179 protein-coding genes, 1 tRNA gene, 1 pseudogene, 2 riboswitches and 1 other annotated feature (2 of these 184 running past the window's edge) are annotated in these 230686 nt (G+C 53.4%); of the genes and pseudogenes, 138 read left to right on the forward strand and 43 right to left on the reverse strand.

Features of this window, described 5'->3' with window-relative positions:
* On the reverse strand, positions 1–455 hold the beginning of the coding sequence (locus tag NSS83_RS27990; protein ID WP_036697912.1) for a M42 family metallopeptidase. It extends 619 nt beyond the left edge of the window; the window shows 455 of its 1074 coding nt (coding positions 1–455); it begins with the start codon at positions 453–455; its stop codon lies beyond the left edge, outside the window.
* A gap of 148 nt (positions 456–603) precedes the next feature.
* On the opposite strand from NSS83_RS27990, the gene NSS83_RS27995 reads away from it, so the two are divergent.
* The 16 genes from NSS83_RS27995 to NSS83_RS28070 all read left to right on the forward strand — a co-directional run bounded on the left by NSS83_RS27995 (position 604) and on the right by NSS83_RS28070 (position 13679).
* Positions 604–780, forward strand: a complete 177-nt coding sequence (locus NSS83_RS27995) for a hypothetical protein (RefSeq protein ID WP_341149070.1) — start codon at positions 604–606, stop codon at positions 778–780.
* A 134-nt stretch (positions 781–914) separates the two neighbouring features.
* On the forward strand, positions 915–1412 hold the full coding sequence (gene spoVAC / locus NSS83_RS28000; RefSeq protein ID WP_341187645.1) for a stage V sporulation protein AC: 498 nt from the start codon (positions 915–917) through the stop codon (positions 1410–1412).
* A 2-nt stretch (positions 1413–1414) separates the two neighbouring features.
* On the forward strand, positions 1415–2449 hold the full coding sequence (gene spoVAD / locus NSS83_RS28005; RefSeq protein WP_341346948.1) for a stage V sporulation protein AD: 1035 nt from the start codon (positions 1415–1417) through the stop codon (positions 2447–2449).
* Positions 2446–2796, forward strand: a complete 351-nt coding sequence (gene spoVAE / locus NSS83_RS28010; protein WP_341187647.1) for a stage V sporulation protein AE — start codon at positions 2446–2448, stop codon at positions 2794–2796. The genes spoVAD and spoVAE overlap by 4 nt, the downstream gene beginning before the upstream one ends.
* 221 nt (positions 2797–3017) lie before the next feature.
* Positions 3018–3974, forward strand: a complete 957-nt coding sequence (locus NSS83_RS28015) for a MoxR family ATPase (RefSeq protein ID WP_340755715.1) — start codon at positions 3018–3020, stop codon at positions 3972–3974.
* A 1-nt stretch (position 3975) separates the two neighbouring features.
* Positions 3976–5226 (forward strand): DUF58 domain-containing protein, encoded by a 1251-nt coding sequence (locus tag NSS83_RS28020; RefSeq protein WP_341187648.1) that lies wholly within the window; start codon positions 3976–3978, stop codon positions 5224–5226.
* The gene (locus NSS83_RS28025) at positions 5223–7463 is read left to right on the forward strand and encodes a transglutaminase domain-containing protein (protein ID WP_341187649.1); all 2241 of its coding nucleotides are present in this window, start codon (positions 5223–5225) and stop codon (positions 7461–7463) included. The genes NSS83_RS28020 and NSS83_RS28025 overlap by 4 nt, the downstream gene beginning before the upstream one ends.
* A gap of 95 nt (positions 7464–7558) precedes the next feature.
* The gene (locus NSS83_RS28030; protein WP_036697929.1) at positions 7559–8083 is read left to right on the forward strand and encodes a YqeG family HAD IIIA-type phosphatase; all 525 of its coding nucleotides are present in this window, start codon (positions 7559–7561) and stop codon (positions 8081–8083) included.
* Positions 8083–9213, forward strand: a complete 1131-nt coding sequence (gene yqeH, locus NSS83_RS28035) for a ribosome biogenesis GTPase YqeH (RefSeq protein ID WP_341346949.1) — start codon at positions 8083–8085, stop codon at positions 9211–9213. The genes NSS83_RS28030 and yqeH overlap by 1 nt, the downstream gene beginning before the upstream one ends.
* A gap of 20 nt (positions 9214–9233) precedes the next feature.
* The gene (gene aroE, locus NSS83_RS28040; protein ID WP_341187650.1) at positions 9234–10112 is read left to right on the forward strand and encodes a shikimate dehydrogenase; all 879 of its coding nucleotides are present in this window, start codon (positions 9234–9236) and stop codon (positions 10110–10112) included.
* 51 nt (positions 10113–10163) lie between these two features.
* Positions 10164–10457, forward strand: a complete 294-nt coding sequence (gene yhbY, locus NSS83_RS28045) for a ribosome assembly RNA-binding protein YhbY (RefSeq protein WP_036697934.1) — start codon at positions 10164–10166, stop codon at positions 10455–10457.
* 12 nt (positions 10458–10469) lie between these two features.
* Positions 10470–11060, forward strand: coding sequence for a nicotinate-nucleotide adenylyltransferase (locus tag NSS83_RS28050; RefSeq protein ID WP_341187651.1), 591 nt, complete (start codon positions 10470–10472; stop codon positions 11058–11060).
* A complete protein-coding gene (gene yqeK / locus NSS83_RS28055; RefSeq protein WP_341187652.1) occupies positions 11044–11622 on the forward strand; it encodes a bis(5'-nucleosyl)-tetraphosphatase (symmetrical) YqeK in 579 nt (192 codons plus the stop codon). Before NSS83_RS28050 ends, yqeK begins: the two co-directional genes overlap by 17 nt.
* Positions 11619–11966, forward strand: coding sequence for a ribosome silencing factor (gene rsfS, locus NSS83_RS28060; protein WP_036725699.1), 348 nt, complete (start codon positions 11619–11621; stop codon positions 11964–11966). Before yqeK ends, rsfS begins: the two co-directional genes overlap by 4 nt.
* Positions 11963–12886, forward strand: a complete 924-nt coding sequence (locus tag NSS83_RS28065; protein WP_341019671.1) for a S1-like domain-containing RNA-binding protein — start codon at positions 11963–11965, stop codon at positions 12884–12886. Before rsfS ends, NSS83_RS28065 begins: the two co-directional genes overlap by 4 nt.
* A gap of 22 nt (positions 12887–12908) precedes the next feature.
* On the forward strand, positions 12909–13679 hold the full coding sequence (locus NSS83_RS28070; RefSeq protein ID WP_341188104.1) for a class I SAM-dependent methyltransferase: 771 nt from the start codon (positions 12909–12911) through the stop codon (positions 13677–13679).
* 731 nt (positions 13680–14410) lie between these two features.
* Here the strand turns inward: NSS83_RS28070 and NSS83_RS28075 are convergent.
* The gene (locus tag NSS83_RS28075) at positions 14411–14569 is read right to left on the reverse strand and encodes a hypothetical protein (RefSeq protein ID WP_036697952.1); all 159 of its coding nucleotides are present in this window, start codon (positions 14567–14569) and stop codon (positions 14411–14413) included.
* Between the two features lie 118 nt (positions 14570–14687).
* The gene (locus NSS83_RS28080; protein ID WP_341187653.1) at positions 14688–15647 is read right to left on the reverse strand and encodes a winged helix-turn-helix transcriptional regulator; all 960 of its coding nucleotides are present in this window, start codon (positions 15645–15647) and stop codon (positions 14688–14690) included.
* A 461-nt stretch (positions 15648–16108) separates the two neighbouring features.
* On the opposite strand from NSS83_RS28080, the gene NSS83_RS28085 reads away from it, so the two are divergent.
* The 4 genes from NSS83_RS28085 to NSS83_RS28100 all read left to right on the forward strand — a co-directional run bounded on the left by NSS83_RS28085 (position 16109) and on the right by NSS83_RS28100 (position 20441).
* Complete coding sequence (locus NSS83_RS28085) at positions 16109–17506, forward strand: sugar ABC transporter substrate-binding protein (RefSeq protein WP_341187654.1); 1398 nt, start codon at positions 16109–16111, stop codon at positions 17504–17506.
* Between the two features lie 189 nt (positions 17507–17695).
* A complete protein-coding gene (locus NSS83_RS28090) occupies positions 17696–18586 on the forward strand; it encodes a sugar ABC transporter permease (RefSeq protein WP_076155493.1) in 891 nt (296 codons plus the stop codon).
* A gap of 18 nt (positions 18587–18604) precedes the next feature.
* Entirely contained in the window at positions 18605–19447 is an 843-nt protein-coding gene (locus tag NSS83_RS28095) for a carbohydrate ABC transporter permease (protein ID WP_036697963.1), read from the forward strand.
* Positions 19448–19478: 31 nt separating this feature from the next.
* Positions 19479–20441, forward strand: a complete 963-nt coding sequence (locus NSS83_RS28100) for a family 43 glycosylhydrolase (protein ID WP_341187655.1) — start codon at positions 19479–19481, stop codon at positions 20439–20441.
* A 479-nt stretch (positions 20442–20920) separates the two neighbouring features.
* On the opposite strand, the gene NSS83_RS28105 is transcribed toward NSS83_RS28100, so the two are convergent.
* The 5 genes from NSS83_RS28105 to NSS83_RS28125 all read right to left on the reverse strand — a co-directional run bounded on the left by NSS83_RS28105 (position 20921) and on the right by NSS83_RS28125 (position 27247).
* The gene (locus NSS83_RS28105; protein WP_341187657.1) at positions 20921–22225 is read right to left on the reverse strand and encodes a DUF4179 domain-containing protein; all 1305 of its coding nucleotides are present in this window, start codon (positions 22223–22225) and stop codon (positions 20921–20923) included.
* A complete protein-coding gene (locus NSS83_RS28110; RefSeq protein ID WP_341187658.1) occupies positions 22164–22760 on the reverse strand; it encodes a sigma-70 family RNA polymerase sigma factor in 597 nt (198 codons plus the stop codon). Before NSS83_RS28110 ends, NSS83_RS28105 begins: the two co-directional genes overlap by 62 nt.
* A gap of 157 nt (positions 22761–22917) precedes the next feature.
* The gene (locus NSS83_RS28115) at positions 22918–23772 is read right to left on the reverse strand and encodes an AraC family transcriptional regulator (protein ID WP_341187659.1); all 855 of its coding nucleotides are present in this window, start codon (positions 23770–23772) and stop codon (positions 22918–22920) included.
* A gap of 128 nt (positions 23773–23900) precedes the next feature.
* Positions 23901–26498, reverse strand: a complete 2598-nt coding sequence (locus NSS83_RS28120; protein ID WP_341187660.1) for a beta-L-arabinofuranosidase domain-containing protein — start codon at positions 26496–26498, stop codon at positions 23901–23903.
* A 221-nt stretch (positions 26499–26719) separates the two neighbouring features.
* Positions 26720–27247: a hypothetical protein gene (locus NSS83_RS28125; protein ID WP_341187661.1), complete on the reverse strand. Its 528-nt coding sequence runs from the start codon at positions 27245–27247 to the stop codon at positions 26720–26722.
* Between the two features lie 278 nt (positions 27248–27525).
* Here NSS83_RS28125 and NSS83_RS28130 point away from each other — a divergent pair, with 278 nt between their 5' ends.
* Positions 27526–28926, forward strand: coding sequence for a transcriptional regulator (locus NSS83_RS28130; RefSeq protein ID WP_341346950.1), 1401 nt, complete (start codon positions 27526–27528; stop codon positions 28924–28926).
* On the opposite strand, the gene NSS83_RS28135 is transcribed toward NSS83_RS28130, so the two are convergent.
* Together NSS83_RS28135 and NSS83_RS28140 are read right to left on the reverse strand one after the other, a co-directional pair.
* Positions 28904–29422, reverse strand: a complete 519-nt coding sequence (locus NSS83_RS28135; RefSeq protein ID WP_341187663.1) for a hypothetical protein — start codon at positions 29420–29422, stop codon at positions 28904–28906. The genes NSS83_RS28130 and NSS83_RS28135 overlap by 23 nt on opposite strands.
* Positions 29423–29550: 128 nt before the next feature.
* The gene (locus tag NSS83_RS28140) at positions 29551–30525 is read right to left on the reverse strand and encodes an aldo/keto reductase family protein (RefSeq protein WP_341187664.1); all 975 of its coding nucleotides are present in this window, start codon (positions 30523–30525) and stop codon (positions 29551–29553) included.
* 228 nt (positions 30526–30753) lie between these two features.
* Between NSS83_RS28140 and NSS83_RS28145 the strand changes: the two genes are divergently transcribed.
* From NSS83_RS28145 to NSS83_RS28155, 3 genes are read left to right on the forward strand one after another with little or no spacing between them, the layout of a single operon-like run.
* Complete coding sequence (locus NSS83_RS28145; RefSeq protein WP_341187665.1) at positions 30754–32520, forward strand: sensor histidine kinase; 1767 nt, start codon at positions 30754–30756, stop codon at positions 32518–32520.
* Complete coding sequence (locus tag NSS83_RS28150; protein WP_341187666.1) at positions 32507–34138, forward strand: response regulator; 1632 nt, start codon at positions 32507–32509, stop codon at positions 34136–34138. Before NSS83_RS28145 ends, NSS83_RS28150 begins: the two co-directional genes overlap by 14 nt.
* Positions 34135–34965, forward strand: coding sequence for an AraC family transcriptional regulator (locus NSS83_RS28155; RefSeq protein WP_341346951.1), 831 nt, complete (start codon positions 34135–34137; stop codon positions 34963–34965). Before NSS83_RS28150 ends, NSS83_RS28155 begins: the two co-directional genes overlap by 4 nt.
* Here NSS83_RS28155 and NSS83_RS28160 read toward each other — a convergent pair.
* The gene (locus tag NSS83_RS28160) at positions 34952–36469 is read right to left on the reverse strand and encodes an FAD-dependent oxidoreductase (RefSeq protein ID WP_341346952.1); all 1518 of its coding nucleotides are present in this window, start codon (positions 36467–36469) and stop codon (positions 34952–34954) included. The two genes, NSS83_RS28155 and NSS83_RS28160, sit on opposite strands and share 14 nt — an antisense overlap.
* A 222-nt stretch (positions 36470–36691) precedes the next feature.
* Between NSS83_RS28160 and NSS83_RS28165 the strand changes: the two genes are divergently transcribed.
* The 7 genes from NSS83_RS28165 (at position 36692) to NSS83_RS28195 (ending at position 45200) form a co-directional block, all read left to right on the forward strand.
* Entirely contained in the window at positions 36692–37915 is a 1224-nt protein-coding gene (locus tag NSS83_RS28165; RefSeq protein ID WP_341346953.1) for a hypothetical protein, read from the forward strand.
* Between the two features lie 151 nt (positions 37916–38066).
* Positions 38067–39479, forward strand: coding sequence for an extracellular solute-binding protein (locus tag NSS83_RS28170; RefSeq protein ID WP_341187670.1), 1413 nt, complete (start codon positions 38067–38069; stop codon positions 39477–39479).
* 68 nt (positions 39480–39547) lie between these two features.
* A complete protein-coding gene (locus NSS83_RS28175) occupies positions 39548–40447 on the forward strand; it encodes a sugar ABC transporter permease (RefSeq protein ID WP_341187671.1) in 900 nt (299 codons plus the stop codon).
* A gap of 16 nt (positions 40448–40463) precedes the next feature.
* Positions 40464–41363, forward strand: a complete 900-nt coding sequence (locus tag NSS83_RS28180) for a carbohydrate ABC transporter permease (RefSeq protein WP_341346954.1) — start codon at positions 40464–40466, stop codon at positions 41361–41363.
* Between the two features lie 93 nt (positions 41364–41456).
* Positions 41457–42845, forward strand: coding sequence for an FAD-dependent oxidoreductase (locus NSS83_RS28185; protein WP_341346955.1), 1389 nt, complete (start codon positions 41457–41459; stop codon positions 42843–42845).
* Positions 42779–43960, forward strand: a complete 1182-nt coding sequence (locus NSS83_RS28190) for an SGNH/GDSL hydrolase family protein (protein WP_341346956.1) — start codon at positions 42779–42781, stop codon at positions 43958–43960. The genes NSS83_RS28185 and NSS83_RS28190 overlap by 67 nt, the downstream gene beginning before the upstream one ends.
* Before the next feature lie 232 nt (positions 43961–44192).
* On the forward strand, positions 44193–45200 hold the full coding sequence (locus tag NSS83_RS28195; protein ID WP_341187675.1) for a glycoside hydrolase family 130 protein: 1008 nt from the start codon (positions 44193–44195) through the stop codon (positions 45198–45200).
* Between the two features lie 370 nt (positions 45201–45570).
* On the opposite strand, the gene NSS83_RS28200 is transcribed toward NSS83_RS28195, so the two are convergent.
* Positions 45571–46770 carry an ROK family protein gene (locus NSS83_RS28200; RefSeq protein WP_341187676.1) on the reverse strand — a complete coding sequence of 400 codons (1200 nt, stop codon included), beginning with the start codon at positions 46768–46770 and terminating at the stop codon, positions 45571–45573.
* 226 nt (positions 46771–46996) lie between these two features.
* Between NSS83_RS28200 and NSS83_RS28205 the strand changes: the two genes are divergently transcribed.
* Positions 46997–47368: a hypothetical protein gene (locus tag NSS83_RS28205; RefSeq protein ID WP_341346957.1), complete on the forward strand. Its 372-nt coding sequence runs from the start codon at positions 46997–46999 to the stop codon at positions 47366–47368.
* A gap of 56 nt (positions 47369–47424) precedes the next feature.
* Here NSS83_RS28205 and NSS83_RS28210 read toward each other — a convergent pair whose 3' ends face one another.
* A complete protein-coding gene (locus NSS83_RS28210) occupies positions 47425–47880 on the reverse strand; it encodes a CBS domain-containing protein (RefSeq protein ID WP_341187678.1) in 456 nt (151 codons plus the stop codon).
* A 119-nt stretch (positions 47881–47999) separates the two neighbouring features.
* Here NSS83_RS28210 and NSS83_RS28215 point away from each other — a divergent pair, with 119 nt between their 5' ends.
* Entirely contained in the window at positions 48000–48434 is a 435-nt protein-coding gene (locus NSS83_RS28215; protein ID WP_341187679.1) for a MarR family transcriptional regulator, read from the forward strand.
* Positions 48435–48760: 326 nt separating this feature from the next.
* Here NSS83_RS28215 and NSS83_RS28220 read toward each other — a convergent pair whose 3' ends face one another.
* Together NSS83_RS28220 and NSS83_RS28225 are read right to left on the reverse strand one after the other, a co-directional pair.
* Positions 48761–50266, reverse strand: a complete 1506-nt coding sequence (locus tag NSS83_RS28220; protein WP_341346958.1) for an amidase — start codon at positions 50264–50266, stop codon at positions 48761–48763.
* A gap of 104 nt (positions 50267–50370) precedes the next feature.
* A complete protein-coding gene (locus NSS83_RS28225; protein ID WP_076162447.1) occupies positions 50371–50952 on the reverse strand; it encodes a TIGR00730 family Rossman fold protein in 582 nt (193 codons plus the stop codon).
* A 592-nt stretch (positions 50953–51544) separates the two neighbouring features.
* Between NSS83_RS28225 and tyrS the strand changes: the two genes are divergently transcribed.
* Positions 51545–52804, forward strand: coding sequence for a tyrosine--tRNA ligase (tyrS, locus tag NSS83_RS28230; protein ID WP_036696801.1), 1260 nt, complete (start codon positions 51545–51547; stop codon positions 52802–52804).
* Positions 52805–53801: 997 nt separating this feature from the next.
* Here the strand turns inward: tyrS and NSS83_RS28235 are convergent.
* Both NSS83_RS28235 and NSS83_RS28240 read right to left on the reverse strand, forming a co-directional pair.
* Positions 53802–54290: a YfbM family protein gene (locus NSS83_RS28235; protein ID WP_341346959.1), complete on the reverse strand. Its 489-nt coding sequence runs from the start codon at positions 54288–54290 to the stop codon at positions 53802–53804.
* A gap of 42 nt (positions 54291–54332) precedes the next feature.
* On the reverse strand, positions 54333–54518 hold the full coding sequence (locus tag NSS83_RS28240; protein ID WP_036696552.1) for a hypothetical protein: 186 nt from the start codon (positions 54516–54518) through the stop codon (positions 54333–54335).
* Between the two features lie 221 nt (positions 54519–54739).
* Here NSS83_RS28240 and NSS83_RS28245 point away from each other — a divergent pair, with 221 nt between their 5' ends.
* Together NSS83_RS28245 and NSS83_RS28250 are read left to right on the forward strand one after the other, a co-directional pair.
* Complete coding sequence (locus NSS83_RS28245; protein WP_341346960.1) at positions 54740–55771, forward strand: FIST N-terminal domain-containing protein; 1032 nt, start codon at positions 54740–54742, stop codon at positions 55769–55771.
* Positions 55772–55887: 116 nt separating this feature from the next.
* Positions 55888–56949 (forward strand): methyl-accepting chemotaxis protein, encoded by a 1062-nt coding sequence (locus NSS83_RS28250; protein ID WP_341346961.1) that lies wholly within the window; start codon positions 55888–55890, stop codon positions 56947–56949.
* 427 nt (positions 56950–57376) lie between these two features.
* Here the strand turns inward: NSS83_RS28250 and NSS83_RS28255 are convergent, their stop codons facing one another.
* Positions 57377–59365, reverse strand: a complete 1989-nt coding sequence (locus NSS83_RS28255) for a beta-galactosidase (RefSeq protein ID WP_341346962.1) — start codon at positions 59363–59365, stop codon at positions 57377–57379.
* Between the two features lie 546 nt (positions 59366–59911).
* Here NSS83_RS28255 and NSS83_RS28260 point away from each other — a divergent pair.
* The 9 genes from NSS83_RS28260 (at position 59912) to NSS83_RS28300 (ending at position 74278) form a co-directional block, all read left to right on the forward strand.
* A complete protein-coding gene (locus NSS83_RS28260) occupies positions 59912–60883 on the forward strand; it encodes a sugar ABC transporter permease (protein ID WP_341187688.1) in 972 nt (323 codons plus the stop codon).
* A gap of 16 nt (positions 60884–60899) precedes the next feature.
* Complete coding sequence (locus NSS83_RS28265) at positions 60900–61784, forward strand: carbohydrate ABC transporter permease (RefSeq protein ID WP_036696562.1); 885 nt, start codon at positions 60900–60902, stop codon at positions 61782–61784.
* Between the two features lie 42 nt (positions 61785–61826).
* Positions 61827–63428, forward strand: coding sequence for an extracellular solute-binding protein (locus tag NSS83_RS28270; protein WP_341348775.1), 1602 nt, complete (start codon positions 61827–61829; stop codon positions 63426–63428).
* A gap of 90 nt (positions 63429–63518) precedes the next feature.
* Complete coding sequence (locus NSS83_RS28275) at positions 63519–65885, forward strand: AraC family transcriptional regulator (protein WP_341348776.1); 2367 nt, start codon at positions 63519–63521, stop codon at positions 65883–65885.
* 129 nt (positions 65886–66014) lie between these two features.
* Positions 66015–68801, forward strand: coding sequence for a hypothetical protein (locus tag NSS83_RS28280; RefSeq protein WP_341348777.1), 2787 nt, complete (start codon positions 66015–66017; stop codon positions 68799–68801).
* Positions 68798–69493, forward strand: a complete 696-nt coding sequence (locus NSS83_RS28285; RefSeq protein ID WP_341346963.1) for a DUF1961 family protein — start codon at positions 68798–68800, stop codon at positions 69491–69493. Before NSS83_RS28280 ends, NSS83_RS28285 begins: the two co-directional genes overlap by 4 nt.
* A gap of 99 nt (positions 69494–69592) precedes the next feature.
* Entirely contained in the window at positions 69593–70393 is an 801-nt protein-coding gene (locus tag NSS83_RS28290; RefSeq protein WP_341346964.1) for a polysaccharide deacetylase family protein, read from the forward strand.
* A 43-nt stretch (positions 70394–70436) separates the two neighbouring features.
* Positions 70437–71702, forward strand: coding sequence for a hypothetical protein (locus NSS83_RS28295; RefSeq protein WP_341188108.1), 1266 nt, complete (start codon positions 70437–70439; stop codon positions 71700–71702).
* On the forward strand, positions 71702–74278 hold the full coding sequence (locus NSS83_RS28300) for a glycoside hydrolase family 88 protein (protein ID WP_341188109.1): 2577 nt from the start codon (positions 71702–71704) through the stop codon (positions 74276–74278). The genes NSS83_RS28295 and NSS83_RS28300 overlap by 1 nt, the downstream gene beginning before the upstream one ends.
* Positions 74279–74732: 454 nt before the next feature.
* Here the strand turns inward: NSS83_RS28300 and NSS83_RS28305 are convergent, their stop codons facing one another.
* Complete coding sequence (locus NSS83_RS28305; RefSeq protein WP_341186521.1) at positions 74733–76016, reverse strand: IS4 family transposase; 1284 nt, start codon at positions 76014–76016, stop codon at positions 74733–74735.
* Between the two features lie 201 nt (positions 76017–76217).
* On the reverse strand, positions 76218–76397 hold the full coding sequence (locus NSS83_RS28310; protein WP_341187691.1) for a hypothetical protein: 180 nt from the start codon (positions 76395–76397) through the stop codon (positions 76218–76220).
* A gap of 202 nt (positions 76398–76599) precedes the next feature.
* Here NSS83_RS28310 and NSS83_RS28315 point away from each other — a divergent pair, with 202 nt between their 5' ends.
* The gene (locus NSS83_RS28315; RefSeq protein ID WP_341187692.1) at positions 76600–77985 is read left to right on the forward strand and encodes an MATE family efflux transporter; all 1386 of its coding nucleotides are present in this window, start codon (positions 76600–76602) and stop codon (positions 77983–77985) included.
* A gap of 212 nt (positions 77986–78197) precedes the next feature.
* The gene (locus tag NSS83_RS28320) at positions 78198–82202 is read left to right on the forward strand and encodes an endo-1,4-beta-xylanase (RefSeq protein WP_341346965.1); all 4005 of its coding nucleotides are present in this window, start codon (positions 78198–78200) and stop codon (positions 82200–82202) included.
* A gap of 439 nt (positions 82203–82641) precedes the next feature.
* On the opposite strand, the gene NSS83_RS28325 is transcribed toward NSS83_RS28320, so the two are convergent.
* Complete coding sequence (locus NSS83_RS28325) at positions 82642–83235, reverse strand: TetR/AcrR family transcriptional regulator (RefSeq protein ID WP_341187694.1); 594 nt, start codon at positions 83233–83235, stop codon at positions 82642–82644.
* Positions 83236–83351: 116 nt separating this feature from the next.
* Here NSS83_RS28325 and NSS83_RS28330 point away from each other — a divergent pair, with 116 nt between their 5' ends.
* From NSS83_RS28330 to NSS83_RS28340, 3 genes are all read left to right on the forward strand, one after another.
* Positions 83352–84770: an MDR family MFS transporter gene (locus tag NSS83_RS28330; protein WP_341346966.1), complete on the forward strand. Its 1419-nt coding sequence runs from the start codon at positions 83352–83354 to the stop codon at positions 84768–84770.
* 153 nt (positions 84771–84923) lie between these two features.
* Positions 84924–85478, forward strand: a complete 555-nt coding sequence (locus NSS83_RS28335; protein ID WP_341187696.1) for an STM3941 family protein — start codon at positions 84924–84926, stop codon at positions 85476–85478.
* Between the two features lie 77 nt (positions 85479–85555).
* Positions 85556–85834, forward strand: a complete 279-nt coding sequence (locus tag NSS83_RS28340) for a hypothetical protein (RefSeq protein WP_341187697.1) — start codon at positions 85556–85558, stop codon at positions 85832–85834.
* A 326-nt stretch (positions 85835–86160) separates the two neighbouring features.
* On the opposite strand, the gene NSS83_RS28345 is transcribed toward NSS83_RS28340, so the two are convergent.
* Positions 86161–86237 (reverse strand) — tRNA-Pro (locus NSS83_RS28345).
* 163 nt (positions 86238–86400) lie between these two features.
* On the opposite strand from NSS83_RS28345, the gene NSS83_RS28350 reads away from it, so the two are divergent.
* From NSS83_RS28350 to NSS83_RS28415, 14 genes are all read left to right on the forward strand, one after another.
* Positions 86401–86601 carry a hypothetical protein gene (locus tag NSS83_RS28350; RefSeq protein WP_341346967.1) on the forward strand — a complete coding sequence of 67 codons (201 nt, stop codon included), beginning with the start codon at positions 86401–86403 and terminating at the stop codon, positions 86599–86601.
* Positions 86602–86746: 145 nt separating this feature from the next.
* Positions 86747–89380, forward strand: a complete 2634-nt coding sequence (gene alaS / locus NSS83_RS28355) for an alanine--tRNA ligase (RefSeq protein WP_341188110.1) — start codon at positions 86747–86749, stop codon at positions 89378–89380.
* 337 nt (positions 89381–89717) lie between these two features.
* The gene (locus NSS83_RS28360; RefSeq protein WP_036696603.1) at positions 89718–89993 is read left to right on the forward strand and encodes an IreB family regulatory phosphoprotein; all 276 of its coding nucleotides are present in this window, start codon (positions 89718–89720) and stop codon (positions 89991–89993) included.
* Positions 89993–90409 carry a Holliday junction resolvase RuvX gene (gene ruvX, locus NSS83_RS28365; RefSeq protein ID WP_341188111.1) on the forward strand — a complete coding sequence of 139 codons (417 nt, stop codon included), beginning with the start codon at positions 89993–89995 and terminating at the stop codon, positions 90407–90409. Before NSS83_RS28360 ends, ruvX begins: the two co-directional genes overlap by 1 nt.
* Before the next feature lie 13 nt (positions 90410–90422).
* Positions 90423–90731 carry a DUF1292 domain-containing protein gene (locus tag NSS83_RS28370; RefSeq protein WP_036696606.1) on the forward strand — a complete coding sequence of 103 codons (309 nt, stop codon included), beginning with the start codon at positions 90423–90425 and terminating at the stop codon, positions 90729–90731.
* The gene (locus tag NSS83_RS28375) at positions 90724–91029 is read left to right on the forward strand and encodes a DUF1292 domain-containing protein (protein ID WP_036722601.1); all 306 of its coding nucleotides are present in this window, start codon (positions 90724–90726) and stop codon (positions 91027–91029) included. Before NSS83_RS28370 ends, NSS83_RS28375 begins: the two co-directional genes overlap by 8 nt.
* A gap of 185 nt (positions 91030–91214) precedes the next feature.
* Positions 91215–92261 (forward strand): endolytic transglycosylase MltG, encoded by a 1047-nt coding sequence (gene mltG / locus NSS83_RS28380; protein ID WP_341187699.1) that lies wholly within the window; start codon positions 91215–91217, stop codon positions 92259–92261.
* Positions 92262–92308: 47 nt separating this feature from the next.
* On the forward strand, positions 92309–93241 hold the full coding sequence (locus tag NSS83_RS28385; protein ID WP_341187700.1) for a peptidase U32 family protein: 933 nt from the start codon (positions 92309–92311) through the stop codon (positions 93239–93241).
* A 248-nt stretch (positions 93242–93489) separates the two neighbouring features.
* The gene (locus NSS83_RS28390; protein ID WP_341187701.1) at positions 93490–94812 is read left to right on the forward strand and encodes a U32 family peptidase; all 1323 of its coding nucleotides are present in this window, start codon (positions 93490–93492) and stop codon (positions 94810–94812) included.
* A gap of 487 nt (positions 94813–95299) precedes the next feature.
* A complete protein-coding gene (locus tag NSS83_RS28395) occupies positions 95300–97357 on the forward strand; it encodes a methyl-accepting chemotaxis protein (protein WP_341187702.1) in 2058 nt (685 codons plus the stop codon).
* Between the two features lie 671 nt (positions 97358–98028).
* Entirely contained in the window at positions 98029–99915 is a 1887-nt protein-coding gene (locus tag NSS83_RS28400; protein WP_341187703.1) for a sensor histidine kinase, read from the forward strand.
* A 21-nt stretch (positions 99916–99936) separates the two neighbouring features.
* Positions 99937–101238: an ABC transporter substrate-binding protein gene (locus NSS83_RS28405; protein WP_341188112.1), complete on the forward strand. Its 1302-nt coding sequence runs from the start codon at positions 99937–99939 to the stop codon at positions 101236–101238.
* Positions 101239–101286: 48 nt separating this feature from the next.
* The gene (locus NSS83_RS28410) at positions 101287–102348 is read left to right on the forward strand and encodes a LacI family DNA-binding transcriptional regulator (protein WP_341187704.1); all 1062 of its coding nucleotides are present in this window, start codon (positions 101287–101289) and stop codon (positions 102346–102348) included.
* 371 nt (positions 102349–102719) lie between these two features.
* Positions 102720–102995: a transposase gene (locus NSS83_RS28415; protein ID WP_341187705.1), complete on the forward strand. Its 276-nt coding sequence runs from the start codon at positions 102720–102722 to the stop codon at positions 102993–102995.
* A 348-nt stretch (positions 102996–103343) separates the two neighbouring features.
* On the opposite strand, the gene NSS83_RS28420 is transcribed toward NSS83_RS28415, so the two are convergent.
* Both NSS83_RS28420 and NSS83_RS28425 read right to left on the reverse strand, forming a co-directional pair.
* The gene (locus NSS83_RS28420; protein ID WP_341187706.1) at positions 103344–104519 is read right to left on the reverse strand and encodes a glycosidase; all 1176 of its coding nucleotides are present in this window, start codon (positions 104517–104519) and stop codon (positions 103344–103346) included.
* On the reverse strand, positions 104516–105748 hold the full coding sequence (locus NSS83_RS28425; RefSeq protein WP_341187707.1) for an AGE family epimerase/isomerase: 1233 nt from the start codon (positions 105746–105748) through the stop codon (positions 104516–104518). Before NSS83_RS28425 ends, NSS83_RS28420 begins: the two co-directional genes overlap by 4 nt.
* Positions 105749–106005: 257 nt before the next feature.
* Between NSS83_RS28425 and NSS83_RS28430 the strand changes: the two genes are divergently transcribed.
* From NSS83_RS28430 to NSS83_RS28460, 7 genes and pseudogenes are all read left to right on the forward strand, one after another.
* Positions 106006–106770 carry a helix-turn-helix domain-containing protein gene (locus tag NSS83_RS28430; protein ID WP_341187708.1) on the forward strand — a complete coding sequence of 255 codons (765 nt, stop codon included), beginning with the start codon at positions 106006–106008 and terminating at the stop codon, positions 106768–106770.
* Between the two features lie 341 nt (positions 106771–107111).
* Complete coding sequence (locus tag NSS83_RS28435; RefSeq protein ID WP_341188113.1) at positions 107112–108488, forward strand: extracellular solute-binding protein; 1377 nt, start codon at positions 107112–107114, stop codon at positions 108486–108488.
* 106 nt (positions 108489–108594) lie between these two features.
* The gene (locus NSS83_RS28440; RefSeq protein WP_341187709.1) at positions 108595–109476 is read left to right on the forward strand and encodes a sugar ABC transporter permease; all 882 of its coding nucleotides are present in this window, start codon (positions 108595–108597) and stop codon (positions 109474–109476) included.
* Between the two features lie 4 nt (positions 109477–109480).
* Complete coding sequence (locus tag NSS83_RS28445; protein ID WP_341187710.1) at positions 109481–110314, forward strand: carbohydrate ABC transporter permease; 834 nt, start codon at positions 109481–109483, stop codon at positions 110312–110314.
* Positions 110315–110381: 67 nt separating this feature from the next.
* Complete coding sequence (locus NSS83_RS28450; protein WP_341187711.1) at positions 110382–111407, forward strand: glycoside hydrolase family 130 protein; 1026 nt, start codon at positions 110382–110384, stop codon at positions 111405–111407.
* Positions 111401–111526, forward strand: a pseudogene (locus tag NSS83_RS28455) (acetylxylan esterase); the annotation flags it as partial. The gene NSS83_RS28450 and the pseudogene NSS83_RS28455, both read left to right, overlap by 7 nt.
* A 45-nt stretch (positions 111527–111571) precedes the next feature.
* Positions 111572–113641, forward strand: coding sequence for a methyl-accepting chemotaxis protein (locus NSS83_RS28460; protein ID WP_341346968.1), 2070 nt, complete (start codon positions 111572–111574; stop codon positions 113639–113641).
* Here NSS83_RS28460 and NSS83_RS28465 read toward each other — a convergent pair.
* Entirely contained in the window at positions 113621–113887 is a 267-nt protein-coding gene (locus NSS83_RS28465) for a hypothetical protein (RefSeq protein ID WP_341346969.1), read from the reverse strand. The genes NSS83_RS28460 and NSS83_RS28465 overlap by 21 nt on opposite strands.
* Before the next feature lie 175 nt (positions 113888–114062).
* Here NSS83_RS28465 and NSS83_RS28470 point away from each other — a divergent pair, with 175 nt between their 5' ends.
* Entirely contained in the window at positions 114063–115880 is a 1818-nt protein-coding gene (locus NSS83_RS28470; RefSeq protein ID WP_341187714.1) for a penicillin-binding transpeptidase domain-containing protein, read from the forward strand.
* Here the strand turns inward: NSS83_RS28470 and NSS83_RS28475 are convergent.
* Complete coding sequence (locus NSS83_RS28475; RefSeq protein ID WP_341187715.1) at positions 115829–117082, reverse strand: AI-2E family transporter; 1254 nt, start codon at positions 117080–117082, stop codon at positions 115829–115831. The two genes, NSS83_RS28470 and NSS83_RS28475, sit on opposite strands and share 52 nt — an antisense overlap.
* A 223-nt stretch (positions 117083–117305) precedes the next feature.
* On the opposite strand from NSS83_RS28475, the gene NSS83_RS28480 reads away from it, so the two are divergent.
* On the forward strand, positions 117306–118676 hold the full coding sequence (locus NSS83_RS28480; RefSeq protein ID WP_341187716.1) for a polysaccharide deacetylase family protein: 1371 nt from the start codon (positions 117306–117308) through the stop codon (positions 118674–118676).
* A 225-nt stretch (positions 118677–118901) separates the two neighbouring features.
* Here NSS83_RS28480 and ilvD read toward each other — a convergent pair whose 3' ends face one another.
* Positions 118902–120587 (reverse strand): dihydroxy-acid dehydratase, encoded by a 1686-nt coding sequence (ilvD, locus tag NSS83_RS28485; protein ID WP_341149017.1) that lies wholly within the window; start codon positions 120585–120587, stop codon positions 118902–118904.
* 260 nt (positions 120588–120847) lie between these two features.
* Complete coding sequence (locus NSS83_RS28490) at positions 120848–121888, reverse strand: fucose 4-O-acetylase (RefSeq protein ID WP_341187717.1); 1041 nt, start codon at positions 121886–121888, stop codon at positions 120848–120850.
* A 210-nt stretch (positions 121889–122098) separates the two neighbouring features.
* Here NSS83_RS28490 and NSS83_RS28495 point away from each other — a divergent pair, with 210 nt between their 5' ends.
* The 4 genes from NSS83_RS28495 (at position 122099) to mgrA (ending at position 125538) form a co-directional block, all read left to right on the forward strand.
* A complete protein-coding gene (locus tag NSS83_RS28495; RefSeq protein WP_341187718.1) occupies positions 122099–122848 on the forward strand; it encodes an alpha/beta hydrolase in 750 nt (249 codons plus the stop codon).
* A gap of 47 nt (positions 122849–122895) precedes the next feature.
* Positions 122896–123666: an HAD family hydrolase gene (locus NSS83_RS28500; RefSeq protein WP_341187719.1), complete on the forward strand. Its 771-nt coding sequence runs from the start codon at positions 122896–122898 to the stop codon at positions 123664–123666.
* Positions 123667–123705: 39 nt separating this feature from the next.
* Positions 123706–124446 (forward strand): NAD-dependent protein deacylase, encoded by a 741-nt coding sequence (locus NSS83_RS28505; protein WP_341187720.1) that lies wholly within the window; start codon positions 123706–123708, stop codon positions 124444–124446.
* Between the two features lie 93 nt (positions 124447–124539).
* On the forward strand, positions 124540–125538 hold the full coding sequence (mgrA, locus tag NSS83_RS28510) for an L-glyceraldehyde 3-phosphate reductase (RefSeq protein WP_341346970.1): 999 nt from the start codon (positions 124540–124542) through the stop codon (positions 125536–125538).
* Positions 125539–125648: 110 nt separating this feature from the next.
* On the opposite strand, the gene NSS83_RS28515 is transcribed toward mgrA, so the two are convergent.
* Positions 125649–126506, reverse strand: a complete 858-nt coding sequence (locus NSS83_RS28515; RefSeq protein ID WP_341187722.1) for an AraC family transcriptional regulator — start codon at positions 126504–126506, stop codon at positions 125649–125651.
* Positions 126507–126741: 235 nt separating this feature from the next.
* Between NSS83_RS28515 and NSS83_RS28520 the strand changes: the two genes are divergently transcribed.
* The 14 genes from NSS83_RS28520 to pulA all read left to right on the forward strand — a co-directional run bounded on the left by NSS83_RS28520 (position 126742) and on the right by pulA (position 146241).
* Entirely contained in the window at positions 126742–127920 is a 1179-nt protein-coding gene (locus tag NSS83_RS28520; RefSeq protein ID WP_036696660.1) for a galactokinase, read from the forward strand.
* A 1-nt stretch (position 127921) separates the two neighbouring features.
* Positions 127922–128908: a UDP-glucose 4-epimerase GalE gene (galE, locus tag NSS83_RS28525; RefSeq protein WP_341187723.1), complete on the forward strand. Its 987-nt coding sequence runs from the start codon at positions 127922–127924 to the stop codon at positions 128906–128908.
* Between the two features lie 81 nt (positions 128909–128989).
* Positions 128990–130573, forward strand: coding sequence for a UDP-glucose--hexose-1-phosphate uridylyltransferase (locus NSS83_RS28530; protein WP_341187724.1), 1584 nt, complete (start codon positions 128990–128992; stop codon positions 130571–130573).
* A gap of 165 nt (positions 130574–130738) precedes the next feature.
* Positions 130739–131902 (forward strand): iron-containing alcohol dehydrogenase, encoded by a 1164-nt coding sequence (locus tag NSS83_RS28535; RefSeq protein ID WP_341187725.1) that lies wholly within the window; start codon positions 130739–130741, stop codon positions 131900–131902.
* Between the two features lie 203 nt (positions 131903–132105).
* Entirely contained in the window at positions 132106–132642 is a 537-nt protein-coding gene (locus tag NSS83_RS28540) for a protease (RefSeq protein ID WP_341187726.1), read from the forward strand.
* Complete coding sequence (locus NSS83_RS28545) at positions 132642–134225, forward strand: flotillin family protein (protein WP_341188114.1); 1584 nt, start codon at positions 132642–132644, stop codon at positions 134223–134225. Before NSS83_RS28540 ends, NSS83_RS28545 begins: the two co-directional genes overlap by 1 nt.
* A gap of 125 nt (positions 134226–134350) precedes the next feature.
* The gene (locus tag NSS83_RS28550; protein ID WP_341187727.1) at positions 134351–135058 is read left to right on the forward strand and encodes an ABC transporter ATP-binding protein; all 708 of its coding nucleotides are present in this window, start codon (positions 134351–134353) and stop codon (positions 135056–135058) included.
* On the forward strand, positions 135051–136670 hold the full coding sequence (locus tag NSS83_RS28555; RefSeq protein ID WP_341187728.1) for a hypothetical protein: 1620 nt from the start codon (positions 135051–135053) through the stop codon (positions 136668–136670). Before NSS83_RS28550 ends, NSS83_RS28555 begins: the two co-directional genes overlap by 8 nt.
* Before the next feature lie 143 nt (positions 136671–136813).
* A complete protein-coding gene (locus tag NSS83_RS28560) occupies positions 136814–137689 on the forward strand; it encodes a PRD domain-containing protein (protein ID WP_341187729.1) in 876 nt (291 codons plus the stop codon).
* A 238-nt stretch (positions 137690–137927) separates the two neighbouring features.
* Positions 137928–139985 carry a glucose-specific PTS transporter subunit IIBC gene (ptsG, locus tag NSS83_RS28565; protein ID WP_341346971.1) on the forward strand — a complete coding sequence of 686 codons (2058 nt, stop codon included), beginning with the start codon at positions 137928–137930 and terminating at the stop codon, positions 139983–139985.
* 100 nt (positions 139986–140085) lie between these two features.
* Positions 140086–140361: an HPr family phosphocarrier protein gene (locus NSS83_RS28570; protein ID WP_036696683.1), complete on the forward strand. Its 276-nt coding sequence runs from the start codon at positions 140086–140088 to the stop codon at positions 140359–140361.
* On the forward strand, positions 140354–142066 hold the full coding sequence (ptsP, locus tag NSS83_RS28575; protein WP_341187731.1) for a phosphoenolpyruvate--protein phosphotransferase: 1713 nt from the start codon (positions 140354–140356) through the stop codon (positions 142064–142066). The genes NSS83_RS28570 and ptsP overlap by 8 nt, the downstream gene beginning before the upstream one ends.
* 202 nt (positions 142067–142268) lie before the next feature.
* Positions 142269–143513 carry an MFS transporter gene (locus NSS83_RS28580; RefSeq protein ID WP_341187732.1) on the forward strand — a complete coding sequence of 415 codons (1245 nt, stop codon included), beginning with the start codon at positions 142269–142271 and terminating at the stop codon, positions 143511–143513.
* Positions 143514–143841: 328 nt separating this feature from the next.
* The gene (gene pulA / locus NSS83_RS28585; RefSeq protein ID WP_341187733.1) at positions 143842–146241 is read left to right on the forward strand and encodes a type I pullulanase; all 2400 of its coding nucleotides are present in this window, start codon (positions 143842–143844) and stop codon (positions 146239–146241) included.
* A 99-nt stretch (positions 146242–146340) separates the two neighbouring features.
* Here the strand turns inward: pulA and NSS83_RS28590 are convergent, their stop codons facing one another.
* The 5 genes from NSS83_RS28590 to NSS83_RS28610 all read right to left on the reverse strand — a co-directional run bounded on the left by NSS83_RS28590 (position 146341) and on the right by NSS83_RS28610 (position 154391).
* Positions 146341–147945 carry a sensor domain-containing diguanylate cyclase gene (locus NSS83_RS28590; RefSeq protein WP_341187734.1) on the reverse strand — a complete coding sequence of 535 codons (1605 nt, stop codon included), beginning with the start codon at positions 147943–147945 and terminating at the stop codon, positions 146341–146343.
* Positions 147946–148475: 530 nt separating this feature from the next.
* Positions 148476–149648, reverse strand: coding sequence for an ABC transporter permease (locus tag NSS83_RS28595; protein WP_341187735.1), 1173 nt, complete (start codon positions 149646–149648; stop codon positions 148476–148478).
* Positions 149645–150346: an ABC transporter ATP-binding protein gene (locus NSS83_RS28600; protein ID WP_341187736.1), complete on the reverse strand. Its 702-nt coding sequence runs from the start codon at positions 150344–150346 to the stop codon at positions 149645–149647. The genes NSS83_RS28595 and NSS83_RS28600 overlap by 4 nt, the downstream gene beginning before the upstream one ends.
* Positions 150343–151848, reverse strand: coding sequence for an efflux RND transporter periplasmic adaptor subunit (locus tag NSS83_RS28605; RefSeq protein WP_341346972.1), 1506 nt, complete (start codon positions 151846–151848; stop codon positions 150343–150345). Before NSS83_RS28605 ends, NSS83_RS28600 begins: the two co-directional genes overlap by 4 nt.
* Entirely contained in the window at positions 151845–154391 is a 2547-nt protein-coding gene (locus NSS83_RS28610) for a hypothetical protein (RefSeq protein ID WP_341187738.1), read from the reverse strand. The genes NSS83_RS28605 and NSS83_RS28610 overlap by 4 nt, the downstream gene beginning before the upstream one ends.
* A gap of 219 nt (positions 154392–154610) precedes the next feature.
* Positions 154611–154899, forward strand: a binding site (T-box leader).
* Between the two features lie 59 nt (positions 154900–154958).
* Here NSS83_RS28610 and pheS point away from each other — a divergent pair.
* The 11 genes from pheS to NSS83_RS28665 all read left to right on the forward strand — a co-directional run bounded on the left by pheS (position 154959) and on the right by NSS83_RS28665 (position 173745).
* Positions 154959–155993, forward strand: a complete 1035-nt coding sequence (gene pheS / locus NSS83_RS28615) for a phenylalanine--tRNA ligase subunit alpha (protein ID WP_341187739.1) — start codon at positions 154959–154961, stop codon at positions 155991–155993.
* A 409-nt stretch (positions 155994–156402) separates the two neighbouring features.
* Positions 156403–158847, forward strand: a complete 2445-nt coding sequence (gene pheT / locus NSS83_RS28620; RefSeq protein ID WP_341187740.1) for a phenylalanine--tRNA ligase subunit beta — start codon at positions 156403–156405, stop codon at positions 158845–158847.
* 204 nt (positions 158848–159051) lie between these two features.
* Positions 159052–161517 carry a hypothetical protein gene (locus tag NSS83_RS28625; RefSeq protein ID WP_341346973.1) on the forward strand — a complete coding sequence of 822 codons (2466 nt, stop codon included), beginning with the start codon at positions 159052–159054 and terminating at the stop codon, positions 161515–161517.
* 478 nt (positions 161518–161995) lie between these two features.
* Positions 161996–162985, forward strand: coding sequence for a sugar-binding protein (locus NSS83_RS28630; RefSeq protein WP_341346974.1), 990 nt, complete (start codon positions 161996–161998; stop codon positions 162983–162985).
* Positions 162982–164415 carry a sensor histidine kinase gene (locus NSS83_RS28635; protein WP_341187743.1) on the forward strand — a complete coding sequence of 478 codons (1434 nt, stop codon included), beginning with the start codon at positions 162982–162984 and terminating at the stop codon, positions 164413–164415. The genes NSS83_RS28630 and NSS83_RS28635 overlap by 4 nt, the downstream gene beginning before the upstream one ends.
* 36 nt (positions 164416–164451) lie before the next feature.
* Positions 164452–166032 carry a helix-turn-helix domain-containing protein gene (locus tag NSS83_RS28640; protein ID WP_341187744.1) on the forward strand — a complete coding sequence of 527 codons (1581 nt, stop codon included), beginning with the start codon at positions 164452–164454 and terminating at the stop codon, positions 166030–166032.
* Between the two features lie 237 nt (positions 166033–166269).
* Positions 166270–167325: a D-xylose ABC transporter substrate-binding protein gene (gene xylF / locus NSS83_RS28645; protein WP_341188115.1), complete on the forward strand. Its 1056-nt coding sequence runs from the start codon at positions 166270–166272 to the stop codon at positions 167323–167325.
* A gap of 87 nt (positions 167326–167412) precedes the next feature.
* Positions 167413–168924 (forward strand): xylose ABC transporter ATP-binding protein, encoded by a 1512-nt coding sequence (locus NSS83_RS28650; RefSeq protein ID WP_341187745.1) that lies wholly within the window; start codon positions 167413–167415, stop codon positions 168922–168924.
* 2 nt (positions 168925–168926) lie between these two features.
* On the forward strand, positions 168927–170120 hold the full coding sequence (locus NSS83_RS28655) for a sugar ABC transporter permease (RefSeq protein WP_341187746.1): 1194 nt from the start codon (positions 168927–168929) through the stop codon (positions 170118–170120).
* A gap of 995 nt (positions 170121–171115) precedes the next feature.
* Positions 171116–171412, forward strand: coding sequence for a transposase (locus NSS83_RS28660; RefSeq protein ID WP_341346726.1), 297 nt, complete (start codon positions 171116–171118; stop codon positions 171410–171412).
* A 1139-nt stretch (positions 171413–172551) separates the two neighbouring features.
* A complete protein-coding gene (locus NSS83_RS28665) occupies positions 172552–173745 on the forward strand; it encodes an IS256 family transposase (protein WP_341346975.1) in 1194 nt (397 codons plus the stop codon).
* A 244-nt stretch (positions 173746–173989) separates the two neighbouring features.
* Here NSS83_RS28665 and NSS83_RS28670 read toward each other — a convergent pair whose 3' ends face one another.
* On the reverse strand, positions 173990–174376 hold the full coding sequence (locus tag NSS83_RS28670; protein WP_341187747.1) for a cupredoxin domain-containing protein: 387 nt from the start codon (positions 174374–174376) through the stop codon (positions 173990–173992).
* A 265-nt stretch (positions 174377–174641) separates the two neighbouring features.
* On the opposite strand from NSS83_RS28670, the gene NSS83_RS28675 reads away from it, so the two are divergent.
* Positions 174642–175763 (forward strand): diguanylate cyclase, encoded by a 1122-nt coding sequence (locus tag NSS83_RS28675; RefSeq protein ID WP_341187748.1) that lies wholly within the window; start codon positions 174642–174644, stop codon positions 175761–175763.
* 43 nt (positions 175764–175806) lie between these two features.
* Here NSS83_RS28675 and NSS83_RS28680 read toward each other — a convergent pair whose 3' ends face one another.
* Positions 175807–176154, reverse strand: coding sequence for a phage holin family protein (locus NSS83_RS28680; RefSeq protein ID WP_036696706.1), 348 nt, complete (start codon positions 176152–176154; stop codon positions 175807–175809).
* A gap of 152 nt (positions 176155–176306) precedes the next feature.
* On the opposite strand from NSS83_RS28680, the gene NSS83_RS28685 reads away from it, so the two are divergent.
* From NSS83_RS28685 to NSS83_RS28735, 11 genes are all read left to right on the forward strand, one after another.
* Positions 176307–178673, forward strand: a complete 2367-nt coding sequence (locus NSS83_RS28685) for an endonuclease MutS2 (protein WP_341346976.1) — start codon at positions 176307–176309, stop codon at positions 178671–178673.
* A gap of 31 nt (positions 178674–178704) precedes the next feature.
* Positions 178705–179124, forward strand: coding sequence for a DUF350 domain-containing protein (locus NSS83_RS28690; RefSeq protein WP_036696710.1), 420 nt, complete (start codon positions 178705–178707; stop codon positions 179122–179124).
* Between the two features lie 130 nt (positions 179125–179254).
* Positions 179255–179800, forward strand: coding sequence for a hypothetical protein (locus NSS83_RS28695; RefSeq protein WP_341187750.1), 546 nt, complete (start codon positions 179255–179257; stop codon positions 179798–179800).
* An 81-nt stretch (positions 179801–179881) separates the two neighbouring features.
* A complete protein-coding gene (locus NSS83_RS28700; RefSeq protein WP_341187751.1) occupies positions 179882–181099 on the forward strand; it encodes an MFS transporter in 1218 nt (405 codons plus the stop codon).
* Between the two features lie 85 nt (positions 181100–181184).
* Positions 181185–181286, forward strand: a riboswitch (cyclic di-GMP riboswitch).
* Positions 181267–185463, forward strand: a complete 4197-nt coding sequence (locus NSS83_RS28705) for a PA14 domain-containing protein (protein WP_341346977.1) — start codon at positions 181267–181269, stop codon at positions 185461–185463. (Overlaps the previous riboswitch by 20 nt.)
* Positions 185464–185488: 25 nt before the next feature.
* A complete protein-coding gene (locus tag NSS83_RS28710) occupies positions 185489–188806 on the forward strand; it encodes a fibronectin type III domain-containing protein (RefSeq protein WP_341346978.1) in 3318 nt (1105 codons plus the stop codon).
* A 16-nt stretch (positions 188807–188822) separates the two neighbouring features.
* The gene (locus tag NSS83_RS28715) at positions 188823–189764 is read left to right on the forward strand and encodes a hypothetical protein (RefSeq protein WP_341346979.1); all 942 of its coding nucleotides are present in this window, start codon (positions 188823–188825) and stop codon (positions 189762–189764) included.
* 17 nt (positions 189765–189781) lie between these two features.
* A complete protein-coding gene (locus NSS83_RS28720; RefSeq protein ID WP_341187755.1) occupies positions 189782–190576 on the forward strand; it encodes a hypothetical protein in 795 nt (264 codons plus the stop codon).
* Between the two features lie 26 nt (positions 190577–190602).
* The gene (locus NSS83_RS28725; RefSeq protein WP_341346980.1) at positions 190603–200358 is read left to right on the forward strand and encodes an RHS repeat-associated core domain-containing protein; all 9756 of its coding nucleotides are present in this window, start codon (positions 190603–190605) and stop codon (positions 200356–200358) included.
* Between the two features lie 15 nt (positions 200359–200373).
* Entirely contained in the window at positions 200374–200634 is a 261-nt protein-coding gene (locus tag NSS83_RS28730; RefSeq protein ID WP_341346981.1) for a hypothetical protein, read from the forward strand.
* Between the two features lie 744 nt (positions 200635–201378).
* A complete protein-coding gene (locus tag NSS83_RS28735) occupies positions 201379–201705 on the forward strand; it encodes a hypothetical protein (protein WP_341148988.1) in 327 nt (108 codons plus the stop codon).
* Positions 201706–201905: 200 nt separating this feature from the next.
* Here NSS83_RS28735 and NSS83_RS28740 read toward each other — a convergent pair whose 3' ends face one another.
* Positions 201906–202574, reverse strand: coding sequence for a Crp/Fnr family transcriptional regulator (locus tag NSS83_RS28740; RefSeq protein ID WP_341346982.1), 669 nt, complete (start codon positions 202572–202574; stop codon positions 201906–201908).
* Positions 202575–202674: 100 nt separating this feature from the next.
* On the opposite strand from NSS83_RS28740, the gene NSS83_RS28745 reads away from it, so the two are divergent.
* The 3 genes from NSS83_RS28745 to NSS83_RS28755 all read left to right on the forward strand — a co-directional run bounded on the left by NSS83_RS28745 (position 202675) and on the right by NSS83_RS28755 (position 205155).
* Positions 202675–203352, forward strand: a complete 678-nt coding sequence (locus NSS83_RS28745) for a lactate utilization protein (RefSeq protein WP_341187760.1) — start codon at positions 202675–202677, stop codon at positions 203350–203352.
* Between the two features lie 166 nt (positions 203353–203518).
* Positions 203519–204145, forward strand: a complete 627-nt coding sequence (locus tag NSS83_RS28750) for a DUF4291 domain-containing protein (protein ID WP_341187761.1) — start codon at positions 203519–203521, stop codon at positions 204143–204145.
* Positions 204146–204435: 290 nt separating this feature from the next.
* Positions 204436–205155: a response regulator gene (locus NSS83_RS28755; protein WP_341187762.1), complete on the forward strand. Its 720-nt coding sequence runs from the start codon at positions 204436–204438 to the stop codon at positions 205153–205155.
* 125 nt (positions 205156–205280) lie between these two features.
* Here NSS83_RS28755 and NSS83_RS28760 read toward each other — a convergent pair whose 3' ends face one another.
* Positions 205281–205739: a hypothetical protein gene (locus NSS83_RS28760; protein WP_341187763.1), complete on the reverse strand. Its 459-nt coding sequence runs from the start codon at positions 205737–205739 to the stop codon at positions 205281–205283.
* Between the two features lie 184 nt (positions 205740–205923).
* Between NSS83_RS28760 and NSS83_RS28765 the strand changes: the two genes are divergently transcribed.
* The 4 genes from NSS83_RS28765 to NSS83_RS28780 all read left to right on the forward strand — a co-directional run bounded on the left by NSS83_RS28765 (position 205924) and on the right by NSS83_RS28780 (position 211245).
* Complete coding sequence (locus tag NSS83_RS28765) at positions 205924–207354, forward strand: flavocytochrome c (protein WP_341187764.1); 1431 nt, start codon at positions 205924–205926, stop codon at positions 207352–207354.
* A gap of 25 nt (positions 207355–207379) precedes the next feature.
* Positions 207380–207739 (forward strand): FMN-binding protein, encoded by a 360-nt coding sequence (locus NSS83_RS28770; protein ID WP_341187765.1) that lies wholly within the window; start codon positions 207380–207382, stop codon positions 207737–207739.
* Between the two features lie 205 nt (positions 207740–207944).
* The gene (dcuS, locus tag NSS83_RS28775; protein WP_341346983.1) at positions 207945–209558 is read left to right on the forward strand and encodes a DcuS/MalK family sensor histidine kinase; all 1614 of its coding nucleotides are present in this window, start codon (positions 207945–207947) and stop codon (positions 209556–209558) included.
* Between the two features lie 127 nt (positions 209559–209685).
* Positions 209686–211245 (forward strand): flavocytochrome c, encoded by a 1560-nt coding sequence (locus NSS83_RS28780; protein WP_341346984.1) that lies wholly within the window; start codon positions 209686–209688, stop codon positions 211243–211245.
* Between the two features lie 105 nt (positions 211246–211350).
* Here NSS83_RS28780 and NSS83_RS28785 read toward each other — a convergent pair whose 3' ends face one another.
* Positions 211351–212589, reverse strand: coding sequence for an FAD-dependent oxidoreductase (locus NSS83_RS28785; RefSeq protein WP_341346985.1), 1239 nt, complete (start codon positions 212587–212589; stop codon positions 211351–211353).
* A 188-nt stretch (positions 212590–212777) separates the two neighbouring features.
* Here NSS83_RS28785 and NSS83_RS28790 point away from each other — a divergent pair, with 188 nt between their 5' ends.
* The 6 genes from NSS83_RS28790 to NSS83_RS28815 all read left to right on the forward strand — a co-directional run bounded on the left by NSS83_RS28790 (position 212778) and on the right by NSS83_RS28815 (position 217162).
* Positions 212778–213011, forward strand: a complete 234-nt coding sequence (locus tag NSS83_RS28790; protein WP_341187769.1) for a hypothetical protein — start codon at positions 212778–212780, stop codon at positions 213009–213011.
* A 36-nt stretch (positions 213012–213047) separates the two neighbouring features.
* The gene (locus tag NSS83_RS28795) at positions 213048–213446 is read left to right on the forward strand and encodes a spore coat protein (protein WP_341187770.1); all 399 of its coding nucleotides are present in this window, start codon (positions 213048–213050) and stop codon (positions 213444–213446) included.
* 168 nt (positions 213447–213614) lie between these two features.
* Complete coding sequence (locus NSS83_RS28800) at positions 213615–214106, forward strand: Lrp/AsnC family transcriptional regulator (protein ID WP_036696743.1); 492 nt, start codon at positions 213615–213617, stop codon at positions 214104–214106.
* A gap of 13 nt (positions 214107–214119) precedes the next feature.
* Entirely contained in the window at positions 214120–215337 is a 1218-nt protein-coding gene (locus NSS83_RS28805; protein ID WP_341346986.1) for an aminotransferase class I/II-fold pyridoxal phosphate-dependent enzyme, read from the forward strand.
* Positions 215338–215597: 260 nt separating this feature from the next.
* A complete protein-coding gene (locus NSS83_RS28810) occupies positions 215598–215792 on the forward strand; it encodes an aspartyl-phosphate phosphatase Spo0E family protein (protein ID WP_341188116.1) in 195 nt (64 codons plus the stop codon).
* 467 nt (positions 215793–216259) lie between these two features.
* A complete protein-coding gene (locus tag NSS83_RS28815) occupies positions 216260–217162 on the forward strand; it encodes an alpha/beta hydrolase (RefSeq protein ID WP_341187771.1) in 903 nt (300 codons plus the stop codon).
* 49 nt (positions 217163–217211) lie between these two features.
* Here the strand turns inward: NSS83_RS28815 and NSS83_RS28820 are convergent, their stop codons facing one another.
* Positions 217212–219287, reverse strand: coding sequence for a methyl-accepting chemotaxis protein (locus NSS83_RS28820; protein WP_341346987.1), 2076 nt, complete (start codon positions 219285–219287; stop codon positions 217212–217214).
* Positions 219288–219356: 69 nt separating this feature from the next.
* Here NSS83_RS28820 and NSS83_RS28825 point away from each other — a divergent pair, with 69 nt between their 5' ends.
* The 5 genes from NSS83_RS28825 to NSS83_RS28845 all read left to right on the forward strand — a co-directional run bounded on the left by NSS83_RS28825 (position 219357) and on the right by NSS83_RS28845 (position 223168).
* The gene (locus NSS83_RS28825) at positions 219357–219509 is read left to right on the forward strand and encodes a hypothetical protein (RefSeq protein ID WP_341346988.1); all 153 of its coding nucleotides are present in this window, start codon (positions 219357–219359) and stop codon (positions 219507–219509) included.
* A gap of 181 nt (positions 219510–219690) precedes the next feature.
* Positions 219691–220257, forward strand: a complete 567-nt coding sequence (locus NSS83_RS28830; RefSeq protein ID WP_341019851.1) for a cob(I)yrinic acid a,c-diamide adenosyltransferase — start codon at positions 219691–219693, stop codon at positions 220255–220257.
* Positions 220254–221348: an RluA family pseudouridine synthase gene (locus NSS83_RS28835; RefSeq protein WP_341187773.1), complete on the forward strand. Its 1095-nt coding sequence runs from the start codon at positions 220254–220256 to the stop codon at positions 221346–221348. The genes NSS83_RS28830 and NSS83_RS28835 overlap by 4 nt, the downstream gene beginning before the upstream one ends.
* A gap of 485 nt (positions 221349–221833) precedes the next feature.
* Positions 221834–222199: an arsenate reductase family protein gene (locus tag NSS83_RS28840; protein WP_036722484.1), complete on the forward strand. Its 366-nt coding sequence runs from the start codon at positions 221834–221836 to the stop codon at positions 222197–222199.
* 27 nt (positions 222200–222226) lie between these two features.
* Positions 222227–223168, forward strand: coding sequence for a 5'-3' exonuclease H3TH domain-containing protein (locus NSS83_RS28845; protein WP_341187775.1), 942 nt, complete (start codon positions 222227–222229; stop codon positions 223166–223168).
* 42 nt (positions 223169–223210) lie between these two features.
* Here the strand turns inward: NSS83_RS28845 and NSS83_RS28850 are convergent, their stop codons facing one another.
* Together NSS83_RS28850 and NSS83_RS28855 are read right to left on the reverse strand one after the other, a co-directional pair.
* Positions 223211–224188: a hypothetical protein gene (locus NSS83_RS28850; protein ID WP_341346989.1), complete on the reverse strand. Its 978-nt coding sequence runs from the start codon at positions 224186–224188 to the stop codon at positions 223211–223213.
* Positions 224185–224598: a peptide deformylase gene (locus NSS83_RS28855; protein ID WP_341187777.1), complete on the reverse strand. Its 414-nt coding sequence runs from the start codon at positions 224596–224598 to the stop codon at positions 224185–224187. The genes NSS83_RS28850 and NSS83_RS28855 overlap by 4 nt, the downstream gene beginning before the upstream one ends.
* Before the next feature lie 188 nt (positions 224599–224786).
* Here NSS83_RS28855 and NSS83_RS28860 point away from each other — a divergent pair, with 188 nt between their 5' ends.
* The 3 genes from NSS83_RS28860 to NSS83_RS28870 all read left to right on the forward strand — a co-directional run bounded on the left by NSS83_RS28860 (position 224787) and on the right by NSS83_RS28870 (position 227360).
* A complete protein-coding gene (locus NSS83_RS28860) occupies positions 224787–226280 on the forward strand; it encodes an alpha-N-arabinofuranosidase (RefSeq protein WP_341187778.1) in 1494 nt (497 codons plus the stop codon).
* Between the two features lie 10 nt (positions 226281–226290).
* Positions 226291–226566 carry a DUF6171 family protein gene (locus tag NSS83_RS28865; RefSeq protein ID WP_340022260.1) on the forward strand — a complete coding sequence of 92 codons (276 nt, stop codon included), beginning with the start codon at positions 226291–226293 and terminating at the stop codon, positions 226564–226566.
* Positions 226567–226706: 140 nt separating this feature from the next.
* Positions 226707–227360 (forward strand): hypothetical protein, encoded by a 654-nt coding sequence (locus NSS83_RS28870; RefSeq protein WP_341346990.1) that lies wholly within the window; start codon positions 226707–226709, stop codon positions 227358–227360.
* A gap of 273 nt (positions 227361–227633) precedes the next feature.
* Here NSS83_RS28870 and NSS83_RS28875 read toward each other — a convergent pair whose 3' ends face one another.
* Complete coding sequence (locus NSS83_RS28875; RefSeq protein WP_341187780.1) at positions 227634–228566, reverse strand: ArsR family transcriptional regulator; 933 nt, start codon at positions 228564–228566, stop codon at positions 227634–227636.
* A gap of 139 nt (positions 228567–228705) precedes the next feature.
* Positions 228706–228900: riboswitch (cobalamin riboswitch) on the forward strand.
* Positions 228901–229184: 284 nt separating this feature from the next.
* Between NSS83_RS28875 and NSS83_RS28880 the strand changes: the two genes are divergently transcribed.
* The 3 genes in view from NSS83_RS28880 to cbiQ are tightly spaced (each overlapping or abutting the next) and all read left to right on the forward strand, a layout consistent with a single transcriptional unit that may run on beyond the window.
* The gene (locus tag NSS83_RS28880) at positions 229185–229949 is read left to right on the forward strand and encodes an energy-coupling factor ABC transporter permease (RefSeq protein WP_341187781.1); all 765 of its coding nucleotides are present in this window, start codon (positions 229185–229187) and stop codon (positions 229947–229949) included.
* Positions 229949–230242 (forward strand): energy-coupling factor ABC transporter substrate-binding protein, encoded by a 294-nt coding sequence (locus tag NSS83_RS28885; RefSeq protein ID WP_341187782.1) that lies wholly within the window; start codon positions 229949–229951, stop codon positions 230240–230242. Before NSS83_RS28880 ends, NSS83_RS28885 begins: the two co-directional genes overlap by 1 nt.
* On the forward strand, positions 230239–230686 hold the 5' portion of the coding sequence (gene cbiQ, locus NSS83_RS28890) for a cobalt ECF transporter T component CbiQ (protein ID WP_341187783.1). 341 nt of this gene lie beyond the right edge of the window; 448 of the gene's 789 nt are visible here — the first part of the coding sequence; it begins with the start codon at positions 230239–230241; its stop codon lies off the right edge, out of view. The genes NSS83_RS28885 and cbiQ overlap by 4 nt, the downstream gene beginning before the upstream one ends.

Raw genomic sequence — 230686 nt, forward strand, 5'->3', positions numbered from 1 at the left:
CCGAAGCTCTGTGCTTCCTCGCGGCTGTCCGCACCGATATCAATGTACATCTTGCTGATCTCTCCGGCCTTGCCGCGTTCATCTGCGCTCAGCAGGTGGATGGGTGTACTGCCGACTACACCGTTCAGCGTACCCTTCGGCGTAATGATCTGCAGGCGTTGTGAGGCCACGGCCGAAGCCAGCCATCCGCCCAGCGGTGTGAAGCGGATCATCCCGTTGTCTGTAATGCCGGTAACCATGAAGCCTACCTCATCGAAATGGCCGGCCACCATAATCTTGGGACCGTTAGCTTCACCGCGCATTACGCCGAACAGGCTGCCCAGCCGGTCCTGCACGAATTCGTCCGTATAAGGCGTCATAGCCTCCTTGACATAGGCACGCAGCTCGCGCTCGAAGCCGGAGGCTGAGGGAAATTCTGTTAAGGTTTTGAACAATTCAAGGGTATCTGTATTCATACATATATCGCTCCTTTATGACATCTAGTATGAACATTCTTACGCCGCTTGTCCATGCCGGAAGAGCAAATGAACACAAGGGCTCCCTGTGCGAATACTATACGGTAAGGGCTCTGCAGGCAGGAGCCGGAGAAAGGAAGCGAGGAGAATGTGGCTCTCGGGGAGCGTAGCCCAGGCAGGCAGCCGGAGCGGATTCCGCAAAGTGCCGGTCCGCCGGCAAAGCTTGCCCAGGCGGTACCGCCGCCGGTACGGGCGGGAGAATGAGGCGGTACTGATCCTGGTTCTGTTTTTGCTGCTGATTGTTGTGCTGTTTTATTTTTCCTGAGCAGGAGGGACATAACGGGGCCGCCTGAAGTGAATAATAAGGAAAACTTAATTCTGCATAACACGAAGGGACGGGACTGCAGCTTACCCGCTGCCCGGTCCCTTTCGTATCCAACAGTTCAGGGGGTGTCTGCATTGCCGGCAAAAACAAAAAAGTCAGGCGTCAAGCTGAACCTTGACGGTCTGACCCCGAAGGCCTATCAGGAATTGGCCAAGCCTTACGTGCCTTCTCGTCCTGTATTCAAAAATTGTGTGCGCGCCTTCCTCTCCGGGGGACTCATCTGTGTGCTGGGACAAGGCATCCAGGAAGCATTCATGGCGATATTCGATATGACCTCCAGAGAGGCGGCAAGCCCGACCGTGGCGATTCTGATTCTGCTCTCCGTCATACTGACCAGCTTCGGGGTGTATGACAAGCTCGCCCAGTGGTGCGGTGCAGGCACAGCGGTGCCGGTCACAGGATTCGCCAACAGCATGTGCTCTGCCGCATTGGAGCACCGGGCTGAAGGGCTGGTGCTGGGCGTGGGCGGGAACATGTTCAAGCTGGCCGGGTCGGTTATTGTGTTCGGCGTCGTTGCTGCTTTTATCGTGGGTGTAGTATATGCCGTTATGGGCTGGGGAGGTGCACATTAACGATGAAGCAGCTTGGCAGTCAGACCTGGGAATTTACGAACCGTCCGGTGATCCTCGGAACCGCCGCTGTAGTAGGGCCTGAAGAGGGGGAAGGGCCGCTGGCCTCAAGCTTCGACTTCATCTATGACACGCTGGAGATGGGCGAGAAGACATGGGAGAAGGCAGAGCGCGCCCTGTTTGAAAAAGCCTCCAAGCTCGCCCTGATGAATGCGAATCTGGATAAGGAGAAGCTGGAATTCTTCGTCGGCGGGGATCTGATGAATCAGATCATCAGCAGCTCTTTTGCCGCGCGCAAGCTCGGCGTGCCCTATCTTGGCGTATTCGGGGCGTGCTCCACCTCGATGGAGAGTCTTGCCATCGCCTCCATGATTATCGATTCCGGCGGCGGGAAGTATGCAATGGCAGGCACAGCCAGCCACAACTGTACGGTCGAGAAGCAGTTCCGCTATCCGACAGAGTATGGCTCGCAGAAGCCTCCAACCGCCCAGTATACTGTGACAGGCTCCGGCTGCGCGGTGGTAGGAGTGAACGATGGGACGGTTCAAGGGCCGCAAGTGGTGTACGCAACGCTTGGGCGCATCATGGATCTGGGGCTGAAAGATCCGTTCAATATGGGAACCGCTATGGCCCCGGCAGCCGCCGATACGATTACGGCTCATTTTCGCGATACGGGGCTTTCGCCCGGGCATTATGACCTGATTGTTACAGGGGATCTGGCTTCCATCGGCTTGCCCATTGCCAAGGATCTGCTGGCTAAGGAAGGTATCCCTATGGAGCAGACGGTCTTTAATGACTGCGGCCTGATGATGTATGACCTGGATAAGCAGAAATATGTCATTGCGGGAGGAAGCGGTGCGGGATGCTCAGCCACAGTAACCTACGGGCATATTATGGGCCGGATGAAGAAGGGCGAGCTGAAGCGGGTATTAATCGTGGCGACTGGAGCGCTGCTCTCCCCGCTGTCTTATCAGCAGGGGGAGAGTATTCCTTGCGTGGCCCACGCGGTTGCCATTGAGAGCGGAGGTGAAGGAGCATGATTTATTTATGGGCTTTTCTGGTCGGGGGTGCAATATGCGTGATCGGCCAGCTGATGTTCGATGTACTGAAGCTGACTCCGGCCCATACCATGAGTACGCTGGTGGTGCTTGGTGCGGCTGCCGACGCTTTTGGCGTCTACGATCCGCTGGTGAAATTCGCCGGAGCCGGGGCCAGCGTGCCCATTACCAGCTTCGGGAATTCACTGGTCCACGGCGCGCTGACTGAGCTGGAGCGCGATGGCTGGGTCGGTGTCGTCACCGGGATCTTCGATGTGACCAGCGCCGGGATTTCCTCGGCGATTGTCTTCTCTTTCCTGGCGGCGCTGGTCGTCCGGCCGAAGGGGTAACTGACGGCAGATGGAATGTATATAGATATGTTGATTCCGGGATCGCCTATGGCGGTCTCTTTTTATGTGGAGGCGGTGTACGCCGCCTGATACGGGTTTCTTTTGGACAAATCTAGCATGCCACTCTACAAATTCACTTGGCCTAACATGTACTTTCGGTACTCCTATCATGTAAAATGTATATATTACTGCTTATTCTGATATAGGAGGGTTTAACATACATGCCCGTACGTCAAGAATCTACGCAAATAATGAACGCTGTCCGCACTAATCTGGAATCCTGTATTCTTGGTAAAAGCTTTGAAATAGAACTGCTGCTGACTGCCCTGTTAGCAGGCGGACATGTCCTGATTGAGGATGTTCCGGGGACTGGCAAAACCCAGCTGATCCGCGCACTCTCCCGGTCGATGTCCGGCGAATACCGGCGTATCCAGTGTAACCCGGATATTCTGCCGAGTGATATTACCGGCGTATCTGTCTATCATCCGCGCGATGAGATGTTCCACTTCCGTCCGGGCCCGGTGATGACCAATATTCTGCTGGCCGATGAGATCAACCGGGCGACCACCAAGACCCAGTCCGCACTGCTTGAGGTCATGGAGGAACGCAATGTTACGGTCGATGGAGAGACTTATCCCCTTCCGCATCCGTTCATGCTCTGCGCGACCCAGAATCCGATAGATTTCGAGGGAACCTATACCCTTCCCGAAGCCCAGCTGGACCGCTTCATGCTGCGGATCAGCCTCGGCTACCCGGATGCCGATACCGAGAAAAACCTGCTGCGTACCCATCAGCAGGGCCAGCCGGTGGACAGGCTGGCTCCCGTAACCAGCATGGAGACGATCGCCGCCATTCAGGAGGAGATCCGCGATGTGTTCATCAGCGAGCCGGTGCTGAACTACCTGCTGGATGTGGTCCGCCAGACGCGGGTGCACCCGCTGGTGCTGCTGGGCGCAAGCCCCCGGGCATCGTTATCGTTCATGATGGCCTGTAAGGCCTACGCTTTTCTCCAGGAACGGGACTATGTGCTGCCTGATGATGTGAAGACCCTGACCCCGTATACGCTGGGACACCGTATCCTGCTGCGGCCGGAATCGCGCCTGGACAACGTCAGCATGGACTCCCTGCTCCAGAAGCTGCTTCAGAGCATTAACGTGCCTGTAACCATGAGGCAATAAGATGAGGGCCTTACTTACGCGGGCTGCCGCTGCGGTACAGCTGAGGAAGTTCACGGGCGTTCTGGCGATTTGGGTCATCACACTCTTCTACGTGCTGTTTCAGGGCGGCAAAACCTCGTTCATGCTGTTCATCATGGTCTCAGTTCTCATTCTGTATCTGTTCATTGGCGGTCTTGAAGGGGTCCGGCGGGCCAGAGGCACGCGCAGCTTCTATTCCGAACAGGATAAGCCGGATCTGCTCTATGCCGGGGGCTTTCTCAAGGTGAAGCTGGAAGTGACCATTCCGGGATTTCTGCCTTTGCCCTACGTGATCGTAAGGGAAATTCTGAAGCGCCATAACGGAGAGTCCTGGGTATTCGAGGAGAGCCTGATTCCGAACATGGGCGGACGGGGCGAGCTGCTGTTCCAGACGCCGCTGCTGGAGCGGGGCCGTTATTCTTTTGAGAATACGGATATTCTCAGCGAGGACATCTTCGGTCTGATGGAGCACAAGGGAACCTTCAAGGCAGAAGGCCAGTTCCGGGTGATGCCCCGGGCCGTCGTAGTGCCGCGCTGGCAGCTGTACGAGCGCAAGGCGCGCCTGTCGGGGCCGCAGGTATCGCTGCTGCAGTCCAGGCGTGAGACCACGCAGATCAACGGTGTGCGTGATTATGTCTACGGCGACCGGCTGACGCGCATTCACTGGAATGCTACGGCGAAGACCGGCGAGTGGAAGTCCAAGGAATTCGAGCATGAATCTGTTCCCAGAACCATTCTGGTGCTGGACGGCACCTCCAGCGGCTATTACAACTCCGCACAATTCGAGCTGGCGGTCTCAGTCACGGCATCTCTTCTCGGCTTCGGCATCCGGGAGCGGATCGGCATTGGAATGTGCTGTCTGGATAAGCATACGAAGGTGTTCAGTCCGGCGGAAGGCAATGCCGAGCGGCAAAAGATGATTCAGTATTTAATTGACATCAATGCGGAAGGCAAGGGGCCGCTGATTAACAGGCTGGAGAGTGTCCAGCGGCTGTTCCCCAAGGGATCGTATTTCGTACTGATCAGTCCGCAGAGCGGCAGAGCGGTACTGGATACGCTGCGCTGGGCGGAGAACCGGGGGATGACGCCTTCCCATATTCATGTTCTTCATCCTTCCGGGAAATACCGGGCCGGTGAGTGGCAGAATATCCTGCACTCGCATGGCGTTACCGGCCATAGCATCAGCACACTTCAGGAGCTTCCTGCGGTACTTGGAGGTGATTCTGTCCGATGAAGCACTGGTTCCAGGCGATACGATCCTCGTGGCATCACGGGCTGACGCTGCTATGGCTGAGCATTATCGCTATGCAGTGGGTGTCCTATACGGTGCCCTTTTGGCTGCAGGAGACCACCGTTTCTGTGGCGTTAACCCTGCTGGCCGTTACAGCTATTGAAATCATTTTTCCGTTCAAAAGAGTGTACCGCATTGTGCTGGAAGGCACGGCAGTGGTACTTATTGTATACAACGTGATTATCAGTTACGGGATTTACATTCCTGATCCGCTGCTGCCGGCATTTCTTGACCGGCTGCCCGGGATAGCGGTGTCGATGATTCCTTACATCTGGTTTGCGCTGGGGGCCTGGGCGCTGCTGCTTGTGTCCGCCTGGTGGGTCAACGGCAAGGGGCGGATTCTGATGTTCGTCGCAGCGAATATCACGGCCTTCGCCGCGCTGGATTCATTCACGACAGCGGTAATGTGGCAGGAGGTAGCCTGGACGGTCTTCGCCGGTATGGGCTGGCTGGTCACCCGGCATCTGAGGAATTTCCAGCTGCACTATCCGCGCGGCTGGACCTATATGCTGAGGTACCCGATGAAGGTTGCCTTGAATATAGCGATTATATTCTCACTGGTCATCCTTGCCGGCGTGAACATGCCTGGCGTGCGTCCAACCTTGACCGACCCCTACACTGCCTGGCAAAAGTGGAACGGTAACTCTGTCTCTTCTAGACCCTCCGGGGGCGGGGACAGTGCAAGCGGCGGGTCAGCGGCAAACGGGACGACCTCGGGCTACAGCCTGAATGATGACAACCTTGGCGGGGGCTTCAACTTCGATTACTCGCCGGTTATGCAAGTGACCTCCGATCTGCGCACCTATATGCGCGGAGAGATCCGCAGCGTGTATTCGGGCAAAGGCTGGACAGATGATGATACCTCCGGCCGGGGAGCGCATAACGAGGTACAGGTGGGCGAGCCGCTGGAACGCGCGGTTGCCCCCAAGACAGAGACGCGTACGCTCAAGCAGACCGTCAAGCTGCTTGGGGGGAACAGCTATCCGGTTCTGTTCGGCGGCTATTCGATCTCGGGGGTAGACTCGGTGGATGGTCAGGAGCAGAGCAGCGGCTTATCCTGGCGGAGTAATGACAGTGAGCTGCTGTGGAATCCCGGAGGCAAGACAAGGGCTTATCCGCAGACCTATGTGGTCACCTCGGAGGTGCCGATCGTTCCCCTTCAGGAGTTAAGCAAGCAGACCTTCGGGCAGCTCTACGGGAACAGGGATATTGACCCGCAGTATCTACAGCTCCCGGATAACTATCCTGAGCGGGTGAGTGCGCTTGCCAAGGAGATTACGGCGAGAGCGCAGACGCCTTACGAGAAGACGATCCTGCTGCAGCAATATCTGCAAGCTTCTTTCCCTTACACGAATCAGCCGGATACCTCCCGGGCCAAAAGCAAGGACATGGTCGAGAGCTTCCTGTTTGAGATCAAGGAAGGATACTGTGACTACTATTCCACGGCGCTTGTCACCATGGCGAGGTCACTGGATATACCGGCCCGCTGGGTGAAGGGATATGCTCCAGGAGAGCAGGCCGAGATTCCGGATAGTGTAATGCTTCAGCAGGGCGCTGCCGGTTATGTAAATAATAACTACACGATTACTAATGCAGACGCCCACTCCTGGGCCGAGATCTATTTCGGCGATTACGGATGGGTGCCTGTAGAGGCCACGCCCGGTTTCGATGTTCCGGTGCTCACGCAGAGTGAGCAGGATATTCCGGACCAGCCTGAAGTGCAGGAAGAGGAGCCGGAAGAGCTTGAGCCGGCGGCATCGGGCCAGACGGACAAGTCTGCCGGATTCCATCCCGGCACCTGGGCTGTGGCTGGAGCAGCCGCTGTACTCCTGCTCTGGACCCTATTCCTGATCTGGCAGCGCCGGTTAAGCCTGCGCTTCCTGATTACACGTATGCGTCTAGGTGGTCAGCCGACTCCGGCGCAAAAAGTTATCGCAGAAACGGAGCGCTGGGTAAGGTATATGCGCAGGAAGGGTATGCTGAAGAAAGAGCATGAGACCCTGCGCGAATCCGTGGCACGGTGGAGCGTGGAACGCCCGCAAGCTGAGGGCAGTCTAGCTGCACTGCTGAAGATGTTCGAGCGGGCGAATTACAGCCCTGAGGTTATTGAAGACAAAGACTGGCACAGCGTGTATACTGAAGCTTTGCGGCTGCGAAAAAGCATGAAGTCCGGCAAGTAACGCCCCATGGTGATGAGATGCTGCCGGACCCTGGGATTTTTGCAGTCCTATAGCGCCGGGTTACAAGTTTCCTGTATGAAAATGAGGTGAAGGTATTGTTCGAAAGATTAGTCCCCAAGCTCCGGGTAAACACGGTGTTTGATATCGCTCTGGAGGAGCTATACCGCCAAGGATACCGGGGAATTATTACGGATCTGGATAATACGCTGGTCGGCGCCAAAGCGCCGCTGGCTACTCCTGAGCTGCTGCTCTGGTTCGCTAAGGTGAAGGAGCTGGGCTTCAAGCTTGTGATTGTATCCAACAACAATATGGACCGGGTGTCGCGTTTTGCTACCCCGCTGAATATTGAATTTGTACATCAGGCCAAGAAGCCCAGCAATTCCCCGTTCCTGCGGGCCATGAAGCTGATGGAGCTGGGACCGGAGCAGACGATTGTGGTCGGCGACCAGATGCTTACCGATGTATACGGCGGTAACCGGCTGGGCCTGTTCACGGTACTCGTGCTGCCCATCTCCGTCAAGGATGAAGGAATAGGAACAAGAATTAACCGCAGAGTGGAGCAGATTGCCTTGACCCGTCTGCGGAAGCAAGGATTGTGGCAAGAGGAGGATAAATCTTAATGAATGCAATGAATGATGAAAAGACGCGGCCAGAGAAATGCAGCGGCTGCGGCATTAAGCTCCAGAGCGTGGACAAGGAGCTTCCCGGCTATATCCCGGAGGTCGCCTTCGGGCGGGAGCCGGTAATTTGCCAGCGCTGCTTCCGGATCAAGAATTACAATGAAGCCTCTTCCGTATCGGTGAATCAGGATGAATTCCTGAAGCTGTTAAGCGGAGTAGGGGAGAAGAATGCACTGGTGATCCACATCGTGGATCTGTTCGATTTCGAGGGCAGTCTGATTTCCGGGCTGCAGCGGTTCGTCGGTAACAATCAGGTCATCCTGGCGGTGAACAAGATCGATCTGCTGCCGAAGGTAACCAACTGGAACCGGCTGCGCAACTGGATGCAGCAGCGCTGCAAGGAAGAGGGACTGCGCACGGCGGAGATTGTCCTGGTCAGCGCGAAGCGCAATCAGGGCTTCGACCGTCTGCTGGAGGCCGTTACCGAGCTGCGCGGCCAGCGTGATGTATATGTCGTCGGGGCTACCAATGTAGGCAAGTCCACCTTGATCAACCGGCTGATCTCCGATTACAGTGACCTGGAAGAGGAGCTGACGACCTCCCGTTATCCGGGCACCACCCTCGATATGGTCAAAATCCCGCTGGATGACGGCCATTCCATCATTGATACGCCTGGGATCGTATATCCTTGGCGCTACAGTGAGCTGGTCGAGCGCAAGGATCTGGGCGCAGTGATGCCTGAGAATCCGCTCAAGCCTGCGGTCTATCAGCTGAATGAAGGCCAGTCGCTGTTCTTCGGCGGATTGGGACGCTTCGACTTCATTCAGGGGGAACGCCAGTCCTTCACCTGCTTCATCAGCGGCACCTTGAAGATTCACCGCACGAAGCTGGAGCGTGCTGATTCCCTGTACCAAGACCACCGGGGCGAGCTGCTGTCTCCGCCGGGAACTGCCGACATGGACAAGCTGCCGCAGTGGCAGCGGCATGAATTCCGTATCGCGAGAAACAGTGAGACCGACCTGTTCATCTCGGGCCTGGGCTGGATCAAGGTGAACGGTACAGCCGGAGCGGTAGTAGCTGTCCATGTGCCGCGCGGGGTCAAGGTGCTAACCCGTCCGTCGCTGATCTAATTGTACAGGAGGAAGGCGGCATGACTGAGACAGGCAGGAATACGCAGAGTCACGGGGAGCTCCTGCTGGGCGTGATGGGCGACCCGATTGCCCAGTCCAAATCCCCGCTGATGCAAGGGGCGGCGCTCCAGGCGCTCGGTCTCTCCGGGGCTTACGTGCCGCTGCACATCACGCCGGACAAGCTGGGCGATGCGGTGCAGGCGATACGGACGCTTGGCTTCCGGGGCGTGAATGTAACAATTCCGCATAAGGTTGCCGTGATGGAGTATCTGGACCGGCTGGATTCAAGTGCGGTGGATGTCGGCGCAGTCAATACCATCGTTAATGACAATGGGATATTGACCGGCTTCAATACAGATGGGATCGGATATGTCCGCTCGCTTAAGACAGAGGCTGCGCCGGATCTCACCGGCACCCGTATTCTAGTGATTGGAGCCGGCGGTGCGGCCAGAGGGATTGTCTCGGCGCTGCTGAAGGAGCGGCCGGCTTCGGTCCTAATTGTGAACCGTAATGAGGAACGGGCCCGTCAGCTGGCAGATAGCTTCAGCAGCCGGGGCAGCATAGCCGGAGCAGGGATGGATGCCGTTCCCGGCGTGCTTGGCAGCATGGATATCGTAATCAATACGACATCGGTAGGCATGTATCCGCATATGGAGGACATGCCGATCGACCCGGCCGGGCTGCATGAAGGGATGATCGTCAGCGATCTGATCTATAATCCGCTGCATACCCGGCTGCTTACAGAGAGCCTGAAGCGCGGCTGCACCGTTCACGGCGGGCTGGGCATGTTCGTCTACCAGGGAGCTTACGCCCTGGAATATTGGACAGGTCTTGCGGCACCCGCAGCGATTATGCGGCAGACTATTGCGGATTGCCTCGGCCAGGTGCCGGGCAAATGATTTTCACTGAACAGGGTAATAATATATGTTAATTAAGGAGTTTTCACATTTATGTTAACAGGCAAACAAAAACGTTATTTGCGCTCTTTGGCTCATCATCTGGATGCTGTATTTCAGGTCGGCAAAGGCGGCGTAAACGATCATCTGATCCGTCACATTGAAGAAGCTATTGAGAAACGCGAGCTGATGAAGATCAGTGTACTGAATAACAACGCTGATGATCCCAAGGAAATTGGTGCCGCGCTTGCCGAGCAGTCCGGTTCGGAGCTTGTTCAGGTGATCGGCAAGACTATCGTTCTGTACAAAGAATCACGCGACAACAAAACGATTGAGCTTCCAAGATAGGAGGTTGACCTCTTGAGAGTAGGCATAATGGGAGGGACCTTCGATCCTCTGCATATCGGCCATATGATGGCCGCTGAGACGGCGCGTGAGAGCTACGCTCTGCAGGAGGTCTGGTTCATGCCTTCGCATATCCCGCCTCATAAGCATGAGGCCGGGGCCACCGGTGAACAGCGGCTGGCGATGGTGGAGGGAGCGGTGAAGAATCACCCTTCCTTTGGCATTCTTGACTGGGAAATTGTGCGGGGCGGAGTATCCTATACGCTGGAGACGGTAATCAGTCTGCAGGAGGAATATCCGCAGCATGAGTTCTTTTTCATCGTGGGTGCGGATATGGTTCAGTATCTGCCCAAGTGGCAGGGGATCGAAGAGCTGGTGAAGCGGCTGACCTTCATCGGTGTCGGACGCCCGGGCACTCCGCTGGATCTGGGACTGCTGCCGGAGTTCATTGCGGGTAGAGTACTGCTGGCGGATATGCCGCTGGTCGATCTCTCCTCCACCATGCTCAGAGCCCGGGCCGCCGAAGGAAAGTCGATCCGCTATATGGTTCCGGATGCTGTGTATGAATATGTTCAAAGGAGTGGATTGTATGGAGTACAGCCGTGAAGCGCTGATTGAAGCGGTATCCGGCCAGATGCCGGACAAACGCTGGAAGCATACACTCGGGGTGATGGAGTCCGCTGTGAAGCTGGCGCAGCGTTATGGCGCTGACCCGCAGCGGGCCGAGACCGCCGCCATCCTGCATGATGTGGCCAAGTATTGGCCGGTAGAACGGATGCGGGAGATCATTGAACAGAATGGATTATCCGCCGAGCTTTTGAAATATGACAAGCAGCTATGGCATGCTGAGGTGGGTGCTTATACCGCCGAACATGATTATGGTATTCAGGATTCGGAGGTGCTGGACGCGATCCGTTACCACACCTCGGGACGGGAGAACATGGGCCTGCTGGAGCGGATCGTCTGTCTGGCTGATTATATTGAGCCGGGTCGGGACTTCCCTGGTGTGGAGGAGATCCGCAGGCTGGCGAAGGTCAGTCTGGAGCAAGGGCTGATTGCCGGACTGGATTCCACTATACGCGTGCTGCTGGAGAAGCGCAGGGTCGTATTTCCGCTTACGGTGCTGGCGCGCAACGATTTAGTTAGAACATTGGAGGATAAAATATGAGTGTACAATCAAACAAGCTGTTTGAGCTGGCGTTACACGCCGTTCAGGATAAAAAAGCAATGAACGTGGTGGCTCTTGATCTGCGCAGTGTGTCGCCGATCAGCGATTATTTCATCATCTGCCACGGTAATTCCGATACCCAGGTTCAGGCGATTGCCACTGAGGTGCGCAAGGTAGTTCATGAAGCTGGCGGAATGATCAAAGGCATTGAGGGGATGGATGCAGCGCGCTGGGTACTGATGGACCTTGGCGACGTGATCGTCCATGTCTTCCACCGCGATGAACGTGAATATTACAATATTGAGCGTCTGTGGTCGGATGCCAAGGTCGTGGAGACGGTATGAGTCTGATTGCAGGCACTACGGTTACCCTTGAAGTGATGCGGGAGGTATCCCCTTACGGGTACTTCCTGAGCGCAGGCGACCAGGATATCATGCTTCATTACACCGAGCTTGTGGGCAGTAAGCCGAAGATCGGCGACAAGGTTGAGGTGTTCCTCTTCTTTGATACCGAGGACCGTCCTGCGGCTACGATGAAGAAGCCTTATCTGACGCTTGGCGAGATGGCGCTGCTGGAGGTGGCGGATATCCATCCGCGGCTGGGCTGCTTCCTGGAGATGGGGCTTGGACGGCAGCTGCTGCTGCCGCTCAGCGAGCTTCCCGAGCTGGTGGAGCTGCGTCCGCAGATTGGCGACAAGGTCTTCGCAATTATGGAGCATGACAAGCAGGGACGTCTCCGTGCCAAGCTGGCCGGCGAGCAGGAGCTTGCGCCGCTGGCCTTGCCTGCACCGGAATCCTGGCAGGGGCAGAGTGTCACCGCCCGGGTGTACAAGCCGCTGCAGATGGGCACCTTCGTGCTTATAGACGCCGGTGTACTTGGCTTCGGTATCATCGGTATGGTCCACTCCTCTGAACGCACCCGTTTGCTGCGTCTGGGCGAAGTGATTGAAGCGCGCGTGGCGCATATCCGCGAGGATGGCCGCGTCAACCTCAGCATGGGCCACCGCAAGGAAGTGGGCCGTGATGTGGATTCCGCGGCTCTGCTTGATTTTCTGGCTTCCCGTCCGGGCGGCGGAATGCCGTATTCGGATGCTACGCCTCCTGATATTATCAAGCAGCGCTTCGGCATCAGCAAATCAGCGTTCAAGCGTGCGCTTGGCAAGCTGATGAAGGAAGGGCTGGTTGTCCAGAAGGAGAACTGGACCTATCTGGCTGCCCGCGAAGAGGAGCAGGCCGGACCGGACAGCGATTCTGACAACCAATAGTATAGAGAAAGCGGTGTACGCAGTGTCTTCCTATGGCAAATTTGCTTATGTATACGATGCGCTTATGGCGGATATGCCGTATCCGGATTGGCTGGCCTTTGCTGAGACGGCATGGGGCAAATACGGCAAGCCGCGCACGGTAGCCGAGCTCGGCTGCGGTACCGGCAGCCTGACGATTCCGCTGGCTGCTGCTGGTTACCACATGACGGGGATTGACCTTTCTTCGGACATGCTGTCCGTTGCCCAGCGGAAGCTGGAGCAGCAGCCGCAGGGACGGCGCTTTTTGCGGGAGGGCAGCGTGCAGTGGGTTCAGCAGAACATGAAGGAATGGGAGCTGCCGGAGCCGGTGGATGCCGTCATCTCCTTCTGTGACTGTCTGAATTATGTGCTGGAGGAGCAGGACATCCGGTCTGTGTTCTCCAGTACGTATGACGGACTGAAGCCGGGCGGGACCTTCTTGTTCGATGTACATCATCCGAACACCCTGATCCGCTATGAGGAAGAGCAGCCTTTTGTGCTGGATGAGCCGGACATCTCCTACATCTGGACCTGTGAGCTGGATGAGCAGCGCCGGGAGATTGAACATCACCTATCCATCTTCGCCCGCGAGGAGGGCCGCACAGGCACGTACCGCCGCTTCGAAGAGACCCACACCCAGCGTGCCTATGACCCGGAGTGGATGAAGCAGGAGCTGCTTGCCGCCGGATTCAGCGAGGTGTCGGTGTATGCGGACTTCGAGTGGGTGGCGGCGGATGATTCGGCGCAGCGGCTGTTCTATGTGGCTGTGAAATGAAGCTGCTAAGGAATTGAACTTGTTCAGCACACATAAGAACTTGAAGCGTAATCGTCACTGCGGGGAACATTTGGACTTCTAGCGCACATAAGAACTTGAAGCATAATCGTCACTGCGGAGAACATTTGGACTTACGGCCGCTGTTGTCTCCAGGTTTCTTGATTTAATACCGCTGTTCGCGGTAGAAATCCGCAGACAAAGGCGGACGCTAACGCTCCTACAGTTCCAAATTTCCCCTCCGCTCCTTTTTGCTTCTTGTTAAATTCTTTAGAGCTTCATATATGGTTGAGGTTGTATGGGAGGTCCTTACCTGAAATTGGGTAAGGACCTTCTTTGATCTTGATGTGGACCAAAATCACACAATCGGCGCCACCTGAGGCACATGAACCAAATGTATGTGGAAAACAGCATATAATCGGCGCCACTGAGGGCACATGAACCAAATGTATGTTAAAAACAGCATACAATCGGCGCAACTGAGGTACACGGGCCAAGATGTATGTGGAAAACAGTATACAATCGGCGCTACTGAGGCACATAGGCCAAGATGTATGTTAAAAACAGCATATAATCGGCGCTACTGGGGCATGTGGGTTGTGTTGCTGCGGGGCGAGTGAGACAGAAGTACAAATACCATCTGTACAAAGGGGCGCATTAGCCGTTCCTGCTTAAATAACACAGCAAACCGGACCCTATCCGAAGGATAGGGTCCGGTCATCTTCCAAGTAGGCTTACCGGTGTTCGAACAAATCGATGGTGCCGAGTACAATATGTGCCAGACCAAATCCAAGAATGCCGGTTGCCGCGATCTTATATCTGCTCCCCAGAAAAGCTGCACTCGAAGCAGTAACTACGGTCCCCAGTACGGCTGGTATCAACCCTTCACGCATTCGAAACACTCCCTCACGGTAGTTTGAAAGACATTCGTTAGTGTGGGTTAAGGCCGGGACAATTATACTTCGAGTTTATGCCAGCGGCGGCGGGGAAGCGGCTGTCTGTTATAAACGGTCAATCGGCCACTCCCGCTGTGGTCACCCGGCCGGAAGGGTCTTCGACCTCATGCACATTGTAGAGCACACGCGCCAGCAGATCCTGGCTGTAATTGCCGAAATGCTTGCCGTAGATGGTCAAGCCGCGCTTGTTGACCGGCTTGTCGGTGACGGCAATACGGAAGGTCAGCTCGCTCTTGTAATCCAGCTTAATGTCGTCCAAGGTGATGTCTGAGATGCGGCAGCCGTCAATGAAGCTACCCTCCTGATTGATGCGGATCAGTTTCAGCATGCCATACTGGTTGAGATGGGGAGGCCACCAATCCGGGTTGAAGGTGCCGCGCATGTCGCCGAAGTCCCCGGGGCTGGTCCAGAAGCCGATCTCGATGCCGTTCACATAGAAGTACAGATCCGAGGGGTAATTGTCGTTGAACCCGGGAGCCTCGGAGCCAATCTCCATGGAGAACTGGATTTCCCGGAAGGTCTGGTTGGCTTTGAGATAGTTAGGGATGCGGTACTCCAGGAAGCCTTCGGCCATCCAGATGATCTCAGAATCGATCCGTTGGGGATCGGCGAAGTAACGCGGCTCGTCGAAGTCCCCAATGATGCTATCCTTGGTGGCCAGACCGCAGGTCGGAACGGCCTGATAATTACTGTAATGGCCCACCTGAATCTCGACCTCGTACAGATTATCCACATCCTTGCTCCGCAGATCCACCATCAGCTTATCCTTATTCAGATAGCAGACCTTCTGAATTCCGTGCTTGCCTACGGCAGTATTAATCTCAATTAAGCCGCTCTCCTCCAGCTTCTTGATATGCATTGTAATCGCCCCGTTGCTGAGATTCAGCTTCTTGGCAATTTCGTTGAGATTCAGGGCCTGATTGGTCGCCAGCAGCTCAAGAATCTGGATGCGGATTTCCGAGCTGAGCGCCTTGAAGATATCAATCCCGCTCATCAGATCTTTAATATAAATCATATTTAGAATACCTTCTTCCACTGAGGTCATGAGAATCGAAACTATTTTATAAAATTATAAACTAACCCGCCCAAAAAGGAAAGTATCCTGCCTTTATTTGTAGAAAACGATTAAATTTAAGCTAAAAGTAAAAGTTAAGCTCTGTTTGTTTTATATAAACATGAATACTTAATGCACCATTAAGTCAATATTAAATGATTTTTTTCAGTAAAAAAGCAATAATTAACGTTTGATTTGAATAACTATAAAAAGATTTATACTTTTATATTTACACTCCACTTTATATATGCTATTTTATACCTGTAAGCGAATACATTCAATTGTTTCTCAATTATTTAATTAAAGTGTGAAACATAGCACAACATGCGGTAGCTTGAACTAACAGAGCCGGTGAGGTTCCCTAGTTCTTCTATATAGATTGTATCAATCGAGTTGCTCAGCAAATCCTAGGAGGGGTTACAGTGTTAAAGAAAAAGGGCTGGTTCACACTGCTGTCGTTAGTTCTGATGGTATCGGTTGTACTTACAGGCTGCGGCGGGAAGAACAATGCATCGTCCGGGGGCAATAGCGGAAGCGAAGCTACGGCGAATGCAGGCAGCAAGGATTCCAAGGAAACCAAGAATCTTACGTTCATGTTCCGCGGGGGAACCGATGAGCAGAAGGCTTATGAAGGTGTTGTGAAAAAATATGAAGCCGATCATCCGAACGTCAAGGTTAAGATCGTTGTGACTGCGGCAGATCAATATGCGACTAAGCTGAAAGCCTCTATTACGGGGAACAGCGTGCCGGACGTATTTTATTTTGAATCCGGCGACCTGAAGGCTTATGTGAACAGCGGCGTGCTGCTGGACCTGACCAGCTATGTGGAGAAGAACCCTAATATTGATTTGAATAACATCTGGAAATATGGCGTGGATCTGTACCGTTACGACGGCACCATGGCCGGGCAAGGCAATTTGTACGGGATGCCTAAGGACGTAGGCCCGTTCGCACTCGGATATAACAAGACCATGTTCGAAGCTGCGGGTATCCCGCTGCCGGACAAAGACAAACCGTACACCTGGGATGAATTCATCAAAGTCGCTCAGCAGCTGACGATTGACAAGGACGGGGACGGTAAGCTGGATCAATTCGGCGCAGGCTTCAACGTGCAGTGGGCCTTGCCTTCCTTCGTCTGGAGTAACGGGGCGGACTGGCTGGATGCTACCAAGACCAAGGTTACCATTGATGATCCGAAGTTTATCGAAGCGTTGCAATTCTTCACTGACATGCAGCTTAAATACGGCATTACGCCGTCCACAGAACAAGCACAGACTCTGGATACCTACCAGCGCTGGATGAAAGGTGAAATGGCCTTCTTCCCTGTAGGGCCGTGGGATATGAGCACTTATGAGAAGCTGCCTTTCGATTATGATCTGATTCCTTATCCTGCCGGCTCCACAGGCAAATCCGCAACATGGACCGGCTCACTGGGTATCGGTGCCTCCGCCAAAACCAAGCATCCCGATGAAGCCGTGGATCTGATCAATTATCTGACAGCCTCTAAGGAGGGAATGGAAGCGCTGGTGAAGGCTAAGGTGCAAATCCCGAACCTGATGGATATGGCTAAGGAATGGGCCGCTGATACTACGACCAAACCGGCGAACAAGGAAGAATTCCTCCAGGTCGTGAATGAATACGGACGGGTGCTGCCCGGCCACTACACGTACAATGCTGAATGGTATAACCTGTTCTACACGGATATCCAGCCGGTACTTGACGGTAAGGTTACCCCGGAGGAATATGTGAAGGCGGAACAGCCGAAGATGCAGAAGCTGCTGGATAAAGCGGTCGAGCAAGAGGCGAAATCCAAGAAATAAGCGGTACACCGTTCTTATCTAGCATACAAAGTGATGCTCGGTCTCCTGTAACAGCGGGCCGGCATCACTTTATTCTGAGATGAACTTGTATATATTTTGGAGACCCCGCAAAGTATCTGAATACTCATCGGAGCTGATGCATCACTTTGTGGGGAAAGTTATAGACTATCCGAATTTGAGGTGATTCTAGTGAATGTTAAGTCCAATCTGTACCGCAAGGAGAAAATCTACGGATTTCTGTTTATCCTGCCTCCGCTGCTGGGACTGCTGATCTTTACGCTCTACCCGATGATTTATTCAATCTATGGCTCATTCACGGATTGGGATGGACTCGGCCAAATGAACTTCATCGGACTTAGCAACTTCAAGGATCTGTGGTCGGATGAGCTGTTCCATAAGGCCTTATTCAATACCTTGTTCATGATGCTTGGCATTCCGATCGGCATTACGCTGGCGCTGCTGCTGGCGCTTGGGCTTAACCGGGGAGTGCCCGGGACTACAGCATTCCGGGTCATCTATTATGTTCCGGTTATTTCTTCTTTGGCCGCAGTATCGATCATGTGGAACTGGGCCTATAACGGTGATTATGGTCTCGTCAACCAGTTCCTCGATCTCTTCGGGATCAGCGGGCCGAACTGGATGGCGAATAAATATACGGTTAAGCCGGCGCTGATCATTATGGCGGTATGGAAGGGCCTCGGTTATACAATGCTGCTCTATCTGGCGGCGCTGCAGAGTGTCTCCAGATCTTATTACGAAGCGGCGGAGCTGGATGGAGCGAACGGTTTCAAGTCCTTCTGGCATATCACCTGGCCGATGGTGCGCCCGGTAACGTTTTTCATCATCGTGACCAACATTATTGGAGGATCGCAAATTTTTACCGAGATGAACATTATGACCCCTACAGGCGGACCTGAATATGCTTCAGCCTCCGTGGTATTCTACATTTGGCAAAAAGCCTTCGGCAACTTCCAGATGGGCTATGCCTCTGCTATGGCGGTATTCCTCGGCGTGTTCATATTTGTTGTGACTCTTATCCAATTCCGAATGAACGAGAAGCAATCGTTCGATGTCGATTAACCGAAGAGGGAGGAGACCATAAATATGACGAGCAGAAGAAGAGTTACCCATAGCATTATCTTTGTTCTACTTTTAATCGGCGCGGTGTTCATGATCGGCCCGCTGCTCTGGATGCTGTCCACCTCATTCAAGGATAAGCAGGATGTGTTCGCTCTGCCTCCGGTGTGGATTCCGCGGCCGTTCCATTTCGATAAATACAGTGAGATCTGGGAGGCGGGGCCGCTGCTGAGCGGGATCAAGAATAGCTTGATTATCGCCGTCACGGTAACGATCGTTGGTACGTTCACCTCCAGTCTTGCGGCGTTTTCCTTTGCTAAATTGCGGTTTCCCGGTAAAAATAAAATATTCCTGCTGATGCTCTCATCCCTGATGATTCCCTATCCGGCAGTCATGATTCCGCAGTTCTTCATGTTCTCGAAGCTGGGCTGGATTGACACGCTGCTGCCGCTGATTGTGCCGGGCTTATTCGGTAATATCGTCATGATCTTCTTCCTGCGGCAGTATCTGAGCAGTGTGCCGAATGCGATTATCGAAGCGGCCAAAATCGACGGAAGCTCGTATTTCCGCCTGTACAGCTCCATCACCTTCCCGCTGATCAAGCCGGCGGTGGCTGCACAGCTGATTCTGTGGTTCATGGGTATCTGGAACGACTACCTGTCTCCGATTATCTATCTGAATTCACCGGAGAAGCAGACCCTCCAGCTGGTTATCGCCAACTTCAATGCGACCTATGCAATCCAGACGGACTACCCGCTGATTATGGCGGCTTCGATTATTGCCCTGCTGCCGATGCTGATTATCTTCCTTGTTTTCCAAAAGCAAATTATTGAATCTGTTGCCATCTCCGGAGTGAAGGGCTGACAGAGACAAGACCATCAAAGGAGAAACCATAATGAATACAAATAGAGAGTACACTAACCCGCTTGTCGAACAGCGTGCAGATCCCTGGGTATACAAGCATACCGACGGCTATTACTATTTCACTGCTTCTGTGCCTGAATATGACCGGATTGAAGTCCGCAGAGCGTTAACGATTGAGGGGCTTCGGGAAGCACGGCCGGTAGTGGTCTGGCGTAAATATGAGAGCGGTCCGCTCAGCGCCAATATCTGGGCACCCGAAATCCATTACATGGACGGCAAATGGTATATTTACTTTGCGGCGGCCCGGACCACGGAGACGAAGGAAGGTCTGTTCGACCACCGGATGTACGCCTTGGAGAATACTTCAGCGAACCCGCTGGAAGGGGAGTGGACCGAGAAGGGGCAGGTGAGAACCGCCTGGGAATCCTTCGCCCTGGATGCTACAACGTTCGAGCATAGGGGCGTGCATTACTATGTATGGGCGCAAAAGGACCCGGAGATTGACGGGAACTCCAATCTGTATATCTCAGCCATGGAGAACGGCTGGACGCTTAAGGGTCCGCAGACGATGATCTCTTCGCCGCAGTATCCTTGGGAGGTCATCGGCTTCAAGGTAAACGAAGGGGCTGCCGTGCTGAAGCGGGGCGGCCGGATCTTCATGAGCTTCTCGGCCAGCGCCACCGATCACAACTATTGCATGGGGCTGCTTACCGCAGACGAGGACAGCGATCTGCTGGACGCTGCATCCTGGACCAAGCATCCTGAGCCCGTGTTCCAGACCAGTGAGGAGAACGGGCAGTACGGCCCGGGCCATAACAGCTTCACCGTGGATGAGCACGGCGGGGATGTGCTGATCTACCATGCCCGTAACTATAAGGAGATCACCGGTGACCCGCTCTACGACCCGAACCGTCACACCCGCGCCCAGCGCCTGCGCTGGAACGCCGACGGTACGCCGGACTTCGGCGTGCCGGTGAGGGACGGCGGGAAGTAGGGCAGATTTCAGTCGGGAATAGAGTGGGATAGCATGCTGAACTGCGAACTTCTGTTGAAGGCCGCTCCGAAGGTGAGCTACCCGCTGCATAGAGTGAAATGCAAAGAGTCCCGCAACCCTATGGAGGGGAGCGGGACTCTTTGTACTGAGTGGCGGCGTCAGGATAAGGAGACGGAGGTGCGCTGTAACAGTACTCTGCTGTTGCAGTTTGTGCAGGATTTCCGCGCTGGCAGCTTCTATGGAGCCGCATTGTTGCACTAATTGCAGGATTTTTCTAAATTTGTTACTGGCTGTGGCGCATTGTTGCAACTTTTGCAGGAATTCGGACGATAAGGTGCTAGTCGGGCGGACATTGTTGCATTTAGTGCAGGATTTCCACGATGACAGCTTCCACTGAGCCGCATTGTTGCACATTGTGCAGGATTTCCGCGCTGGCAGGCGCTGGCTGCTCACTAGTGCTTTGCTCTGTGTATACGCCCCTATTTTTCCCCTACAGGGACCGGAATAGTATGTCTATAGTACTTAATATAGTGGAAGCCGTCCATCTGCAGGAATTCCGGCTTCTCTGTGGTCTGGAAGGAATACGTACGCTCCCATAGGATATTACCGTTCTTAAGATCCCACTCGCGGGAATCGGATATGGAAGTGACGGGAACGGTGGCCCCTCCGGCTTGAACAGTCAAAGTATCCTTATCCAGCATAGTGAATTGTCTCCCGGCAATCACGATATCATAGCCGTCAGCAGTCCTGGTGACACTTCGAATCCAGAGTTTCTCCTGGCCGACCGTAACGGAGTGGTCTGAGGGTGAGGCCAGCGGGATCGGCTGCCCGACCTTTTGGTATCCGCTGAAGTTATCCAATACAAGATCAACACTCTGCGGCTTGTCTGTCGGCAGCACATCGTATTCAATCTGAAACTCCGCTACTCCCGTTTTCTCATTGACACCCGACCGCATGGACAAGAAATCCACTTCAGTCCCATTGACATATAGTTTGGTTGCAGCAGAGAATCGCGGATGTTCCCCGTTATCCATCTTATAATGTCCCTTTACAATGGTTGACGTGGGGGAAGCGGTAACCATGTCATAGTAGACGGTTCCCTGATCCACCGGAACGGCTTGATGAATATCGGCGACCAGGATACTCTTCATGGCTTTACTGGCGTCAAAATTAAAGGAGAGCTTGGCTTGCGCAGGCTTGGCTTCACCCTGATAGCTGTATACATTAAGGGTCAGATTTCTGGCGAACGGACTGACCGGCTCGAATTTGTACATTCCATCAAACCGGGTTTTGTTCTTGTTGTAACCGCCGCCACTTGTCGGTGAAGAGTTTGTCAAAAACCCTGTAATATGGCCTAATGCATACAGCGACGACGGCTCCTCATCGAACACCTCTCCCGGCGGCGGGGTAATGCTGTAATACATCAGCAGAGCATTATCATCCGCAATTACTCCGTTAACCGTGAGTACAATCCCATTCTCCAGTGTCATACTTTTGTTAACGGTCTGTCCGTAGCCATGTTCAGCGACTCCAGAGAATCCAAGCGTATACAGCTCAGTCTGGTTAAACAGCTTCCCGCCATAATAAGCCAACGCCGGATACTGATAGACGCCCACCGTCAGCAGCAGGGCTGCGGCTGCTGTAGCCACCCAGGTCCGCGCTTGTCCCGCCCGTGATTTCCGTCTAACCGGAGCCTGCTCCAGCGCCTTCCGCAATCTGCCTTCAAGTTCTGACGGCGTCATGGTCTGCTGATGCTCCTGTAATCTCTCCTCGATCGTTCTCATAACGGTCACCTCCAATCATAGCTTTTAGTTTCTGTATTCCCTGCGAGATTCTGGACTTGATCGTGCCGACCGGCGCTTGCGTAATATCGGCAATGGTCTGATACGGCAGATCGTGGACATAACGCAGCTCAATCGCTTCCCGCTGCCGGGGATTCAGATGCGCGAGCAGAACGGACAGATCCATTTCGGACTCGGTATAGCGGTACGGGTTATCTGCGGTCCATGCCTCAAGGGAAGGCTCCGGGGACTCGTCCTCCTCCAGAGGAACGTACCGGTTCTGGTTGCGGAGGACGGTTTTGCAGCGGTTGACCAGAATGGTTTTGCTCCAGCTATAGAAGGACTCGCGCTTCTGGAGTTGCCCAACCTTCTCATAGAGCGTGACGATCATATCCTCCATGACATCCATCGCGTCATGCTCATTTCTCATGTAGCTATAGGCAAGACGATAATAAGCGTCCTGTTCGGCTAGGATCAGTTCTAATAATGCTTCTTTGTTACCGCGCTGTGCGGCTCTGACAAGACGGCTTATATTCATGTGCTCACCCCTTTCACAGATAAGAGTGCGTAGCAGCCCGGAAAGTTCATTATGCTCTCAAAAAAATATCCACAGCCTATACCAGAGAAATCGTTAGTCTCTGGAAGGGCTGTGGAGGGAGCGAAGAAGAGGCAGGAGCTGACGGATGCTCTCACGCTCATTCGTAGAACAGCAGGCGCTTGGCATAAGCGTTGCGGAACTCGGTGGGAGTGAGGCCGACGATTTTTTTGAACGATTTCATGAAGTTATGGCAATCCTTATAGCCTAGCTGCAATGAGACTTCGCTGACGTTCTGGTTGGTGTCGGTCAGCAGGAATTTCGCCAGCTCCATCTTCTGCTGCAGAATATATTGCTTCAGGGAGATCCCGGAGATGACAGTGAATAGATGGGAGAGATACTTCTCGTTATAGCCGAAATAAGCGGCGATCTGCGATACCTTAATATGCTCGCTGCGGCTCCATTTGATGTAGTCTACAATATCGTTGTAGAGCTGCTCCTGCTTGGTTCTTTTAAACGGATCAGCATCGGTTGGCAGGGTCTGACTGTACAGCTCGCATAGAATAACGGTAGACATATAGTTACCCAGCACGGTCTGATTGTAGCTTCGCACCGAATCCTGAAGCTGCTTCATCATGACGATGATTTTCTCCACATTCCGCAGGGTTCCGTATTGGGGCAGGTGAATTACATATTCTTCCTTGTCTCCGGTTAACGGAGCGGGGTCCGCAGTCTGACTACCGTTCGTAGCATGAAAATGCAGCCAATAAAAGCTACAGTCCGAAGACTTGTACCCGTATTGTCTGGTAAGCGGAGGCAGGAGCAGGAACTCGCCTTTGGAGACGACGAACTGCTGGTTGTCACCCGCCAGGTAGAGCACGCCCTCGGTCATCACAATCAGCTCATAATCCTGCAAAATCCGGCTTAAGTGAATCCACTCCGCTGAGGGGGCCACGAATTTGCCGGTCATCTCCAGATGTACAGGCTTATCTACCAGCAGTGTGAACGCAGTCATGTCATCATCTCCCCGGTGCAGAAATAGTCTTATCCTACTACCATATCAAATAAGGGCTATCTTGAATACAGCAGAAGCTGCATCCGAGATAACCCCGGGTGGTACAGTATTGGCTATACTGCTAGAAGCTATTCTTTCACAATCTGAAGCTTATATTCCTGCACCGTAACATGATCCTCCGCCTTAACCGTGAGATTCACCTCAGTACGGCTGTGCGGCAGCTTGATCTCGCGCGGCAGTGAATCCTCAATCAGAATTCCGTCTGCATAGACCAGGGCATTGTGGTGGTGTGGTGTAACGTTCAGTTGTACCTGGCCCGCTGCTTGCGGAACGCTCAGGCTATACGTGGTTATACCGCCGCTGAAGGAGGTAGACAGCGTTCCTTCACTGAAGGCGAGCTGGCGCAGTCCGGCATTGTGATCATAACCGGTCATCATGCGCAGCAGGTCGAAGATGCCGTTTTCCTTCTCTGGAACCGTGAACTTGACTTCCATCTCAGTCTTGCTGCCAACCGCTTCAGCAGGAATCAAATAACTCCGCTCGTAGAAGCTGCGGGCTTCATCCGTATGCAGCACCTCGCTCGCAATCAGCTCCCCGTCTACATAAATCGCTATTTTCTTACCATTATTTCCTGAGAAATAAGTGACCGAGAGATAGTTGTCCGTACGCGGCGCCACCTTCATCCGGTAGCTGAACCAGCCGCCATTCTCCGCTTTGCGGACGTTATATCCGTCCCATGTGGCTACGGAGGTGTTCTCCCCCTCAATGCCATGCTCCAGCTCATACTGGTCATTGCCGACCGGGAGACTGTCCAGTGTAGCGTCCTGTACACGCTGCCGGATTTTGCCTTGTAAAATATGCTTCTGCAGCTCAGCCGAATCGGCCTCGACCAGCCGCCAGTAGATGCCATAACGCTCACTATGCTGCTTATAATGCGGAGTGAAGACCAGCCGCTGATCCTCATCCGTTCCCCGCAGCGCAAAGGCCAGTTCATCCTGCTCCAGCCGGACTGCGCGGTCCGCAAGCTGCGCCAGCCACTCCTGCGGGCTCTCGTTCACCGTCGTGATGAAGTCCTTCACCAGCATGTTGCGGGTTGGGACACTTACAGCAACGCCTGTAGCGGATACAGACAGATCACTCTGGCCCAGAGCGGCGCTGAGCACCACCGGTCCATACTTGAACGCGACCACCTGGCGGGCATCCGGCAGGCTGAAGTGCGCCAGCTTCATCGGCAGCTTGAGCTGCAGCGTGTCGCCATCCTCCCATACTCTGTCCGTCAAGAGGTAACCTCCGCTGATCTCTAAGTTGACAGGCTGCCCGTTCAATAGAAGCCCAGGTTCTCCCGCCAGCCAATCCGGCAGACGAAGCTTCAGCGTGGTGGACTGAGCCTGAGGCTGCATCACTGAGATTTTGAACTCTACAGTATCGCTATAAGGCAAGTTGGCCGACTGGATCAGCATCAGGCCATGCGCGGCAGAGTCCAGAGTAGAGCTGAAATACTGGTTGACCACAATGCTGGCCGCATCATAGAAGTACAGGCTGTCATTCAGCTTGGTGAAGCTCTCCATGCCGGTGCCCGTACAGCACCAGAAATGCTCGAACGGCGAGCTGTAGACCTTGAAATACCCGGTCGCCATGGGCTGGAAATACATCGTCATCCCGGTATGCGGGTGCTGGGACGACACAATGGCATTCAGATAGGTGTTCTCGTAGAAGTCGGCGTAACGGGGATCTCCCGTGATTTTGAACAGCTCGCGGGTCAGCTTGAGCATATTGTAGGTGTTGCAGGTCTCCGCTGTGAAGTTGGAGCGTTCCCGGTCCAGCATATCCGGATCACCGAAGTGCTCCCATTCGCTATTCCCTCCGGTAATGTAGCTGTGATGATGAACCACCATCTCCCAGAACTGCACCGCCGCTTCCAGATAAAAGACTTCGCTCTCCCCGAGCGTCCGGTAACGGTTCAGCGCACCGAGGAATTTCGGAATCGTAGTATTGGCGTGCTTGCCCTTGAGAATATCCTTGCCCTCATGGACTGGTGTGAACAACGTCAGCTCGTCGAAGCTATGCGCGGCGCTTAAATGCCCTGCTTTTCCGGTAATTCTGTACAGGTCGTACAGGCAGTCATTCATCCCGCCGTATTCCACCGATAATACACGCTGATGGACCTCTTCTGACCAGGAGGCTGTGCGGATATATACCCAGTCACCGAGTTTATCCGCCAGGTCATAGGCCGTTTTGTTGCCGGTGGCAGAGTAGGAAGCGGTGAGTCCGGCAATGATTTTGTGCATGGTATACCAAGGGACCCAGGCTGGCTGCTTGTTCTCCACATTATCGAAAAGGCGTTCCTCGAATGCGGACAGGTAACCGCTCTCATGCTGGCACAGGGCGAGCTCTTCCAGAAGATAGTTCAGCCGGAGCGCCAGCCCGTCATCCCGCGTACAGGCATAGGCCTGGGACAGCGCCGACAGATAGTGGCCCAGCGTGTGTCCGCGGATCTCTGTGTTCTCCCAGCCGGGATATTTGTCGGCACGCTTCGGCAGTCCCCGGTTCTCGCGGAAGCCCGCCAGCAGGCGGTCAGGATCATAGCTGGTCAGATAATCGATCTCCTTGGCAAAGGCGTTTGCGATATACGGATCGGACACACGGACCTGGTCCATGCGGTATTCCTCATACAAGGGCTTACCCTGAATCGGGGCCGCCAGAGGCTGATGGGGTGTAATTGTCATTTTGTATCCTCATTCCTATGGATTCTGTAGGGTTACTGCTGGATGAATATCCTATATTTAAGCTTATAGATAAAGGGCTTGGGGGTAAATAGTGATTGGATTGAATATGTGTGAAAAGGTTAGATTGGGGAGGGGAGGCAGACGCAAAAAAGCCATAACCGCTGCTGGGCAACAGGCTATGGCTTGAGGTTTTTTATGGAAGTGATTAAGATAGCAGCTCCTTATGGAGTATACTGCTGCACGATCGATACAATCTGGCCATCCTTGATCGTGAGGTGATAAGGGGAACCGCTTAGATCGAATACATCTGTCTTGGCGAATTCATGAATGAACTTCTCCAAGGTGAGCGACTCGTTCCAGTTCGTATCCAGGTCTTCGAGCTTCCCGGTGTGATCATAGATCTGCATGGTGACCTTGGCATCCGGGGCTACCGTATAAGCAGTCAGCGTGTCGCTGTCATTCACGATATAGTAACCGTCCGGGGCACCGCCGATTTCGGCTGCGGATTCCGGCTCCCGCTCTGCGAAGACAGCATCGGCTGCTGCGCCTTCATACCATTCGATCTCATCCCCGGTAAGGGTCGTCTGACCGTTATGATTCTCTAAGGAATGTATATATACCGTCAGATGCTGGGTTGACCCCTCGCTTTTGGCATCAGCGGTTTTTATGGTTGTGCTTGCCGTAGTCACGAGGGAAAGGAACAACAGAACCAGAACAGGAAGCAGGTAGACGTTTTTGTTTTTTAACATTATGAATTTCCCCCTTGGCGTAATCTTACACGGCATGAGTCTACACTTCTTATTTACCCTGCCGGAATATTCTCAAACTTGTTTATACCCTAATAAACGTTGGTTCAGCAGAAATGTTGCAAAAGATTTTTTAACTGGGTATATATAACAAATATTCCGTCTTTGTCAACCACTTTTGAACCGTTCAAACCAGATTGACCTGCCTAATTAAGGGATTTATGATATAGGAATATCTGGATTTTTACTAGAATATCTGGTTTTTGAGGGGCGGTATTGGTTTGCAACAGCACACTACAATTCAAACAGAACTGGCTGCTTTTCTTAGAAAAGAAGGCCAGACAATCAATCAGTTCGCAGGAATCTCCGGTGTCAATTCGGGTACACTCAGCAGCATTATTAATGGTAACCGTCCTATTGCCATGCAGCAGCTGGACCGGATTACCGCCGGAATGGGGCTTCCTGAAGGAGCATTTTATGAGTTATATATAGATGAATGTGTGGTACACTCCGCACCCGACTGGCGGCGGCTGGGACCCTTCCTGCACCGCTGTGCGGAGCTGGACAAGCTGGAGTGTATCCGGCAGGTGGTTCAAATCATCATGGACAATATTACATATGCCCCGCTCCTGTTCGATACGGCGGAGGAATTCTACGGGCAAGGCAAGCTTCAGGCAGCCGCTCTGCTGTATGAAGGAGTAGCCGACAGTGAGAAATATCAGCATTCGGAGCGGCTGGCCCTGTGCCAGTACCGGCTGTTCACGATCCGGATCGGCCAGAGCCCGGAGGCAGACTTCCGCGCGGCGACCCGGTTTGAATATTTCGTAGAGCGTCTGGAGGAAATAGACCAGTTGGATGCGCTTCGGCAGCTGGCGGATATTTATATTGCTCTACAGCACTGGGAGAAGGCCAGACTATTGGCAGAGGAGCTGCGTCACAAGACATCTATCCAGTATGAAATCAGATTTTACAAAACCAGAAAAAAGAAGGAGCTGAGGCAAGCGCCCCAACCTCTTTGCTTCTATATACTGTATGCTTACTGGCTGCAATCCAAGGTATGCGAGGAATCCGGTGAATATGAGCGGGCGCTGGAATATGTCGGCCTCTACTCTGAAATGAGCTGGATTGTCGAAGAATCGGCAGAGGTTGAGCAGATCAGAGACCAGTTCAGCAGGCTTGGTACAGTCTATGCATGTCTATACCGTATGATGTGCGGTGAACTTGAGGTTCTTCCTGAGGTTGTGGAATATATCGGGACCCCTGGGCTCGGACTGCTGGACGGGCTGCTTAAGACAGTTCAAGCAGCTAACCGGTATGGCTGGGAGGTAGATGAGCTTATCAGCCACTTCCAGCCGCTGCTTATGCCGGGGGGAGCGGCCTTTGGGCAAGCCGAAGGAACTCCGGGCAGAGAGACGCCGGATCAATATCCGGTACTGCTCTATGAGCTGGCGGTGTACTCTCTTAAGGCAGAGAAGATGGAGCAGGGGATGCGTTATATCTTCGGGAGTCTGGAGGCTTCCGCCGCACTTGGCAGCATAGACTGTGTGATCCGCAGTGTAAGATTATTCGAGCAATTCCGGCCGCATGCTTCAGCAGAGGATCAAGAGCGGTATAAGCAACTAATTAATAGGGTGCAGGCTGCTCACGCCGAGCAGACGGTTAAGACACAGGACCGGTTGTAGGAGGCTCATTGATAGTATGCAAAGGAAGCCCCTTCCGGGATGGAGGGGGCTTCCTTGTATGGCTGAATGTATGCGATAAATCGAACACAATGGGTGATGGCGCAGGCATATGGCTGAATGTAATCGAAAAACCGACTACAATGCGCCGCATGGTGGTGTGCGGGCCTAATGTAATCGAAAAACCGATTACAATGCGCCGGATGGTGCTGTGCGGTCCAAATGTAATCGAAAAACCGACTACAATGCGCCGGATGGTGCTGTGCGGACTCAATGTAATCGAAAAACCGACTACAATGCGCCGGATGGCGCTGTGCGGACCCAATGTAATCGAAAAACCGATTACAATGCGCCGGATGGTGCTGTGCGAACCCAATGTAATCGAAAAACCGACTACAATGCGCCGCATGGTGCTGTGCGGACCCAATGTAATCGAAAAACCGACTACAATGCGCCGCATGGTGCTGTGCGGACCCAATGTAATCGAAAAACCGATCACATTGCGCAGCCGCCAAGCTGTTTACACTCCGCCTCGCCCACACCCGCCCCAACCACGCCACGTTCTTACCACGCTTCTGCCCAACCACCCGGTCCTACCACGCACCATACCTCCCACTCGCCCCGGCCCTATCTCGCTGGTGCGAAACCTGCTACTTCACTAAGAATATCATCGATCGCCTTCAGCGTATCCGGCTGAAGCACCGCATCCACAGCCTGCGCATTCTCAAGCACCTGCTCCGGTCTGCTGGCACCGATCAGTGCCGAGCTAACGCCGGGCTGGCGCAGCACCCAAGCGAGCGCAAGCTGGGAGAGCTTCAGGTCCAGCTCAGCGGCAAGCGTATCCAGCCTGCCGACAACCTCCAGCACATCATCCCGCAGGTAGCTGCGGATGACACCGTTCACGGAATCATCCGCACCGCGTGTACCGGCCGGTGGCTGCTGACCGGCCTTGTATTTGCCGGTCAGAATACCCTGAGCCAGCGGAGAAAAGACCACCTGTCCCAGGCCTTCATGGGCGGATACTTCAATTACCTCGTCCTCGATATACCGCTCGAACATGTTATAGATCGGCTGATTGGCGGCGAGCGGCCGCAGGTTCAGTCTGCGGCTGATGCCAGCCGCCTGCGAGATCTGGGCCGCGCTCCATTCGCTCACGGCGGAGTAGAGGATTTTACCTTGGGCGGTAAGATCATCAAGGGCGCGGAGCGTCTCCTCCACAGGAGTGTCCTGATCGAAGCGGTGGCAGAAGTACACATCGATATAATCCGTGCCCAATCGGCGCAGGCTGGCTTCGCATTGCTCCATAATATGCTTGCGAGAGAGCCCGCGGTCATTCACCCCGTCGCCCATCGGGAAATATACCTTGGTGCTGAGGACGTAATCAGAACGCTTATAAGGGCGGAGTGCGGCACCGATGGCCTTCTCGCCTTCGCCCCGGTTGTAGGCATTGGCCGTATCGAAGAAATTGATACCGCATTCAAAAGCAGCGGCAATACACTCATCCGCAGCCTTCTGCTCGGCCGCTGTTCCATATGTAAGCCAACTGCCCAGTCCGATCTCACTAACCTTAAGTCCGGTGTTGCCCAGTCTTCTGTATTTCATTTTGTATTCATTCCTTCCATTGATAAATAGGATGAAGCGTGATCCTGTCTATCGTATCATATCCGCCCGGCCAAGCGAATGCTAACGGGTTATTGTTTAGGACACGCCTGTACATACGGCAGATCCATCGTCCACATACGGTGAATCCACTTTTTCATCTGCTGTGTATTGTCGGGCTGAACGTTCAGGTACATAATCGAAGAGCAGGGTATCTGCACACAGGAAGGCGTGAAGGACTTGAACTATTTCCGGAAGCAATCATTCCGCAGCAAATTAAAAACCGCATTCTTGGCTGTGATCCTCCTCTCCGTGCTGATGACCGGAGGACTATCGTATTCTATCTCGGCAGCGACTTTGGAGAAGAATGCGCTGAAGCTTACCCAGGATAACGTTGTCAAATCGGCGCAGATCATCGATGAGAAGCTGAACAAGCTGATGCTGATTATGATGACCTTCATGATCAGCCAGCCCTTTCACGATATGATGAGGGATGTCGTCACCGGGGACACGGGCCGGTATTATACTCACCTGAATGATCTTGATAACGTTTTCTCGCAGGCACGGATTGCCGAGCCGCTGATCCATTCGATCTATGTGTCCACGCCGATCGGGGAGTTCTACCCTTCCTCAATGAACCGAAACCGTCTGACGGAGTTCAAGGATACCTTACTATACGAGCGGATCGAACAGGAGAAGAAGAATACATGGGTTGAAGGCCATGAGGACATGCTCTTCTCCGGGAAGGAACGGGTTATTTCATTGATTCTGGAACCTATCTTTGATACAGCGGTCCGCGGAGTCTATATTATCGTCAACATCCGTGAAGACGGCTTCCGCAAGCTGGTGAGCGGGGATACCGGCGGCGGGGCACGCAGCTTCCTGCTGAACACGGCAGGCAGTCCCGTCTATTCTGTAAAGGACCCGCTCGTTCTGCAGGCGGTGGAGAGCAGTGATCTGACCGGAATGATCAGCAGCAGCCGGGATCTCAGCAATACCTTCAAGCTGGGGGGCGAATCGTATCTGCTGAACTATGCCCATCTAAGCATTGCCGATTGGACGATGACCACGATCCAGTCCAAGGCCGGCGTACTGAAGGATATGATCTATGTGAAATGGCTGCTCGCGGTGGTCGCCCTCTTCGCCTTTACTGTTACAATGATGGTATCAGGAGCCTTTACCCGTTATCTGCTGCGTCCGCTGCAAGGTCTGATGAAGGTGATGAGACGGGTGGAGAGCAATGATCTGACTGCAAGATTCGAGAGCGGAGGCGGGGACGAGCTGGCCCAGGTCGGGATGCGGTTCAACCAGATGCTTGAGCAGATCGTGGTGCTGATCGGAGAGGTCACACAGGCGGAGACCAATAAGCGCTCGGCAGAAATCAAGGCCTTGTCAGCCCAGATGGACCCCCATTTCCTGTACAACACGCTTAATACGATCTACTGGAAGCTCAATTTGCAGCAGGTGAAGCAGTCGCAGAGCATGGTCATGTCCCTGTCCCGGCTGTTCCAGCTCGGGCTGAACAAGGGGCAGGAGATCACGACACTGTCCAAGGAACTGGAGCATGTCCGCATGTATCTGGAGCTCCAATGCAGCTGTTATGAAGGGCTGTTCCATTATGAGATCTATGTGGAGGATGAAGCGCTGGTTACCCTCCCGATTCCGCGCATTCTGCTTCAGCCGCTGGTGGAGAACAGCATTCTGCATGGCTTCCGCAACCGGGAGAGCGGGGGGCAGATCGATATCGAAGTCTTCGATGAGGGAGAACGCTGGTGTCTTAAGGTCCGCGACAACGGAGCGGGCATGGACGAGGAGGCGGTCCGTGCACTGTTCCGGCGGGAGTCGGAGAAAGGCTATGCCGTATCCAATCTGATCCGCAGGTTGCAGCTCTACTACGGGGACAGTGCAGCAATCCGGGTGGACAGCGAACCGGGCCGGGGGACGGCGGTTAGTATATCTTTACCCAAACGGGAGGAGCATCAGGATGGACGATCATAAGGTAACCCTGTGTATCATTGATGATATTAAAAGCGTCGTGGAAGGCCTGAGCTGCATGAACTGGGCGGAGCACGGCATCCGGGTGGCAGGGACGGCCGCCAACGGTGAGGATGGGCTGGACCTGATCGCGAAGCTGCATCCGGATCTGGTCATTACAGATATCCGTATGCCGAGGATGGACGGCTTGTCCATGCTGCGTGCCGTACTGGAACACCACCGGGATTGTAAAATCATTCTGGTCAGCGGGTATGCCGACTTTGAATATGCGCAGCAGGCGGTACAGCTTGGCGCGTTCGACTTCGTGGTCAAGCCGTTCACGGAAGAGGATATCATGAAGGCGGTGCTGCGGGCGAAGTCGGAGATTATGGAGGAGCGTTCCAGACAGCATACCCTCCGGGAGATGGAGAACAAGCTGCGGGAGAGTCTGCCGGTGCTGCGGCAGGAATATTTCGCCCTGCTGGTCAGCCACAGAACGCCGTGGGAGCAGGCAATGCCGCGATGGGAATTCCTGAGCATTGATCTAAACCCTAAGGGGTTCGTAGTGATGCTGCTTGAAATCGATCATTTTCAGGAACGGGCGGCTGAGCTGTCCATCCGCGAAGTGGAGCTGATCCGCTTCTCCCTGCTGAATATCACACAGGAGACCATTGCCGAGCATACCCGCTGCGTGGTGTTACGGGCCAAACATAACCGCTATCTTGCGGTGATGAATGACTCTGGTCCGGCCAGTGCAGTAGAGATTGCCGAACGCTGCTGCAAGAACATTGAACGGTATACCAAGTTCACAGTGTCGGCCGGGGTTGGAGGCCGGGTGGAGGAGATCAGCGAGCTGCCGGATTCCTACCGCCAGGCGCACCGGGCGCTGGCCCACCATCTGTTCACCGGAGGCAATGCCGCCATTATGTATGACGATATTCACCAGAACGGAAGCCAGGAGCCGCTGGCGCTGGAGTACAAGGACGAGCTGTTGCTTGCGCTGCGCTCCGGCAATGTCAGCCGGACAGGCGCGATCCTCTCAGCAATCTCAGAATCGCTGAAGAGCCTGAGCTCCAGGCATAATCCCGATTATCTGCTTATTCTGTATGAGGAGCTGGCCGCATCAGCGATCCGCACCTTCTATGAGCTGGTTCCGTACGGGGAGATTCAGCCGCTGATCCAGCGGTTCAGGGCGGTGCAGGGAACAGCGGGACTGCCGCTTGCCACCCTCCAGCGGCTGCTGCTGGACCTGTGTACAGAGGGGGCCGCCCTGGTAAGCCGCAACAGCCTGTCCGAAGGGCAAAAGGTGATTTATGAGGCGGTCGAGTATATCAAGGGCCGCTTATCCGAGGATATCACTGTCGGTGAATGTGCGGCCCATGTACATCTCAGCGCCAGCTATTTCTCCAGCCTGTTCAAGAAGGTGAACGGAGTGACCGTTACCCAGTATATCACCGCAGAGCGTATTCACCGGGCCAAGCTGCTGCTGGTGGAAGGGGCGCAGGTGCAGGAGGTGGCTTCCGCTGTGGGGTATGAGGAGCGCAGATACTTCAGCGAGATGTTTAAGAAGATCACCGGGCAGACACCGTCAGAGTTCAGGGCGGGGTACCACCCGGACCGCCAGGAGGAGTCATACCCGTGACAGCGTCCGATCCGCAACGGTGCAGCGTCCTGTATGCCAATTACTTCACACACACGCAGTCTCACTCGGTTAAGTATCAAGAGGGGCTATCCTTCTATCTCTTCAGACTGCAGATGGAAGGGACCTGCCGTGCTCTGGTAGAAGGAAAATACGAGACCATCATCCCCGGCGATCTGCTGATCTATGCTCCAGATCAGCCGTACGAGCTGTTCGTACAGCCCCGCAGCGCTCCAGGCTCTGGCGAAGTTCAGCCCGTCTCTGATTATTTCCTGATCGCAAGCGGGGAGTGGCTGGATTCCTGGTGGCAGGACCGCAGGCTGCCGGCCCGGACGAATATCGGCTTCGACGATACGGTCATCACCTTATGGAAGCATATTGCCGGCGAGAAGAGGAAAGTGATGCAGCATCAGGAGGAAATGCTGGATTACCTGCTTAGAACGTTCTGCCTGACGCTGGAGCAGGTGATTCAGGCCAGAAGGCGCACCAAAGGGGTGGAGACCGCCTACAAGCTGAAGCAGTTCATTGACAATCATGCCCATGAACCGCTTAGCCTGGAGCAGATCTCCGCCTCCGCAGGGTTAAGCATCTCCCGTGCTTCCAGCCTGTTCAAAGCCGCTTTTGCCCAATCGCCGTTCGCCTACTGTATTGATGTCAGGCTGAAGTCTGCCGGGCAGCAGGTGCTCTACAGCACACTGTCACTGGAGCAGGTTGCCGACAATGCGGGCTTCCAGAGCTACGCCCACTTCTGCCGGATGTTCCGGGAACGGTATGGCATTCCACCGGGAGAGTACCGGCGCAGCTTCGGCTTCCGGTTCAATCCCGGGTGAGTCCGGTGGTGTACAGCACCTGATTGGACGCAAGAAGTATAGCTTGCAGTTGCCCATACTCAACATTCTGAACGATGCCATCCGCCTCAAGCGCAATTACAGCAGCTGCTGCCGCCGATTGGCCCAGAATCATGAAGACGGGCTCCATCCGGATGGAGCCGTAGGCCGCATGAGTGGCCGACAGGCAGACCGGTACGATCAGGTTGGTGCATTCGCTGCGCTTCGGCAACATCGCCCGGCAGCTGATCGGATAAGGCTCGGCTAACCGGATATAGAATCCGCCCTCGGTGCTAACATGCCCGTCTTCGTTCACATAATACTGCGTATGATGCGAGTCCATGGCGAAGGAGCCCATCCCGGCGGAATCTGTCACCGGGTGCTCCCGCCTCACATCATGCTCCGTCACCACATAATCTCCAGTCATTCTGCGGGATTCCCGGATGTAGAGCTGGGACGGCCAGTGGCCGCTGTCCGTAAATTCATCGAGCGGCAGCCCCCACGGCTTGTAGGCTTCCCGGATCTCCTCCGGCACCCGCGGATGGTTCTGGACCGTCCAGACAACCCCCTGCTGGTAGATGCGGTGGGCCTCCCATATCTTGTCCCGCGCCGCATAATCCGCCTCTGGATAACTGTGGTTCATTCCGTTGTAATCCGTAGAAATGCCGCTGTTATTATTGGAATCGGTCTTGTCCGCAGTGACCCGGTTCAGCTTGAAGAAGCGTGAGCGCTGCCCCTGCTCGATGGCCCGGAACAGAAGCTCATAATCGGCTTCGTTATAACCCTCAGGCTTGCTGATCATCATCCGGTTGCCCGGATTGTCTGTCAGACACATGCGGAAGTTATAGGCTTGCAGCTTATGGTCCCCCTCGCCGGCACCGCCGCCGCGGTGCGCATTGACACGCGGGAGTAAACCGCTCGAAGGCACTCCTTTAATGACATAGGGGTCAATTCCCGGCGGGAGCTCATTTGCTTCAGGGCCGGGCTGAATACCGTTTAACGTCTCCCCGTACTGTGCGTTCGGCTCCCGGCCGACCACATAGGACACACCGGAATGGCCCATCAGGTCTCCCTCATAAGAGGCGTCGATGAATATTCTCCCGTGATAGACCTTCCCGGATTCCATGGTAATGGAGGTGATTCTTGAGCCTTGCCGGGTCACTCCATTCTTAAGCTCCAGCCTTTCCCCGCAGACGACTTCAAGGTTATGCTCCGCCACCCAGTCCTGCAGCACCTCAAGCGCAACCTTGGGCTCGAACAGCCAGCAAGCCCCGTCCTGCGCATATTTCTGCGCGATCCGCTGGTAGAATTCCAGAGACAGGCCGCCGACCGCCGCCGATATCCCCACATCCGTATCGCCCAGTCCTCCGGTGGTCATGCCGCCAATCCTCCGGCTCTGCTCGATGACTACCGCACTTTTGCCCATGATGGATGCCTGGACAGCCGCTGCTATACCTGCTGCCGTTCCGCCGTATATGACAAGATCATACTGTTTCATCCAGCTCATCTTCCTCCTTGGTAACGATTTTGCCTGCAAAAATGATTATAAGCCGCTGCCTGGACCTGCGTGAATGATGGATCTTCCTGATTCATTTGACGGATCTTACTGTTTTGCCCGGAAGGGCGGTTTCAAGTGAAAAGTCTTTTGAATTCGCGGATGGCCTATGATAAGTTGTTTGCTGAAAAACGGAATAAACCCCTGACCTCAGGAGGTAAACCAGGAGGAATTATGAAACCACAATTTCGCTATTTGGACAAACCGGCGCTTGAACCTGTACCAGGCTGTGACTGGGCGGACAAAATGGTTCTGAATCCGGCGATCATTCAGGACCCTGACTCGGATGACATTCATATGCTGTTTCGGGCAACGGGCCCGTGGCCGCAGGCAAGAAGAGAGGGCTGTCATGATCCCTATCCGATTTTTTTGGGCTATGCGCGGAGCACGGATGGGGGAGAGACCTGGGAGGCAGACTTTTCAAGACCTGCCCTGGCTCCGGCCCTCGGGTATGAAGAGGATGAATTGTACATCACGGACATTTACGGAACAAGGGTGCGGAATTATGCCAACGGTTGCGTGGAGGACCCCCGTATCTTCTATATCGGGGACGAGCTGTATGTCACGGTGGCCTGCCGGGCTTTTCCCCCTGGCCCTTATTGGCTTAGCAGCCAGCAGCCTCCGGTGCAGACGCGTTTTGAGTATGTGCCCGATTGGATCTTTGGGGGAGAGAGTACAGACCCGTTCATTCAATCGGCCCGGGCGAATGATACGGTCAGCGTTCTGTACAAGCTGGATTTGGCCAAGTTGAAAAAGGGTGAATATGAAGACGCTTTCGGGTACGTAGGCCCGCTTACCGAGGGGCATGTCAGCGATAACCGTGATGTGTTCCTGTTTCCTGAGCAGATGAGAATTGCCGGTAAATGGCAATATGTGATGCTGCACCGGCCGATGAATGTGCTTCCTTTTGCCGGAGGAGAGCAGGCGGGCAAGCCCTCCATCTATCTGGCGGCGGCAGAATCGATTGCGGATTTCGCTTCACCTGCAGCAGTCCACCGGCTGCTGGCCAGCCCGCTGTTCGATTGGGAGGAGAACCGTGTGGGGGCAAGCTGGCCGCCGGTCGCCCTTGGGAATCGGGAGTGGCTGGTGGCTTACCACGCGAAGAAGAATGTGCAATTTGGCTATACGCAGTCCTTCATGATCCTCAGGGAGCAGGAGAATGATTTCCCGGTCATTATCCACCGTTGCTCTGACCGCCTGATGTATGCGGAGCAGGATTGGGAGATGCCGGAGGATTATCCTACGCCCTGCCTGTTTACCACGGGAGGCATTGTCATGGGGGAGGATTTAATCATGTCTTATGGTGCTGCGGATCAGAAGGTAGGCATTGCCTGGGTCCATTTTGCGGAATTAGTGGGGTACATCCGAAAGTTTGATGAGAACGGCATCCTGCGGTAACGGGGGAGCCCGAATGTTGACGCTGCAGCCTGCCGCAAAGAATAGAATTCTGTCCCTCAAGAGTGAGTCTGCCGCACTCCTTTTGCCGGAAGGGTAGCCTATAATAGAGAACGAGCTCACAATACAAATGTTAATCAAAGGGGTAGAACGTATGCAGAAAAAATGGTTGGGCCTCAGCCTGAGCCTCATGCTGGCCGCCGGAATCGCCGGCTGCGGCGGGAATAATAACGGTAACGGTGCTGCGGCGGATGGAACGCCCGGAGCGGCAACAGCGAGTCCGGCAGCTTCGGCCGCAGCTGAAACGGGCGAGCCGGTACAGCTTAAATACTGGACCGATGACCGTCATGACCAGGAATATATCAAGGAACTGATCAATAAGTTCAATGAGACGAACGGCGAGAATATCCAGGTGGAACTGACAGTCATGTCCGAGAATTACGCACAGAGCGTTGACATTGCCTTCACCAGCAACCAGGCACCGGATATCCTCCGTCTGAAGAGCGGCAACACCCCCGAATTTGTCAAAAAAGGCTATCTGGCTCCGATTGACAGCTACCTGACCGATGAGATCAAAACGAAATTCGGCAGTCTGCTGATCAATAATGTCAACCGTTTTGACGGCAAAGTATATTCTTTGGCCAATACCGGCCTCACCCTGCGTCTGATTTACAACAAGGATCTCTTTGACAAAGCAGGCATCGCGAATCCTCCGGTATCGCTGCAGGAAATGGTCGATGACGCCAAGAAAATAACCGAAGCCGGCAAATCGGAGGGCGTCTACGGCTTCGCGCTGAACTTCAAAAGCCCGAAGGCGGCCTTTGACCGTTCGGTCCGCGAGATTCTCTCCCTGAGCGGCTATCAGGGTCTTGGCTTTGACCTGAAGACAGGCCAGTTTGACTTCGCGCCTTACTCCCAGGTGATCGAGTATTTCAAGCAGATGTACGAAGACAGAAGTATTCTGCCGGGTGCGGAGACGCTGGATATCGACCCGCTGCGCGCCCAATTTGCCGCAGGCAAAATCGGTATGTACCTCAGCTTCTCGACGGAGCCGGGCGTATACCAGGACCAGTTCCCGACAGAGATCAATTGGGCAGGTGCCCTGGCCCCTACGCTGGACGGGCAGATTAAGGGAACCTCGGAGATCGTATCCGCCGGTACCTGGCTCGGGATCAGCGCGAAATCGGCGCATCAGGAGGCCGCCTGGAAATTCATGCAGTACATGTACGGCGACGATATTCTGAAGACGTATCATGAGAAGGGCTTCGGGATTGCTGTAGTGCCGGGTATTGTGGAGCAGGCCAAAAAGCCGGAAATTGGCGGTATGGAAGGCTTCCTGGTCGGCGAGCATGACTCGCTCTGGCCTGCTGTGCCGAACGTCACGCCGGAAGGCTCTACCTATGCCGATGCTTTCTTCAAATATATGCTCTCGGGCGGGGATTCCAAGGCTATCGCTGCTGATCTGAATACAAGATATAATGACGCATTGTCCAAAGCAGTGGAGAAGGGCGAGGTTACCGTTACACCGGACCCGGCATTTGATCCAATGAAGCCGCAAGGAGAATAACGGGTTACACAGGGGCTTGTACGGGATTCCCGGATCAGCCCCTTTGCTTTCCCCGAAGGAGACCAATCATGATCTATAAATGGAAAAGACTTGGGGAGAATTCCCTGTTCCTTGCACCGAGCATCATACTGACGCTTACTCTCGGCATCTATCCTCTCATCTGGATGCTGCGCTATATGTTCTATGATTATGCCGGATACGGCGAGGCGCTGTTTACCGGGCTGGACAATTTCAGCCGGCTGCTGCGGGATAGCCTGTTCTGGGAATCGGTCCGCAACACCTTCATCTTTGCCGGAGGAAAGCTGCTGCTGACCCTGCCGCTGTCGCTGCTGCTGGCTGTTATTCTTAACGGCAGATTGCGCGGGTCGAATCTGCTCCGGGGTATATATTTCATGCCGACGGTCATTAGTACCGCGGTCATCTCCGTTGTTTTTTATAACATCTTCAATTCCTATAACGGGATGGTTAACACAGTTCTGATGAAGCTGCATCTCGTCTCCCAGCCGGTAGACTGGCTTGGTCCGAAGCACGCGATGCTGACGGTAATTATTGTAGCGGTGTGGGGTGCAGTCGGGAACTATATGCTGCTCTTCCTCGCCGGGCTGCAGAGCATTCCGCAGGACCTGTACGAGAGCGCGTCCATCGACGGAGCGAACGCCGGAAGACGCTTCTGGAATATTACACTTCCGATGCTGGCTCCGGTAGCCCAGATGGTCATTATGCTGGCGATTATCGCTTCCCTGAAGGGCTATGAGAGCATCATGGTCATCACCGAAGGCGGACCGATCGGCAAAACGGAAGTCATGTATCTCTATCTCTACAAGCTGCTATTCCCTGTATCCACCGGTTCACCGGTAACGCAGCAGCTCGGTTACGGCAGCGCCGTGGGCTTCGCCACCGCTGTGATTGTCGGAGCGGTAACCGGCCTGTATTTCTTCTTCAGCCGCAAAATGAACAAGGTGTATTAGGAGGCCCGATCATACTATGAATGAACATGTGATATCCAAACAGCCGGCGGGACAGCCGCAGACTGCCGACAAGCCAACCGGCTATGCCGGCAGAATAGCGGTCCGGACGCTTATGTGGCTGTTCCTGCTGACAACGGCGATCCTGACCTTGTTTCCGCTGCTGATGACGCTGACCGGCTCGCTGAAGACCGGGGCCGAGATGATGACCGGCGGCAGCCTGCTTCCGGCGAAGCTGCAATTTAATAACTATGCCGAAGCCTGGAAGCAGGCCAATTTCGCCCGCTATACCTGGAACAGTGCTTTTATGAGTGTGATGGTGACGGTGGGGACGCTGCTGGTGGCCTCAATGGCTGCTTATGTGGTGGACCGGCGTGATTTTCCGGGGAAAAGGATTTATGTCACAGTGCAGGCGTCCATGATGTTCATTTCAGTCGGGGCCATTGTCCTGCGCCCGCAGTTCGATCTGATGGTTGCGCTGCATCTGAATACTACGCTGTGGGGGGTTATTCTGATTCTGGTCAGCGCCCATTCCAGCACCTTCTTCATGCTGCAGGGCTTCTTCAAGGCGATTCCCCGGGAGCTGGATGAGGCGGCAATGGTAGACGGCTCAGGCTTCATCCGCACCTTCTTCCGTATTATTCTGCCGCTATTGACTCCGGGGCTTGGTGTGGCTGGACTCTTCGCCTTCCGGCATGCCTGGAACGAATATATTCTGCCGCTGGTGTTCACGATGACGAATCCGCAGTTGCAGACGCTGACGGTCGGGCTGGCGAATCTCCGCTATGGCTCTTCGGCAGCGATGCAGATTCACCTGATGATGGCCGGGGCCTGCCTGTCCATCCTGCCGATGCTGCTGGCGTATATTCTGGCGAATAAAACCTTCATCCAGGTGACTGCCGGATCGGTTAAGGGGTAATAAATCTAAAGATAAAGCGTATGCTTCTGAAGCGAGTTTTGTGAGGTGGATTCTAGTGATGGCTACGCTATCCAAACTGTTAGGAGGATAACGATGAATAACGGACATATTACAGTGCCGCAGGCAGAGGTGCCGGTCTCCCGCGAGGTGGATGTGCTGGTCATCGGCGGCGGAGCGGCAGGGATTGCGGCTGCCATCTCCGCTGCCGAAGGCGGGGCAAATACGATGATCGTGGAGCAGCGCGGGTATCTGGGCGGAATGGGCACCGTGGCGCTGGTGCCTGCCTTCTGTCCCTACACGGACAAGGTTAAGCCGATTATCCGCGGCCTTGGCTTGAAGCTGATGGAGCGGATGAAGCAGGCTTGTGATCCGGGGTACCAGGAGGAATACCGCGAGCAGCTCGACTGGGTGCCGATTGATCCTGAGGTGTTGAAGCGTGTCTATGACAGCGCTGTGCTGGAGAGTGGTGTGACGCCGCTGTTCCACACCTTTGTCTACGATGTGGTGCGGTCTGCGGACGGCCAGACAATAGAGGGTGTAATAATTGTCAATAAATCCGGGAGGTCCTTCATCCGCTGCCGTTATATCATTGACTGCACCGGCGACGGCGATATTGCTGCCCTGTCGGGCGTGCCGTTTCAGAAGGGCGGCGATGAAGGGGAGCTTCAGCCGGGCAGCATGTGTTATCTGCTGGCGAATGTAGACCGTCCAAGCTTCAGCCGCTTCCTGGCGGAAACCGGAGATACTAGTCAATTGCACCGGACCGTGGAGCAGGCCATCCAGGAAGGGGCGCTGCCGGAAGGGCGCAAATCCATCTCCGGCCTGGCCTGGGTGAGCGATCAGCTGGTCGGCGTGAACTTCGGCCATGTGTTCGGGGTGGACGGCACGAAGGCTGAGGATCTTACGCGCGGAGCCATTGAAGGCCGCCGGACGGTGCTGCGGCAGCTTGAATTCTTCCGCAAGTATGTGCCCGGCTTCGAACAGGCACATCTGGTGGCAAGCGGAGAGCAGCTTGGGATCAGAGAGACGCGGCGCATTCAGGGCGATTATACGCTGACTGTGGACGACTTCGTGGCAGCGCGTTCATTCCCTGACGATATCGCCCGCAATGCCTACTACATTGACATCCATCTGGCGACCAGCAAAAGCGATATGACCTTCAATCATCTGCCGCCGGGCGTCTCCCACGGGGTGCCTTACCGGGTGATGCTTCCGGTAGGCATCCGCAATCTGTGGGTGGCGGGACGTTCTGTGTCCTCGGACCGGGCGGTGCAAGGCTCCCTGCGTGTCATGCCGAATTGTTTCTCGATGGGCCAGGCCTGCGGCACGGCAGCAACGCTTGCGCTCCGGGACGGGGCGGATTCCCGCAGCATCTCGGTTCCTGAGCTGCAGCAGCGCCTGCTGGAGCAGGACGTGTGGCTCGGGGAGAATTTCGTTCCGGGGGCAGCGGGGCAGGATGCGGAAGCGGGGCAGGCGGAGTGAAGAACGAGAACAGCGTTAAGAACGTGGAGAACGAGAAGAGCGTGAAGAATGTGAACAACGAGAAGAGCGCGGAGAGCGAGAAGAGCGAGAAGAATGAGAAGCGCTTGAACAACCTGAGGCACCTTCCTGTGCAGGAGGCGTGGTTTCACGGGGCGGTCTCGCTGGAGCAGCGGCAGGAGGGCATCAAGCCCTGGCGGATTCCCTTCCGGGATTATGATCTGTACCCGCCGGATGGGATCGGCGGCAAGGCGGAGATCTGCTCCGGTATCCGGCTGCGGTTGTCCACCGGATCGGAAACCCTCCTTCTCCGGTTTGAACCGCTTGCGGAGGACGCTTCGCTGGATTGTGTGGCTGACGGCAGTCTGGTCCAGACGCTTCGGCTTGCTGCGGAGGCTGGGGAGGCCTGCTTTACCGGGCTTCCCCCAGGAGTGAAGGAGCTGGAGATCTATCTGCCGCAGAATACCGGTGTGAAGATCAGCGGTCTTGCCATCGATGATAATGCTGTCGCGGAGCCGCTGGCGGACACGCGTCCCCGCTGGGTGACGTATGGAAGCTCGATCACCCAGTGTGTGGCGGCTTCTAGCCCGTCGCGTACCTGGCCGGTGATCGCCGCCGGGGAGATCGGCTATCACTTGACCAATCTCGGCTTCTCCGGCAACTGCCTGATGGAGCCGATGATAGGCCGCCTGATCCGGGATCTGCCGGCTGACCTGATTACCTTGTGCGTCGGCGTGAATATCTATGGCGCAGCTTCTTCCAGCCCGCGGATGTTCAAACCCCTGCTGATCGGTCTGTTGGAGACTATCCGGGAGAAACATACTAAGACACCGCTGGTTGTGATCTCGCCGATCTACGGAACGGAGCGTGAGACAGAGGAGAATCCGCTTGGCTTCACCCTGCCGCTGATGCGCCGGGAGATCGCGGATACAGTGAAGCTGCTGCAGGCGCGGGGCGACCGCCATCTGCATTACCTGGATGGTCTGGAGTGGTTCGGTCCTGCAGACGGGAACCTGCTGACCGATGGTCTGCACCCTGGTCCCGAAGGCTATGAGCTGCTCGGCAGCCGCTTCGGCAGCAGACTGGCGGCTGCGCTTCGGGAAGAAATGCTGCATTAGTACAGCATCAAACCTAAAGTATGGTTGGGCGCGATGAGGACTGAATTGGGACAAATTGTATGTGAAAAACCGAATACAATGTGCCTGCGCGAAGATATCAGACCCAAAGCTGAAAATTGAAAGATTTCACGTGAAAATCATATAGCTTAACTATGCATTATGATGCATAATAGGGTTGCAAAGACACTGGTTACGCTTTCATCTATCAAAATTACAAAGGAGAACATGCACAATGAACGATCTGGCAACAGGAACGCTGACTTCAAGTCCGGTGATGGTCCGGCACCCGCTTAACCCGATTCTGAAGCCTTCTGATGTACCCTATGGACCGGCCATGGTATTCAACGCCGGGGTGACGAAATTTAAGGGCAGATATGTCATGGTGTTCCGCAATGATTACGGGGATGAGAGCAAGGGGATCGTGGCTCCCCATCATACGACCAATTTGGGCCTTGCCTTCAGCGATGACGGCGTCCATTGGGAGGTACAGCCGGAGCCTTGCTGGTCCTGGCATGATGAAGAGGTGGTCCGGGTATATGATCCGCGCCTGAGCGTGATCGGTGACCGCTGTTATATGTGCTTCGCAGTCGATACGCGTCACGGGCTGCGCGGAGGGATCGCTGTTACTGATGATTTCCGTTCGTTTGAAGTGCTTAGCCTGTCGCTGCCGGATAACCGCAATATGGTACTCTTCCCGGAGATGATCGGAGGCAAGTATGTAAGGCTGGAGCGTCCGCTTCCGGTGTATAGCCGGGGCGGACGGGACCGCTTCGATATGTGGATGAGCGATTCCCCCGATCTGAAGTATTGGGGGAACCATAAGCTGCTGCTGGCCGTGGAGCAGGTGGCGTATGCCAACGATAAGGTTGGTCCCGGTGCGCCGCCAGTGAAGACGGATAAAGGCTGGCTGACCACCTTCCATGCGGTGGACCTCGACCCTTCCCGGGGCAAAAACGGCTGGGAAGACACCTGGAAAAAGCGTTACACCGCCGGAATTATGCTGCTGGACCTCGAAGATCCCAGCAAGATTATCGGCCGGGCGGCAGCACCGCTGCTGGTGCCCGAAGCGGTGTATGAAACGGCCGGCGGCTTCCGCAACGATGTGATTTTTCCCGGCGGGATGATCCTGGAAGACTCGGGCGAGGTCAAAATTTATTACGGTGCAGCCGATACGGTGGAATGTCTGGCGACTGCGCATGTGGATGATCTGCTCCGGCTCTGTCTGGAACCAGCTCAATAGCCCTCAATAGCAGCGACCGTGGGGAGATTATGCATAAAGTGCAACAATACAGCTCAATAGGAGCGGCCATCGCATAAATCCTGCATAAATTGCAACAATACAGCTCCAATTAGCACCAATTCGCCGGAATTCCTGCAAAAGTTGCAACAATAGCTCCACAGCCACTAACCAATGTAGAGAAATCCTGCAAAAGGTGCAACAATGCCGGAGCCATCCAGCAACCGAAAGCAGGCGCAGAGGGGGAATGAGGTGTACAAATCCTGTACAAATACACCTGATTCGGCCAAAAGGGGTACTGGGCGGAAACGAGGTGTACAAATGCACCAGGTTCAGCCTAAAGCGGGGGCAGGGTGAAATTCAGGTACACCCGTCAGCTCGTTAGCTGGTGCAGCACCAGCGCGCATGCGCCTGTTGCAACTGCGCGCTCGCCCAGGCTGCTCCGGGTGAAGCGGACGTTATACTGTCCGCGGTAATAGGTCCGCTCCAGCGCGATCCGCGTGGCGGTCTCGTAGAAATCTGCCGCGAGGAATAGCGGGCCGCCAAGAATGACCTCCTCCGGGTGGAGGATATTAATCAGGTTCGCCAGCCCGGTGCCGCAGGCTGCCGCCATCTCATCAAATAACCGGACCATCACTGGATCGCGCTCCTGGAGCGCTTCCAGCAGATGGCTGAATTCCAAAGCCTCCGCATGCTCTGCCAGAGCACGGAGGCTTATGTTGCTGTCCAGCCGCCAAGCCTCGCGGGCCTGCCCCTCCAGCGTCCGGACCGACACATAGCTCTCCCAGGCTCCGGCGTTGCCGCCGGGAATCAGCGGCGGCACTCCCGTGCGGTCAATGATCATCTGCCCGACCGCACCTTCGGTATCGGACATGCCATAGAGCAGCCGCCCGTCGTTCATAATGGCTGAGCGCAGGCCGATCCCGGCATGAAGGTAGAGCAGGTGATGCTGCATCCGGCTGCGGCTGGCCCAGTATTCGCCAAGCAGTGCTGTATTGGCTCCGTTATCTAGGCACACCGGCACCTGAAGCCGCTGCTCAAGCTGCTCCTTGATGTGAACCTGCGACCAGCCCGGCGCGGGGAACCGGGCCGGGTTCAGGATGACTCCGGCTGTGCGGTCCAGCGGGCCGACCGCACCGATGCCCAGTCCCGCTACCCGGCTGAAGCTGAGCGAGGCGGCTTCAAGCAGCCGCTGAGCCTGCTCCTCAAGGGAAGCCATAAGGTACCCGGGGGTAAGCCCTGCATCCATGCTCCAGGTGTATTCACCAAGCAGCTGCAGATGGAAGTCCGTCAGTACAAGCTTCGCATGGGTACGGGAGATCTCCAGTCCAAGCAGATAAGCATAAGATGGATTCGTCTCATAGAGGGTAGGGCGGCGTCCTCCCGTGGATTCGCCGAAGCCGGCTTCCAGCAGCAGCCCCGGAGCAAGCAGCTCCTCCAGGATACGGGTCAGGGTGCTGATCGTCAGGCCGCTCTCCTCCAGAAGTGTCTGCTTGGAGACGGTCCCGTGTTTTCTGACCGTGAAATAGATCTCTTTGGCTTTGGGATTGGCGATGATTTGGTGAAGCTGCACAGGTCGGTCCTCTCCTTATCCAAGTACTCAATTTACTTTTACAATGACATAAATAGGAGATGGCCGCAACTGGCAGCAGGAGAGCACAAGCTTACAGGGCTTCATTCGTCTATAGCGGCAGGTCGCGCCGTCTGAAGAGCTGGATGCCTAGAAGGAAACAAGCCAGTCCGTTCAGCAGCAGTATGGAGGTTGCCTCTGCCCATGCTGCTTTGAGTTCCGGTAGGAAATGAGGCAGCAAAAATCGCTGAAGGAACTGATCGCCTATTGTATCTATAAGGAGAAAGAGACCGATTCGCACCTGCCGCCGGCGGTGATCAAGGAGATTATGGTCGATAATCAGGAGATGTATCAGTATATTCAGCAGCAATACGAAGATCATATTAGGCCGTTAATGGTGCAAATAGTGGAAGAAGGACAAGCACGCGGGGAGATTACCGATAAAGTATCGGTGCAGGCAGTGCTGCTGGCCATTCAGATCTATATGAAAAGCTCGGGAGAGATGCTGGACGGTCAGGCAGCACATGAGGACAGGGAGGCATTCGTGGAGGAGCTGATCCATATTTTCTTCTATGGCTTATGCGGCCGGGAGCCGCAATAGATGCGGCACCGGCAATTGTCCGTTAGACGGCAGGCTGCATAGCAGGCGCCCGCAGGCTAGAGCAGCGCCTTGAAGGAATGGCGGATCACATCGCCGCGGCTGATGATGCCGACCAGCACGTGGTTCCGTTCGACGGGAACCTTTTTGATCTGCTTTTTGCCGAGGATGGTAGCGATGGCTTCAATGTCTTCTTCGGCATGCACGGTGATGACCTTCTTCTTGGCGATAGCCATTACGTTCAGACCCAGCAGCTTCTGCGCCCGTTCCTCGAACAGCTCATTATCCCCGACGAACACATTAATCTGGAAAAAAGAATCCACGATCAGATCCTCATGCCTGCCGATATAGCGCATGATATCCCCGTCGCTGAGGTAGGCGACAATCTCGTTCCGGTCATTAACTACGGGCATGCCGCTGATCCGGTGGGCAATACATTTCTCAATAAAAGTCCGTACGGTGTCTTCCTGCTTAACCTTGTACACCTGACGGACCATGAATTCATGGGCTTTCATAACGGTTCCCCCTGAAAATTAGCTTTTGCAGAAATAAGTTGTATCATGAAAGTATATACTTGTATTATACAAGTGAAAAGAGTAAAGTCAATGAATAAAAGAGAAGAGGGGCGCCCGGCATGGACAAACATTCAATTGAGACAATAGAGCTGGAAATGGCGGTTCTGTTCCGCCGTCTCACTTCAATTACCACGTTCAAAAAAATCGGCAATCTGGATCGTGCGGCCTACCTGCTGCTGCATCACATTGAGTCTCGTGAGGGAACTGCCGGGATCAAGGCAATCTCCGATGAGTTTCAGCTGGATATTTCTACGGTCAGCCGGCAGGCGGCCTCACTGGAGAGTAAGGGGTTCATCACCCGGGTACCGGACCCTGTGGACGGGCGGGCCTATTCGCTGCAGATTACGGAGACGGGCCAAGCGAGTCTGGAGGAGAACCGGCAGGTCCGGCAGGAGATGATCGAACAACTGCTAAAGGGCTGGTCGGAGGAGGAAGGGCATCTGTTCGGGGAGCTGCTGCAGAAGTTCAATGCAACTTTTCTGGAGGAGGGCTGATGGGGCGCGGAGTTTAAATAACCGGGCCAGCGAGAGCGGGAAGGGTGTTCAGCCTGGGAAGGAAGAAATCTATTGTATTTTATACATTCAGATGATGCAAAAAGGGGCTGTTTCGGCCCACTGTTGTAATTCCTACATTAGATTTCGCAGAAACAGCCTGGATCGGCCAGATCTGCTCCATTCTGCTGCAGCAAATACAGCAGAATGTGTTTTAGGAGTATCCTCCCATAAATCCAAGCAAATGCCGGACAGGATGCATAACAGGGTAAGGGCCGTCCACGGCGTGACTTCACGCTGCGGACGGCCCTTTGCCATACTAGCAGGCTTCAAGCAAAGCCTGCATTCCCGCTCATCCCCACCCACAGCGGGGATTGCTCCAGACAAGCGGCGAGCTGCAGTAGCAGATCCTCGCGTCCTTTGGAGGCCATAACCTGTACGCCGATCGGCATTCCTTCGGCCGTAAGGTGCACCGGCACGCTCATGGCAGGCTGGCCGGTCAGATTGGCGAGCTGGGTGAAGGGCGTGTACGTCAGGCTCGGCTCGAACATCTCGTAGATCATCCGCCGCTGCGCATCCTTCGGCAGCCCGCTGACCTGCATCAGCTTCTCTGTCTCCGCCGCAGTCTGGGTCAGCTCTCCAACCTTCGGCGCGGAGTCCGCATTGGCCGGGGTAATATACAGATCGAAACGGTCCATCAGCGCCGCCATCTGCGCAGCGGCTACATCCCATTCGTGCAGACTGTGTACGAATTCTGCCGCCGAGACCTGCTTCCCGGCTTCGGCCAGCACCCAGGTGACAATATCCACGTCCTCTGCCTTAATTGCACGGCCCATGCCGCTCTCCAGTGAGAGGAACATGGCGGATACTTCTCCTGCGTTCATCGTATAGTAGTTATCCATCAGCCGGACCCCGTTGACCGGGCTCAGCTTCTCTTCCACCTCATAGCCTTCGGACTCCAGCCACTTGACCGTCTTCCGCACGGCCTCTACTGCCTCAGCGGATACCGGTGTTCCCACCGGCGAAGCGGTGGTGAAGGCGATCCGCAGCTTCCGCTGCGCAGGCTTCAGCAGATCGTCCAGGTAGACGCCCGGATACAGCGGCGTCTGAAAAGCCGCTTCCGGCTGCACCACCTGCAGCAGATCCAGCATCGCGGCGCTGTCCCGCACAGAGCGCGTCAGCGCAAAATCAATCGATGCGCCCTGCCACTGGCGGCCGATCCCCGGGCCGACCGGCGTGCGCCCTCGCGTCGGCTTCAGCCCGAACAGGCCGGTGAACGAGGCCGGTATGCGGATGGAGCCGCCGCCGTCACTGGCTCCGGCGGCCGGGACGATCCCGGCGGCAACCGCCGCCGCCGCACCGCCGCTGGAGCCGCCGGGTGAACAGGCGGGGTTCCAGGGATTGCGGGCCGGTCCGTGGAGGAGGGGCTCGGTGATGTTTTTGAGCCCGAATTCCGGCGTATTCGTATGGCCCAGTGGAATGAAGCCGCCGCGCCGGATACGTGCCACATAGTTAGAGTCCCGCTTCGCGACATTGTCCTTCATCAGCAGAGCGCCCGAGGTCAGCGGTTCGCCGCCAATCGCCTGGGAGATATCCTTCAGCAGGAATGGGACGCCGGCGAACGGGCGGGTGAGATCATCGCCATCGACAGGCATCTCCGCAGCTTCCTTCAGCGCGGACTCCCGGCGGGTGCGTACCACCGCATTCAGCAGCGGATTCACCTCATCCATCCGGGCATAGGCGGCTTCCACAAGCTCACGCGCTGAGACCTCCCGTGCTTTCACTAGGGCGGCAAGCCCCAGCGCATCATAACCGGAATAAGCAGACAACGACATAGGTATAACCTCTTTCTGGCAGGAACAGGCAAGCTACTTAGCATTCAGGCTATAGCTGCAGTCTCGCGCATAATATATTGCGATATAAGGAGGGCAGAGACTTTTCAAATGCGATCTTCTGTCAGGTATTGTTTGACCGGGGGAGGGGTATAGTCTGCCATCTGGCGCAGAATGCCCTCCGGAGTTGTATCGTTCAGCATGATGGAATGATGCTTCTCCTGCATGAATTGTTCCCGGGCCATGTTGCTGAAGAGGGCAATCAGCGGATCATAATAATGGTTCACATTAAGCAGTCCGCAGGGCTTCTGATGCAGGCCGAGCTGCGCCCAGGTGAAGATCTCGAAATACTCCTCCATCGTGCCCGGGCCGCCCGGCATAGCAATGAATCCGTCCGCCAGCTCCGACATCTTAAGCTTCCGTTCGTGCATAGAGTCTACCATTATCAGCTCCGTCAGACGGGTATGCTCAATTTCCCTCTGCTTGAGGAAATGCGGCAGCACCCCGATCACGCGGCCTCCCGCCTGCATCACGCTATCTGCAATAGCACCCATCAAACCTACAGTTGCTCCGCCATAGATCAGCGTAATGTTGCGTGCGGCAAGCTCCTTGCCGAGTAGAATAGCCGATTCCTTGTATACGGGCGAAGCCCCTTCACTGGAACCGCAGAACACTGCGATACTCTTCATAAGCTGCTGACTCTCCTTTGTCTTAAGATAATGTAATGTGCTTTGAAGAACAGTTGTTTCCTCTCCCTAATGTATCACGGATTCAGGTGCATGTAACATTTTTCTCGGTGCCGGAGCAGGCTGGTTCGTTGCGGTGGTTCTCTGCATTGACAACTTTTTGCGGAGCGGCTATACTTTCTGTAATCTTATAGTTGGTATACGTTGAACGAGCCAGTAGCAGCCTTGTCCCTGTTCCCAGAGAGCCGGGGGTCGATGGAACCCGGTACACACAAGCGGACTGTGAATTACGCCTCGGGAGTATCTTGGGTAATGCCAAGCGGAGCTAAGCGAACGATAACTCGCCTGAGAGTGGTACGGACCTGTGTGCAATATGGGGGCTGTGCAATTTGGGTGGTAACACGGTTAATACTAATCGTCCCTGTGTCTGAATAGACAAGGGGCGATTTTTTGTTGTCTGTGTGCTGGGGATACTGGCTTAGTGCCTGCGCGGGCGGGCTTTTGGCTTCTATGGCTTGATGCGGTATAGCTGCTGTTTTTTTGACGGATATCAAGGGATATAGAACAATCACTTACACAAAAGGGGCTGTACATGTTGAACATTATTGACGAGCTATTGTGGCGCGATGCCATTAACCAGCAGACTGATGCGGACGGACTGCGTGAATTGACAGAGAGTAAGGCGGTATCGCTGTATTGCGGCGTAGACCCTACGGGCAACAGTATGCATATCGGCCATCTGATTCCATTCATGATGCTGCGGCGCTTCCAGCTGGCGGGTCACCGTCCGGTGATTCTGATCGGGGGAGCCACGGGAACGATCGGCGATCCGAGCGGACGCCAGAGCGAGCGCTCGTTGCAGACGCTGGAGCAAGTGCAGGAGAATGTGGATGCCCTGACTGCGCAGATGAAGAAGCTGTTCATTACCGATGGCGACAACCAGGTGCGGATGGTAAATAACTACGACTGGACCAAGGATATGAATGTCATCGAATTCCTGCGTGATATCGGCAAAAATTTCAGCATCAACACGATGCTGGCGAAGGACGTAGTGTCCAGCCGTCTGGACAGCGGAATCTCGTTCACCGAGTTCTCTTACCAGATTCTGCAATCTATGGATTACCTGCACCTGTTCCAGCACGAGGATGTGCAGCTCCAGATCGGCGGGTCTGACCAATGGGGCAATATTACGAGCGGCCTTGATCTGATCCGTAAAAAAGAGGGCAACGAAGCCAAAGCCTTCGGCCTGACCATCCCGCTTATGCTGAAGGCTGACGGTACGAAATTCGGCAAATCCGCCGGCGGCGCCATCTGGCTCGATCCGAAGCAGACCACGCCATACGAGTTCTACCAGTTCTGGGCGAACACCGATGACCGCGATGTGGTCAAATACCTGAAGTACTTCACCTTCCTGAGCAAAGAGGAGATCGAAGCGCTGGAAGAGAAGGTAGCCACCGAGCCGCATAAACGCGAAGCGCAAAAAGCGCTGGCCGAGGAAATGACCCGGTTCGTGCACAGCGAGGAGCTGCTGGAGCAGGCCAAGCGCATCAGTGCGGCGCTGTTCAGCGGCGATATCCGCTCGCTGACTGCGGACGAAATCGAGGAAGGCTTCAAGGAAATGCCGACCTTCACAGCAGGCAAAGAGACCAAGAACATCGTAGACTGGCTGGTTGAGCTGGGAGTGGAGCCATCCAAACGCCAGGCGCGTGAGGATATCACCAAAGGCGCGATCTCGATCAACGGCGAGCGCGTGAATGAGCTGGAGACGGAGATTACGGCTGAGGATGCCATCGGCGGCAAGTTCATCATCGTCCGCAAGGGCAAGAAGAACTACAGTCTGGTGAAGCTGGTCTAAGCACAAGCTGCGAAGCGGTTACCGGGAGGGTTGGTGCAGTTCGCCGGAAATTGAGCCAGATCTGGAGCGGTGTTAGGCTGGAACGAGGCTAAGGGTGAACTGGAACGAGGTTGATGTGGTTAGGCTGAGCTTAGATGAGTTAGGTTTGGCCAGATGAGGTAAAGTGAGTAGATGAGTGAGATTTGGCTAATTGAGCTAGGGTGAGAGACAGATAAGTGAGATTTGGCTAATTGAGCTAGGGTGAGAGACAGATGAGTGAGGTTGAGCTAGATGAGCTAGAGTGAGACAGAGATGAGTTAGGTTGAGCTAGATGAGCTAGTGTGAGGCAGAGAGAGTTAGGTTGAGCTAGATGAGCTAGAGTGAGACAGAGATGAGTGAGGTTGAGCTAGATGAGCTAGAGTGAGACAGAGATGAGTTAGGTTGAGCTAGATGAGCTAGAGTGAGAATGGTGTGAAGTAACTGAGTGATTGGGCTATCCCGCTGTCAGCAGTGACGGGGATAGCCTTTTATGGTGGTAACGGAAGGGGAGATGGATTCCCGCCTCCTCCCCTGACCACAGTTAGGCCGGAAGCGTGGCTGAATCGTGAAATCACAGGGATAAATCCCTCTCATTATGCAGGAAGTGGGCTAAGTGAGGAAATCAAGTGTATAAATCCCTCAGATAAGGCTGGAACTGGGCTGAATGAGGAAATCAAGTGTACAAATCCCTCTGATTATGCAGGAAGTGGGCTAAGTGAGGAAATCAAGTGTATAAATCCCTCAGATCAGGCTGGAAGTGGGCAGAATAAGGAAATCAAGTGTACAAATCCCTCAGATAGGCTGGCGGATGGGAAGAGGGAGGCCGATGAGGTGCATTAGTGCACCTCATCGGCGCAAACGGCCGAAACGAGCCAATGAGGAGCACAAGTGCACCCGAATTCGGCGCACGCCCCTCACCCGCCCGGACACCCACCCAGCCCAGCCAGTCCAGCGCATCATCTGACAGGAGAGCCAGGCTTCAAAACAAATAGAAAATAATGCCTTTACCAGCGGCCGCAGTCTGGCTGTAGAACCGCTGGATCTCGGTGAAGAACTGGAGCAGGTAGGCAAAGAAGGCATCCGCATCATCGTCAGACACCGTATCCGGGTCCAGCGGGTAGACCTCCTCCTCGGCCATGGTCTGGAAGTCATACTGCTGGCGAAGCTGCGCTTCATCCAGCCCGGAGATGGCGTCAAGCGCTTCGGCCACTTGTCCGGCACGCAGGCAGAATGCCCCGTATGCCCCGAACTCGATGCCTTGGTCTGAATGCAGCGGAACCACATATCCAAGCGGCGCAGGCCCGTCCGATATATCACCGCATAGCAGGTAGTGAATCGCCTCCCAGGTACGGTCGATATCCAGCCCCGGGTATTTGTCTATGTTCAAGCTCTCCAGCGGGGTGCTCCCTGCTGCAACCTGCTGCACCAGTTCATCTTCCATCGCAAAGTAATATCCGCGTATCGCCATTGTACCAGCCGTCCTTCCGTAGTTGAGATAGAGTAGTTGTGCTTAATCCTCAAGCAGCGCAAGCTTGTCTTCGAGTTCAGCAATCTTAAGCCGGATAGCTTCTGCCCGGGGCTCGTCCTGCGCCTTCACAGCAACTGCCAATTCATCGGCGGCTATGCCGATCTGATACTCCAGATATGTGTAGTCGGATGCGGCGGCAGGGTGGGTGGAGCGTTGGGAATAGGTCATATGCCGAAGCCTCTTTTCTCTGATCTGTGATATATTCATGATACAGGGTTTGCAGGAAGGGCTCAACCTCGTATCATGGAAACCCGGCACAGGCTGCGATATTGTTCACAGACAATGAACCCAGTTCTGGTTTTACCATAGGTAGTATTGAAAATTATAGCTTAATTTTTCAGTAACAGTATGCGGGAGAAAACTCCGCAAAGGAAGGTTTGGTATACATAATGATTGCTGTATCTTTTGACACCTTGGACGAGGCCAGGCACCATCTGGAGGAGCTGGATGTGAACCGTGGCCTGGTGCTGTTCGCTGCGGCTGCGGCTGTCCGGGAATTATCCCGTCATGCGCCTTCGCGGGCAGTATTGTGCTCAACCAAGGGCGAATATACTCCGCAGGGCTACCGCAGCGGCGTAATTACTGGTTTTGAATATGAAGCCGGTATAGCAGAGATTGTGGGCATTCTGCACCCTCCCGTGCTTAGCGCAAGCACGCTGGAGATTGCTTACCGCAAGGTACGGGGCAATCCGAACGCTTTTCTGATGCTGCTCTGTGACGGCACAGGCGGGATGGAAGAGATGCTGCTCTCCTCGCTGTATTTCATGGACCCGCAATTTAAGGTGATTGGCGGCAGTGCGGCTGACGATGAGCGCGGCGAGACTTTCCTCTATATAGGAACCCGGCGGGTGCGGAACCTGGGGATTTATTTCAATATGCCTGCCCGCACCGCCCTGGTCAAAGAGAATATATATGTCCCGTCCGGGAAGACGCTGCTGGTGACCGAAGCCGATGTGTTCGGCAGACGGGTCTACTCCTTCAACGGGCGTCCTGCGGCCGGGGAATACGCGCGTGTCCTGGGCGTGCCGGAGAAGGAGCTGGCAGAGCATTTTCTGAGCAGCCCGCTGGGTAAAAGATACGAGGATGATCTGATCATAGCCTCCCCGAAGGCGGTTCATCCGGACGGCTCTGTCACCTTTTACAGCCAAATTATGTCTAGTACTTATGTGGAGCTGCTGAGTTCAGCCGATCCGCTGGCAGTACTGGAGGAGACGCTGGGCGGCAGTCCGTTCAAGCCTTCGTTTGTCCTCAATATTAACTGTACGCTGCGGGACCAGTTGTTTACACGGGACGGTCTTTGGGGAGCTTTTGACGAGAAGATGCTTGGGTTCTGCGGCAACACTACAGGCTTCATCAGCTATGGAGAGCAATATTATACTAAGCATGCCAATCAGACGATGATTCTGCTGCTGGTTGAATAAGGGAGAGTGGAAATCGGATGGAGTGGTTAAGCAAACTGCGCACAGCTTGGGGGAGAACTCCCTCTGCTGAAGGCGTTCAAAGTCACAGTAATACAAGCGGGTTAGCGGAGAGAGCCATGGCAGAGCGTGTGATCGCGGTTAAGGATACGGCCGTATCCACAGAGACGGTTAAAGCAGAGGGAAAAGTCGCAATAGATGAAGCGGTCGCTAACACACCAGTACCTTACAGCGGTAAAGATAGCGAAGTATCCTCTGCACATGCTTCAGGCACGGTGTCTTATGGGGAACATGCTTATGCCCTGGCGGAGCAGGTACGTCTTGAGACTGGAGCTATCCTGAAGGAAGAGGCCCGACTGGTGGAGGACTTCGAGGCCTTGCGGGCAGGCGGCGGGGAGATGATCGGCCAAATCGCCGGGACTCAGCAGCTGCTGGAGCATTTGAAGACCAACAACGGACAGACTGAAGATCTGATTAATGAAATGTACGGCAGCCTGTCTTATTCCTCCAACAAGATTGAATATGCCAAGGAAGCCAACATCCAGATCTCTGCGGAAATGCAGAAGGCCTCGGAGGTATTTACGGAGTTCGTTGCTTTGAATGAGGATCTGCGGGAGCATTTCCACAGCATTGAGCAGCTGGCCAAGATTATCACGGATATTGCCGAGCAGACGAATCTGCTCTCGCTGAATGCGGCGATTGAGGCGGCGCGGGCCGGTGAGCATGGACGCGGCTTCGCCGTTGTCTCCACGGAGATCCGCAAGCTTGCTGACAGCACCCGCAGCCATGTGAAGGAGATCATGGGTTCACTCTCAGGAATGACCCGCGTCATGGAGCAGATTCACAGCAAGTCCGGGGATGGAACGCTCGCGATGAACGAGACCACGGCGAAGATCGGTGAGTCCACGTTATACATGAATGAGATTGTAGAAGCAGAGGAGCAGGTCTTCGAGCATCTGGAGAAAATCCAGGAGTCCCAGGAGAGCAGCATGGAGGATGTGGAGCAGATCAACAGCGACCTGCTGCGTATTCTGGAGAAATCGGGCCAGGACACAGACCAGTTCCGTAAGCTGGTTCTTACCGTTCAGAAGAAGGCCGACCATTACCAGCTGCTGCTGAATCATCTGCATCAGATCGGGCTGCTCCAGCAGGCGGAAGAAGCTGAGAAGACTAACGGATAATCAGATATGGTAAAAGGAAAACACCCGGCGGCGGGAGATACTGCCGGGTGTTTTTGTGTTGTGCCCGGCGTGGGCACAGGTAACACTCTTCCTCTTGCTGGTGAAACACCAGCCAAGGGGGAGGGCCAAGCCAGCGTAAGCTACACGCGACTTATGATTATGCCACTCGCGTATGATGCGGGAGGGAAAGAGTTGGATAAAGTCCACCTGTTGAGCGGCAACCGCCCTTTTGCCAAAACAGCAATTGGATAAACAGCACTTAAATGAACCCAATTCCTCCAAACTGGCCTAAACGGCCATGATTAGTTGTTGTTTATCCACTTGCTTCCGGAAATTCCTTGGGAACCAGCACAGCAAGCTGCGTTTTTCCACTTGTTTGCTGGGAGGCAGCGTTCTCCGCCATCAGCAGGAGGATTATGATTCACTACTACAGGGCAATCAGCCTGTATTCATAAGCGCCAAGCGATAGCGGACCGGCGGGCACGGGAGTGCCGGTCAACACATCCTGCCCGCTGCGCGGCAGGGTGACGCTGCCGCCAAGCCCGTCCATGTTGACCAGCGTCCACAGCTCACCGTCAGCGCCGCTTCTCGGGCAGAGAATGGTGCCCGGCGTGACATCGCTGCGCATAGAGACGCCTGCCCGGGCGGCGTAATGCTCAATCAGCGCGCACAGCTGCTTGTCGCCCTCGCCGCCCGAGGGCAGCGAGCCGAGCATGACGATGGCTCCCCGGCCATAGGGCTGCTCGGTCAGGTAGGCCAGGCCTGGCGTCCGGCCCGCCGTAATGACGCCGACCGCGGAGGCCCCGCCCGGCAGCGGCTCGAACACCGCGCTCCACAGGGACAGCGGCGCGGAGCAGCCGAAAGCCTCCCCGATGCTGCCCGTCCCCTCCATCGGGTAGACGAAGGTGGTGTTCACCCCGGCGAAGCGCTCCAGTTCTCCCAACGCCGCATCTGTATGCAGAGTATGCTCCGCCGTGCGCCCTCCGCTAAGCGGGCCCACGATCCAGATGCCGCCGGCTTCAGCGAAGGCGAGCGCCTTCTGCATGTATTCCGGCGACAGATAATGAACAAAAGGCGTGAACAGCAGCTTATAGCCGCATAAATCGCCGCCTTCCGGCAGCAGGTCACGGTGAATGCCCAGATCGAGTATCCGCCGGTAGAAATCCCCCAGCAGGGAGCGGTAGTTCAGCTGCCGGTGCGGCTCCGTGGCCAGGAACGCCTTGGCCCGGTCCGAATACGTAATCGCCACCTCGGCCTGCACCGGCCGGGTATTCAGCATGTGCGGCTCAATAAGCAGCCTGGCGGCGGAAGCCGCACGCACATTGTTGTAGCCGAGCGCAGGCTGACCCCAGGCGCTGATGATCGAGCTGTGCGTCTGTTCGCTGCCCGTGCGCTGCTGCCGCCACAGCCAATAGCAGAAGGCGCCTGCCCCTAGCGCGTAGGCAGCCACGGCTTCGGCGGTAAGATAGCCGTCCGGGTGCGGCTCGCCGTAGCTTGTAAGCGAAGCGGCATAGGCCGGTCCGGTCTCCATCAGCCAGAAATCCCGCCCGTGCTTGAACCCGCGCCACAGATCACAGTTCAGCAGATAAGCGTGCCTGTTGGCCTGAGAGGCGTAGGTGTCGAACGAAGCGAAATCAAGCTCCCGGAACAGCTGCTCATTGTCCAGATGAAAAGGAACGTTGCTGTTGTGCGTGATCGGAGCCGCCGAATAGCGGCGGATGATCGCTGCCTGTTCCCCCGCGAACTCCGTGACTTTCTCCATCTGGAACAACCGGTACTGGGTGACGAGCGAGGAATTATGCAGAAAAGGCGTAGCCACCGGCTGCGGCACCTGATCAAACCGCTGGTAGGTCTGGCTCCACACGCCGGTTCCCCACGCTGTATTCAGCTCGCGGATGCTTCCGTAACGGTGCTCCAGCCACTCATGCCACAGGGAGCGGCAGGAACCGCACATGCATTCCGCCACATGTGCCTTAAGTTCATTGTCGAGCTGCCAGGCGGCTAGGCCCGGGAGCTGCCCCAGCACCCGGGCCATCTCTTCCGTGATCAGCGCCGCCCGCTGCCGGAAATAAGGATTATTCGTGCAGACATGCTGTCTGGACCCGTGGCTCATTACCGCCCCGTCTGCCCGGATGTGCAGGCGCTCCGGGTGCCCGTGAGTCAGCCAAATCGGCGGGGTCGCGGTCGGCGTACACATGACCGTATCGATGCCGTGATCATGTAGCTGAAGGATATGCTCAGCGAACGGCCGTACATCGATGGAACCCTCCTCCGGCTCCAGCAGCGACCAGATGAATTCGCCCATGCGTACCAGATTAATCCCGGTCTCCTGCATGAGCCGAAGATCCTGCTGCCGCTCAGCCTCCCCCCACAGCTCCGGGTACCACGCAGCACCGTAATATAGTTTTTGCTTCATTCTTTTAACCTCCTGGAAAAAGCCCACACGGGCGATGTATTTTTACTTTTTTCGATCTATATCAATTGAATTTGAAAATATACAGACAGGGAAAAGTGGCGGAAGGGAATTTTGGAGCTGGAGGAGCGGTAGCGTCCGCCTGAAAGCTTTCCGCAGGAAAGCTCGCTTCGGAAGCATTACCTGTCACCGGATTTCTACCGCGAACAGCGGTCTAATCAAAGAAATCTGCAGAAGGGCAGCGGCCGAAAGCCCAAAACTTCTCTGGAGTCACGGCTATCCCATACCGAGTATTTACAAGGTTTAATTTATATAATGTCTCTTCCCCATAATCTCCCGGCATCATATCCGTTCCTCTCACCCACATGCAATAGTAAAGTTTTGCCGGTTTTGGACTTTATTGCGGAAGCGGCGCTGAAGCCATACGCAGCGCTGTCCAAAAAGTCCGATTGCCGGAAAAACACCCGCCAACCATAATAGAAAGCGCAGCCACGGTAATGTAGTGAAGCGAAGTAGCCAGGCTGCTTATCTATACGGAGGTGAATGTAAATGAAGCAAGGAGCGGCATTGGGGGCAGCAGAGGTAAGCGCGGGTACAAGCTTCCGCCGCAGCAGACGCGAGCAGCGCTTCAGACGGCTGAAGCGGGATAAATGGCTCTACATACTGCTCAGCCCCGGACTCCTATATTTCCTGGTGTTCAAATATGTGCCGATGTGGGGAGTGCTGCTCGCCTTTAAGGATTACCAGCCATTTCTGGGCTTCTGGCAGAGCAGCTGGGTGGGTCTTGAGCATTTCCGCACGTTTTTTCAGAACCCTGATTTCTTCATGCTGCTGCGCAATACGCTGGTGCTGTCGCTGTATAATCTGGTGTTCTTTTTCCCGGCACCGATTATCCTGGCCCTGCTGCTGAATGAGATCCGGCTGTCCTTCTACAAAAGGACGATTCAGACGCTGATCTATGTGCCCCACTTCATCTCCATGGTCATCGTCGCGAGTATCTCTTACGTGTTCCTTACGACCCAGGGCGGTGCGGTCAATGAATTCCTCTTCACGGTTACCGGGCGCAAGATCGATTTCCTCGCCAATCCCGACTGGTTCCGCCCGATGATTATTCTGCAGACCATCTGGAAGGAATGCGGCTGGGGGACGATTATTTTCCTCGCTGCGCTGGCCGGTGTCGATGTGGAGCAATATGAAGCCGCCGTGGTGGACGGAGCCAGCCGCTGGCGCCAGACCTGGCATATTACGCTGCCCGCGATCCGCAGTACGATTGTCATTCTGCTGATTCTGCGGATGGGTACGATTCTGGATAACGGCTTCGAGCAAATCTATCTGATGATGAATGCGCTGAACCGCGAGGTGGCAGAGGTCTTCGATACCTATGTGTATGCGCTGGGAATTACCCAGGGGGCATTCAGCTACAGCACTGCAGTCGGCTTGTTCAAATCGGTGATCGGGGTCGTGCTGGTGCTCGGCACCAACTGGCTCGCCAAGAAGTCAGGCGAATCGGGATTATATTGAAAAGGAGGCCAAGAGTGTGGCTAAACGTTACCGCAGCGCCGGAGAGATTACCTTTGACGTGTTTAATTACCTGGTGCTGGGCATCATCGGGATCGCGGCCATTCTGCCGTTCCTGTTTGTCGTCGCCGGTTCCTTCGCCACCGAGGCGGAAATTACGAAGCGCGCTGTCTTTCTGGTTCCGACGACCATTTCGCTGGACGCTTACCGGTTTATTTTCTCCACAGATACCATTGTCCGCAGCATCGGGGTATCGCTGTACGTGACAGTGATCGGGACGGCAGTCAATCTGTTCTTCACGGTTACCATGGCGTATCCGATGGCGAAGCGGTACCTGATGGGCCGCAATCTGATCCTCAATCTGGTGATATTCACGATGCTGTTCGGAGGCGGGATGATTCCCACCTATCTGGTAATCCGGGAGCTGCATCTGCTCGATACGCTGAATGCCTTAATTCTTCCGGGGGCGATCAGCGCCTTCAACCTGATTATCGTGAAGAACTTCTTCCAGGAGCTTCCCGCTGAGATGGAGGAGGCGGCGCGCATCGACGGCTGCACGGAACTGGGGCTGCTGTGGAGGATTGTGCTGCCGTTGTCGAAGCCGGTGCTGGCGACGTTCACGCTCTTTTATGCGGTCGGACACTGGAATAACTTCTTCTCGGCGCTGCTCTATATCAACGATCCGTCCAAGTGGCCGCTGCAGGTGATGCTGCGCCAGATCGTTATGTTATCCCAGTCGGCAGCGGGGGATCTCAGCTCCATGGACCCGAATTTCGTACAGCCGCCGGAGCAGTCGATCAAAATGGCCGTCATCGTGGTCGGCACCCTGCCGATTATGTGCGTGTATCCGTTTCTGCAGAAGCATTTTGCCAAAGGGGTGATGCTGGGTTCAGTTAAAGGGTAAGCGGTTAGTCAACATATAAAGGGAGGCCAAGTGATGAAGAAGATGAAGCGGAGCAGAGGTTCACGGTCTGCGAAAAAAGGGTTGTTCATGCTGCTGGCTATGATTATGCTGCTAAGTGTATTGTCCGGCTGCGGCGGAAATGGGGAGAATGCGGGAGCGGGACAGAAGGACCCTGCCGCTGAAAGCGGGAAGGCGGACGGTACAGCCAAGGGAGAGAAGCCGCTTGAGCTGACGCTGATGCTGCCGATTTTCAAAACTAATTATCCGAAGGACGGCAGTCCGGTCGCCGCCAAGCTGGAGGAGCTGACGAACACCAAAATCCATTTCGAATGGGTGCCGAATGCGTCGTATGCGGACAAATTCAATATTACGCTGGCTTCCGGCAAGCTGCCTGATATTATGTATGTAGGTGACGTGAAAGCGTCCAGCTTCGTCAATGCGGCGAGATCCGGCGCTTTTTGGGAGGTGGGACCGTATCTCAAGGATTATCCGAATCTCAGCGGGGCAAAGGAAGTGATTCTGAATAACTCGGCCATCGACGGCAAGAATTACGGGATCTACAGAGGGCGGGCGCTGGGACGCAACGGCGTGGTGTTCCGCAAGGACTGGATGGAGAAGCTCGGGCTTGAGACCCCGAAGACCGTGGATGATTTCTATAATATGTTAAAAGCATTCAAAGAGCAGGACCCGGACGGCAACAGCCAAGCGGATACGTACGGCATGGTGCTGGTCAAGTGGACCGGCCAGTGGGCCAGCGGCTTCGATACGATGAAGCTGTGGTTCGGTTCTCCGAACAAGTGGGGCGTGCAGGATGGGAAGCTGGTACCTGAGCATGAATACCCTGAGTATTTGGAAGCGCTTAAATTCATGAAAAAGCTATACGACGAGCAGCTGATCAACGCCGATTTCGCGGTAATGGACAGCTCCAAATGGAATGATCCTGTCGTCAACAACAAGGCCGGCGTCATTGTCGATGTGGTCGATAATGCGGCACGGCTGGATGATAAGATTCATGCCGCCCTCCAAAAGGAAGGCAAAGATGAGCCGGAGCGTCATTATATGGATGTTATCGGCGGTGTGAGCGGAGCGGACGGCGCGCTGCATACTCTCCCGACCTCCGGCTTCTCCGGCATGCTGGCGATTCCGAAGTCTTCGGTCAAGACCGAGGAGGAGCTGAAGCAGGTGCTGGCCTTCCTGGACCGGCTGAATGATGAGGATTTGCAGACGATGCTGAACTATGGAATTGAAGGCGTGCATTACAAGCTGGTGGATGGATACATCGAACGCTCCAGCGATACCGTTCTGCTGGAATCGGAAGTGGAAGGCCTGAACCAGATGCTGCCGTTCATCCCGGAGGACAAGGCGAAGCAAGTGAAGCAGACCCCGCTGCGGCTGAAGCAGACCGAGGTACAGAAGACGAATGAAGCGACGATTGTGACCAATCCGGCGGAAGCGCTGATCTCGGCAGTCTATACGCAAAAAGGCTCACAGCTGGATAACGTAATCAACGATGCGCGCATTAAATTCATTGTCGGCCAGATGGATGAGGCCGGGTTGAAGTCCGCTTTTGAGGTATGGCGGAAGACCGGCGGAGATGAGCTTGTGAAGGAAATGAACGAATTGTACGCCTCAGCGGGCAAGTAAAACCCGGTCCTGCTCCAGTCTCCGGCCGGTCTGTCCCCGCTGTGGCTGCATAGCTGCAACTCTAAACTAAGGATTCGGCTGGTGAAACCAATGGAGAATGAAGGGGCAGGAGCACGGAACAGGTATACGCGAGGCCGGACGGGACGCAAGGGCCGTTATTACCGCAATAATCTCATTATTGTGCTGATCGTCTCGTCCATTCCCGGGCTGATCATCGGGCTGCTGGTCTATTTTATGGCCGGGGGAAATCTGGAGAAGGAGCTGCTCCGGATGCATAACCGGCAGATTGAGCAGCGGGCGGACAACATCAATGATCAATTGTCTAATCTGGAGCTGATGCTGGCCCACTGGGCATTCGATCCGAAGTTTGACTATGCGCTGAGCAACATGGATTTCATCCGCAATCATGAGCGGGCCTGGGATATTACGAAGACGCTGGTAGTCATGCAGGGCTCGAATTCCATGGTGCGGCAGGTTGAGCTGTATCTGGCCGGTAATCAGCCGGTGCGCTTCGGCACGGAGTACGGGACGCTGGCTGCGGAGGAGGAAGCGCTGTACTCGAAGCTGCTGAAGCAGGAGCGGAGCACGTACTGGACGAAGTGGGCTTTTGAACCGGAGAAGCCGGAGCAGAAGGAGCTGACGCTGGTGCACCACATCCCCGGCGGCAGCCGGGAGCCCTTCGGGGCGCTGCTGCTGCGTATGGATACAGAGAAGGTATCGGCGCTGCTGCGGACCATGACTCCGTACAACACGGGGGAGGTGTTCATGGAGCAGAAATCCGGCGGACTCTTCATCTCGGGGGGCGGGATGGATGCGCCCTCGCCGCTCGTTACGGCGCTGCGGGCTGCTATTACGGGCAGAGGCAGCCAGGACAGCGGCTCATTTCTCTACGACTGGAACGGGGTTACTTATGCGGTGACCTATGGTGATTTCTCGCGGATTGCCAGTGAATGGCGGTATGTATCGGCTTCGCCGATCTCCAGCGTCACCTCTCCGGTGGTCCGGCTGTCCCGGATGATTATCATGGTCAGCTTGTGCGCCTTGTTGCTGGCGGCAGTCCTGTCCTGGATTGCCTCCCGCAAAATCTATTCGCCGGTCCGCCGCCTGCTTCAGACGCTGCTACCCGAACATGCGGCCTCCGGGGAGCGGGTGGATGAGCTGACGCTGATCGAGCGGCACTGGCAGAACCTGCACGGACAGCAGCATGCCCTCGAATACACGCTCTCGGAGCAGCTTCCGCATGTGCAGCAGAGCTTCCTCCACCAGCTGTTCCAGGGGTATCTGTATGCCTATTCCGAACAGGACTTGCAGAGCCGGATGAAGCAGTACAAGTGGGAAGTGGAGAACTGTTCATTCGTAGTGGTGTATATCCAGCTGACCGGCATCTCCAGCCTGGAGGCCAAGTTCCGCAGCGGCGACGAGAGTCTGGTCTCGTTCGCGGCCGTGAATATTACCTTGGAGCTTGCCCGTGAGCATTTCGGGCGGGCGGAGACTGTTAATCTGCATGATCTTACCTCCGGTATGCTGCTGATGGAACCGGGAAGCGGCCCGGACCCGGCCCGGGTGGCCGCCTTCGGTGAAGAACTGGCGGCTACCCTGAGCCGGATGCTTAAGCTTCAGGCCACGGTGGCCTACAGTGCAAGGATCGGGAGCATCTCCGCGATTCCGCGGTCCTTCGAGGCGGCGAAGCAGGCGGCCAGCCACAGCAGGTACGGGGGCGGGAACCAGATCATCAGCCTGGAGCAGCTGGAGCGCGAGGGACAGGGCACACCTATGCCGCAGTATTCCTTCGCGCTGGAGCGCGGGCTGATTCAGGCGCTGCGGACCGGCGAAGCGGAGGAAGCGGACCGGCTGCTGGAGGAATTCCTGGAGACGCTCTCCGCAGGCGGCGCGAAGGTGATCGACGTACAGCAGGGGATGCTGCATCTGCTCGGCGCGATCCTTCATGCGGTGCTGGAGGCCGGGATGTACCCGAGCCAGCTGTTCGGCGGCAGGAATCTGTATGCCAGCCTCTCGCAGATCCATGAGCCGGGGCTGATTCTCTCCTGGTTCCGCACGCAGGTTATCGCTCCCTTCCTGAAGGAGCTGTGCGAGCGCTCCGACGCCGGGATAAGGCGGACGATTGATCAGGCGATGCTGTACATTCAGCAGCATTATATGGACAATATCTCGCTGGACAGCTGTGCGGATCATACAGGCACCAGCCCTTTTCTGCTCAGCAAGTCGTTCAAGCGGGTCACCGGGCAGAATTTCATCGATTATGTAACGGAACTCCGGCTCGAGAGGGCGAAGGAACTGCTGCGTGACACGGATCTGAAGATGAACGATGTCGCCCTGCAGGTCGGCTATCAGCAGAGCTATTTCAACCGGATATTCAAAAAACAGGAGGACATCACTCCGACACGTTACCGTGAACTGAGCCGGCAGGAGGGGGAGAAGGAGAATGGGACCCGCTGAGCAGGCAACGGCGCCAGAATGACAGCGGCTCACTTCCTGTAATTCCGGCGTCCGCAGGCCTCCTGCTCCGGGAACGGTTCATTCGTCCGGGTGATGTTCCCCATAAGGAGATGACTGAAAATGACCGCAATGTCCTCGGCCCTGCCGGTCCAGTTACGGTGGCTGAAGCCGCCTGCTGCGGCTGCGGGGGTGACCTGGGGTGTCCCCTGGTCCAAGGGAGATCTGAAGCGCGGCGAACTGGCCGCGCTATGTCTTAAAGGGGCGGCAGAAGATTTCAGTCTGCCGCTGCAGAGCCGCCCGGCTGCGTATTGGCCGGACGGCAGCCTCAAATGGTCTCTGCATTCTGCCGTATGCCCTGAAGGGAGTACGGCAGGATATACGCTGGAACGCTCTGCCGGGCAGAGCGCTGTGTCCGCAGCCTTCCAGGTATCCGTGGAAGAGACGGAGGAGGCGTATATTGTCAATACAGGCAGCATTGTATGCACCGTGGTCAAGCATGGCCCGGGCGTGATCTCGCGGATTATCCGCCGGGGCACGGCGGAATCCGGGGGACCGGACGGCAAACGTAGATATTCTGGAGCTGCGGAGGCGGTTGAAGGTGCAGGGGCGGGTGCAGATGCAGTGCAGCAGGTCTGCGCCGCAGAGCAGCTTGTGTGCAGCGGAAGCGAGCTGGTCTGTCTCCGCGAGCAGCGGGACATGCTCAGCGGGGAGCAGACGCTGCGGCAGGAGCGGTTCACCGGGGTGACGCTGAAGGCTAGACTGGAAGAGCAGGGACCGGTGCGTGCCGTGATCCGGCTGGACGGACGGCACAGAAGTACAAGGGGAGCCCGGGAATGGCTTCCATATACTTTGCGGCTCTATTTCTATGCCGGGCTTGCATCCATCCGGCTGGTGCATACCTTCCATTATGACGGCAACCCGCAGCAGGATTTCATCAAGGGGCTGGGCCTCCTGTTCAAGGTGCCGCTTAGCGGTCCGCTGTACAACCGCCATGTCCGTCTGGCGGGCAGCGGGGGAATCTTCAGCGAATCCCCCAAGACGCTACAGACCCGCAGAACCCGGGACAAATATGCCGGTATGTTCGCCGGGCAGCTTGAGGGGCAGAGCCAGCACTTTGATCCCGTAGAGGATGCGTACTTCACGGGACTGCTCCAGGATTCGGCAGTATGGGATGACTTCCGGCTGGTGCAAGATTCTTCTGAACATTACGCCGTCCACAAGCGGACAGGGCCGGACTGCACCTGGATTAAAGGGGCTGAAGGCCGGCGGGCAGGCGGACTGGGCTATGTCGGCTCTGACGGCGGAGGCTTGGCTGCCGGAGTGAAGGATTTCTGGCAGAAGCACCCGTCCGGGCTGGAGATCACTGGCACCTCCGGCGCGGAAGCGGCGTTAACGGTCTGGTTCTGGACGCCGGAGGCACAGGCGATGGACCTGCGCCATTATGATACGAAGACGCATGTCGAGTCTTCCTATGAAGGTGCGGAGGAGCTGCGGGCAACCCCTTACGGCATCGCCAATACGAACGAGCTGACCTTGTGGTGTACCTCGCGGACACCAGATTATGCGCAGCTTCAGCAGATGCAGCAGCAGGAGGATGAACCACCGCTGCTGGTCTGTAAGCCGGAGTATTATCACCGCACCCGGGCGTTTGGACTCTGGAGCCTGCCGGACCGGAGCACGCCGGCCAAGGCGTATCTGGAGGAACGGCTGGAGGGGATCATCAGCTTTTACCAGAAAGAGATTGAACAGCGGAAGTGGTATGGCCTGTGGGATTACGGCGATTTCATGCACAGCTATGATCCGGTCCGCCATGTCTGGAATTATGATCTGGGCGGCTGTGCCTGGCAGAATGCCGAGCTGGTGCCGAACATGTGGCTGTGGGTGAGCTTCCTGCGGACGGGACGTGCGGATATTTACCGGATGGCAGAAGCGATGACCCGGCATACGAGCGAGGTGGATGTATATCATTTCGGGGAATATGCGGGTCTTGGCTCCCGGCATAATGTCGTGCACTGGGGCTGCGGCTGCAAGGAGGCGCGGATTGCCATGGCCGGACTGCACCGCTACTACTATTATCTGACCGGCGATGAGCGGACCGGCGACATCATGGACAGTGTGAAGGACGCGGATTATTCCACGGTGACGCTGGACCCGATGCGGGCTTATTTTCCGAAGGATGAATTCAAGACGCATGTGCGGGTGGGGCCGGACTGGGCCGCATTCAGCTCCAATTGGATGACCCGCTGGGAACGCTATGAGGATACAGCCTACCGCGACAAAATCCTAACCGGCATCGGCTGCATCAAAGCAGCCAATCTGCGGCTGATCTCCGGTCCAACCTATGGTTACGACCCCGTAACGGGAATTCTCAGTCCCATGGGCGACGATAACTGGGGCCGGCATCTGGCGATCTGCATGGGCGGGCCGCAGGTATGGTTCGAGCTGGCGATGATGCTGGAGGACCCGGAGTGGGAGGACATGCTGGCGGAGTTCGGTGTTTTCTATAATTTGCCCGGGGAAGAACAGCTGCTTAGATCCGGTGGTGCGATTACAGGCAAGCAGCGCTTCGAGCATCCGGTATTGAGTGTCGCTATTGCCGCCTATGGCGCATGGGTCAAGGATGACCGGGCGACGGCGGAACGCTGCTGGAGCATATTGTTTGAGAATCCGTTCGGGCAGCTCCGGCTGGAGGAGGAACTGAAGCGGGTTACCTATACGGAAGCGCTCGATGAGATTGACTGGATCAATACGAATGAAGCCTCACAGTGGTCGCTGAATACGATCATTGCGCTGGAGCTGATTGCCGAGTCTCTGCCTGCACGGGAGGCAGGGTCGGGTGGGGGAACTGGTGGCAGTGCAGGTGGCGGTGCAGGTGGCGGTGCTGGTGGCGGTACCGGGAAGGAGGCGGCCCAATGACGGTGCAGCTGGCTAATGCAGGCGTTCCTGAGGGCTGGCATGAGATCTACCGCAATACACTGGAAGGTCCAGCACAGGTGGAGGGCTTCCATATGGAAGGCGATGGCGCAGTTACTTTTCCGCAGGGAAGACTGCGGCTGGAGAGCACCCGGGGGCCTGAGGAAGGTCAGAAGGCGAATGTGGTTTTCTGGTGCCCTGAGGTTTTTCCGGCGGAGCTTGCCCTCTCCTGGAGGTTCCGTCCGCTGCGCGAGCCGGGGCTGGCCATTCTGTTCTTCGCGGCTGCCGGTGCCGGGGGCAAGGATCTGTTCGACCCGTCCCTGCCGGTCCGCACGGGCGAATATGACCAGTACCACCATGGGGAGATGAATGCCTATCATATCTCGTATTTTCGCCGGATGTGGGAGGAAGAGCGGGCTTTTCACACCTGTAATCTGCGCAAAAGCTACGGCTTCCACCTTGTCGCCCAAGGCGCTGATCCGCTCCCGGATACCGCCGATATGACTGCGGACTACCGGATGCTGGTGGTGAAGCGGGGGGCTGCTGTGACTTTTGCCATCAATGAATTGCCGGTGCTGCACTGGGTGGATGACGGCTCGTCCTTCGGACCGCTCCTTGGCGGCGGCAGACTTGGCTTCCGCCAAATGGCCCCGTTGATAGCGGAGTACAGCGATCTGGCCGTCTATGCTCCTTGAAGCTTGGATAGGTGGCTGGAGTCACGGCTATCCCATAACAAAAAATATACAAGTTCAATCTATATAGGGACGGACGATTACGAAGGAGGTTTTACTGCAATGCCGGGAGTCTATTACTGCTACCCGCAAGGCCGTCATAAGGCGCTGACCATGAGCTATGATGACGGACGGCGGGCGGATGAACGGCTGGTCGGCCTGTTCAACCAGCATGGAATCAAGGGCAGCTTCCATTTGAATTCCGGGCTGCTTGGCGAAGGGGACCGCATCAGGGCTGATGAGGTTGCGGCTCTCTACCATGGACATGAGGTCAGCGTGCATACGCGGAGTCATCCGACGCTGGCGCGCTGCCCGCAGGAGCTGGTCGTGGAGGAGATTATGGAGGACCGCAGGGTGCTGGAAGGACTGGTCCGCCAGCCTGTGCGCGGGATGTCTTATCCGAACGGCTCCTATACGCCGGAGATCAAGGCACTGCTGCCGCATCTGGGCATTGAATATGCCCGGACGGTACAGGCCACCGGAGGCTTCGCCCTGCCGGAGGACTGGCTGGAGTGGCAGGCGACCTGCCATCATAACCGGGAGCTGCTGGCTCACGGGGAGGCTTTTGTGGGGCTGCATAAGCGGCAGTATCTGTATTTGATGTATGTATGGGGACATAGCTACGAGTTCGACAATGACCATAACTGGGAGCTGATGGAGCGCTTCTGCGCCATGGCGGGCGGACGCGGCGACATCTGGTATGCGACGAATCTGGAGCTGGTGCATTACATGAAGGCTTGCCGGGGGCTGATGTTCTCGGCGGCAAGGGACTTTGTCTATAATCCGGGAGCGGCTGCTGTCTGGCTGGAGGTTGGCGGTGCAGTAGTCGAGGTGCCCGGGGGACAGACTGTGGATCTGGGTTGATACAGAACAGGGATAGAGTGAAGGAGGATGTGTTGTGAATCATATGGATCATAGTCAAAAGCTGCACCGGCTGGCCGGGCTGGATATCTCCGCCGCCGGTCCAAGATGTAAAATGCTGCTCGGCGATCTGGACGGGGACGGCCGGGCTGAACTGCTGCTGGTGCAGCCGGATAACCGCCAGGATGTGCGTTATATTCCGCATCAGGTGCAGTGCCTGACGGCGTACAATCTGGATGGCCGTCTGTTGTGGCAGACGGGAAAGCCGGATCCGGAAGCAGGCAGCCAAGGCTCCGATTATCCGGCGCAGATTGCCGATATCGATGGTGACGGGGCTCTGGAGGTACTGTGTGTGATGAATGACCAGCTGCATATTCTGGAGGGGGCGACGGGCAAAGTCAAATCGGTTCACCCGCTGCCGGCGAAGGAGGCTCATGACTGCATCATTATTGCCAACCTGTCAGGCGGCGATTATCCTTCCGACATCATTCTCAAAGACCGCTACCATCAGCTATGGGCGCTGGACCGGGACTTCCGGCTGCTCTGGACCCACCAGGGCAATGTGGGGCATTATCCCTGGGTGTACGATCTGGACGGTGACGGGCGCGATGAGGTGATGGCCGGATATGATCTGCTGAATGCGGAGGGCAAGATGCTATGGAGCTGCAAGGATCTGGACGATCACGCCGATTGCCTGTGGGTCGGCGATGTGAACGGAGACGGGGTACCGGAGCTGGTCATCGGCGGGAGCGTGACGGTGATGTACGGCCGTGACGGGCGCGAGCTGTGGCGGTACGAAGGCTCTGTGGAGTCGCAGCATCTGGCGCTCGGGCGGTTCCGCCCCGACCTGCCCGGCCTGCAGATTGCGGGCCTTGACCGTCTGGTCCGCGAGGATGACGGCAAGGGTCTGCGGGGCAAGGATGCTATGTTCCTGCTGGACCAGTCCGGCCGTGAACTGTGGAAGGAAGAGCGTACTACCGCTGGCTGGCTGACCATTGTTGAAGCGGTCAGCCGGTTCTGGCCGGAGGCACCGGACTATATTCTGGCTTACCGCCGGGGCGAAGCTGTGCTTCCCGCTCTCTATGACGGTTATATGAACATCGTAGCCGGGTTCGCCGAGCAGGGTTATGCCGTGCACGGGGATCTGCTGGGCAGCGGAACGGAGCAGGTCATTATTTATACGGATGACCTGGCCGCCGTCTATGCTGGTCAAGCACTCCCCCTGGAAGCAGTCCACCCCGGGCAGCCGCTGCCTCAGCCCAAACGGCTGTACAGCTCCACCCTGTACCCCGGCGGTGAGGTAGCGTTGTGATGGGGAGCGGGGACGAGAAGGCGGTGTTGAGTGCCGAGGAAGGGCATGCCGTGAAGGGTGCTGCATTGAGAGCGGAGTTGGTGAATAGTGATGCCGTGCAGGATAGTGCATTGAGAGCGGATTCCGTGAAGAGTACCGTGAAAAGTAGCACACCGGGCAGCAGAGGTGAGGTTGCGCAGGCCAACGTTCCAGCCTACTTTGATCCGCGTCATTCCATCGTCCGTACCGCTGGAGATCATACAGAATCCATGCTGGCGGTTATAGCGAACCGCTATATTGGTGCGAATCCGCCGCAGCCTCCGGTCTACCGCGTGCATCTTACGGACAGCTTCCCGCGGCTGGCGGATTGCCGGTACGAGATGAACCTGAAGGAGCGGCTGCTTGAACTGGAGGACGGGGAATTTGTCTATGTCTGGGGGAAGCTATGGAGCGATGCAGATAGCGAAATCCCGCTCGCCCTCAGCTGCTTCGGTCCGGTGACGGTCTATGTTAACAGCGTTGCCGTGTTCGCGTCCAATCTCAACGATGATGTGTTCCCGGACCGCAAGGCGTTCTTTCGTACCGGGCTGACGGCAGGCTGGAATCACTTCCTGCTGGAGTGTACCGCAGTCGGCACCGGCTGCGGCGGGATTTTTGGCACCGGGAGCGTGAAGGGCGCACCGCTGCATTTTCTGGACCCGACTGCGGAGCGCAGCGGCTGTGAGGGCTGGATCTACAGCGCGCCGCAGCAGAGCAGATGGACGCTGCAGCCGGAGGGCGGCGGCGCTCCAGAGGGAGAGGCTGCGGCGCACCGGGCGGAGCCTTCGCGGCGCGTCCGCTGCGGCGAAGCCGCGGAGGCCGCCGAAGCTGCGCTGGCGGCCCGCTGTGCCTGGTATCCGGCGGCCGGCTGGCCGGATGACGAGGCACAGCGCGGGAATCTCGCGCGCGTGCTCGGCGCGGAGCCCGGCGCGAAGGCGCTGGCCTGGAGCCGGCTGGCGGTGAGTGCGCCGGGAGGAATGGACGTCCGGCTGTCCCTCCGCAGCCGGGATGTAGCGGCACTCAAGGTCTACGTGGATGGCAGGCTTGCCGCCATCCAGTCCGAAGAGAGTGCCGGCTTTGAGTGCATGCTGCCGCTGGGCTTCGGCAACCATGACCTGCTGGTCGAGGCCGTGTGCGGCGGCCCCGGGTGGGGCTTCGAGCTGGAAGCAGCTGCGGCTGGGAATGCCGCAGAGGTAGAGGTGAAGGTACAAGTGGAGACTGAGTCTGGCGGGGGGATTGCGGAAGCTTTACCACCCCCCTATCCGCAGGGAAGCATGAATAAGGGAGCTTGTGCCAGTGGAGTCCGCGGCACACTGAAGCTGGTGAGTCCTTACCCGGTGGAAGGGCAGACCGGACCATGGCTGTACCTGGGCCCGTTTCTGCAATCGGCAGCACCGCAGCCTATGGAAGCGGCTTCGATGGATGCTCCCTTCGGTGAAGGGGCAGAGGAATGCTTTTGGCGGGTGGACCGTCCTGGCGGCGCAGTCAGGCCCTATCTGGAGAGTGCGCTGTACGGCCGCTGGAATTATCCGCTCGGGGTAACCCTATATGGTCTGCTGCGTACCGGTCAGGCTCTGGGCGATCCTCATTATTCTGCTTATACCAGAGGACATATTGAGCAGTGTACCCGGCTTCATGCTTATTCGCTCTGGGACCGCAGCCGCTATGGTGCTCCGGGGATCAACCAGCAACTTGCGCTCATGGACTCACTGGATGACTGCGGCTCCTTCGGTGCGACAATGCTGGCTGCCCATGCCGAACAGCCGCTGCATGGAGCACCCGAAACAGCGGCGTATATCGCCCGGTATATTCATGAGACGCAGTCCCGAGATGAGGATGGGGCGCTATACCGGACACGGGGCACCACCGACTTTATGCAGGGAACGATGTGGTGCGATGATCTGTATATGAGCACTCCGTTCCTGAGCCGGTATTATCTGCTGACGGGTGATCCCGCTTATTTGGAAGATGCGGTGTCGCAATTTCTCCATTACCGTAATCGGCTGTTCCAGCCGGAGCTTGGCATTATGCATCATGTGTATGACTACAAATTCAGCAAGCCGAACGGTGTAGCCTGGGGCAGGGGCAACGGCTGGGTGCTGTTCTCGCTGACTGAACTGCTGGAGGTGCTGCCGGAGCAGCATCCGCAGCGGGAAGAACTGTTGGAGTATTACCGGTTGCTGTGCGAAGGGTATTTACGGCTCCAGGACGCCGCAGGATTATGGCATCAGGTTCTGACCGATCCCGATTCTTATGCGGAGGCATCCTGTTCCTCGATGTTCGTGTATGCTTTTGCGCACGGCGTGCGTAGAGGGTGGCTGACAGAGCCCTATCCATATGCCGATGCAGCGCTGCGCGGCTGGACGGCGCTGGCCGAATACTGCATCGACCATCAGGGGAATGTCTATGGCGTCTGCCGGGGCTCGGGCTATTCCTTCAACAAACTATATTACAAAGAACAGCTCACCTGGCAGCTCAACGATACTCACGGAATCGGCATAGTGCTGCTGGCCGGTATTGAAGCGCTTGAGCTCACACGGGAGCTGGAGGCGCAGTAGTATAAGTTGTAATGTAATGAAGGCGGCTTAGAAAAGTAATTTTGATCTTACTGGGAGCGAACGTACCGGGGAAGCAGGCCTTGTGCAGGTTGGTAGCCAGAATGAAAGGGATAAATCCCATTGATTTAGCTGAAAGTGGGCGGTGAGCGAAAATGAGAGGGATAAATCCCTCTTAGCCGTCAGAATGAGGAGCACAAGTGCACTTGAATTCGCTGAAAACGGCTGTGGAACGTAAATGAGGAGCACAAGTGCTCCTGAATTTCAGTAATTTTGCAAAAAACATAACACGGTATATCAACAGGGGGCTGGTTACCTAAAAAGGATATCTTTCCACCTTCGTCTGAGGGAGATTTTGCTGGGGGAGCGCTCAAAAGACAAAAAAAAGCCTTCTTCCAATTTAACGTTAACAACACCCGTTTTTTTGGATTGGTCTAGCTTCAGTTGTTTGTCTTTGTTAGTAAAAGAGAATGCGCTCTTTTGTCAGCCGTTTGGGATGGATCCTTGGCCTGCCACCCTTTTTCCTTCGCCCCTTGCTGGTTCGCGTCTTGACCCAGTTAAGATGGTTTAGAAAATCCGTGTATTCTCCAGTCAAATACAACCGGAATACTGCTAATACTCGCCCGATTCGCTGGTGGGGGGCATGGCGCAAACGAAGGTGCTCACATAGCACATAAGCAATCAGATTTAAATAAATCTGGTTCCATACCGCGGCCGGTGTACAACTGCTGTACAGTTTTTTGAGGTGGAGGCTCGACTTCATGAACTTAAAAAAGAGTTCCACCTTCCAACGATACCGGTACAACTCCGCCACCTCTGCCGCCGTCACATCCCAGCGATTCGTCAGGACACGAGCCGGGTGAGATTTTCCTTTCTTGTCCACATAGGTGTACTCCACGAGTCGAAACCTACCTGTTTCCCCGGTTTCCGGCGAAGTGATTTCCACCGTGGCATCCTGTTTCAGAAAAGGCTTCGTGACTTTCCGCGTCCGGAGAACCTTCGCCTTGCTATTGTTCTTCAGACGGGCAACAAACTTGATTCCACTGCGCTCCCAGGCTATAAATTGCGCATAATGGATGTAGCCCCGGTCCAGCAAATAAGTGAATGCTTTCTGGAGCACCAGGTGCTTCAGGACTTCCGAATCCAAGTCCGCCACCGTTCCAGTGGACAGCACCGAAGCAGTAGGAATGGCGCTAGATTCGCCGGTTAACTGCACGCAGGTGTGCAGTTTCACCGCATTCGTCCCGGCTTGCTGAAACGCCCACTCCCCGCGAAGCTTTCCCACGGTTATGGTGGAGGAATCGACGGCTGCTAAAGGACCGAGTTTCTGTAAGTGCTTGGGCAGAGGAGGTCCTTCTCTTTCCAGTAACTGCTGGAGGCGGGAGTGATAGAGGTCTCGCAGCTGTTCAGGTGGTAATTGGCTGAGCCTCCGGTTCAGAGACGATTGGTGGATGGAGGTCACCCCGGTCCACTCTTGATAGCACGGCGTCCGCACCAGAGTGTCTACTATATTTTGTACTCCGGGACGACGACTCAATAGGGCTTCTAAAAAAAGAAAGACAGTACTGCCCCAGTTCAGTTTTTTGGCGTATCGGTCACCGAACAACAAGCGACTCTTCGTTTCTAACCATGAAGTGACTTGACACAACAACCCTTTTTCCGCTAACTTATAAAGCAAGAGATCTCCTTTCGTGGGTGTCGTAACAACTTCTACGATAAAGGAATCTCTTTTTTTGTGCAATTTTTTGGACTTCCATTACATGGTAGGTTGTTTGCAAAATTCCTGCCTGAATTTGCCAAAAGCAGGCTTGGAGCGCAAATGAGGGGCATTAGTGCCCCTGAATTCCCCATAGGCACACAAAACCCCGCAGGCGAAATTTGCTTCCTGCGGGGTTTTTGCGTGTAGTGCCTTACGGGTATGTAGCACAGGCAGGCTGTGCGGTTAATCCTTATCGATCAGCTCGAGCTTTTCAAGGATCTTAAGGGTGGTAACGGCGGATAATTGTACAGCTAGCTGAATGCTGGCCTTGCTGTTTCCACTTTGCTCCAAGGCAGCTTGGTTCTCGGATAATACTTCTTCCGTCACCTGCTGGATCAGACTTTTAACGATCTCATTATTCATAATAGGCTCCTCCTTCCGAATGTAAATCCTCTCATTCTATATTTCGGCCTGACCCAGGATTTTACTTAGGGAGCAGGGAATGTTATCCGCTAATCTGAAGGAAATCCACATATAACACAGACTTGGAGCGGAATCTGTAGTAAACTGGAAGGAATGTATTGTACGCCTGCAATTATTCTACAGAAAAGAATGTGATCAATGTATGCAGCTTCAAGCTCCTCAACCGGCCAAGAAATGGCTGGAAAAATATCTGTCCGGAGACAGCATGGATTATCGGCAAATTATCGCCTTGTTTCTGCCTATTCTCATTGACCAGGCTTTCATTATCGGACTGAATCTGGTCAACACTGCGATGATCAGCTCGTCAGGGATGGCGGCGGTCAGCGCGGTGAATATGGTGGATTCCCTGAATATTTTTCTGATCAATGTGTTTGTGGCGATTGCGACCGGGGGGACAGTGGTGGTTGCACAGTATAAAGGAAGCAGGAACGACCGCATGGTCTCCCAGGCTACAGCCGGCTCGGTAACCTCGGTCTCGCTGCTTGCGGTGGGAATCGGTCTGCTGCTGATGTCCTTCCATACGCCAATTCTGAATCTGTTGTTCGGGACGGCGTCCGCTGATGTGCTGGACAATGCCCGGGTCTATATGATCGGCAGCAGCATCTCTTATCTGGGGATTGCTGTGGTTCAGGCGGTATGCGGTGCGCTGCGGGGCGTGGGCCGGACGCGGGCTTCGCTGATGCTGTCACTGATTATGAACGTGCTGTACGTTATCCTCAATGTTGTCTTTATTAATCTGCTGGACATGGGTGTGCTGGGCATGACACTTGCGGTCAATATTGCGCGTTATGTGGGGATGGCCTGTGCCTTGATCTATCTGTTCAAGTTCGATTCGGTACTGCGTGTGCAGTTCCGCGACCTGTTCCATGTACCAATTACGATGTTGCGCAAAATCATGTTCATCGGCGTACCGTTCGCCGCAGAGCAGATGTTCTTCAACGGCGGCAAGCTGCTGACGCAGATTTTCATTGTCAGCCTTGGCACGTATGCCATCGCCACGAATGCGATTGCCGGATCACTGGCGATGGTCTTTCAGATTCCGGCCAGTGCGCTGTCGCTGACGATTGTGACCGTGGTCGGCCAGTGTATCGGACGGGGGGATGTGGCGGATGCCCGGAAGTTCATCAAGTCCTTCCTGTGGATCGGTTCCGCCTCTTACGCCTTGGTGGCCTTGATCCTGATGCCGCTGTTCCACCCGCTGGTGTCTATTTTCTCCCCGCCTGCGGAGATTATCGATGATCTGTTCGTGGTGCTGCTGGTCAATGCAATCGCCCAGATTCCGCTGTGGGCGTTCAGCTTCATTCTGCCATCGGCGCTGCGGGCAGCCGGAGATTCCCGCTTCACCTCAATTGCTTCAATGCTGACGATGTGGCTGTTCCGGGTGGTGTTCGGCTATATTCTCGGGATTGTACTGGGCTACGGGGTGCTGGGGGTATGGCTGGCGATGAACTGCGAGTGGGCGGTCCGCGGAGCGGTATTCCTGTGGCGCTTCCGGGGCAAGAAGTGGTATGCGCACAAGCTGATCTAGATCCTGCCGGTAAGAAGACTCCTGATTCAGGGGTCTTCTTTGTTATGCAGTCAGCCGGAATCATCTATAAAAAGCACGGTACAACCTTTAATTTCAGGTAAGACGCACTTTGGTCCGTATGCTACGATTTGGGTGGTGAAGGAGGAGGCTCCCATATTAGCTGTAAGCGCTTAACTCATTAAAACCCAAATTCATACAGAGGAGTGCAATGCATGAAGAGAATAATCAAGCAAGTCTCTCTGGTGCTGCTGGCAGCCCTTCTGCTTCTTCCGGCAGGCGGGTATCTTCCGGCGGCGGAGGCAGCCGAGGCACAGACCACGGTATATCATGAGACCTTCGCGAACGGGGCAGGTAAGACGAGCCCTTCCGGGGGAGCAATCCTGAGTGCGGTGAAGGAGGTGCCTTTTGCAGGAAATGCCGATGGTGCAGCATTATACGTAAACAACCGGAAGGATAACTGGGATGGGGTTGATTTCAAATTCACCGATCTCGGTCTCCAGCATGGAAAAACGTACACCGTAACGGCTGTTGTCTACGTTGACGCGAAGGTGACGCTCCCAGAGGGAGCAGAAGCAGCGCTGCAGACAGTGAACAGCTACGGGAATTATGCAGCAATACCCTATGTGGCAGGGCAATCGGTCACACTGACGAAGACATTTACTGTGGACACGAGTGCCACGGACTCTACTAAGAGAGACCATTCCTTGCGCATCAATTCCAACGACAAGGGAGCCACAGTACCCTTCTACCTTGGCGATCTTCTGATAACGTCAGAGTCCGCTCCTGGCGGCGGGGAAGAGCCAGTGCGTGAACCGGCTTTGCCGTTCAGCAAGATTACTTTTGAAGATCAGGAATTGGGCGGGTTTACCGGCAGAGCCGGAACCGAGACGCTTACCGTAACGAATGAAGCGAATCATACCGAGGACGGTTCATATTCCCTGAAGGTCGAGGGCAGAAGCAACACCTGGCACGGGCCTTCCCTGCGTGTGGAGAAGTATGTGGACAAGGGCAGCGAATATACCCTGTCTGCCTGGGTGAAGCTGATCGAACCGGCGAGCGCACAGCTCCAGTTGTCCACGCAGGTGGGTAACGATACTGGAGCGAGTTATGTGGCTCTGTCTCCCAAGACGATCAGCACCGCTGACGGCTGGGTGAAATATGAGGGGAGCTACCGCTATAACAGCGTGGGCGGCGAATATCTGACCCTTTACGTTGAAAGTTCCAATAATGCAACCGCTTCCTTTTATATCGATGATATTAATTTCGAGCATACAGGTACCGCACCAGTGGATATTCAGAGGGATCTGACTCCGCTAAAAACAGCCTATCAAAATGACTTCCTGATCGGCAATGCGTTATCCGCCGAGGATCTGGAAGGTGTGCGGCTGGACCTGCTGAAAATGCATCACAATGTTGCTACCGCAGGCAATGCCATGAAGCCGGATGCGCTGCAGCCAACCAAGGGCAATTTCACTTTTACCGCGGCGGATGCGATGGTAAATAAGGTGCTTGCCGAAGGCATGAAGATGCACGGGCATGTGCTGGTATGGTATCAGCAGTCGCCTGACTGGATGAACTTAACCACAGATGGGGCAGGCAAAAGCGTTCCTCTGGGGCGTGACGAAGCACTCGCTAACTTGAGAGCCCACATCAAGGGAGTCATGGAGCATTTCGGAGACCGGGTGATCTCCTGGGATGTCGTCAACGAGGCGATGAATGATAACCCGTCCAATCCTTCCAATTGGCAAGCGGCGCTGCGCAAGGCTCCGTGGTATGATGCCATCGGCCCGGACTATCTGGAGCAGGCGTTCCTGGCGGCCAGAGAAGTGCTGGACCAGCATCCAGAGTGGGATATCAAGCTGTATTACAATGATTACAATGACGATAACCAGAACAAGGCCCAGGCCATCTACAGTATGGTTAAGGAACTGAATGAGAAGTACGCGCTGACCCATCCAGGCAAGCTGCTGATTGATGGTGTGGGGATGCAGGCGCACTACAATATCAATACGAATCCAGATAACGTCAAGCTGTCGCTGGAGAAGTTCATCTCCCTTGGCGTAGAAGTCAGCATTACCGAGCTGGATATCCAGGCCGGCAGCGGGAATAAGCAGACAGAGAAGGAACGGATTGCCCAAGGCTATCTGTATGCCAAATTAATGGATATTTACAAGGCACATGCGGACCATATCGCGCGGGTAACCTTCTGGGGCATGGATGACCGCACAAGCTGGAGAGCGGAGTCAAGCCCGCTGCTGTTCGACAGGGACTTGCAGGCGAAGCCGGCCTACTACGCGGTCATTGATCCGGCCAAATTCATGGCTGAGCATGAGCCGGATACAGCGGAAGCCAACGTGTCAGAGGCGGTCTACGGCACGCCGGTCGTTGACGGAACAGCCGATGGCATCTGGGCTTCTGCGCCCGAGATGGCTGTGAACCGTTATCAGATGGCCTGGCAGGGCGCAAGCGGAACCACGCGTACCCTGTGGGATGACCAGAATCTGTATGTGCTGGTACAAGTCAATGACGCTCAATTGGACAAAAGCAATGTGAATCCATGGGAGCAGGACTCTGTCGAGATTTTCCTGGATGAGAATTTCGGCCGCACGACCTTCTATGAGAGCGATGACGGACAATACCGGGTCAATTACGACAATGAAGCCTCCTTCAGTCCGGCAGACATTGCTGCAGGCTTCGAGTCGGCAACCAAGGTCACCGGAACTAACTATACGCTTGAAATGAAGATTCCGTTCAAAAAAATCACGCCAGCCGGCGGCACAAAAGTCGGCTTCGACACCCAGATCAACGATGCCAAGAGCGGCGTCCGGCAAAGTGTGGCCGCCTGGAATGATACCACCGGCAACGGCTATCAGGACACCTCCGTCTTCGGCGTGCTGACGCTTAAGGCCAAAGACGGCGCTGAGCCGCCGACGAAGCCGACTATGGCGCCAACACCGGCACCGGAAGCAACGCCGGCACCCACAGCGACACCGGCACCAGTATCCGGCGGTACTAGCTATAGCAGCAGCACACCTGCGCCTAAGCCTGCACCGTTTGATGTCAAGGATGGTGTTGTGACAATCAGACCTGCAGTGAAGACCGAAGGCACAGAGGCGAAGGCCGTAGTTACGGCTGAGCTGTGGCAGCAAGCCCTGAAGCAGGCGGCGCCGGCAGCAGACGGACGGAAGCAGATCATCATCGATCTGGCGAACCTGACCGGCGTGGCCTCCTATGAAGCCCAGTTGCCGTTTCAAGGCCTGAAGACGCAGGAGAAGTACCTGCTTGTCCTTCAGAACGGCCTTGCTACGCTGTCTATTCCAAGTGAGCAGCTCGCAGGGATTACAGCAACCACTGAATATGTTAGCTTCCGGGTCAAGCAATCCACAGCTGAAGGCCTGAATGCCGCTGCTCTCCAGCAGACCGGCAGCCGTCCGGTGGTGGAGCTGAGTCTGCTTGCAGGCGGGCAGAAGGTAGCTTTGCCTGGCAGCAGCGCGATGACCGTCTCTATTCCTTACAAAGCGTCAGCGGAAGAGCAGAGTGAACTTGATTCCCTGCTGGTCCGTTCGCTCACCGATAACGGTGCGTTGTCTCCGGTGGTGAACAGCCGTTACATTGCAGCGAAGGAAGCGCTGGTGTTCCGTACTCCGGAGTTCGGCACCTTTGCCGTTGCCTATGCTCCGCTGGCCTTCACAGATATCGGGAACGTGTCCTGGGCTAAGCAGGCAGCCTCTGCCATGGCTGCCCGCAGTATCATCCCGGACGGGAACAGCCTGTTGGCTGCGGACCCTGTGAACAGGGCAGACTTCACGGCCTCCCTTGTAAAGGTACTGGAGCTTAAGGCTGCTGCTGAAGCAGTTGCAGGCTTCAGCGATGTCCAGAATAACGCAGCATACAGCAAGGAGCTTGCGGCCGCGAAGCAGCTCGGCATCGTCACAGGCTATGCGGATAATACCTTCAAGCCGGCGGGCGTCATCACCCGTCAGGAGATGATGGTGATTGCAGCGCGTGCCCTGAAGGCGGCCGGAATCACGCCTGAAGACAGCGGATCAATAGCATCTTACACCGATGCCGGTCAAATCTCCGCCTATGCCAAGGACAGCGTATCCGCACTGCTGAAGTACGGCGTAGTCAACGGTAAGAACAATAAGCTTGCTCCGGGGGATACCCTCTCCCGTGCGGAAGCAGCGGTGATTCTGTACCGGATCTGGAAGCTGTAAAGTTACTTCTATAAGAAAGAGAAACAGCCAGTCACCGGGGATGTCCGGTGGCTGGCTGTTTGGATTGCGGAGTAATTGCTGAGTGAGGCTGAATGTAGATCGAGGTTACATCTCGATTGATACGCGAGCTTTCTCAACCTTCCGCAGCTGGTTCAAAATCCTGCACAAACTACAACATTTGCTCGCATTACATCCACTGTTATCCGTATTGTTGTACAAAATGCAGGATTATCCCGTCTTGAAGCAGCTTAACGCAGGATATCTTGCATTTCGTGCAACATTCCCCCGGTTTATCCCCATAACATAGAATCCGAGTTGCAAAACTTGCAACACTAGCTACTTACCCCCCATCAGCTCCACATTTAGACGCTGCTTTTGACAGATAAGCGCAAGGCACAGGAGATGCTGAAGAATTGGCATAAAGGTTCCTGACAAGAGTTTACCGCTTCAACACCAGCGGCAGGTACACCTCGTCCACAATATTGGCGATCGTCTCCTCCGACATGGGGGCGTTATACAGCATCAGCTCATGGCGGGCCAGATCGGACGGCAGACTGAGCATTCGGGGGGTCACGGCTTCGGCAGACACTTCTCCCCGCTCAACAGCCCGCTCTAGCAAAATCGACATGGTCCTGTTTTGACGCCCATGGGGGAAAATATAGGAGGCCAGCGGCATATCGCCCATTTCCGCTACAAGCCCGTAGAACGCATTCAACATTGCTTGAATATTATTCTGGTTCATGGCCCGCAGCACCCCGCATACATCATCCCTCAAATTCCCGTGATCAGGCACTTCCTCCAGCGGCAGGGGCACACGGTCCCGGATGGCCGCAAGCACTAGCTCAGCACGGTTGGCCCACCGGCGATAGAGTACGGCTTTGCTTGTTCCCGCGCGCTCGGCCACACTTTCCATCGTAAGATTAGAGTACCCCTGCTCTGTCAACTCTTCCCGCACAGCTTGCAGGATAGCGGCTTCCAGCTCCTTGCCTCTGCGTCTGTTCTTTAATTTATCCTGCTCTTGAGAAGTGGGCATTTCTATCTCAACCTCCACTGGAGAATTTCGTTGCGTTTCCTATGTGGATAGTATATCATAAGCTCAAATAAGAAACTTTTTGTTTCTTATTTAGTGACTGAAGGGAGATGACCCACTTGCAAAATCAGGCTAAACCAGCACTTGAACCGTCTGAACCGCAGGCAGCAGCGAAGAACTTGATGTGGATTCTTATGCTTGGTATTCTGGCTCCAATATTCGATACGACGATAACCAATGTGGCGATTGATACGCTGGTCCGGGAATTTAACGCCTCGGTGTCCACGATTCAGTGGGTGATGACCGGGTACCTGCTGTCGCTTGCGATGGTCATTCCGATAAGCGGCTGGGCCGTGGAGCGGTTTGGGGGAAGGAGGATGTGGCTGTTTTCGCTGGGGATGTTTTTAATTGGCTCTGTGCTGTGCAGCATGGCGTGGAACGTGGAGAGCCTGATTCTATTCCGTACCCTGCAGGGGATCGGCGGGGGCTTGCTGATGCCTATCATGCAGACCTTGGCCGTACGTGCCTACGGAGGAGACAATATGGGCAGAAAAATGGCGACCATAGCTCTGCCAGCGCTGCTCGGGCCCATTCTGGGACCGGTGCTGGGTGGAATAATCGTTAATCACTTGAGCTGGAGATGGATCTTCTTTGTCAATATTCCGCTGTGCGTGGCTGCCATAATTGTTGCTTGGAAAGGGCTCCCTAAGGAAGAGCACAATGCCCGGACGCTACGGCTGGATATGTCTGGATTGCTGATGCTGTCTCCGGCTATCGTGCTTATCCTGTACGGTCTTGGAGAAGTCAGCTCCCACCACGGCTTCGGTCATACTGAGGTTCTTGCACCAGTCATAGCAGGTGTGGCGCTTTTAGCAGTATTTGTGGTGTATGCCCTCCGCAAAGGAAGCGAAGCATTGATCGATGTCAGGCTGTTCCGGGTACGTTCCTTAACCGTGTCCTCTACACTGTTGTTTCTATCTGGCTTGACCACCTATGGTGCAATGCTGCTCCTGCCCCTGTATCTCCAGCAAGTCCGCGGTGAAACGGTGCTGATCTCCGGCCTGCTGCTCGTTCCCCAAGGCATCGGGATGCTGCTCACCAGATCACTGGCCGGCAAATTGACGGATCAGATCGGATCTAGACCCGTAGTGCTTGCCGGAACGGTCCTTACCATCCTTGGCACTTGGCCGCTGACGCAGCTTGGCGCAGATACCAGCTATTATTTTTTAAGTGCAGTCCTGATTGTGAGGGGGGCTGGATTAGGGGCTGTTTTTCTGCCGGTTATGGCTTCTGCCTATATCGGTCTGTCCTCGAAGCAAGTCCCGCATGCGAGCAGCACCACACGTATTATGCAGCAGATTGGCGGAGCCTTCGGCGTATCGGTTATCGCAATTATTTTGCAAAATGAACTGAATTCCGTCCTGACTCGTGACCCGGCCGCACTGGCTGTTGCCTTCGATCATTCGTTTATGTGGACGATTGCCTTCTCGATTTTGGCATTAATTCCGGCGGCATTCTTGCCAAGAATACGGAAATAAAGCGGCTGGTGCGCATGTGCAATTATGTTTCTTTTCATGGGTAAAATTGTTGCGGAGAGTAGAGTGTTCGGGTACCATTTATAGTTATAATCCCAAGAAACAGGGGATGTATCTGCTGCGGTTCAATGGCAGGCCCTGAAGGAGGACGACTAAATGGACTACCAGCCGTATAACGATGGAGGTTACCAGCCGCTCGTGGTGAAGCCGTTCTGGTTCAAGATCGTTTTGCTGTTAGCGGGATCATTGCTTTTTGTGATAGTGGGGATCTGGCTGCTAAAAATATCCGGGGAGATTACGACGGATCTTGCCATCCTTTTGCGGACGCTGGGAATTGCCTGCACCGTGCTGTTTGGCCTGGCGGCCATCGTCTATCTAATAATGCTGCTGCGCCGCTCCCCGCTGCTGGTGGTGGATGCCCAGGGTATTGATGACCAGTCTTCGGCGATTCCGGGAGGACGCTTGATGTGGGAGGATATTTCGGACATCCGCCTGATCCGTTACTATGGACAACTGAATATCTGCATCTTCCTCGTTGATCCCAAAGCCTACCTGTCCCGGCAACGCGGACTAAAGCGCTGGCTGATGGCCATTAATCTTAGGCTCGCCGGCACACCTGTCAATATAGCGGGTCAGTCCATGCGCCTGCCGCTGGAGCGGATCTATGAGGAGATGGAGCTGAGAAGACGGCTGTGGGCGGGGCGGAGGTAGTCTGTATTTGTTATATCCTGAAGAGGTATCCGTTAATCCGAATTCAGGATATAATATTGAACAAAGGGGTGGTGAGTATGTATCTGGAATTAAAGGATAAGAGCGGAAAAGTGTATCGTTCCTTTATCAATGACAGCCAGAAATCTGTGATTGTAATTAATGACATGGAGTATGAAGTATCCGAAATAATCCAGTATCAGGACAACTCAGATGCTCTTTCAGCTGCGCAAATTGCTGAGCTTGATGCTGATCCCGAAATCGCACGAATGATCCAAGAGTCCAAACAGGATATTATACATGGTTCAATTATCTCTTCAAAGCAAATGATCGAGATGATAAGAAATGGAGAACTTTGATGCGGATAGTCTGGACTAAGAGCGCGGCTCAGAGCTTTTCCAAGATTGAGAGCATCCACTTCTCACCACAGGAAACAGCAGAGTATAAATTAAAGCTGTTCATGCGGATTGAGGACAAGGTGACTCGGTCAGGAAAGCTTTTTCCATCAAGGACTTATAAAGATACTTACTATCTATATTCGTATTGATCGTTATATTGTTTCCTATCAGCCATCTAAGGATGGCTCTACATATATAATTACTGCCTTTAAACATGGAAGACAGAAGTAGGCTTTTTGAAACGCCAAAAAATCGCGAACCCCAAAGCCGCGAATCTTAATTAAAAATGGTCGAGACGACAGGATTCGAACCTGCGGCCTCTTACTCCCGAAGCAAGCGCTCTACCAAGCTGAGCTACGTCTCGACGCTATGAATAATTAAATTATACGCCTGTGTGTAAGCGCTGTAAATAACCTTTTTCATAGCGATTATCAGCTCCTGTTACAGCAAATTACGGCCTGTGATTGACAGATATCCACCCGCTGGCTATACTTGAAATGTTAAAAAGCAAATCGGACAAAGCGTTGATGAAAACAAGTACGCCGGAGCATGGCTTCACCAGAGAACAGGTTCCTTTGCGGATTGCCGCATCGGGTGTGAGAACCTGGGAGACAGGCCGGCTGAAAGCTAATTTCGGAGTGCGGGGACAATCCCGCCGGGGGCACCCGTTAACAGCCGCACAAGGCGATCGTCTGCAGGTGTCCGTGCTTCACGGATCAAGGCGATAACCAGGGTGGTACCGCGATAATCATCGTCCCTGAATATATATTCAGGGGCGTTTTTTGTTTTTGATTTTTCGTGTAACGGTTACGGCAAGAAAGTGTTTTCCGGCCAGCGTGCCGCATTTTAATGAAGAGACGGGAGCTGTACATGATGAAAGCAAGTGAAATCCGTTCCAAATGGCTGCAGTTTTTTGAGAGCAAGAACCACCGTATTGAGCCGAGCGCTTCGCTCGTGCCCCACAATGACCCTTCGCTGCTGTGGATTAACGCAGGTATGGCGCCGCTGAAGGCGTACTTCGACGGCCGGGAGATTCCGGAGAATCCCCGCCTGACGAACTCGCAGAAATGTATCCGCACCAACGATATTGAGAATGTGGGCAAGACGCGCCGCCACCATACGTTCTTTGAGATGCTGGGTAACTTCTCTATCGGCGATTACTTCAAGGAAGAGGCCATCACTTGGGCTTGGGAATTCCTGACCGGCAAGGAGTGGATCGGCTTCGACGGCGACCGGATTTCTGTGACCGTGTATGCTGAGGACGAAGAAGCGTTCAAGCTGTGGAATGAGAAGGTCGGCCTGCCCGCAGAACGCATCATTAAGCTGGGCGACGAGAACTTCTGGGATATCGGAGAAGGCCCGTGCGGCCCGTGCTCGGAGATTTTCTATGACCGCGGTGAAGCGTACGGCAGTGATATGAGTGATCCGGAGATGTATCCGGGCGGTGAGAATGAGCGCTGGCTGGAGGTCTGGAACCTCGTATTCTCGCAATTCAACCATAATAAGGACGGCAGCTATACGCCGCTTCCCAACAAGAATATTGATACCGGTGCAGGCCTGGAGCGCTTCGCTTCCATTCTCCAGGATGTGGATTCCAACTTCGATACCGATCTGTTCCAGCCGATTATCCAGAAGACCGCCGGGCTTGCCGGTGTAACCTACAAGGATAATGTTGAACAGGATATCGCGCTAAAAGTCATTGCCGACCATGTGCGTACCGTTACATTTGCGGTGGGTGACGGCGTGCTTCCTTCCAATGAAGGACGCGGCTATATTATCCGCCGTCTGCTCCGCCGCGCTGTACGCTACGGCAAGACGCTGGGACTGGACCGTCCGTTCCTGCACGAGTTGACTGAGACCGTTGGAGAGATTATGGGAGTATACTATCCTTCCGTGGTCGAGAACCGTGAATATATCGCCAAAATCATCCGTCTGGAAGAGGAACGCTTCCACGAAACGCTGTCCGATGGTCTGGCGATCCTCGGCGAGATCAGTGCCAAAGCCAAAGCGGACGGCCTGAGCACCATTGCCGGTGCCGATGCGTTCAAGCTCTATGACACGTATGGCTTCCCGTTTGACCTGACCGAGGACTTTGCGTCCGAGCAGGGGCTTGCCGTAGACCGCGCCGGCTTCGATGCCGCGATGCAGGAGCAGCGGGACCGGGCGAGAGCAGCCCGTCAGGACAGCGCCAGCATGAAGATTCAGGGCGGTGCCCTGGCTGAGCTTACGGTTAAAAGTGAATTTGTTGGATATAATGACACGGTAACAGAGTCCAAGGTGCTGGCGATTGTGGTTGACGGCGCGCTTCAGGATACAGTTAGCGAAGGCGCCGAGTGTCAGGTGATCCTGGCGTCAACACCATTCTATGCAGAAAGCGGCGGTCAAGTCAGCGATACCGGCGTTCTGACCGGCGGATCAGTGACCGCTAAGGTGAACGGCCTCTTCAAAGCACCGCACGGCCAGCATGTTCATCTGGTTACGGTGGAAGCAGGCGATCTGAAGGTCGGCGATACCGTCCGTGCCGAAGTGAACCGGGCGGAGCGCGAGGATATCGTGAAGAACCACACGGCCACCCACTTGCTGCACAAGGCGCTGAAGGAAGTGCTGGGCAGCCACGTGAATCAGGCTGGCTCTTTAGTAGAAGGCTCACGCCTGCGGTTCGACTTCTCGCATTTTGGAGCCATTACTCCAGAGGAGCTCAGCGATATTGAGCAGCGCGTGAACGCGCAGATCTGGCGCAGCCTTCCAGTAGTCATTGAGAATAAGCCGATAGATGAAGCCAAAGCTATGGGAGCGATGGCCCTCTTCGGAGAGAAATACGGCAATGTTGTCCGTGTCGTTCAAGTTGGCGACTACAGCCTGGAGCTGTGCGGCGGATGCCATGTGTCTAATACAGCGCAGATCGGAATCTTCAAGCTGCTCAGCGAGAGCGGCATCGGTTCCGGGGTGCGCCGGATTGAAGCTGTGACTGGCCGTTACGCCTATCAGTTCACGGAGAGTCAGCTGGACCTGCTGAAGCAATCGGCAGGCCTGCTCAAATCTTCGCTGACCGATGTGCCGAAGCGGATTGAGACCCTGCATGCCCAGGTACGCGAGCTGGGCCGTGAGAATGAATCGCTCCAGTCCAAGCTGAGCGCAACCTTCGCAGCAGAGCTGACCAGCAGTGTAATCACAGTAGGCGGAGGAACGCAGCTTCTTGCGGTCTCCGTGCAAGCTGGCAATATCGATGCTTTGCGCTCGACAGCGGACGAACTGAAGTCCAAGCTCCCGGAGGCCATACTGGTACTTGGTGCTGCAATGGATGACAAGGTGAACTTCGTGGTAGCCGTGCCTCAGGAGCTGGTGAAGAAGGGCTTCCATGCCGGCAAGCTGGTGAAGGAGATCGCTGCAGTCTGCGGCGGCGGCGGCGGCGGACGTCCCGATATGGCGCAGGCCGGAGGCAAGGACGCTTCCAAGCTGGGCGAAGCCTTGAAGAAGGCCGAGGAACTGGTAGCCGCACAGGCTTAAGCGGTATACAGTAATTCCTGTCTGTAAGAAACTGTGGATTTCTATCAAGGGTTGGGAAGCAGCGGTGCTGAGGGCATTTTCTCGGTGCCGCTGCTTTATTCACACAATGTATATTTTTTGGGGTTATTCATTATTGACCCAGGGCTTGCAATAGCTTAAAACCCAAAAAAACATCTATTTTTGTAGACAAAATGCCAAAAAAAGCGCTTTAACTATGGCAGGATTTCCTCGTTGGGGCATGAATATGTTATGATGAGGGCAGCAAGTGAGCTGTACAGCAGCAACTTTGCGAAGCCGCCCGAATCAGGGTGATTTTGCAGAAGGAAGGTGTCACCACATGGACTCCATGGACAAAACGGTCAAATTCAATGTGAAGGGCGACGAAAAGGAAGCCTCTCCCCAGGAAATACTGCTCGCCGTGTACGACGCGCTGGTGGAGAAAGAATATCATCCGATCAATCAGATCGTAGGATATCTTCTTTCAGGAGATCCGGCTTACATTCCACGCCACAACAATGCGAGAAGTTTGGTCCGGAGGAAAGAGCGTGATGAGCTGATCGAAGAACTGGTCCGTTTCTATCTGGCCAATCATCGGGTGGACCAGCCCAAATGATGAAGAAGCTGGGACTGGATTACGGCGACCGCAGAATCGGTGTCGCCACAAGCGATATTTTCGGATGGACAGCACAGTCTCTGGAGACCATTGAGCGGCGCGGCAACGGCAATGAATTCGACCGCATCCGTGAGCTGGTCAAGGAGCACGAAATCGGCGAGATTGTCGTCGGGCTGCCGAAGAACATGAACGGCTCCGTTGGACCCCGTGGTGAAATTTGCATCGAATTCGCGGATAAGCTGCGGGAGCAATTCGATTTACCCGTACACCTTTGGGATGAGCGTCTGACGACGGTATCTGCTGAGCGGGTGCTGATTGACGGGGACGTCAGCCGGAAGAAACGCAAGGGGCTGGTGGACAAAATGGCCGCAGCGCTGATTTTGCAAAATTTTTTGGATGCTAACAGTAAAAGGTGAGGGGTGTGCGGATATGACAAACGAACAGATCGGCCAAGAAGAGGAACCGGAAATTATCTATATTCCTGATGAGGAAGGTAATGAAGAGGAATTCGAGGTCATCATGAAGTTTGAAGTGGACGGATCGGATGCCAAGTATATGATGGTGGTTCCGCTCGATTCCGAGGATGAGGAGACAGATGAGGTCTACGCGTTCCGTTATGAGGAAGACGGCGACGATCTGCAACTCTTCATGATTGAGAACGACGAGGAGTGGGCCATCGTAGAGGAGACCTTCAATACTTTGGTTGACGAGCTGGATGGAGGAGCAGAGAATGACTGAGTTTTCCGCTGATCAAGCGGTATGGACTTCTAAGCTCAAGGAAGTATATGGAGAAACAGTAGAACTGGAGGATGAGCAGGGCAAGTCTTCCGTTTACGATATTATTGCAGAATTTGCTGTGGGTGACCGTGCTTATGCCGTTCTGGCCGGATCGGGAAGAGCTGCGGAGCAGGAAATTCTGCGCATCGTAGTTTCTCCGGACGGACTTCCGGAACTGGAGAGCATTATGGACGATGAAGAGTGGGAGGATATTTCCGAGCTGTACGATGAGCTCACCTTCCCTGCGGATAGCGAGTAGTCGTCGTCTGCAGCAACTTCATGTATGGCAAATACGGAAGAGGGCGGAATTTTTCCGCGCTCTTTTTGCTTATGAGGGACGAAATAATCTTTCCGTTTGCCTGAAAAAAGCTTATGCTATAAAAATAGGTTGAATTTTGGACAATACAATTTTATACTTTATAGTCGGAAAGTGAGGCGTAACATTTGAAAGCCGTGATCCGCACTGTGCTTATCTTAATTCTGGTCCTGGCAGCAGCTGCAGGAGGAGGAGCATGGTACATCTGGAATGGAATGCAGCCGGTCAAGCCCGCAGGGCCGGCCGTAACGGTTACAATAGAGAAGGGTATGGGAAGCTCCCAAATTGCCGACCTGCTTGAGCAAGAGGGCATTATCAAGCATAGCCTGTTCTTCAAAGGATATCTGAAATGGGTCCAGGAGGGCTCCAGCTTCAAGGCCGGCACGTATCAGGTAAGCCCCGGCGACTCCTACGATACGCTGATCAGCCGGTTGAATGCCGGAGATGTTGTGAAGGAAGCTACCGTTACTTTTACAATCCCTGAAGGGTATACTGCGGTTCAGGTGGCAGAGAAGCTGGCCGCTGCATGGAATCAGAAGCCGGAGGTCTTCCTTACGCTGATTGATTCCGGCAAGGGCATGGAAGCCGTAAGCAAGCTGGAGATTCCGGACAATCCGCTGCTGCGCCACCGGCTGGAGGGGTATCTTTTCCCGGAGACCTATGAACTGGCTAAGGACAGCACCCCGCAGGAAGTCATCGGGGCGATGCTGGAGCAGCTGGTGAAGAAGCTGGATACGATTCCTGAGTGGAAGGCGAAGCTGGCGAACCGCGGGCTCTCGCTGCATGAGCTGCTGACCGTTGCTTCACTGGTGGAGCGCGAGGTGGTAGTAGACAAGGAACGTCCGCTGGTGGCCGGTATTATCTATAACAGATTGGATAAGGGACAGAAACTGGAGATCGATGCTACCGTCCAGTACCTGTTGGACAAGCAGAAAGAGCGGCTGTATGAGAAGGACCTGAAGGTAGACAGTCCTTATAATACGTATAAGCAGGCAGGTTTGCCGCCTGGACCGATCAGCAGTCCAGGTCTTGCGTCGATTGAAGCAGCTATGACGCCTGAGGTCTCGGATTATTTCTTCTATGTGACTAAGAAGGACGGCTCACAGGGACATTTATTTGCCAGAACCTACAAGGAACATTTAGCCAATATTCAAAAAAGCAAACAAAATCCGTAAGAACCCGCTACAATAGTAAGGATGAGCAACGCACAGGAGGTAACACGATGAATAACACACCGGAGCTGCTGGCGACAGCGGCTTCTCTGGAAGAAGCGGTAGCGCTGCTGGATGCAGGAGCGAGTGCCCTGCTGGTCGGCGATGACCGCTTTGGTATGCGTCTTGCCGGACATTTTACACTTGAAGACACGGCCGCTGTGGTTAAGCTGGCACATGCCCGGGGCGGCAAGGTATATGTAAGCATCAATGGACTGATTCCCAATACTATGCTGGAGGAACTTCCGGCTTATGTGAAGGCCATCGGTGAACTGGGTGTGGATGGGGTAGAGTTCGGTGATCCCGCCGTACTGGCGGCCGTCAAAGCCGAAGCACCGGGAATGAAGCTGCACTGGAATGCGGAAATGACCTCAACCAATTATGCTACAGCCAATTACTGGGGCCGCAAGGGAGCCACGCGGGTCGTTCTGGCACGCGAGCTGAATATGGATGAGATGACCGAAATGGTCCCTAACCTTGAGGTGGAAGCCCAGGTTCAGGTACACGGGATGACGAATATCTATCATTCCAAGCGTAAGCTGGTAGCAAGCTATATGTCCCATCAGGGCCGTCCGAGCGATGGCGGAAGCCTGGGTAAGGAGCGCGGGCTGTTCCTGATTGAAGCGGAGCGTCCGAATGAGAAGTTCCCGATCTATGAAGACGAGAACGGCACGCATATTATGAGCTCGGATGATATCTGCATTCTGGAGGATCTCCATTTCTTATTAAAAGCTGGCGTACACAGCCTGAAGATCGAAGGTCTGCTGAAGCCTGCGGCCTACAATGTCGCTGTCGTTAAGGCTTACCGTCATGCGATGGACGTCTACGCCGCTGATCCCGCCGAATATGCATTCGAGGAGTCTTGGCTGGAGGAGGTCCGGGCTTTGCAGGACCCGGAGCGTGAACTGTCGTTCGGTTTCTTCTATAAAGAGCAGGTATATTAATATAAAAGGTTTTGTCTCAGCTCTTGTAAGGTTTATCCCATCATCATTGGGTTCAGCAGCGGAGGGGAATTTGGAACTGCAGGAGCGAAGCGTCCGCCTTTGTCTCCGGATGTTATCCGCTAAGCGGAGTAATTCTAAACATCTGGAGACAACAGCGGCCGAAAGTCCAAATTCACCGCAGCAGCGTGTACCACCCGATGTCAGCTTTAAACTCTTGCAGAAGATGAGACACAGAAAGGAGAACAGGAATGGGAACCATGACCAAGCCCCAGTTCAAGGGCAAGCGTTACCGTCTGGACAGACCGGAGCTCCTGGCTCCGGCAGGAAACTTAGAGAAATTGAAATTCGCCGTGCATTATGGCGCGGATGCAGTCTATATCGGAGGACAGAAATACGGCCTGCGCTCAGGCGCGGATAACTTCACCTTCGAGGAAATGCGCGAGGGTGTGGAATTTGCCAAGAAATACGGTGCCAAAGTATTCGTAGCCACCAATATCTATGCTCACAATGAAGATATCGCGGGGATTGAAGAATACCTGCGTAATTTATATGAGGCCGGGATTGCAGCGATTATCGTAGCCGATCCGGTGATTGTCGATACTGCCCTGCGCCTGGTACCAGGTCTAGAGGTGCACTTAAGCACCCAGCAGTCCACGCTCAACTGGCAGGCAGTTTCTTATTGGAAGGAGGAAGGTCTGCCGCGCGTAGTATTGGGCCGGGAGACAAGCCTGGAGGAGATCGCCGAGATCAAGCAGCATGTGGATATTGAGATCGAGAGCTTCATCCATGGCGCGATGTGCTCCTCGTACTCCGGACGTTGTGTGTTATCTAACCACTTCACCGACCGCGACTCCAACCGCGGAGGCTGCTGCCAATCCTGCCGCTGGAAGTATGATCTGTTCGAAGATGCCCGTCCCGAAGGGAATTGGGTATCTGAAGAGGAACAAGCTGAGGCACCTCAAGCGTTACAGCCCGGAATCACCCAGCTGCCGCTGCATCAGCCCGAGGATAACCCGTTCACTATGGGATCGAAGGACCTGTGTATGCTGGAGAGCATTCCCGACCTGATCGAAGCCGGAATTGACAGCTTCAAGATTGAGGGCCGGATGAAATCGATTCACTATGTGGCAACCGTAGTGAATGCCTACCGCAAAGCCATAGATGCTTACATGGCCGACCCGGAAGGGTATGTGCTGAAGCCCGAATGGCTGGAGGAGCTGCAGAAGGCGGCTAACCGTCCGCTGAATACCGGCTTCTTCTACGACACACCGGACCATGAGGACCACATCTATGAACCCGAAGAGAAGGCGGCTCCGTATGATTTCGCGGGACTGGTGCTGGAGTATGATGCAGAGAGCGGGATGGCGCTCGTTCAGCAGCGCAATAACTTCAAGCCGGGACAGGAAGTTGAGTTCTTCGGCCCGGATGACACCTTCTTCAAGCAGACCGTTGGCGAGCTGTGGGATGAGGCCGGCAATCCGCTGGATGTGGCCCGTCACCCGCTTCAGCGTGTGCGGATGAAGGTGGATCAGCCTGTTGCTTATTTCGATATGATGCGCAAGCGAAAATAATAGCTTTACACACTAAGGGATGCCCGTTTACACATGGGCATTCCTTTTTTTTTGCGTGCTAAAAAAGAGGTGTTTTGGGGCCCCCGCAAAGTATCTGAGTAAGCACCTACGCTAATGCTCCACTTTGTGGGGTTATTTTGTATCAAATTGCCTATGCAATTCGACAAAAATATATGAGTATTGAAGCAATTTGCAAATAATGCTAAGAAAAATGAGACTTTGTGCCGATATATAGGGCAGGTAACGCTTACATATATCTTCCAATCTAGGAGATAGGCAGGTGATGGTTATGGGAGCTCCCAATCCGGACAACAAGACAGATAAAACGAAGGAGAGTAGGGTAAAAGTGGCGAAAAACAGTAAAAAGCCAAAGAGCATACAAAAGGCTAAGGCCCAAAAGACAGAAGCTTCACAGACAACAAGCAACACGGCAGAGAAGAGAAATTACAGGACAGTATTGAACAGCTCGCTACGACAGGTGAAGAGGGTGAACCCGACTAAATCCGTTGGGGTGAAGCTGTTCCTGATCTTCTTATCTTCTATCGTGGTGGTGGTCCTGTTCTTAGGACTTCTGTCTTACAACAAAGCGAAGAATACAATTAAAGAGAATGTGTCTGAAGCCAACCGGCAGACGATTATTCAGACCTCAGAGAAGCTGGATATTACCTTGAAGCAGTATGAGAGTCTCGCGCTTCAGTTATATTTTGATACACAGATGCAGGCCAATCTGACAGAGCTGTCCTCAGCGAAGAGCAGCTACGATAAGTTCGTGGCTACAGATGCAATCAGTAAGAAGCTGTCCAGCCAGACGACAACAGATGCCAATATCGTCGCCATATCACTCATTCCGGAGGACCCTGAGATGGGGATCGTCTCCAGCGGAAGCACCGGTCTCGCGGGTGATGATGTGAGAGCTCAGGAATGGTACAAGACTGTGGTCAAGAATTCAAGCTCTTATGAGCCTTATTATACGGAAGAAGCCAAATCCGCCCAGAACTACTGGTTCCCTACAGCCGTTGAAGGCAGCGGCGGCAAGAACCTGGCCATGGTCAGAACGCTTAAGAATCTGGGCTCCAATGCCTCTTATGTAGTCATGCTGGAGCTTAAGAGCACCCTTCTGGAAGAAGCCTTCAAGAGTGTGCAGCTTGGGGATGGCTCACGGATTCAACTGGTTGCCCCGGATGGAATCGTAGTGGCATCCTCGCAGCCTGAAGAGGACGGCAAAGCCACCGTACTGAATTTCATCAAGGACAGCAAGGTGAACAATGACAGCACGGAAGCGAAGGATGAGAACGGCAAGAATATCCTTGCTGTGTACAACCCGATGCAGAAGGCAGACTGGAAGCTTGCCGGTGTAGTTCCTACCGGACAACTGGTTCAAGCTGCCACGCCGATTCTGTTTACCACCTTCCTTGCTGCGGGAGCGGCAGCCGTGCTTGCTATGATTGTCGGCTTCTGGATGGTCCAGTTGATCGCCAAGCCGCTGGCACGCCTCAAGGACCTGATGCTGGAGGGAGCCGAAGGCAACCTGAGTGTCCGTACAGAGTATGTCTCGAAGGATGAGATCGGCCAGCTGTCGGCTTCCTTCAATATGATGATGGGTAAGATTACTGAGCTGGTAGCCCAGACTACAGATACAGCCCGCGAAGTCCTTGAGACTGCGGGTGAGCTGGGGGATGCCTCGCGCAAGACGGCGATCTCCGCCAAGGAGATTGCTGCGGCCACGGAAGAGATTGCCGGCGGTGCCGGAAGTCTGGCCCAGGAAGCCGAGCGCGGCAATGAACTGACTGACCTGATTGCTACGCAGATGCAGAGTGTTATCGCAGCCAACTCCGAGATGGATCAGGCAGCCCGTGGAGTTGGGGAAGCCAGCGGACAGGGTGCTGTACAGCTGGAAGCGCTGCTGGATCAGACCGGACGTACAGGTGAAATGACCTCTGCTCTGGTGGATAGAGTCAATAATCTCAAGGAAACGGTATATTCCGTAATCAAGGTGCTGGATGTGATGAAGAATATTACCCAGCAGACGAACATTTTGTCTCTGAATGCAACGATTGAAGCAGCGAGAGCAGGCGAAGCCGGCCGTGGCTTCATGGTAGTCGCAGGGGAGGTCCGTGAGCTTGCCGACCAATCCAAACAATCCATTGCTCTGGTCGCCGGTATTACAGATAAGATCGTAGCTGAGATGGATGAGACGGTTGCTGTCCTGTCTGAAGTGGCTCCGCTGTTCAAGGAGCAGATGGTATCCGTGAAGAGTACCAGTGAGATTTTCGTGTCCGTTAAGGGTCAAATGGAGGACTTTATTACGAGTCTGGAGTCTGTAACAGGGGCCATCGACAGTCTGAACCATTCACAGGGCGTGCTATCCGATGCTATGGGGAATGTAAGTGCGGTGGCGCAGCAATCCTCGGCAACCTCGGAAGAGGTTGCGTCGCTCAGCAGTGAGCAGCAGAATGTCAGTGATCATCTCGTAGCCTTGTCGAACAAGCTGCAAGGGGCTTCTACCCAACTGGAGAGCAAGCTGTCACTGTTTACGATCAAATAATATTTAGAGCTGTTCTGATTTCAGGGCGTCACGCAAGCCGCATTCGGCTGCGTGATGCCCTTTTTAGTTGATGTACAGGAATGCTGCGCCGAGGGATATGCCCCATGTTTCACAGCCGTACCATTTTTTAAGGAATCCTGCACGAATTGCAACAATGCTGCCCCGTAGAAGCGGTCTATGCTAAAATCCTGCACGAATTGCAACAAATCCTACGCTAACTTGCTCAAAACGTCGGAATTTGTGCAAATAATGCAACAATTGGAGCTTAGCCAGTATTATTATTTAAGGAATCCTGCAAAAAGTACAACAATACAGCTCCTTACAGGCGACCGGTGAGAGAGGCACCAGCATCCTTCACCCGCAGGGTCATTTTATCCATTAGTTGGTCTTTCTCAAAGGTTTACTATGCGTCGCAAGCACCGTACCACAGATATGAAAATATTAGTACCTCTCTATATGCTTGTTCAGTCAACGTCCGCCTGAAAGCTTTCCGAAGGAAAGCTAGCATTGTATGCATAAGCTTGTCACCGGATTTATATAGAAGCTTATTTTGGTTGAGTGCACATCCTTCCTTGTACATCCTTAAGCGAATGCGTATAATAGTTTTGTTAGGGTTTTGTTATTGTTGTTTGCTGAATTAGTTATGTAATCTGAACCAGGGAGAAGGCCGAATGAGAGCAGCACGCAATAACAACTGGTGGTCTTATATCGTGGATATGTCCATGGAGCGCAAGCTGTTCCTGGTCTTTCTCGTCATTATTACGCTCCCGCTATCATTCATCAGTGTGATCAGCTTCAAGAGCTACTCGGAATCCATCCAGGCGAACACAATCGCCTATTCCGAGAAGCTGATCGATCAAATGATGGATTCCATCGATGATTACATAGAAGATATGAAACGGATGTCTTCCATGCCCGCCTACGTCAATGAGATTAAGCAGAATCTGATCCGCTCGAACCGCTATTATGAGCAAAAGCAGATGATGGAAGGCAAGCAGGACACGGCTCGGGTGGCTCCCGGCGATTTGGATCTTCTGCTGTCCATTCAGCGGGGTATCGAAGAGAATATTTCATTTATTAACAATATTAAGCGGGGAACCAATTCGGTCTATATTTTTGATGCCTACGGGAATGGTTACTATTCTGCCAAGGATGGGGGCGTCCGGCTGGATCTGCAACAGAGCTACAGGTTCTGGAGCGAGCAGGTAAAGGGCTCCGGCGGAGAAGCGACCCTTCTGGGAACGCAGGCATATACAAGTAATTTGCAGAGTACCCGGTATGCCTTTACAGTGGTGCGTCCCATTCTGGACGGGCTATGGAAGCCAGCCGGCCTGATCGCGGTGGAGGCTAACTTCAGTAATCTGGAGAATCAGGTGGCGGAGCTGGACAAGGTGACCCGGGGGAAATCGATCCTTGTGGATCAGTCAGGCAAAGTCATCTATGACAGTGAGCAGAAGCTGCTGACTGCGGATATTTCCCGGTCCTCCTTGTTCCGTGCTGCAGAAGGGAGCTCGGGGAGCTTTTATGACACTGTATCCGGCAAGGACCGTCTTAATATCTATTCAAGCTCAACCAAGACGAACTGGAAGGTGATTATTTCCATACCGGTGGACGAATTGACCCGTGGAGTGAAGCTGACCCGCAATGCGACTATAGGCGCTACTCTAATCATCATTGTGCTGGCCCTGATCATCTCGCTCATTCTGTCGTTTGCCCTGACCAAGCCGCTGACCCAAATGATCCAGCTGATGAAAAAAGTGCAGGGCGGCGATCTCGATGTGACCTTCCGCATTAAACGCCGTGACGAGATTGGTCTCCTGGGGCATCAATTCAACCGTATGCTGGCCCGCATTCGTCAACTGATCCAGGATATTTACCAGATTGAGGAACAGAAGAAGGTGGCGGAGCTTCAGGCGCTTCAGAGCCAGATCAATCCGCATTTTATCTACAATACGCTAGAAACGATCCGGATGACCGCAGAGATTAATGATGATGTGGAGGCCGCTGATATGATCTCCATTCTGGGGAAGCTGCTCCGCTACAGCACCAGTGACTTGACCGGCTGGGCAACGATGAAGCAGGAGCTGCTGTATGTGCGAAACTATGTGGAGCTGCTGGGCAGCCGGTATCCCGGCAGATTTGAGCTGACAATGGATGTTCCCGAGGCGCTTGACAACTATTCCATGATTAAGCTGGTTTTTCAGCCGATTATTGAGAATGCTGCGTATCACGGGCTGGATGATACCAAGTCCCGGATGCATCTGAGCATCAAGTGTGAGTATACAGAGCAGAGGCTTCTGTTCCATATCCGTGATGACGGCTGTGGAATGGATCAGGTTACACTGGATAAGCTGAGGGAGAGACTCCGGCATGAAGCCCCTCCGAAGAAGAGCATTAATGGAGGGATTGGGATGGCAAATGTGCACCAGCGCCTTCAGCTTCATTATGGTCCGGCCTATGGGATTGAGGTGTTCAGCAAGCCTGGCGAGGGTACGGATGTAATTTTGTCATTGCCGCTGCCGGGAATTACTCCCTTAATTGAAGGGGAGACCCCTTGAGGAGGAATGGGCTTGAAACGGATGATTGTACGTTTTCCGGTGTATGCCGTGCTGCTTCTGATGCTGCTACTGCTGGCAAGCGGCTGTAACAGCCGGAGCAGTGGAGGGCCTGCCCCGGTTCCGGCTGCCTCTGCCGGAGAGGAAGCGCCTTCTGAGTTGTCCGGTACGATCGTGATGCTGACGAACCGGATTGATCTGATTGAGAATGGAACATTTAAGGGCTATGCGGAGGAATTCAGGAAGCGGTATCCTGAAGCCCAGGTGGAATTTGAGGGTCTCTCCAGCTATGCCACGGATATCCTGGTCCGCTTGTCCACCAAGGACACTGGGGATGTCCTGTTGCTTCCGGTCAATCTGCCTGCGAAGGAACTGGAGCTTTTCTTCGAGCCGCTGAGTGAGGAATTGGCGGCGCAGGAGCGGTTCACGACCTTTGCAACCTTTGACGGCAAGCGATACGGGATGTCTACAGGCAATACCACGAGTGGGATCGTATACAACAAGAAGGCTTTTGAGCGGGCGGGGATTGATCAGGTGCCGCAGACGCTTGATGAATTCTACGCGGCCTGTGCCAAGCTGAAGCAGGCGGGCATCATCCCGCTGTATATGAATTACGGAGCCGTCTGGCCGCTGCGGGAGTGGGGCAATAATCTGGTTAATTATATGACGGGGAACCCCGATTATTTGAATGATATGGTTCATGAGGACAATCCCTGGCAGATCGGTAACGAATGGGGACAGGCTCTGGGGATTGCCAGAACGATGATGGCCAAGGGTTATGTCGAGGAGCAGTTATTCTCCAACAGCTGGGAGATCTCCAAATCCAGACTGGCCAAGGGAGAAGCAGGCATGTATCTGCAGGGGAACTGGACCATCCGGCAGATCATTGATGCAGGCGCTTCGCCAGAGGATATAGGCTTCTTTCCTTTTCCATATGACAACGGTACGGCCCATTATGCGGCACTCAATCCCGACTGGTTCATGGGGGTTAGCAGATTCAGCCGCCATAAAGAGCTTGCGATGGCTTGGCTTCAGTATTTCATCACAGAAACTTCGTATGCGAAAGATTGGGGGTTTCTTCCGGCGAAGGGTTCGGACGAACCCGCTTTACAGCAATATAGTGAGTTCCTTTCCTATCATCCGAAGCTGATTGAGGCTACGGTGCAGACGGATGCGTTCATTGATCTGGCGAACCGGACGAAGCTGAGCTTCTGGTCGGGCGATTATATTCAGGATGTGCTCGCCGCACCGGATCTGCAGAAGTCCTTTGACCAGTTGAATGCGAAATGGAAGGAAGCGCGTATGAGTCAGCAGTCTGCTCCGTAACCATCGGACTCTGCACACCAAGCAAGATCAAATTCTGGAGGTATTGTTGTGGCCAAAAAAGTAACGATGCAAAAAATAGCCGATCATCTTGGGGTCTCCAAGTTCGTCGTATCCAAATCGCTCTCCGGCAAGGAGGGGGTCAATGAGACCACCCGGGAGCGGGTGATTCAAGCCGCCTCTCAGCTGGGATATTTCACCCAAAAAAACGCCTATGTACAAAGTCCGAAGCGCCGTTCGCTGACGGGAGAGCAAGACCGTAATAAGCAATCCGTGCTGGTGCTGATGCCCAATATCCGTTCTCAGACTCAAGATTCACTATATTGGGGCAAAATCGTCGATGGCATTGCGCTGGCGCTGGATCAGGAGGGGCTGGGCATGGTGATTATTTCAGAGCACCGGGCTGACAATTTCGTTAATGTACTCAATCCTGACGGTCTGCTTGGTTTGATCGGAGTAGGGCAGATCTCCACCTCACTGTTGCTCGAAGTGCACCGGATCGGGCTCCCGCTGGTCATGATCGACCATGAGGATGCTTTAATTCCATGTGATACTGTATTTGCGAATAACATCGATTCCATGACCCGGCTCGTCAATCATCTGATAGGCACCGGACATACTCTATTTCACTTTATCGGCAATATCCGTTACTCCCGCAGCTTCCGTGACCGTTGGATCGGGTTCCGCAGCGCCTTGGAGGAGAATCATCTGAAGGTCCCGGCCATAGGTGACGAACTGCTGCTGGAGGGAATGGATGACCAAATGCTCCGCGACGAATTCAGACGCTGGGTAGCCACCCGGAAAGAATCGGATACCCTGCCTACGGCAATTGTGTGTGCGAACGACTTTACAGCCCTCGATGTCAGTGAATTGCTGCGGGAAGCCGGGCTTAGTATTCCCGCAGATCTTTCGGTCACAGGCTTTGATAATATCGAGGATTCCCTGCGGGGGGTTACTCCGCTTACAACCGTTCATGTGCCTAAGGAGGCTATGGGCCGGGCAGCTGTAGAGAAGCTGCTGAACCGTATCCAGAATTCCGCTGCACCGTTGGAGAAAATTCTGATCTCCGCAGATATCGTCCACCGGGACTCTGTGGGGAAGCCGCGGGGTTGAAGCTGATCCAAAAGCTATGAAATGGCTTGGGACGACCCTCTTTTTTGAGTTGGATTAACTTGTGAACGTGGTGCGGACGCTCCGCGAACGGACCGTTGCTACAATCGCTGTGCTCGTAAGAATTTTATTTATTTCTCTTAGCGGTAAAAATCCGGAGAGCAAGGCGACCGCTATCGCTTTTCCGCAATCAGTCCGTCCTCTCCGCTGTTTAAGCGGGAAATGTGCCCACAATCCTTTTAATATTCATAAAAAAGAAATAAATTCCAGAACATCATTTCGTTTGTGTCGTAAATGCCAATGTTCATCGGCTGGACGACGCCATCTTTGACGCAGCCTACCCCGGTGGCGGCCGTGACAGCTATCACCCCAAAATGCTTACCATAGTCATCATTTACGCCTACATCCAGCGAATCTATTCCTCTCGTCAAATCGCCAAAGCGGTACGAGAGACTATTCCCTTTATTTGGCTGGCTGGGCGGCAGCGACCCGTTTTCCGCACGCTGAATTGCTTCTGTTCCCAGCGAATGAAGAACGTCCTTGAGACGGTATTTACCGTCATACTTCAGTTTCTGGTTGAAGAGAAATACGTTTCGCTGGAGCATTACTTTTTAGACGGAATCAAATGTATTAAAACAAGCTACAAATGACCAAAAACTCAAGAAGCAGCGATTCTCCAATAATGAGAGAATCGCTGCTTTTTGAGATTTAAGCTTTTGAAGATAGAGCCCTGTCTCGGCTAGGTTACTTTTGGGACAGCCCCATTAAATCGGCCGGAAGCGGGCCAGATGGAAAACTGAAGGGGTTGTCCCCGAAGTGATTTTCTATGGGCGGCGACAGCCACTTGCAGAAATCTCCGGAAGCCAAAGGATACCTCCATTTTACTTTTTGTTTCTTTTTTAAGGATGGAAGAATAGCATCCCGCTTAAACAGCGGAGCGTCCATCCAAGTGCTCACGTTGATACCACTACGCAATAAAGAGTTGTACCGCTTGTGTGTTATTTCACCTGCAAATTCCGGTCGATCAAAGCGATGCGCTGCTGTACGCAGGCATAGGAACGAAGCGGATCTTCAGGAGTATTCATGACATAATCGAGCAGTTGGTCTACAGTGGTGGCAGCTACATGGATGCGGGTATCGGAGGAGGCATAATAGATAAAGACCTCGCCGTTGTCACGGGCAATGACGCCGTTGCAGAAGACAACATTGGATACATCGCCGACGCGCTCTTCACCGTCTGGAGCAATGTAATGTCCGCCTGGGGCATGAGTCACGCGGTTAGGCTCCGCAAGGTCAGACAAGAAGGCATACAGCACATAGCGCAGGCCGGCAGCCGTATTGCGGACGCCATGGGCGATGTGCAGCCAGCCGAGCGGTGTTTTGATCGGGGCCGGACCTTGTCCGTTCTTCACTTCTTTGATGGTATGGTAGTAGCGCTGGTCCATGATCGTCTCGCGGGTGATAACGGCGTTCTCAATCTGTTCCGATAAGCCCCACCCGATGCCGCCGCCGGAACCGGCGTCAATGAACCCGTCCTGCGGGCGCGTGTAGAAGGCATACTTGCCGTCAACAAATTCTGGATGCAGGACCACGTTGCGCTGTTGGGCCGAGCCGGTCTTAAGATCGGCGAGACGCTCCCAGGTCTTGAGATCCTTGGTACGGGTAATGCCGCACTGCGCAACGGCGCTGGACAAATCGCCAGGGACAGCGTCCGGGTCCTTGCGTTCGGTGCAGAACAGGCCGTAGATCCAGCCATCCTCATGCTGTACCAGGCGCATATCATAGACGTTGATATCCGGATCTGCGGTCTCAGGAAGCACTACGGGGTGATCCCAGAAGCGGAAGCCGTCCACACCGCTGCTGCTCTCGGCAACGGCGAAGAAGGATTTGCGGTCATTACCTTCCACCCGGGCAACGATGTAGAATTTGCTATTCAGTTCAATGGCTCCTGGATTGAATACGCCATTCACTCCGATTCTCTCTGCGAAATAAGGGTTGCTCTCCTCATTGAAGTCGTAACGCCAGATCAGGGGGGCGTGCTCCGCAGTGAGCAGGGGATACTTGTAGCGGTCATAAATACCGTTGCCGTAAGGCAGCTTCTCATTGGGGCGAGTGATGAGTGCCTCATAGCGTTCCGTTAACGCCTGCTTGCGTTGTTCAAAGATTGTGCTCATTGAATAGTCTCCTCTACATGTGATGGTTCGCCAAGCCGTCTAATCATCTCGAAGCAGGCCCGGCTGTTGTGATAGGGGCATTTCCAGGCGCTGACCTTCGGTGCATGGGCCAGCGGCTGCAGGGATTCATCCACTCCCCAGTGCCATTCGCCCAGCTGATGATCAATAATATATTTCTCTGTGAAGCTCCATGAGCTCTCAGCGGCTTCCAGAAAACGCAAATCTCCGGTTAACTGATATGCATTGTAGAATCCGACCATGGCTTCAGCCTGCGGCCACCAGTCTCTGGATTCGCGGGCTTTGTCAATGAAGCCGCTAAGATCTGCCTCGTTCCAGATTCCTCCATCCGGCGCTACCCCCTCAGCCAGTGCAGCTTCGGCCATCGACAGGGATACCTTGCGCACGCGTTCAAGCAGGACCTCATCTCCAAGAACTTCCGCAGCTTCATAGAGCAGCCAGCTTCCCTCTATGTCATGGCCGAAGGAGATATGCTCTGACTTCACCTGCCACTCTTCATCCATGAACAAATGGAAGTGCTTGCCGTCCGAATCCAGGATATGGTCCAGCATCGTTTCGATCAGCTCAGCCAGCTTGCTTCTGAGTGTCTCTGATTTCCATACCCGGTACAAGCCGGTATACCCTTCCAGCACATGCAGGTGAGTATTCATGGATTTCTTCTCATTCATATCCTTTGTGCTGAGACTTAGGGAATCGGTCATCTCCCACTCCCGCGATAAGGCTTCAATATACCCTTTGTGAAGAGGGTCATAACCGTATTTCTCAATCAAATGGAACAATTGGGTGGCTTGGCGCAGGACGTCGTCCCGGCCGGTAGCATGATGGTACTCAGCCAGGGCATAGATGACAAAGGCGAGTCCATAGATTTGTTTCTTGGGCTGTGAAGCAGATCCGTGTTGATCTACCATCCAGAAGAAGCCGCCGAATTCGGAATCTGTGAAATGCTGAATGAGATAATCATAGGCACGGTCGGCCATAGCCAGATAATCTGCGGTTCCGTACATGTTGTAAGCACTTGCAAATGTCCAGAGAATTCGTGCATTCAGTACAAGGCTTTTGTCCGCACCGGGCAACACGTGCAGCTGATTGTCCATTTCACCGATAAAGCCGCCATAAGTATCATCCAGGGTATGCTTCATCCAGAAGCCCAGAATATTGTCTTTCAGCTCTGCTTCCAGCCGGGTGCGCCATACTTCGGTTGCATTGTTCATATTTGTTTTGTTCACTCCTTAATAGTGCTTGCTGGTGTTGGAGTTAATTTTTATAATTGTTATTATTATATTAGTTTATAATGATAACGATATATAACCATGTTATAACCCTTTTCGGCCGGGAATTCAAGCGGGAATTGGATGAAGTCAATTGAAGACTATAAAAGTGGATAGGGGCACATTTTTTAATGGTTATGCAGAGTCTATAATTGTATTGATAGCGCTATCATCAGAGATGAAACGACGGGGGCGATAGGGTGGTAATCCGGATCATGATTGCGGATGATGAGGAAGTGATCCGCCGCGGGCTGGAGAAGATCGCTTCCAGAATGGATGTGGAGGTCAGGGTGATCGGCTCGTACGGCAACGGGCTTGAGGCCTGGAACCATTTGCAGGAGCTAAGCCTGGAGGAGATTGATCTTCTTATTACTGATATCAAGATGCCGAGAATGGATGGATTCCAGCTGATTGAAGCGGCGAGAGGACATCTTAAGCAGCTGCCTATAGCAGTGCTGAGCGGCTTCAGTGAATTCGACTATGCCCGTAAGGCTATGCGCTTCGGTGTACTTGATTATCTGCTGAAGCCCATAGATAAGGCACAATTATATGATCTGCTCAAAAGTGTAGAAGCGGCCCGGCAGACACTTGCGGCTGCTCCCTCCGATGAAGTGCCGCATCAGCCTTCCGAAGGCGGGGAGCATTATGTAGTCGAGCAGATGAAGAGCATTCTTGAGCAGGATTACGGTCTTAATTTCGAGCTTGAGCGGCTGGCTGAGGCCGTGGGAATGAATGCGAGTTATATCAGCAGGCTGTTCAAGCATAAGACAGGTCAGACCCTTACCGACTACTTGATCGGCATCCGCATTGCGGAGGCCAAGAAGCTGCTTCTCCATCATCCGGACCTGAAGAATTATGAGATTGCTGACAAAGTCGGCTACAGCGATCCGGTGTACTTCAATAAGCTATTCAAGAAAATGTGCGGCATGACGCCTAAGGAGTATAAAAGCCGGTACAGATCATAAGCTTGCGTCGCACTTTACAGGAAAAGAGCCCATTGGCACTACCATTTCACTTCTTCAGGGAGTGACAGGGTAGTGTTTTTTCGCGGTTGTGCAGACGTTTTGTTTTTGCTGCCACTATATTTTAAATAACAAAAATAACAAATAGAAGACCAGAAAAAGCAATTGGAACCATCGTTTAAAGGAGTGGTAGGGTCTATAATTGCAATGAAAGCGATAACAACAAGGGATTCTAGATGAATGGAGGATAATTTAAATTCTGTGTAGTAGGAAAATGGATCTCACTGTTATTGTTTTGTTATTATACTATTCCGTTCTAAATGAAGAGAGGGGTCAGAAATATGATGAAAAAAACCAAAGCAGTTACCGGGTTGGCAACGCTGACACTGATGGCCGGTCTATTCTCCGGCTGTTCATCTAACAACAATAATGCCACTAATGCGGCTGCAACCAATGCAGGCGGGAACACAGGCACCGCTGTGGAGGCCACTGCCGCTCCTGAGGGAGATGCAGCTAAAGATATCAAGGGTGATATTACGGTAATTACACAGCGGACGGATATTGTGGATACTGTGTTCAAAGACTACGCCGCCAAGTTCAACGAGAAATACCCGAATGTCAAAGTGAATTTTGAAGCCTTGTCGAACTACGAGGATCAGATCAAAATCCGCATGAGCACCAGTGATTACGGAGATGTTCTGCTCCTGCCTACCAGCGTAGCGATCAAAGACCTGCCGGATTTCTTCGAGCCATTGGGTAAAAAGTCTGATCTGGAGCAGCAATATACAGGCCTCGAAGAGCGGACGGTAGACGGGATTTCCTACGGTATTCCGATTACGGTGAACTTCTCCGGCGTGATCTATAACAAGCAGGTCTTCAAGGATGCCGGAGTGACCGAGGTTCCAAGAACCTTCGACCAGTTCTCCGCTGCACTCAAGAGTATCAAGGAGAAGACGGATGCCGTTCCTCTCTACACGAACTATGCTGCGGGCTGGACGCTGACTCAGTGGGAAGCGGATCTGGCTACCGTTGCCGGAGACCGTGAATATGTCAACATCGGCCAGGTAGCCTCCGACGATAACTTCGTTCCAGGCCAGCCGCACTATGAGCTCTACAAAGTAATGTACGATGCTGCCAAAGAGGGTCTGATCGAAGAGGACCCGACTACAACCGACTGGGAATCCTCCAAGGCAGATCTGGCGAACGGCAAAATCGGTACGATGATTCTGGGCTCCTGGGCCATTGGTCAGATCAAAGGACTGGCAGCGAACCCGGATGATGTAGGCTTCATGCCATTCCCGACCAATGCCGACAAGATTCTGGTTCCGCTGTCTGACGACTATAATCTGGGGGTTAGCATTCACAGCAAAAATAAAGAAGCCGCCAGAGCATGGGTGGACTGGTTCATTAATGAATCCGGTTATCCGACTACTGAAGGGGGAGGCATGAGCCCGGTAAAGGGAGCCGAGCTGCCTGAAATTCTCAAGCAGTTTGAAGGCACAGACATTACCTTCGACACGCTTGCTCCAGCCAAAGCCGGTGAAGAAGGCTGGGTGGATGCCATTGATAAAGAGGCGGAAATCGGCCTGTGGCAGCCTGACTTCAAGAAGGTAATCATCGAAGCAGCAATTGGCAACCGCAAGCAATCCTATGATGACATTATGAAAGAACTGAATGATAAATGGAAAGCAGCCAGAGCCAAAATTGTCACTGCCAAGTAGATTAAAGATCAAAAGAAAGGGGAGATGCCGGCAAGGCATGATCCCCTTCACTTTTTCAGGGATAGAAGCGCAGTGAAGAGCAGTAAGTTTTCAGGAGGTGTGGAGCGTGCCTAAATTGTCTAACCTGAGCTATAAAAATCAACGGATTCTGATCATTTTTTTATTTTCGCTAGTACCCGTAGTTCTCCTGCTGACGTTCTCCTATTTACCTGTCTTTAAAATGTTTCAGTACAGCTTCACCAGCTGGAACGGGCTAAGCAAAAATATGGAGTACATCGGCTTTGACAACTACAAGACGATCTTCACCAAGCCGGAGTACTTCGCCGTGTTCAAGGTCAGCTTGTATTACTTTTTCGCCACCTTTGTCCAGATGGGGCTGGCGCTTTATTTTGCGACGATTCTGAGCTTCAATGTCCGGCTTAAGAACTGGTTCAAGGGGATTCTGTTCTTCCCGACCCTGCTGAACGGTGTGGCGATCGGATTCATCTTCCTGTTCTTCTTCAAGCCGGAAGGCACGCTTAATACCATTCTTGATCTGCTCGGCCTTACGTCACTCCAGCAGAAATGGCTGCTGAATCCGCAGCTCATTAATGTCTCTCTCGCTTTTGCGTCGGTATGGCGTTACATGGGGATGAACTTTATTATCTTCCTTGGTGCAATCTCCTCGATCGGCAGCGATATCTATGAAGCCTCGGAGATAGACGGGGCTAACCGCTGGCATCAGTTCCGGCATATCATCATTCCAAGCATCAAGCGCATCCTGCAGCTCAATCTGATCCTCGCGGTCAGCGGGGCGATTGGTGTGTTTGAGATTCCGTACGTGATGACCGGCGGCTCCAACGGCAGCGGTACTTTTGTCATCCAGACCGTCGATGTGGCCTTCAAATACAGCAAGCTGGGGCTGGCTTCGGCCATGGCTGTGGTCTTGCTTGGTATTGTGATTCTGGTCACCATCCTGCAGCGCATTCTGATCAAGGAGGAGAAATAGAGCGATGCATACCTTGAAATACAACCTGGCGGCTTTCTTCAAATATCTCTCCCTGGTGCTGGGTGCGCTGATGGCATTGATACCGATTGTGGTGGTCTTCTTCGCTTCCCTGAAAACCAATGCCGAGTATGCCTCAACCGGTCCGCTGACCCTGCCGGAGAACTGGCTGAATTTCGCCAACTATTCTAAAGCCTTCGTAGACGGAAACATGCTGCTCGGCTTCATGAACACGATCATTATCGTCCTTATTTCCATTGCGGGCGCTACGCTTACCGGCTCGATGATGGCTTACATTCTGGCCCGCTTCAAATTCAGAGGCAGCAAGGCGCTGATGGGGGCTTTTCTGCTGGCTACGCTGATTCCCGGAGTAACGACGCAAGTAGCAACTTTTCAGATCATCAATGCCCTGGACTTGTTCAATACCCGCTGGGCGCCGATTCTGATGTATCTGGGGACCGATATTATCGCTGTCTATATCTTCATGCAGTTCCTGGACTCGATCTCTGAATCGCTTGACGAATCGGCAATGCTGGATGGCGCCTCCTACTGGACGATCTATTGGAGAATCATTCTTCCGCTGCTGAGTCCGGCCATTGTGACGGTGATTATCGTGAAGGGCGTTAATATCTACAATGATTTCTATACCCCATTTCTGTATATGCCAAAAAGCAGCCTGCAGGTCGTATCTACCGCGCTGTTCAAATTCAAAGGGCCTTACGGCTCCCAGTGGGAGGTCATCTGCGCCGCGATTATGATCGCCATCATTCCGACGCTGATCGCGTTCGTAGCGCTGCAGAAATACATCTATAACGGCTTCGCCCAAGGGTCGGTCAAATAAAGCGGCAAGCCGGGGAGTAACACACCATCGCAGCGGCTGCTGCAACTATTATTGGAGGGATTCTATTATGAGAGAAGTTAAACTGACTGGCAGCCACAGCCTGCCGAATATGCCTTGGCAGGACAGACCTGCCGGGAATGACAATCCGGTCTGGAGACATAGCGATAACCCGGTAATCAAGCGCAATCCGGCCAAAGGGGTCGCCCGTATCTTCAACAGCGCGGTGATCGCTTACGAGGGCAGCTTTCTGGGAGTCTTCCGCGTTGAGGATAACACGACCCGCCCCCATCTGCGGATGGGCCGCAGCGCGGACGGTCTGGATTGGGTCATTGATGAGCAGCCGATCCAGTTCAAGGACGAAGCAGGCCAGCCATACATGCCGCGTTACGCGTATGATCCCCGTCTGGTAAAGGTGGAGGATACCTATTACATCATCTGGTGCACGGATTTCTACGGGGCGGCAATCGGCGTTGCCAAGACACAGGATTTCAAGAGCTTCGTCAGTCTGGAGAATCCCTTCCTGCCGTTCAACCGTAACGGCGTGCTGTTCCCGAAGAAAATAGGCGGGAATTTCGTTATGCTCTCCCGTCCAAGTGACAGCGGACATACGCCGTTCGGTGATGTTTTCCTCAGCGAGAGCCCAGACTTCGTGTACTGGGGCAAGCACCGCCATGTCATGACCAAGGGCGGACAAGGCTGGTGGCAGAGTACCAAGATCGGCGGCGGCCCTGCGCCCATTGAGACCTCGGAAGGCTGGCTGATGTTCTACCATGGGGTAACAGGGACCTGTAACGGCCTTGTCTACAGCATGGGCGCTGTTATTCTGGATGCAGATGAGCCTTCAAAAGTGAAATACCGCTCCCGCAACTTCGTGCTGACACCGGAAGAATGGTATGAAGAAAGAGGCTTTGTCAACAATGTCCTCTTCCCTTGTGCTGCGCTGAGTGACGCGGATACCGGACGGATTGCCATCTATTACGGGGCAGCGGACACCTATGTTGGTGTTGCTTACACCACCGCTCATGAAATCGTTAATTACGTCATTGAGACTCATGAAGAGGTTGGCGATGATGCCGGTCCCGGGAGAATCTAGAGCTTGCCGCATACAACAAAATCACAGCCGTAAAAGATCTGTTGGTATATCATGAGTATGGTCATGAATATCTTCCCTATCTTTCTGATCGGACGCTTCAGATGTTCATGACCTTGTAACGGGCTCCTTCCGTTCAAGAATACATAGAATCCGGCGGTGATTTTTTGAGCAAGTCAACAGTTCGCAGTACATCTATTCTTACTCGGCTGCATCCCTCCAAGTCGCTGGGGATGCAGCTCTTTCTGGTGTTTTTCATCGCGACCATGGGTATTGTGCTGTCTCTGGGGTATATTTCTTACTCTGTGGCCAGGCATACGATTGAGAACAATGCATTGTCCGCTAATCAGCAGACCGTGGAGCAGGCGGCAGAGAAGCTGGATGTGATCCTGCTGCGCTATGAAGATAATCTGGGTCAGCTGTTCTACAATGATGATATTCAGCAGGCAATTGCCTTGGAAGGTCTTGCAGCCGCAGATTCAGCGAAGCGCACAGAGCTCTCCAAGACGATTAAAGGGGAGCTCAATCAATGGCTCACGGCTGTACCCGGGGTGCAGGCAGTGTATCTGGTTCCGCTGAATGAAGTGTTGCCCGCAGCCGGAGCTGGTGAAGTGGATAAAGATTTCCTGGAGGCGATCCGTGATGCAGCATGGTACAAGCAGTTGCAGGAGAAGCCGCAGAGCCAGTGGATTACCGAAGCGTTGAAGCAGGGAGAGGCCGCAGGAGTGGTGCGTTTCGCTAAGTCTGTAGCGGCGGAAGCGGGTCACTCCGGTTATCTGGCAATCTGCGATATTAAGACTACAGAGCTTGACAGCCAGCTGAAAATGGTTGATCTGGGCCCGGGCTCCTATATCCAGCTGCTGACGTCCGCAGATGAGCTGATCGCCTCTTCCCAGCAAGAGGAAACGGACACTTATCTGCGCCTGGGCGGCACTCTGTTCAAGGGCTTAAGTGATACCTCCGGCTCTCTGCCGACCAAGGATGAGAAGGGCAAATCCATTCTTGCTGTCTACGGCACACTGCATACCTCCGGCTGGAGGATGCTCGGTGTGGTGCCTTCCGGCAATCTGACCAAGGATGCGGGACGGATTCTTAACACGACCTACATTGCAGTGGCCGCCGCTGCCGCCGTTGCCGTGCTGATTGGACTCTGGATGGTACGGATGGTCTCGCGTCCGCTGTCACGGCTGCGGGATCTGATGGTCAAGGGCGCAGACGGGGATCTGCGCGTACGCACCGATGTCGTCACCCGTGATGAGATAGGCCAGCTGTCCGGCTCCTTCAACCTGATGATGGAGCAGATTACAGAGCTGGTCGTCCACACCAATGAGACCGCGCGTGAAGTTACGGAAGCAGCGGAAGCCCTTGGCAATGCCTCCCGGGACACAGCGGTGGCAGCGAAGGATATTGCTGCAGCCACGGAAGAGATTGCCGGCGGTGCAGGCAGTCTCTCGCTGGAAGCGGACCGGGGGAATGAGATGACGGCTCAGATCTCGGAGAAGATGGAAGCCGTCATTGCAGTGGCCCATGAGATTGGCGGAACTGCGCACAGCGTGGAGCAAGCCAGTGCAGAAGGGGTAGTCAAGCTGCAGGAGCTGCTGGGCAGAACCCAAGAGACTGGCGACAGGACAGGCAAGCTGGTTCTTAAGGTGAATGAACTTAAGGATACCGCCTCATCGGTGATTCAGGTGCTGGAGGTCATGCAGAGCATCACCCAGCAGACCAATATCCTGTCGCTGAACGCTACTATTGAAGCAGCGAGGGCAGGCGAAGCGGGCAAGGGCTTCACGGTTGTCGCCGATGAAATCCGCCAGCTGGCGGAGCAGTCCAAGCGTTCCATTGCCGTTGTGGGCGAGATTACGGACCGGATCATGCGGGATATGCATGAGACGGTAGACGCCCTGTCCGAGGTTGCGCCGCTGTTCGGGGAGCAGATGGACTATGTTCAGAACACCAGTGAGATCTTCACTAGTGTACAGGGGCAGATGCATCAGCTGATCACCAGGCTGGATTCGGTCTCCTCTTCGATTGACGGCCTGAACCACTCGCAGCAAGTCTTGTCAGAGACTATAGGCAATGTCAGTTCATTCGCGGAAGAATCCTCGGCCGCCTCTGAAGAGGTAGCTTCCCTGACCGGAGAACAGGAGAATGTAAGCGAATATCTGGTTACCCTCTCCGGTAAGCTGGAGAATGCTTCCTCCAGACTGCGGGAGCGGTTATCGAAGTTCAACGTGTGAGCCTAACTTTTTCAGACCGCTTTCCTTCATGGGATGCGGTTTTTTTGTATGCGAAAAACTGACAATAATGGGCCGATAGGGGATGTGTGGGCCAGATGTAATCGAAAAACCGATCACATTGCGCTGGATGGTGGTGTGTGGGCCAGATGTAATCGAAAAACCGATCACATTGCGCTGGATGGTGGCGTGTGGACCAGATGTAATCGAAAAACCGGTTACAATTCCCGGGTTCGGGGCTCGCGACATCCACGCTCCCCCTGGCTAAAGCTGGCGCTCGCCAGAATCAAGCAGATGAAGAAACGTGAAGGACTGCTAATGTGTATGAGGCATCAGCATGGTTACCCGTTAGGGTTATTTTGCTTCATGAGGTGGGTATAATATTAGCCATGGTTCTGCAGCCCACTTGATGGAGGAATAGCAATTGCACAAGCTGATTCATAAACGTATATTTTGGGGATGCCTGATCCTGTGTATGCTGCTGGCGGGCCTGATGATCAGGCTGGCCTGGGTACAACTGCTGCTGAAGGATAGCGTAGTAAGCGGCACCCGTTACACGGTAGCTCAGATGGCCGAGCTGCAAAGTGAGCGGGAGACTGTGCTGGATAGCGGAAGAGGGCGGCTGTATGCGAAGAACGGGGAGGCGCTGGCCGGAGAGACGGTCTGGACCGCTGCGCTGTTCCCGCCGGAGGAGGAGCTTCACCAGCCTCATGGTGCAGGTGAATATAACGATGACCAGCAGCTTCACCGGCTGGCTGAGATTCTTGGCGTCAGCTACAGTCAGCTGCAGGCAAGACGGCTAGGGCTAAAGGAGCCGCTGCTCTGGCCTTCCGGCCAAGGCACCGGTCCGCTGGCTCTGACTCTGCCGCAGGCCAGAGAGGTAGAGGCGCTTGAGATAGAAGGCGTCAGGGCACTGCCTTTTGCCCGCAGATATAACGGGTCTGCATCCGGCCGTCAGTGGCTAGGTTATCTGTCTGAAGCTTCGGGTGCAGCTATCACCCAATCCCCTACAGGGCTGAGAATTCCAAGAACCGGCACAGACGGGCTGGAGAAGACGCTGGAGCCGCTCTTGCAGGGTGTTGGGCATACGGAAGCTGTCGCCCAGGTGGATGCACGCGGCAAACGGGTCCCGGGCAGCCCGATCACAATCAAAGCGCCGGGTAACCCCTATTACCCGCTGTCTCTATATACCACTATTGATCTGAAGCTTCAGGAGAGCATTGAGCAGCTGGCGGTGGAAGCAGGGGTGAAGGAAGGGGCGATTGTGGTAATGGACAGCCGGAGCGGAGATATCGCAGCGATGGTCTCCTTGCCGTTCTACAATCCGCAGCAGGTCTCCCCGCAAGGCGGAGAATGGAATAACCGTGCACTACAAGCGGCAGCTCCAGGCTCTATCTTCAAAATTGTTACGGCTGCTGCCGCACTTGAAGCCGGGCTGACCGCACCGGAGGAGTCCTTCTTCTGTGCAGGAGCGTATGGAAAATACGGATTGTCTTGTCCGCACGGCAAAAAACACGGCGCCCTTACGCTTAAGCAAGGGTTCGCCGTGTCCTGTAATACTGTATTTGCTACGCTGGCCGAGCGGCTGAGCGGTATGAAGCTCCAAGCTACCGCGCTTGCCCTGGGACTGGGCCGGAGCATCGGGTGGCAGGCGGAGAATACGCTCGGACTGCCACTCCTGCGGCCGCTGGCCGGGGAGCAGCCAGGGACGATCTTCACTACGCTCCTGCCGGATGACGGCGGGGCGAGAGTCCAGACGGCGATCGGCCAGCGTGATGTGCGGATCACTCCGCTGCAGGCGGCGAATCTGGTCGTCACGCTGCTGCATGGCGGCGAGGTGAGAGCGCCGCGGATTCTGCAGCGGGTTGCTTTTGCCAATGGACAGACGCTTAAAGAGCTTCCGGGACATCTGGCGCCAGCACCGGAGGGTCGGATCTCTTCGGCCACTGCCCATATGCTGCTGGGCATGATGCGCAGCGTAGTCACAGAGGGCACAGGCCGTATGCTGAATTCTTCCGCTTGGCCGCTCGCCGGCAAATCAGGAACGGCCCAGACGCTGGTGCATGGCACGCCCCGCAATAATCAATGGTTCATCGGCTATGGTCCGGTGGACCAGCCGAAATATGCGGTGTCTGTGGCGATCGAGAATGTGGCTCCAGACAGTCCGCAGGCCGCCACCCGCCTGTTCGGTCAGGTGTTCGAGCTGTTGTCGGGTCTGGAAGGCGGATCAACCGGCGCCTGAGGATCTGGACCGGCAGGCTCTACATTAGCATTAGACCCGGCATTTCCGGCCGGACCGTCTCCGCTGCTTCCGGGACCGCCTGCCGTAGATGTCCCCGAGGCCGCGAAAGGCGAGACGACGAACTCCTCCTGCGGCAGATAGATCCACTGCTGGAGATATCCCTGCTGGAGCAGCTCCTTGAGCAGAATCAGCAGAATCGGCGACAGAATGAGGCCTGCAATCCCGAACAGGGAGGAGGACAGAATCACGAAGGAGAGCATCAGGAAGGCAGAGGAGACACCGATTGAATTCCCTGTGATTTTGGGCTCCAACAGTTGTCTAACTACCATTACTACAGCCAGCAGAATGATGAGCCCGATCGCCAGCGGCGTATTGCCGACAATGAACAGATAGATGATCCAAGGGATCAGCACCGCAGGTACGCCGAGCAGCGGCAGCAGATCGACCACGGCGCAGACCAGCGCTATGGTGAGTACATTGCCCGTGCGGAGAATCAGCAGACCGGCAAGAATAATAATGAAGGTGATGCTGATCAGAATCATCTGAGCTTTGATATAAGAACCGATCGCCCTGAACACATTTCCCTGCAGGAAGGCGTAGGCTGTCTTGAACGTCTTCGGCAGCTTCTCGTGGGCAATCCGGCGCCAGTCCTTAATCTCCATACTGAGGAAAAAGGCGAGAATGATCGCAATCCCGAAGTTAGCCATAAAGGAAGAGAAAGAGCCAAGCACTCCGACCATATACTTAAAGAAGGCGACCATCCACTTCGAGAGAATATTGGTGGCATCTGTGAAATAGCCGTTCAGCTTATCCGTCACATCGGATGGAAGCGAATCGATTTTGTGCTGAAGATAAGTCGTAGTCTCTGCGAAATGCTGCTGGACCACGTATGTATATTTGGGCAGATTATTCTGGAGGTGAATCGCCTGGGTCGTAATCAGCAGTCCGGCACCGAACAGTACGCCCAGCAGGATGACCAGGAAGAGGACCACGGAGATCGCGGACGCGAAGGGCTTGGCCATTCCCTTGCGGTTCAGGAAGCGGGCCAGCGGCTCAATCAGCAGAAATACAAAAAAGGACAGGAACACCGGCGCAGCCAGCTGGTACAATTTGCTGAAGCTGAGCATCACTAAATATACAGTTAGAACAAGCAGTCCAATGTCGAAAAAGGTGCGCCAATATTTTTTGTACAGCGGCAGCATAGATTTAAACGACCCCTTTGTGAAGAAAAATTTGTAACCGGCACTTCAACTCATTGTACACGATTTTAATAAAAAACGTCTATTTCTTTGACAGCTGTGTTAAAATAGGAGGTGATGTTTTTTAAAGCTGTCGCTTCTACTTACTCTACTTGGCCGTATCACATCTATCTCCTAAAAGACGTAAGGCGAGCCAAAGTCAACTCTGGAAAAGCGGTGATTGTATATGCAGACTTTGCTGCTCTGGCTTTTTTATATCTCTACTTTTTATGCTTTTATTCCTGGTATGATCAGCCGTTTATTTGGTTATCGTGTCTTCCGAAGAGGGATCGGGCGTACGGATTACGGCCTGACCTTCGATGACGGGCCTGACCCGCATTATACACCGCTGCTGCTGGATCTGCTTAAACGCTACGATGCGAAGGCGACCTTCTTTGTCGTTGGTTCCCACGCGGAGAGACATCCCGAGATCATCAAGCGAATGCATGACGAAGGGCATTTGATCGGAATTCATAATTATGTGCACAAGACGAACTGGCTGATGCGTCCCGCTACGGTGAGGAAGCAGATTGACCGGACGGACGAGATCATCTTCTCCATTACCGGCGAGCGCAGTACCTATTACCGGCCTCCCTGGGGGATCGTGAACCTGTTCGACTTCTCCAAGCGCCGTCAGGTGCAGATTGTGCTGTGGTCGGCAATGTTCGGCGACTGGAAGGAGAAGCTTGGAGCGGAAAAGCTGACCGAGAAGCTCATTGCGAAGCTCGGTCCGGGTGAGGTGCTTCTGCTGCATGACTGCGGGACGACGATCGGCGCCGATCCGAATGCGCCGGAGCATATGCTGATTGCACTGGAACGGATGCTCGCCGAAGCTGAGCGGCGCGGACTGCGCAGCGTCCGGATTGACGAGATGATCAAGGCGGTGCAGCGCTCCCCGATCACGCATTTGTCTTTCGGCAAGCGGCTGCTTGTCGGATTGTGGCTGGCGTGGGAGAAGCTGTTCCAGCTAATGTTCCAGCTCAAAACGATCACGCCGGCAGATCCGTTCCTGCATTACCGTCTGCGCAAGTATCAGGGCAATACGGTACTGATGGACAACGGCGAGACCTTGAGCAAAGGCGATAAGGTCATTGAGCTGCACATCGACAACAGGCAGCTGTTCGAGCTGGGGGTGCATTCCCGTTCTCCGGCTCAGCTGGCGATCCGCATGATCCGCCGGATGGAGAAGGATCTGCCGCTGCTCGCCGTGCATATTGCCGGTGATATCGAGCTGGCCGAAGCGAAGGCGCTCTACGGTGTGAGCATGATTAACCGCGGGCCGGAGAAATTCGGCTTCATGGTGGTGGACCTGCCCAGCGGTCTGTTCGCCCGCTCGACCAAATTCTATCTCAGTGTTCTGCTGAGCGTCATTCACCCCTCAGGCGGGGCAAGGCTCAAGGTACGCAGCGAGGTGCTGGTGCCCAAGATGATGCTGATGCCCGTGTCGCAGCTGCTGAACCAGATGAACCAGCGGCGGCCGCAGAAGCCGGTGGAGCGGGTACACGAAGAGGGACTCACGCTTGAAGCTGAACTGCCTGGAGCAACGGTGGTTCATTGAAGACGAAGCAGTGTTCACAGCACTTATATTATTGATCCTCCGCTGGCCTATCAGGCCGGCGTTTTTTTGTTCCTGCACATTATGCAACAATTCATCCGGATCAGTGGATATTTCGAGCTCAAAGCTGCAGTTCGTGCAACAAAAAAGAGCAGCCCCGGCCGCATATGCGGTTGGAACTGCTCTTATCCTCATTACATTTGCTCAGGCTCAGGCTGTCGCTGACGATTAGATCTTCAGCACGCCGCCTTTACTTGCATTGGTAACCAGCTTGGAGTAACGGGCCAGATAACCAGTCTTCACCTTCGGCTCGAATTCTTTCCAGCCCTGGCGGCGGACCGCCAGCACTTCCTCGTCAACCAGCAGCTCGATCTTACGGTTATTGAGGTCCAGTTCGATGATATCGCCATTCTCTACAAAAGCGATCGGACCGCCCTCAGCCGCTTCCGGCGAGATGTGACCGATGCTAATCCCGCGGGAGGCACCGGAGAACCGTCCGTCCGTGATCAGGCCGACCTTGGCACCCAGACCCATGCCGACGATCTGCGAAGTCGGAGCCAGCATTTCCGGCATGCCCGGTCCGCCCTTCGGACCTTCATAACGGATAACGACTACATGGCCTTCTTTGACCTTGCCGTTCGCGATACCTTCCAGTGCTTCCTCCTGGGAGTCGAAGCAGATGGCAGGTCCTTTGTGATAGCCGCCAACGGAAGCATCCACCGCACCCACCTTGATGATGGAGCCTTCCGGAGCCAGGTTGCCGTAGAGTACGGCCAGTCCGCCAACTTGGGAATAAGGGTTATCGATGGTATGAATAACAGATGTATCCTGGATCTCATGCCCGGTTACATTCTCGGCCAATGTCTTGCCGGTAACCGTCATACAATCGCCGAAGATCGCGCCCGGCTTCTTCAGTAATTCGTTCAGCACGGCGCTTACGCCGCCTGCCCGGTCCACATCCTCGATGAAGATATCGGAAGCCGGAGCCAGCTTGGCCAGGTAAGGAACCCGGTTAGCTACTTCGTTGATGCGTTCCAACGGATAATCGATTTCGGCTTCCTGAGCCAATGCCAGAGTATGCAGCACGGTATTGGTCGAGCCGCCCATCGCCATATCCAGCGCGAAGGCATTGTCCAGCGATTCCTGGGTTACGATATCACGCGGCTTCAGGTCCAGCTTGATCAGCTCCATGAGCTGGGTTGCTGATTTGCGGACGAAGTCTCTGCGTTCTTCGGCTACGGCCAGGATGGTGCCGTTGCCCGGAAGCGCAAGGCCCATAGCTTCGGCCAGACAGTTCATGGAGTTCGCGGTGAACATACCGGAGCATGATCCGCAGGTAGGACAGCCGTATTGTTCGAGTTCGAGCAGCTCAGCATCGTTGATCTTGCCGACCTGATGCGCGCCAACGCCTTCGAATACAGAGGTCAGGGAGAGTTTCTTGCCTTTGCTGTCTACTCCGGCCTTCATCGGCCCGCCGCTGACGAAGATTGTCGGGATGTTGACGCGCAGTGCGCCCATCATCATGCCCGGGGTGATTTTATCACAGTTGGGAATGCACACCATGCCGTCGAACCAGTGCGCGGATACTACCGTTTCCAGAGAGTCGGCAATGATCTCGCGGCTTGGCAGCGAATAACGCATACCGATATGACCCATGGCGATACCGTCATCTACGCCGATAGTATTGAATTCAAACGGAACCCCGCCGGCTTCACGGATGGCTTCCTTCACGATTTTGCCGAATTCCTGCAGATGCACATGACCAGGAACAATATCGATATAGGAATTGCAGACCGCGATGAACGGTTTGCCGAAATCCTCTTCTTTAACGCCTGCTGCCCGCAGAAGGCTGCGGTGAGGAGCGCGGTCGAAGCCTTTTTTGATCATATCTGATCGCATTTTCTTGTTTGCCATGATGACTTTTTCCCCCTAACAGTATTGGTGAAGCGAATATAGTGCCGCATTAACGCATTGCAATCCCGAAATATACGTACCCTGCGGTGATTGGTTACGAACGTTAATAGAGAGTCTATCACAAAAAGCCTGTTTTTTCTACCGGACAATGTGAAGTTTGTCGGCGGGTCACGCATGTAAAGTCTGGGCTAATATACACAAAGAAGCCTATCCCGTAAAGGATAGACTTCGGCAAATTGATATAACGTGGCAGCTTCTTTCTATAGAGAGCGCCGGATGGCGGCACGCTGCAGGGAGATCATCCAGTCTATGGGCGGCTCCACGAGCGGATTCAGCAGACGTCTGACCGCAGGCTGGGCGAGCAGCACCGTGCATCCTACTGCACCGGCGAGCAGCAGGGCTGCTCCGGCGGAGTTGCCGATATAGGCATACAGGCCGGAAATCACCGCCGTGCGGACCACAAAGCCATGCAGCAGAAAAACATAGAGGGTCCGGCGTCCCAGACCGGTCATGCGGCTTAACCCGTAAGGCACCAGGCCCAGAAATGACAGGGAGGCGATGAATTGCAGGCCATAGACCGCCAGCCGGAACAGACCCGCATACCATTCATGGGCGCCAAGCTGCATATAAGTCATACTGCCGTATAGCCAGCCGATGGGGAGATCACTGCCAAACAGGCCGACAGCAAGGAGCAGCAGGAGCGAAGCGGCGGCGGCAATGCTTTTGACATACCGCTGATACAGCTTCACAAAAGCTCCGAAGGAGAAATGGTACCCGATCACAAAAAAGGGCAAATAGACAAAGGTGCGGCTGATGCTGAACCAGATCCCGTCCAGTTGCAGATAACCTACGGCCATTCCTGCCGTAACAGCGAAGGCCAGTTGGGCGCTGCGGGTCCAGCGGCTCATGCCCAGCATCAGCAGGCGCCAGCAGATGTGGCTGGCCAGGAACCAGAGCAGCAGATAAGGAGCAAAGAAGGAATGCTGTATATTATTGACATGAAACAGGGAGGCGTCAAGTAGGGAGTAGAGGCTCTGAAAAATAACATATTGCAGGGCAATCTGCAGGAGTACCTTGCGTCCAGGCGCTCCATGTAAGCTTGAACGGGCAAAGTATCCGGTCACCAGTACAAACAGCGGCATATGAAAACTGAAGATCCACTGGTAAAGCGTGTGAAGTCCGCTCATTTCTTGAATCAGGGGTTCGATCGCATTGGCCACAAAGACAGTTACAATGAGCATGAAGCGCAGGTTAAGAAAAAAAGTCTCTCCGCGCGTGTCAAGCGGGCTTTCCCGGGTCATGACGTAACCTCCAATGAAATTAGGTTTACAGGGGATTGATACTTTAATTTTAAAATACATGATTTCCGGACAATAAATTGTGAAATACATCACAATAGCAAGCCTATCATTGGAAATGTCTGGGGCCAGATGTGGCGAAGTCTTGAAGGTTGTTTGAATTCACCGATTCCCTTATAATTTTCAGTATGCAGTAACCGGGAGTGAACACTAATGAAAAAGAATATAATCAGACGCCGTGTGCTTATTGGAGTGGTGTTGGTTCTACTGGTGGCGGGGGTGTTTATATGGAGGTATCTGACCCCGTATAAGCCGGAGGCACGGGCTGAAACCGCCCTGATCTCTGCCGGGGGAGTCACTGTTGAAGAGAATGACAACTGGATCTCGTTCGACCCCTCAGTGGTGCTAGGCACCGCTGTGATCTTTTATCCGGGAGCACTGGTCAAGGCGGAAGCATATGCGCCGCTGGCCCGTAAAGTTGCCGCTGCCGGTCACCCGTTCTACATTGCCAGAATGCCGCTTAATCTGGCTGTAATCAAAGGCGATGCCGCCGAAGAGATTATCCGCGTGCATCCGAAGCAGTCATTCGTCCTGGGCGGACATTCGCTGGGCGGCGTAATGGCTTCACGCTTTGCTGCGGATCATGCCGGCCAGCTGGAAGGCGTTTTTTTTCTGGCCTCGTATCCCGATGAGAAAGGCAGCCTGAAGGACACCACGCTGTCCGTCTTGTCTGTGCTGGGCACGCAGGATAAAGTCGTAGACCAGAAGAGCTATAACAAAGGGCGTTCCTATCTGCCGGGCAATACCGTATATGTGTCGGTTGAAGGCGGTAACCATGCCCAATTCGGCAGCTACGGGGCGCAAAAGGGTGACGGGACCGCTGCGATTACCGAAGAAGAACAGCAGACACGGACCGTCCGGGCGATGCTGGACTGGCTGGGGAATCTGCGCCAGAGCAAATGAACTAACGAATACCGAAGTAATGTAACGTATGCGGAAGGAGCGCTGGAATGCCTGTATTGCACATCAACGAACTCTCCGTTCCCGTAAGCGGCATCCTGTTCGATAAGGACGGCACGCTGCTTGATCTCCTGGCTACCTGGGGCAGCTGGGCTGAGCTGGTGCTTGAGGGGCTGGGCAGCCAGCTGACTCTAATTGGCAGCAGACCTGTAACGGGAGCTGATCTGGCCCCGGTGCTGGGGACGACACATGATGCTTCCGGACGAATTACCGGTTATGATCCCGCAGGTCCGCTGTCCATGGCAACGGCTGAGGAATCCACCGGGATTCTGGCCTGGCAGCTCTATACAGCGGGCGTCCCCTGGAATGAAGCGGTGACGCGCGTGAATGCCATCTCCAAGGAGGCCATGAATGAGCTGCGCCGCCGCCGTACGGCTGTGCCCATGCCGGGATTAATACCATTCCTGGAGCAGTGTGCCGCCGCTTCCCTGAAGCTTGGCGTTGTAACCTCTGACAATCTGTCCACCACCCGCGAGCATCTGGAATGGCTTGGCATCTCGGAATACTTCGGGGCGGTGGTTACTCGCGACCGGGTTAAGTACGGCAAGCCTGCACCGGAGATGGCTGAGAAGGCCTGCCAGGAGCTTGGGCTGCTGCCCGAAGAGGCGGTTATTATCGGTGACAGCAATGCGGATATGCAGCTGGGCCGGGGGGCGGGACTGCGGCTGGCGGTCGGAATCTCACCGGACGGAAGGGCAAACCATCTGCTGGATGCGGATATGGTCGTATCCGGCTACCCGGCACTCCGCTTAACGGTCTGAATGCATGACGAATAGGTACTGAGAGGACAGGTGTAGATCATGGAACAATTACAGCAACTGACTTCCTGGATTCAAAAAAGTAATAATATCGTCTTTTTCGGCGGTGCCGGAACATCGACGGAGAGCGGCATCCCGGATTTCCGTTCGGCAGCCGGTCTGTACCAGACGCAGCACAACTCTCCCTATCCGCCTGAGGTGATGCTCAGCCGCAGCTTTTTTATGTCCTCACCGGACATTTTTTTTGATTTCTACCGCAGCAAGATGATTCATCCCGGAGCGAAGCCGAACGGGGCCCACAGTCTGCTTGCAGAGCTGGAGGAGAGCGGTAGGCTGAAGGCGGTCATTACGCAAAATATCGACGGCCTTCATCAGATTGCCGGCAGCCGCCGGGTTCTGGAGCTGCACGGCTCTATCCACCGCAATCACTGCATGGGGTGCCAGCGCTACTACGGTCTGGAGGAATGGCTGGCGCAGGAAGGCTCTGTGCCGCGCTGCGAGGACTGCGGGGGCATCATCAAGCCGGATGTGGTGCTCTATGAGGAAGCGCTAGATCATGAAGTGCTGGTTGAAGCCGTGGATGCCATTACAGCGGCGGATCTGCTGATCATCGGCGGTACCTCGCTTACCGTTCAGCCTGCTGCAAGTCTGGTCACTTACTTCAGGGGGCAGCATACTGTACTGCTTAACGGCGAGCCTACCCCGTATGACGATCAGGCAGATCTGATTATTACAGAGCGGATCGGAGAGGTGCTGGGCAGAGTGCAGAGACTGCTGGGCTAACGCCCGGTCTTTTTTTGTAGAACCAGATTACTTAAGAAGCCGTGAGTTTAAAGAAGGGTATTCACAAAAGAGAAACGAGAGGCAGGGATTAACATGGTATATGTGGCTAGTGATGAACGGTATGAAGGGATGCGTTACAACCGCACCGGCAGGTCCGGCCTCAAGCTTCCGGCCATCTCACTCGGCCTGTGGCATAATTTTGGCGGCATTGATGCTTATGAGAACGGCCGTGAGATGATTACCCGCGCTTTTGATCTCGGGATTACCCACTTTGACCTGGCGAATAACTACGGGCCTCCGGCCGGATCGGCGGAAGAGCTGTTCGGCAAGGTGCTGGCCCGGGATCTCGCGCCGTACCGCGACGAGCTGGTAATCTCGACCAAGGCGGGATATACGATGTGGCCCGGCCCTTATGGGGACTGGGGGTCACGTAAATATATCCTATCCAGTTTGGACCAGAGCCTGAAGCGGCTGGGACTGGATTATGTGGATATCTTCTACTCCCACCGCCCGGACCCGGAGACACCTATGGAGGAAACGATGGGAGCGCTGGATCATGCTGTCCGCTCAGGCAAGGCGCTGTACATTGGCTTATCGAACTATTCGGCGGAGCAGACCCGGCAGGCTATTGCGATTCTGAAAGACCTGGGCACTCCGCTGCTGATTCACCAGCCGAGGTATTCCATGCTGGACCGCTGGATTGAAGGCGGGCTTCAGGAGGTGCTGGAGGAGCATGGGGTAGGCAGTATTGCCTTCACGCCGCTGGCTCAGGGTCTGCTGACGAATAAATATCTGAACGGCATTCCTGGAGATTCCCGGGCAGCCGGACCTTCGGCTGCGCTGAATGAGAGCCGGATTACGCCGGAGGTGCTGCGCAGAATCCACGCGCTGAACCAGATGGCGGTAGCGCGCGGCCAGAGTCTGGCCCAGTTCGCCCTGCTCTGGACGCTGCGCGGCGGCCGGATCACCTCGGCATTGATCGGCGCCAGCCGGGTCAGCCAGATCGAGGAGAATATAGCCGCGCTGTCCCATAGTGACTTCACGCAGGAAGAGCTGGACCGGATCGAAACGATCCTTAAGACAGAAGAGTGAAGGCTAAGGTACTCAGCCTAAAAGTTGCCTTAAGGTCCAGCTTCCATAAATAACAACGCAAGCAGCCCGCTTCCTGTTCAGGAGACGGGCTGTTGCTCTAGGTGATAGGGCTATTTCTCCCCAGGGTTCACTGTAGCTTGGCGGTAAGCGGTGGGGGACTGGCGGTAAAAGCGCTTGAACTGCCGGGAGAAATACAGGGCATCGGTCAGTCCGACTGATGCTGCTACCTGCTCCACGGACAGCTCAGGGCGTTCACGCAGCAGCTGGCGTGACTTCTCCACCCGCAGCTTGAGCAGGTAAGTGACCGGAGAGAGCCCGGTCTCCTGCTTGAAGATGCGGGAGAGATAAGCACGGTTATACCCCAGACTGCCGCACATCTGTTCAATTGAGACCGGATGGGCATACTGAGAAGCCATGTAGTGAATCATCTGCTTCACCGTCCGCTTGATCTGTGATTCCGCACCCGGCAGCCGGGAGGAGGAGACCAGCAGCTCCGCTGCCTCCCCTGCGATGAGGTACAGATACCCCAGAGAGGTCAGGGCGGCGCTCTCCTTATTGGCATAGAAGGCGGACATCATCCCGGCAAGCGCTCCGGGAATGACACTGCCGCCTGCGGTAGACAGTACCGGGGCGAGCGGCGCGAAGCCTGCCTGCTGCGCAAGCTGACCGGCATCAGTACCGGTGAAGGCAGCCCAGCGGTAGCGCCAGGGCTCCTGCTGATCAGAGATGTAGCTGACCAGCTGGCCCGGATGGATCAGGAAGCAGTCTCCGGCTCCCAGCTCGTACGTATGCTCCTCTGTCCGGAAGACCCCGGAGCCTGATTCAATATAATGGAGCAGATAGTAATCGTAGATCTTGGGGCCTGCCTGATGCAGCGGGAGCGTCTGGCTCTCTCCTGCAAAGAGTACATGCAGCAGCTGCTTATCGTAATATACAGGATTTGATCCTACTGAATAGGTATGTTGCACTGCAAGCCGCCTTTCTGGATCAGAACGCTTCCATAGCTAAGTGTATAGGGAGCGCCCGTTCACTTTTCTTCTTACCGAGTATAGTCTCTTCAGAGACGAAAGTCACATTTGTCCATATATTGCACACATGATTGCATTATCAGGGCAAGTCTGATTTTATTATAATGTAAGCATAAAGGACGCAAGCTATAATCCACAGTCCCAGCACAAGCAGCGAAAGGATGGAGTGTCAATAATGAGCATACAGGAACTTAACAGTACATTTATCAAGAAGTACGGGGAGAGCGGGGAAGCCGCGCGGGTATTCTACGCACCGGGCCGCGTGAATCTGATCGGAGAGCATCTGGATTACAACGGAGGTTATGTTTTCCCGGCAGCCCTGGACTTCGGAACCACCCTGATCGTGCGCCCGCGTACAGACGGCAAAGTTCAATTCGCATCCACGAATTTCCCTTATGAAGCTTCCATCGATTTCAGTGACATCGGTGCAGCCAAGACCGGCGAATGGGTGGACTATCCGGTCGGCGTAATGGTGGAGCTGGCTAAGAAGGGTCACCCGGTATCCGGGGGCTACGATCTTTTGTTCCATGGTGAGATTCCTAACGGCTCGGGCTTGTCCTCTTCCGCTTCGATTGAGGTAGTGACCGGCTTCGCCTTCCTGACGCTGCTTGGCGGTGACACAGATACGGTGGAGATCGCTCTCTTGTCCCAGCGCGCGGAGAACCAGTATGTCGGCGTGAACTCCGGGATCATGGACCAGTTCGCTGTGGCCAACGGCAAGCGCGACCAGGCCATCCTGCTGATGTGCGATACGCTGGAATACAGCCTCGTACCTTTCGTGACGGGCAGCTATAAGCTGGTCATCGGCAACACGAACAAGAAGCGCGGCCTGGTGGACTCGAAGTATAATGAGCGCCGCAGCCAATGTGAAGAGGCGCTCGCTATTTTGAAGCAGGAGGTTCCATCCCTGTCCTATCTGGCTGAGGTGAAGCCAGAGCAGTTCGAGCTTTTGCAGGACAAAATTACGGATGAAACTGTAAAGCGCCGGGCCCGCCATGTGGTAGAGGAGAATCAGCGTGTGCTTGACTCGGTGGAGGTGCTGAAGAACAATGATCTGAAGCAGTTCGGCCTGTACATGAATGACTCCCATGTCTCTCTACGCGACCTCTATGAAGTCAGCTGTGAGGAGCTGGATGTGATGGTGGAAGAAGCACAGCGCATTCCGGGCACACTGGGCTCACGGATGACCGGCGCAGGATTCGGGGGATGTACGGTATCACTGGTACATGAGGATGATGTGCAGCGGTTCATAACGGAAGTTGGAGAAGCCTACAAGAACAGAACCGGCTTGACCGGCGAATTCTATGTATGCGGCATCGGCAACGGCGTGGAAGAATTGAAAGGAGTGAAATAAGATGGCGATTCTGGTAACGGGCGGCGCAGGATACATCGGTTCACACACAGTAGCAGAGCTGCTGGACCGCGGGGAAGAGGTTGTGGTGATTGACAATCTGCTGACAGGGCACCGCGAGGCGCTGCTGGGCGGCAAGCTGTACGAGGGCGACCTGCGCGACAAGGCGCTGCTGGCGAAGCTGTTCTCCGAGAATGAGATCGAAGCGGTGATTCACTTCGCAGCCAGCTCCCTGGTGGGCGAGAGCATGAAGGACCCGGTTAAGTACTACGACAACAATGTCTATGGAACGCAGTGTCTTCTCGAAGCCATGCAGCAGGCCGGTGTGGATAAAATCGTCTTCTCCTCCACTGCCGCCACCTACGGCGAACCGGAAAAGGTGCCTATCGAAGAGACTGACCGCACCGAGCCTGCGAATGTCTACGGCGAGACCAAGCTGACCATGGAACGCATGATGGCCTGGTTCGACAAAGTGCTCGGCATCAAATACGTAGCGCTGCGCTACTTCAATGCTGCAGGCGCACACGCCAGCGGCAAGATCGGCGAAGACCACCGTCCGGAGAGCCACCTGATTCCGCTGGTGCTCCAGGCTGCACTGAAGCAGCGCGAGAATATCGCAGTGTTCGGGGAAGACTATCCGACAGAGGACGGGACCTGCGTGCGCGACTACATCCATGTCAGCGATCTGGCGGATGCGCATGTCCGTGCAGTCACTTATCTGCGCAGCGGCAGTGCAAGCAATATCTTCAACCTTGGCAACGGTCTGGGCTTCTCTGTGAAGCAGGTCATTGAGACCGCGAAGAAGGTTACCGGCCTGGACATTCCGGTTGTGGTTCAGGAGCGCCGCGCCGGAGATCCGGCAGTGCTCGTCGCTTCTTCTGACAAAGCCCGGAAGGTTCTGGGCTGGGACCCGCAGCATGCCGATCTGGAAGGCATTATTCAGAGCGCCTGGAGCTGGCACTCCGCTAATCCGCAAGGGTATGGGGAGTAAGCAGCGGATCTGATTATTGCCCGAAGCTGAAATACACAGAATGCAAAGCGCCGCATAAGGCACCATAGAAGGAGAAATAAAATGCAGAACGATAATAGTACGGCTGCTGCCGCTGAGAAGGCGCTGTATGCAATAGAACAGCTGGTTATGTTTGCCGGACACACGGGACTGATCCAGCCCGCAGATGTGGATTACAGCCGCAATGAACTCCTGGACCAGTTCGGCTTCAGCGAGCCATATCCCGGTGAGTTCACTGAAGCCCCGCTGGACAGCCCGCAGGGCCCGCTGGACCAGCTGATTGATTACGGGTTCAGTCTCGGGCTGATCCCGGAGAATACGGATACGTACCGCGACCTGCTGGATGCGAAGATTATGGGCCTGCTCATGGCCCGCCCGTCCGAGGTGAATGCGGAGTTCGCCGCGCTCCAGGCGGAACAGGGCATTCAGGCGGCAACGGACCGCTTTTATAAGCTGAGCATTGATTCCAACTATATCCGTATGGACCGGGTAGCGAAGAATGTGTATTGGCTTCAGGAGTCGCCGTACGGGGATATTGAGATGACGATCAACCTCTCCAAGCCGGAGAAAAGTCCAAAGGAAATCGCCATGGCCCGGCTGCTTCCGCCACCGGTCTATCCGAAGTGCCAGCTCTGCCGCGAGAATGTCGGCTATGCCGGCCGGGTCAATCACCCGCCGCGTCAGAACCTGCGCGTGATCCCGCTCTCGATGAACAGCGAGAAGTGGTTCTTCCAGTACTCGCCTTATGTCTACTATAACGAGCATTGCATCGTGTTCCACCATGATCATGTGCCGATGAAGCTGACGAAGGATACGCTGAAGCGTCTGCTTAGCTTCGTGGAAGCCTTCCCGCATTATTTCATCGGCTCGAATGCCGATCTGCCGATTGTCGGCGGCTCCATTCTGACGCATGACCACTTCCAGGGCGGACGGCATACGTTCCCTATCCAGAAGGCTCCCAAAGAGGATACCTTCACACATGCCTCGTATCCCGGTGTCAGCTTAAGCACCGTGAAGTGGCCGATGTCCGTGCTGCGGATGCATGCGGAAGATCCGGCAGTGCTGCTGGAGGCAGGCAACCATATCTACGAATCCTGGAAAACTTACAGCGATCCGGCCGCCGAAGTACTGGCGTTCAGTGAAGAGGACGGCGAGAGCGTGCCGCATAATACCGTTACCCCTATCGTGCGCCGGGCCGAGGACGGCGGCTACGAGATGGATCTGGTGCTGCGCAACAACCGGACCAATGAAGAATATCCCGAAGGGATCTTCCATCCGCACCGGGAGATGCACCATATCAAGAAGGAGAACATCGGCCTGATTGAGGTGATGGGTCTGGCGATTCTGCCGGGACGGCTCAAGGAAGAGCTTGACGCCATCGCTGGCATACTCGCGGGCGACACTGCGCTTCTCGGAGCTGTCCAGAGCGAGGGCAAGGATCATCCGCTGGCGTTGCATGCTTCCTGGATTGTAGAGCTGGTAAGCCGCTTCAGTACTTCTCTGAACCGCGAAGAAGCGGTGAAGACCATCCAGAATGAGGTGGGTACGAAGTTCACTCACATTCTGGAGCATGCCGGAGTCTACAAACGCACGCCGGAAGGGCAGGCGGCCTTCCGCCGGTTCCTGAACAGCAGCGGTTTTAACTGAGACCTTGCTTAAGTTAATGATTGCATAATCTACTGTCCCTGCCGGATCCGGCGGGGGCATTTTTCATGGGGCAATGATGATATTCGTCTCAATTTGAATGCGCCAAGCAGGAGGACTATAATAGACAAGTGCTTCACATTCACATACTCATGGAGGTTTACCCATATGCGCAAGTTTGAATTTTATAACCCTACCAAGCTTATTTTCGGACAGGGAACATTGCAGGCACTCCGTACCGAGGTGCCGAAATACGGTAAGAACGTACTGCTGATGTACGGCGGTGGAAGTATTAAACGCAGCGGCCTGTACGATAACGTCATTGCTGAGCTGGCAGAGGTAGGTGCCGTAGTTACCGAGCTTGCCGGAGTGGAACCGAATCCGCGTCTCTCAACGGTACATAAAGGTGTAGCGTTGTGCCATGAGCATCAGATTGACCTGATTCTTGCCGTTGGCGGCGGCAGCGTGCTCGATTGTGCCAAGGCAGTGGCTGTCGGGGCGAAATATGAAGGGGATATGTGGGACTTCGTAGAACGTAAGGCCGCTCCTCAAGGTGCGCTTCCGCTGGGAACCGTGCTGACAATGGCAGCCACCGGCTCGGAAATGAACAACGGCTCGGTGATCACCAACGAGGTGACCAAGGAGAAAATGGGCTGGGGCAGCATCCATGCCTATCCGGCCTTCTCGATCCTTGACCCGGAGAACACCTTCTCTCTGCCGCGTGACCAGACGGTGTACGGTATGGTGGACATCATGTCCCATACGCTGGAGCATTATTTCCATACAGACAGCAATACGCCTTTGCAGGACGGCTTCCTGGAGAGCCTGCTTCGCACCGTGATTGAGACGGCGCCTAAGCTGATTGAGGATCTGAACAACTACGAGCTGCGCGAGACTATTATGTACTGCGGGACGATGGCGCTGAACGGAGTGGTCAGCATGGGCTTTGCCGGTGACTGGGCTACGCACAACATTGAGCATGCCGTATCCGCTGTGTATGATATTCCCCACGGCGGCGGCCTGGCGATTCTCTTCCCGCAGTGGATGAGATATAACCTCAGCACGAATCCTGCCCGCTTCCGCCAGCTGGCGGTCAACGTGTTCGGCATTGGCCCTGCCGGCAAGACCGACGAACAGATTGGCCTCGAAGGCATTGAAGCGCTCCGCCGCTTCTGGGATTCCATTGGCGCTCCGAAGACGCTCGGTGATTACAATATCGACGACAGCGAAATCGGCAGCATGGCCGACAAGGCGGTCCGCTTCGGCCCGTTCGGTAACTTCCGCAAGCTGGAGCGTCAGGACGTTGTTGAAATTTATAAGTTAGCTCTATAAGTTAGTTTTGTAAGTTTGCTTAAGCAGTGAGCCTTTGATAACAAGCCGCTTCCCATCTACGGAGGCGGCTTCTTTTGTCTGTTAATTTTCCCGCTTCCGGCATACATTAATGAGAGCAATCTCCAACTTTGTGAAACCAAGGGCATGTTTGTTGCGTTTAACCTAGTATGACAGTCCGGAAGTAATGACGGGAGGAGACTAACATGCAAACGCTGTATTTGGGCTGTTTGGTGCTGGGCATTCTTTTTGCTGTGGTCAGTGTAGTGGTAGGCGACCTGATTGGGAGTGCACTGGACGGGATTTTTGACATCGTATCCTTTGATTTCCTGAATCCTACCCTATTGGCAGGAGGGATCACTGTATTTGGTGGAGCAGGCATGCTGCTGGGCCGCTACAGCGGACTGGAAGATGGCATGATTCTTGCCTTGTCCCTGCTGGTTGCGGCATTCATGGGCGTATTGATGCATTTGGTGGTAGTGAAGCCAATGAGGAACAGCGAAATGTCGAACGGCTTCTCCATGAGTGAACTGCCGGGGAGGATCGGTGAGGTTACCGTACCGGTCCCAGGCACAGGCTACGGTGAGATTATGGTGAAGTTCGGTGCAGGCAACAGCCTGCATACGGCGGCCAGCTTCGAGCAGCATGCACTGCCGGCCGGAATTAAGGTGGTTGTAGTTGAGGTACGTGAGGGTGTAGCACTTGTGTCTGAATTCGAAGAGAGAAAAGGAGTGGACTTATGATGCTAGAAAATATTCCAGAATCCCTATTTATACCTGCGATAGTAATCGCTGTACTGCTTGTCCTCGGACTCGCCTTCTGGGCCCGTTACAAGACGGTTGGCCCGGATGAAGGCATGATCGTCACCGGTTCCTTCCTGGGCAACAATCATATATCGGATGACGGCTCCGGCCGCAAAATCAAAATCGTCCGCGGCGGCGGTGCGTTCATTCTGCCCGTCTTCCAGAAGGCGGAGTTCATGTCCCTGCTCTCCCATAAGCTCGATGTGACGACCCCGGAGGTCTATACAGAGCAAGGCGTGCCGGTCATTGCTGACGGGGTCGCCATCATCAAGGTAGGCAGCTCCACGGAAGATGTGGCAACGGCAGCCGAGCAGTTCATGGGCAAGCCGATTGAATCCCTGAAGAGTGAAGCGCAGGAAGTGCTGGAAGGACATTTGCGGGCGATCCTCGGTACGATGACCGTAGAAGAGGTCTACCGTAACCGAGACCGTTTCGCCCAGGAGGTTCAGGGTGTTGCCGCCCGCGACCTTAAGAAGATGGGACTCCAGATTGTCTCGTTCACCATCAAGGATGTACGCGATAAGCACGGATACCTGGAAGCACTCGGTAAACCGCGGATTGCCGCAGTGAAGCGGGATGCGGAGATTGCCGAAGCGGAAGCTGTCCGTGACGCGCGGATTCAGAAGGCCAACGCCGAGGAGCAGGGGCAGAAGGCAGAGCTGCTGCGTGATACCAACATTGCCGAAGCATCGAAGGAGAACCAGCTCAAGGTCGCCGCGTTCAAACGCGATCAGGATACTGCCAAGGCGGAAGCCGACCAGGCGTACCACATTCAGGAGGCGCGTGCCAAGCAGACTGTGGTGGAAGAGCAGATGAAGGTTGAACTGGTGCGCAAGGAACGCGAAATCGATATCCAGGCCAAGGAAATCCAGGTACGCGAGAAGCAGTATGACGCTGAAGTGAAGAAGAAAGCGGAAGCAGACCGTTATGCAGTAGAGCAGGCAGCGGAAGCCGACAAGGCCAAGCGCATGCGTGAAGCCGATGCTGTGCAGTACAGCATTGAGACTCAGGCTAAGGCAACCTCCGAGCAGAAGCGTCTGGAAGGTCAGGCGATTGCGGATGCAGAGCTGGCCAAAGGTAAAGCAGAGTCGGAGGTTATCCGTCTGCGCGGTCTTGCCGAAGCGGAAGCCAAGGAGAAGCTGGCAGAAGCCTTCCAGAAATTCGGGGAAGCGGCGGTTCTCGATATTATCGTCAAAATGCTGCCTGAGCTGGCCGGGAAGATTGCCGAGCCGCTGGCGTCTATCGATAAGCTGACTGTGGTGGATACCGGCAACGGTGAAGGAGCTGCGCGTGTCAGTAATTATGTAACCCAACTGATGTCCACAGCCCCTGAGATGCTGAAGAGCGTGTCCGGCATTGATGTCGAGGCGCTGATCAAAGGATTAACTTCGGGCAAGTCGGCTCAGAAGGATGCTGTCAGACACACAGCAGCACCCATAACCTCTGTCGTCACCAGACCAGCACCGGCTGCACCGGTCACTCCGGTACAACCGGTGGAACCTTCAGAACACACTGAAGGATAAGAGCAAGCCACCAAGGTATGGCAGGCAGCAGTAACCGCCAGCCATACCTTTTTTAAAAATATAAGAATGTATAGGTTTCACACTATACATTATCCTTTTATTTCTCGCTGAAACGGAGGCAGGGCATGGAGCTTATACTGGATAATATACGTAAGAGCTTTGACGGCAGGGAGGTGTTGAAAGGGATTGACTTTACCTTTGAGCGAGGCAAGATATACGGCTTGCTCGGCCGCAACGGCGCGGGGAAGACCTCGTTGTTCAACTGCCTGAGCGGGGAAATCCAAATGGATAGCGGCGGTGCTTTTCTGCGGAGAAATGAGGTGAGTCTTCCGCTGCTTGAGGAGGAGATCGGCTACGTATTCTCCTTGCCGATTCTTCCTGACTTCCTGACCGGTTATGAGTTTGTGAAGTTCTACTTGGACATCAATAAGGGCAAGATACAAGCGGACCGGACCATCGAGGAATATTTCGATATCATCCGTTTCGAGGAGGCGGACAGGCACCGTCTGATCAAGGGCTATTCCCACGGAATGAAGAACAAAATTCAGATGCTGTGCTTTATCATTTCCCGCCCGCCGCTGATCCTGCTCGATGAGCCGTTAACCTCGTTCGATGTGGTAGTGGCGCTGGAGATTAAGAAGCTGCTGCGCGAGATGAAGCGGGATCATATCATTATTTTCTCCACTCATATTCTGCAGCTGGCGGCCGATCTCTGCGATGAGCTGGTGATTCTGAATAACGGCACGCTGCGCGAGATTCCGGCGGAGACCCTGCACAGTCCGGAATTTGAAGAGCAGATTATTGCCCTGCTGAAGGATGAGGATCATGATTAACACGCTGAAGGCGATTCTGGAGGTACGGGGGATGTCCGGCGCCAACCGGCTGATGTTCTATCTCCGTAAGCTCCCGGTGCTGGGCAAGCTGATCCCGGCCTCGGTCTACTCGGAAACCACGCTGAAGCGGACCTTATCTGTTATCGTGCATATCTTGAAGGTTCTTATGGCCTTTGTGACGAAGTTCGCTTATCTGGGCATTATGATCTTTCTTCCGGTGAAGCTGATAGGACAAGATATATCCTTAACTCTGCCAGTGCAATACCAGCTCTATTTGCAGATGCTGTTGTGTATAAGTTTCCTCACTTCCGGGGTTTCCAGCGCGGTTATTCTGGAGCCGAAGCGGGATAAATACATATTCGTGAAGCTGATGAGGCTGCCGGCTGAGCGGTATATGCGGACCACACTGACCTTACGCGGGATCAGCTTTCTGGTGACTTTTATTCCGGCGATGCTGGTCTTCGGGAGTCTTCTCGGTGCTCCGCTGTGGCATGGGGCGGTTCTTGGGCTGCTGCTGACGTTCTGGCGTACGGCTTGCGAGGCGCTGCATCTGTGGGTGTTTGACCGCTACGGCTTTGTTATTGTCAAAAAAACAAGCTGGATCTGGACCGCCATCGGCGCTGGCTATCTGCTGGCCTATCTTCCGCTGCTCCCCGGATTTGCGGTAGTAGAAAGCGGAATGCTGTTCAATCTGCCTGTGTTTATAAGCGTATTGGTGCTGGGAGCCTTAAGCGCGGTCTATATCGCCCGTTATAAGGACTATACGAATGCCGTCGATGCCGTCACCAAAATCGATGATCCGCTGCTCGACATGGGCCGGATGATGAAAGAAGCAAGGGTTAAGGATGTTGCTACCCGGGATCAGCACTACTCGGCGGAACAACTGAATCAAGGTAAGTTCGAGGGGAAAAGCGGGTACGCCTACCTGAATGCAATCTTTTTCTCACGCCACCGGCGGCTGATCACCAGTCCGATTGTGCGCAGGCTGGTGATCATTGGCTCGCTCTTTGTAGCAGCTTTGCTGACGATGCTGTTGTCCCAGACCGCTTTTACCAAACTGACTCATTATCTGATTACCGCGCTGCCGACCTTCCTGATCATTATGAACTATACGTCCATTGGCGAACGCCTCTGCAAGGCGATGTTCTATAACTGTGATCTCAGCCTGCTGCGCTACGGATTCTACCGTGAACAATCGGCGATTCTAAGCAACTTCCGCATCCGGCTGCTGCGTATCAGTATGCTTAATCTGATCCCGGCTGCCGCGATCTGCCTGGCGGTGAACCTGCTGCTGCTGCTGTCAGCAGAGAGCTGGGGCGCGGGGGATGCTGTACTCTTTTGCGTGACGATTATGGCGCTGTCCTTGTTCTTCTCGGTGCATCATTTGTTCATGTACTATATCTTTCAGCCCTATAGCACAGAGCTCAATGTGAAGAATCCGTTCTTCACGATTGTGAACAGTGTGGTACTGGGGGTCGGATTCGTCGCGATGCAGTTCAAGAGTGAGCTTGGAATGTTTGCCATGATCGTAGTGCTCTCTGCTGTGGTATATATGCTGGCTGCCCTGCTCATGGTATACAGGTTCTCAGGCCGGACGTTTCGGGTGAAATGAAGGGAGCCTGCGGGTAGTTGCTACACACTTCTAATTTGAGATTCTTGATGTTATGATAAGAGCTTAAGTAACAAATCACACGTTGAACCATGTATCGTGCTGCTGGAATAGATTAGGATTCGCAAGTAAAAGAGGTGTCGCAAGTGAGCAGCATTACCGTGGGCAAGGTGCTTAATAATAACGTGATCATTGCCGAGCATCCCCAGTATGCCGAGGTTGTGGTGATCGGCAAGGGGATCGGCTTCAACCGTAAAACGCGGGACCGGATCAATCTGTCCTCCGTAGAGAAGATGTTCATCCTGCGCAGCCAGGAGGAGCAGGAGCAATATAAGCAGCTGGTGCCGCAGGTGGACGAGAAGCTGATTGAGGTGGTTCAGGAGATTGTACTGCATATTATGCAGAGCAGCCGCCAAACGCTGAATGAGCATATCCATATTGCCCTTACCGACCATATTGCCTTCGCGATCCGCAGAAGCGAGCAGCATATGGCTATTCATAATCCGTTTCTGTACGAGACCCGGGAGATTTATCCGGAGGAATACAGTCTGGCGGAATATGCGGTGGAGCGGATTAATGAGGCCATGAAGGTGACGCTGCCGCCGGATGAGATCGGCTTCGTGGCTCTGCATATTGTCAGTGCGCTCAGCAACCGCCATATTTCCGAGGTGAAACAGCATTCCCAGCTGATCGGGGATATGGTGGGGCTGGTGGAGGATAACCTGGAATACCGTATTCCGCGGGATTCACTGGATTATTCAAGACTGGTGACCCATTTGCGGTTCGTTCTGGAACGTCTGCGCCGGGGAGAGACTGTACGCGAGACCTCGTCCCTGGATGGACTAATGAAGCGGGAGTATCCCGAGATGTACATGCTTGCCTGGAAGCTGACGAAGGTCATAGAGCAGCGGGTGCGCATTCCGGTATATCCGGCCGAGGTCAGCTATCTGACGATTCATCTGCAGCGTATTGCCCAGAAGAAGGAAGATGAGCCGGAGCTGGAGCCGCCGGAGATCCTCTAGCGATTTTAGGGGTTGCAACTTCAAATCAATGGTGCTACAATGATCCCTGTTATGAATCACAACAGAATACCAACGTGTAACTGATACGATCAGGCATGAGTGATTTACAGTATTATGGTTGTCCAGCCCCATCTCGGGGTACTCTAACGTTAGCGTTAGCCGGGCAATCTGCGTACTGTATTGCTCATGCCTTTTTTGGCTTCTGTTGACAGAAATTAAGGATTAGGAAGTGACCCGAATGTTTAAAAAATTATTTGGCGTTCTGCAGAGAGTCGGTAAGGCGCTTATGTTGCCCGTTGCCATTCTGCCTGCGGCGGGCCTGCTGCTTGGAATCGGGAATATGCTGGTTAACCCGGACTTCCTGCAATATGTGCCTGCACTGGAGAATCATATTGTTCAGGCGATAGCCACAGTACTTATGAACTCCGGGCAAATCGTATTTGATAACCTCTCCCTGCTCTTTGCAGTCGGCGTAGCCATCGGGCTGGCCGGAGGAGAAGGCGTAGCGGGGCTTGCAGCGATTATCGGCTTCCTGGTAATGAACGTAACCATGGGTACGGTAGTGGGCGTCAATGCTTACGTGCTAACCTGGAAGGATTTCTCGTATTCCAGCGTGCTGGGGATACCAACCTTGCAGACTGGGGTGTTCGGTGGTATCCTGGTCGGGATACTGGCTGCGTCTATGTACAAAAGGTTCTTCCGTATAGAATTGCCGTCGTACTTAGGCTTCTTCGCGGGTAAACGGTTCGTACCGATAATGACGGCGGTGACCTCGCTGATGCTCGGTCTTGCACTCACGATTGTGTGGCCGCCGATCCAGCACGGTCTGAACTATGTGTCACAGAGTATGATTAATACCAACCTGACGCTGTCGGCCTTTATCTTCGGGGTCATCGAGCGTTCTCTGATTCCGTTCGGCCTGCACCATATCTTCTATTCACCGTTCTGGTATGAATTCGGAAGCTATATTGACAAGGCGGGCGATCTGGTCCGCGGTGACCAGCGCATCTTCATGCAGCAGCTTCGTGACGGTGTGGAGTTCACAGCGGGTACATTTACTACCGGTAAATATCCGTTCATGATGTTCGGTCTTCCGGCAGCGGCTCTTGCGATCTACCATGAGTCGAAGCCTGAGAACAGACGGGTTGTCGGAAGCTTGATGGTTTCCGCAGCGCTGACCTCGTTCCTGACGGGGATCACCGAGCCGCTGGAATTCTCCTTCCTGTTCGTGGCTCCGCTGCTGTTCGCAGTCCATGCTGTATTCGCAGGACTCTCCTTCATGACCATGCACCTCTTGAATGTCAAAATCGGCATGACCTTCTCCGGCGGGTTCATCGACTATGTGCTGTTCGGCGTCATTCCGAACCGTACCGCCTGGTGGCTGGTTATCCCGGTAGGTCTGGTATTGGCCGTGATTTATTACTTCGGATTCCGCTTCGTTATCCGTAAGTTCAACCTGAAGACGCCTGGCCGTGAGGATGCCTCCGAGGATGAGGATGAGGTTAGCTTGGAGAGTGTGTCCAAGACAGGCGACGATCTGCCGCGCAACATTCTGTCCGCCCTGGGCGGCAAAGAGAATATCACCCATCTGGATGCCTGCATTACGCGTCTGCGGGTTGAAGTGAAGGACAAAGCGGGCGTAGACAAGAACCGTCTGAAGAAGCTTGGTGCTTCTGGTGTTCTTGAAGTGGGTAACAACGTACAAGCGATCTTCGGCACACGTTCGGACACGATCAAGTCACAGATTCAGGATGTCATGAACGGCAGAACACCGGCTGCAGCCCCTGCGGCTCCGAAGCCGGAGCTTGAACAACAGGCAGGCGAGCAGGGTGATGCTATCATACCTGAGGATATCGTATCTCCGGTAAACGGCGAGCTGATGGATATTACAGAGGTTCCCGATGCGGTCTTCTCCCAGAAAATGACCGGTGACGGCTTCGCCTTCCTGCCCTACGACGGCAAGATTGCTTCGCCGGTATACGGCAAGGTATTCAACGTGTTCCCAAGTAAGCACGCCATTGGCATCATGTCAGACGGCGGCAAGGAAGTCCTTGTGCATATCGGGGTCAACACTGTTAAGCTTAAGGGCCATGGCTTCACGGTTCTGGTGGAGGAAGGCGATCTGGTAGCTGCCGGACAGCCGATTATGGAAGTGGATCTGGAGTATGTGAAGGCGAATGCACCTTCTGTCATCTCACCGGTCATCTTCTCCAACCTGCCGGAAGGCTCCTCCGTGACCTTGAAGAAGCCGGGCAGAGTCAGCATCGGCGACAAGGATATCATCACCATTCAGTAAAATGTGCAATGGCGAAACGCTTCCATTATAATGAAGGGGAGCGCAAGCCTTCACTATAATTCACCATCCCAAATTAACAGAAAGCGAGTTGGATTATATTATGCAAACAACTTTCAGAATTATTGACGAAGACGGAATTCACGCACGCCCGGCAACAGCGCTGGTAAATACAGCTACAAAATTCAAAGGCACTGAAGCTTTTGCAGAAGCTAAAGGTAAAAAAGTTACCCTTAAATCCATCCTGGGCGTTCTGTCCCTGGGCCTTGAAGCAGGAGATACCCTGACTCTTATTACTGAAGGCAGTGAAGAAGCAGAAGCACTGAACGCGCTGCAGGAGGTTATGGTTAAAGAAGGGCTGGGAGAAGTTCATGAATAAAATTTCAGGAATCGCGGCTTCCGCAGGTATTGCAGTAGCCCGTGCCTTTATCCTGGAACACCCGGACTATACCATTACCAAAACAGCGGTCACGGATGTGGACGCTGAGCTTGCGAAGCTGCAGGATGCCCTGGACAAATCCAGAGGCGAACTTCAGACCATCAAAGAGCGTACCTTGGCTGAGCTTGGCGAGAAGAAGGCGGAGATTTTCGAATCACATCTGCTGATCCTTGATGACCCTGAGCTCCTTACCCCTGTAATGGACAAAATCCGTGAGGAATCGGTAAATGCGGACTTCGCACTGAATGAAGTAGCTACTCAATTCGTGGAAATGTTCCAGAACATGAAGAGCGCATACCTGCAGGAACGTGCAGCCGATATGCGTGACGTAACCAAACGTGTGCTGAACCACCTGCTTGGCATTCACTATGTGAGCCCGGCTGAGATCAGTGAAGAGGTTATCGTTATTGCCCTGGATCTGACCCCATCGGATACAGCGCAGCTTAACCGCAACTTCGTCAAAGGCTTCACCACCAATATTGGCGGACGGACTTCCCATTCGGCCATTATGGCCCGTTCCCTGGAGATTCCGGCGGTTGTGGGCACGAAGAACGTGATGTCGCTGGTCAAAGCAGGCGATCTGGTCATCGTGGATGGTCTGAGCGGAGATGTGCTGATCAACCCTTCAGAAGCTGAGGTTGCCGAGTATAGAGCGAAGCAGGAAGCTTACGATCTTCAGATTGCTGAATGGAAAAAGCTCCGCGACGAGCCGACGGTATCAGCCGACGGCAAGCATGTAGAGCTGGCAGCCAACATCGGGACTCCGAATGATGTGACTGGCGTTATTGAGAACGGCGGCGAAGGTGTAGGTCTGTACCGCACCGAGTTCCTCTATATGGGCCGCGATAAGCTGCCTTCCGAAGAGATCCAGTATAACGCCTACAAGACCGTGCTTGAGAATATGCAAGGCAAGCCGGTAGTAGTACGTACGCTGGATATCGGCGGAGATAAGGAGCTGCCTTATCTGGAGCTGCCGAAGGAAATGAACCCGTTCCTCGGCTACCGTGCGATCCGACTCTGTCTGGACCGTCAGGATATCTTCCGCACCCAGCTGCGTGCCTTGCTCAGAGCAAGTGCCCACGGCGACCTGCGCATTATGTTCCCGATGATCGCTACCCTTGGTGAATTCCGTGCAGCCCGTGATCTGCTGCTGGAAGAGAAGGCCAAGCTGCGTGAAGAAGGCAAAGAAGTATCCGACAGCATCCAGTTGGGGATCATGGTAGAGATTCCTTCTACGGCTGTACTGGCGGATCAGTTCGCCAAGGAAGTGGATTTCTTCAGTATCGGAACCAACGACCTTATCCAATATACAATGGCTGCGGACCGTATGAATGAACAGGTATCGTACCTGTATCAGCCATACAACCCGGCAATTCTGCGGCTGGTCAAAATCGTCATCGATGCTGCACACGCCGAAGGCAAATGGACCGGTATGTGCGGAGAAATGGCGGGGGATGCCACGGCTATTCCTCTGCTGCTCGGTCTTGGCCTCGATGAATTCAGCATGAGCGCCACCTCCATTCTGCCAGCACGCAGCCAGATCTCGAAGCTGTCTGCGGCCGACATGAAGGAAATGGCTGCCCAGGCCCTGCAGCTCGGCACAGCCGAGGAAGTAGCCGCACTGGTGCAATCCCGCGTGAACTAATTCGTTCTACTCTGGTTGACTGCATTCCGCAGTTAGCTGCTCCCCGTAAGGGGAGCATTGGTTATAACTCCAACTACTTTACAGCCTCCTTTACAGGGGGCTTTTTTTTCGTGAAGTGAGTTGAATTTCAGCAAATTTGGAACCGCCCGTCCGGGCGTTATTTTATATAATGGGTCCATTACTTTCGGAGGGTGGAACCATTTTGCAGAGATTCAGTGCTTCACAGATTTATTTGCTCCATGTGTTCATGTTGTCGCTTGCGGCCAGTACGATATTTACAACCTACAGTATTTATTATGTAGTTGACCTTAAGCTGAATCCGCTTCAGCTGGTGCTGATTGGAACGGTGCTGGAGTTAACGGTGCTTGTGTTCGAGGGGATTACCGGAGTGGTCGCTGATACCTATAGCCGCAAGCTGTCCGTGATCATTGCCGTGTTCGTTGTGGGGAGTGCTTTTATCCTTGAAGGGAGCATTGTCTGGATCATGCACCCGGCTTCCCTGTTGCCTGCCTTCGGCTGGCTGCTGATCTCCCAGATGCTGTACGGGATTGGCTGGACCTTCCTGAGCGGGGCGGATACGGCATGGATCGTGGACGAGCTTGGAGAAGAGCAGACGGGAAGACTCTTCATGCGCTCCAAAATATTCGGCTTAAGCGCTTCCCTGCTGGGCATTGCGGTCAGCGTAGGATTATCCCATGTTGCGTCCAATCTTCCTTTTCTGGCGGGGGGAGTTATCTATTTCGTCCTGGGATTCATATTGATCCGGTACATGAAGGAGACCGGGTTCGTACGCCGGAAGCGTGAGCCGCAATCCTCCGCTATCCGTGAGCTGGGTAAGACCTGGGCCAGCGGCGCCTCCATCCTGAGGCATCATCCGCTGCTCCTGCTGCTGACGGTTGTAACTTTATTCAGCGGTGCTGCGTCTGAAGGATATGACCGTCTGTGGCCAGTCTTTCTTATGAATGAGGTCGGGTTCCCGGAGATTGGTGTCTCGATGGCGGCTGGCTTCGGGCTGATCAGTGCGGCGACTACTATGCTGGGTGTGCTGGCTGTCTATATGGCCGGGAGAATCATTGATTTGCAAAAGGAACGCCAAGTAGCGGCCGCTTTGTTCCTCCTGACATCCGTCCGTGCCTGCTGCATTATCATGGTGGCACTTGCGCCTAATTTCTACTGGGCGATCGGGGCGGTACTGCTCCTGGGGGTGGTCGGTTCGGTCAGCGACCCGATCTATACCACCTGGCTGAACACGAAGCTGCCCTCCCGGAACCGGGCTACACTCTTGTCGATGATCAGCCAGTCCGATGCCCTGGGCCAGAGCGCAGGCGGTCCGGTTGTAGGTTATATAGGCAGCCGGATCTCTATCAGAGCTTCGCTGCTGTCGGCGGGCTTCCTGCTGGTACCTGTCATTGTGTTATACGGCAGGGTGCTGCGGAAGCGGTCCTGATGTTTTGGATTATTTTACAATTGTCAAGGAGCCGCTGGACAAGTATACTTTCGGTTAACTAGCACCTATAATTTAAATAGCTTAAATCCCCGGCTATCCATGCCGATATAAGGATATATCCGGTGACACAATTCACCCTTAACCCAGACCTGTGAACATACTGTTACATATTATATAAAGAACCCTATGTAGCAATTCCGGCGTCATCCGCTTGCAGAGCTGTGCAAGTACAAAGTATTAGTTAAGGAGAATGTGGACATAGCTTGATAGTAATAGAATGATAGTTCTCCGGGAGTATTACGGATGAGCGTAGGGATGGTGAATAGCAATGAGCAGCAATTATATACAAGCAGAACAAGAAATCGATACCTATCAAGGCAAAGACCTCGGCTTAACCTACACAGCGGAATACTGTGTATTTAAGATCTGGGCGCCGACAGCCTTTACAGTGTCGCTCGTATTATATGCTACAGGCGGAAACGGACTGACTCCGCAGACCGCAGATTACAAGGACAGCGGCAAAATTCTTAGTATGGAGCGTGCTGAAGGCGGAGTATGGACGATCCAGGTGCCCGGTAACCTCAAGGGAAAATATTATATGTACCGCGCCGTATTTGCCGACGGGTCGATTAATGAAGCGGCCGATCCTTATGCAGTAGCTGTATCGGCCAATGGAACGCGGACGGCTATCGTGGATTTGTCCGAGACTAACCCGGACGGCTGGGAGAGCGATGCTTCTCCTGGGCTGCCGCATCCGGCAGATGCTGTAATCTATGAGCTGCATGTCCGCGATTTCTCGTCAGACCCTGGCTCCGGTCTGACGTATAAGGGGAAATTCAAGGCCTTCACCGAGACCGGCCTGCGGGATGAAGCGGGTCATCCGCTGGGCATTGATCATCTGGCTGAGCTGGGCATCACGCATGTTCATCTGCTGCCGGTGTTCGATTATCAGACGGTGGATGAGCTGGGCAAGCCAGGAGAAGAACCGGCGTCCTCCATCTTCACAGACTATAACTGGGGCTACGACCCCCAGCACTATAATGTGCCGGAAGGCTCCTACAGCACAGACCCGGCTAACCCGCTTAGCCGTATCCGGGAATTCAAGGAGATGGTTCAGGCGCTGCACAGCCGCGGCATCTCGGTGATTATGGACGTCGTCTACAATCATACCTATGGGTTCCAGAAGGGACCCTTCCAGCCGCTGGTGCCGGACTATTACTACCGCCATGATCAGAGCGGCCGGCTCTCTAACGGCTCGGGCGTGGGCAATGAGCTGGCTACAGAACGGCCGATGGTCCGCAAGTATATCAAGGATTCCCTGTCCTACTGGGCTAAGGAGTACCATATTGACGGGTTCCGCTTCGATCTGATGGGGCTGATGGACAGCGTGACCATGCGCGAGATTACCGAGGAACTGCGGCTGGAGATTAATCCGGGGCTGCTGATCTATGGTGAGCCGTGGACAGGCGGCGACTCGCCGCTTGCCGCCAAGACGCTGAAGGGCGTGCAGCGCGGCAAAGGCTACGCCGTCTTCAACGACAACTTCCGCGCGGCCATCAAGGGAGACAGTGACGGCTGGGGCAAAGGCTTCGTGACCGGGGAATACGGCAAAGAAGGTGCGATCGCGTCCGGGGTGAGCGGGGCGATTCATGAATTCACCGATGCGCCTACAGAGACTGTGAACTATGTAACTGCACATGATAATCTCAACCTGTGGGACAAAATTCTGGCTACCCGGGGACTTCGCGGGGAAGCCGGACTGCCGGAGCTTGAGGGCGGCAAGCTGCGGGGCGGCGGGGATCTCAAGGCCGCAGTAGAGCAGGCGAATCCGTATGTGGGAGTAGATCCCGAGAATGTGCTGGAACATGAGACGGTACGCCGTTCGTTGCTGGCTAACGGAATCATTCTGACCTCGCAGGGAATTCCGTTCCTCCATGCCGGGGATGAGCTGCTGCGCAGCAAATACGGAGATCATAACAGCTATCGCAGCCCGGACTGCATCAATGCGATCCGCTGGGAGAACAAAAGCAAATTCATTGCAGTATTTCAATATTACAAAGGTCTGATTGAGCTGCGCCGGACACATCCAGCCTTCCGCCTGCACGGGCGTCAGGAGATTGAACGCAGTCTGGAGTTCCTGCGCTGTGACAGCGGAGTCGTTGCCTACAGACTGAAGGACCATGCTGGCGGAGATACATGGAATAATATCGTGGTGATCTATAATGCCAATATGGAGCCGGTCACCCAGTGCCTCCCGGAGACCTCCGGCTGCTGGAACATCGTAGTTGATCATACCCATGCCGGACCGGAGGCCTTCCGGCAGACGGACAACGGCAGTGTAGAGGTCGCAGGACTGTCGATGATGGTACTCTATGATAAATACGGGGAGCCCGAGCCAAGATCGAAGATTGTAGAAGTTCATTATGACCGCCCGGACGGCGATTACCGGGGCTGGAATCTCTGGGTGTGGGGTACAGGCATTCAGGATGGGCAACGGGACTTCCAGCACATGGAGGAGGGTCATGCCGTAGCACGGATTGAAGTGCTGCCGGGGACCTCCACGATAGGCTACGTCCTCCGGCTGAACGACTGGGAGGAGAAGGACGGCACCGCTGACCGCTTCATCGACTGCTCAGGCAGCGGGGAGCAGGTTATCAAGGTGACCGTTCGGGAGCGAAGTCCAGAGCATAGGACAGAGCTGGCTGATCCTTTGCAGCAGACCAGCTAGAACATAAGAAGAGCTGATTAGTTCCATCTCCTGTGGGAGGGGAGCTAATCAGCTCTTTTTGGCTAGGAGTTATAGATAGGGAGTCAACTTCTGACAGTGCTAGTTCCGCTGATCACTGTACTTCTTATCCACATGCTCACTGTACAGGTTAGCCTCATTGCCGCCATGGTTCTTGGAGCGGTACATCGCAAGATCGGCGGCACGGAGCAGCTCGTTGATGCTGCTGCCGTGCTGCGGGTACAGAGCCACGCCGATGCTGGCAGAGGTGTGGAAGCTGGAGCCCTGGTTGACGGACCAGGATTTGTTGAACAGCTGGAGCAGACGGTTCAGCAGCTCGTCCAGCATTTGCGGGCTGGTGAAACGGTGCAGCACCACGGCGAATTCATCCCCGCCGATCCGGAAGGCCTGGCCGGAGCCCTTCACGGTCTGCTGCAGCTCCCGGGAGAGCAGCTGCAGGAATTCATCTCCGGCCAGATGGCCGAGCGTATCATTCAGCTGCTTGAACCGGTCGCAGTCCAGCAGCGCAACGGCGATCTCCTGCCGGCGGTCCTCGGGCTGGTTGATCAGGTTCTCCATGTACATTTTGAAATGGGCACGGTTGGGAATCGCCGTCAGATGATCATAGAAGGCCAGCTTGTGCAGCCGCTCCTCATATTGCTTGCGCTGGGTAATCTCACGCGAGACCAGCATGAACTGTGCCGGGAAATTACGGCTGCCTGCAATCGGGGTAACCTTGGTCTCCAGCCATACCCAATGCCCTTCGGCCGAGCGCATGCGCAGCTCGGATATTCTCGGGGAAGACTGCACCACGCTCTTGAGCTTGGCCCAGGAGATCTCGGCTTCACGGATATAGTTGGAGAGCGGCGCCCCTTTGCTTGGCACATAGCCCAGTGCAGTTGCATGGGAAGGAGAGGCATACAGGATCAGACCGTCCGGATCTGTCAGCACAATGAAGTCGGACATCGTCTCACCGATCAGCTGGTAGAGCGATTGCTCGTCCTGCATTTCGTTCTGCAGGGAGATCAGCCTGCGGCTGAGATAGATGATAACCAGAACAAGCAGGAACAGGAATACAGAGTAGACGGCGAACAGGGAGCTTTTGAGATTATTGAACTCTGTCATTACCTGGCTTGCATAGGTATCAATCTTGTCCTCTGCCTGATTCAGGCTTTCCCGTACTTCATTCAGCTCCGTATGTATGGTGAGGGCAGAATAGGAGGCAGGGTTCCAGCTCTTCTGAACCCGCTGCGAGATCAGCTCCCGGCCGTTATCCCTCCATGCGGTAAGCGTGGTTCCGAAGTGATCCAGCTCATTCCTCAGCTCGTCCAGCAGCAGCTCGCTCTGCTTCATTCCATTGAACGGGCTCTTCACCGCATTCAGATTGTAGCGGGCGGTATTGACGCGCTGCAGCGCCTGAGCATTATTGTCTTCGAATTCCTGTGACAGTGTACTGCGCTGCGCGCTGGTCAGCGTCCCGCCGACTGTGGTCTGAAGCGCTAGGGCTGCCTGATACAGATCGCGGTCGGCATTCAGAATGAGCTCGGAATTCTGGTAGACATCACTGTATAAGGAATCGGATAATTTGTTCATCGTATGATTCAGAATCAGCAGGGAGGCCACACTGATCCCAACCAGAAGAACGGTGATGGACGTGAATAATATAATCAGTCTGCGTGTACTTGTGTTTTCCGAAAAAACGGCCACTGTCATCCTCTCCCCGCACAGAACTTTTGCAAATCTCATGGGTGTAGCTTTGGTGCATGCGAAACTTATCCTTATGCGGAATATGGCTTCATGCAGGCATGTAAGAGAGTATACGTTAGCGAGTCCTAGAGAGCAGGGGAAGAAAGAGGCAATAGACAGAATAGCTTCCGGTTAGATCGCGGTTTCTTTTCACCAGTATATAGGACATCCCTTAAGCAGAGCAATTGCTGAAAAAATAATAAGCCCCGTCAGCTTCCGCTGCGGATGCACAGGCCGAGAAGCAGACCCTGGAGCCGGAGTGGAAACAGTGGAGACATATCCGTTACAGCCGATACCAAGAACTAGTATGTATACTTAACTACTATGTAGAGATATTGTGACCTTTGAGTCCTATTACCCACTTTTACTGCAAACGATACCCCTGTGGTATCAATTGTGCATTAAAAATATAACAGAAAAATCCGCCAGCCCAGGAATCTGAGACCAGCGGATGGAACAGCAGATTATAAACTGCTGGGTATAGGAGGATGCTACTCGTTGCGCAATGCATAGATAGGGCGCATTCTTGCAGCCTTGCTTGCAGGAATCATTCCGAAGAGGACACCGATCATCAAGGAGAAAGAAAAGGAGATCAGCACCATATTCCAGGAGGGCGCCACATTCAAGGCGGTATAATGACCGACAGCCCAGCTGGCGCCAAGTCCCAATGCGACTCCGATCAGACCCCCGGTTCCGCTTAAGACTACGGACTCGATCATGAACTGCATCATAATGTTCTTTTTTTTGGCCCCGATGGCCTTGCGGATGCCGATCTCTCTGGTTCGCTCATTGACTGAGACAATCATAATGTTCATAATCCCTATCCCGCCTACAAATAACGAAATACCTGCGATACCGCCAAGGGCCATGGACAGAGTGGAGCTGGTCTCATTCACCGTTTCCAGCATCTCCCGTGAATCAAAGACAGAGTAGGCATTCTCCGCTGCACTGAATTTGGCTGTAAGGCTGGCCTCCAGCTTGGTTTTGACCTCATCCACATTGTCATTGGAAGTGGTGGTGAGCGTAATGGAGCGGACGCCCTTGCTCTGCAGGAACCGTTCGGCTGTAGAGATGGGGATCAGCAGCTTCTCGTCGCTTGAACCGACGCTGGTGGAGCCTTTACTCTCCAGCAACCCGACGATCTTGAAGCTGCTTCCGTTGATCTGTACCTTTTGGCCTACAGGATTATCTGTACCGAATAGATCCTCCGCTGTATCTGATCCGATTAACGCAACCTTCTGCCGGTATTCTGTATCCATCTCAAGCAGGAATCTTCCGGATTGCACATGGAAATCCTGGACCTCTTCGTAGGCAGGTGTAATGCCTTCTACGGATACGGAAACGTTCTCGGTACCGTGCTTGGCGGTTACGTTCCCGGAGATTATCGGGGATACATTATCCACCCCTTCAATCTCACCAAGGGCCAGGGCCTCCTCGTAGGTTAGCGAAGTGGTGGCTCCGCGGCCCGTAATGTTGACGGTCAGCTGGTTAGTTCCCAGGGAGCTTAGGGACTCTGTAATCTGCGAGGTGGTGCCCTGGCCCACAGCGACAAGTGCAATGACGGAGGAGACCCCGATAATAATGCCCAGCATGGTAAGAAAGGCTCTTATTTTGCTGCTCAGAATACTTTTGAAGGCCATTTTCATACTCTGGTACAGCATCATGAGTGCACCACCTTCCGATCCTCTACAAGATCCCCGTCTTGAATCCGGATCACCCGTTTGGCCTGCTCGGCAATCTCCAGGTCATGCGTGATCAGAATAATGGTATGCCCTTGTTCGTTAAGCTCCTTAATCATCTGCAGAACCTCCTTGCCTGTCTTGGAGTCCAGCGCTCCGGTGGGCTCATCGGCAAGAAGAATAGGCGGGGTTCCGGCAAGAGCGCGGGCAATAGCCACACGCTGCTGTTGGCCTCCAGACAGCTCGGAGGGACGGTGATTCATTCGGCTCTCCAGGCCTACCCGGACCAGGGCGCTGCGGGCAATTTCTCTACGCTCCCTGTGGGACATTCCACGGTAGATCAGGGGCAGCTCTACATTCTCTACCGCTGATAATTTCGGCAGCAGATTGAAGTTCTGAAATATAAAGCCGATCTTCTCGTTGCGGATCTGAGCCAGCTTGTTGTCAGACAGCCTGCGGATCTCCTGGCCGTCCAGGAAATAATCGCCTTCATTCGCCACATCGAGGCAGCCCAGCATGTTCATCAGGGTGGACTTGCCTGACCCTGACGGGCCGATGATCGCAACGAATTCACCGTGATCAATGGTGAAGCTCAGGCTCCTCAGAACCGTCATTGATTCTCCGGCCATCGTGAAGCTGTGCTGCATATTCTCAACCCGGATCAGCGGTTCTGGTGAGGTCATCGTCCGCCACCGCCCCCGGAGAAACCGCCCCTGCTGCCCCCGCTGCCCCCGCCGGTGAAGCCGCCCCCGCTCCCGCCGGGAAAGCCTCCGCTCCCGCCGGTCATTCCTCCGCTGCCAAAGCCGCCCATGCCACCACCCATGCCGCCTTGCTGCGGAGAGGTGGTATTGCCTGAGGAAATCACGGTTGGGAGGATCACTTCATCCCCTTCACTTAAGCCGCTGACGATTTCGATGCTGCTCTCATTGTGGATACCGGTCTCCACAGCCACACGCTGCGTGCCGGCGGCATTGCCCGAAGCACTCCGGCTTCCTGCTGCCCTGCCGGAGAACCCGGCGCCGGCCGGAAATTCACCGCCGGAAAACGCTCCGCCCCGGGCTTCTCCGCCGCCCTGAGGGTATCCGCCGCCTTGACCGCTTCCGCGTGCAGCCCTGCCGCCGGTCTGGCCTTCTGCTCCTTCCGGCCGGATTTCGCCTTGGCCGCCGGGAGCCTGTCCGTCAGCCGTGCCACTCTCAGCAGACTTGGAGCCAGCCGCTCCGTTACCAGAAGTTTTGGTGCCTGATTCATTTCCGCCGGTCACCGGCACATTGACGAAGGATTTCCCGTTTATCTTTGTTACAGCTTCGATAGGAACGGTCAGAATATCCTTCTTCTCTTCGATGGTAACCGCCACCTCCGCAGACATGCCGATAAGCACACCCTCCGAGTTATTTAATCCTACAGTGACGTTGAACAGGGAGACACCATTGGAGGAGGTTCCTTCTTTGGCTATATCTATAACTTTACCGGTAAAAGACTTATCCTCAAGGGCATCCAGTGTAATGGTGGAGACTTGATTGAGCTTGATTTTGGGGATATCCAGCTCGTCTACCTGAACGGTTACGCTTAGATTCACGTAATCAGTCATGGTGAACAGCTCTGTACCATTCTGGGCCTGTTCACCGGCCGTAATATTCACGGCAGTGATCGTACCATCGATCGGAGCGGTCAGCGGATCAGGCGGAGCCATATCTTCATGGATGGCAGCGATGGATTCCTGCTGGTCTAAGATATCGCTATTGGCCTTATCAATGGCTTTTTTTGCCGACTCCAGCTCTTCCTCTGCCGCGTTATTCATAGCCAGCGTCTTGTAGCTCTCCTGTTTGTTTTCCAGCTCTGTCTTGAGATTCTCCAGCGACTTTGTGGCTTCCTTCAGCTTATCATCCAGATCGCCCGCGACAAATGTGATCAGCACCGCGCCTTTTTTAACGACATCGCCTTTCTTAACCATGACCGTATCGACCTTCCCGGCTTCTTTGGTACGGATGCTCTCGCTGTTGATTGCCGATACTGCACCTGAACCCGAGACACTCACCAGAATATCCCCCTTACTGGCAACTGCCGTATTCAGCGGGGCGGCGTTGATCTGCCGGTTCTGATCCGGCCAGAGTCTATAGCCCGCAATCCCTGCAATAGCAACGAGGAGTATGGCTGAAGCGATAATAATGATCTTTTTCTTCTTCATTTTGCGGCTCCTTCAGTGGAAGACGTGGCTGCTTTGGCGGTAACCTCAAGGGAATAGGCCTGGCTGGCGAGCTCCGTCCGCATTCCCTGGAATTCATCGTAGAATTTAAGGGCGTAGGTGCCGGAGCTCAGATTTTTGAACAGGACGCTGGTAAGGGTCGTAGAATAAGAGTTGTTTGTTCCCAGAGTCAAGTCGGTGCCAAGCGTCAGTGTTTTCTCGTGAGACTGTCCATAAGGATCTATAACCTGAAGGATGAGCTTATGCTGGTAAGCGCCTGTCTGGTAGGCATTATCCTGATTGAGATTGTAATTGAACGTCACAGCAATGCTGCTTTCGCCCTTGGTGAGTTCCCCTGTAGAGCTGGTAACTGCCAGTGTATAAGGGAAAAGCGGAACGGAAGCCAGATTGGTCAAAGGCGTAACCTCTGCCGGAGCCAGTGTCAGCGCTGCAGTATTCACATATCCCGTCGCAGCCGTTCCTGCGGCAGTCAGCTTGCCATCCGCAATCGACTGGCTGATATACAGCTGAAGACCTGCCGTGTCCAGAGCAGCCGGAACTTTTGCCCAGAAGGTAACCAGTGTTGTGCCCTCAGGGCTGGTTGGCAGCTCAGACTGGCTTACGGTTGCTTCAAAATATTGCCCGTCAGCAGTCCTGAACTGTGCGTACAGACGGGCCAGATCTGCCTGCCGGACTTCGTCGCTGTTCATTTCCACTTCGCTGTACACAAGATTCGAGCCGGTTCCTGTATACAGGAGGGTGGAACGTTCCTTGACGGTGGCTTTTTTGCCGGTGGCCGTGATCTTGAAGGCTTCCCCTGGAGCCAGCGGTGCAACACTTTTAACGGCACTGTCGCTTGTGCTGAGAGAGAGGAACTGCGACACTTCTGTACCCTTGGTCTCCTGGAGGATGAGCTTGACTTGTCTGAAATCCAGGGTATATGGAATATGGGCTTGAACCGATATCTGTGTGCTGGCACCAGGGGCAAGGACTGAAGAGCTGTTGCCCGTATAAGTCTGTGAAGAGGAAGTGAGATCCTTCTGATCCACCAGGAGTATTCCGGTAAAAGCAGGCAAAGTAATGGTCTTGGACGTTGCATTGCGTATCGTTAGTACAGCCTGCACCAGATCCTCGCTGCCCCAAGGCAGACGCAGCAGGGAGTCCAGAGAGACAGCGAACGTGCCGTAGGTATTGGTTACGCTGGTCTCGGCGGCGAGATGAATCTGGCTCTCCGGCTTATAAGGGATGCGGAAATAGGCCACAGGCAGCGTTACTTTATCCGCGCTGGCTGCAGGAGCAATCATGCGCAGCTCCAGCGAATTCTGAGCCAGCTCCAGCGGAACACTGGCGCTCAGCTCAATCAGCTTGTCTTCCAGCGGCTTCAGGGTCAGGCTGCTCAAGGTTGTGGACGTCACCGGGAAGCTATAGCCTTCCGCCGAATTGACGTTAAGCTCATAAGCAGGCAAAGTAACCGCTGTGCTGCCGGTATTCTTCACCCGGAGCTGATAGCTCCAGACACCGTTCCCGTTATCCGCATGCACAGTTGCCTTCAGCAGCTGCATGTCCACGATATTGCTGCCGATGGAGACCTTTTTGGTATAGCCCGCCGCTACAGTGAAATCGGCGGTTACCGCAGCCGGAAGCGCGTAGGAAGAGACAGGCAGGTACAGCTTGAGTCCTTCATCCAGCTTAGCGATCTGTAGCGTTAGCTTGCTGAGATTCATGTAGGAGGGGATCTCGGTCATATAATAGAGCGTCTTCTTCTCCTGAGGCTGAAGCTTGAATTCGGAGCTGCTGTCATCCAGTGTAAGTGTGAAGACAGAGCCGCCCGAGGATTTCAGGTACAAGCTATAGCCCGGATCTGTAAGCACTTTGGTACCCAGATTGGTTAAGCTAAGCCCGACCTTAGCATAGACTTTGCCGTTATATTTGTAGATTTGCACGGATTCGGCTTTGGTGCCGGCTGTAAGGCCGCCGAGTTCAACCTTCCGGGTCTCTCCTGTAAGCGAGGACAGAGAATAATTGGCTGGGACCGTGAACGTGCCTATACGCTGTTCATAATTAGCGGCGCTGAAATTCCAGCCGTAGATGTTGATTTTAAGTCCTTTGACGGAGGCGGCAGTTCCAATATTCGCATAGTATGTAAGGCTGGTGCTTTGCTTTGCGGGGATTTTCTTGACTGTACTGTCTGCGCTGACCGGTATTCCCTTGATGACGCTGCCGCCCGCCGTTACTATTTTGGAGAAATAGTCCGCCAGATTGACGCTGCTGCCGGCAGTATTGGTGTAGGTAAGCGTGTAGGTGAGAATATTACCGCCGGTTTGGCTCTGAATCCCTACATGGCTCAGCTTCACCTGAAGCGTGGTAGCGAGCTTGAGCGCACTTAGACTGTTAAGAGTGGAGACTTCCGTGACCGGGCTTGCTGCTGTGGCAGCCGTAGAACCGGATGAAGCAGCATAGGCCGTGGTTCCCGGGCTTCCTGCGGTTTGAATTGCGGCAAATGTGCTGAGCAGCAGCAGAACAAATGCTTTTTTTCGTGTAGGCATGTAATTTCCTCCTTGAATGATCTCATAAGGCAAAATATCAGCATTGACTGAATGCCCGCTGAAAAAAAGCCTTCAAACCGCGCTGAAGCTTAAAGGAAGCTTAAAAGAAGATAAAAAATAAGCGGAATTAGCGCAGCTTGTCAAACGGGCTGTTTTTGCATATAATAGATGGGCATATCTTCCCAAGCGGAGGATCGAAGTGCAGAGGATATAATCCGCATACATGCAATGATGGAGAAGAGTACGCAGTGCCTGGCTTACAGGGAGGAAGCGCCGCAGATTGAGAGCGTTTCTAAGAGAGCAGAGCTGCCGAAGTTCACTCCGGAGCAGTTCCCTGAATGTACATCAAGGCTTCCTTGAAGAGTGCTAGTAGGGGGGACCGGCCGCAGACCGTTATTTCTGTATAAAGTGAGACAGGTCTTTGCCGTACCGAAAGAGGGAATATTGCTCTTAAGGGAAGCGTACGGCCGTCTAACAAGGGTGGTACCACGGTCTTTTCGTCCCTTTACCGGGAGGAAAGGCCTTTTTTTGTTGAACAATATGAGATTTGAGGGGGCAGTACAAGCCATGAAAGACAAATTGGAAGCACTGAAGGCCGAGGCACTGACGAAGCTGCAGGCGGTGTCCGATCCGCAGATTCTGAATGATCTGCGCGTCAAATACCTTGGCAAAAAAGGCGAGCTGACAGAGGTTCTGCGCGGTATGGGCGGACTAAGCGCGGAGGAGCGTCCGGTGATCGGCCAGGTGGCCAATCTGGTGCGCAGCGCCATTGAAGAGGTGATCGGCGCCAAGCAGGAGCTGTTCCAGCAGCAGGAGACGGAGAACCGCCTGAATGCGGAGAAGGTCGATGTAACCCTGCCGGGCCGCGGCATGCCGCAGGGCGGCATTCATCCGCTCAGCCGGGTGATTCAGGAGATCGAGGATATTTTCATCGGTATGGGCTACAAGGTGGCGGAAGGACCGGAAGTGGAGACAGATTATTACAACTTCGAGGCGCTTAACCTTCCGAAGAACCATCCGGCCCGCGATATGCAGGATTCCTTCTATATTACGGAAGATATTCTGATGCGCACACAGACCTCGCCGGTTCAGATCCGCACCATGCAGGCGATGAACGGGGAGACTCCAGTCAAGGTCATCTGTCCGGGCAAGGTGTTCCGCCGTGACGACGACGATGCGACCCACTCCTTCCAGTTCCATCAGATTGAAGGTCTGGTGATCGGACGCAATATCCGTATGAGCGACCTGAAGGGGACCCTGCAGCAGTTCATGAAGGAGATGTTCGGTCCTAGCGCGGGCATCCGCCTGCGCCCAAGCTTCTTCCCGTTCACCGAGCCTAGCGTTGAGGTGGATGTAAGCTGCTTCAAATGCGGCGGCGAAGGCTGCCGGCTCTGCAAGCAGAGCGGCTGGCTTGAGATTCTCGGCGCCGGTATGGTGCACCCGAATGTGCTGCGGATGGGCGGCTACGACCCTGAGGTCTACAGCGGCTTCGCGTTTGGCATGGGCGCTGAGCGGATCGCGATGCTGAAGTACGGCATCGATGACATCCGTTACTTCTACACGAATGATATGGGCTTTGTGAAGCAGTTCAAGGGGATTTAGGGATTTGGCGGGTGTGTATGGGGCGCGGGCCGGATACTGATAAGCCGGAGGGGAATTTTGGAACTGGAGGAGCGATAGCGACCGCCTTTGTGTTTGAATTTTTACTGCTATATAGATTGAACTAAAAAATTCAAGTTGAAGGAAAAGTGGCGGAGGGGAATTTTGGAACTGGAGGAGCAGTAGCGACCGCCTTTGTCTGCGGATTTCAACCGTTAAAAACGGGATAAATCAAGAAATCTGCAGACAACAGCGGCCGGAAGTCCAAAACTTCTCTGGAGGTACACTGGAATACAGGAATTTGGGTTAGGACGAAGTTGGCACTATGGCTTGTTGTATATCCGCTTCCGTGCGCGAAGCGCAGGCCGCCATGGAGATCAATACATCTGAAACAAAAAGGAAGTGTGCGATTATGAAAGTATCAACCGCCTGGCTGGCCGATTATATATCGCTGGAAGGGGTTACCGCAGATAGCTTGGCGGACAAAATCACCACCGCCGGCATCGAGATTGACGGAGTAGAACGCCGCAACAAAGGGATTTCCGGGATTGTGACCGGCTACGTGAAATCCAAAGAAAAGCACCCCGACGCCGATAAGCTGAATATCTGCATCGTCGATGCCGGGCAGGGCGAGGATCTGCAGATCGTCTGCGGAGCGAAGAATGTCGCAGCGGGCCAGAAGGTACCGGTCGCGCTGGTGGGCGCCAAGCTGCCGGGCCTGGAAATCAAAAAAGCCAAGCTGCGCGGCGTGCTGTCGCAGGGGATGATCTGCTCGGCCAAAGAGCTGGGCCTGAACGACAAGCTGCTGCCTAAAGAGCTGCAGGAGGGCATTCTGGTGCTGCCGGAGCAGACCGAGGTGGGCCAGGATATTCTCAAGGTGCTCGGACTGAATGACGAAATCCTTGATTTCGATCTGACACCGAACCGTTCCGACTGTCTGAGCATGATCGGTGCCGCTTATGAGGTAAGCGCGGTGCTGGGCCGTGAGCTGAAGCTGGCTGATCCGGCGGCAGAGCTCGTAGAAACGGGCGGCAAGGCTGCGGACTCCATTACGGTTACGATTGAGGACGAGGCATTCTGCAGCCATTATGCCGTGCGTTATATTGCCGGAGTGAAGACCGCGCCGTCCCCGCTGTGGATTCAGAACCGCCTGATGGCGGCCGGGGTGCGTCCGATTAACAATATCGTGGATATTACCAACTATGTGATGCTGGAATACGGACAGCCGCTGCATGCATTTGACGGCGGGCAGGTCCAGGGCGGAACCATCGGTGTACGGTTTGCCCGTGAAGGGGAACGACTGGTAACCCTTGACGGCCAAGAGCGCAAGCTTGAGCCGCAGATGCTGGTCATTGCCGACGGTTCAGGCGCAATTGGCCTGGCAGGAGTGATGGGCGGACTGTCAACAGAGGTTACCGCAGACACCGTTAATATCGTACTGGAATCAGCCAAATTCGATGGCGGAACGGTACGCAAGACCTCGCGTCAGCTCGGTCTGCGCTCAGAAGCGTCCCAACGGTTCGAGAAGGAAGTCGACCCGAATGCGGTCATCCCTGCGCTTAACCGCGCGGCTGCACTGATTGCCCGGTATGCCGGAGGAACGGTGCATGAAGGGATCGTCCAGGCCGGAAGTATCGCTGGTCAGGAGAAAGTGCTGCAATTATCGCTGGAGAAGCTGAACCGCTATCTCGGGACAGATCTGTCATTGCTGGAAGTGAAAACCCTGTTCGGACGTCTGCATTTCAAGTGCGGTGATGCGGCTCAGGGAATCGTCGAGGTCGAGGTGCCGACACGGCGCGGAGACATTACGCAGGATGTGGATCTGATTGAAGAGATCGCCCGCTTATACGGCTATGACAACATTCCGACCACGCTGATCGAAGGCACAACAACACCTGGTGCGCTTACCAGACAGCAGTCCCTGCGCCGCGAGCTGCGCCGCCTGCTCTCACTGGGCGGATATCAGGAGGTTATGGGCTATTCCTTCATCCAGCCGGAGCAGAGCAAGCTCTTCCCTATGCTGGCGGAAGGCAAGCAGTCAGTGAAGCTGGCGATGCCGATGAGCGAGGAGCGCAGCGTGCTGCGTACCAGCCTGCTGCCGCAGCTGCTGGACATTGCCCTCTACAACACGAACCGCCGCCAAGGCGATCTGGCGTTGTTCGAAATCGGAAATGTGTTCTTCACGGAAGAAGAAGTCCTTACCCGCCAGCCGAGCGAGCTGCCGGTGCTGGGGCTGCTGCTGAGTGGTACGCGTGCAGCCAAGCAGTGGAACGTGGCTGCTGAGCCGGTGGATTTCTTCGACCTCAAGGGGGCGCTGGAGACTGTATTTGCGCATCTGGGCCTTACGGATCGCGTAGTCTATGAAGGGGACGCGCCTGAAGGCTATCATCCGGGACGCTCTGCTTCCATCTATCTGCTTCAGGCAGAGGGCCGTGTGAAGATTGGTTCGATGGGGCAGCTTCATCCCGAGCTGCAGCGCCGGATGGATCTGGAGGATACCTACGTATCCGAAGTCCTGCTCCAGCCGCTCTATGATGCGGCGCGTGCCCAATTGCAGTATAGCGAGCTTCACCGCTTCCCGGGCATGGAACGGGACATTGCGGTGGTAGTGGATGACGCGGTTCCGGCAGGCGACCTGATCGCGGCGATCCGTGAGCACGGGGGTACTCTGCTGCAAAATGTGCAGGTATTTGATATCTACACAGGAGGCAAGATGGAGGCGGGTAAGAAGAGCGTTGCCCTGTCGCTCTTGTACCGCCACACCGAGCATACGCTGACTGACGAAGAGGTTGTGGAAGTGCATGACAAAGTGGTCTCTGCGCTTGAACAAACTTTTGGTGCAGAATTAAGAAAATAGCAGGAATTGTGCAAAGCCGCAGCGAATCCATTTAGAAACAGAGATTCGCTGCGGCTTTTCTGTACCCATGTGAAGTGCGGAGGAACATGCAAATAAATGCAATGGACGCGTGCTTTTGCCAAAGGTCAGGAAATCACGCTACAATAGGAGTAAGAGCAAAGAAACCAACTTAGAATCCGCACACATACAAAGGAGGGCACAACTGTGGCTATGGACCGGACCCGTGTCGCCGTGGAGATATACGGAACTTCCTACAAGCTTGTCGGAAGCAGCACAGAATATATGAAACAGGTCGCCCGTCATGTCGATGAGCATATGCGTGCAATATCGAAATCACATTCCAGACTGGATACGCCGCGGATTGCGGTGCTTACAGCTGTACATATGGCAGAGCAGGCAATCCAGGTTCAGGATTTCAAGAATGAGCTGAATATGCTGACCGGTGAACGCACTGAGCTTCGCGTGGAGGTGTCACGCCTTCAGGAAGCACAGCGTGAACAGCAGGAAGAATATGAGAAGCTGGAAGCCGCAGCGAAGGAAGAGGCTGCGCGGCTGGTTGCCGCCGCCGAAGAAGAACGCTCAAGGCATCTGGAGCAGCAGGAGCAGGAGAGGCAGCTGCATGCCCAGCTGCTGGAGGAAGAGAAGCAGGCGGCGGACGCTGCCCGCGAGCAGCTGGTGCAGGAGCTGAAGGCGCGAGAGGATGAGCTGAAGGCGCTGCGTGAGGGGCATGAAGCAGAGCAGGCTGCAAGCCGCGAGGCAGCACGTCAGGAGCTGGAGGCCGCAGAAGCTATGCGGATGCAGCAGCTGGAACAGATGAAGTCTGCCCATCAGCAGGAACTGGAGCAGCTGCGCGAGACGCTGACCCGCGAGAAGACAGAGACGTTGTCTGCTCTGGAGCAGGAGTTGCATGAGACGCGGGAGTCGATGGGCAGCGAGATCGTGGAGATCCGCTCCACGCTCAGCAAGGAGCTGGCTGATACCAAGGCTGCGCTCACAAGTGAGCTTACCGGGGAACGGGAAGCGCTTGAGAAGGAGCAGGCCAAGACCAAGGAGCTGCGGCAGTCCCAGGGGACGCAGGAGCACCGGCACAAGCAGCAGCTTCAGGAGCTGGAGAAGCAGCTTGGCGAGCTGCGCGGCGGAACCGGGCAGCTCCAGTCCCGGCTGCGGGCAGCGGAGGCCGGGCTGAAGGGCGAACGCGATGCGAGGCTGACGCTGCTGGCGCAGTACGAAGCTGTGCTGAAGCGGGAGGAGCAGCTCGGAGAGGAGCTTAAGCTTGCCGCTGAGCAAGGAGAGCAGCAGAGTGCGGCGCTGGAGGAAGTGCGCAAGCAGGCTGCGGCTTCGCAGAGCGAGGCGGAAGCGCTCCGCAGCAAGCTGCGGGACGCAGAGGACAAGCTAAGCGTTGCGCTGGAAGAGCTGCACACGGCGAACGAGCTGGGCACCCTGCTGAACGAAGAGGTGGAAGGGCTGCGCCAGCAGGTTGTAGCTGCGCAGAGCGAGGCGGAAGCGCTCCGCAGCAAGCTGCGGGACGCAGAGGGCAAGCTAAGCGCTGCGCTGGAAGAGCTGCACACGGCGAGCGAGTTGGGCAACCTGCTAAACGAAGAGCTGGATGAGCTGCGTAAGCAGGTTGCGGCATCGCAGAGCGAGGCGGTAGAGATCCGCAGCGAACTGCGGGATCTAGAGGGTAAGCTAAGCGAAGCGCAGGAAGAGCTGCACACGGCTAAGGAGCTGGGCAATCTGCTGAACGATGAGCTGGGAGGGCTGCGCCAGCGTTATGAGCTGACGCAGGAAGAAGCGGCAGCACTGCGCACATCGCTGCGGGAGACGGCAGATCAGCTCAGCCGGACGCAGGTGGAATTCGACCGTACGGCAGAGGAAGCGGCGTCCTGGCAGGAGCGTGCGAACAAGCATATGGAGGATATCAGCGAGCTGGAGATGAACCTTCTGGAAGAGGGGGAGAAGTCGGCAGCCTTGCAGCGCGAAGTGGAGACTCTTCGCGGACAGGCAGACGGCATGGTTCAGCAGCTTGATCAAGAGGCGCGGCTTCGTGCCGAAGCGGAGCAGGAGCTTGCCGTTCAGCAGGAGGCGGCACAGGCAGCCCGCAAGGAACTGGCTGCGCTGCGCGGCCGCTACGAGGAGCTGATCGCCCAGTACGACGAGATTCTGCAGGACGGGGAGCAGCTGAAGGAACGCTGCGAGCTGCTGGAAGCCGAAGGCGAGGAAGCTGCGCGGCGTCTGGAAGAGCTGTATGAGGCAGGACGTGAAGCTGCGGCTACGGCGATGGAGCAGCAGGAAGCACTTCGCGAGACCCGGGAGTATGAAGCTACCTGGAAGCAGAAATATGAGGAGCTTCTGCAGCGTGAGCAGCAATGGAACGAGCAGGAAGCACAGCTGCGCGAGGAGATTGAGATCTGGCAGCAGGAGGCCGGAGAAGCCGAGGCTCAGGCGGAATCAGTCAGCCGCTCGCGCACCGAAGCAGAGCAGCGGCTGGATGAGATCGGCGAGAGCTATGAGATGGTCCAAGGCCAGCTGCGGCTGGTACAGGCCCAGTTCGAGCTGCAGCAGGGAGAGCTGGAGAAGCTGTCCCAGGAGCATCGCAGCCTGCAGGCGGAATATGCCAAGCTACAGAGTGAATATAATGAATGGATTCAACTGATCGAACAGGACAGTTGAATGGCGGATGCATCACAGGAAGAGCTGTTGTAAGCAGGAATGCTTAGAACGGCTTTTTCTGCTGTGCAGGGACGGTGGGCGGATTCATCCTTAGTGGGACTGCAAGGGAGGGCTGCTGCTCTAAAGTTGGCTGGAGTGAAGTAATGCACAATTCCTGCACTAAATACAACATTCGTACCTCTGAAGCAGCTAATTGCGGGAAATCCTGCCTAGAATGCAACATCTCAATGCCAATGACCCGCTCCACCAGTAACATTCCTGCAAAATGTGCAACATTCGGCGTTCTCAAGCTGCAATCCGTTAGAAATCCTGCAAAAGGTGCAACTTCGGCGTTCTCAGGTCACATTGAGGAGCACAAGTGCCCCTGAATCGAGCGGAAGTTGGTTAAATGAGCAAATGAGTAGCACAAGTGCTTTTGACATAATAAGTATTGCAACCGGTTACAACCCGGGGTAGGATGTTGGTTGAGGTGAACGGGATGGATAAGAAATGGGTCAGCGGCGCTGGGGTTGTTGTGCTTTTTATACTGTTGTCATATTTGTTTATAGGCTTTGCGCATCATTCCGCCCGGATGGGCAATATCGTTAAGGAATTGAGCGGGGAGCCGATTCAGGACAAGCCCGGATATCATATTGTGCTGATCGAGCAGGAGCGGTACCACCCGTACTGGGAGATGGTCGAGAAGGGGGCCGCGGAGGCTGCAGCGAAATACGGGATAGAGATCGAATTCACGGGACCGGTGCGCAACAACATGGAAGAGCAGATCAGTCTGCTGGAAAAAGCGATTGCCGCCCAGGCGGATGCGATCATCGTGCAGGGGCTCAACGACGAGAAGTTCACGCCGGTGATTGATAAGGCGGTGAACCGGGGGATTCCGGTGATCACGATTGACACGGATGCTCCCGCCAGCCGGAGACTGGCCTATGTGGGGACCGACAATGTAGCTGCCGGTGAGGCATTGGGACGCATGGTAGTGAAGACGACTGGCGGGAAGGGCAAAATAGGTGTGATCATCGGCAGCGAGCTGGCCAAGAACCAGCTTCAGCGCCTGGACGGGCTGAAGAATATCGTGAAAGACTATGGCGGCATGGAGATTGTCGATGTCCGCAGCTCCAACATCTCGCATATGGAAGCAATCCAGCAGGCGGCGGATATGCTTAGGTATCATCCGGAGATTGATGTAATGGTGGGCACCAGTTCAACGGACGCGCTCGGTGTACTCCAAGCATCGAGAAGCCTGAAGCGCGGTCCGCTGACCATTATCGGCTTCGATAACCAGGCGGAGACGCTGGATGCCATCAGCCGGGGAGCAATCACAGCGACTGTTGCACAGCAGCCCTACCTGATGGGGAATATGGCGGTCCGGCTGCTCCATGAGTATTTTAATGGTGCCCATCTGCAGCCCCGGTACTACACAGGAGTGAAGGTACTGGATAAGACCAATGTGCAGGAGGGGGAGAGCCTATGAGTATCCGAGTGAAGCTGCTGATCTGCATTCCGCTGCTGGTGCTGCTGATGAGCTCGGTCTCCTTCGTACTGTTCCAGAGCGGGAAGAATGTGCAGGAGAGCTACCATCTGATGATGAACCGGATCATGCTGTATAAGGAGGTATCCTATGAGGTCGGCGAGAATATGCGCTCCTTGAACCGCTTCATTATGCAGGTGGATACGGACAGCTTCCCGGAGGTGGAAAAGCATCTGGGCGCGGTGCTGGAGCTGCGCAGCAGGCTGGACGGAATGAATACCATCGGGGGCAGCGGCCTTCCGCTGATGAACTACAGCCACCTTATTGATACTTTTGTGGAGCAGGCGGGTCAGATGATTACGGAGATTGACGGACAGGATGCGAATTCGCTGGCAGGTGCCTATATCGAGGCGGAGCAGACGCAGCGGTTCATCCGCGAGGAGGCTCAGGAGCTGGTTGATCTGGAGCTGGACCAATATAAGCCGATCTACGCGGAGATCATGTCCACGACAGCGAAGCTGAACCGGATGGGCAGTCTGCTGGTGATTACTGCGGCGCTGCTTAGTATCTGTATGGCGGTCTGGCTGTCCAGCAGCATTACCGGACCGATCCGCCGCCTGGTGGCAACGGCCAAGCAGATCTCGAAGGGACGGATGGATACCAAGGCGCCGGAGAGCGTCAATAACGATGAGATCAGCATACTGTGCCGCGCTTTTAACGGGATGATTGATAATATCCAGGAGCTGATGAAGGAGAACATTCAGAGTGCGGAGAAGGACCGGCTGGTCAAGGAGCTGGAGCTGAAAATGCTGCAGAGCCAGATCAATCCGCATTTCCTGTTCAACACACTGAATTCCATCGCCAAGCTTGCGTATCTGGAAGGGGCGGCGAGAACCAGTGATCTGACCGTGTCGGTCTCGCGTATGCTCCGCTATAATCTGCAAAAGCTGGACCAGGCCGTTCCGCTGCGCGAGGAGGTCGAGCATGTGAATGAGTATATCAACATCCAGCGGGCCCGCTTCCGGGACCGGATTGCTTTTGAGATGGAGATTGATGAGGAGGCGATGGACGGGATGGTGCCGTGTCTGACGCTGCAGCCGATCTTCGAGAATGCCTTCGTTCATGGTCTGGAGCAGATGGAGGAGGGGGCTATACTTACGCTATCGATCCGTTACCGCAGCGGGCAGGTGGAGATTGTGATCAGTGATAACGGGGCGGGCATGAACCGCGAGACGGTAGCCCGGCTGATGGGCTCGACTCAGCAGGAGGCGCCGCATTCCAGCGGGAAGGGCCAGTCTACCGGGCTTGGGACACATAATGTTTTTAAAAGACTGCATTTATTCTTCGACGGCCAGCAGCTCATCGAGATCAACAGCAGTGAAGGGCAGGGGACGGCGGTGCTGTTCCGGCTGCCCTTCCGGACCTCGGCCTAGAGGCACTCACCTGAAGTGAAGGGGGAAAAGATAACGATGTACAAGCTGCTGATCGCAGATGATGAAGCACTGGAGCGGGAGGGGCTGGAGCTGATGATCCGGCATCTGATCCCGGACAAGTTCGAATTCCTGCATGCCGGGAACGGGCGGAAGGCGATTCAGCTGGCGGAGGAGCACCGGCCGGATATGATTTTCATGGATATTAAGATGCCCGGTATCCAGGGGCTGGAGGCGGTGCGGCAGATCCGGGAGAAGCTTCCGGCGGCGCAGATTGTGATGATTACGGCCCATGACTACTTCGCGTATGCCAAGGAGGGGCTGCTGCTGGGGGTGCGCGATTATCTGTTGAAGCCGGCCCGGCGGGAAGAGGTTGCGGAGGTGCTGCGGAAGCTGATGGCGGTCATTGAGGAGGAGCGGCGGAGCAGGAATGAACAGCTGGAGCTGCAGGAGAAGCTGGCCCATCTGCTGCCGCTGGCCGAGAATGAGCTGACTCTGATGCTGATGCTGGAGCATGTGCAGGATCTGGAACCGGAGCAGCTGGCCGGGCTGCTGGAGCTGCACTTCAGCAAGGGCTACGCGATGGTCCTGTCCTTCCCCCGGCACGGGGAGAGCGGCTGGGAGACATTCCGGCAGTCCAAGCGGGAGATCTATGAGGCGCTCAAGCAGTTTGCCAAAACAGGACTGGGCTGCCTCGCCGGACCGCTGGCCGGGCATCAGCTGGCGCTGTTCATTCCCTTGCCGCCGGGGAGGACAGGATATTCCCAGCGTGTCAGCTCGCTGGACTGGGGGGAGCGGCTCCGCACCTATGCCCGGGAGCGCTTCGGCCTGCCTCTAGGCATCGGCATCGGCTCGATCCGCGAGGGCTGGGACGGGCTTAGCCGCTCTTACCGCGAAGCCGTCCGGGTATGTGCAGACCACCAGCATTCATCCGGTGTGCATCATTACGATGATATGATTCAGAGCTCGGGGCAGACGGCGGTCCCGCTGGATGAAGAGAAGAAGCTGCTTACCGCCTTGCTCCAGCGCAGCAAGCAGGAGGCCGCCCAGCGCTTCAGCCTGCTGTATGACTCCTTCGAGCAGGGAGGGGAGCAGACATTGTCTGCCGTGCGCGGGGAGGTAACCGGCCTGCTGCTGTTTCTGGCCAGAGGCGTTCACTCCACAACCGGCGCGGAGCTGCTGGCTTCGCTGAACGCAGCGGAAGATCCGCGCGCTCTGCGGTTAAGCGCGGAGTCCTGGCTGGAGCGGCTGATCGATGGCCTGGAAGAGGAGCAGGAGCATCACCGGTCCCATGTGCATCAGCGGGCGCTGCTCTATATCAGCCAGAAGTATAAAGAGGATATCTCCATGGAGCAGACGGCTGAATATGTGAACCTCAGCCCGCATTATTTCAGCAAATTGTTCCGGCAGCATGAGGGGGAGACCTTTATTGACTACATCACACGGTTGCGGATTAATGAAGCGAAACGCCTGATCGCTGAGGATCAGCTGAACCTGAAGGAAATCTGCTATGAAGTAGGCTATAAAGACCCGAATTATTTCAGCCGGGTCTTCAAGAAGGCTGCGGGGATGACGCCAAGCGAATTCCGCCAGCAGCAGGAGAAATCGGGTCCTTGCTGAGTAGCAAGGACTTTTTTATGCTGTTGCCCCGGATTATCCTATGAAAGCCGGGGCGGAGAATTACATTACAGCAGGCAAGACCAAGAATGCGGGTGGAGGGCAAATAAGTGCAGGGAATCGCTGCTCCCGGGGCGGTTTTTCCATGCTACACTTTTTTTGTAAGCGCAATCAAATATAAAGCTAACGAAAAGGGGCGTAGCAATAGTGAGAAAATACGGAAGAGCAATTTTCCTCGGGATGGCGGCGATGGTGCTGGCGGCATCGATGGCGGGCTGTGGTGTGGTCTCCAGCGGTGACAACGAGAAGAAGGAATCTGCAGGAGCGGCCAAGGACGGGGACAAAATTGTCATCGGCATGTCCATGGATACCTTGAAGGAGGAGCGCTGGCAGAAGGACCGGGATATTTTCACAGCAAAGGTGCAGGAGCTTGGCGGAGAAGTGAAGGTGCTGGCCGCAAACGGGGATGATGCTACCCAGCTAAGCCAGGCGGAGCAACTGATCTCCCAGGGTGTGGATGTGCTCGTGGTCATTGCCCATAATGCGGAGGCTACGGCTCCGATCGTGGATAAGGCGCATAAGGAAGGTATCAAGGTCATTGCCTATGACCGGCTGATTAACAATTCCGAGGTGGATTATTACATCTCCTTCGATAATGTACGTGTTGGTGAATTCCAGGCTCAGGCAGTCATCGACAAGGCGCCTAAGGGCAACATTGTCTACATCGGCGGCGCGGATACTGATAACAATGCCCACATGTTCAAGGAAGGCGCGATGAATATTCTGAAGCCGCTGGCAGACAAGGGCGATATCAAAATCGTCTACGACCAGTTCTCCAAGGACTGGAAGCCCGAGGAAGCGCTGAAGAATATGGAGAATGCGCTGACCGCGAACAATAACGATGTACAGGGCGTGGTTGCGGCGAACGACGGGACAGCTGGCGGCTCAATCCAGGCGCTGACGGCGCAGGGCATGGCGGGCAAAATTCCGGTATCCGGCCAGGATGCGGACCTTGCCGCGGTACAGCGTATAGCCGAAGGCACACAGCTAATGACGGTCTACAAGCCGATCAATGCGATTGCCACGAAGGCGGCGGAAATGGCGGTGGCGGCTGCCAAGGGCGAGACTATTTCGACAGATAAGACCGTTAACAACGGAAAAATTGATGTTCCATCCGTGCTGCTTGATCCGATTGCCGTCAATAAAGATAACCTGGATGTGCTGATCAAGGACGGCTTCCACAAGCTGGAGGATGTGTACAAAAACGTTCCCAAGGACCAGTGGCCGAAACAATAAGGGCAGCCTGTACGGCAAGCAGATGCGGCGCCAGTGGCGAACCCGCATCTGCTTGCTGCTTGAGGGCCGGAAGGAGGAACGGCAGGCATGGATGTACTTGAAATGGTAGAGATCAGCAAGAGCTTCCCCGGCGTGAAGGCGCTGGACCATGTGAATTTCAAGGTGAAGCAAGGGGAGATTCACGCCTTATGCGGGGAGAACGGCGCAGGCAAATCCACGCTGATGAAAGTGCTGAGCGGACTGTATCCTGCGGGGACATATGAAGGCGAGATCCGCATCGGCGGGGAGAAGAAGGCATTCCACAAAATTACCGATGCGGAGCACGCTGGGATTTCCATCATTCACCAGGAGCTTGCGCTTGTTAAGGAGATGACGGTGGGTGAGAACATTTTCCTGGGGGCAGAGCCGGTGAAGCGCGGGGCGATCCAGTGGAATGAGCTATATCATCAGGCTGCGCTGTGGCTGAAGAAGGTGGGGCTGAACCTGTCGCCGGATACGAAGATCGGCAATCTTGGCATCGGCCAGCAGCAGCTTGTGGAGATCGCCAAGGCGCTCTCCAAGCATACCAAGATTCTCATTCTGGATGAACCAACAGCGGCGCTGACCGAGAGCGAGGTGTCCATCCTGATGGGCATTCTGAATCAGCTGCGGCGCGAAGGCGTGACCTGTGTCTATATCTCGCACAAAATGCCCGAGGTGTTCGCGCTGGCCGATTCCATCACCGTGTTGCGGGACGGGAAGACAGTGGCGACTCTGGACCGCCAGGCGACAAATGACGACCAGGTGGTCTCGCTGATGGTTGGCCGTGAGCTGACGGAGCGCTATCCGCGCGTCCCGCATTCACCCGGGGACAAGGTGCTTGAGGTCGCAGATTATAATGTCTGGCACCCGGAGAAGCGTCAGCAGAAGGTGCTCCGGGATATTGGGTTCACGCTCCGTCAAGGCGAGATTCTGGGCATTGCCGGGCTGATGGGGGCCGGACGGACAGAGCTGGTCAGCAGCCTGTTCGGCGCGTATGGGGGAAGAAGCGAAGGCACGGTGCTGATCGAAGGCAAGGCCGTCAAGATCCGTTCGATTGCCGAAGCGATCAAGGCCGGAATTGCCCTGGTCACGGAAGACCGCAAGCGCCAGGGACTGGTCATGGGAATGGACGTCAAACGCAATACGACATTAGCCACACTCGGCAAGGTTTCAAGGCTGGGAGTCATTAATGAGAATGAGGAGATTAAGTGGTCCGAGCAGTACGTGAAGGATCTGAGAACCAAAACAGCTTCGCTGGAGACACTGGTCGGCACACTCTCCGGGGGCAACCAGCAGAAGGTGGTTATCGGCAAATGGCTGATGACAGGCCCCAAGATTCTGATTATGGACGAACCCACCCGGGGCATCGATGTCGGGGCGAAGTACGAAATCTATAACCTGATGAACAAGTTGGTTGAACAGGGAGTAGCCATTATTATGATCTCCTCCGAGCTGCCCGAAGTACTGGGGATGAGTGACCGGATTCTGGTGATGTGCGAAGGACAACTGGTACGGGAATATGATTGGCGCGAAGCAACGCAGGAGAATATTATGCTGGCCGCCACAGGAGGTAAATAGAGATGCAGCTGCAAAAAGAGCTTAAGGAACCTGAAGCGGTTCCGGCCGCCGGAGGATCGCGCATGCGTACCCTGTTCGGCAAAATGGATATGCGTGCCTATACGATGATTGGCGCATTAATTCTGATCTGGGTCCTGTTCGGCGTGCTGAATCCTACCTTCCTGACCTCGCGGAACCTGTCCAATCTGTTCACGCAGATGTCGGTGACCTCTATACTCGCCATTGGCATGGTACTGGTTATCGTGGCGGGCCATATCGATCTGTCCGTCGGCTCCATCGTCGGCTTGACCGGCGGGATGGCGGCGATACTCAGCAATTGGCTGGAGCTTCCCGCGATTGTAGTGATTCTGGGCACGGTGGCCGCCGGTGCGGTGCTGGGTCTGGTGCAGGGCTGGCTGGTCGCCTATAAAATGATTCCCGCCTTCATCGTCACCCTCGGCGGAATGATGGTGTTCCGCGGGGTGCTGATGGGCGTGACCGAATCGATGACCATTCCAGTATCGGATCCGGTGCTGGCGCTGCTCGGCAATGCTTATTTTGCCTCAGGCTTCGGCATCATTCTGGGTGTGCTCGCAGTGGCTCTGCTGCTGTATAGCGCGTTCACGAAGCGGCGCTCCCGTAAGAAATACGGGTTCACCGTCGCCCCGCTCGGTATGGACATCGCGAAGGTAGCAGGACTGTCCCTGCTGGTGGTAGTCTTCGTGGCCTTGATGAACAATTACAAAGGCATTCCGTTCCCAATCATCTTCGTTATTGTGCTGGCGGCTATTTTTTACTTCCTGTCCACCAAAACGACCTTCGGCCGCCATATCTATGCTATCGGCGGCAATATTGAGGCTGCGCGGCTCTCCGGGATCAACATCAAGCGCAAGACGATGCTGGTCTTCATCCTCAGCGGCCTGCTCGGCTCCATTGCCGCCATCGTGCTGACCTCCCGCCTGGCCTCGGCGACCATTACCGCAGGCAATATGGCCGAGATGGACGCCATTGCCGCCTGTGTGATCGGAGGCACCTCCCTGATGGGCGGAGCCGGAACGGTCATCGGCGCGCTCATCGGGGCGCTGGTCATGACCTCGCTCGATAACGGCATGTCGCTGATGGGACTGGAGTCGTTCTGGCAGTATGTGGTCAAAGGCTCCATCCTGGTCATCGCCGTCTGGCTGGACATTTCCGGCCGCAGCAAGGGTGTGAAGTAAGAAAAGGGGCTGTAGCAGCTGCTTAAGCATACAGAGCAAATAAGCCGGCAGGGATGTTGCCCCTTCCGGCTTATTTGTTGTAGCAGGAAACTATACTATGCGGCTAAGAAAAACCGAACACAATGTGCAGGTGTGTGGAGGTTTGCAGGGAGGATGTATGCGAAAAACTGAACACAATCATTACTGGCAAGGGGGTACGTGGGCTAATGTATGCGGAAAACCGAAAATAATGTGTCGTGCGGGGGGGAGTGGGCGGGATGTATGCGAAAAACTGAATATAATATACCAGTGCGCAGGTGAAAGAGCCCAGTGCAGGCCAAACGAGCCAATGAGGTGCACTAGTGCCCCTGAATTCTTCAGTTGAGGGCCAAAACGAGCCAATGAGGTGCACTAGTGCCCCTGAATTCCTCAGATGAGGGCAATAACGAGCCAATGAGGTGCACTAGTGCACCTGAATTCCTCGCATGACGGCCAAACGAGCCCATGAGGTGCACTAGTGCACCTGAATTCCTCGCATGACGGCCAAACGAGCCCATGAGGTGCACTAATACACCTGAATTCCTCGGATGACGGCCAAACGAGTAAATGAGGTGCACTAATACACCTGAATCCCTCAGATGAGGGCAATAACGAGCCAATGAGGTGCACTAGTGCCCCTCAATTGCCCCTGAGTCCCTGGAAAGTTGGCTAACGAGCAAATGAAGGAAATGAAAGGGATAAATCCCTCTGATTCCGCCAAAAGCGGGCGGACGGAGCAAATGAAAGGGATAAATCCCTCTGATTCCGCCAAAAGCGGGCGGACGGAGCAAATGAAAGGGATAAATCCCTCTGATTCCGCCGAAAGCGGGCGGACGGAGCAAATGAAAGGGATAAATCCCTCTGATTCCGCCGAAAGCGGGCGGACGGAGCAAATGAAAGGGATAAATGCTGTTAGTGTTAACCGTGGACACCCGTTAAGAGAATAGAGATAATTAGTTTAACGAGGAGGTGTCCCCATGAGTGGAACACGGAGAAGCTACAATGAAGAATACAAAAGACAGACCGTCAAGTACATCCAGGAGCAGACGAAAACGGTAGCGGAATTGGCCCTGGAGCTGGACATCCCCGCCAAAACGTTGCATAAATGGCTAGGACAGTATCGGCAGTTTGAGAATGAGCCCATCATTACTCCAGACAAATACAGAGAGCTGGAACGTCAACTGAAGGAGAGGGAGCGAGAGCTCGCAGACCTGACCGAAGAGATGGCCATCCTAAAAAAAGCAGTGCACATCTTCAGCAACCCAAAGAACTGAGATTTCAGCTTATTGAAGATCATCGCTCCGAGTTCCCTGTGGAGAAGATGTGCCGTGTCTTTCAGGTGTCCCGGAGCGGTTATTACAAATGGAGAACAGCAGAACCTAGCCCCCAAGCCACCCGCAAAGCGTTGCTATTAAAGCGGATAGCCTATCATTTCCATGACTCTAAGGGTCGCTATGGCAGTCCCAAAATCAAGGTTCTCCTCGAACGTGAAGGGCACCGGGTCAGTGAACGCACCGTAGGAAAGTATATGAAGGAACTCGGTCTGCGCTCTTGTGTCGCGAAACGATTTCGGGTATGCACCACCGACTCCAACCATCCGTTACCCATTGCCCCCAACCTGTTGAACCAGCAATTTCACACGGAAAAGCCGAACCAGACGTGGGTGGCGGATATCACCTACATTCCCTGCCGGGAAGGACGGATGTACTTGGCGAGCGTACTGGACCTGTGTACCCGGGAGATTGTCGGCTGGCGGCTTAGCGACCGGATGACCACTGACCTCGTACAAGGCGCTCTGGACGCTGCTTATCAGGCCAAACGCCCCGGGAAGGGCTTGATTCATCATTCGGATCGGGGCTCCCAGTACGCCTCTGCAGACTACCGGGAACGCCTAAAGTCGTACCAGATGACTGCAAGCATGAGCCGCAAAGGAAACTGTTATGATAACGCCTGTATCGAATCGTTTCACAGCCTCTTAAAAAAGAGTTGGTGTACTGGAATCGATTTAAAACGAAGCAACAGGCGTATGATGCCATCTTCCAGTACATTGAATTTTTCTACAACCGCAAACGAATCCATGGGGCGCTGGGTTACGTTTCTCCGGTTCAGTTTGCAGCCACATTTAAGCGAAAAACGATGTAGTTGTTGTCTACTTTCTTGACAGGAGTCCAAAATCCCTCTGATTCCGCCGAAAGCGGGCGGGCGGAGTAAATGAAAGGGATAAATCCCTCTGATTCCGCCGAAAGCGGGCGGACGGAGCAAATGAAAGGGATAAATCCCTCTGATTCCGCCGAAAGCGGGCGGACGGAGATGGCGTAAAGTAAGTTGTGTACCACAATTTGGAGCCTAGCCAGGCACCAAAAAAGTAGGGTATCCTCGGGTTTACCACAACACCAAGAAGGAGCCCTACTCGATGACTATTGTACCCGAACATATGCTAAATAATCTATTTGAAAAACTTGTTAAAGACTTCATGAAAGAGAATATGGAATCGCTCCTGCGTGCCGAAATCCAAGGGTTTATGGCGAGTGAAGAAGCCGGTGCCAGCAATAGCCGTAACGGATACTATACACGGGATCTGCATACGAGATACGGCCATATCGAGGATCTTCAGGTTCCCCGGGACCGCCAGGGTCTCTTTCAAACTCAGATGTTTGAACCCTACCAACGGCGGGAGGGCTGGCTGGAAGAAGCGGTGATCCAGATGTATAAATCCGGCATGGGAACCCGGGACGTGGCCCGATTTATTGAAAGCATGTTCGGCAGCCATTACTCGCCCACCACCATCAGTAACATCACCGCTACGGTGCTGGAGGATATCCACCAGTGGCAGAAACGTCCGCTGAGCAAACGCTACTCTGTGATCTACCTGGATGGGCTGTACGTGAAGCTTAAACGGGGCACGGTCCGGGGCGAAGTCGTCTATTTTGCCATGGGAATCGACGAAGAAGGTCAGCGTCAAATCCTGGGGTTCTACGTAGGGGGTCAAGAGAGCTCGAATGGCTGGCGGGAGGTGCTCAAAGATCTGTACGCACGCGGGGCCCAGGAAGTGCTGCTCGGTGTATTTGACGGACTGCCGGGGCTCGATGCGGCCTTTAAAGAAACCTACCCGCAGGCGGATGTGCAGCATTGTGTGGTGCACAAAGTACGAGCCACGTTACCCAAAATCCGTGTGGAGCACAAAACCGATGTGATTAAGGCCCTGAAGACCGTGTATGATGCACCAGATGAGGTCGTGGCCCGGGCGAACTTTGACACGGTGAAAGCGAAGTGGAATGCGTTATACCCGAAGGAAATGCGGTCTTGGGAGGAGCAGCTTTCGACGTTACTGACGTTCTACAAGTACCCGGAACCGATGCGTAAAGCGATTTACACGTCCAATCCCATTGAGCGAATGAACAAGGAAATCCGCAAACGTCTGAAGCCGATGAACAGCCTGACCAACATGGATGCGGCAGAAAAAATCGTGTATCTGGAGATGTTAGGCTACAACGAAAGGTTTGGGCAGCGAGTCACCCCTGGCTTTGGGGTGGACACGGTGAAAAAGAAGCTCAGCCAGCTCTATGAAGCCCGCTACCCTTCGTTGCCCACAGTCGTAGAAGAGTAGCCAATGAATCCAATTTCTGGGGGTCGGGGTTCCCCCTCCCCCAGAAACACTACACCCCCAACCCGTAACCCCGGGGAGGTACTTCTACTCATTTACACAAACTTCTTGACGCTACCCGGACGGAGCAAATGAAAGGGATAAATCCCTCTGATTCCGCCGAAAGCGGGCGTACGGAGTAAATGAAAGGGATAATTCCCTCTGAGTCCGCCGAAAGCGGGGTTATTCCACTCGGTTAATTATCCCGCTATTCCACAATAATCTTAGCAGTCATTCCGCTGTGGCCGGAGCCGCACATGATGGCACAGGTCATCTCGTAGGTTCCGGCTTCCTCGGGCAGCACCACCTGCGAGGAATTCTTGGCGTCCAGCCGCAGCTTCATCTCCGGGACCAGTATGCCGTGATTGCCGCTCTCATTTTCGAAGATGATTTTGACAGGGACGCCCTTCTTCAAATGGTACTCCGGCTGGTCAAAGCTATAATTGGTGGCCGTAATCACGAGTTCTTCCTCCGCCGTCAGATTGCTCCCGGCAGCTGCATTGTTAGCGCTGTCAGAATTGCTGCTGTTCCCCCCGCAGGCCGTTAGCAGAAGCGCAAATATAATAGAACATAGAATAGCCGACTTCCTGATCATGTGCATCCTCCTCATCTACTTGGGCAGTTGACCTTAGCATAGCCTAAATCGGTCAAGTTGTCTTGATCAATCTATATAAAAGACTCCAACCGCTGCCGTCACCACCACTGCAAACTTTGTCGAATTTTGCAAAAATATGATGCAAAAGAGTTTAAAATTAATTATAATTAAGCCTAATATAATTAAAGCTTCATATTATCCGGCTAGAAGATCCGGCTAGAAGCAGGGGAGTCAGATCATTATAGATTACGCGTTGCAAAGTGCAGTGAGATGGCACCGGAGAATACTGTATGGCTACTGGATCATCGTATTCTGTCTGCTGCTCGCCCAGTTCCTGTATATGCTGTACTCCCGTTCTGATGAGATGCAGACGATATTCAGTCCCGGCAACGGGCATCTATTCATAGTCTGCAATGTGATGATTATCCTGACTATGGCTTCTGCGGAGGTCTGGCTGCGCCGCTCGCTCCGTTATCATAAGCAGGCGGTTGTGGTCTGCAGCTTCATGGTTTCCTATCTGATGTATTTTGTGCTGGAGCCTTATGTAGACGGTGCCCAGATGGCACTGATGATGCCCATTATGCTAGCCCTCATCTATTTCGACCAGCGGCTGCTGTACTCGCTTGGGGCATTCAGTATTGCATTCTACGCAGGCGTCTACTTTGGGCTTGAACGGACGCTGCTCGGTAAGCCGCTGCTGGAGTTTGTGCTGGTGGAGTGTGTGTATGTTGTCTTTGCCCTGACTGCGCAGGCGGTGATTCTCCGTGGCCGTGAGACGCGCGAATATCTGGAGCAGCTCACCAAGTCGGAGCAGGAGCTGATGGTGGAGCGGGCGATCTCGGACAAGCTGCTGAAGATAGATGCGTTAACCGGCCTGTATAACCACAAGACATTCCATGAATACCTGGATTCGCTGCTGGAGCAGTGTGAGAACAACGGACTGAGGCTGCAGCTTGCGTTAATTGACATCGATAATTTCAAGCAGGTCAATGACAGATACGGACACTGGGTGGGCGATCTTGTGCTCAAGGAGGTGGCGGCCAAGATGAGCAGCCTGATCGGGTTGAATGATTTTGCGGCAAGGTATGGCGGGGAGGAATTCGCAGTGATTTTTACGGATAAAAGCTTCCAGGAAGCCTACGCTGCTGTCGAGCAAATGCGTATCAGCATTGCTGCCATGTGCCATCCGTATGCCGGGAACAAACCCATTACGGTCAGTATCGGATTGTGTCACTACCAGCTTGGAGACGGCAAGGAGCTGCTGTTCCGCAAGACGGACGATTCGCTGTATACAGCCAAGCGCGGCGGGAAAAATGCTGTAGTGACCTCTGCAGTCACTTCCGTTAAAGGACATAAACTTACAGAAAACCCCCAAATTCCGATATAGACCGGGAGCTGGGGGTTTCATTGTCTGCACGTGCCTTGGGCCGTTATTTGCCTGCTTCAAACGGAGTGGATACCGGCAGGAACAGATCTATGATCCCGATGACCAGTGCGGCAAGCAGGGCACCAAGCACCGAGACACTGACACCGCTGACGACAAACTGGGCAATCCAGATGACCAGGGCACTGACCAGGAAGCCGACGATACCGCGTCCGAAGGGCGTTGTTTTTTTGCCGAAAATGCCTTCAACGACCCAGCCGAGCAGAGCGATCACCAGAGCAAGCATGAATGCGCTCCAGAATCCCCCGACCGTGAACTGCGGAACAATCCAGCCGACCACCATCAGCACGATTGCTGCGACCACGAACCGTACTACATGAGCTAAGAATCTCAATGAACTAACCTCCTTTGGCGTTCGCTTAAGGATATGTGCGTTGTTATTGTGGCCCGAAGCCGGTTTTCTATGCCCAGAAATCATACCCAAATAGCGAAAATGGGCTAAATTAGGTATAATGGTTCCATCTATGAAGGGAGCTGTGACAGTAATTGGACGACAAAATTTTGCATACGCTTGAATATCGCAAGATTTTAAATAAATTGATGCAGTATACGCAGACGCCGATGGGACGGCTGACCGCCGAGCTCCTGAAGCCTTCCGGTGATTTCGAAGGGGTGAAGAAGCTCCTGCAGGCTACGGATGAGGCGGTAAATGTTGACCGGTTGAAGGGAATTCCTTCATTCGGCGGCGTGACCGATATCCGGCCTGCGCTGAAGCGTGCATCAATTGGCGGGATGCTGGGCACAGCAGAGCTGCTTGCGGTAGGCAACACGATTGGCGGGGCCCGCCGGGTCAAGCGTTTCCTCCATGCCATGCATGACGATGAGAGCATTCCTGCGCTATTCGCGCAGAGTGATCTGCTGTCGGAGCAGAAGCATGTAGAGGATGCCATCCGCATGTGTATTGACGAGAACGCCGATGTTATGGATTCGGCGAGCACGGAGCTTGCTTCCATCCGCCGCGAGCTGCGCGGGGGAGAGACACGTATCCGTGAGAAGCTGGATTCGATGATCCGCTCGTCTTCGGTCTCGAAGATGCTCCAGGATCAGCTCGTGACGATCCGTGGTGACCGGTTCGTCATTCCGGTCAAGGCTGAGTACCGCGCCCACTTCGGCGGTATTGTGCACGACCAGTCAGGCTCAGGGGCAACGCTGTTCATCGAGCCGGAATCCATTGTGGCGATGAACAACAAGCTGCGGGAGACGCGGCTGCGCGAAGAACGCGAGATCGAGATCATCCTGCACCGGCTGACTGCGCTGGTCGGCGATATTGCCGAAGAGATGGCGTATGATATTGACATTCTCGGTGAGCTGGACTTCATCTTCGCCAAGGCGCGTCTTGCACGCGATCTGAAGGCTACCCAGCCGCGGATGAATGACCGCGGATACCTTCGCCTGCGTAAGGGCCGCCATCCGCTCATTCCGGCCGAGCAGGTTGTGCCGCTGGATGTGGAGCTGGGCAATGATTACCGCTCCATCATCGTGACCGGACCGAATACGGGCGGGAAGACCGTGACCCTGAAGACGATCGGCCTGCTCAGCCTGATGGCGATGTCTGGCCTCTTCATTCCGGCCGAGGAAGGCAGCCAGCTGTGTGTCTTCGATGCGATCTACGCCGACATCGGCGATGAGCAGAGCATTGAGCAGAGCCTCAGTACCTTCTCCAGCCATATGACGAATATTATATCCATTCTGAAGCGGATGACACCGAAGAGTCTGATTCTGCTCGATGAGGTCGGTGCAGGAACAGATCCGGCTGAAGGCTCCGCGCTCGCAATAGCGATTCTGGAGAATATTCACCGGACGGAATCCCGGATGGTTGCCACTACACATTACAGTGAACTGAAGGCATACGCTTATGAACGGGCAGGCGTTATTAATGCCAGCATGGAATTCGATGTGCAGAGCCTGAGTCCCACTTACCGGCTGCTGGTCGGTGTGCCTGGACGAAGCAATGCGTTCGCCATTGCTGAACGTCTCGGGATGCCAAGTGCGATCCTTGAGCACGCGCGCGGTGAAGTGAAGGAAGAAGATATGCGCGTTGAGCATATGATTGCGTCCCTGGAGGAGAACCGCCTTACCGCAGAGAACGAACGCATCCGGGCTGAAGAGATTCGCCGTGAAGCGGAGGAGTTCCGCAAGCGGCAGCAGCAGGAGCTGGAGAAGCTGGAAGGCTCACGCGACAAACGTCTGGAGAAGGCAGAGAAGGATGCCAGCGATCTTCTGGCCAAGGCGCGCAAGGAAGCTGAAGAGATTATCAGCGACCTGCGCCGCCTGGCGCTGGAGGAAGGCGCATCCGTCAAGGAACATAAGCTGATCGAAGCGCGCCGCCGGCTGGATGAAGCAGAGCCTGCACCGCGCAAGAAGGCTGTGCCGCGCAGCACGGTCAAGGCGCCGCGCAAGATTCAGCCAGGGGATGAAGTTAAGGTAGCGAATGTGAATCAGAAGGGCCTTGTGGTTGAGCTGAGCGGTACCAAGGAAGCTGTTGTACAGTTCGGCATCATGAAGATGAAGGTCAATCTGAGTGATCTGGAATTCCTGGCCTCCGCACCGGATGCTCCTCCTCCGGCTCTGCGCAGGGCCACAACGGTCAAGCGTACACGCGATGAGAATATCCGTAGTGAGCTCGATTTGCGCGGTGCGAACCTGGAGGAAGCCATTATGGAGACCGACCGCTTCATCGACGAAGCTTTTCTCGGCAATCTGGGGCAGATCTCCATTATCCACGGCAAGGGGACGGGAGTCCTGCGGACAGGAATACAGGAATACCTCCGCAAGCACAAGCATGTCAAAAGCTATCGGCTCGGGAACTACAATGAAGGCGGCGCGGGTGTGACGGTAGCTGAACTGGAGTAACGCCCTTAGTCCGGCAGAAAGAGGGAAAAGAGTGCAGGATAATATTGATCTTTTGCTGGAACATCCGCTGGGGGCGCTGCTAGGCTACTTCACTGTCGCCATATTGGGGCTGGTCGTCTTTCTGTCCTTCTTCGAAATGGTGACGAAATACAACTGCTGGGAAGAAATCCGCAAGGGGAATGTGGCCGTAGCTATGGCAACCGGAGGCAAAATCTTCGGAATCTGCAACATCTTACGCTTCAGCATTGAAGCAGGGGCATCGATCTATGAGACGATGAAATGGTCGGTTGTAGGCTTTTTGCTGCTGCTGCTGGCTTACTTCCTGTTCGAGTTTTTTACTCCGGTCTTTTCAATTGATGAAGAGATTGCTGCGGATAACCGGGCGGTAGGATTGACAGCCATGCTGCTCTCAATATCCTTGTCCTATGTTATCGGCGCGGCCATATTCTGAATTAGGGGGCAGGGAGATGAAGCTGCTGATTCGGATTCTGTTTTTTTCAGCCCTGGCTTTTGTAGCGGCCGGCATTATATATTTAACGGTGAATTGAACCGAATGTGAGTAAGCGAAGGAGATTATACAGATGGAGACAACAGTTTGCCCATGGTGCCATACCGAGATTGTATGGGATGAGGAGTTTGGACCCGAGGATACCTGTCCTCATTGCAACAACGAGCTTAGCGGTTACCGCACAGTGACAATAGGTGCAGAGGATCTGGAGGATGAAGAGCCGGATACGGCGGAAGCTTCCGGAGAAGAAGAGATCAGCGACGATAATCTGTGGGATGACGACGACAAGGATAGCGTGGTGCCTGTATGGGGGACGCTGACCCAGTTCGGTGACGATTATGACCTGAAGCGTTATGAGGACAAGGTCTCGGCAATTCTGGCTGCCCAGCTGGAAGCGCCGGAATGTCCGCAATGCCATGAGCTGATGCTTCACTCCGGTACGCAGCAGGTGAACGGGTTCACCCCGGCAACGCCGGAAGCGCTGGGCGGCGCAGCCGTGCTGAAGCCTCCCTTCGCGCTGAATCTGTACGTATGCCCTTCCTGCTTCCATGTCCAGCACAGTCTGGCGCAGGAAGACCGTATCCAGCTTGTCCGCAATCTCAGCACCGCAGCCGAATAAATATCGGATTCATGCTTTCCCTGCCGTCTGGACATGTTAGTTATAGATGAAGTGTCTTAGGACGAGCAGGGAGGGTTAAGCATGAGAGGTTCAGAACGGGGACAGGCGGCGCTGCTGCTGGCTGTAGGCGGGCTATACCTTCTGGCTACAGTGCTTGCAGGGACGTTCCTCAACGTATATCTGTGGAAAAGCCGGCAGAACTTCGCCATGATCGGCTGGTTCACCGTGGCCCAGCAGCTTGCCGTGGGTCTCAGCTTTTGGCTGGGCGGCAAGTGGGTGAAAGAACATAACAAAATGAATGCCCTGCGGCTGGGAATTGCCGTATCGGGCTTTTTTTATTTGCTGGTGCTGTGGCTTCGCGAAGAAGCAGTGCATTATATTTGGCCGCTGGGTGGGGTCCTCGGGCTATCCATCGGGCTGTATTGGCTGGCATTTAACATTGTTTTCTTCGAGATTACGGACGCTGCGAACCGCGATTTCTATAACGGGTGGATGGGTCTGCTGGGTTCCCTGACGGGAATAGCCGGCCCCTGGGTGTCCGGCTGGATGATCTCCCGCTGGCAAGGCGGACAAGGCTACCGTATGGTATTCATATTGTCTTTATGTATCTATGGGGTGGCTGCTGTGCTAAGTTTCTGGCTGCGCAAACGGCCGCGCGGCGAAGCCTATCTCTGGCTGGAGCCCTGGCGCGAGCTTACCCGCAGGCGCAGTCCTTGGCGGCCAGTTGCGGCGGCGCTAGTGTTCCAGGGTATCCGGGAAGGCGTATTCTCCTTCCTGATCGGTCTGCTCGTCTACATTGCTGCACAGGAGGAGAGCAAGCTGGGACAGTTCGCCCTGCTGACCTCCGCCGTCTCCCTGATCAGCTATTATGCGGCCGGCAGATGGTTCAAGCCCCGTGCCCGGCTCGGCGGTATGCTGGCAGGCAGTCTGCTGCTCATCGCCTTCCTTCTTCCGCTGCTGTGGAAGGTGAATTTTACCACCCTCCTGATCATGGGAATCGGGACCTCACTCTGCCTGCCGCTCTACATGCTGCCGATGCTGTCCACCAGCTTCGACCTTATGGGAGTGTCCGAGGAGAGCGCCGGCAAACGCGTGGAATTGGTAGTGCTAAGAGAGCTTAGCCTGATGAGCGGCCGCCTCCTTGGTCTGCTGATCTTCATCGCCGTGCTGTCACTGGACCAATCTCCGCAGACCATTACGCTGCTTATGCTGCTGCTAGGTGCGGCGCCGCTGGGGAGCTGGGTGGTGGTGCGGAAGATGCTGGGTTTAAATGTTCACAGAAATAACAATATTATATGATTCAAATATAGGGTATTATTGCCAAGGTAAGTACAGATTGTATTTGAAGTGAATTCAAAATGATTTCGCATGAATTTAACCATTAGAACTAAAAAGGCAAACCTGTACGAAAGTCAGGGACGCAAAGCCACGGGCCTTACCACAGGGCGGGAGATACCCATCTGTGAATGGTAGCCGGGCCGCTCTTTCCGGTGGTTTTTTTGCGCCCTTTTTTAATTGAAGTGTTAAATGAGCGGAGGTCTTTTATGACAAATAGGAAAAGCTTTATATGTAAGGTACTGTGTTTTATCATTTTGGCTCAAATTCTTGCACCTTTTGTAGAATTCTCAGGGATGAAAATTTCCGCACAGGACAGTATTCTCAGGATCCGGTTTCAGCCCGAAGAAGCCCCTGTACAGGACGGAGAGCTTGCAGATTCTGGAGCCGTTTTTAGCGTCAAAAACCAATACTCCTACGGCTGGAACATGGATCATACCGATGCAACAGTCTCAAGAGATACATACGATGACTCCGGCATAAGTAGCCTTACACGAATCCATCCGGATGGAAAATGGGAAATTGCACTAGACAATGGTACTTATGAAGTCTCGGTAACCGTAGGTGACTCTGTATATAGCAGCAACAACTCCCTTTCTGTTGAGAATATCAAAGTGATGGACGGACTCACTCTTGAAGCAGGGCAGCATAGAACAGTCAAGAAGAAGGTTGCTGTCGAAGATGGAAGACTCACGTTAAGTCAAATCAATGCTGCTGGAATGGAGACGGCTCTCAATAGCATAGAACTTTCATTGGTTAATACATACACTCCCGCCTTGATACCGCCTCAAATAAGTATGCCCTTTGAACCCAATAAGGTTGTTGGTGACAAAGTTCTTCTATCGGGAAGCATGACCAACATACACAACGCTCCGCCTTTTATTAGGGTGAACGGCCTGCAGGTAGAAATCTCCCGCCATATCCGCGAACAAATAGAATCTATTGAACAACAAATACAGCAGGTTAGCCAACATGCAGTGGCAATAGGAAATTCGGATATTGAAGCTATTCAAAGCTCTATCCGCTCCAGCGGCAAGAAGCCTGCAATTATTGCAGTCGGACAATTGAATTTAGAATCAAGCGTGACGTTCGGAAGCGCAGAACAGCCTGTCATTGTAATCGTCGACGGCATGAATACGAACCGGAAGCTGAATGTAACGGTGTACGGGTCGCTAATCCTCCGTGGAGGATTAAATGCCAATACGGAGTTGGATGTTAATGTTATCAACCCTGTACCAGATGAGAATCTAGGTAATCTATGGGTACAGGGGACGGTGCATTTAAATAATAATTCCAATGTACAAGTAGATAATGAATTGTTTGCAGGTTCTTTGGTCTATAACAATGGTTCGCTCGATCTATCCGCGGAACGGATAGTAGTACAAGGCAATATGAATATCAATACTATGGTAACTATGAATGTAGACGAAGAAATGTCTATTGGAGAAGTGGTTTCCAATAATTCAAGGGCAGAACTAAATGTAGCGCAGGGAGATCTGTTTGTCCGGGACAACGTCAGTGTGAATAATCATCTTAATATCACCACAGGCGGATTATTTGCAGTAGGCGGAAATGTCATCTCGAACCAAAGACCTATAATACATACGGGGAATGAGCAAGCTGGACGTACATTGTTGAAGTATGTTCTGTCGGGCCTTAAGGCCGAGTATTACAGCGGCAATGATTTTACGGGCAAGAAGGCCGTGAAGGTGGATGAATCTATTTCTTTGGCTGGCCCACCTGTTCTGGGTGTGCCGGGGATAGCAGACCAGCATTTCTCAGTAAGATGGACAGGGCAAATTCAACCTAACTATACAGATCAATATACCTTCTCCGCCAGAACGTCAGGTGGAGTCAGACTCTGGGTGAATGATCAGCTCCTGGTGGATGCCTGGACAACGAAGCAGCATGTGGAGCAAGGCACCATCCAGCTTGAAGCGGGGAAAAAATATGACCTGAAGATGGAATACGCTAATGATATGGGGAATCCTCAGGCCAGCTTATCGTGGGAGAGCGAGCAACAGACCCGTGAAGTGATTCCCTCTGTATCTTTAAGACCTTTTTCTATACCAGCAATAAATGCTAGTGCAACAGACTCAGCCATTACATTGAACTGGCCTGCTTTGTTTAATGCAGATGGATATGAAGTGGAATTCGATAAGGAGGTTACTGTCCTCGGCAGTGAACCTGATTTTTCCAAGGGGGAGCTTAGTCCGGGAACTGAACATCTCTATCGTATCCGGGCAATCAGTGGCGACATCAAAGGGGAGTGGTCAATCACTTCATCTTATTGGACCTTGCCAGCTGCACCACTGAATATTCAAATGAATGCAACAAGCCATACCATTACTCTCGAATGGGAGCCGGTCATCGGTGCCTCCAGTTATGAAATCGAGGTTAATAACAGTACGAAGAATATAGGAGCCGTGCTAACTTACCAGGAGACTGATCTGAATCCGAACATGCCCAAAGTATTCCGAATCCGGGCGGTGAACAGCAGCGGAGCAGGGGCATGGAGTGAAGTGGTTACGAAGACTACTCTGGTTGGAGTACCTTCTAAGCTGCAGGGAACGGCAGACGAGCAGTCAATTCATTTGCACTGGGATGCTGTATCAGGAGCCGCCTCCTATGATTTGGAGGTAGACGGAACCGTAAATAATAACATCCTGGATAATTCATATATACATGGAAGTCTCCAATCTAACAGTAAGCACAGTTATCGTGTACGAGCTAAGAACGATGATGGAATCAGTGAATGGAGCAATACCATCACCGTGCATACTCTGCCCGGAGTTCCGCAGAATCTTACAGCACAAGTGGAAGGAAGCTCTGTGCATGTGGCATGGGACCCAGTTACCGGAGCAACGGGGTATGACATCGAGGTAGATGGAGACGTTCTGGATAATGAATTGAAGCTAGAATTCACACATTCACAGCTAGCATTGAATTCAGAGCATACCTACAGAGTGCGGGCGAAGAATGATGAGAGAGTCGGAAGCTGGACCCAAACGATGGTTTACTCCACTCATGCCGGCGTTCCTGCTAATATTCAGACTTCAGCGAAGAGCAACGAAATTACAATAACTTGGGACATAGTTGCAGGTGCGCTAAGTTACGATATTGAACTGGATGGGGCAACCATTCTTAATGTTACGGATAACCTCTACATCCATAAGAAGCTGGCACCCTTCTCCACCCACAAATATAGGGTAAGAGCTATAAATGCGGCGGGAGCTGCCGAGTGGAGCGGATACGTATCTGCAACCACTACCTTCGGCAAACCCTCTAATCTGAAGGCCTTAGCCAAGAATACAAGTATTGAATTTACGTGGGATAAGGTAGAGAGTGCGACCGGCTATGATCTCCTGGTAGATGGTGAAGTTCTGAATAACGAAGAATCGCTATCCTATAAGCATACTGGATTAGAACCCTATTCCTGGCATAATTATCGGGTCAGAGCGAAGCAGGGAAGCTTCCTTGGAGAATGGAGCGAACCGCTGACGATTTCAACCGTACTCGGGATTCCGGGAAACGTAAAGACTGAGACCAAGAGCAATCAAATCCGATTATCCTGGGATTCCGTTAAGGGAGCCACCGGCTATGAAATTGAAGCGGACGGTACAATTATAGACAATGGTAGCAAGGTAACTTTTACACACACCGGATTGCTGCCAAACACTAAGCACAATTACCGGATACGGGCCAAGAACACTCAGGTCGTAAGTGATTGGAGTGAATGGACTACGATTGTAACTGGGGTTACAGCACCAGAGGTGCCTAAGAATTTTAGAGGCGAAGTTACTGTGAATTCGGTCAAGCTTGCCTGGGATTCCGTGAATGGTGCATCCGGCTATGATTTGGAAGTAGATGGACAAGTGATTTCGAATTCCAATCAGTTGGAATACACACACAGCGGACTTGAGCCCAATACAATGCACGCTTATCGTGTCCGGGCTAAGAATGCAGGAGCCACCAGCGACTGGTCAGAGCTTTTGAAGAAAACAACGACTCCTGCAGTAACGATCAAGCCGGAAAAGGATACTCAGCTTAATTTTGTAATGATCATCCCTTATAAAAGTGACAAATCCGAGCGCAGAGTTACAGTCACCTATAATGCCAATGATCTTGAAGTCATGGATTTGCGCGCAGAGACCCCGGACATAGAGCTTGAGATTGGCAGTATAGCAGGAACACCAGTGAATGTAATCCAGTTTGAACCGGGGAAAATTGTCTTCAGCGTACAAATGAGCAATAAGGCTGCGATGAACACGATTATTTTCAATGCGAAGACGAATCAATTTACTAAAGTAACCTATACCATAGAGTAGATTTAATAGCGGTAGGAGAGGAACTATGAAGGATATGCTGAAAAGATGGATATCTATTTTATGTGTTTTTTTAATGGTTACGTTGATTCTATTTCCAGGGGGATCACAGGTTAAAGCAGCAGGGGAGTCTAATATTATTAGCTTTGCAGATCTCCACTTCGATGGTTTCATAAAAACGGCTGAATATGTTCCGGACATGGGTAATATTGCGGAAATTACGTTGGATATGCCAGGAATTACGCTCAAGAATATTCGCTTTGATCTATCAACAAGACAAATGATCTACGATATCGCCTTGGACCATGCAGCCGTTATGACTTCAGGCTCAAGAACCCTTTGGGACAATGGATATCAACGTACAAGATACTTGGACATAGCTGTTTATGCGAGTAATTCGAGCAATGGTTCAAGTGCAGAGTACTATACACATACAAGTGTAGAAAATTTGGATTGGAATTTCACTACCAGCAACACATTTATATCCAATGCAAGTGATTTTGTTGTGCAGCATGGGGGAGAACTGACTGGTGGAATTCCAACAAAGATCAGTATTGGGGTATATGCAGGGGATAGTAACCATAGGCCATATGAGCCTTCTAATGGCTGGAGAAACTCACTATCTGAATATCTCCCAGCGCAAAATTTAATCTCCAATGCAGCCCCTACAATTACCATACCAACACCCAACGGACAGCAGCTTGGCCCAAGCTCCCTGTTCATTCCTGTAATAGGGGTATCAGATTCGAATGGTGATGCGCTAGAGCTGAAATATTATATAGATTCAGAGGCAGCTGCAAGGGAAAGTAAGACGATAACCAATACAGCTACAACTCAAAATGTATCCTTTAATCCATTGAACATAGCAGCTTTACCGGAAGGCAGCCATACCATCCGCTTTACAGCCAATGACGGAAAAGTCACCACTCAGAATTCTGTAACCATCTTTGTAGATAAATCCCCTCCGGTGATTGGAAATATCAATATTATTTCTTCAGACTCACAGGTTCAGATATCGGGAACAGCCGCAGATTCCATATCAGGATTGGATAACGTTCCATATCATTACACAGTCGGAAGTCAGTCGAGCGGATGGACTACACAGCCAAGCTTTACTGCAACAGGATTAACCTCCAATACCGCATTTTATACCAAGATTGAAGCCAGAGATAAAGTGGGGAATATCGCTGTTCATGAGCAGAATGTCTATACGAGAGCGCAGGTTCCATCACTATCTGTTCAGCAAAATGGTGAAACCTCGCTAATGATGCAGCTTCATGATCAGAATGCAGCTTCAACCCAATATTTGATTCAATCGGGTACTGCATATGTTACTCCTTCCGGCACTCTCAGTTCTTCGCCTGTATGGTTTACCCCGTCTAATAAGACAGTAGTGATTAACGGTTTAACAGCAAATACTTCTTACTCCTTCCAGGTAAAAGCAAGAAATAACGAAGGGGTAGAGACAGGGTTCGGAGGGCCGGCAAGCGGAACTACACTAGCCGCTGCACCGGGCGGAATTACTGCAGAAGCTTCACAGCAATGGATTAAGCTTGCATGGCCTCCATCAGCGGGTGCCTTAGGTTATGAGGTAGAGGCAGGTGGAGCGATTATCAATAATGGAACCTCTACTTCCTATACGCACAATGGATTATTATCCAATACTCAGCACACCTATAGAGTTAGAATTATCAATCCGGGAGGTACGAGTAGCTGGAGTCAGGCTTTTACTCAAATGACACTGCCTGAACCGCCGGTTTCTCCTGTCAATTTATTGACAGTCCCATCGCAGAAATTCGTTTCATTAACCTGGGATTTGGTTCCTCATGCTACGCGGTATGAAGTGGAAGCCGATGGAGTTGTGACGGATAACGGAACCCTTAACTCCTTCACGCACAAAGATCTGGAAGCTTCAACGGATCATACCTATCGTGTAAGAGCAGGTAACTTAGGAGGGGTGAGTGAATGGAGCGCGCCCGCCATACAACAGACTTGGCCTAATCCGCCAGAGACCCCTACGGAAATATCTGCAGTGCAGGATATTCATACGGTAACTGTGAAGTGGGAGGAGATGGAACGGGCCAGCGGCTACGAGATTGAGGTGGACGGGCTAATTATCGACAACAAGCAATTGACCAGCTATACACATGAAGGATTAGATGCACTTAGCGGTCATACCTATAGAATTCGCGCAGTTAATATAGGAGGCAAAAGTAAGTGGAGCTCTCCTCTGGATGTAACCACTCATCCGGAAATACCGGATGTACCCACGAACATCATGACTACAGCGGATGAAGGACAGATTACAGCATCTTGGCACAATGTTCCTCACACGGATAGCTACGATATTGAAGTGGATGGCGGTACTATAACCACTGTGAAGGAGAATCTGTTCGTGCATGACCAGCTCGCTGCAGATTCCAAACATACCTATAGAATCAGAGCCGCTAATATTAGCGGAACAAGCGAATGGTCCAAACCGATAACCATGACTACCATGCCTGCAGGAATGAATACAGATTCCTTAACAAATGTAGTAGCGGTAGTGACGAATAAGTCTATAACTCTGTCCTGGGATACGGTTGCCGCGAATGCAAGATATGAAATAGAAGTAGACGGCAAATTATTGGATAACGCTGCGGACACGATTTATAATCATACCGGACTGAAAGCGGAAGAATACCATCTCTATAAAATTAGAGTGAAGCAAGGAAATGAACTTGGAGACTGGGTGGCAGTATTAGCACTCTCTACACTTCCCAACCTGCCTGACTCCCCTTCCAAAATAGATGGATTTGCCCAAAACAACTCGATTGAATTGCGCTGGGAGAAGATGGACGGGGCGAATGGCTACCAGCTTGAAGTAGATGGAAAGACGATCGATGTCGGTAACAATATAACCTATCAGCATAACGAGCTTACTTCGGGAACCGCTCATACGTACCGGGTAAGAGCAAAAAATACATCAGGAGTGACTGCCTGGAGCCCTTCTCTACAGAAGAGTACTACCAGTCCGGATTACGTGCTTAAAGTTAAGAAGGATAAGGAAGCAAGTCTGACTCTGCTGGCTCAGAATGTGCAGGATTTCAGCGAACTGGAATTTGTAGTGACCTATAATCCGGATGAGCTTGAATTAACCGACTTATATGATTTCACTCCAGCCAGAGATCTCTCTAATGGAAAGATTGCCGGTTCTAATTTAACTGCTACATATACCCCTGGGAAAATCACTTATTCCATCGATCAGAATGTTGTACCCGGAACCTCTTGGTCTGGAGAGATTGCTACGCTCACTTTCAAATCGAAAATAACGGGTGATAGCAACGTAAAAGTTACAGTAGATTGAATGATAAGTAAGGAGAATGGTAATGATCCGCAAGCGAAAATACAGATATATATCCATAGCAATCATAGTGGCGTTGCTGGCTGAAGCAGCCATTGTGACCTTTCCAAGACTTAACCGGGATTCAGCAGTACAAGAGTCTTCCCAGCAACAAGATGAACAGACGGCGGCCGAGCTCTCTAACCTGAGCGGAGTTGCGGCAGTAAAGATTATGGAAATGAAAAAATCAGGTTCTTCATGGAATGAAATTACGGAGTCTCTGAAGCAGCAGCTTCCAGCGAACAATACGGAAGACAAGCAGGGGCGTTCAAATCTGCTTCATGAGGCTGGTCTGGGTGAGGAGTTACTTAAGGAACTTCGTCAGAAGGGCTTCCAGGATGACGAGATCATGGAAGCCAAAATGCTGGCAGAGAGAACCATGCAGCAGTTAAAAGAAGTAGTCAGCAGCGTAGCGTCTATGGTGGAGAAACCAGAAGCATCCGCAGAACCGTTCCGTTCAGATGAAGAGGGATTGCAATATACGTATGTAACGATTAATGAGCAATTTAATGAGGGAGAGGCCGTTACTCTCCTTCTTACCTTGCAGCAAGAGTTCGGTTCCATGGAGGCCGTAATGAATGAATATTTACTGTCGCTGCAGATTGGGCTGAATCTCAAGGACTATAGCACTGACCCCAAAAAGTATCAGGAAACTAAAGAACAACAAACCATCACACTCAAAGAGAGCGAGATAGTAACGCTGGACGCTCTGGAGAAGAGGATGCTGGAGCAATTACAGCAGGGGAATGAAGCACCCGATCTTGAAGTTTCAGAGAGGGACCCTGACCCCAATAATATTGTAACCGAAGAAAAGGAGTCACTGATTCCCGATATCAATCCGCCTACGGTGCAGGATGTGAGACCGGAAAATCCAGGTGAAGCAGTCAGACAAGAAATTCAGGCGATGAATCCTAATTACTAATAGAGGAGTTAAGAGGAATGAACAAACGCAAGGTCATTCAAGCTTCCGCTTTAATCATCATTCTAGTTTTGGTGTTCCAGGCAGGAGTATTTGCCTATGCTAAGGTGGCCGTTACTCCTAAAGCGGAGACTGAAGAAGGTCAGGAAACGAATGCTGGACCTGTACAGTCTGAAGTGGTTCAGAGTTCATATGATCAGTTCCTGAAAGATTTCAGTGTTCAAGAGACATACCGTAAGCAGATTGAAGAGCTGGTTGCCGGCGGATATAGCCGTGCTGCTGTCATGATCGCCTACGACTTCTTATACCACAACTTCGGGAATGTGAATGATTGGACCGCATTGCTTGAGGCCAGAAGCGCAGGCAAGACCTGGGAGACACTTTTCACCCAATATCGTGAGACTCATAAAGAGTTTATCCCCAGATCCTTCGAATCAGAAGAACTTGAGCTGCTAATGCAGGTGCAAGGAGCGACCTCTGACGATATTATGATCGCGGACAGGCTATCTTTCGTAACCGGTAAGCTGTTTGGAAATTTATTGAATGAGAAACTGAAAAATGGTAAATGGAGCAGTGTTTTCGAACGGGAAAAGGTATTGTATAGCGGAAATCCATTTCCAAGGGTTCAGATAACAGAGGAAGAAGTTCGTAAATATACTGGGGATGGTAAGCTTTCCGAGCAGCAGGTTACACATGCTTTTGTACTGGCACAGAAGCTTGGAGAGTCAGCCAAAGTTGTAGTTGCTAGAGTTGCGCAAGGTTTTTCAGATGAAATGATTATGGCCCAAACCTATACGGAAAAGTACGGAGAATAATTTAACAGGCAGACGGGGGTAGCTTTGTGAAGAAAGCATGTATCCGAATATCATTGGCTTCTTTTATCTTGATGATGTTTTTCTTACCGGCAGCAAGTGCCGAGACTTTACAGGATCAATTGAACAATCTGGTAGGTCCCAAACAAAAGTACAATACTATGCTCTCACCGGCATATTTAAGAACCAATGAAACGATTGACGAAATTAGTCCTCAGAGTGGTTCACTAACCATCACTCAGACAGATTATGTCCTGCCTGGCAAGAACGGATTAGATCTTGAATTCAAACGAATCTATAAGAATGAAACAGCGAATGTGCAAGAGATGGAAGTGAATTATGTAGACGGAGCGTGGGTAGACAGAGCCTTCTCTTACGCCAAAACCTCCTCCTTCTATGAGGATAGATATAACCTTGGTATGGGTATGCGCTTCTCCTTCCCGAATATTGAAGTGAAGGTCAATTCGGACGGCTCCAGCCATAAGTTTTTGCATACAGACAGCGGGGATGTGTATCGCCTTAAGCCTGCGAATCAGGATGGGGCTTATGTATTTTTGCCGGAGGGCCAGACTGTGAAAGATGTGGTAGTCCGTGAGACTGCCGCTTATCACAATGGACAAGCAGACGGAACCTCCAAGTATGTAATGACAGGCAAGGATGGGAAGAACACCTATTTCGCCGAAGACGGCCGGATCTTGGGTATCGTGGACCGGTATGGCAACACTATTAATTTTCAGTATGAATCATTGAATTATTATATGGATGGTCATTCCATTAACAAGAAGCTGATCTCCAAAATTACGGATTCAGTGGGGCGCGATACAACGATTGAATACAAAGAGGATTTCAATTACACAGTAGGCCCGATCAGCATTGATTCTTCTGTAAGTGCGAACAACTATTATAACGCATCGCAAAGCCCCAATAACACGGATTCCGGAGACCTAAAGGGTAAGTTCCAAGTGATTGTCCATCTTCCGGGAGATAAAAGTATTGTGTATGACAAGTCAGCGGCGCTCGTTAATGATTCCAAGCATGTTATACGGACCCGGCTGCAGAGGGTGTATGACACGGATGCGAAACCGAAATTCATGTTCTGGTATGAACAGCCTGATCTGGGCTTCACCTACTTCAATAAAGATAAATATTCTGCGTATTCCCGTTACGAGAATCTTGTACTGGTAGATGAAGTGAAGAGCAATAAGGCGAAGAGCTATGTATACAACACCTACACTAAACGGTTGAACGAAGGCAGTATGCAGTACAGAAAGATTTTTGAGAGTAATGATCTGATCAAGAAAGGGTTCGATCCTGCCAAACCCAACTTTCTGGATAAATTCGTAACCGATACCTATAACAAGAAGACCTACACCTATACCAATGAAGCTGACGGGTACGGCACGGCAGACTATAAGCAGGATGATAAGGCCTATCTTAAAGATACATACCGTTATTACACAACCATTACAGATGTTAACGGCAGCACTGTGAAATATACATACAACGGTAATCAGGAAATGATTCTCACTGAGAAGCTGGGAAAGAATCACAAGGAGACCGTTACCAGTGAGCATGATGAGCTGAAGTTGGTCAAGAAACAAGAGACGCTTATCTATCAAGTAGCTGGCGGACAGGCTACAGGTGAGCCGGTTCATAGCATTGAGAACTACCGTTATGATGAGTACGGCAATATGACCAGTCATACCGGACCCATTGCTGAACGTGACAGCAAGGGTTATCCGGTGAACAATGAACACACCGAACTATTTACCTATGATATTAATAAATATCATATTCTGACCCAGAAGACCTGGAAGCTGGATCAGAATAGGGCGGCTCAGACCAACTATGAGCTTGACAGTAAAGGCAATGTAATTAAAGAGAGCAAAGCAACGAATGATCCGGCGAATCCCTGGCTAGTCACAGAGTACGCCTATGATTCCTATGGCAATCTGATCCGTAAAACGGCACATGACCGTTCGCAGGATTTCACCACGTACTATGAATATAGTATCGATGCCAATGGTACAAATACCAAAGGGGCTTACCTGACCAAGCAATATCAGCAGGCGGATGGCAAGACTTATGCCAAAACCTACGCCTATGATATGCAGACCGGCAATATCCTTAGTGAGATCGATGCGAATGGCAACAAGACATCGTATCAATACGATGCAGTGGGCCGTGTACTCAAGAACATCAGACCGGATAATAAGGCGCTGCAGTACGAATACCTGGAGAGCCCGTATGCCAACTTCAAGATCCAGTACACGGATGCGGGGAATTACAAGTATCTGAATGAGTATGATATTCAGGGGAATTTGTTGAACCATAGCATCAATAGCCAAGGTACATGGGAGAGGTTATCCTCCCTGCAATATGATGCTTTTGGCAATCTGACTAAAGAAATGAATAGTAATGGACACAGTACTCGCTATACCTACGACAGCAATCAGCAGATTGTGGAGAAATCCTTCTATGACAATGATAAGGCGCTTAAGGCAGCTGTGAAAATTGATTATCAGATCAATTCTTCTCCCCAGTTTCCTATGCTTATGACGATTACGAATGAAGAAGGCTATGGTAAAAGGTACTACTATGACCTTGAGAGCCAATTGATCAAGCAAGAGGTTACGCCGGATCGTCAGACGTATTACGCCTCAACCTTCACTTATGACTATGTCGGCAACCTCATAACAGACACTGACGAAGGCAAACATACTACACTTTATACTTATGATGCCTTGGGAAGAAAGATTAGCGCCACTGATGCACTGGGTAACACGACAGAATATGGCTATAACGCGATGGAGCAACCGGTCTCCGAGAAAGCTCCCGGCGGGAAAATCACAGAGTGGATCTACGATGGATTGGGTAGAAACACCATTCAAAAAATATATCAGGCGGGAACTTCGGATTATTTCTATACAAATAGCCAATATGATGCGGTGAATAACAGAATTAAACTTACGCAAGGGCTATATTCAGCAGGAGCTAACAAGGACTCTTCAATAACCTCCTTTTCATATGATTCGCTTAACCAAGTGACAGATCAATATGTCAGCCTGGACGCTGCTAACCGTTCTCACACATCTAACGAGTATGATGCAAACGGGAATAAAACTAAGACTGTAGAATACGCAGATTCAACTGGCGCTAAACAGATTGTACAGAATTATCAATATGATTTTGCCGGAAACATAACGTCAGAGACAGGATCATCCAAAGAAAAAGGGGAGGACGGATCACTTGTAGAAAGAGGGGCCTATCAGACCTTAAACGAATTTGATCTCGAAGGAAACCTTCTGAAGACGAGGCGATTCAATGGTACGGGTTATGATACTGAGGAGAATACGTACAATTATAGAAATCTTAAGGTATCTACCTCCAAGCCTTTTAATGACAAGGGGCCTAGAATCAGCCGTTATCAATACGACAAGTCCGGCAATCTGATTGCTGAGACGTCAGTAATTGATGGAACAGAGCGGACAACCTCTTATACTTACGATGGATTAGGTTTCGCAATAGGGACAACTGATCCTTTGGGGAATTCAAGCCGTTATCAGTATGATACGATGGGCAATTTGCTGAAAACTGTGGATTCAAGATATTCTGCTCTTGCTATGGAACAGGCTCCTGGCATTGAGAATATATATGATGCAGAGAACCGGTTAATAAAGACTATTGCCTTTGACGGAACCAATCGTGAGGTCATTGCTTACAAGGAATATGATGGTAGGGACAACCTTATCAAGGATGTCGATGGAGAAGGGTATAATGCTACTCATCCAGAGCAGTCTATAGGTCTGTTATATCAATACAATGTTGTTGATAAGCCTGTTGAAATTATTTCAGCCCAGGCTGCTTATGAAAACAAACAGCAGGGCATCGGGAAAATCGGCAAACAGCTTATCTATGATGGTTCTGGTAACGTATTGAGCGAGACGGATGAGCTTGGTCATACTACTTCATATCTCTATGATCTTGGAGGCCGTTTGAAGCAAACAACCTATGCTGACGGCTCACGTACAACGGTTGACTATGATCTTACAGGTAAATGGGTCACTATTAACACGGATAAGTCAGGCCAACAGACCAAAAGCTACAATACTATTTTTGGCTCTCCTTACCTAATAGAATATCCAGACGGTACCTCTGAGTCTTTCCGTTATTCATCGCAAGGCGAATTGCTGGAAAGCACAGACCAGAATGGGAAGTCTATTTACTACGGTTACGATTTAGCGGGTAATCAAATATCCAAAAAAGAATATATTCGTGCGGATCAAACCAATACGTATTACCGGTTTACCCTAATGAAGTATGATGAAGCTGCTAAATTGCTCTCGACAGAAACCTTTCAACTCATTGTCTCTAATAAAAATGGAGCCGTAACTCAGACCAGCATGGGGGATCTTACTCAGCAGATCTATGATAAGGGCGGAAGAGTTATTCAGGTTACAGGACCGTTTGGCAGAGAGAGTAAACAGGATTACGACCGTGCCGGGAATGTGATTACGACTTATCAAAAGAGTAGCGATAATAACTACGATATTACACGGAACAGCTATGACTCCAGATCACGCCTTACCAAAAGTGCTTTACTGGTTAAGACTGCAGATATCAGTGCAGGTTTTTTACCGGGTGCTGTTTTTGACAATGAATATGTGGACCGTCTGGAGGCAGCAACAACCTATACCTATTCTAAGAATGATCAATTGTTAAGCCAGAGCGATGCTAAGGGGAACACAACTTCATTCGAATATAATTATAATAAGCAGCTGCTGAAGAAGACGGATGCTATGAAAGGTTCAACACTATATCAATATGATGCTGCGGGCAATGTTCTAACCGAGACCAATTCCATTGGAATGCAAACCCGCTATGAGTATGATGCACTTGATCGTGTGCTGCGTAAAAGTCTGCCCGCTGCAGACGGCGGATTGGCTGTAACACGATACATCTATGACTTAAGTGGTAATCTGATTCGGGAAATCTCACCTAATCAATACAAGAAAGAGCTGGATAGTACCAATCAGGTCTTGAGTATGAAGGGGATGTCGTATACGTATGACAAGATGAACCGCAGACTATCCACAGTATCTCCTGAAGGGACGGTCGTGGAATACCTCGAATATGATGCTAAGGGACAGATGTCCAAAAAAGTGGATGGTCTCAGGTACTCAGGCAATATTGGCTCTTCCAAAGGTACAACCTATTTATATGATGGGCTAGGCCGGCTGATTAAAGAAACCAATGTTCTGGGCGACAGTAAACGGTATGAATATGATGTGCTTGATCATTTGCTGGCTCGAACGGATGAACGGGGCAACACGACTTCATATGAAGTCAATCCTGACGGAACACCTGCTAAAATTATTTATGCAGATGGTGGGTTTTTCAAGTATACCTTTGATAAGCAGGGCAGAAAGACTTCCGAGACCAATCCGCTTGGAGCAGTAACTACTACCAGCTACACTTCATTTGGCAAAGAAAAGGTTGTAAAAGACCCCTACGGGTATACAGTTGAAAACAAATATGATCTTAACGGAAATCTGGTGTCGGTAAAAGATCAAGCAGACAGCATAACCCTGTTCAACTATGATGCCGGAAACAGGCTCATCGAAAAGAAATCACCGCTTGCACTCGATGAGAGCAGAAATGTGATTTACGCTGTAGAGAGCTTCCATTATGATGCGGCAGGAAATATGACTAAGAAGATTGTATCGGGATCAAAAGAAGATTCTGCTAACCGGGAAACTACTTATATCTATTTCGATAACAATCTGCTTAAAGGCGTCATTGACAACAGCGGTGCCAGCTCATCCATGGAGTATGACAAGAATGGTAATCTCATCAAATCAGAAAAGTTGAGAGATTCCGATCTCAAGGATGTGGAGCAGTATGAGTATGATTCCCAGAACCGCATGGTGAAACGGATCGGGTGGCTGGATAAGGCCAATGTTGAAGGTTATTCAGCTCTGCCTAATCTAGCTAATCTAATTGATTCAACCTATCCGGATAGAATCATGCAGATTACAACTTACAGCTATGATGTGCTAGGCAACAAAATTCAAGAAGCAGATCCTAGAGCGAACGGATTTTTGTCCACTGATTCAGCTAACCGTAAGGCATACACTGTAAATTATACCTATGATGCTATGAACCGCGTGGAGAAGGTCATTCGTGCTCTAGGTTCAACAGAGATTGTAAGACAATACAACTATGACGCGGCCGGAAATAAAATTTCGGATAAAGATGAGAGGGGATACGTAACCAAGTATGCGTATGATCCAGTTAACCGGATTACTGTAGTTACTGATCCAGAAGGAAACAAGTTTACAACAGCATATGATCTGGCAGGAAATAAAATTTCAGATACCAATGCCAAGGGCTACAGTATGTCATACACCTATGACAAATTAAATAGAGTATCTCTTACCATTGACCCATATGGTACAGTGGTTGGCAAGAAGATTTATGATGCGAAGGGCAATATGGTCAAGAGCATTGATGCTAAAGGCTATGCGGCAGGAGAGACCGATGGCTCCCGGTATGGAATTATTTATCATTATGATTTAGGCAATCGTGTGACTGCTGCTATTGATCCGGTATTAGCTAGTAAAAATGGTACAAGTAAATTCACTACTGCTTATCAGTACAATATCTACGGTAACCTTATTCAAAAAACGGATGCTCTTGGTAACTCTATTCGCTATGAATATGATAATGCTGGACGCTTAACTCAGGTTACTGATGCGCTGGATGTGGAGGTCAGCTATAGCTATGACCGTATGGGCAACAAGCAGTCCATGAAAGACGGAAGAGGTAAAGTTACGCAATACCGCTATGGATCTTTTGGGGTGCTGCAATCCGTCACGGATGCTGGCAATGCAACCATCAGTTACACCTATGATCTGGCATTGAACAAACAGCGTATGATCGACCATGAGGGGAATAATACGGTATATTCTTACAATAGTCAGAATCTGTTAACTGAAATGAAAGTGGCGGAGACAGGGGACAAAATTAACTATAGCTATGACGAAGCTGGAAATCGGACTGGCATGAATGACGAGAGTGGAACGTATAGCTACACTTATAATTCCCAGAATCAGCTGCTCCAGATTAGTAAAGACAGTAAGGTTCAGATCAAATACACTTACGATGTAATTGGAAATGTAGAATCGGTAACAGACACCTTGAGCTACACCACAACTTACCAGTATGACAAGTCCAGCCGGATGGCCCGTGTTGACTATGATGGTAAAGAAACTGCCTATTCCTATGATAAGAATGGCAACCGTACGATGGTACAGTATGAAGATGGCCTCAAGGAGGTCTATACGTACGATCTGAACAATCGTCTGCTAACCTTAACAAACAAACGGAATAATGGTTCTGAGATATCCAGTTACCGTTATACCTATGATGATGCTGGCCGGCAGATTACCAAGACAGATAGTTTTGGATCAACTGCATACAGCTACGATGATGCTGGCCGTATTAAGCAGGTAGAGTCACCGGGCAAGACGACGGTCTATGCCTATGATGGGGCAGGAAACCGGCAGTCTATGCTGGAGACCTATACCTCGCTGCAGCCTAGCAGTTATATCTTCCCGGATACCAAGCAAGCACTTCAGTATAAATTGAAGAAGAGTGAATACCTGTATTCTTCAAGTAATCAGTTGATGAAGCTTGAAGAGCGGATGAGCGATACATCAGGGAAGGAGTTGCTGCTCAAAACTGTAGATTATCTTTTTGATAAGAACGGGAATGAGCTTAGCCAACGGACAGCCTATACCCAGCCTCATACAACAGCAATGCACCAGTCTACCGGGGGAGATACTTACGAGGCACAGACTAAAGAAATTAATAGTCTTATCGAAAAAGTAACTCAAGCCTATGACGGGTTCAACCGTTTAACGAAAGCTGTCAAGGTGAAGGCGGGAGACCGGACAACTGTAGATTATGTTTATAATGGAGACGGCTTACGGGTAAAGAAAACGGTAAGCAGTGCTAAAGCAGGGAAAATAGCAAAGGAAACGAATTATGTATATGACCGTCAGCATGTGATTCTGGAGATGGACGGAAGCAGCAAACTCAATGTCCGTTACATCCGGGGCATTAACTACATTGCCAGAATGAATCAGGCTAAGGCATATACCTACTATTTGTTCAATGGACACGGAGATGTTGTGCAAACTGTATCATCTGCAGGAGAAGTACAGAACCAATATGACTATGATGTCTTTGGTAATCCTACTTTAAGCATCGAGTCCTATTCGGAATCCATCCGTTATGCAGGAGAGTATTATGATGGGGAGACAGGGCTGTACTACCTTCGGGCACGTTATTACGATCCGTACATCGGGCGTTTCCTGTCAGAAGACAGCTACTGGGGGGAAGACAATAACCCGCTCAGTCTCAATCTCTACACTTATGCCAATAATGATCCGATCCAGTATATCGATCCGACTGGCCACAAAGCCACGGCAAGCTCCATTCAAAGCCAGATCAACCGAAACGACGCTGCTGCGGACCGCCAAGAGCATCTGTTTCTGGCTAAGCAGAAGGCGTCCACACCGCCTCCAAAACAAGAGCCGCCAGCACCAACGAAGCCTGCACAGAATTCGAAGAAGTCTGCTTCGTCGGCGCCAGCAAATAATAATAAAGCAACTCCACCAGCCACGGTAACAAAGCCGCCGGCAACATCAAACAGTGGCTCAACTAGTAGCTCACGTCCATCGGCATCTGGAAGTGCAGCGGCGGCTGCAATATCAAAGTTGCAGCAGAAAAATACAGTTTTGGCAGCAGATCTGAAAAAAGCAAAGAAAGAAGAACAAGTTGTCCAGGCAACTAAAGCAGTCGTGAAGAAAGATCCAGTACCTGTTAAGTCTGCTGCAAAGAGCTCGGGCAGCGGCTCTGTGTTTAATGCCGTTAAAAATGGAACGAAGAACTTAGTTGTAAATACGTTTAACCTAATGATAGGCGACGATGCTAAGCTTGCTTTCGGCAAGGACAAATCGTTCCTACAAAGAAGTGCAGGTTCTGCTAACTTGCTGCTTACTGCCGCTACTTTTGGTGGGTCTGCAATTGTTAAATCTAGCGTTAAAGGTACTATCCAGTTAACGGAAAAAGTAACAGCTAAATTTTTCACATCAGCTGTGGTAAAGGATGCAGCAGAAATAGCTGGAACTAAGGCAATCCAGAAAGCAGCGCAGCAAACTAGTGCAGCAGTAGGGAATCAGACTGTTCAGGAGATGTTGTCGAATAGCCCGAGTGGGCTGTATAGTAAACTGAGACAACAAGGTATTCCAACCACTCTGACGAATGATGAGGTTAAGGCGGCTAATTCGGTTAATCTTAGGATGCAGGCTGAGGGGACGAGTAATGCTATTAATCGGTTTGATGGTGGTCCAGTCCATATCCCCATGGATGCTGATAGGTTCAATAGGATGAAAAATGCTTTTGAAAAGCAAGGTGGTCTGATCGTAAAAGAAGATGAGGCACTTCCACTGTTGAATTATCATGGGGTTGAAGCATCAACTTTAGATGCAACTACTATAGCTTTTAGGCCCAATCCTTCTACATCTGCGGTGTTTGAAGAATTTATTCATGCAACTCAGTACAGAACTGGAAGAGCAAACGGCTCAAATATTATTCAAATGGAGATTGAGGCGAAGGAAAAGTTGATTAACTTTAGAAAAGCATATAGAATACCGAATTCTGAGACTAGAGATACAATTCAACAACTCAGAGAATACAGACAAATGTTGAAGAAATAAAAGGCGGTGAAGCGTATGTTTTCTATAAATGTTGAATTTTCAATGTATATAAAGAGTGTGAATATTGTTGTAATAACTGGAAAGTACCTTGGCGAACTTACAGGGGATTTACTGGTAGATGCAAACAATACTGAAAATGAATATGTAATTAATAATGTTGTGCATATGGGCTATAAAAATCCACAAATGAATAAAGACACTATTTCTTTAAATCTTAAACCAAACGGGTATGAAGCAGAAGAGTTAGTAGGTAAATGTTTAATAAGTCCCGATTAATTTCTTGAGAACCCTGATTGGCTTTATGCCATTCAGGGTTTTTCTTTTGGAGAGGGCTACCCTATGCTGAATGAACCTAATATTCAACCAATAAAAAGAAATTACTTATTTAAAGAGATTCTAATTTCATATCTGCTCACCGTTAGCGAAATTCCTTTTCTATTACTTTTCACAACAGCCTAAATTCATTATAAAACTCAATCAAGCCGTCCCGCTTCATCTATGCCAGCTCTCTGGATAGGGCGCTGCGGTCTGCGTCCAGATATTCGGCCATCGCTTCCCGGTCAAAGGGGAGTGTAAAAGCTTCGGTTCCAGCTTCACGCCTAACTCTTGTTAAATAAGTTAAAACCTTATCTCGAATAGTCTGCATAATCAGACAATCGTTCCGGTCATGCAGTTCTAACGCCCGTTTGGCGACACTATCGAAAAAATTGTTCGTGTGTCTTACCGAACTTTGTGCAAGGGCTCAATATGTTTTGAATAGGAATAAACAGCACCTCAAGCGGTTCTATGGCCTGTACTTTCACAGGGAATTTATGTTATTCATGAGAGGCTTCACGTTGCGTGTGCAACATCATTTTGCTTTTTACTATACTATATTAATGACTCAACTTTTTTCGCTTGGGACATTTCAAGAAATAAACTCATCAGGCATGAAAGTCCGTAGAATAGCATTTCACCACCCCTATAGCCAGAGAGAACTTGAACCATTTGTATCCTGAAATTATTAGGAGAGTGACAAGTATGAATAAGGATAAACTTTTTCAAATATTAGTAGACCCATCGGCATCAGATGCGGAAAAAGATGATGCAGTGATTGAATTAGGAGAAAACTTTCAAGATGATGAGACAGTGGAGTTTTTAATCAATGTGTCAAACGAAAGTGACTGTAATGAAATGATTGCAGGAAGTTGCGGCGAGTCAATCGGTCAAATTTGGCTTACGATACAAAGGATAAATTATGACATGTTGTCTCAGTTAAAAGGTATTGCCTTAAAAGAGGTGCTATCCTTAATTAAAGCACAGCGCCCGGAGTGGTACAGAATATATTTGGAATTGTTTCCTCAATAAATTATAGCTAAAGCACTTTGGGGGGGCCACAGCCATTTCATGGCTTATGGGACACACCCTCTATTTTTTATAAATAGAAAGTCATCCCCAATATCATCCAATCAAAGTTAAAAATGCTGAAATCCCCCATAATGACTACCCCACATAAGCGACCACATCAGCCCTGCTTTCCTTTAGTGAAATTCCTTTTCCATTGTTTTTCACAACAGCTTAAATTCATTTCTATAAAACTCAATCAAGCCGTCCCGCTTCATCCATGCCAGCTCTCTGGATAGGGCGCTGCGGTCTACGTCCAGATATTCGGCCATCGCTTCCCGGTCAAAGGGAATTGTAAAAGTCTCCGTTCCCGTTTCACGCCTAACTCTTGTTAAGAAAGTTAAAACCTTATCGCGAATAGTCGGCATAATCAGACAATCGTTCCGGTCATGCAGTTCTAACGCTCGTTCGGCGATACTATCGAAAAGATTGCCAAGTAATTGTTCGTGTGCCCTACCTAACTTTGTGCAAGGGCTCAATATGTTTTGGATAGGAATAAACAGCACTTCAAGCGGTTCTATTGCCTTTACTGACATTGGGCATCTTCGTCCACGGCTGGCTGCTGTGAGAACAGCGGTATATCCGCCCGGGTAATGGAGGGATACAATAATTTGTTTTCCTGTGGGGCTTAATTTCGTACTTTGAGCAGTACCTTGCAATATGATGCCGATGTCATCAACGAAATCGCCCTCCCGGACTACCATCTCATCTTTTGTATATTCTTTCTGTGTGGCTGACAGACAATTAAGCATTTGGGGAATATCATCTGGAGCAATCCCTGAAAATAAACGTGATTGACATAGGGAATCTAAGTTATTCATGATAAGCTTCACGTTGCATGTGCAACATCCTTTTTCTTTTTACTATACTATATTAATCATACATACACACGAAGTTAGCCACCTTGCCTAATGTCAGAACGGAGGAAGAACCATGCAAGCGAAAGAAGATTCAATCAAAGCGAGAAACCGGTTGTTAGCCACCAAGGTCATTAAAAATCTGCAAAGTAGAAAATTTGAAGCTTATTATTGTGACAACGCCATTGAAGCTGCAGAAAAGGCACTATCCTTAATTCCGGAACAGTCTTCGGTATCTTGGGGCGGGTCCGTCACGCTTGAGGAAATCGGGCTTCTTGACCGGGTACGTCATGGCAGCTATACCATCATTGATCGTGATACAGCGCAAACGATGGAGGAACGTTATGACCTCATGCGCCAATCTCTTTTGTGCGGCACTTATTTAACCAGCTTCAACGCCGTTAGTGAAGATGGGATACTGGTCAATATCGACAGTGTGGGCAACCGGGCGGCAGCGATTACTTTTGGACCGAGAAGTGTGGTTGCTGTCGTTGGGATGAATAAGGTGTGCAAGACCGCTGAAGACGCAGTGATCAGAGCCAGAACCTATGCCGCCCCCATTAACGCAAGCCGTTGTTCGAGTTCGTCCAGCCCATTCTTACATTCACCGCAAAAAACGCCCTGTCTGATCAATGGTGCATGCGCAGATTGTAAATCGGATGATTGTATCTGTTCTTACATCGTCGAAACCAGAATGTGTAAGACAGCGGGGAGAATAAAGGTTATTATTGTTGGCGAATCTTTGGGATTTTGAATTTTGAATAAGGATTAATAGCGGCTTTAGGGTAGGAGAATCTCATCTATCCCAAGCCGTTTTTTCTATTTGGTAGGAAAAGTTGTTCTAAAGTTAGACTGAATAGCAGACTCAGAATATACTGATAAGAGCAGCATTAGAAAAAAGTTCGGAGGCAACCATTCAAATGACAACTGTGCGAAAACAACTGGAGCGGACGATAGATACAGAAGACAGAATAATCATGGCCCATTACAATGAGTCAACAGTCCGGGTGTATCAGGCCTATAATCACAAAATTGCAGATGAGGTATCAGAGCTTGGGCAATTCGGGCCTTCTTTTAAAATTGATCGAATGACTTGGATCAAGCCTTCTTTCTTATGGATGATGTACCGGTCGGGTTGGGCGACCAAAACGGATCAGGAGCGGATATTGGCGATTGATATCACCAGAGAGGGCTTCAATTATATTTTGTCACAGGTAGTCCTGTCCTCATATGACCCTGACTTGTATGCTTCCCAAGAGGAGTGGCAGACGAAGTTACAAGCTTCCCAAGTGAGATGTCAATGGGACCCGGATAGAGATATCCATGGGAACAAATTGCCGCGAAGAGCCATTCAGTTAGGTCTCAGGGGCGATATGGTGCATAAATACATCCACGAATGGATAGTAGAAATCAATGATATTACTGAGCTTGTAATCGATACCAGAGAGGCTATACAATCCGGGAAGTTCAGCACGGATCTGCTGCCGAAGGAGACCCCGTACTATGTGGAGGATGCTATTCAAAGAACTTTAGGGATACTTAAGTAAAATTCTTATAGTTTTCATTTTAGGGGCTAGAAAAGTGAAAGTTATTAATGTTTAGGCAAGTTTAGAAATTTAAGTTAAGGGGAAGTGGCGGAGGGGAATTTTGGAACTGGAGGAGCGGTAGCGACCGCCTTTGTCACCGGATTTCTACCTCTAAGAGCGTATAAAATCAAGAAATCTGGGGACAACAGCGGCCGGAAGTCCAAAACTTCTCTGGAGTCACGGCCAAACCCTAACCTAAAATCATTAGTTCAATCAATATACTGTAATTGCACAAAAGACAAGGAGAACCCATGAACATTAGAGTGTTGATCGTAGAGGATGACCCGATGGTGGCGAAGTTTAACCGGCATTATCTGGAGCAGGTTGCGGGCTTTGAGTATGCGGGCTGGGCGGCGACAGGGGATGAGGCAATGACGATGCTGGAGAAGGAGCAGGTCGATCTGGTGCTGCTGGATATATATATGCCGCGTGTCAGCGGGCTGCAGCTGCTCTCTGCTCTGCGGGAGCAGGGGAGCAAGGTGGACATCATCGTGATCTCCGCCGCCAGCGACAATGCCAGCATCCGCAAGGCGCTGCAGAACGGGGCTGTGGATTATTTGATCAAGCCGTTCGAGTTTGCCCGGTTTCAGGCGGCCTTGTCGGCGTATCGTGAAGATTATAAGCTGATGCACAAGGAGCATCTCAGCCAGGAGCAGCTGGATAAGCTGCTGCGGCATTCGCTCGGGACGGAAGAGGAGAAGAACGCTGCCCTGCCGCTGCCTAAAGGACTTGCCGAAGGCACACTGGAGAGCATCTGGAGCACGATTAACCGGCTGGAGAGCCCGGTATTCTCCACGGAGGATATCAGCAGCCATGCGCCCATCTCGCGGATCTCAGTCCGCAAATATCTGGCTTTTCTGACGGAGGCAGGTATTCTGGAGATGGAGCTTAGCTATGGTGCGGTAGGCAGGCCGGTGTATATGTATAAGGTGAGGCCTGAAGGGCATGAACTTATCCGTAAATATCTATGAGCGTTCTCTAAATAAAACGGAGTCACGGTTGTCCCAAGGCTGTCCCAGGCGTTCCATGACTCCATATAGCCGTCACAATAGCTGTGAAGGTTATTAAGCTATGCCATACATAAGCGTGCGCAGAATCAATCGAAGGCCTGCTGCAGAGCCAGCGGACTGAACTCGTTAATGATTTTATAGGCTACCAGGTGCGGGTTGTTCATGTCATTGTCGTAGATAATCATGTGATGCTTGCCCTTCAAAATAATGTCGAACCGCTGCTTCCGGTCGGCCTGCACGATGGTAAGGTAATAGCTGTACTTGTTGTCTGTATTGACATTGCGGGCGGATTTCATCAGGCGGACACCAGAGAAATCATCGTAGATCCGCTTAATTGCTTCCGGATCGGTGATCACAATATCCTTCTGTTCACCGGGAACAGAAGACAGGCGGGTAATTTCCAGTGCAGCGATATCTTCCAGACGGATGGTTCGGGCAACTACTCTTTTGAATGAAGTATAGCGGCTTGCGGTGTAGCTCATCAGGGAGACACCGGCTGCTGCCAGAACAGCACCGGCCAGCCAATATTTTTCGCTTTTTTCCATAGTTTCTGCTCCTCCTAGTGATACGGTTGTATAAGCTCCAATTATAAATCTATAACCACATTCAAGCAAATTCACTACCTTTATTTACTTTATCATTTCTTTAATTACTAAATATTCTAGTCGGGGCTCCTTCAGGTTATGATGATTGTGAAAATATGCACAATGACAATTGGAGGAGAACAGAATGAACAGAAAGAGATGGGGAAGTCTGCTGGGCAAGGGGTTGTTGCTGGCAAGTCTGGTGGTATTGCCTGCCTGTAACAGCACCAAAGGGGAGTCTACGGACATTGTAATTATCGGCGGCGGCGGAGCGGGGATGACCGCAGCACTTGAAGCACATAGCCAGGGAGCCAAGGTCATTCTGATAGAGAAAATGCCGATGCTTGGCGGCAACACCGTCCGCGCGGAAGGCGGGCTGAATGCGGCAGGAACACCCTATCAGGCAGCGGCTGGCATCAAAGACAGTCCGGAGCTGCATTTCGAGGATACCATGAAGGGCGGCAAGAATCTCAATAACCCGGATCTGGTCAGAACGCTTACGAACGGTGCAGCGGCTTCCGTGGAGTGGCTGAAGGAGAATGGAGCCGAGCTGTCTGAAGTGGGACGCGCAGGCGGGGCAAGCGTGAACCGGATTCACCGTCCGAAGGGCGGCGAGGCGGCCGGAAATTTCATCGTCGTTGCGCTGAAGAAGAAGCTGCAGGATGAGAAGATTGACGTAAGAATGCAGACGACAGCCAAAGAGATCGTCAAGAATGATGAGGGTGTAGTTACCGGAGTGAAGGTGACCGACAAGGAAGGCAAGGAGTACACGATCAATGCCAAATCTGTGATTCTGGCCGCCGGCGGTTTCGGAGCCAACATGGAGATGATCAAGGGCTACCAGCCGAAGCTGGAAGGGTTCTCCACCACTAACCAACCGGGCGCAACCGGCGATGGTACAACGATGGCAGAGAAGATCGGCGCCAAGCTGGTAGACATGAAAGAGATTCAGATTCACCCGACCACCATTCCGAATCAAGGCGTGCTGATCACGGAAGGTGTACGCGGAGACGGTGCAATTCTGGTCAATAGCGAAGGCAAACGATTCACCAATGAACTGCTGACCCGCGATGTCGTGTCCCAGAATATTCTGGCCCAGTCCGGCAAGGTAGCTTACCTGATCTTCAATGATGCGCTGCGTGCGAACCTGAAGGCAACCGAGGTTTACTTTGGAATGGATCTGGTCAAAGAAGCGGCAACACCTGAAGAATTGGCGGCACAGATCGGTGTAGACGGCAAAGCACTGGCGGATACACTGAATACGTATAATGGCTTCGTTGCTTCCGGTAAGGATACAGAGTTTGAACGGCCGGATCTTGAGCTGTCTTTTGAAAAGGGAAAATATTATGCAATTCAGGTAACACCGGGAATCCACCATACCATGGGCGGCGTAGCGATTAACACTCAGGCTCAGGTGCTGGATACCAAGGATCAGGTCATTGCCGGGCTGTATGCTGCGGGCGAAGTAACCGGCGGGGTACACGGCGCGAACCGTCTGGGCGGTAATGCACTGGCAGACATCACTACCTTCGGGCGGATTGCAGCAGATGAAGCTGTGAAGGCACTTAAGCAATAGGAACTTTCAGAGGGAGGAATTACTCATGCACAAGTGGACAAAAACCTTGCTGTTCTCTGCCCTTGCGGCTGCAACAGTCCTTACGGCGGGATGCTCTTCATCTTCCGGCAAGTATGTGGACGGGACCTATGATGGAACAGGCAAAGGGGTCAAGAGTGATATTAAAGTGGCGGTAGAAATCAAGGATGAGAAGATCGGCGCCATTACCGTACAGGAGCATAAGGAGACGCAGGCGATGATCGATGCGGCTGTAGAGAATACGATTCCTGAAATTATTGAAAAGCAAACCACAGAAGGCGTAGACGCCCTCTCCGGGGCTTCCGGCTCCAGCGGCGGGATTATTGAAGCGGTGACCCAGGCGCTGGAACAGGCCAAGAAGCAGTAAGCTATCATTCAATTGCTTATAAAAGAGTTGTGGTCATATCACCCGAGCAAGCCCAGCCCTCCTGTCTCCGGCAGAACGGCTGGGCTTGCTTCATTGTTTCATCCCCTAAGAAGCGATCCTCGGGAGTAGCTTTACAAATTCTGATTCAACTAATATAGTTCGAATGGTATAGGAACATGGGACATGAAGGGAGGTCTTCGCACCAGTGGCCAGGAAAAAAAACTACAGTCTGCGCACAATGATTGCCGTCATGGTGTCTGCCGTTGTCCTGCTGGTATTGCTGATTTTATATTTTATTTTCCGGAATCAGATTATTCCACAGACCCGGCAGGCGCTGGAGGATAAGGCGATTACGATTGCCCGTACTATCGCCCTGATTCCGCTGGTCTCGGAGGGGCTTAGTGAAGGCAACAGCAAGGAGATTCAGGACTACACCTCAAGGATCGCCCGCCGCAATGATATTATGTTCGTGGTAGTGACAGATATGAAGGGTATCCGCTATTCCCATCCGGATGCCTCGCTGGTCGGACTGCCCTTTGCGGGAGGCGGCCAGGAGATATCGCTGCGCGGAGGGGAGAGCATCTCCGAAGGGGCAGGGCCGCTCGGCAGATCATTGCGCGGCTTCGTGCCGGTCTATAACAACCGGGGACATCAGGTGGGTGTGGTCATTGCGGGTCTGTCCCTGGAGCGGGTCGAGCGGCTGGTCCTGCTGAATGAGTGGACGATTATTGCGATTCTGGTCTCGGGAGCCTTGCTTGGAGCGGGAGGAGCATTCATTCTGGCGGCCCAGATCAAGCGGATGGTGTTCGGGATGGAGCCGGAGGACATCTCCAAGCTGCTCCAGGAACGCAGTGCGATGCTGGAATCCACGCGCGAGGGAATTATTGCCGTAGATCAACAGGCGCGGATTACCATCCTTAATATGGAGGCGCAGCGGCTTCTGAGGGCAGCGGGGATTGGCGGGAGCGCGATGAACCGGCAGATTGCCGAGTTTTGGCCGGAGCTGGGTCTGGAGCGGGTATTGGCTGAGGGAGAGGGAATACAGGACCAGGAGCTGGAGCTGGGAGACAGCTCTTTATTAGTGAACAGCCTGCCAGTCCGGGTGAACGGTAACATTGTTGGCGCGATTGCCACCTTCCGGGATGAGACCGAGCTGGCTGTGCTGGCGGAGAAGCTGTCGGGAGTCTCGGTCTATGCAGAAGCGCTGCGCTCCGGTGCCCACGAGTTCATGAACAAGCTGCATGTCATTATGGGCATGACCCATATGGGCCTGTATGATGAGCTGCAGCAATATATTCTGGGAACGGTAAACAATTACCAGAAGGAGATCGGGGCGATCACGAGACAGATCAAGGACCCGGTGCTGGCCGGATTCCTGCTGGGCAAGCTGAGCCGGGCGCGCGAAGCGGGGATGGAGCTGGTGCTGACCGGAGACAGCTATCTGCCGGAGCCGGCTGATCCGCAGGTGATTCATGAACTGATTACGATTGCCGGCAATCTGCTGGATAATGCCCTGGAGGCGCTGGGGGAGCTCTGCGGGCAACCCGTGAAGCGGGTGGAGCTTGCTTTTCAATATGAAGAGGGGCGGCTGCTATGCGAGGTAAGCGATAACGGTCCGGGAATTCCGGCGGGACTCAAGGAGAAGATCTTCGTTCAGGGGTACTCCTCCAAGGGGGAACAGCGGGGAATCGGCCTATATCTGGTGAAGAAAAGTGTAGACAAACTTGGGGGTCATCTTGAGCTTGCCGCCGGCTGCGGATCAGGTGCGCATTTTATCGTGGATGTGCCTTATGAGGTGAAGGAGGAGGAGGGCGTGTGAACATTTAGGGTCCATACGCCTGGTTACTTTAGTTACAAAACTCTTTAATAACTTACGGAAGGTTCCACAAACCGCTTCTTTGGCGCTATGATAATTGTGAAAATATGCACAAGGGGGCACAACTCACATGAATAAGAGATTAACAGCGGCGCTTATCCTCATTCTCTCCGTGATGCTGGTGATTGCAGGCTGCGGAAACAACAATGCGGGCAACAGCAAGAATGAGAGCGAGGAAGCGGGCAGCACGGCTACAGAGCCGGCAGCAACCACTGCACCAACAGAGAAGGCAGAGGCCGTGTCGGGAGCATCCGAAGCGAGCTATACTCCGTACGATCAGTTAAAAGATAAATATGATATCGTCATCGTCGGCGCAGGCGGTGCGGGAATGTCTGCTGCGCTGGAAGCCAAAGCGGCCGGCATGAACCCGGTCATCTTAGAGAAAATGCCGGTAGCCGGCGGCAATACTACTAAATCCTCCTCGGGGATGAATGCCTCGCAGACCAAGTTCCAGAAAGAGCAGGGCATCGAAGACAGCAACGAACTATTCTATGAAGAGACCCTTAAGGGCGGACATGATACGAACAATAAGGAGCTGCTGCACTTCTTCGTGGATCAATCCGCAGGTGCCATTGACTGGCTCGATTCCATCGGAATCCGCCTGAACAATATTACAATTACCGGCGGTATGAAGGAGAAGCGTACCCATCGTCCGGAGGACGGCTCGGCCGTGGGACAATATCTTGTAGCCGGACTTGTCCGCAATGTTCAGGAGCAGGGCATTCCGCTGTTCGTCAATGCGGATGTGAAGGAGCTTACGGTACAGGATGGTAAGGTGAACGGCGTGAAGGTGCTGTTCAACCAGGCCGATGACAAAACGATCAGCGCAGCAGCAGTTATTGTAACCACAGGCGGCTTCGGTGCCAACAAAGAGCTGATTGCCAAGGTTCGCCCGGATCTGCAAGGACTGGTAACGACCAACCAGATTGGCAGCACAGGCGACGGCATTGCTATGATTGAGAAGGTTGGCGGAACTACAGTCGACCTGGATCAGATTCAGGTTCACCCGACCGTACAGCAGGAGAAATCCTACCTGATCGGTGAAGCGGTCCGGGGCGAAGGAGCTATTCTTGTATCTGCTGAGGGTAAGCGCTTCGGCAATGAGATGGATACCCGTGACAAGGTGACGGCTTCCATTAATACACTTCCTGAGAAATCCGCTTATCTCGTGTTCGACGCCGGAGTGAAATCCCGTGTCAAGGCGGTAGATCAATACATCAAGATGGGTGTCGTCAAGACCGCAGATACCACCGAGGCACTGGCGGATCAGATGAAGGTTCCGGCCGCTGCACTTAAAACTACCGTGGATACATGGAACAGTGCGGTGAAGAGTAAGTCGGATGCCGAGTTCGGCAGAACTACCGGTATGGATAATGATCTGTCCGGTGCTCCGTATTATGCGATTCAGATCGGCCCTGGGATTCACTATACGATGGGCGGAGTGGTGATCAACACCAACACTGAGGTCTTGAACAAAGACGGCAAGGCGATTACGGGTCTGTTCGCGGCAGGAGAAGTGGTCGGCGGGCTGCACGGCGAGAACCGCATCGGCGGTAACTCGGTAGCCGAGATTATTATCTTCGGACGGCAGGCAGGGATCAAGTCGGCTGAATTTGTAAAAGCGCAATAAGCTATTCTTCTTCTATATATCGTTAATTACCATAAGTGTTCAATCACAAAAAGGGATGCTCCGCAGCCATCAGGCTATGCGGGCATCCCTTTCTATGTTGCAGCTCTAAGGCTGTATCGCCGGGGAGGGCGCAGGCTTCGGCGACCGTGTCAGCGAGAATAGCTCCAGCTCCGGGCGGCTCTTGCCGGCCAGCGTATCTGCAAGCAGCTCGGCGGCAATCATACTGTAGACCGTGCCGTTCCCTCCATAGCCTTCAATGAAGTAGCAGTGCGGGAACTCAGGGTGCGGTCCCATATAAGGCAGCCCGTCATGGGTGGAGCCGAAGACCGCTCCCCAGGAATATTCAGCCTTGATTCCTTGCAGTTCCGGGAACAGGGCTGTAACCTCCTCGACCAGACGCTCACACTGGGAGAGAACCCTAACCTCACGCCGCTCCACGCTGGTAAGCTGCTCATCCTTGCCGCCGGCAATAATCCGGCCTTCCGGAGTCGTCCGGAAATACAGATAAGGCCGGGCCGTTTCCCAGAGCAGACTCTGCTCATGCCATTTCGGAAGTTGGGGCAGAGGCCCGGTCATAATGGCATAGGTGTTGATCAGCTCTGCTCCCCGGTCCTTCTTCATCTCTTGGGTCTCGTACCCCATAGCAAAGACAACCTTCTTGGCAAAAATCCGCCCTTGCCCGGTATGACAGATCACGCCGTCTTCATTGTACTCATAATGAAGGGCTTCGGTATGCTCATAGACCCGGACTCCGCCGGAGTGCGCTTTATGAATCAGGCTGTGTACGGTGCGCAGCGGATTCGTCTCCGCATCTCCTTTGGAATATAGCGCACCTGGCTTGGAGAAGGCATAATGGGCACGGATCTTCTCCTCCTCCCAGAATTCCGAATCGAAGCCGTGCTTCACCAGATTCTCATTCTCCAGCTTCAGCATAGCAACATCTTCCGGCGTACTGGCATACAGCAGACTGCTGCGCTCAATAATCTGCGGATCGATATCCAGCTTGCCGGGCAGCTCAAGAATCGCACGCATGCCTTGCTGGCAGAGTCTGTAGAACAGCACGCCATTCTCTTCCCCGAAGGTATTCATACAGGCAGTCAGTGATTTGTCATTGGCGATTTGCAGCAGGCCCGTATTGGCGTGGGAGCTTCCGGTGCCGACCGTTCTTTTATCGATAAGAACAGTATCTGCTCCACTGAGGGACATGCGGTAGGACATCATCGCTCCGCCCATCCCGCCGCCAACAATGAGACAGTCGCAGTTAATATCTTCTTCCAGCACCGGATATACCGGAGGCTCAGGCAGTGTGTGTTCCCAGGGCAGTTGCCCGCTGACGAGTTTCATAGATCTGTTCGCTCCTTTGTGTCATTCAGAGTAGTATTATTTGCGCTATTGCAGAGTCTCATGCGTCAAGACCCTAAGGATTATTCATTAAGTGTGAGCTTGCTGAATGTGCCTTCCGGCACATAAACAGCCTCCTCCGGAAGCATACTAAGGAACGCTTGAACAACCAGAAGGAGGGATTACCGAACATGCAATCTAACCAAATGCAGGCACTTAGCGGAAAAGAATTGGAATACATTTCCGATTCCATTTCCAATGAGGATTTGCTGATTAAGCAGCTAGCGGCTACAGCCGGAACCACTCAGAATTCAACCGTACAGGGGATCTGCATTCAGCAGATTCAGAGTCATACCCATCACATGGATATGCTGGTCCAGCTGCTCCATCAGCATCAGCAATACGCACCATCGCAGCCGCAATAACAGGCAGTACCCACAAACTTTGAAGGAGGTTTTACTGTGTACGCACAGAATGGAACGCCGTTTATGGCGGATGAAGATTTACTCTACACGATTTTGGCCGATTTGAAGCGGACAGTCCGCGAGTACACCACAGCAGCTACAGAATCGAATTGTCCCGCCGTCAGACGGGTATTCAATGATTTGACTATGGATACCCTCAGAATTCAGGGTGAGCTGTACATGCAAATGTCGCAAATGAACATGTATACTCCTCCGGGCAAAGCGCTGCGCCAGGATGTGGACAAGCAGATTCAGAGTGCCCAGCAGACCCAGCAGAAGCTGCAGCAGTTCGTGCGTGAGAAAACAGGCGGGGCTGGAGCCTATAACCAGAACTCGAACGTTTCGCAGCATCAGCCGAACGTCCAGCAGCATCATAACGGTTCCTATTATATGTAACCCTGGCGGTGGCCCTGTGAAGCATTAGAGCGCTTACCCGGCCATGCAGGAGAAAATACAAAGGGAATGTATCCAGATAGCCCCGCCCCGGCGGGGTTATTTTGTTTGCAGAACGGTACTTTTCATGTCATATTAATACTAAACTCTTTTTTGCAGGAGGCCCTAAGAATGAATGAATTGAAGAGGAAAGTGCTGGAACTGCTCAAGGAGGACGCGCGAAGCTCGACTGCTTTAATGGCGACCCTGCTTGGTGCGGAGGAAGAAGATGTGAAGACTGTTATTGCTGAAATGGAGCAGGACCATGTCATTGTGAAATACGCGACGGTTGTCAATTGGGACAAAGTCGATGATGAACGGGTGACGGCACTGATCGAGGTACAGATTACACCGGAACGGGGCCGCGGCTTCGAGGGGATTGCCGAACGGATCTATCTGTATCCGCAGGTTAAATCCGTCTATCTGATGTCTGGTGCTTACGATCTGCTGGTGGAAGTGGAAGGCCGCAATCTGCGCGAGGTCGCTAACTTTGTGTCTGAGAAGCTGTCGCCGATTGATGCAGTGCTCTCTACCAAGACTAATTTTACGCTCAAAAAATACAAACAGGACGGTATCATCTTTGAAGAGCATGAGGAAGACAACCGTCTGATGATATCTCCGTGAAGGATGTAATGTCATGATCATTAATAACGCACAGCACACAGGAGATAAAGGAAAGTCGATGAACTCTTATTTGGCCCCGCTGGTCCAGCAGATTCAGCCTTCGGGCATCCGCAAGTTTTTTGATCTGGCGGCAGGCAGCAAGGATATTATCTCGCTGGGTGTCGGCGAGCCGGACTTCAAGACACCCTGGCATGTCAGAGAGGCCTGCGTCTATTCGCTCGAACGGGGCTTCACCGGCTACACCTCCAATGCCGGGATGCCTGAGCTGCGCGAGGGTATTGCCGAGTATCTGGAGACCCGCTTCGCCGTGAAGTATGATCCGGCGAATCAGATTATCGCCACGGTCGGCGGCAGCGAGGCTATTGATTTGGCCCTGCGTGCCCTGATCGCTCCGGGAGACGAGATTCTGATTCCCGAGCCATGCTACATCTCTTATTCTCCGATTACGGCTATCGGCGGCGGTATTCCGGTCGGCATTGAGACCTTCGGGAAGAACAATTTCAAGCTGACTGCCGAAGATCTGGAGGCCAAGATCACCCCGCGCTCCAAGATTCTGATTCTCTGCTATCCAAGTAATCCGACGGGCGCCATCATGAGCCGTGAGGATTGGGAGCCGATTGCCAAGGTGGTCGAGAAGCATGATCTTATCGTCATCTCCGATGAGATTTATGCCGAGCTTACCTATGGAAGCAATCATGTCAGCTTTGCTTCACTGCCGGGAATGCTGGACCGGACGATCCTGGTCAGCGGGTTCTCCAAGGCCTTCGCCATGACCGGCTGGCGGATGGGCTATGCCTGCGGCCACCCGGACCTGATCTCTGCCATGCTGAAAATTCACCAGTATACCGTCATGTGCGCGCCTTCGATGGGCCAGGTGGCTGCACTGGAGGCACTTACCAACGGAATGGAAGAGAAGGACCGCATGACAGATTCGTATAACCAGCGCCGCCGGCTGATTGTCAAAGGGCTCCGGGAGGCGGGACTGGAGTGTCATGAGCCGCAGGGTGCCTTCTATGCATTTCCGAGTATCCAGGCCACCGGCCTGACCTCTGACCAGTTCGCCCAGCGTCTTCTGCTTGAATATAAGGTCGCCGCCGTTCCGGGAAGTGTCTTCGGTCTGGGCGGGGAAGGCTATCTGCGCTGCTCCTATGCAACCTCGGTGTCCCAGTTGAATGAAGCGGTTGAGCGAATTGGGGCATTTGTCTCACAGCTGTCCCGGGAAGGGGCCTGACAAGGCTCGACAAAGAAGTAAATCGAACTATAGCCGATCACCTTCTGATATGGTATTATTTTACTCTAAGGACAAGAAACACCTGTAATACACTTACATGGACCTCTTATTCCGGAATAAAGGCGCTTCATATCTGGTTGCATAGAACTACACAGTTCTTATCTGGATGATGCGCAATACTTTTATCAGGAAGGGTGATTGTGCTGAGCGCAGATTATTACTTATCCTCCTATGGCGGGAAGTGTGGTTCCGGAAGCGGGCTGCCTCGCGCCAAAGGAGATGCGAATGCACGCAGGCTCTCGCTGGAAGATGAAATTCAGATGCTCCGCAGCAGAATGGAACAGCTCTTTATGCAGGAGAAGTCCTTTACCTCGGATAATGTAATAGCAATCAGCAGCTTGCTGGATCTCAAGATTAATGAGTATATGAGAGGCCGTCCCCGCAAGAGCAATTAATACAGGACTTTATGAAGCGGATGTCTTCCTTTGGGGAGATGTCCGTTTTTTTGTTAATCAGGAAATTATGAATTTCTTTTGTTATGGATAAGGTGTCTATGAAAACCGGACACAAAGTGCCAAAATGTAGGTGGAAACCGAACAATTGGTGCTGCTGCGATGAGAGATGGGGCCCCATACTACCTAAGCCCGTACACTTTATAGAAATCCTGCAAAATGTGCAACAATACCGCCTTATAAAAGCGCCCGATGCTGAAATCCTGCATGAAATGCAACAAAGTCAGCGCTAAGCAGCACTAAACACCGGAATTCCTGCAAATGATGCAACAATACGCCGCAGCTCTTAACATTTTTAGAGAAATCCTGCAAAATGTGCAACAATGAGTCTAGCTAATTCTAAGATGATCCTGTGCTTCATGAAGTAAGATTAATAAAAATTCGCCAAGGCGGAAAGGCGGGGGTTTTCTTTGATCAAAATATTCAAAAGCGAGGCCGGCAAAGAACAGGTTCTAAGGTCCTATAACGAGCTTCTTGACGCGTGGGGGACGGAATATCAGGAGCTTGATGTGGAGACCCCTTATGGGACAACCCATTGTATAACAGCGGGGGAGCCGGAGTTACCGCCTTTGCTTCTGTTCCATGGGGTAGGCGATAATTCGGCCGTGATGTGGCTGCTGAATATGAAGGAGCTGTCCCGTCATTTCCGCTGCATTGCGGTAGATACGCTGGGAGGACCGGGGAAGAGTGTTCCAGGTGAGAGGTTCAATAAACGGATCTTTGACCAGGTCGATTGGATCAACAAGGTTGCTGACGGGCTGAAGCTTGAACAATTCTGTGTGGCAGGTGTGTCGAATGGAGCGTATATGGCCTTCAATTACACGGTGAACGAGCCGGGAAGAGTGCTGAGGGCTGCCTGCATGGAGGGAGGAATGGTCACTGCTCCAATTAAAAGCATGATACATACGCTAATGATGATGTTCCCGGAGATTCTTATCCCTACACGCAGCAATCTGCTCAGGGCAGCCCGCAAGCTCAGCTCCCCGGCCTCCGGCCTGTTCGACAAGCATCCTGAAGTCGGGGAGCATCTGGTGCTGTTAATGCAGAGCCATAACCAGCAGGCGATGTTCGCCCATAAGCTTCAGCCCTACGAACAGGAGAAAGCGGTTATGTTCCGGGATCAGCTATACTTCCTGCTGGGAGATTATAAGCTGAAGCAGAAGCGGGAGCTCACTGGAACACTGGACGCTGGCGGGTTCCGCTACACGGTTATCCCGGACGCCGGTCACGGCGTGAATCATGAGCAGCCGGAGAGGGTGAACCGGGAGCTGGTGGCTTTTTTGAAAGGGAATGGAGGCAGAATGATTATATAAAATAACCCCCTGTGTCCGAAGGGACTTATCAGGGGGTTATTTATGCATGTTAGTTTACCTTGAACGCGGCCACGGCCTGCTGTAGCCCATCGGCCATCTTCGCCAGCTCGGTAGAGGCTGCGGCTACCTCCTCCATAGAAGCGAGCTGCTCCTCGGAGGCCGCGGCAGCGCTCTGGGAACGCTCTGCCGCCTGCCGGGCCACTTCTGCCATCTCCGCCACCGAAGAGGTCAGCTCCTCGGTTCCGGCCAGCAGCTGCTCGGAGGAGGCAGACATCTCATGAACCTGGGTATTAATCTCGCCGATGCCGCCGAGAATATCCGTGAACAGACGCCCGGCCTCACCTACCATCCGCGAGCCTTCCTGAACGGCACCGGCATTCGCCAGCACCGCGTCTGAGACTGCCCGGTTGCCTTGCTGGATCTCGAGAATCAGGGTGCTGATAGACCCTGCAGCTTCGGCCGTCTGCTCCGACAGCTTCTTGACCTCACCGGCTACCACGGAGAAGCCCCGTCCGTATTCGCCTGCTCTGGCAGCCTCAATCGCCGCGTTTAAGGCCAGCATGCCGGTCTGATCGCTGATGCCTTTGATCAGACCAATAATGTTGCCGATCTGCTGGGACTGCGCGCTAAGAGAGGTAATCATGCTTGAAGCTTCTGCGGCGGTCCGCTCCATCTCTTCCATCCGTTCGACCGACTCCGTAATGATGGAATGCCCGTTCTGCGCCTGGCCTGCCGCCCGCCCAGCCGCTGCTGCGGTGTCCATCGAGGCCTCCGCGATCCGCTGCACACCTGCGGCCATCTCCTCCATCGCTCTTGCAGACTCGCGGGTGGACTGAAGCTGCTGATCCGCTCCGGCTGACAGATCCTGAATATTCTCGACAATAGCCTCTGTTGTGTGATTGGTCTGGTTGGCGCTAGACATTAATTCCTCCGAAGTCGAGGCGACTTGCAGGGAGTGATCGGCAATGGTCCCCAGCAGTCTGCTCAGATTGGTAATCATCTGGTTCAGATGCCCGGCCATATTGCCGAATTCATCCTCGCTGTCTACCTCCAGCTTCCGCGTGAAGTCTCCGGCAGCCATCTGCTGGGACATCTCATTGACTCGGGTCAGCTTACGGGTTATATAGCGGCTGTATAGATATACGGCAGCTACCGTCAGGATAAGACCCACAAAGCTAACCAGCAGTATAGACCTAAGCAGCCCTTTAAGCGGCGCATACAGCTCCTGTTCCGGCATGGCGAGACCCACGGTCCAGCCGGTATCCGGCAGCTTTTCATAATACATCTGGATGGTTCCGCCGGAATCGGCATAGGTGACCATTCCCTGATTCTGCTGAAGCATTTCTGCTCCCGCTGCGGACAGACTTGCGTTTTTTTCATCGGTTATTTTCAGCTGCATATTCTTCCCGGCATCCGGCCCTGCAATGTAATTCCCCTGCTTGTCCAGCAGGAAGGCCCAGCCTGTATCCCCGACCTCGGTCTGTTCGATCCTGTTCTGCAGCGTCTTGAGATCGATATCGCCGGCCATCACCCCCAGCAAGGTATTCGCAGTATCCCGGAAAGGAACTGAGAACGTAGCCATTGTCGTCCCTGTAATTGTGTCATAGAACGGATCGGTAAATCCTGCATGGTCTCTGCCGATGGTGTACCAGTTCTGCCCGTGATAATTATAATCGGGGTCATTATACTGCTCGGTAGTCACAATCTTATCGCCGTCGCGGTGGGCATAGGTGGAGAAGTACTTCAGCTTGCTGTCATACCGTCCGGGTTCAAAATAAATGCCCACACCATATGTATCCGGATTGGCTTTCAGCGCGCTAGACAGCATCGTCCGGTATTGATCCAGTGTGAATTCAGCAGCATGACTCTCCAGCGTCCGGGCCAGAACCTCGGGAACCTTGCTGTGCCCACTTAAATTTCCGTTAATTTCGTTAGAAATATCCGATATCTGCACATTCATTTTTTGCGTAACCTCGCGCTGGATAATGCTCTTGGAATACATGTACGACAACAGAGCGACCAGCACCAGCGTGATCAGAAAGATGGGCAGGATGAATGCAAATGTTCTCATACGTATGCTTTTGAACCGGAGCCTGGAAATCCCCTTATGAGCAATATTAGCCATGATAATCCCCCCATTAGATAGTGAAGCTATTGATACCTATATTGAATATCATCGGTTGGAGAGCTGAATTTGTTGTTACTTTTTGTCGAAAAAAATAAAAAAATGTCGCATATCCCAAGTCTGCAGGGTACGACCAAAGGCGGAGACGGCGGCAGACCCGGGGCTGATGCCATCTTTAACCGGCTGTCCAACAAGCTGTATTTCGCGCCGAAGTTCGGCTGAATTAATGTTTTCAGTGATCCGCATGCTGCGGTACTGGAGATGATCCGGGTGGCGAAGCCGGGCACAAGGCTTCCTCTTAAGGGAGTTATTTACATGGCGGAAAAGTTGATCTTTGTTTGCCACCCTACCTAAGAACGATTACACTATTACTATGTGATTTGCAACTTAGGAGGGAAGTATCATGGCGATCTATACGCGTACGGGGGATAAGGGCGAGACCTCGGTGATTGGCGGCCGGGTAGGCAAGGACGATGTCCGCGTCGAGGCTTACGGCACCATTGACGAGCTCAACTGCTTCGTTGGCCAGGCACGGAGCCTGATGGAGGATGAGCGGTTTCTAGATGTCCGTGAGCAGCTGCTGGAGATTCAGCATGAGCTGTTTGACTGTGGATCGGATCTGGCATTCGTGAAGCTGAGTGAGAACCGCTATAAGGTGAAAAGCGAGATGGCTACCCGCCTGGAAGGCTGGATCGATGCGCTTCAGGCCGAGAATCCGGAGCTGGAGCGCTTCATTCTGCCCGGCGGAAGCCAGCTGTCCTCGGTGCTGCATGTCTGCCGGACGGTCTGCCGCCGGGCCGAGCGCCGGGCAGTGACGCTGGGCCGCAGTGCGGAGATTAACCCTGAGGCGGTAATCTATCTGAACCGGCTGTCTGACTATTTCTTCGCTCTGGCCCGTGCTGCCAACACCCGGCTGGAGATTGCTGAAGTAGAATATCTGCGCAGCAAAAAGGTGTTCCGGAACAAATGACCAGCTATTATCCGCCCATCTCTTATATAGTGCCGCCGCTTGAAGACGGCTGGCTGCTCAAAACCATCCTGCAGAAGCGGATGGATGTCTCCCGCAAGCTGCTCTCCCGGCTCAAAATGACCGACCTCGGCATTACCCTGAACGGAGAGCGTGTCTATATCAGCGTCAAGGTCAGCAGCGGGGATGAGGTCCAGATCCGGATGGAGGAGGAGACGTCAGAGGATATTTTGCCGCAGCCGATTCCCTTCGAGATTCTGTATGAGGACGGGCATCTGCTTGTGGTAAGCAAGGCCGCAGGAATGATTGTCCATCCGACCCACGGCCATTATACCGAGACCCTGGCGAACGGAGTAGTTCATTACTGGGCTGAGAAAGGCGAGCGGGTTCGCTTCCGCCCCGTACACCGGCTGGACCAGGAGACCTCCGGGGTGCTGGTGATTGCCAAGAACCCGTACAGCCACCAGCACATCTCCGAGCAGATGATCGCCGGCACGGTGGACAAGCGGTATACCGCGTTCGTACACGGCGTGCCTGCTCTGCCTAGCGGGGATATCGACGGTCCGATCGACCGCGACCCGCTGGAGCCACACCGGCGGATTGTGACGCCGGATGGTTATCCCTCCTTGACCCGTTATGAGGTCAAGGAGGTCTATGGCGAGGCAGCTTCGCGCGTAGAGCTGAAGCTGGAGACCGGGCGCACCCACCAGATCCGGGTGCATATGGGATCGGTCGGCTGCCCGCTGATCGGTGACGGGATGTACCGTCACCCGCTGTATGGGCAGGCGGCTGGCGGCCGCTCGAAGGCGTCAGCGCCGGGCGAACGTGCGGGAGAGTCGGCGCTGACCGCAGGCGGCGAGGAGCGGCCGGTGCAAGAGCAGGCGGTGACCGCAGGCGGCACCGCGCTGTCGCCGGGCGAAGCCGCCCGGCTCGCGCAGATCGCGGAGCTGGACGCGGCCATTCCGCGCCAGGCGCTGCATGCGGTGCGGCTGGCCTTCCGGCATCCGGTGACGCATGCCGAACTGGTCTTCGAGGCTCCGCTGCCAACGGATATGGCGCTGCTGCAGGAGAAGCTGCGGCAGTCGGCACGGTAAGGAAGTGCCGGACCTATCCGGGGCACAGCTTCCAGTTGCAACACCGTGCAGCTTGGCTGGCTACAACCAGAGGAAGAGGCTAAGCAGCATGCAGCCTTTGACATGCGCCGACCGCTCATAGAGTAACCTTTCTGCCGCCACTGGAGTACACCAGCAGGCAAATAAGTGCCAGGCTGCACTTATTTTCAGCTATATGAAGGCTCTGCGGCAAGCAAGTGGAAAAAGTACAACTAAAATTGCCCCATACTCGCAAAGTAACAATTTTTTCCCGATTTAAGTGCCGGAAATCCAACTATTTCCTCCCGCGATGCGGATTTGGAAGGAATAATTGTACATTTTCCATCTATTGAGGTCGGTCGTAATGTCTGTCGTAGTACCGGTGGAGTAAAAGCCGCCGCTATGCAGACGACCCCAACAAAATAAACAGCAGGGACGATCTTTAGAACTAGCATCCCTGCTTCACTTTATAATAGAAGGAGAACCCGATGAGTGACCTCAAGGTATATCAATATCCGAAATGCAGCACCTGCCGCAGCGCAGTGAAATGGCTGAAGGAAGCAGGGCATGAGCTGGAGCTGCAGCATATCGCTGAGCAGCCGCCAACTGTGGAGGAGCTACGCGTGCTGGTGAAGCACAGCGGCCTGCCGCTGAAGAAGTTTTTTAATACAAGTGGTGAGGTGTACCGGGAGCTTGGCCTGAAGGACAAGCTTGCAGACTTAAGCGAAGACGAGCAGCTTGCGCTGCTGTCCGCACATGGGATGCTGATCAAGCGTCCGGTAGTTACTGACGGCAAGAAGGTTACCGTAGGCTACAAGGAAGACCAGTACGCCGAAGCTTGGAGCAACGCCTAAATGAAGGAATACAAGGAGAGGTTACACATGAGCACAGCAACAGAAATGAAGGGCCGGGTTATGATCGTCGATGGAATGGCTCTGCTGTTCCGCGCTTTTTATGCTACCTCTTATGGTGGATATATCCGCAAGACCCGCGCCGGGCTGCCGACGAATGCGGTGTATGGATTTTTGCAGTATTTTTTCGACGCGGTGAGTACGTTTGAGCCTTCACATGTCGTCTGCTGCTGGGATATGGGCAAGGGCACGTTCCGCTCGGAGAAGTATGAAGGGTATAAGTCTAATCGTATTGACGCGCCGCTGGAGCTGATCCCTCAGTTTGACCTCGTGAAGGAGGTTGTGGCGGAGCTGGGCGTGCCGAATATCGGTCTGGTTGGTTATGAGGCAGATGACTGCATCGGCACACTGGCTTCATGCTACAGCGGGGAGTCGGAGGTCTACATTCTTACGGGGGACCACGACATGCTGCAACTGGTGAATGACAGCGTCAAGGTCGTGATTATGAAAAAAGGCCGCTCCAACTATAAAGTGTACGATCCAGCGGAATTGCTGGAAGAACGGGGCCTCACTCCTGCGCAGGTGATCGACCTGAAGGGCTTCATGGGCGACACCAGCGATAATTATCCCGGAGTGAAGGGCATAGGCGAGAAGACGGCCACCAAGCTGCTGACGGAATACGGCACGGTGGAAGGGGTTATCGAGAACCTGCATCTGCTGCCCAAGGGCGTACGCGCCAAGATTGAAGCGGATCTCGACATGCTGCATCTCTCACGGGAGCTGGCGGAAATCCGCTGCGATGTGCCGATAGTATGCGAGCTGGCCGAATGTCTCTGGGAGCTGCAGCGGGATAACGCCGCACGCAAGTTCAATGAGCTGGAGTTCGGCAGCCTGATGCATCTGATCGGCGGAATTGCTGAGGAACGGGATGACCGGGGAATCGTGCAGATTGAGCTGGGGGATCTGGGCTGAAGCCGGAATAGACAGCAAACCAAACAAGACAGTAGATACTCACTATCGTGAGTGTGTACTGTCTTGTTTGCGTGTGAAGAGATAGACCGCATTGTCCTCAGAGGGCGGCACTAGCAGGCGGGATAATTCCTCATTCAGCTCCATGCTGAAATGCTTAGCCTTATCATATGCGTCGAAGTCACCGGTGATTGCCGGGTCTCTTGTGCCGATTACAATGTACAACTCTACAGAATCTGTATTAAAAACATGCTTCTCATACGGGTTGCCGGGCACCGGCCAGGAACAAAGTACAACCTTTGGAGCATATTTGCTCAAGGCGGCTTTGGCATCGGCTTTTTCCACAAAATCGGGGTAGGTGATATAATGCGCCCAGCTATAATCATCAGTTGCCCGGCAGGCTGTGCCGTTATCATTAAGGAATCTTGTCAAAGTACCGTCACCCGCTCCGATCTCCAGGCACGCCTTGTCTCCGATCAGAGCGGACAAACGCTTGATCAACGAACGGGAGTAGAAGCAATAGATTCCCTGTTTATTGACAAGCGGCATCAGCACTTTGGGTCGGATAATCAGCTTCCAGCATACCCGGAACAGAGGGAGCGATACAGGCTTGCGGACAAGCTTTTCCTTGAACAGGAGCTTCTGCAGGATATAACCATCCCAGAGATTGAACCGGACAGGCCCGGAGGCTGATTCGGCGGACACCGCGAGTTGCAGCTGTTCGATCAGATAAATGGCGAAGCGGGCTTTAATAATATTAGGAAGAAAAGCGTTAATGGTGGTTTGATTAAAGCCGCTTTTGACAATTTTGCTCTTCGCTATTTTGGCGCTGCTTGTATAGCTGGCGAGCAAATTTTGGATCAGGTTGGCCCGTTTGTGGCTCGACAGGGCATTGATCTCAAGCAGCACCTCGTCTTTGTACTCCGGATATTCTGACAAAAGGGTACGGGTATCGGTCTCATTCCTCAAAATTTGCTCAGCGGCAGCCTTACTGAAGGTTTGCGATTTGGCGTCCCGGCTCAAATGACAATACCCTCGCAGTGATCCACCTCATGCTGGATAACCTGCGCCGTAAATCCGGTAAAGCTATCCCGGTGCTTCTTGAAATTAGAGTCGAAGTATTCTACCTCAATGTAGTCGTATCGTTTCGCCGGGCGTACGCCTTCAAGCGACAGGCAGCCTTCCTCGGTGTCGTAAGGACGGGTGCGCTTGACGATCACCGGATTGATCATCGAAATCGTCAATTGCTGCTCCACGCGGATGGCTATGATGCGTTTGTTGACGCCAATCATGTCCGCAGCCATGCCGACGCACCGGTCGGAGTTGGCGTTCAGCGTCTCCACAAGATCCATTAACACGGGCAGATCCTTTTCCGTGGCAAGAGCAGATTTCTGGCTAAGCAGCGATATATCTTTACTGATAGGTCTGATCATTATACTCTCCAGTTGTGCTGTATTTGTGTGTCCATAATATCATTTTTGGCGGGGAAGTGAAATGTGGGAATGCGGGAGTTGCTGGTTAAGATAAAGATTGACGAACCGGAGGAAGCTTGATTATAATGTTAATATAAGTGTTAAATGATTAACAAATATATTAACTTAAAGAGGAGCGTTAACTTCCCATGGCAGAACGCATTGTACTGAACACCGACATCCGCAAAGGTAAGATTGACCGCAACATCTACGGACATTTCGCTGAGCATCTTGGACGCTGTATCTATGAAGGCATCTGGGTAGGCGAAGATTCCCCTATTCCGAACACCAAGGGTATCCGCAACGACGTAGTGGAAGCGCTTAAGGAAATGAAAATTCCGGTATTGCGCTGGCCGGGCGGTTGCTTCGCCGATGAGTACCACTGGAAGGACGGTATCGGCCCGAGCGAAGAGCGCAAGCGGATGATCAACACACACTGGGGCGGTGCGGTAGAGAATAACCATTTCGGTACGCATGAATTCATGCTCCTCTGCGAGATGCTGGGCTGCGAGCCGTACATCAACGGTAACGTAGGTAGCGGAACTGTTCAAGAGATGTCCGAGTGGGTTGAGTACCTGACCTTCAACGGAGTCTCACCAATGGCCGAGCTGCGTCAGAAGAACGGCCAGGAAGATGCCTGGAGCGTGAAATATTTTGGCGTGGGCAACGAGAACTGGGGCTGCGGTGGTAACATGCGTCCTGAATTCTACGCTGACCTGTACCGCCAATATCAGACATATGTGCGCAACTATGGAGACAACAAGATCCACCGGATCGCCTGCGGGGCGAATGCGGATGACTATAACTGGACGGAAGTATTGATGCGTGAAGCTACCCGCTTCATGGATTCGATCACCCTGCACTACTACACCCTGCCTACTTCGGACTGGAATCATAAGGGCGCGGCTACAGGCTTCGGAACAGACGAATACTTCACAACGTTGAAGAAGGCACTGTTCATGGATGAGCTGGTTACCCGCCATATCGCCATCATGGACAAATACGATCCTGAGAAAAGAGTGGGCCTGATCGTTGACGAATGGGGCACCTGGTACGATGTAGAGCCGGGTACCAACCCGGGCTTCCTGTACCAGCAGAACACGATCCGCGATGCGCTGGTGGCCGGCTTGACGCTGAATATTTTCCACAAGCACAGTGACCGTGTACGGATGGCGAACATTGCCCAGACCGTGAACGTGCTGCAGGCCGTTATTCTGACCGAAGGCGAGAAAATGCTCCTGACCCCAACCTACCATGTATTCAACATGTACAAGGTGCATCAGGATGCAGAATTGCTGGAGCTGACTGTGGACAGCCCGGTATACAGCTATGAGGGAGTAGAGATTCCTGAAGTATCGGCTTCCGCTTCTGTAACCGCAGAAGGCGTAATCCATGTCAGCCTGTGTAACCTGAATCATGCAGCATCGGCAACCCTGCCGCTGGAGCTGCGCGGATTGGCTGGACAAGCATCCGTAAGCGGAACGACGCTGGCCGGAGCTTCCATCGATGCCCACAATAGCTTTGAGCAGCCGGAAGCTGTAAAACCACAGGCATTCAGTGCCTTCAAGCTTGAAGGAGACACCCTTACTGTAGAACTGCCGCCAATGTCGGTAACCGTTCTGGAAATTACTCCGAAGGCGTAAGGAACGCAGGATGACGACCACTTCAACCTGCAAAGGCTGCCGGGAGGAGTACAAGGTCACGGAAGCGCAGATTGCCCGCATTCTGGCGTCCTCCATGTTCAATCCCGGCAATTCGGCTTCCGATGAGGTCTATGCCGAGCGGCTGGCGATCTGCGGGACCTGCCCGAAGCTGCAGGATGGCGTGACCTGTACCGCCTGCGGCTGTATCATTCCTGTCGTGGCCCGGCTGAAGGCCCGCAGCTGTCCGTTGCCGGGCGGCGGCAAGTGGCAGCCGGTGGCGGAATGACGGCCCACGCCTGATGCTTAACGGCAAGGGGCAGGCCCAAAAGATAGGCTAGAAGCCGCTCTTGCCATAAGAGATGCATCGATCACCAAAAGCCCCTCCAACCTGCACAATGCTGCGGTTGGAGGGGCTTTTGGTGCGTTGTGGTGGAGCGGGGGAAGGGAGATGAAAGTGTTAGAGGAGGCGAAGGTGGCGAAGTAAAAGGGATAAATCCCACTGATGCGGTGAGAAGTGGGCTGGATGAGGAAATGAGAGGGATAAATCCCATTGGTGCGGCGGAAAGAGGGCTGGATGAGGAAATGAGAGGGATAAATGCCACTGATGCGGCAGAAAGTGGACTGGATGAGGAAATGAGAAGGATAAATCCCATTGGTGCGGCGGAAAGAGGGCTGGTGGAGGAAATGAGAGGGATAAATCCCACTGATGCGGCAGAAAGTGGACTGGATGAGGAAATGAGAAGGATAAATCCCATTGTTGCGGCGGAAAGAGGGCTGGAGGAGGAAATGAGAGGGATAAATCCCACTGATGCGGCAGAAAGTGGACTGGATGAGGAAATGAGAGGGATAAATCCCTCTGGTGCGGCGGAAAGTAGGCTGGAGGAGGAAATGAGAGGGATAAATCCCCTTGGTGCGGTGGAAAGTGGGCTGGATGAGGAAATGAGAAGGATAAATCCCTCTGGTGCGGCGGAAAGTGGGCTGGAGGAGGAAATGAGAGAGATAAATCCCTCTGGTGCGGCGGAAAGTGGGCTGGTGGAGGAAATGAAAGGGATAAATCCCGTTGGTGGGGTGAGAGGCTGACGGGTTGGATGTTGGGAGGGCATTAGTGCCCCTGAATTTGCTGAAAGTGGGCGATGAGCGGAAATGAAGAGCATTAGTGCACCTGAATCGGCCAAAAGTGGGCGTGAAGCAGAACTGAGGGGTATTGGCTCCAAAAGTAGCTGAAATGAAAACTACCTAATTAGTCTAACTAATCAATCCCCCCTACCTACCTACCTACCTACCTACCTACCTACCTACCTACCTACCTACCTACCTACCTACCTACGCCATCTAAACACCCTAATCAGGCTTTCATAAAGAACCCGGCAAATCTGCCACACCATCCGTATAAAACAGCTCAAACACCAGATCCTCGTTGTAGTTACCGAAGCCTTTCCCGAACAGGGTGAGACCGCCGATGTGCTCGGCATCCTCCTCGACAGAGAGCCGGAAGGTCCATTGTTTGTTACGGATGCCTACCTGATCGAGGGTGACTTCCGACAGCTTTTGCCCGTCCATGAAGGTGCCCGACTGCGTAATCCGCAGCTGCTTGAGCAGGCCGTATTGATTGGTGAGTGCAGGCCACCAGGCCGGGGTGTATTTTCCCGGATTATCTCCGTAGTCACCGGGGCTGGTCCAGAAGCCAAGCGATTGTCCGTTCAGCGTGAAGGTAATATCCGACGGCCAGTTATTGTTAATCGACGGGGCTTCGGAGGCGATCTCCATCGTGATGGCAAGCTCCTCCGGCTGCTGGCTGGACAGCAGGAAATTCGGGATTTTATACTCGACGAACCCCTTGCCGAACCAAAGAATTCCGGCGTTCACCCGCTCCTGGTCCCAGAAGTAACGGGGATCGTCGAAGTGCCCGATGACCCTCTCCGTCGTAGACAGTCCGCAGGTAGGCTCGATCTGGAAGTCGGAATAATGCCCCACCGGGATGTCCTTGCGGTATCCTCTGCGCGGAGTCCGGGCTTGTCCCGGAAAAACAATCTCTGCCCCGTCGGCGGCCAGTGTACAAATCTTCTGCAGCCCGCTTTTACCGGGAGCCATGTGGCTGGTGATCAGCCCGGCGGCTTCCAGCTTTCGCACATGCATGGTCATAATCGCACTGCTGAGCTTGAGGGCTGCGGCCAGCTCCTTCACGTTCATGGGCTTATCGGACAGCAGCCGCAGCATGTGCAGACGCACGGTACTGGACAGGGCCTCGTACACGGGCAGGGATTGTTCGGTTAGATCAAGTTTCATCAGATGCCTCCACGTTCAAGTTATATAGTTAATAATTATATTACTCAAATAAAATTTCTACAAGCCATGATTGGCTGCAGGACAGCTTTTCCAATTTATATCACAGACACGCTGAGCCGGGTCCGCTATGATGTGAGATGAATTAGCGATGAAACAAGGTGCTCTTGCCGGATGCGGCAAGGGATAACAGGGAATCGGGTGCAACTCCCGAGCGGTCCCGCCACTGTATGGAAGAGCTGCACTTCATGAGGTCACTCGGGAAGCCCCGGGGAAGACGAAGCCTGCGGCGCCTGTATTCCAAGCCAGGAGACCTACCTTGTCGACGCACACCACGACTCTACGCGGATAGGAGCGGTGTACGGATAGGTTAATGAGAAGAGGCGTTCTGCCCTGATGGACCGGAGGAATCTTGGAGCTTAGCGAGGGCACCGGTTGATAGCTGCGGGATACAAGGATACGGACCATAGTGATGGGACGAAGTAAGCCCCTTGTTCTGCTTGGCTTCAGGCTGCGCACTCCATCGAATTTGCCTGCGTACATACACTCCCACCCTTTAGGGTGGGTTTTTTGGGCTTTATGATCTTAGATTGGGAAATCAACAAACATGGAGGGTGACAAATGAAAAAACACAGAGGGTGGAGCTTTGCGGCACTGGTTGCCGGATTTACGGTCTACTTTATGCTGAACGAACCGGGTACGGCCCGCGCGATGCACATTATGGAAGGATTCCTGCCGGTAGGCTGGGCGGTGTTCTGGTGGGCGGCGTTTATCCCGTTCTTTGTGCTGGGAATCTTCAAGCTGAGAGTCATGACCCGGGAGAACCCGGAGCTGAAGCTGCTGCTGGGTCTGGCCGGGGCGTTTACCTTCGTTCTGTCCGCGCTCAAAATGCCTTCCGTTACCGGAAGCAGCTCCCACCCAACCGGTACCGGACTGGGTGCGGTAATGCTGGGGCCGCTGCCCATGAGCGTAATCGGCTCGATTGTCCTGCTGTTTCAGGCGCTGCTGCTGGCGCACGGCGGGATCACTACGCTTGGGGCCAATGCGTTCTCGATGGCGGTGGCGGGTCCTTTTGCCGGATATGCCGTGTATAAGCTGATGATGAAGCTGCCGGACCGCGAGAAGCTGGCTTTGTTCTGTGCGGCAGCGGTAGCTGATCTGAGTACGTATGTAGTGACTTCCTTTCAACTGGCGGTGGCTTTTCCGGCGGCGGATGGCGGCGTTCTGGCTTCTTTTCTCAAATTCGGGGGAATCTTTGCCGTGACGCAAATCCCGCTGGCCATCAGTGAAGGGTTGTTGACGGTACTGCTGTGGAATTGGCTGAAATCGTATAGCCCGAATGAATTGTCGCTGCTGAAACGCAAGGTGAACGGAGGAAGAGCCTAATGAGCAATAAAATGAAAAACGGACTGATGCTGCTGGTTGTTATTCTGCTGGTTATTCTGCCGCTGCTGCTGGTCAACGGGGAATTCGGCGGGGCGGATGATGCGGCTGAAGGTGTAATTACCGAGATTAATCCTGATTATAAGCCGTGGTTCAAGCCGCTGACTGAGCTCCCGGGGGAGACGGAGAGTATGCTGTTTGCATTGCAGGCAGCGATTGGTGCCGGAGTGATCGGTTATACCCTGGGGCTGCTCAAGGGCAAGCAAGGCGGGACGAAGCAGCATAGCAGCAAGTGATCCGGCGGATTGACGTTCTCTCCTACAATAATGCGCTGCGCCAGTTGTCCCCTATGTGGAAAAGCTCGTTCGCAGCCCTGATGTTCCTGCTCTCTTACACCGTACATCCGGTACTGCAGGCTGCAATCACCCTATGGATGATGTCCTGGTGTGTATTGCAGGCCCGTATTCCCTTCCGTGCTTATGGCATGCTGTTCGGCACAGCGCTGCTGTTCTATGCGCTTAGCGTACCGGCACTGCTCGTGGAATTCGGGCATCCGGCAGCGGGTCAGGCTGGTATATTCCCGCTTCCGGGACTGAACCTTCCGGTATATGTTACAGCGGCGGGGCTTCAGCGGGCAGGGGGGCTGCTGGCCAGAATCTCTGCTTGCATGAGCTGTTTCTTTTTCCTGATGTTCACTACTCCGTTTAGTGAGCTTTTGCAGGTGCTGCGCAGGCTGCGGA

This window comes from Paenibacillus sp. FSL H3-0469 (assembly GCF_038051945.1).
Classification (GTDB): Bacteria; Bacillota; Bacilli; order Paenibacillales; family Paenibacillaceae; genus Paenibacillus_AQ.

Excerpts from the sequence above, each read along its gene's own strand:
- NSS83_RS28530 (WP_341187724.1), top strand. The coding sequence starts at position 128,990 with ATGCAGAACGATAATAGTACGGCTGCTGCCGCTGAGAAGGCGCTGTAT.
- NSS83_RS28705 (WP_341346977.1), top strand. The coding sequence starts at position 181,267 with ATGGTAGCCGGGCCGCTCTTTCCGGTGGTTTTTTTGCGCCCTTTTTTA.
- NSS83_RS28640 (WP_341187744.1), top strand. The coding sequence starts at position 164,452 with ATGTACAAGCTGCTGATCGCAGATGATGAAGCACTGGAGCGGGAGGGG.
- mgrA (WP_341346970.1), top strand. The coding sequence starts at position 124,540 with ATGGTATATGTGGCTAGTGATGAACGGTATGAAGGGATGCGTTACAAC.
- NSS83_RS28180 (WP_341346954.1), top strand. The coding sequence starts at position 40,464 with ATGAATGAACATGTGATATCCAAACAGCCGGCGGGACAGCCGCAGACT.
- NSS83_RS28240 (WP_036696552.1), bottom strand. The coding sequence starts at position 54,518 with ATGACCTATTCCCAACGCTCCACCCACCCTGCCGCCGCATCCGACTAC.
- NSS83_RS28215 (WP_341187679.1), top strand. The coding sequence starts at position 48,000 with ATGGACAAACATTCAATTGAGACAATAGAGCTGGAAATGGCGGTTCTG.
- pheT (WP_341187740.1), top strand. The coding sequence starts at position 156,403 with ATGAAAGTATCAACCGCCTGGCTGGCCGATTATATATCGCTGGAAGGG.
- NSS83_RS28140 (WP_341187664.1), bottom strand. The coding sequence starts at position 30,525 with ATGAAATACAGAAGACTGGGCAACACCGGACTTAAGGTTAGTGAGATC.
- NSS83_RS28125 (WP_341187661.1), bottom strand. The coding sequence starts at position 27,247 with ATGTTAAAAAACAAAAACGTCTACCTGCTTCCTGTTCTGGTTCTGTTG.
- NSS83_RS28665 (WP_341346975.1), top strand. The coding sequence starts at position 172,552 with ATGACTATTGTACCCGAACATATGCTAAATAATCTATTTGAAAAACTT.
- pheS (WP_341187739.1), top strand. The coding sequence starts at position 154,959 with ATGAAAGACAAATTGGAAGCACTGAAGGCCGAGGCACTGACGAAGCTG.
- NSS83_RS28600 (WP_341187736.1), bottom strand. The coding sequence starts at position 150,346 with ATGACCTCACCAGAACCGCTGATCCGGGTTGAGAATATGCAGCACAGC.
- NSS83_RS28885 (WP_341187782.1), top strand. The coding sequence starts at position 229,949 with ATGAGCAATAAAATGAAAAACGGACTGATGCTGCTGGTTGTTATTCTG.
- NSS83_RS28405 (WP_341188112.1), top strand. The coding sequence starts at position 99,937 with ATGATTGTACGTTTTCCGGTGTATGCCGTGCTGCTTCTGATGCTGCTA.
- NSS83_RS28100 (WP_341187655.1), top strand. The coding sequence starts at position 19,479 with ATGAATACAAATAGAGAGTACACTAACCCGCTTGTCGAACAGCGTGCA.
- NSS83_RS28110 (WP_341187658.1), bottom strand. The coding sequence starts at position 22,760 with ATGAATATAAGCCGTCTTGTCAGAGCCGCACAGCGCGGTAACAAAGAA.
- NSS83_RS28105 (WP_341187657.1), bottom strand. The coding sequence starts at position 22,225 with ATGAGAACGATCGAGGAGAGATTACAGGAGCATCAGCAGACCATGACG.
- NSS83_RS28205 (WP_341346957.1), top strand. The coding sequence starts at position 46,997 with ATGAGGCAGCAAAAATCGCTGAAGGAACTGATCGCCTATTGTATCTAT.
- NSS83_RS28285 (WP_341346963.1), top strand. The coding sequence starts at position 68,798 with ATGACGGTGCAGCTGGCTAATGCAGGCGTTCCTGAGGGCTGGCATGAG.
- NSS83_RS28500 (WP_341187719.1), top strand. The coding sequence starts at position 122,896 with ATGCCTGTATTGCACATCAACGAACTCTCCGTTCCCGTAAGCGGCATC.
- ptsG (WP_341346971.1), top strand. The coding sequence starts at position 137,928 with ATGTTTAAAAAATTATTTGGCGTTCTGCAGAGAGTCGGTAAGGCGCTT.
- NSS83_RS28610 (WP_341187738.1), bottom strand. The coding sequence starts at position 154,391 with ATGCCTACACGAAAAAAAGCATTTGTTCTGCTGCTGCTCAGCACATTT.
- NSS83_RS28340 (WP_341187697.1), top strand. The coding sequence starts at position 85,556 with ATGTATCTGGAATTAAAGGATAAGAGCGGAAAAGTGTATCGTTCCTTT.
- yqeK (WP_341187652.1), top strand. The coding sequence starts at position 11,044 with ATGGAGTACAGCCGTGAAGCGCTGATTGAAGCGGTATCCGGCCAGATG.
- NSS83_RS28370 (WP_036696606.1), top strand. The coding sequence starts at position 90,423 with ATGACAAACGAACAGATCGGCCAAGAAGAGGAACCGGAAATTATCTAT.
- NSS83_RS28750 (WP_341187761.1), top strand. The coding sequence starts at position 203,519 with ATGACAACTGTGCGAAAACAACTGGAGCGGACGATAGATACAGAAGAC.
- NSS83_RS28545 (WP_341188114.1), top strand. The coding sequence starts at position 132,642 with ATGCTAGAAAATATTCCAGAATCCCTATTTATACCTGCGATAGTAATC.
- NSS83_RS28570 (WP_036696683.1), top strand. The coding sequence starts at position 140,086 with ATGCAAACAACTTTCAGAATTATTGACGAAGACGGAATTCACGCACGC.
- NSS83_RS28315 (WP_341187692.1), top strand. The coding sequence starts at position 76,600 with ATGCAGCTTCAAGCTCCTCAACCGGCCAAGAAATGGCTGGAAAAATAT.
- NSS83_RS28855 (WP_341187777.1), bottom strand. The coding sequence starts at position 224,598 with ATGATCAGACCTATCAGTAAAGATATATCGCTGCTTAGCCAGAAATCT.
- NSS83_RS28385 (WP_341187700.1), top strand. The coding sequence starts at position 92,309 with ATGAATAACACACCGGAGCTGCTGGCGACAGCGGCTTCTCTGGAAGAA.
- NSS83_RS28235 (WP_341346959.1), bottom strand. The coding sequence starts at position 54,290 with ATGGCGATACGCGGATATTACTTTGCGATGGAAGATGAACTGGTGCAG.
- NSS83_RS28420 (WP_341187706.1), bottom strand. The coding sequence starts at position 104,519 with ATGAGCACAATCTTTGAACAACGCAAGCAGGCGTTAACGGAACGCTAT.
- ptsP (WP_341187731.1), top strand. The coding sequence starts at position 140,354 with ATGAATAAAATTTCAGGAATCGCGGCTTCCGCAGGTATTGCAGTAGCC.
- NSS83_RS28670 (WP_341187747.1), bottom strand. The coding sequence starts at position 174,376 with ATGATCAGGAAGTCGGCTATTCTATGTTCTATTATATTTGCGCTTCTG.
- NSS83_RS28820 (WP_341346987.1), bottom strand. The coding sequence starts at position 219,287 with ATGGCTAATATTGCTCATAAGGGGATTTCCAGGCTCCGGTTCAAAAGC.
- NSS83_RS28250 (WP_341346961.1), top strand. The coding sequence starts at position 55,888 with ATGGCAGAGCGTGTGATCGCGGTTAAGGATACGGCCGTATCCACAGAG.
- NSS83_RS28780 (WP_341346984.1), top strand. The coding sequence starts at position 209,686 with ATGAATAAGAGATTAACAGCGGCGCTTATCCTCATTCTCTCCGTGATG.
- NSS83_RS28860 (WP_341187778.1), top strand. The coding sequence starts at position 224,787 with ATGGCAGAACGCATTGTACTGAACACCGACATCCGCAAAGGTAAGATT.
- NSS83_RS28480 (WP_341187716.1), top strand. The coding sequence starts at position 117,306 with ATGCAGACTTTGCTGCTCTGGCTTTTTTATATCTCTACTTTTTATGCT.
- NSS83_RS28390 (WP_341187701.1), top strand. The coding sequence starts at position 93,490 with ATGGGAACCATGACCAAGCCCCAGTTCAAGGGCAAGCGTTACCGTCTG.
- NSS83_RS28785 (WP_341346985.1), bottom strand. The coding sequence starts at position 212,589 with ATGAAACTCGTCAGCGGGCAACTGCCCTGGGAACACACACTGCCTGAG.
- NSS83_RS28080 (WP_341187653.1), bottom strand. The coding sequence starts at position 15,647 with ATGATTTATATTAAAGATCTGATGAGCGGGATTGATATCTTCAAGGCG.
- NSS83_RS28535 (WP_341187725.1), top strand. The coding sequence starts at position 130,739 with ATGCGCAAGTTTGAATTTTATAACCCTACCAAGCTTATTTTCGGACAG.
- NSS83_RS28320 (WP_341346965.1), top strand. The coding sequence starts at position 78,198 with ATGAAGAGAATAATCAAGCAAGTCTCTCTGGTGCTGCTGGCAGCCCTT.
- NSS83_RS28425 (WP_341187707.1), bottom strand. The coding sequence starts at position 105,748 with ATGAACAATGCAACCGAAGTATGGCGCACCCGGCTGGAAGCAGAGCTG.
- NSS83_RS28880 (WP_341187781.1), top strand. The coding sequence starts at position 229,185 with ATGAAAAAACACAGAGGGTGGAGCTTTGCGGCACTGGTTGCCGGATTT.
- NSS83_RS28160 (WP_341346952.1), bottom strand. The coding sequence starts at position 36,469 with ATGAGCTGGATGAAACAGTATGATCTTGTCATATACGGCGGAACGGCA.
- NSS83_RS28375 (WP_036722601.1), top strand. The coding sequence starts at position 90,724 with ATGACTGAGTTTTCCGCTGATCAAGCGGTATGGACTTCTAAGCTCAAG.
- NSS83_RS28495 (WP_341187718.1), top strand. The coding sequence starts at position 122,099 with ATGAAAAAGAATATAATCAGACGCCGTGTGCTTATTGGAGTGGTGTTG.
- NSS83_RS28875 (WP_341187780.1), bottom strand. The coding sequence starts at position 228,566 with ATGAAACTTGATCTAACCGAACAATCCCTGCCCGTGTACGAGGCCCTG.
- NSS83_RS28120 (WP_341187660.1), bottom strand. The coding sequence starts at position 26,498 with ATGACAATTACACCCCATCAGCCTCTGGCGGCCCCGATTCAGGGTAAG.
- NSS83_RS28015 (WP_340755715.1), top strand. The coding sequence starts at position 3,018 with ATGCCCGTACGTCAAGAATCTACGCAAATAATGAACGCTGTCCGCACT.
- NSS83_RS28735 (WP_341148988.1), top strand. The coding sequence starts at position 201,379 with ATGAATAAGGATAAACTTTTTCAAATATTAGTAGACCCATCGGCATCA.
- NSS83_RS28835 (WP_341187773.1), top strand. The coding sequence starts at position 220,254 with ATGACCAGCTATTATCCGCCCATCTCTTATATAGTGCCGCCGCTTGAA.
- NSS83_RS28720 (WP_341187755.1), top strand. The coding sequence starts at position 189,782 with ATGAACAAACGCAAGGTCATTCAAGCTTCCGCTTTAATCATCATTCTA.
- NSS83_RS28310 (WP_341187691.1), bottom strand. The coding sequence starts at position 76,397 with ATGAATAATGAGATCGTTAAAAGTCTGATCCAGCAGGTGACGGAAGAA.
- NSS83_RS28650 (WP_341187745.1), top strand. The coding sequence starts at position 167,413 with ATGGATGTACTTGAAATGGTAGAGATCAGCAAGAGCTTCCCCGGCGTG.
- ruvX (WP_341188111.1), top strand. The coding sequence starts at position 89,993 with ATGAAGAAGCTGGGACTGGATTACGGCGACCGCAGAATCGGTGTCGCC.
- NSS83_RS28415 (WP_341187705.1), top strand. The coding sequence starts at position 102,720 with ATGCTTACCATAGTCATCATTTACGCCTACATCCAGCGAATCTATTCC.
- NSS83_RS28325 (WP_341187694.1), bottom strand. The coding sequence starts at position 83,235 with ATGCCCACTTCTCAAGAGCAGGATAAATTAAAGAACAGACGCAGAGGC.
- pulA (WP_341187733.1), top strand. The coding sequence starts at position 143,842 with ATGAGCAGCAATTATATACAAGCAGAACAAGAAATCGATACCTATCAA.
- yqeH (WP_341346949.1), top strand. The coding sequence starts at position 8,083 with ATGAATGCAATGAATGATGAAAAGACGCGGCCAGAGAAATGCAGCGGC.
- NSS83_RS28020 (WP_341187648.1), top strand. The coding sequence starts at position 3,976 with ATGAGGGCCTTACTTACGCGGGCTGCCGCTGCGGTACAGCTGAGGAAG.
- NSS83_RS28255 (WP_341346962.1), bottom strand. The coding sequence starts at position 59,365 with ATGAAGCAAAAACTATATTACGGTGCTGCGTGGTACCCGGAGCTGTGG.
- NSS83_RS28260 (WP_341187688.1), top strand. The coding sequence starts at position 59,912 with ATGAAGCAAGGAGCGGCATTGGGGGCAGCAGAGGTAAGCGCGGGTACA.
- NSS83_RS28165 (WP_341346953.1), top strand. The coding sequence starts at position 36,692 with ATGAAACCACAATTTCGCTATTTGGACAAACCGGCGCTTGAACCTGTA.
- NSS83_RS28450 (WP_341187711.1), top strand. The coding sequence starts at position 110,382 with ATGAGAGAAGTTAAACTGACTGGCAGCCACAGCCTGCCGAATATGCCT.
- NSS83_RS28275 (WP_341348776.1), top strand. The coding sequence starts at position 63,519 with ATGGAGAATGAAGGGGCAGGAGCACGGAACAGGTATACGCGAGGCCGG.
- NSS83_RS28550 (WP_341187727.1), top strand. The coding sequence starts at position 134,351 with ATGGAGCTTATACTGGATAATATACGTAAGAGCTTTGACGGCAGGGAG.
- NSS83_RS28655 (WP_341187746.1), top strand. The coding sequence starts at position 168,927 with ATGCAGCTGCAAAAAGAGCTTAAGGAACCTGAAGCGGTTCCGGCCGCC.
- NSS83_RS28170 (WP_341187670.1), top strand. The coding sequence starts at position 38,067 with ATGCAGAAAAAATGGTTGGGCCTCAGCCTGAGCCTCATGCTGGCCGCC.
- NSS83_RS28695 (WP_341187750.1), top strand. The coding sequence starts at position 179,255 with ATGGAGACAACAGTTTGCCCATGGTGCCATACCGAGATTGTATGGGAT.
- alaS (WP_341188110.1), top strand. The coding sequence starts at position 86,747 with ATGAAAGCAAGTGAAATCCGTTCCAAATGGCTGCAGTTTTTTGAGAGC.
- ilvD (WP_341149017.1), bottom strand. The coding sequence starts at position 120,587 with ATGGCAAACAAGAAAATGCGATCAGATATGATCAAAAAAGGCTTCGAC.
- NSS83_RS28520 (WP_036696660.1), top strand. The coding sequence starts at position 126,742 with ATGAGCATACAGGAACTTAACAGTACATTTATCAAGAAGTACGGGGAG.
- NSS83_RS28225 (WP_076162447.1), bottom strand. The coding sequence starts at position 50,952 with ATGAAGAGTATCGCAGTGTTCTGCGGTTCCAGTGAAGGGGCTTCGCCC.
- NSS83_RS28445 (WP_341187710.1), top strand. The coding sequence starts at position 109,481 with ATGCATACCTTGAAATACAACCTGGCGGCTTTCTTCAAATATCTCTCC.
- NSS83_RS28710 (WP_341346978.1), top strand. The coding sequence starts at position 185,489 with ATGAAGGATATGCTGAAAAGATGGATATCTATTTTATGTGTTTTTTTA.
- xylF (WP_341188115.1), top strand. The coding sequence starts at position 166,270 with ATGGCGGCGATGGTGCTGGCGGCATCGATGGCGGGCTGTGGTGTGGTC.
- rsfS (WP_036725699.1), top strand. The coding sequence starts at position 11,619 with ATGAGTGTACAATCAAACAAGCTGTTTGAGCTGGCGTTACACGCCGTT.
- NSS83_RS28220 (WP_341346958.1), bottom strand. The coding sequence starts at position 50,266 with ATGTCGTTGTCTGCTTATTCCGGTTATGATGCGCTGGGGCTTGCCGCC.
- NSS83_RS28210 (WP_341187678.1), bottom strand. The coding sequence starts at position 47,880 with ATGAAAGCCCATGAATTCATGGTCCGTCAGGTGTACAAGGTTAAGCAG.
- NSS83_RS28505 (WP_341187720.1), top strand. The coding sequence starts at position 123,706 with ATGGAACAATTACAGCAACTGACTTCCTGGATTCAAAAAAGTAATAAT.
- NSS83_RS28800 (WP_036696743.1), top strand. The coding sequence starts at position 213,615 with ATGAATGAATTGAAGAGGAAAGTGCTGGAACTGCTCAAGGAGGACGCG.
- NSS83_RS28715 (WP_341346979.1), top strand. The coding sequence starts at position 188,823 with ATGGTAATGATCCGCAAGCGAAAATACAGATATATATCCATAGCAATC.
- NSS83_RS28360 (WP_036696603.1), top strand. The coding sequence starts at position 89,718 with ATGGACTCCATGGACAAAACGGTCAAATTCAATGTGAAGGGCGACGAA.
- NSS83_RS28290 (WP_341346964.1), top strand. The coding sequence starts at position 69,593 with ATGCCGGGAGTCTATTACTGCTACCCGCAAGGCCGTCATAAGGCGCTG.
- NSS83_RS28770 (WP_341187765.1), top strand. The coding sequence starts at position 207,380 with ATGCACAAGTGGACAAAAACCTTGCTGTTCTCTGCCCTTGCGGCTGCA.
- NSS83_RS28805 (WP_341346986.1), top strand. The coding sequence starts at position 214,120 with ATGATCATTAATAACGCACAGCACACAGGAGATAAAGGAAAGTCGATG.
- NSS83_RS28335 (WP_341187696.1), top strand. The coding sequence starts at position 84,924 with ATGGACTACCAGCCGTATAACGATGGAGGTTACCAGCCGCTCGTGGTG.
- NSS83_RS28280 (WP_341348777.1), top strand. The coding sequence starts at position 66,015 with ATGTCCTCGGCCCTGCCGGTCCAGTTACGGTGGCTGAAGCCGCCTGCT.
- NSS83_RS28840 (WP_036722484.1), top strand. The coding sequence starts at position 221,834 with ATGAGTGACCTCAAGGTATATCAATATCCGAAATGCAGCACCTGCCGC.
- NSS83_RS28540 (WP_341187726.1), top strand. The coding sequence starts at position 132,106 with ATGCAAACGCTGTATTTGGGCTGTTTGGTGCTGGGCATTCTTTTTGCT.
- NSS83_RS28195 (WP_341187675.1), top strand. The coding sequence starts at position 44,193 with ATGAACGATCTGGCAACAGGAACGCTGACTTCAAGTCCGGTGATGGTC.
- NSS83_RS28830 (WP_341019851.1), top strand. The coding sequence starts at position 219,691 with ATGGCGATCTATACGCGTACGGGGGATAAGGGCGAGACCTCGGTGATT.
- NSS83_RS28300 (WP_341188109.1), top strand. The coding sequence starts at position 71,702 with ATGGGGAGCGGGGACGAGAAGGCGGTGTTGAGTGCCGAGGAAGGGCAT.
- NSS83_RS28595 (WP_341187735.1), bottom strand. The coding sequence starts at position 149,648 with ATGATGCTGTACCAGAGTATGAAAATGGCCTTCAAAAGTATTCTGAGC.
- NSS83_RS28065 (WP_341019671.1), top strand. The coding sequence starts at position 11,963 with ATGAGTCTGATTGCAGGCACTACGGTTACCCTTGAAGTGATGCGGGAG.
- NSS83_RS28245 (WP_341346960.1), top strand. The coding sequence starts at position 54,740 with ATGATTGCTGTATCTTTTGACACCTTGGACGAGGCCAGGCACCATCTG.
- NSS83_RS28745 (WP_341187760.1), top strand. The coding sequence starts at position 202,675 with ATGCAAGCGAAAGAAGATTCAATCAAAGCGAGAAACCGGTTGTTAGCC.
- NSS83_RS28270 (WP_341348775.1), top strand. The coding sequence starts at position 61,827 with ATGAAGCGGAGCAGAGGTTCACGGTCTGCGAAAAAAGGGTTGTTCATG.
- NSS83_RS28755 (WP_341187762.1), top strand. The coding sequence starts at position 204,436 with ATGAACATTAGAGTGTTGATCGTAGAGGATGACCCGATGGTGGCGAAG.
- NSS83_RS28660 (WP_341346726.1), top strand. The coding sequence starts at position 171,116 with ATGAGTGGAACACGGAGAAGCTACAATGAAGAATACAAAAGACAGACC.
- NSS83_RS28185 (WP_341346955.1), top strand. The coding sequence starts at position 41,457 with ATGAATAACGGACATATTACAGTGCCGCAGGCAGAGGTGCCGGTCTCC.
- NSS83_RS28465 (WP_341346969.1), bottom strand. The coding sequence starts at position 113,887 with ATGTCGCGAGCCCCGAACCCGGGAATTGTAACCGGTTTTTCGATTACA.
- NSS83_RS28765 (WP_341187764.1), top strand. The coding sequence starts at position 205,924 with ATGAACAGAAAGAGATGGGGAAGTCTGCTGGGCAAGGGGTTGTTGCTG.
- NSS83_RS28635 (WP_341187743.1), top strand. The coding sequence starts at position 162,982 with ATGAGTATCCGAGTGAAGCTGCTGATCTGCATTCCGCTGCTGGTGCTG.
- NSS83_RS28605 (WP_341346972.1), bottom strand. The coding sequence starts at position 151,848 with ATGAAGAAGAAAAAGATCATTATTATCGCTTCAGCCATACTCCTCGTT.
- yhbY (WP_036697934.1), top strand. The coding sequence starts at position 10,164 with ATGTTAACAGGCAAACAAAAACGTTATTTGCGCTCTTTGGCTCATCAT.
- spoVAE (WP_341187647.1), top strand. The coding sequence starts at position 2,446 with ATGATTTATTTATGGGCTTTTCTGGTCGGGGGTGCAATATGCGTGATC.
- spoVAD (WP_341346948.1), top strand. The coding sequence starts at position 1,415 with ATGAAGCAGCTTGGCAGTCAGACCTGGGAATTTACGAACCGTCCGGTG.
- NSS83_RS28435 (WP_341188113.1), top strand. The coding sequence starts at position 107,112 with ATGAAAAAAACCAAAGCAGTTACCGGGTTGGCAACGCTGACACTGATG.
- NSS83_RS28790 (WP_341187769.1), top strand. The coding sequence starts at position 212,778 with ATGCAATCTAACCAAATGCAGGCACTTAGCGGAAAAGAATTGGAATAC.
- NSS83_RS28760 (WP_341187763.1), bottom strand. The coding sequence starts at position 205,739 with ATGGAAAAAAGCGAAAAATATTGGCTGGCCGGTGCTGTTCTGGCAGCA.
- NSS83_RS28490 (WP_341187717.1), bottom strand. The coding sequence starts at position 121,888 with ATGACCCGGGAAAGCCCGCTTGACACGCGCGGAGAGACTTTTTTTCTT.
- NSS83_RS28350 (WP_341346967.1), top strand. The coding sequence starts at position 86,401 with ATGAAAACAAGTACGCCGGAGCATGGCTTCACCAGAGAACAGGTTCCT.
- NSS83_RS28400 (WP_341187703.1), top strand. The coding sequence starts at position 98,029 with ATGAGAGCAGCACGCAATAACAACTGGTGGTCTTATATCGTGGATATG.
- NSS83_RS28175 (WP_341187671.1), top strand. The coding sequence starts at position 39,548 with ATGATCTATAAATGGAAAAGACTTGGGGAGAATTCCCTGTTCCTTGCA.
- NSS83_RS27995 (WP_341149070.1), top strand. The coding sequence starts at position 604 with ATGTGGCTCTCGGGGAGCGTAGCCCAGGCAGGCAGCCGGAGCGGATTC.
- galE (WP_341187723.1), top strand. The coding sequence starts at position 127,922 with ATGGCGATTCTGGTAACGGGCGGCGCAGGATACATCGGTTCACACACA.
- NSS83_RS28075 (WP_036697952.1), bottom strand. The coding sequence starts at position 14,569 with ATGCGTGAAGGGTTGATACCAGCCGTACTGGGGACCGTAGTTACTGCT.
- NSS83_RS28150 (WP_341187666.1), top strand. The coding sequence starts at position 32,507 with ATGGACGATCATAAGGTAACCCTGTGTATCATTGATGATATTAAAAGC.
- NSS83_RS28730 (WP_341346981.1), top strand. The coding sequence starts at position 200,374 with ATGTTTTCTATAAATGTTGAATTTTCAATGTATATAAAGAGTGTGAAT.
- NSS83_RS28295 (WP_341188108.1), top strand. The coding sequence starts at position 70,437 with ATGGATCATAGTCAAAAGCTGCACCGGCTGGCCGGGCTGGATATCTCC.
- NSS83_RS28865 (WP_340022260.1), top strand. The coding sequence starts at position 226,291 with ATGACGACCACTTCAACCTGCAAAGGCTGCCGGGAGGAGTACAAGGTC.
- NSS83_RS28475 (WP_341187715.1), bottom strand. The coding sequence starts at position 117,082 with ATGCTGCCGCTGTACAAAAAATATTGGCGCACCTTTTTCGACATTGGA.
- aroE (WP_341187650.1), top strand. The coding sequence starts at position 9,234 with ATGACTGAGACAGGCAGGAATACGCAGAGTCACGGGGAGCTCCTGCTG.
- NSS83_RS28115 (WP_341187659.1), bottom strand. The coding sequence starts at position 23,772 with ATGACTGCGTTCACACTGCTGGTAGATAAGCCTGTACATCTGGAGATG.
- NSS83_RS28700 (WP_341187751.1), top strand. The coding sequence starts at position 179,882 with ATGAGAGGTTCAGAACGGGGACAGGCGGCGCTGCTGCTGGCTGTAGGC.
- NSS83_RS28630 (WP_341346974.1), top strand. The coding sequence starts at position 161,996 with ATGGATAAGAAATGGGTCAGCGGCGCTGGGGTTGTTGTGCTTTTTATA.
- NSS83_RS28555 (WP_341187728.1), top strand. The coding sequence starts at position 135,051 with ATGATTAACACGCTGAAGGCGATTCTGGAGGTACGGGGGATGTCCGGC.
- NSS83_RS28845 (WP_341187775.1), top strand. The coding sequence starts at position 222,227 with ATGAGCACAGCAACAGAAATGAAGGGCCGGGTTATGATCGTCGATGGA.
- NSS83_RS28025 (WP_341187649.1), top strand. The coding sequence starts at position 5,223 with ATGAAGCACTGGTTCCAGGCGATACGATCCTCGTGGCATCACGGGCTG.